We start from the raw sequence: 230,686 nt of genomic DNA on the forward strand, positions 1-230,686 counted from the left end.
CCGACATGCGCAACCAGCATGACCGGGCCTTTTTCCACGACCCCAAAAAATTTCGAACACAAAACCCGATCGGTTGTGCACGAATTTGATGTGAGTACCCGGAAAAGCCCTTGATTATAGGATGATTTACTCGGTTTTGTCGAACTGTTGTTCCAGTGCGTGTACCCGGGTCTCCAGGGAATCGACCCGTTCCAGCGCGCGCGCCAGCAGATCGGCCTGCACGTCGAACTCTTCGCGGGTGATCAGATCCATGCGGGCAAAGGTCTGCGTCATGAGTGCCTTCATGTTGCGCTCGATGTCGGCGGCGGGCGTTTTGGCCAGCAAATCCGACATGTTCTTCTGGAAATCCTCGAACCACTGATTGGGGGCGATCATCGCAGCCTCCTGAATGGAAAGCTTCATTTTACCTGCCTGGACGCGGTGCCCCCGCGTCCGGGCGGAACTGAATCGCCTCCGCCAGCTGCGCCACGCCGATCCCCGGCATGCCCTGCAAGTCCGCCAGGGTCCGAGCCACCCGAAGGATGCGCTGCGTGGCACGCGCCGACCATCCCCAGGCCTCGACGGTTCTGGCCAGCAGCACCCTCCCTGGCGCATCCAGAGCCCCATGGGCCACCAGCCCTGGCGCATCCAGCCGGGCATTCAGGCTGCCCTGGCGATCCAGCTGGACCCGATGCGCCGCCTGCACCCGGGTGCGGATCGCCACGGACGATTCGCCCGCCGGCGCTTCATGCCAGGCGCCTTCGATGGCCAAATTCACATGCAGGTCGATGCGGTCCAGCAGCGGCCCGGACACCTGTGCGCGATACCGCGCAATCCGTTCCTGGGGGCAGCGGCAGGACTGGCGGGGATGGCCCAGCCAGCCGCAGGGACAGGGATTCATGGCCGCGACCAGCTGAAAGCGCGCCGGAAAATGGCAGCTGCCCGCCGCCCGTGCGACGGTGACGGTGCCCGTCTCCAGCGGCTCACGCAGGGCCTCCAGCGCGCGGCGGTCGAATTCGGGCAGCTCATCCAGGAACAGCACACCGTGATGAGCCAGACTGATCTCGCCTGGCCGGGGATGCGCGCCGCCTCCCACCAGCGCCGGCATGGACGCGCCATGGTGTGGAGCCCTGAATGGCGGCTGCACCGGCAAGGCGCGCAGAGGACTCACCAGCCCCTGCACGGCCGCCACCTCCAGCGCCTGCCACCGCGAGAGCGGCGGCAAAAGCCCCGGCATCCGCTGGGCCAGCATACTCTTGCCCACCCCGGGCGGCCCCGTCATGATCAGACTGTGGCCGCCGGCGGCGGCGATCTCCAGGGCGCGACGCGCCGCCGCCTGGCCGCGCACGTCGGCCATGCAGGGTACCGGCCCGGAAGCACCACTCAGGGTCGCAGGCTCGGCGGGCGGCAAAGGCTCGAGCCCCGCGAAATGCGCCACGACCTGGTCCAGACCGGATGCGGCCAGCACCCGCAGGCCGGGCACCAGGGCAGCGATGCCCGCTGCGGGCGGCGCCATGATCAGGGTCGCGTCCGGATCATCCCGCGCAACCGCCAGCGCGATTGCGAGGGCCGAATCGGCCGGCACCAGCGCGCCCGTCAAGGACAGTTCGCCCGCCAGCACGTAATGTCGCACGTCGGGGCTGCGCCCCTGCGCATCGGCCACCTGCCCCGACGCCAGCAACACACCCAGGGCGATCGGCAAGTCGAACCGCCCGGACTCCTTCGGCAGGTCGGCGGGCGCGAGATTCGCCGTGATCCGCCCTGCGGGAAATTCAAAGCCACAGCTGAGGATCGCGGAACGCACCCGCTCGCGGCTTTCGCGCACCCCCGCGCCGGGCAGACCCACCAGGGAAAACGTCGGCAGGCCGGCCCCGACATGCACCTCGACCTGGACAGGCCGGGCCTGCAAGCCGAAGAGTGCCCGGCTGGCCAGCACCGCAAGCGACATGACGCCTCCCCGCATCCGAACCGTTTGACGCACTATAGGCCGCGCCTGGACCCTTCGGAGTTCGGAAGGATGAAATTGTCCCGGAAGCCAGGGGTCGGCATCCGGCCATGCGAAGCGGGTTGGCTATGGCGGGCGGCCAGGGGGCGGATACGGAAAAGGGCGCCAAAGCGCCCTTTTCCTCACGTCTGATCCAGCCGCCTCACAAAGGAATGGCCGGATCAGGAGCCCGGCTTACTTGGTGCCGTTGCCGATCGCGCCCTGGATGGCGGAATCAGCCTTGGCGGCACCTTCCTTCACGGATTCGCGCGCGCTATTGGCGGCCTCGCCGGCCTTTTCAGCCAGTTGCCCCGCCTTGTCGGCGACAGCATGGCCCACTTCAGCGGCCTTGTCCTTGGCTTGTCCGGCCGATTCCTTGATCTTGTCCTGCATGGACTGCTGATCGGCCGGCGCGCTTTGCGGCGTCTGAGGGGCGGCCGGCTGGCCTTGCGGCGCGGGCGCCGGCGTGGTCGCGGGCGCGGGCTCTGTGGCGGGGGCCTTGGGCGACTCGCTCTTGGAGCACGCGGCCAGCAGGCTCAGCGATGCGACCACGGCGGCTAGAGTCAGCGTTTTACGCGTCATGTTCATGATTTTCCCTATTCAAGATTCCGCTGCCAACGCATGGCGGATCGTTATTGACATGTCCGGCTTGTGTAACGGCCGGGTTGGTTACAATTCTAGCGCCCAGCTGACAAGGGTAAACCCTGACCTGTAATCACTGATTTCACAGGCAGAGCCCATCACCCACCGCTTCCGCTGCGAGCCCCATAGGGGAAATGACCCAGGTCTTCCGCTGGGTGTGCCCCAGCCCCATCAACAACTGGACACAAAACGCCGGGTGGACGCCACGCCCGACTGCACGCCGTCCATGTCCGGCGACCAATCATCCTCGCACCATGTCGGCGCAATCCAGTCGCCCTGACGCACCAAACCAGGGCATCACACGAGATGACCAGCGGCCTGGCACCCGGAAAGGCGCCTTTACAGTGAAATAAACCTGGCATGCCCCTTGCTTTGAACTGTTCCATAGCCCGCCGACAAAGGAACGCTCATGAAACTCATCACGGCCATCATCAAACCGTTCAAGCTGGAAGAAGTCCACGCGGCCCTGGTTGCCTCCGGCATCCAGGGCATGACGGTCACGGAAGCGCGCGGCTTTGGCCGCCAGAAAGGCCACACGGAACTCTACCGGGGGGCGGAATATCAGGTGGATTTCCTGCCCAAACTGCAGATCCAGGTGGCCGTTCCCGATCACCTGCTGGAACTGACGATCGAATGCCTGAGTCAGGCCGCACGCACCGGAAAAATCGGCGACGGCAAGATTTTCGTCGTGCCGCTCGAACAGGCCATCCGCATCCGCACCGGCGAATCCGGCGAATCCGCCCTTTGACCCACGCCAACAGGAGCATTGAATCATGGACAAGACGGATGTCGTTTGGGTGATGGTTTCGACCTTGCTGGTCTGGCTGATGTGCATGCCCGGACTTGCGCTTTTCTACGGCGGGCTGGCGCGCGGTCGCCATGTGCTGTCGGTCATGAGCCAGACGCTGGGCGCCTGCGCGCTGGCGACGGTCCTGTGGTTCCTGTATGGATATTCGCTGGCCTTCACGACGGGCTTTGGCGGGCTTGGTGGCTTCACGCGGCTGGGCCTGGCCGGTCTCTACCTTCCGGGCGCCAGCACCACCCTGCCCCTGACGGGCTCGATCCCCGAGCTGCTGTTCTCTCTATTTCAGGCGACCTTTGCCGCCATCACCTGCGGACTGGTGACGGGCAGCATTGCCGAGCGGGCCCGTTTTGGCGCCGTCCTGTGCTACATCGGGATCTGGTTCACCCTGGGATATCTACCGATCGCGCACATGGTCTGGGCCGAGGACGGCTGGCTGCATCTGCTCGGGGCGCTGGACTTCGCGGGTGGCACCGTCGTGCACATCAGCGCCGGGGCGGCGGGTCTGGTGGCCGCACGCTACCTGGGACCGCGCCGGGGATTCGGCCGGCAGGCCATGCCCCCGCACAGCCTGCCGCTGAACCTGAGCGGCGCCGCGCTGCTCTGGGTCGGCTGGTTCGGATTCAACGGCGGGTCGGCCCTGGCAGCCAACGAACAGGCCGTCCTGGCCGTCGCCAATACCCTGTTGGCCGCCGCCGCCGGGGTCCTGGCCTGGGCGCTGGCCGAACGACTGCTCAAAGGCAAGGCATCGCTGCTGGGCGCAGCGTCAGGCGGGATTGCCGGCCTGGTCGGCATCACGCCGGCTGCGGGATTCGTGGCGCCGGGCGCCGCGCCGATCATTGGCGCATTGGCCGCCTGGGCGGCGCTCTATGGCGTCAGCGGCCTCAAACGCCGCCTGGGCATCGATGATTCCTTCGATGTCTTCGGCATCCATGCCGTGGGTGGAATCGTCGGCGCGATCCTGACTGGCGTGTTCTATTCCCGTATGCTGGGCGGCCCCGGCCCGGAAGGCTTTTTTGCCCTGCTGCACCAGACCTGGCTGCAAGCGGTTGCCGCGGCCGCCAGTCTGATCTGGGCGGGACTGAGCTCGGCTATCGCGGTGTTCGCGGCGGATCGTCTGATCGGGATGCGCGCCACAGCGGAAAACGAAAGCCAGGGCCTGGACCAGGCGGATCACGGCGAAACCGCCTACCCAGCCTGAAGCGCCTCTTGAAGCCGAGCGGTGAGATGCTCGGCGGGCAAGGGTCTGGAATACCAGAACCCTTGCCCGAAGTCACAACCGGCCTCCAGCAGCAGCTCATGCTGCTCCTGGGTCTCGATGCCTTCGGCAATGACCTTCATGCCCAGTTGATGCGCCATCAGGATGATGGCGCGGCACAGCACCATATCCTCGGAATCCTGCGCCAGGTGAGAAACGAAGCTCTGGTCGATCTTCAGGAAGTCCACGTCGAAGCGCTTGAGGTAGGACAAAGACGAATACCCCGTGCCGAAGTCGTCCAGCGCCACCTGGATCCCGGCATCCCGGAAGGCTAGCAGCCGGGCGCTGGAGTCATCCTCGGTATCCATCAGCAGGCGCTCGGTGATCTCGACCGAGACGGCGGATCCCGGCAGCCCCAGCGTCGCCAATGTCTGAATCCAGGCCTGCGGGTCCAGCCCGTCAGACTGGAACTGCACGGGCGACACATTGATTCCGATCTCGAAATCGGGCTCCAGTTCCTCGCGCCAGGTCTTCACCTGGCGGGCCGCCTCATGAAAGGCCCAGTCGCCGATCGGCACGATCAGGCCGGTGTCCTCGGCCAGCGGAATGAACTCCGCGGGGCTGACCAGGCCGCGCTCGGGGTGCCGCCAGCGGATCAGCGCCTCGGCCTTGACCATGCGCCCTGATCGCAAGTCCACGATGGGCTGGTAATACAGCACGAATTCGCCGACGTCCAACGCCTGCTGCAGGTCGTGCAGCAGTTTGCGACGCATCTGCGCGGATTCCTGCATGTCGGCCGAAAACACACAATACTGATTACGGCCCTTTTCCTTGGCCGCATACATCGCCAGGTCCGCATGCTTGAGCAGCTCCGTCGCACTGGCGCCATCCCGTGGAAAGAAGGTCACGCCGACGCTGGCGGAAATGTGCACCGTGTTGCTGTCCAATACATAGGGTTGAGCCACCGCCTGCAGCACCTTCTGGCAGATCGGCTGGATATCGTCGAGACGCTTGAGCCCCCGGACGATCAGCGTGAACTCGTCGCCACCCAGGCGGGCAACCAGGTCCGAACCCCGCACGCAGCTCAGCAGGCGGCGCGACACCAGGCGCAGCAGTTCGTCGCCCTCGTCGTGGCCGAAAGTGTCGTTGACTTCCTTGAACAGGTCCAGATCCAGGAACACCAGCGCAAAGGGCAAACCGCTCTCGCGCGACTCATCGATGGAGCGGTGCAGGTTCTCGTGGAACATCTGGCGATTGGGCAACTGCGTCAGATGATCATAGTGCGCCTGGCGCCAGATCGAGGCCTCGCGGCGACGTTTTTCGGTCACGTCGGAAAACAGGCCGATGCGGCAGGCCACGCTGCCATCTTCGTTGTAGGAAGTATTGATCGTCAGACGTTCGATATATTCCTCGCCCGACTTGCGCCGGTTCCAGATGTCCCCGCTCCAGCGGCCGGTTTCGGTCAGACTCGACCACATGGCCTGATAAAAGTCCTGGTCCTGGTGCCCGGAGCTGAGCAGATTCATGCGCTGGCCGATGACCTCGGCAGCATGGTAGCCCGTGACGGCGGTGAAGGCCGGATTGATGTCCTGGATCAGGCCTTCGCCATCGGTCACCACCATGGCTTCGCTGGTGTGCTCGTAGACCAGCGAAGCCCGCCGGGCCGAGCTTTCGGCCCGCTTGCGCTCGCTGATGTCCAGCATGATACCGATGGTGGCAGGCTCACCGCGCAGGGTCATGGCCGATCCGAAGATCTCGACCTCGAGCGGCGTGCCGTCGCTGCGCACCGCGGCGCATTCGTAGCGAGTACCCTTATCCTGCCCCTCGAAGCGCCGCCGAATCTGGCTGGCCACGGCCTCGAAGGTCAGCGGCGGGAACAGACGTGCCAGTCCGAATCCACGGGTCATTTCGGCCCGGTCATACCCCATGATGCGGGCCAGCTGTTCGTTGGCATAGGTCAGGTTGAAGGCGCCATCGAGCATGTAGATGCCAGCCACCGTGTTGTCCGCGAGGCCCTCGAACATGGCCTCGACCTGCTTGAGCTGGACGCGTTCGCGATCCACGTCAGCCAGCAACTGCTCGATGTGCGCGGCTGAATCGTCCAGCGACCGCCCGAGCTGGCCCAGTTCATCCGTACTTCGAAGGCCTGACCGCGCACCGTAATTGCCGGCCGCCATTTCGCGACACTGGCCCATCAGGCGGCGAACCGGGCGCAGCACCAGACCAGACACCATACCGTACGCAAGCAACAGCAGCAGCAGGTCCAGTGCAAACAGGGCATAGGTGCTCATCAGGGCGTGTTGCTGCACGTTGCGCGCATGCAGCACGACCTCATCCAGCAACCCCTCGGCGCTGCCCAGCAACTGGTCGCTCGCCGCCAGCACCCGGGCGGGATCCTGCGCCGAATATCCGGCCGCCGCCCTGGCCCCGGCCGCGTCAACCGGCTGGCCGAATTCCTGGATCGTCTTCCGATAGGACTGCCAGTCGCGACCGACGGCGGCAAGGCGCACACGCCGCTGTCCATCGACTGCGGGAATCGTCAGGCCGAAGACGGAACCGCCCGCATCCAAGGCATCGTAGGCCTGCTCGAACAGAATTTCCAGCTGGTAGGGGTCGGGGCGCGGAGCATCCGGGGCCAGCCTCTCGGCCAGTGCATCGAGCGCGATCCGTTGGCTGAGCATGCGCATCTTGCCGGCCACGTTGACCGTGGCCGCGATGCCGTCGGACTCGCGTAGCAGGGAGCGGACGATCAGGACGTTGCCGACTGCCAGCAGGGCCGCCAGCGTGAAGGCGGCCAGGACCTTACGCATCAGGGTTCGGGGCCAGGCAATGCTGAATTGCCGAAAACCGGCAATGGCGAGAGAAATCATCTTGGCCTCGAAGGCGGGTAGCCACCCATCCGGAGCGGCGGGACGACTCAGTGTAATAGACCATGATGAAAGAATGGGATTTGTTTCCGGCCGACCTGCTTGCAGGTTTGACCCGGATCAACCGGAGAGCGCGGCCAGGTCGATACGTTCGGCCCGGTTCAGCGCCGAGGCGACCTTGACGCGCAGCGCATTGGAATGCGCCTTGCGGATCTCCTTTTTGACGTCCAGCAGCTGCTGCGGGTGCATGGAAAACCCAGTCAGCCCCAGGCCCAGCAGCATGCGGGTCACGCGCACGTCCCCCGCCATTTCGCCGCAGACGGATACGGGTTTGCCGACCCGCTCGCCGACGTTGATGGTATGCGCGATCAGGCGCAGCACCGCCGGGTGCATGGGGTCATACAGCGAGGCCACGTCCGTGTCCCCGCGATCGATGGCCAGCACGTACTGGATCAGGTCATTGGTGCCGATCGACAGGAAGTCGAGCGTCTCGGCGAAGGGCTCGATGGCGATGGCCATGGCCGGGATCTCGACCATGGCGCCGACCTGCACCTGCGCATTATGGGCAATCCCGGCACTGCGCAGTTCCTCGGCGGCGCGCGCGAGCGCGCGACGCGTCGCGACGACCTCGTGCATGTGGGACACCATGGGAATCAGCGCGCGGACGGGGCCGTGCGCCGCCGCCCTGAGCAGAGCCCGCAGTTGGGTATTGAAGAGTTCCGGATTGGCCAGGCAGTACCGGATGGCGCGCAGCCCCAGGGCCGGGTTGGTCGCCACGGTGGCCTCGCCGTCGAGTGTCTTGTCGGCGCCGATGTCCAGGGTCCGGATCGTCACCGGACGCCCAGCCATGGTGCGCACGACCGAGGCGTAGGCCTCGTATTGCTCGTCCTCGCCCGGCAGGTCCGGACGGCCCATGAACAGAAATTCGCTGCGAAACAGGCCGATGCCCTCGGCGCCGGCGGCCATCGCATCCGCAGCTTCCTCGGGCAGCTCGATATTGGCTTCCATGCGGATCTGGATGCCGTCGAGCGTAATGGCCGGCGCGAAGCGCAGGGATTTGAGTTCGTCGCGTTCGCGCAGGAAGGCTGCCTGCCGGTCCTGATACTCGCCCAGGATGGCAGGCGACGGATTGACCAGCACCACGCCATTCAGTCCGTCGACGATCAGCAGATCGCCATCGCGCACCAGCGTGCGCACCAACCCCATGCCCACCACGGCCGGCACATTCATGCTGCGCGCAACGATGGCGGTATGCGAGGTCGCGCCGCCCAGATCCGTCAGGAAGGCGCCGAACTTTCCCCCGCGCAGGCGCATCATGTCGGCAGGCGAAATATCGCGCGCCACGACGATCAGGCTGCCGTCCACCTCGACCTCGTCGAGATTGGGCAGCCAGAGCGCCGAGCCCGAGAGAACCCGCAACACTCGTTCGATCACCTGGCGCACGTCCGCGCTGCGCTCGCGCAGATAGGCGTCATCCATCAGGGAAAACTGTTCGGCCAGGATCTGCCCCTGTGCCGTCAGCGCCCATTCGGCGTTGTACTGGCGTTCGTCGATCATCTGACAGACCGCCTGCACCAGCATCGGATCCTGCAGCAGCATGACATGGACCGACAGCAGCACACCCAGTTCGCGCGGCGCATCGTCCGGCAGAGTTTCGGCTATCTGCTGCAGATCGTGGACGGCCTGGTCCATGGCGTGGCGCAGGCGCTGCTTCTCGGCATCGACGTCCTCGGGCGCGATGCGGTAGTGGGCGACCTCCAGCGACGCGGCGCTCATGACCACGGCGCGGCCGATTGCATAACCGCGTACGACACCTTGGCCATACAGGCACAGGGTCGAAGACAAAGCGGGCTGTGCCGCTTCCAGGGTGTTCATCCCAGGCTTCCGCGCGGGCTTGGACCGACCTTTGGGGGTTTCATTCGGATTCCCCGAATTTACCGTCGAACAGGGAACGGATGTCGGTCAAGGCCTGAGTTTCATCCGCCCCTTGTGCTTCGATCTTGACGGTGACGCCCAGACCGGCCGCCAACATCATGACGCCCATGATGCTTTTCGCATTGACGCGCTGCGCGCCCCGCGAAATGAAGACGTCACTCTTGAAGCGTCCGGCCAGCTGGGTCAGTTTGGCCGCCGCGCGCGCATGCAGGCCCAGCTTGTTGGAAATCACCAGATCAATCGAAGGCATTGGCAAAACTCCTGAACTAGCAGTCGGGAGGGGGTTCCGCATTGACGATTCCGCGCAGCGCCCCCTGTCGCACGCGTTCGCTCAGAGATTCGGGGTTTTCCTGCTGATCTGTCAATGCCTTCAGCACCATGCAGGCATTGGTCCCCGTCAGCAGGTGGATGATGTAGCCGTCGTCCAGCGCCTGGCGCAGCGCCTGGGCGGCGATATTGAAGGGTGTTGCACCGTACAGGTCACACAAAATCAGGATCGGTTCTTCCCGGCGTCCCGCCCGCACCCAATCCAGGATCCGGTCGGTCTCGGCCTGCGGATCCGCGTCGGGCACGATGTCGAACACTTTGAGATCGGGCTGGCGCCCCAGCACATGCTGTGCACAGTCCAGGAAGGCCGACCCCAAGGGTTCGTGCATGACCAGCGCCAGCCGCGTATTCATGTGACCACCGCCAGTTCCAGCGCATCGACGAAGCGGCCCGCCACGTCGAAACCAGTCTGTTCTGTGATTTCGACGAAACAGGTCGGGCTGGTGACGTTGATCTCGGTGATGTAGTCACCGATCACGTCCAGACCGATCAGCAACAGGCCGCGCCCCGCCAGCCGGGCACCCACCGCCCGCGCCAGTTCCTGGTCGCGCGACGACAGGGGGCGGGCCACGCCACGCCCTCCGGCCGCCAGGTTGCCGCGGGTTTCGCCCGCCAGCGGGATACGCGCCAGGGTAAAGGGCACAGGTTCGCCACCGATGATGAGGATGCGCTTGTCGCCCTGCGTGATTTCGGGAATATAGCGCTGCGCCATGATGGTGCGCGTGCCCAGTTCCGTGAGGGTTTCAAGGATCGAGCCCAGATTGGCTTCATCGGGCCGCATCCGGAAAATCCCGCTGCCGCCCATGCCGTCCAGGGGTTTGACGATGACATCGCCGTGCTGCGCGTGAAAGGCGCGCAGGCGCGCCATGTCGCGGCTGACCAGCGTGGGGGCGGTATATTCCGCGAATTCCGTGATTGCGAGCTTTTCCGGGTGATTGCGGATGGCCGAACCCGCATTGAAGACCCGCGCGCCCTGCGCGGCCGCATAGTCGAACAAGTGTGTGGCGTAGACATATTCCATGTCGAAGGGCGGATCCTTGCGCATCAGCACCGCATCGAACGCCGACAGATCGCATTCCCGCACGGACGCATCCTGGGTCCACCAGTCGTGCCCGTGCCAGTCTGCATCGGCGCGCAGCCGCATGGCCGTCGCCGCCACCCGGACGCGTCCCTGATCGATGAACAGATCACCCATCGTAGCGAAACTGAACGCGTGGCCCCGCGCCGCCAGGCTGCGCATGATCGCCACGGAAGAATCCTTCCAGGCTTTCAGGCCGGGCAGCGGGTCGATGACGAACAGGACATGCATGAAGACCTCTTGTATGACGATCGACCTGCCCACCCGGCAATCGATCAGAATCCGTGATTACGCGGCATCGCCCTGTTTGCCGGCTTTCCGGCGTGGGGCCAGGACCATCACCATCTGACGGCCTTCGAGCTTCGGCATGGCCTCGACCTGGACGAGTTCGCCCAGATCATCGCGCACCCGCTCGAGCACCCGCATGCCCAGTTCCTGGTGAGCCATTTCACGGCCGCGAAAACGCAACGTGACCTTGGCCTTGTCGCCGTCCTCGATGAAACGGCGCAGGTTGCGCAGTTTCACCTGGTAGTCGCCTTCGTCGGTCCCTGGCCGGAATTTCACTTCCTTGACCTGGATGACCTTCTGGCGCGAGCGGGCTTCGGCCTGGCGCTTCTGTTCCTGGTATTTGAACTTGCCGTAATCCATCAGCCGACACACCGGGGGATCGGCTGTGGGCGAGATCTCGACCAGATCGACGTCGTGCTGCTCGGCCAGGGTCAAGGCCTCGGTGGTGCGTACGATGCCCAGCTGTTCGCCGTCGACGCCCAGCAGACGGACCTCGGGGATGCGGATTTCACCGTTGATGCGGTGTTTTTTTTCGGTTGCGATGTCTAGGACTCCTGTGAGTTGAAGAAGCGGGAACGTCAGGCCTGCGCCGGATCGCCCTCTTGGTGACGAGTTTCAATGTCCTGCCGCAGACGCGCCGCGAAATCCGCCACCGGCATGGTACCCAGATCGAGATTACCCCGTCCACGGACCGCCACGGCGCCGGAATCGCGTTCCTTGTCGCCTATGACAAGGATATACGGAATCTTTTGCAGGCTGTGCTCACGGATTTTACGGGTGATTTTTTCACCACGCAAATCCGAGAGCACCCTAAACCCTTGTTTAACAAGGGTTTTCGAGACCTCATCGGCGTAATCGGCGGAACTGTCGGAAATGCAGCAGACCACGGCATGGTGCGGCGCCAGCCAGGCGGGCATCGCACCGGCATGATTTTCGATCAGCATACCGATGAAGCGTTCGAACGAGCCCAGAATGGCGCGATGCAGCATGACTGGCGTGCGGCGCTGATCCTGGGCATCGACGTATTCGGCGCCCAGGCGGGCCGGCATGGAAAAATCGACCTGGATCGTGCCGCACTGCCAATGTCGCCCGATGGCATCCTTCAGGGTGTATTCGATCTTCGGCCCGTAGAAGGCACCCTCGCCTTCAGAGACCTGATAGTCGCAGTGCGACAGGTCAAGGCTGTCCATCAGGGCCTTTTCGGCCTTGTCCCAGACATCGTCGGCGCCGATGCGCTTGTCCGGGCGCGTCGCGACCTTGTACAGAATCTCGGTGAAGCCAAAATCGGCGTAGACCTGCTGCAACAGGCGGGTAAACGCCGCGCATTCTTCCTGCAGTTGTTCCTCGGTGCAGAAGATATGGCCATCGTCCTGGGTGAATCCGCGCACCCGCATCATGCCGTGCAGCGAACCCGAGGGTTCGTTGCGGTGGCACTGGCCGAACTCGCCGTAACGCAGCGGCAGTTCACGGTAGGAATGCAGGCCGGCGTTGAAGATCTGGACATGGCCGGGGCAATTCATGGGTTTCAAGCCGTACACGCGGTTTTCGGATTCCGTCGTGAACATGTTTTCCTTGTAGTTGTCCCAGTGGCCGGTCTTCTTCCACAGGGACAAGTCGAGGATCTGTGGCGCCTTGACTTCCTGGTAGCCATTATCCTGATAGACCCGGCGCATGTATTGCTCGACCTGCTGCCAGATAGTCCAGCCCTTGGGGTGCCAGAAAATCAGCCCGGGAGCTTCGTCCTGGAAGTGAAACAGGTCCAGTTCGCGGCCGATGCGGCGGTGATCGCGCAATTCGGCCTGTTCCAGCATGTGCAGATAGGCGTCCTGATCCGCCTGACGCGCCCAGGCCGTACCGTAGATGCGCTGTAGCATCTCGTTTTTACTGTCGCCGCGCCAGTAGGCGCCAGCGACCTTCATCAGTTTGAAGACCTTCAGACGCCCGGTGGACGGCACGTGCGGCCCCCGGCACAGATCGACGAAACCGCCTTCGCGGTACAGGCTGATCTTTTCGTTGGCCGGGATCGAGGCGATGATTTCCGCCTTGTAGGTCTCGCCGATGCCGCGGAAGAACTTCACGGCTTCGTCCCGGTCCCATTCCTCGCGCACGACGGTCTCATCACGCTTGGCCAGTTCGGCCATTTTCTTTTCGATGGCCTGCAGGTCTTCGGGCGTGAACGGGCGTTTGTACGAGAAATCGTAATAAAACCCGTTGTCGATGACCGGCCCGATCGTGACCTGGGCATCCGGAAACAGCGACTTGACCGCGTAGGCCAGCAAATGCGCCGTGGAATGTCGGATCAGGTCCAGGCCTTCCGGGTCCTTGTCGGTGATGATGCTGAGCGCCGCATCCCGATCGATGACGTGGCTGGTATCGACCAGACGGGCCGGCTGGCCGTCCACGGTGATTTTGCCCCCCAGAGCCGCCTTGCCCAACCCGGTCCCGATCGAATGCGCAACGTCGTGCACGGTAACGGGATGATCGAACTCACGTTGTGAGCCGTCGGGCAAGGTAATGCGAACCATGAATGTATGTCCTGAAAATGCGAAACGCGGCCTGCGCCGCGTCGGTAAAAAGTATGAATTTGCCAGGCAGGAAGGATATTGCTGCAGTTTAGCAACCGGACCGGGAACAATCAATTTGATCAGCCGGCAAGCGCCTGTCCGCCCAACCAATATCCCAAGACAAAACCGCCGGTCTCGTGGAAAGACCGGCGGCTGGAGGTTCTGGTAGGCAGTACTGGATTCGAACCAGCGACCTCTACGATGTCAACGTAGCGCTCTAACCAACTGAGCTAACCGCCTGAAGAAAGAACGTGATTATATGGAGGTTTTTTTGCGCTGTCAATTTGAAGCCGACACCCCCGCCAGCAGGGAACGCGCCCAGCGCTGCGCCGGCAGCCCGGTACGTGATTCCAGGGTAGCCGCAGTGTCCAGCAGGTCTCCCGCGGACAGATCCAGCGCGGAGCCCTTGAAGGCCAGGACGACCGTGTTGCCCTGGTCGATCTCTGGAAGGCAGAGGACACGCCCGTCGAATGCGGCCCGGATGCCCTGCAGATTGTGCTCGAAGCTGTCATGCTGGCCAAACAGATTGACGGTCATGATACCCGGCTCGTCCAGGATCCGGTAGCAGTCCCGATAAAACGAGGGCTCGTCGCACACCGGCCCCTGGGCCTGGCTGTCATACAGATCCACCATCAGCGCCCGGTAAGCCCCTGCCCGGCCGGGTTCGGCCACCCAGTCGCGCGCATCGGCATGATCGATCGTCGACCGGACGCTGCCCGGCAGCCTGAAAAAGGCCTGGCACATCGCCGTCACGCCAGGATTGCGTTCCACCGTATCCACCTGTGCGCGCGTGTGGCGCAGGGTGAAACGCAGCAGCGACCCCGCGCCCAGGCCCAGGATGCCGACGCGATCACGCATGCCCGGCCGCAGGAACAGCAGCCAGGCCATCATCTGCTGCGTGTAGGCCAGCACCAGATCCGAGGGCCGCGCAACGCGCATCGCCCCCTGAATCCATTCCGAGTTGAAATGCAGGTAGCGCACCCCGTCCTCTTCGGACAGGGTAGGCACATCGGTGTGAGCGGTTGACTTCCGGCGAGCGGCGGGGTTTCGTGTGCGTGACATGAGGACAGAAAGATGCCGGCCAGGCCGTCAGGCATGGCCGGGGTATTGCTTACAGGCGCTCGAAGATCGCGGCGATGCCCTGCCCGCCCCCGATGCACATGGTGACCAGCGCATGGCGCCCCTGGACGCGCTGCAATTCGTGCAGGGCCTTGACCGTGATCAGGGCACCGGTGGCACCGATCGGATGCCCCAGACCGATGCCGCTGCCATTGGGGTTGACCTTGGCCGGATCGAAACCCAGCTCACGCGACACGGCGCAGGCCTGGGCCGCGAAAGCCTCGTTGGCCTCGATCACGTCGATCTGATCCAGGGTGAGCCCGGCGCGCTGCAGGGCATGACGCGTGGCGGGCACAGGACCCATGCCCATGTACTGTGGATCGACCCCGGCGTGGCCATAGGAAACCAGACGCGCCATCGGCTTGAGGCCGCGCGCCTGGGCGGCCTTGGCCGTCATGAGCAGCACTGCGGCCGCCCCGTCGTTCAGGCCCGACGCATTCCCCGCCGTCACCGTGCCGTCTTCCTTCGCGAACACGGGCTTGAGCTTGCTGAAGCTTTCCAGCGTGGCATCGAAACGCACGTGCTCGTCCTGATCGAAGACGACTTCGCCCTTGCGGGTCTTCCGGACCACCGGCACGATCTGGGATTTGAAGTACCCCTGTTCGATCGCATGCGCGGCGCGGCGGTGGGATTCCAGGGCAAGGGCATCCTGATCCTCGCGGCTGATGCCGTATTTCCGGGCGACGTTTTCCGCCGTCACCCCCATGTGATATTTTTCGAACGGGCAGGACAGCGCGCCGTTCATCATGTCGACCAGACGCGAGTCGCCCATTCGCGAACCCCAGCGCTGCCCCACGGCCATATAGGGGGCGCGGCTCATGCTCTCGGCACCTGCTCCGATGGCGACCTCCACATCCCCCAGCATCAGCGCCTGAGCCGCCGACACGATGGCCTGCAGACCGGATCCGCACAGACGGTTGACATTGAAAGCTGGCGTGGACTGCGGGAGACCGGCATTGATCGCGGCCACCCGCGACAGGTACATGTCACGGGGTTCCGTATTGATGACGTGGCCAAACACCACATGCCCCACATCGGCCGCCGGCACGCCGGCACGTTCCAGCACGTTGCGCACGACGAGTTCCCCCAGCTCGCAGGGAGAGACGTCCTTCAGTGAACCGCCAAAATCCCCCACGGCGGTCCGGCATGCCTGCACGACGACGATATCTTGCATGAATGGCTCCTGTTGTATTGCTGCGTAGCAGCATTTTGATCATCACCGGATAGTAGCGCATTGCACCCCGCCGGTGACAGAGCCCACCCAGAGGCGTGCAAGCGATGCCGGTTGCGACCAACCGCTACGGACGCGCCAGCACTTTACGGATTGTGCTCGAGAGCTCTTCGGCCGAGAACTTCGCTACGTAGCCATCCGCACCCACGCTGCGCACGTGGTCCTCGTTGGCGGAACCGGACAGGGACGAATGGATCACCACCGGCAAGGCGCGCATGCGAGCGTCCTGCTTGATGTTGCGGGTCAAGGTGAAGCCATCCATCTCCGGCATTTCCAGGTCGGTCAGCATCAGGCTGACCTTGTCCAGGATGGTCTTGCCCTCGGCCTCGGCGGCGGCCTTCAACACATTCAGACGGTCCCAGGCCTCGCGGCCGGACTTGACCATCTCGTAGGGGACCTTGAGCGCCTTGAGGGCCTGTTCCATCAAGGCGCGCGCGACAAACGAATCGTCGGCCATCAAGATGACGGTGCCGGGCTTGAGCTGGATCTGATCACCGACGTCTTTCGGATCCACTTGGTGACGGTCCTTGACGGGCGTCACCGTCTGCAGGATGGCTTCGACATCCAGCACCTGGGCCAGGCGGGTATTGCCCGCATCGTCGTCCAGCCGGGCCATGCTGGTCACCAGGCTGTGCGCCGTGCCGCTGGCCTCGGCCGAAATCACCTGGTTCCAGTCCAGGCGGACGATGTCGTCGACCGATTCGACCGTGAACGCCTGCGTGGTGCGGCCGAATTCCGTCACCAGCATCAGCGACGGCGGCGCCGAAAGCTTGCTGCCGACGATGCCGGGCAGATCGAACACCGGGATCACCTGGTCGCGCAACTGCACCACCCCCAGGGAATGCTTGGGCGCCCCCACCACAGCCGTGACGGCCGGCATGGTGACGATCTCGCGTACCTTCAGGACGTTGATGCCAAAGAGTTCCGACTGGCCTGAATCATTGTCGGTGCCCAGGCGAAAGAGCAGAAGCTCGAACCGGTTGGTGCCGGTCAGGCTGGCGCGATCGTCCACGGCATGTTGGCTGGGGCTCATGGGAAACCTTTTGGTATCGGAGACTGAAAAACGGGATTTTAGGCGATGAACCGATTGCCGATTCCCCACAATAGAGTCTCGAATAGGGCCCAGTCCATATGTCGAAACTGAAAATTGGAATAGATCCGCGAGACGAATCGTGTGGGCGGCGAGCCGCGCCGTGTAGATCACAGGCCCAGTGATCGAAGGCGGCGCAACTCCAGCGCCCTTCCTATTCAAGCCGCCGTATAACCGCCATCCACCACCAGGGCGCTGCCGCACATGAAGCTGGCCCCCTCGGACAGCAGGAAGCAAGCGGCGTGGGCGATCTCCTCGGGCCGGCCCAGGCGCCCGATCGCGTGCAACCCCGTCAGTGCCTCCAGGGTGGCCTTGTCGAGCGTCTTGAGCAGCGGCGTTTCGATATAGCCCGGATGGATCGAGTTGATGCGAACGCCCTGCGCCGAATACGCCAGTGCCGCCGATCGTGTGAGACCTGTCACCCCGTGCTTGGCGGCGACGTAGGCCGGGGCGCTCGCGCTGCCGACCAGCCCCAGGATCGACGACATGTTGACGATGGCGCCGCCGCCGGCGGCCAGGATGGCCGGGATCTGCGCGCGCATGGCATGCTGCACACCCGAGAGGTTGACATCGATGACACGTTGCCATTCCTCGGCCGTGAGTTCGCCCGCGGGCTTGAGTTCCCCGGCGATGCCGGCATTGTTGAAAGCCAGGTGCAAAGCGCCGAAATGCTCGAGTGCGCACTGCACCGCTGCATTGGCGTCGCTGGGTTTGGCCGTATTGCCCGCGTGTGCCACAGCGCGACCGCCGGCGGCGACAATGGCCTGCGTCACGCGTTGCGCAGCCTCGAAATCGATATCGGAGACCACGACCTGCACGCCATTTGCGGCCAGCAGGTGTGCCGTTGTCTCGCCGATGCCCGAACCGGCGCCGCTGACCAGCGCGCTATTGCCTTTGAAGGTGTATTTCATTCTGAAGTATCCTTTCTTGGGGTTTGGTGATTCGTAGTTCGGACGGCGAACCTCAGCGCCCAGCCAGATCGACTGAAAATGTGGCTGGTGGAAGTTCACGACAGTGTCACGCCCAACGCCAATACGACCGCGCCGCACGCCATCGCGCCCAGGTAGCCGATAACAACCGATTGACCGAGCTGCGCCCCGCCTGTCGTCCAGGCGATGCCGGCCTTGGTCACCATGTTCGCCAACGTCGCGAGACCAAGCGCCGTGACGGTGGCCGCCGTTGACAATCCCCCGGCACCATGCAGCCGAGCGAGCGAGATCAAGATAGCGTCTACGTCCGCCAGGCCGGAAACCGCCGACAGCACATAGAGGCCGCTGGTGTCCAGCCACTGCTTTGCCGCAGGTACCAGGACACTCATGACGGCGAGCAACACACCAAAGCCAAGCGCAGTGCCAAGGTCGAATGGCGCCATCGCGCCGATAGAGCCCTCCCCCACCGCAGTGCGGTCCAGCTTGCGCCACCGCCATAGCGCGATACACAGCAGCACTACGCCAGTGACTACCAGGGCGCTGCCGAAGGTGGACAGCAGCTTCGGCTGGATGACGCCCAGCAGAACGATCATGCGAAAAAACATGACGCCGCACGAGGCCAACGTGCCAGCAGCGGCCGCGCCGGTCAGAGAAGGCTGCTCGCGTGCATAGCGGGACAAAGCCAACGTGGCAGCCGTGGAAGAGGCCAGCCCTCCCAGAATCCCGGTCCACAGCACACCCCTTTGCGCGCCGGTGATCCGGATGACAAAGTGGCCCGTCAGCGACAGACCCGCAATCAGGATGACTGCCCACCACAGCTGGTACGGATTGAGCGCGGCATAGGGCCCAAGGCCCGTATTGGGCAGGTAAGGCAGGATGACCATGGACAACACCAGCAACTGCAGCGATGCCGTCAACTCGCGGTGATCGATCAAGCGCAACCAACTGTGCAAGGTCGGCTTGAGGTCCAGCAACACAGCGCCAATCACCGCTGCCGACAACGCCAAGGTGATGTTGCCATGTGCCGCATAGGCACCCAGGACCAAAGTGAGGAGCATCGCCACCGGGGTAGTCGCGCTCAGGTCGCCAGTCAGTTCCGCATTTCGGGCGTAGGACACCGTCAGCAGCAAGGCGAGTCCGAGCAGCACGCCCAGCAAAGGCCAGGCGCCGAAAACCGGCTGTAGATGCCCAAGCACACCGCCGAGCAGTCCAGTCAGTGCAAAGGTGCGCAGACCTGCGACACGCCCTCCCTCCGGCAATTCGCGGCTGTGCCAGCCACGTTCCAGGCCAATCACCAACCCGACAGCCAGCGCCGCGACCAGACCTGAAGCGTCAGGTGGTAGTTCGTAGCCATTCATCGACTCTCTCCGTGGATGACCTGCCTGGCCGCACCGCCGTTGTGCCAGCCTGAGTCTTTGAGACTACAAGATTGTAGATCCGCCCGCTCGAAATGCGGTCGGGGCTAGCGTACACGCGCAGGCCGACCCTGCGGCGAAATCGCCAAATTCGGTCACGCGCCCCGCCGGTCGCAACGCCGCGAGATAGTGGTGCGGTCCATGCGCGGCAACCGTATAGTTCAGCGAGGCCCGACGTTTCCCGGTGGCCAGCATGGTTGCCATTTGCGGTGGTTGATCTGTTGCTCACGACCGTGCTCCTTCCAGTGCGTGGGCAACCCCTCTTGCGCGGAAAGCACATCTTGCTTAAGATAGTGACTAATTACTCACTTATCAGAGCCGTATCAATGAGCACCCATGTAAAACATCGACCCGCAGGCGAATGGCGTGGCATCGGGAGCGCGCAATGAAACGCCTGCCGCTGCAAGGCCGTACCTTGGCACTCCTGGCCATCATCGTCCCGTTGCTTGCACTCTTCATCTACGTCGGCCTGCGATCCGGCCCGCTGGCACCAGTCTCGGTGACGGTGGCAACAGTCGAATCGCGAGCGATCACGCCGGCGTTATTCGGGATCGGCACGGTGGAGGCCCGCTACACCTACAAGATCGGCCCGACGTTCGCCGGGCGCGTCAAACGTCTGGATGTTCATGTGGGAGACCAAGTCAAGGCCGGGCAGGTACTCGGTGAAATGGACCCGGTCGATCTCGATTATCGAGTCCGCTCGCAGGAATCGGCGTTCAAGCGCGCGGAAGCGGCTTTGCGCGAGGCGCAGGCCCGGCAAGCCTACGCGCAAGCCCAGGCGCGCCGCTACGCGCAATTGTTTGCGACGCGCTCGGCCAGCGAGGAAATCGCCACTACGAAACGACAGGAACTGCAGATCGCCGATGCCGCCCTATCCGCCGCTCGGGAAGATATCGCCCGGGCACGCTCCGACCGCGAAGCACTGGTCGCACAGAGAAGCAATCTGCGCCTGATCGCGCCAGTTGACGGTGTCGTCGCCGTACGCGATGCCGATCTCGGCACGACCATCGTCGCGGGCCAGGCTGTGGTGGAAGTCATCGACCCCAAGAGTTTGTGGGTCAACGTGCGCTTCGACCAGATCAGCGCATCGGGGCTCGCTGGCGGGCTGCCGGCTCGTATCGCGCTGCGTTCGCGTGGTAGCCAGGCGTTGAAAGGTCGCGTGCTGCGCGTGGAACCCAAGGCCGACGCGGTAACCGAGGAAACACTCGCCAAGGTGACATTCGACAGCAGACCGGAGCCTTTACCGCCCGTGGGTGAGCTGGCCGAGGTCACGATCGACTTGCCGGTGCTCCCGGCAACTCCGCTGGTTCCCAACACGGCCGTTCGGCGTAACGGCGACAAAGTCGGTGTTTGGCAAATCGTGGATGGTGATTTGCGTTTTTCCCGGGTCAAGCTCGGAGCTTCCGACCTCGATGGCTACGTGCAGGTGCTCGAAGGGCTGAACAATGGAGACCAGGTCGTGACCTATAGCGAAAAGGCACTGACGGCCCGTAGTCGCGTCCATATAGTCGACCGTATCCCGGGAGTCTCGGAATGATCAGCCTGGCTGGCCGCGACATTCTTCATGCTTGGGGAAAATTTGTCTTCACCGGCATCGGCCTGGGCCTGCTGATCGGCGTCACCCTGGTGATGGCCGGGGTGTACCGGGGCATGGTGGACGACGGCAAGGCGCTGCTCGACAACAGCGGCGCCGACCTTTGGGTCGTGCAAAAGGACACGCTGGGCCCTTACGCGGAATCGTCCAGCCTCAACGACGACGCATATCGGGCCATCCTCGCGATGCCGGGCGTTGCCCGGGCTGCGAACGTAACCTATCTGACCATGCAGGTACGCAAGGGCGAGACTGATGTCCGCACCATGGTGGTCGGCATCGCACCCGGCGAACTGGGGGCCACACCCGGCTGGCCGCCATATCTCGTCGCCGGACGCCAGATCACGCGAGGCCACTACGAAGCAGTGGCCGACATCGCCACCGGTTTCAAACTGGGGGACCGACTCGCTGTTCGCCGCAATCATTACACCGTCGTCGGGCTGACAAAGCGCATGGTGTCGTCCAGCGGCGACCCGATGGTATTCATTCCGCTCAAGGATGCCCAGGAAGCCCAGTTCCTCAAGGACAACGACGCCATCTGGCAAAGTCGCCGTCGTACCGAGGCGAACCCGGCACTCAACCGGCCCGGTGTGCCCGGCCTGCTGGATGCTGTGATCGCATCGCAAAGCACCAATCCGTTTGTCAATGCCGTGCTGGTCACGTTGAAGCCCGGGCATGCACCCGAAGACGTGGCCGAACCCATCCGACGCTGGAAGCGTTTGACTGTCTATACCCGGGCACAGATGGAAGGCATCCTCGTCGGCAAGTTGATCGCCACCTCGGCCAAACAGATCGGCATGTTCCTGGTCATTCTGGCCATCGTCAGCGCGGCCATCGTCGCCTTCATCATCTACACATTGACCATGGACAAGATCCGCGAGATCGCAGTCTTGAAACTCATCGGAACGCGTAACCGCACGATTGCCGCGATGATCATGCAGCAGTCGCTCGCCTTGGGCGTTATCGGTTTCGTGGTCGGGAAGATCACGGCCACTTTCTCGGCGCCCCTGTTCCCCAAGTACGTACTGCTGATGCCGGTCGACTCCATCGCCGGTTTTTTTGCCGTGCTCGTGATCTGCGTGCTGGCCAGCATCGTCGCCATTCGCATGGCGCTCAAGGTCGATCCGGCCGAAGCCATTGGAGGGTGAGATGAGTGGCAAAGGCATTCGCATCGAAGGTTTGAGAAAACGTTATGGCGAGGGCGATACCGCTGTCGATGCCCTGAAGGGCGTGGACATGCAGGTGGCACCGGGTGAGGTGGTGGGCCTGATCGGCCCTTCCGGCTCGGGCAAGAGCACCCTGCTTAAATGCCTGGGCGCGGTCATTGATCCGACCGCCGGCCGCATGACGCTGGGCGATGAAGTGATCTACGACGACGGATGGAAAGTCCGTGATCTGCGCGCCTTGCGGCGGGACAAAATCGGCTTCGTATTCCAGGCGCCGTATCTGATTCCATTTCTCGATGTCACCGACAACGTGGCGCTGCTGCCGATGCTTGCAGGCGTCTCGAATGGGGAGTCGCGCGCGAAGGCACTCGAACTGCTCACGGCGCTCGATGTGCAACACCGGGCTCGAGCCATGCCCTCGCAACTCTCCGGTGGCGAGCAGCAACGGGTCGCCATCGCGCGCGGATTGGTCAATCGCCCACCGGTGATCCTGGCCGATGAGCCCACCGCGCCCCTCGACAGCGAGCGCGCCATGGCGGTGATCCGCATCCTCAACGACATGGCCCGGAAGTTCGAGACCGCCATCATCGTCGTCACCCATGACGAAAAGATCATTCCCACTTTCAAGCGCATCTACCACATCCGCGATGGTGCGACCCATGAGGAAGTCGGCGAAGGGCAAGCCGCGATCTCGTCCTTCGCGACGCTGCAAAACAGCTGCCTGTCCTGTCATCAGAGCTTCCGTAAACCGTTTGTAGAGCATTTCTATGCGCAACCCTGAAGTGACGCGCAGTCTCGACGCGCATCGCACGAAGACCGACTACGACCACGTTCGCGCACTCGCGACATTGATCCTGGCCGGATTGCTGGCCGGCTGTGCCGCCGGACCCGACTTCAAACGGCCGGCAGCCCCGGATGTAACCGGCTATACAGCGACGCCTTTACCGGCGCAAACGGCATCCGCACCTACGACCTTGGGAGATGCGCAGCACTTCAGCGCTGGTGCGAGCGTCAATGCGCAGTGGTGGCATGGTCTGGGTTCGTCCAAGCTCGATGCGCTGATCGAGCAAGCTTTTCAGGCCAGTCCAACGCTGGCTTCCGCCAAGGCCACCTTGCGGCAGGCGCAGGAAACCTATTCGGCGCGGGCGGGTTCGACACTGTATCCCCAAGCGGATGCCGACCTCGGCGCCCAGCACCAACGTCAGAATCCCAGCACCTTGGGGCAGACCGGCGATGCGCGGGAATTCAGTCTGTACAACGCCAGTATCGGCGTGCATTACCAACTCGACTTGGCCGGTGGCAACCGGCGTGCACTGGAAGCACTGGCCGCCCGCGCCGAGCATCGGCGCTACGAACTGGAAGGTGCGCGGCTGACCTTGGCGGCGAACATCACTACCACCGCCATCACCCAAGCCAGGCTCGCCGGGCAAATCCAGGCCACAGAGGCCATCCTCCGCGCCCAGGACGAACAACTGCAGCTCACCCGAGAGCGGGTTCGCCTCGGCCAGGCCGCGCCGGACGAGGTACTGGCCTTGCAGACCCAGGTGGAACAGACCCGCGCCGGACTTCCCTCGCTGCGCAAACAACTTCAGCAGAATGAACATCTGCTGGCGGTGCTCGTTGGCCGGGCGCCGGGCGCGGGAGGCTTACCCACCTTCACCCTGGAGGAATTTACCCTCCCGTCCGACCTGCCGTTGGTCTTGCCGTCCGAATTGGTGCGCCGCCGCCCCGACATTCAGGCCGCGGAAGCCCTATTGCATGCCGCCAACGCGGAATACGGCGTCGCGGTCGCCAAGTTGTACCCACAACTCAACATCAGCGCCAGCCTCGGTTCTCAGGCATTGAGCACCGGGGCATTGTTCGGCGGCGGCTCGGCGGTATGGAGTCTCGTCGGGCAGTTGACCCAACCGCTTTTCAATCCGGGCTTGCCCGCCGAAAAGCGGGCATCATTGGCCGCATTCGATGCGGCGGCGGCAAATTACCAAAGTGTCGTACTCGAAGCCCTCCGCAATGTGGCCGACGTATTGCGGGCACTGGACAACGATGCACAAACACTGGCTGCACTGGCAACCGCCGATACCGCGGCGCAGGGCTCTCTGGAGTCCATGCAAAGGCAATATGCACTGGGCGCCGCCAGTTATATCCAACTGCTGATTGCACAACAGCAGGCGCAACAGAATCGGATCAGCCTGATCGCGGCTCAGTCGCAACGCCTCGTCGATAGCGCGGCTTTGTACCAGGCCTTGGGTGGGGGCTGGGTTGCAAAAGTCGTGCCACAAGGTCTTTGATCGCCTGTGCTGCTGGCGCCTCGTTGGCAAACAACATGCGGTACATCAGAGGGGCGATCACGATGCGGATGCGCAAGCAAGGTGTATCATCTGGCACCAACGATCCGAGCCAGCGTTTCTTCCAGCAGGCTCCGATCCGCAGCGCGCTTTGCGTCGGTGCGCTGGGCCAGGTTGTGCAGCTTGCGCCGCACAGCCGGCAAATCGACCGCATGCGGAAGTTCGATCAGATCGAAGTCCGGCCGCTGGTCCTCAATGGATCGCAGAAATGAACACGATGGCTCATCCAGCCAACCGGCCACACGCGCCAGCAGGTGCTCATGAAAATCCAGCAAGACTTCGGCTTCAATGGGCTCAGCCGTCATACCCTTGAAGTGCGCCTCGAAGGTCGCTGCGAAATCCGCAGGCACGCGAGGCGCCAGCATCTCCCAGGCAGGCTTGGGGCTACAGGTCAGATAAACGAGAAAAGTCCGCCAGAGCACCTGATCAGCCCGTTCGTCTTCCAGCAACAAGCCGACATCGAAAAGATCGCGCGGATGCTGCCGCGAAAGTGCCGCAGCCAGCTTGCCAGCATAAAGATCAGAAAAATCCAGCACCTGCACCGAGGCGAAACCGAATGCGTCCTCCACCTTGGGGCGCACCACCATATTGCGCACTGGATGCACCGTACCGCGCATGACTGGCGTTGTCTCGATCTGCACACGCGCACGACCGCGACTGGCCACCAACCGCGTGACGCCTACACCCTCGCCTGCCGACAACTGCACCTGTAATTGCAGGGGCCGGGCGCGCAGCATATCGGCCAGCCGCCCAAGCGCGTCAGCAATCAGCTTCGCATCCTCGGCATAGTCATGCACAGGCAACCAAGCCAGATCAATGTCCACCGACAAGCGCGGCAGGTCGTGCTCGAACAGGTTGATTGCCGTGCCGCCCTTGAGCGCGAAACGCGGCTCCTGCGCAAGCACCGGCAGGATTTCGACCAACAGCCGAACCCGGTCGGTGTAGCGGCGATCCCAGTGATCAAGCCAGGTGCTCATCAAGGTCTCCCGGCAAGGTGATCTGGTAGATCGGATGCAGGCGACCGCCAGGCACCAATGCACGCTTTCCCCGGCCCAGATCGACACCATCCAGTGACACATGCGGCAGCCACGCATGCCGATGGCGCTCGGCTAGCGCCAGGAACACCCGTTTGGCCTTGATGCTGCAACAGTGGCGCAACAGCAGGCTGACCCGCTGCGGCCGCAGCGTCGTCATGGCCTGCATCAACGCATCGGCTTCATAGACCAACGTTGCGCCTGCGATGTCATCACACAGCTCCAGCATGGCCCGCTCGGGCGTGGAGCAGACCAAGGCATCGGCGCCCGGCGCAGCCTGATGCCACGTCAGCCCTTGCTCGGACAGTGTCTTCTCGGACACCTCCGATGCGAACGATAGGGGTGGCAGATCGAACGCCCCTTTGCCCAAGAACTCGAAACGCTGCTCCAACGGCAGCTTGCCGAGCCAACCCGGTGACCGCCCCAGCCCATACAGCGTGATTGTTCCAGCATCGCCCAGACGCAAGTAGTGCTCGTGCCCCTGCAGGCTTAGTGCGAAGCGGCCGCCAACATGCAACGACATACCCTCCCCAACCTGCAAGCTGCGGACCACACCTTCCCACTGCAAGTGGCCGCCCTTACGCATGTAGACACCGCGTACAGGCGACACCAGCCAGCCGCTGCTCACATAGCGCGCGACGAGGCTGTTGGAGTAGCCATGTGCCCGCAGCCAGCGACTTGATATCAGGCGTGTGTCGCCAAGTTCGGCTAACAGCAGGTTCAGTTTTCCTGTGTTTTGATCACTCATAGTGTTCAAAATACAATTTTTATAAACCCATGCCAAGACCTGAAGGTTTGGCTAAAGGTAAAAATGATCACTCATAGTGATCTTTTTACGACGACAATAAACCATACGCCGTGCATCGCTGGCTCGTTCAGCGAGAACAGTCATGCCGTTCTCCCTTCACAAGGCCGCGCTGAGGACGGGAACCGCCACGTTCTCAGAAAGCAGCTTCGGCACATGGGTGTCCACTTTCTCGCCGTGCAGGACCGCGAAGGCATAGACTTGCTTCACGATGTCACGGATGTGTACCGCAGTAGCAGGAGCGCCGCGTGCCTTCACCTTGTTGCAGAGCGCGCAGGTCATCAGCGGTGATTTCGTTGAGCTGCCGGTTCTGGAAGGCCGGAAGGATGTCCCGATCGACGACGCTCTTGCGCATCGCCTTGGTACTGTCGGCCATCCGAGCGTCCGCCAGCCACCCGCCTGCTACGTCGCCAAAGGTTTTGGCAGCGGTCAGGCGGCGCTTGTCGCGCTGCTTCTCTAGCGCGGGAGACTTGCCTTGGGCGACGGCCTTCTTGGCGTCGATCAGCTTTTCACGGGTCATCGCCAGCGAAATACCCGACCGCCCATACCGTCTCAATGGTCAGCGTCTCGCGCCGGCCATTGAGACGGTAATCGTAGCGGAAGGTGACGGTACCGGTGGGCGATACCGCCAGGGGTCAGGAGACCTGCTGATGCCCGGAAAGCCGCATGAAACAAGCTTTCCAGAGGAGCGATTTACCGTCAACGACCGATTGGCCTCGATAGTAAACAAGGAGGTCTTAATCCAGCCTCCGGTTTCTACCGTCACCTCTACCGCCAATCCGTTTCGCTGGCCGGCGATGGCCACCGATAGATGCCGTGACGTATCTTTTTTTAAATCAATACGTTACGTCAGTTTTTCGATAGCTGGCGATAGTCCTCGAAGGACCTAAATTCACTCCCACTCAATAGTTGTTTGCTCAAAAACAGCATTGATCCATAAGGGGAATTTCCTGCTAACCCTTGCCAATACCCTCAGCAATGCCCTTCTGGGAAGACCGCTTGGATCGGCCCAGCATTGCGGGTTATCCCTAGGCTCTGCATCGTCAGAAACGGAATCTTGCCAGGTTTGACAGGAGACTGCTGTCAACGCGGCCATCTCCACGGTAATACCATCCAGACCTGCTGAAAGGCCCATGATGCGGGCGTTTCATCCAACCGCTGAAGATTCTTATATTTTCTAACCAAAACGCCTCTTTACAGGAGATGCCATGTTCATAAAACATCATTTATGTTATCTTTTATGCACATAGCATCTCTTCAAGAGAGACGAATTGACCATAAACAGTAATTTCAACCTCAAGACAATGGGGCCGCGTGCTGCCCAGCTGCTCGTGGAGCTGAACGAGCGGCGCCAGACCACGTTCAACACCGCCGATGTCACCTCCATCACGGGCCTGTCACCGTCAGCCGCCCGTAACCTGGTGCACAAGGCCCAACAAAGAGGCCTCGTGACGCGATTAAAGCCAGGGTTGTACAACCTTGTACCCTTTGAGCTCGGTCGCGCTACAGAGCATGTCGATAGCCCGTTCATCATCGCCCGGGAACTGGCCGGCACAGCGCCCTACTTCTTGTCTCACGGTACGGCATTCGAATTGCACCGCATGGTGACCCAGCCGAACTTCACCATCTACGCCTCAAGCACACGACGCGTGCGCCCCCAGACCGTCGGTGGCTATGACTTCCGGTTTGTCCTCATCACGGACAAGCAAGACTTCGGCGTCATGAAGCACTGGATCGACAAGCAGCGCTTCGTCATGATCAGCGACATGGAACGAACCATCATCGACGGTCTCAGACATCCAGCCTACGTCGGAGGGATCACAGAGGTCGCCAAAGGCCTGTGGATGAAGCGGGACACGCTGAAGGTCGAACGGCTGATGGATTACGCGCAGCGTCTTGGTGTCGGTGCAGTGATACGTCGCTTGGGCTACTTGCTGGAACACTACGAACTGGCTGACGCAGCCACGTTAGAGCCTTTGCGGGCTCAGCTGACCGCCACCTACTTACGTCTCGATCCGCTGCTTTCAGCAGAGGGGCCTCATCTTTCCCGCTGGAAGCTTCAGCTGAATGTGCCCGCCGAAGAATTGGACAGCATAAGGTTCACCTGATGATCCCACAACGCAACATCTCAATGATCTCAAACGCGCTGGTCACCGCGGGTGGCCGTCGCATCCCCGAATCCGTCATCGAACGTGATTACGTGCTGGCCTGGTTCCTGACCGGATTGGCCAACCACCCGCTGCGTGAAGTCCTAGCATTCAAGGGAGGAACGGCCTTACGCCGCTGCTGGTTCCCCGATTACCGCTTCTCCGAGGATCTGGATTTCACACTGATTCGCCCCATCACGCTCGAAGAAATACTGGCCGGGCTCGACGAAATCTTCGCTGCCATCAGTGCCGAGACGGGCCTGCAGATCGCATTTGATCGCTCTGATCGTCACAGCCACCAAAATAGCCATACCTTTTATCTGCGCTACCAGGGTCCGCTGCCTGCTGAAAACGATGTGAAGGTCGATGTCACCATCAACGAAGTTCTGTGCTTTCCACTGCAAGACCGCCCGGTTCATCGCACCTACGACGGTTTTGACGATTTGCCCGTGGGACCAACCGTGAAGGTCTACGCCATCGAGGAAATCGTCATAGAGAAACTTCTTGCCCTCAGCGATCGGGCGCGTAACGAACCCCGCGATCTTTATGACCTATGGTATCTGCTCGATTCGGCGGATCTGCGAATTGCAGAAATGCGGCCTGAACTCGACGCGAAACTGGAATTGCGTCAACGGGACATCACAGGCATGGAACAAGCCATCGCAAAAAAGGAGGACCGCCTGCGACGACTATGGACGCAGCGCCTCGCCCACCAGATGAACCATCTGCCTCCCTTCGAGGATGTCTTTCGAGAAGTGTTGCGCACGGTTCGCGCTGCGAACTTGCCATAGACCGGTGACGCGTCTCTACCTGCATACGCAATCCGCCACCCTCTTTGCAGGAAATTCCTATGACTGAACCTCTATCCGAGGTCATCCGCATCCGGGTGACCCCGTCTCATGCTGCGCGACTGGGCGAGGCGGCTGCCTTGTCCGGCCTGTCACTGTCCAACTACATCCGCCGCCGCCTGGCGGCTGACGACACGCTACAGGAAGAACTGACGCTGCTGCGCCAGATCGTGGCTGACCTGAGTCAGCTGCGCGACACTCGCACGGCCACCATCGAGACCGCCCACCTGGTGCGGGCCATGGCCAAGCCTGAACACATTGCCATCGCGCAGGGCACGGCGCATGTCACGCGTGGAATCGGCCATGTCGTGCCCATGCAGCCAGTCGCGTGCCCAGGTATCGAAACGTTTTTCACCACGCAGCTGGTCTTTGCTGCGGGCCTTCTCTTGGGCGGGTGACACACCGGCTGCAATCTTCTGCTTGGCCTCGCGCAGCAGGGTTCGCGCCTGAGCCAGAGTGATCCCGCTGGGGCCATAGCGGCCAAAGGTCAGTGTCTCGCTGCGGCCATTCAAGCGGTAGTTGTACCGAAAGGAAATCGCGCCAGTCACACTGACCGCCACATACAGGCCCTCTTGATCCGCCACCTTGTATTGCTTATCGCGTGGCTTCAAATTACGGGGCATGGTATCGGTCAGCATGTGAATCCTTTTCAGAATCAATGAGTTGAGACGTGTCTGTCGGGTCTAGGATGGTATTGATCGACCTTTCCAATACCATCTTTTGATCAAACTGAAATTCACTCACAACTAATTGATATTCAACGGTATTACGAGTTTCAATACCATCCAGATGTCAATCATCAACGGATGGCACTTATCGCCGGGCCATGATAGCCCAGCTTCGATACCCGCAAAAATACCCTTGGAAACGCATGCTTGGGCGTGCCAGACACTGCCAGCAGAAACTAGACAAAAAAATGGAGAGCCGCTAAAACAGGGGCTCTCCAGTGTTCTGATGCCAGTTATTGCCGTGGCCTGCCAGACGGGAAATTATTCCCACTCGATCGTAGCCGGCGGCTTGCTCGACACGTCGTACGTCACCCGGTTGATCCCGCGCACTTCGTTGATGATGCGCGAGGACACCTTCTTCAGCAGCGCGTACGGCAATTCTGCCCAGTCGGCGGTCATGAAGTCGCTGGTCTGCACGGCGCGCAGCGCTACGACATAGTCGTAGGTGCGACCATCGCCCATCACACCCACGGACTTCACGGGCAGGAACACCGCAAAGGCCTGTGAGGTCAGTTCGTACCAGGACTTGCCCGATTCGGGATCGATGGTGTTGCGCAGTTCCGTAATGAAAATATCATCGGCGCGGCGCAGCAAGTCGGCGTATTCCTGCTTGACCTCGCCCAGGATGCGCACGCCCAGGCCGGGGCCCGGGAAGGGATGGCGGAAAACCATTTCCGGCGGCAGCCCCAGGGCCAGACCCAGATGACGGACCTCGTCCTTGAAGAGTTCGCGCAGGGGTTCCAGCAGCTTCAGGTTCAGGGTATCGGGCAGGCCGCCGACATTGTGGTGGGACTTGATGGCAACCGCCTTGCCGGTCTTCGAGGCGGCCGATTCGATTACGTCCGGATAGATGGTGCCCTGGGCCAGCCAGCGGGCGGACTTCAGCTTGGCGGATTCGGCCTGGAAAACCTCGACGAATTCGCGGCCGATGATCTTGCGCTTGGCTTCGGGATCGGAAACACCGGCCAGTTCGCCCATGAACTGTTCGCTGGCGTCGATGTGGATCACGCGGATACCCAGGTGGCGGGACATGGTGTCCATGACCTGCCTGGCCTCGTTGAGCCGCAGCAGGCCGTGATCCACGAAAACGCAGGTCAGCTTGTCGCCGATGGCCTTGTGGATCAGGGCGGCAGCCACCGAGGAATCGACCCCCCCGGACAGACCCAGGATGACCTCGTCGGTGCCGACCTGCTCGCGGATACGGGCGACCGCTTCGGTGACGTAGTCGGGCATGTTCCAGTCGCGCGCGCAGCCGCAGATTTCCGTGACGAAGCGCTGCAGGATGGCCTGCCCCTGGACGGTATGCGTGACTTCCGGGTGGAACTGGACCGCGTAGAAGCCGCGGTCTTCGTCGGCCATGCCGGCGATGTCGCACGATGGCGTGGAGGCCATGCGTTTGAAGCCGGGCGGCAACGCGGTAACGCGGTCACCGTGGCTCATCCAGACCTTCAGCATGCCGTGGCCTTCGGGGGTTTCGAAGTCCTGCAGGCCGTTCAGCAGACGGGTGTGGCCGTGGGCGCGCACTTCCGCATAGCCGAATTCGCGGTGGTCGGAGAATTCGACCTTGCCGCCCAGCTGCTGCGCCATGGACTGCATGCCGTAGCAGATACCCAGTACGGGAACGCCCACTTGAAACACGGCGCCAGGCACCTTCAGGGATTCCTCGGCATAGGCCGAGGCATGACTGCCCGACAGGATGATGCCTTTCAGGCCCTGCGTTTGCTGGTCGCGGATGAACGCGTCGTCCACGTCGCCCGGGTGGATCTCGCAATAGACACCGGCATCGCGAACGCGCCGGGCAATGAGCTGGGTGACCTGTGAACCGTAGTCCAGGATGAGAATGCGCTGGTGCATGGTGGATAATCTGGGAGGGCTGTTCAAGGTGTTAATGTAACCCATGCACCGATACGCTTCCACGGAGACACGCACCCATGCCATCCCGCTTTTCCCGCGTTCCGCTGCCCCTGGCCGGCCTGCTGTCCCTGGCCGTGGCCATGGGCATCGGCCGCTTCGCCTTCACGCCGGTGCTGCCCATGATGCAGGCCGATCTGGGGCTGAGCCTGGCCCAGGGCGGGTGGCTGGCCAGCGCCAATTATCTGGGCTATTTGCTGGGCGCCCTGATGGTGACGCACCTGAGCTGGTCCCCCGCGCAACTGCTGCGTCGGGGGCTGTGGCTGGTGGTCCTGATGACGGCCGCCATGGGGTTGGACACGCACTGGGCCGGCTGGCTGGTGTGGCGGCTGCTGGCGGGCATGGCTAGCGCCTGGGTCCTGATCGGGACAGCGTCGCTGTGCATCGCGCGCCTGAATGCCACGGGACAGGCCGGACGCAGCGGTGTGGTGTTTGCCGGTGTGGGCTGCGGCATCATGTTCGCCGGGCTGGCCTGTCTGGGGCTGACGGTGCTGGGCACCTCGTCCTCGCAAGCCTGGCTGTGGCTGGCGGCTGCCGCCCTGCTGGGGCTGCTGGGGGCGTCCATGCTGTGGCGTCAGCCCACCGAAACTACCATTGCCGCAACCGGAATCCGTCCGGACCATCCAGCCCAGCCGACGCACAACGACCATCGGACGACCCCCGATACGGCAGCCTTGACGCGATCCGCGTCCAGCACCGCCATAAATGATATCCCGGCAAACGCCGCCGCACGGCGTTCAGAAAACACTGCCCCAGCACGCGAGGCGGGTGACCCCGCCACCCCATTGCTGCACTGGGGCCTGATCCTGTGCTACGGGGTGTATGGCTTTGGCTACATTCTGCCGGCGACCTTCCTGCCTGCCCAGGCGCGGCTGCTGGTGCCCGACCCCTGGCTGTTCAGCCTGGCCTGGCCGGTCTTCGGGCTGGCAGGCGCCCTCTCCACACTGGTCGCCAGTCGGCTCGCGCGTCACCTGACCCGGCCGCAACTCTGGGCGGGCGCCCAGCTCGTGATGGCGATCGGTGTGCTGGCGCCCGTGCTATGGCATAGCCTGGCGGCGATCCTGTTCGCGGCGTTGTGTGTGGGCAGCACGTTCATGGTGATCACCATGGTGGGGCTGCAGGAAGCCCAAGCCACGGTCGGCACGGCGGGCGCAAAACGCCAGATGGCCGCCATGACGGCATCGTTCGCCCTGGGACAGCTGATCGGACCGCTGTTTTTCAGCCTGACGCATCAGTGGTTCGGCGCACCGCTGGAATTCGCACTGGTCATGGGCACGCTGGGGCTGGTGGCCGGGGCCCTGCCCATCTTGCGCCTGCAGGGCAGACAAGACACGCCACCGATCCCGCGACAGGAAAGCTGATCACCATTCGCCTGACATAGCCTGGCGAACCATACACCCCGAATTCGTCAACATAAGGACATCGTCATGCCAGACTCCAACACCTACGTCCTGGTTCATGGCGCCTGGCATGGCGGCTGGTGCTGGTCGCGCGTCGCCGACACTCTCAGGCAGGCAGGACATCATGTCCACACCCCCACCCTGCCCGGTCTGGGCGAGCGCCGCCATGAACTGTCGGCATCCATCGACCTGGAAACCTTCATCCAGGATCTCTGCCGGATGCTGATCCGGGAAGGCCTGCACGACATCATCCTGGTTGGCCACAGTTTCGGCGGGCTGGTGATCTCGGGTGCGGCGGACCGGCTGCCTGAACGGATCGCCAGGCTGGTCTACCTGGACGCCTTCCTGCTGCCGCCCGGGACGTCGACCTTCGACACATTACCGCCCGAACTCGTGACCAAGCTGGAACACGGCGCGGCGGCGACAGGCGGCATTGCGCCACCCCGCCCGGACAGTTTTGGCCTGACGGATCAGGCCGACATCGATTTCGTCCAGGCACGGCTGACGCCCCAGCCCATCGGTAGTTATCGCGAGCCGCTGCGGCTGCGGCATCCGCTGGGCAATGGTCTGCCCATCACCTACGTACGCTGCACGCAACCGCCGTTCCCAGCTGTGGCCGGGTCCTATACCTGGGCGCGCGAGACCTTTGGAGAACACTGGGACTGGATGGATCTGGCAACCGGCCACGATGCCATGATCAGCGCGCCAGACGCCGTGACCGTGATGCTGACGCGCCTTCAGGGTGGTCAGTCCGCCCGGTAGTTGGGTGCTTCCTTGGTGATCTGCACGTCGTGGACATGCGACTCACGCACCCCCGCCGCCGTGATTTCCACGAATTCCGCCTGCGCGTGCAGGTCCGGAATCGTGGCGCAACCGCAGTAGCCCATGGAAGCCCGAATACCGCCCACCAATTGGTAGATGATGGCGATCACGCTGCCCTTATAGGGGACACGCGCCTCGATGCCCTCGGGCACCAGCTTGTCGACGTTGTTGCTGGGATCCTGGAAATAGCGGTCGGCGGAGCCGTCCGCCATCGCGCCCAGACTGCCCATGCCACGATAGGACTTGTACGACCGGCCCTGGAACAGGACGACCTCGCCGGGGGCCTCTTCGGTGCCCGCGAACATGCCACCCATCATGCAGGTGGATGCGCCCGCGGCCAGGGCCTTGGCCACGTCGCCGGAATAACGGATGCCGCCGTCAGCGATCAGCGGCACGCCAGTGCCTTCCAGCGCCTGGGCCACGTCGGCGATCGCCGTGATCTGCGGCACCCCGACGCCCGCCACGATGCGGGTCGTGCAGATGGAACCCGGGCCAATGCCGACCTTGACCGCGTCGGCGCCGGCCTCGACCAGCGCGCGCGCCGCGGCGGCGGTCGCGATATTGCCGCCGACGACCTGGATGTTGGGGTAGTGTTTCTTGACCCAGCGGACACGTTCGATGACGCCCGCCGAATGGCCGTGCGCGGTGTCCACGACGATCACGTCCACGCCGGCGGCCGCCAGCTTTTCCACGCGTTCACCGGTGCCTTCGCCTACGCCGACCGCCGCGCCCACGCGCAGCTGCCCTTGGGCATCCTTGCTGGCCAGGGGGTGTTCGGTGTTCTTGACGATGTCCTTCACGGTGGCCAGGCCGCGCAGCTGGAATTTGTCGTTGACGATCAGCACACGTTCCAGGCGATGCTTGTGCATCAGCGCCTGGGCTTCTTCCAGGGTGGCGCCTTCCGTCAGGGTGACCAGGCGGTCCTGCGGCGTCATGACCTCGCGCAGGGACATGTCGAGGCGGTCTTCGAAACGCAGATCGCGGTTGGTGACGATGCCGACGAGTTTGCCGCCCTCGACCACCGGCAGACCGGAGATGCCGTGCTGGCGCTGCAGTTCGATGGCGTCGCGCACCTTCATCGTGGGCGTGACAGTGACCGGATCGATGACGATGCCGAATTCGTGGCGTTTTACCCGCGCGACCTCGCGCGCTTGTTCGTCGGCGCTGAGGTTTTTATGGACGATGCCGATGCCGCCTTCCTGGGCCATGGCGATGGCCAGGCCGGACTCGGTGACGGTGTCCATGGCGGCGGAAACGAGGGGGATGTTCAGCTGAATGCCACGGGTAAGCTGCGTGGTGAGGCGCGCATCGCGCGGCAGAACCTGGGAATAAGCTGGGACCAGGAGGACGTCGTCGAAGGTGAGCGCTTTTTTGATCAGACGCATAAACTGGGTAGACTCCGGGCAAAGCAGGATTATACGCTCAAACAACAGGCGGCAGCGACCGCCGGGCGTGACATGACGCCTGCGGGCGGGAGACAGGCTTGCGGATATTGCTGATTGAAGACAACCCCGATCTGGGGGATGCGATCGAAACCAAACTGCGCGTCAGCGGGCACAGCGTGGAATGGGTGCGGGACGGCCTGGCCGCGTCCCGGTGGGTGGCCGGCGGCGGCTGGGACGCCATCGTGCTGGACGTCATGCTGCCAGGCAAGGACGGCTTCACGATTCTGCGCGAACTGCGCGACAGCGCCTGCGACACCCAGGTGCTGGTGATCACCGCCCGCGCCGAGATCGAGGACAAGGTCGGGATGCTGGATCTGGGCGCTGACGATTACATGGTCAAACCCTTCGACCTGCGCGAACTCGAAGCCCGCCTGCGCGCCCTGTTGCGCCGCGCGGCGGGCCATAGTTCCAACCTGGCCCATTACGGCGACCTGGCGCTGGACACCACCAACCGCTGCGCGACGCTGGCGGGCCAGCCGATCGATCTGGGACGGCGCGAATTCCGGCTGCTGGAGATCCTGCTGTCGCGGCTGGGCCAGACCGTCGGCAAGGAACGCCTGATGAATCAGCTGTTCTCGCTGGACGAGGACGTGTCCCTGAACGCCCTGGAGCTGCAGGTCTCTCGGTTGCGCAAGAAACTCGCGGGATCCGCCGTGCATATCGTGACGGTGCGCGGCACCGGCTATCAGGCGCATTGCGATGCCGGCTAGATCTTTTTCCATCCGCAACCGCATCTTCGCCGCGGCGATCGTCATCCTGCTGGCTTCATCCCTGGGCCTGTTCGTTTTCCTGCGGGATTATGCCCGGCGCGCGTCGGACCAGGCTTTCGACCGCGTGCTGGCGGCATCGGCATTGTCGATCGCCGGCGCCATCAGCATGGAGGACAACCGGATCGCAGTGGAGCTGCCCTACGCCGCGCTGGCGATGCTGTCGCGCCAGCAGCGGGTCTTCTACAGCGTGCGGGATCCCGGGGGCCGGCTGGTGACGGGCTATGACGACCTGGATGGCGGCATGCCGCTGGCCACATCCGCCAACCCGACCTTCGCCGATCATACCTACCACGGCGACGCACTGCGGATCGCGACTCTGGGGCGGCTGATCAGCTTCAACCGCCAGACGCACTGGATCACGATCCGCGTGGCGGAAACCCGCGATGCCCGCGACGCACTGGCCGCCGAGATCCTGCAGCGCGGCGCGACCCCACTACCCATCATGGCGGCGGTCGCCCTGGTGCTGCTGTGGTTCGGCATTACGCGCGCCTTCCGGCCGCTGCGGGGTCTGGAACGCGAACTGCGGCATCGTCAGCCCGAGGACATGGAACCGCTGAGCAGTCCCGCGCCGCGTGAAGTCACCCGGTTGGTGGAAGCCCTGAACGGCTTCATGCAGCGGCTGCAGGCGATGCTCGACATGCTGCACAATCTGGTCGCCGACGCCGCCCATCAGGTGCGCACGCCCCTGGCGTCGCTGCGGGCCCAGGCGGAAGTCGCTCTGGATGAGGACGACCCGAAACGGCTGCGCGAGCGGCTGGAGCGCATTTTGAACAACGCGACTCGCGCCAGCCTGCTGGTCAACCAGCTGATGATGGACGCCACGATCACCCACCGGCTGGGCGTCCGGGGCAACGACCTCGTGGAACTGCTGGACGTGCTGGACGAGGTCCGGCAACGGATCCGCCCGGAGGACGCGGCGCGGCTGCGGATCTCGCTCTCGCCCGGACTGAAGGATGCGCGTATCGTCGGCGATCGGGTCGCCCTGCGGGAAATGATGCTCAACCTGATCGACAATGCCCTGCGGCATGCGCCGGACAGCCCGGTCGAAGTCAACATCAATCCGGCCCCCGACCGGCGCCTGGTCCTGCAGGTCGCGGACCGGGGACCTGGCATCCCCAACGCGGAAAAAGAGCAGGTCCTCAAGCGCTTCGTGCGCGGCGCGGCGGCGCAGTCCACGCCAGGGTCGGGACTGGGCCTGGCCATCGTCCAGTCGGTCGTGCAAAGCCACGGGGGCGCCCTGACGCTGCGCAATCGCCCTGGGGGCGGCCTGCTGGCCTGCGTCACCCTGCCCCTCGGCCCAGCCGGGCGCACCCTGCCCGGGTCACTGGCCAGCCTCTGCATCGCGGCGGCCTGCATCCTGGGGCTGATCGCGGCGCCGAGCCCGGCGGACGCACAGATCCTGACCACACGCTACCCGGCCGCACAGCACGAAACCGCGACCCTGACCGTGGCCGGCCCGACCGACACGCCCGTCTTCGACACACTGGCCCGCGCCTTCCAGCGGACGCACCCGGGCATCGCCCTGGTCTATCACGAACTAGGCAGCCGCCAGCTGTACGAACGGACAGTGGCCGCAAGCCTGCCGCCGACCGACGTCCTGATCAGTTCCGCCGAAGACCTGCAACTGCGCCTGGCCAACGACGGCTACGCGCTGCGCCATGAATCGCCCCTGACCCGGCGCCTGCCGCCCTGGGCGATCTGGCGCTCCGAGGTCTTCGGCTTCACCTTCGAGCCGGTGGTGATGGTCTACAACACCGACCGCTACACCGCAAAAACCGCGCCCCATTCCCGTAGCGAACTGCTGCGCACCCTGGAGCGGCAAGGCCCCCACGCGCGCATCGGCACCTACGACATCGCCATCAGCAGCGTTGGTCACCTGCTGGTCACCCAGGATGAGATGATCTCGTCCAACTTCTGGGGGCTGGCTAACGCTCTGGGCCGCGTCGGCGTGCGGCTGGTGGCGGACACGCGCGATATCCTGGACCGTATCGAGGCGGGCGAACTGGACCTGGGCTACAACGTGCTGGGCTCGTATGTGCGCGCCTACCGGGGGCGGTACACCAAGCTGGGCATCGTCGTCCCGGATGATTACCAATTGGTCCTGACGCGCACCGCGCTGATCTTGCGCCAGACCCGGCAGCCGGCGCTGGCGGGCGAATTCATCGACTGGCTGCTGTCGGCACAAGGCCAGGCGGTGATCGACGGCCCCGGTGGCCTGGGCGCGCTCCCTGACCTAAGGACAGACGCCGACGACGCCGCCCCCGTTGCCATCGACGGGCTGGCGCATGCGTCCAGCATCGTCCAACCCATCGCGTTGAATCCTTCGCTGCTGGTCGGGCTGGATCAGCAGCGCCATGAACGCTTCCTGCGGAACTGGCGGCGCCTGGTCACCGACACGCCGAACCCGTCCGATGCGGTGGCACCTTCCAACACCACGACAGGACGCTGACAGGTCCGGCCCCTAAGATGATCTCCAAAGCCGGTCGGAAACCGGCTCCCGATAACAACAGAGAAGGAGACTCGTCCATGCGCCATCCCGTCACCCGAACCGTTCTGTGCGCCGCCATCCTGTCGGGCGCACTCGCCGCGACAGCCGGCGCGCAGACCGCGCCGCAAGGCTACCCGGCCGGATACCAGCCCCTGGTGTCCGCCGCCGCCAAGGAAGGCAAGGTCATTGTCTATTCGACCACCGACACCAAAGCCGCGAACCCGGTCATCCAGGATTTCGAAAAGCTCTACCCCGGCATCAAGGTCGAATACAACGACATGAACAGCACCGAGCTCTACAGCCGCTATCTCAGCGAGCAGGCCTCGGGCAGCAACAGCGGCGACGTGGTCTGGAGCTCGGCCATGGATGCCACCATGAAGCTGGCCAAGAGTTACGCCATGGCCTATCCCTCGGTCGAACTCTCCCACCTGCCGGCTTGGTCGGTCTGGGAAAAGAAAGCGTACGGCACGACCTTCGAACCGGCCGTCTTCATCTACAACAAGCGACTGGTCAAGGCGGATGAGGTGCCCACCACCCACGCGGCATTCGCCAAACTGGTGGCTGGCGACACTGCCCGGTTCAAGAGCAAGGTCACCACCTACGACGTCGAGAAATCCGCCGTCGGCTTCATGCTGGCCGTCCAGGATCAGCGCAACGACCCGAATTACCAGAGCTTCCTGAAGGATTCCAGCAAAGCCGGCCTGGTCGTGCAGTCCTCGACCGGCACCATGATGGAGCGCGTCTCCTCCGGTGAAAACCTGCTGGGCTACAACATCCTCGGATCTTATGCTGAAACCCGCGCCAAGTCGGACCCCAGTCTGGGGGTGTCGTATCCGACCGACTACACACTGATACTGTCGCGCGTGGCCTTCATCAGCAAAGGCGCCCAGCACCCGAACGCGGCCAAGCTCTGGATGGACTACCTGCTGTCCCAGCGAGGACAGAACGTGCTGGCCAATCAGGCCAACCTGGCCTCGGTGCGCACCGATATCGACGGCGACAACGACGTCGACGGCATGACCAAGAAGCTGGGCAGCGCGCTCAAGCCCATCCCGGTCGATGAATCGCTGCTGGACTATCTGGATCAGGGCAAGCGCCTGGCATTCATCAAGATGTGGCGCAAGGACGCCGGCAAGTAAGCGCCGCGCCCTTCGTCCGGCCCCGATTCCCGCCGCCTGCCGGGGCCGGCATCTCCAACGGTCCACCGAGTATCCCCCATGTCATTCCTACGCCTTCGGCAGCAGTCGCTGCCCCGCGGCCTGGTCGTGACGCTGACCGCGCTGGCGATCTACCTGCCGCTGTCATTCATCATCGTCCAGAGCTTTCTGTCGGAACCCTTCTTCCTGCCCGACAAGCACATCGGGCTGGATGCGTTCCGGTTCATCTTCGCCGACCCCGATTTTTACGAGGCACTGATCAATGGCTTCCTGCTGGCCTTCGGGCTGGTCGCCATCGCGGTGCCGCTGGGCGGGATCCTGGCGTTTCTCGTTTCGCGCACCGATCTGCCGGGACGACGCTGGATTCAGCCCCTGATCCTGGTGCCGGTCTTCGTCTCGCCCATGGTGCTGGGTTTCGGTTATGTCGTAGCCGCCGGCCCGGTCGGATTTTTTTCCACCTGGACCCAGAACCTGCTGGGGTTCGTGCCCTGGAACATCTATTCCCTGCCGGCCATCATCGTCATCGCCGGACTGACGCACGTGCCCTACGCCTATCTGTATATCTCCTCGGCCCTGCACAGCCTGGGGTCCGACGTTGAAGAGGCAGCCCGCAGCACGGGAGCGTCCCCCTTGCAGGTCATGACGGCCGTCAGCCTGCCCATGGTCCGCCCCGCCCTGTCGTACGCGGCCGTGCTGCTGTTCTTCCTGGGGCTGGAGGTCTTCGGCCTGATGCTGGTGCTGGGGGACCCCGAAGGCCACCTGGTCCTGTCGACCTACCTGTACAAGCTGACCAACAAGCTCGGTGTGCCGTCCTACCACCTGATGGCGGCGGTGGCCATGGTGCTGATCGCCTTCACGATCCCGCTGGTGACGCTACAGCGGCATTTGCTCAGCAGCGCCAGCCGCTATGCGACCGTCAAGGGCAAGGTCACGCGTCCGCGCGTCCTGCCCCTGGGAAAATGGCGTCTGACCGCGGGGGTGATCGTGGGCCTGTGGCTGTTCGTCGCCATCATCGTACCGCTCACCGGCGTGGTGCTGCGCGCGTTCGTCACCAACTGGGGGGTGGGCATTTCGCTCAGGGACGTGCTGTCGGTCCATGCTTTCCAGACCATCTGGGAACAGCCGACCTTGATGCGGGCCGTCTGGAATTCGATCCTGATCGGCGTCATCGGCGGGGCGCTCGCGGTCGGATGCTACACCGCAATCGCCCTGGCGATGCACCGAAAACCGGACCATGCAACCCGCTTTCTGGACTACAGCGTGCTGATTCCGCGGGCCGTCCCCGGGCTGCTCGCGGGCCTGGCATTCCTGTGGATCTTCCTGTTCATCCCCATGTGGCTGAAGGATTCGCTGGCTGACGGCTGGTTATCCGTTCTGCCGGGCGCGGCCTGGCTGCAGACGCACGCGGTCGAGCCCTTGCGCAGCCTGCGGTCCACGATCTTCAGCGTCTGGCTGGCCTATTCGGTGGTCTGGATGGCCTACGGACTGCGCCTGATCTCATCCACGTTGCTGCAGGTATCCCCCGAACTGGAGGAGGCCGCGCGCAGCACGGGCGCCCGGCCGTCCCAGGTCACGCGCCACGTCACGGTCCCCCTGGCCCGCTACGGTCTGATCGGGTCGTGGCTGCTGATGTTCCTGATCTTCGAGCGGGAATACTCGACCGGCGTCTATCTGCTCACCCCCGGCACCGAAACCATCGGATCGATGCTGGTCTCGCTCTGGGCCACCGGCGCCATCGACATCGTGGCAGCGCTGTCCTTCATCAATATTTTGCTGGTCGTCATCGGCATGGGCGTTGCCCTGCGTTTTGGAGTCAAGTTACATGATTGAACTCACTGTCCAGGACCTATATCTGAATTACGGCACCAACCCGGTTCTCAGGGGTGTCTCTCTGCAGCTTCAGCGTGGCGAAGTCGTCGCGTTGCTGGGCTCGTCGGGCAGCGGCAAGACCACGCTGCTGCGCGCCATCGCCGGGCTGGAACAAGCCACCCAGGGCCGCATCACGATGAACGACCGGGTGCTCTTCGACGGTGCCACCCGCACCGAACTGCCGGCCGAACAGCGCGATCTGGGTATCGTGTTCCAGTCCTACGCGCTCTGGCCCCACAAGACCGTGGCGGAAAACATCGCCTACCCGCTGAAGCTGCGCAAGGTCAAGGCGTCGGAACAGCAGGCCCGTGTCCAGGAAATCCTGGATCAGCTGGGCATGGGCAAGCTGGGGCAGCGTTATCCCAACGAACTGTCGGGCGGACAGCAACAGCGCGTCGCCATTGGCCGGGCGCTGGTCTACAACCCGCCCGTGTTGCTGCTCGACGAACCGCTGTCCAACCTGGACGCCAAGCTGCGCGAGGAAGCCCGCGCCTTTCTGCGCGAACTGATTCTGCGCCTGGGACTGTCGGCCATCCTGGTCACCCATGATCAGGCCGAGGCCATGGCGATTTCCGACCGCATCCTGTTGTTGCACGAAGGCCGGATCGAACAGCAGGGCACGCCGCAGGAAATGTATGCGTTCCCGCAGACCCGATTCTGTGCGGAATTCATGGGCAGCAACAACAGCCTGCGCGGCAAGGTCGCCGAGATCGACGCGGAACAGGCGACGCTTCAGGGGGGAAACTGGTCGATTCGCGGGATCGCCAAGGGGCCACTGGCCAGCGGCCAGGACGCCATCGCCATCGTCCGCCTGGAACAGGTTCGACTGAGCCAGGAGCCCGCCCCCAACAGCATCCGCATGCCGGTATCGGCCAGCATGTACTTGGGCGACAAATGGGAATACCTGTTCCGCCACGCCGGCGCGCACGACCCCGAAGCCCTCACCCTGCGCGCCTACGGACGGCACGAGCGCACACCGGATCCGTGCTATCTGGCGTTGCCGCCCGAAGCCGTATGGATCTTCCCGGCCTGAACCGGCGGGCGCGGCACGCTATCATGCAATCAGTGGCTGAACACAAAAACCCGCACCAGGAGTCGCCCCATGACCGCTGTGCTGATTCTGATCGTTCTCGTCCTGATTGCATTGGTCTTTGTCCTGATGAACCGGGACTGGCGGATGAAAACCCTGAGCCGCCCGATCTATGCCTTATTCCGCCGCATCCTCCCCCGCATGTCGGACACGGAGCGCGAGGCACTGGAAGCCGGCACGGTCTGGTGGGACGGCGCACTGTTCTCCGGTCGGCCCAGCGCCCGGGCGCTGCACGCCATCCCCGCTCCGCACCTGACGGAGCCTGAACAGTCATTCCTGGACCATGAGGTCGAAACACTCTGCGCGATGGTCCATGACTGGCGGGTGACGCGCCAGGATCTGGACCTGCCGCCCGAAGCCTGGGATTACATCCGCACGCACCGGTTCTTCGGCATGATCATTCCGGAAAAATACGGTGGGCTCGGTTTTTCCGCGATTGCGCATTCCGCTGTCGTAGCCCGGCTCGCCTCGCGCAATTCGGCGCTTTCAGCGACCGTCATGGTCCCGAATTCTCTGGGACCGGCCGAACTGCTATTGCACTATGGGACGGAGCCACAGAAGGCCTACTACCTGCCGCGTCTGGCACGCGGCGAAGAGATTCCCGCCTTCGGGCTGACCAGCCCCTGGGCGGGCTCGGATGCGGCCGCCATCCCCGACCACGGCATCGTCTGCAAGGGCACCTGGCAAGGCGAGGATATCCTGGGCATGCGGGTCACCTGGGACAAGCGCTACATCACCCTGGGCCCGGTCTGCACGGTGCTGGGGCTGGCCTTTCGCCTGTACGACCCGGACGGCCTGCTGGGTCCGGTATCCGACATCGGCATCACCTGCGCGCTGGTCCCCAGTGATCATCCCGGCGTCGAGATCGGCCGACGGCACTTCCCCCTGGATGCGATGTTCATGAATGGCCCCACGCGCGGCCATGACGTCTTCATGCCGCTGGATTTCATCATCGGCGGGCCCGAGCGTGCCGGCCAAGGCTGGCGCATGCTGATGGAATGCCTGGCGGCGGGCCGCTCGATTTCCCTGCCCTCGTCCTACGCCGGCATGGCGCAGCTGACGGCCCGGTCCGTGGGTGCCTACAGTGTGATCCGCGATCAGTTTCATACGCCCATCCACCGCTTCGAAGGCGTCATCGAGCCCCTGGCCCGCATCGGCGCCAACACCTATCTGATGGATGCCGTGCGCACCATGACGGCCGGGGCTGTGGATCTGGGCGAGCGGCCCGCCGTGATCTCCGCCATTGCAAAATATCACGTCACCGAGCGCGGCCGCGCCGTGGTCAACGACGGCATGGACATCATCGGCGGCAAAGGCATTATCCTTGGCCCGCAAAACTTCCTGGGGCGCGCCTACCAGCAGGTGCCAGTGGGCATTACCGTCGAAGGCGCCAACATCCTGACGCGCAGCCTGATGATCTTCGGCCAGGGGGCCATCCGCTGCCACCCCTATGCGCAAGCAGAGATGCAGGCGGCGCAGGCCGACGATCCGGCACAAGGGCTGGCGGATTTTGACCGCGCCTTCTGGGGACACGCACGGCACACGATCCGCAGCGCACTGTGCGCCACCCTGCATGGCTGGACGGGCGCGATGCTGGCCCGACCGGACACCGCCGTAGCCCCGGAGATGGCGTGCTACTACCGGCAGCTGAGCCGCTTCTCCGTGGCATTCGCCACTCTGGCGGACACGTCCATGCTGATGCTGGGCAGCTCGCTCAAGCGCCGCGAATCCCTGTCAGCCCGGCTTGGCGACATCCTGTCGCAGCTCTATCTGATTTCCGCCACACTCAAGCGCTACGAGGACGAAGGCCGGCAAGCGGCCGATGCCCCGCTGGCGCACTGGGCGATCCAGGATGCCTTCTGCCGCGCCCAGGATGCCGTCAGCGGGGTGCTGGCAAACTTTCCCAACCGCGTCGTGGCCGTCACCCTGCGCGTGCTGCTGTTTCCCTGGGGCCGCAGCTTTCAGGCACCTTCCGACAAGCTGTCGGGTGCCGTCGCACAGGTGCTCTGCAGCCCCGGCGAGGCGCGGGACCGTCTGACGGGGATCGTCCATGTGCCGACCGCCCTGGAAGAACCGCTCGGCGCCATCGAAGCCGCCCTGCGGGCAACGCTTGAAACGGGGGCACTGGACGCGCGCATCCGCGAATTCGAAAAATCAGGCCGGCTGCCCGACGGCGACCCGCGTACCAATGTGCGCGACATCGCCGAGGCCGTTCACGCGGCAGGCGGACTGACGGACGACGAATATGAACGCATCCGCGCCCGCAATGCCCTGCGTGACCGGGTGATTGCCGTCGATGACTTCGCCCGGGATTTTCTGGGCCCATCCGGAACCGAAAGATCCGCGACGGCGCCATCGGCGCCCCAATGACCTGATCCGCCCGCGTCAGCCGAGCGACACCCGGGCGTTGCGGAACATCCGCATCCAGGGGGTGTAGCCGCCGTGCGCAGTGTCTTCGCCCCCCTGGTCGGCCGCACCCCAGCGGGCCGGACGCCAGGACATGGCGACGTTGCGCGTGACGCGTTCCGGGTGCGGCATCATGACCGTGAAGCGGCCATCGGCTGTCGTGACCGCCGTCAGGCCCGCCGGACTGCCGTTGGGATTGGCCGGATACGTTTCCGTGCGCGCGCCCCGATTGTCCACGAAGGCAGCGGCAGCCAGCACCCGGTCGGCGCGCCCCTGCTGGCTGAAGTTCGCGAAGCCCTCGCCATGAGCCACCGCGATGGGTACCTGGGCACCGGCCATGCCGGCAAAGAAGAGCGACGGCGAATCCAGGATTTCCACCAGCGACAGGCGAGCCTCGTATTTTTCCGAGACATTGCGCGTGAAACGCGGCCAGTCCTGGGCACCTGGAATCATGTCGGCCAGCGCCGCCATCATCTGGCAGCCATTGCATACGCCCAGCGCGAACACGTCCGGTCGCGCGAAGAACGCGCCGAAATGGTCCGCCAGACCGGCATTGAAGCGGATCGTGCGCGCCCAGCCTTCACCGGCGCCCAGCACGTCTCCGTAGCTGAAGCCGCCCACGGCCACCAGGCCCTGCATCCCGTCCAGGCGGATGCGGCCGGTCAGCAGATCGGTCATGTGCACGTCCACCGACTGGAAACCCGCCACGTCGAAGGCCCAGGCCATCTCGACCTGACTGTTGCAACCCTGCTCGCGCAGGATGGCGACCTGCGGACGCGCACCCGTTGCGATGTAGGGTGCCGCGACGTCTTCCTGGGGATCGAAGGCCACGCGGGGTGTCAGGCCCGGGTCGTCCACATCCAGCCAGGTGTCGTGTTCGGCCTGGGCGCAATCTGGGTGATCGCGACGCGCCATGATGCGGCGCGTGGTCTCGCTCCAGATGCGGCCCAGTTCGGACAGCGGGCGATGGTACAGCATCGTCCCGTCCCGGAAGACCTGCAATTCCCGCTTGGCATTGAGCATGCCGACCACCTGCGTGATCGCGGACAGGCCCTCCTGTCGCAGGAACCGCAGGATCTCGTCGCGATGCGCGCGCGGCACCTGCAGCAGCCAGCCGGCTTCCTCGTTGAACAGCGCCGCCAGGTTGTGCTCGTGATTCAGGACCGCCACCTGATCGTTGCGGATCTTGTAGTCGCCCGCATCGGCCGTATGCGGGTCGATCGTCAGCATATCCAGGTTGAGGGACGCACCCACACGGCCGGCGAATGCCATCTCGGCCGCTGCCGCCAACAGGCCGCCATCGGAGCGGTCGTGGCAGGCCAGCACCCAACCCCGCGCCACCAGTTTGCGCAACACCAGAAACGCGGTACGCAGCAGATTGCCGTCCTGCACGTCCGGGGTTTCGGTCCCGATCCCGCCATAGACCTGGCCCAGCACCGAGCCGCCCAGACGTTGGCGCCCCTCGCCCAGGTCGATGAGCAGCAGGACCGAATCCCCGGCGTCCGCCCGCAATTGCGGGGTGACCGTGGCGCGCACGTCGGCCACCGGGGCGAAGGCCGTCACCACCAGCGACACGGGGGACACCACCTGATGATCGCCGCCGGCATCCTGCCAGGCGGTGCGCATGGACAGAGAGTCCTTGCCGACCGGAATGGACAGGCCCAGGGTCTGGCACCAGTCGCTGACGGCGGACACGGTGTCGTAGAGCGCCGCATCCTGGCCCGGCGCGCCGCAGGCGGCCATCCAGTTCGCGGAGAGTTTGATGTCTTCCATGCGGGCGACGTCGGCGGCGACCAGATTGGTTAATGCCTCGGTCACCGCCATGCGGCCCGACGCGGCCGGATTCAGGATAGCCAGGGGACTGCGTTCGCCCATCGCCATGGCCTCGCCGGCCACGCCTTCGTAGTCGCGCAGGGTCACCGCGCAATCGGCCACTGGAACCTGCCAGGGGCCGACCATCTGATCGCGAGCGGTCAGCCCGCCCACGGTCCGGTCGCCAATGGTGATCAGGAACGATTTGCTGGCGACCGTGGGGTGGCGCAGGACGCGCTCGATGGCATCCGGTAGTTCGACGTCGGCCAGGTCCAGGTGAGTGCCCACGACGGGGGCGCGCCGCGCGCTGCGCCGCATGCGTGGCGGCTTGCCCAGGATCACGTCCACCGGGACGTCCACGGGCCGCAACTGGGTGGCGGGCAGCTCGCCGGCCGGCCTGTCCAGGCCGGGCAGGCCCTCGCCCAGCGTCACGCGCAGGCGACGTTCTTCGGTGGCGATGCCGACGACCGCATAGGGACAGCGCTCGCGATCGGCAATCCGTGCGAAGCGATCCAGATCAGCCGGCAGGATGGCCAACACGTAGCGTTCCTGGGATTCGTTGCTCCAGATCTCGGCGGGAGACAGGCCGGATTCTTCCAGGGGCACACGCCGCAGTTCGAATTCCGCCCCCCGTCCGGCATCGTTGACCAGTTCGGGGAAGGCATTGGACAGGCCACCCGCGCCCACGTCGTGGATCGCCAGAATGGGGTTGGATGCGCCTTGCTGCCAGCAGCGGTCGATGACCTCTTGGGCGCGACGCTGCATCTCGGGGTTGCCGCGCTGCACCGAATCGAAATCGAGTTCGGCCTGATTGGTGCCCGCGCCCATGCTGGAAGCCGCGCCGCCGCCCATGCCGATGCGCATCCCGGGCCCGCCCAGCTGCACCAGCAGGGCTCCGGGGGGGATAGGATCTTTGTGCGTCAGGCGGGCATCGATCTGGCCCAGGCCGCCCGCCAGCATGATGGGCTTGTGGTAGCCCCAGCGCACGCCGTCCACGTCCTGTTCGAAACTGCGGAAGTAACCCAGCAGGTTCGGCCGGCCGAATTCGTTGTTGAATGCAGCGCCGCCGATGGGACCTTCAATCATGATATCCAGGGGCGTGGCAATGCGGTCCGGCGCGAACCCCGCGTCTTCCCAGGGCTCGATGGCACCATCCACCCGCAAACTGGATACAGTGAACCCTGTCAGGCCTGCCTTGGGCTTGGAACCCCGGCCCGTGGCGCCCTCGTCGCGGATCTCACCGCCCGCCCCGGTGGCCGCCCCCGGGAACGGTGCGATCGCCGTCGGGTGGTTATGGGTCTCGACCTTCATCAGGGTGTGGGCCACGATGTCGTGGCGGCGATACACGGTATCGTCCTCGTCCCCGGCGTGAAAGACCGAGGCGGGGCCGCCCGCCATGATCGCCGCGTTGTCCGAGTAGGCCACGATGGTGCCTTCGGGCTGCGCGGCATGCGTTTCCCGGATCAGGTCGAACAGCGTCAGGGGCTGGGCCTGGTCGTCCAGCGTCCAGTGGGCGTTGAAGATCTTGTGGCGGCAGTGCTCGCTGTTGGCCTGCGCGAACATCATCAGTTCGACGTCCGTGGGGTCGCGGCCCAGGTCGCGGTAGGCGCGCAGCAGGTAATCGATCTCGTCGGCCGACAGGGCCAGCCCCAGGCTGGCATTGCTGGATTCCAGTGCGGCGCGGCCCTGTTCCATCACAGGGACCGTCCGCACGGGCTGCCCCGACACCGGGGCGAACAGCGCCCGCCCGTCGAAATCCGGGGTCACCACGGTTTCCGTCATGCGGTCATGCAGGCACGCGGCTACCGCCCGCACCTGGGTTTCGTCCAGCTTTTGAGTGCCGAGCAGGCGACGTTCCGGAACAACCGTGTACCGCACCCCGCGTTCGATGCGATGCACCTGCGGCAAGCCACAGTGCCGCGCGATGTCGGTGGCCTTGCTGGCCCAGGGGGACAGCGTGCCCAGGCGCGGGACCACCAGCAACTGGATGGCGTGCCGATCGGCGGACTGGGCCGGCCGGCGGCGGCCATCATCCAGCAGGGATTCCAGACGGTCGCGGTCCGGCGCGGACAGCGGCCCGTTCAGCCCTACGAAATAGCACGATTCGGCTGCGATCGAGGCCACCGGCAGGCCCCGGTCGTTCAGGGTGCGCAGCAGGCGTTCCTGGCGAAAATCGGACAAGGCGGCGGAGCCGGGAATGATCAGTACGGTGGTCACGACAGAGAACCCAAGAACGGACAGAAGGAAGAAACTTTCATTTTACCGGGATCGGATCGCCGCCATGCCAGAAACCCGGATATCCAGCGGGCCGCAGGCAAACAGGCACTCAGCGGTCTGGATATCGAATGTCCAGAATGTCCAGTTCCTCGATCCCTGCGGGCGTGCGCAGGGTTACCGTGTCACCCTCGCGAGACTTGATCAGGGCGCGCGCGACAGGCGACACCCAGCTGATGCGCCCGAGCAGAGGTTCGGCTTCGTCCACCCCGACGATGGTGACGGTGGATTCCCGTCCCTGGCTGTCGCAATACCGCACGGTCGCCCCGAAGAACACCTGGTCGCGGTTGGGCTGCTGGGCGGGATCGACCACTTCGGCGGATTCCAGGCGGCGCGTCAGAAAGCGGATGCGGCGATCGATCTCCCGCAGGCGTTTCTTGCCGTAGATGTAATCGCCATTTTCCGAACGGTCGCCGTTCGACGCCGCCCAGGAGACCGTCTGCACGACCTCCGGGCGCTCGACGTTCATCAGCTGCATGAGTTCGTCATTCAAGGCCCGGTACCCGGTCGTGGTCATGTAGTTCTTCGTTCCCGCCGGCAAAGCACGGGATTCCGGCGGATCGTCGTCCTCGTCCCCATCGGATTCCTTGACGAAGGCTTTGTTCATGATTGACTCCAGAGAACCCTGTACCGTATCACAGGAACGATAGCCGGTGACCTGACGGGAAACTAGATCCAGTCCCGCCAGACCGGCACCAGACGATCGGACAGATCGGGCATGCCGCCCAGATCGGCACGACCCGCGCCAGGCGCATGGAAATCGGACCCGCGGGAGGCTTCGAAGCCGTAGGTGAGGGCCACCTGTGTGTAGTGCACAGACTGCGCCGGGGTGTGGCTGCCGGTCACCACCTCGATGCCGCACCCGCCCAGGGACTTGAAGGTCCCGAACAGCGCATCCTGCTGTTGCGGCGTATACCGGTAGCGGCCCGGATGGGCGATCACAGCCTTGCCACCCGCCGCCAGGATCCAGCCGACCGCCTGTTCCAGGCTCGCCCACCGGACCGGCACGAACGCACGCTTGCCATCGCCCAGGTAACGGTCGAAAGCCTGCTGCAGCGACTTGCAGTGGCCCTGCTCCAGCAGGAACCGGGCAAAGTGCACACGCCCGATCAGATCCGGATTGTCCACATGGCGCATCGCCCCCTCGAACGCGCCGTCGATGCCGCATCCGGACAACAAGTCGGCCAGTTTCCGCGCCCGTTCGAAACGGCTGTGGCGGATTCCGGCCAACCCGGCACTCAATTCAGGCTGCCCGGGATCGATGTTCAACCCCAGGACATGCACGGTCTTGTCGCAGAAGGTGACGGAAATCTCGACCCCCGGAATGAAGCCCAGGCCCAGGTCGCGGGCGGCCTCGGATGCTTCCGCCAGCCCGCTGGTTTCATCGTGGTCGGACAGCGCCCACCAGTCCACACCATTGGCATGGGCACGCACGGCGACGTCCGTCGGCGGCAGGACGCCATCGGACTGATTGGAATGGCTGTGCAAGTCGATATTCAACATGAATCAGCCAGCAAAAACTGCCGAATCGTCTGGATCTGGTCGTTGGAACGCAAGGTCGGGGCATGCCCCACCCCCAGAAACTCGACGCAACGGGCATTCGCGTTACGGGTGACCATCTGCTGCGCAGTATCCGCCGACAGGATGTCGGACTGCGCCCCCCGCAGGATCAGGGAGGGTACCGGCAGATGATCCCAGGCTCTCCATAAAAGAGCCTCTCCTGCCGCCATCGCCTCGGGGGTCTGCAGGGAGAAGGGTTGCGCCATGCGCAGATCGTAATGTTTGACCCACTGGCCGTCGTGTTCGTGAAAGACGTGCTCGGTCAGCGCCACCCAGCCCGCCGCATCGTGCGGCCCGAAACCGGGGGATGTGGTCCGTACATAGTCCACCGCCTGTGTAAAACTGTCGAACCGCGCATCCTGGCCGACATACTCGCCAATCCGCGACAGGCCATCCAGATCCAGTGCCGGCCCAACGTCATTGAACACCATGCGACCCAGGGGGACGTCGGCCGCCACCCCCAACCCCCAGGATCCCCGGTCGGGCCGCAGCGCGGGCGATGCGGTGGCCATGCCCGCCAGCGCCAGCCCGATCAGTCCGCCCATCGAGGTTCCGACCCAGTCCAGACGGGTGGGCCGCAGACGCGCAATCAGCGTCACCATGTCCGCGACGTACTGTGGGACGACGTAGGCCGCAGGGTCGGCGAGCCAGTCGGACCGGCCACGCCCCACGACATCCGGGCAGACTACGCGATAATCGTCACGCAATGCCTGCGCAAGCAGGTCGAAGTCGCGCCCGGTACGGGTCAGTCCGTGGACGCACAGCAGGACACGATCATTGTCGGCGTCACCCCATTCCCAATAGGCCATGCGGTGCAGGCCGGCGGGGCTGGCGCAGGTGACGAAATCCAGGCGGGGCTGCAGGTCCGGATGGGCCAAAGGAGGGACAGCGGCAGACATTGAAGCTCCTCGTTGAGGTTTGCTTCATTGTAAGCGCCGCCCCGGCGGCCGGACCTCAGATATGCAGTGCCTGCCCCAGCGCGCGCAGTGCGGCCTCCTGGATCGCCTCGCCCTGCGTCGGATGGGCATGAATCGTATGGCCGACGTCTTCCAGGCGCGCGCCGAGTTCGATGGACTGACCGAAGGCTGCAGAGAATTCGGATACGCCGCGCCCCACCGCCTGCCAACCCAGGATCAAGTGATTGTCGCGGCGGGCAACGACCCGCACGAAGCCGTCGGTGGATTCGAGCGTCATGGCGCGGCCATTGGCAGCCAGCGGAAAAACACCCTCGATCGCGTCGAGACCCGCAGTGGCGGCCTGCTGAGGCGACAGGCCTGCCGTGACGATTTCCGGATCGGTGAAGCACACGGCGGGAATCGCAGCCGGCACGAATTGCCGGGTATGCCCGGCGATCTGCTCGGCCACGCATTCGCCCTGCGCCATGGCCCGATGGGCCAGCATTGGCTCACCGGTCAGGTCGCCGATGGCCCAGACCCCGTTCATCGAGGTGCGGCAATGTTCATCCACCCGTACCGCCAACCCGTCCATGTCCAGCATCAGGGAACTGAGCCCGAAGCCCCGGCTGCGCGGGCGGCGCCCGACAGCCACCAGGATCGACTGGGCGGCCAGGATACGTTCTTCGGCCTTGGGTGACTGGATGCGCAGACCCTTGCCGTCATCGGACAAGCCCAGCACCTGGGTCTGCAGATGCAGACCCATACCCAGGGACTTCAGCGCGGCATGGACCGGCTTGACCAGGTCGGCATCGTAGGCCGGCAGGATACGGTCCTGCGCCTCGATCACGTCGACCTTCACGCCCAGCTTGCGGTAAACCGTGCCGAGTTCCAGACCGATGTAGCCGGCCCCCACGATCGCCAGGGATTTGGGCAGCGTCCTGGGGGACAGCGCCTCGGTGGAGGAGATCACCGGGCCGCCAAACGGCATGAAGGGCAAGGCGACGGGTTCCGACCCCGTCGCCAGCAGCAGGTGTTCGCAGCGGATGCGCTGGGGGGCCCCGGCCTTGCCCTTGACCACCGGGTCCACGTCGACAGTCTTGCCGTCGATGATGTGGGCCCAGCCCTGGACCACCGTGACCTTGTGCTTTTTCAACAGCGATCCGATCCCGGTGGTCAGTTTTTTGACGATCGCATCCTTCCAGGCGATGCTGCGGTCCAGGTCGAGTTCCGGCGCCTGGGCCCGGATTCCCAGGGGCGAATCGCCGGCGTAGCCCTGCAGGGCGTGGAATTGCTCGGCAACATGGATGAGGGCCTTGGACGGAATGCAGCCGATGTTCAGGCAAGTGCCGCCCAGCACGCCGCCTTCGACCAGCACGGTGGGAATACCCAGCTGCCCGGCACGGATGGCGGCGACGTAGCCGCCCGGGCCGCCGCCGATGATCAGCAAGGTCGTATTGATGAGATTGGACATGCTTACTCCACGAACAAGAGCGCCGGGCATTCCAGATAACGCCGGATGCACTGGATGAACTCGGCGGCATGCATGCCGTCGACCACGCGATGATCAAAAGACGAGGACAGGTTCATGAGCTTGCGTGCCACGACCCGGCCCTCCTGGAAGACGGGCCGCTCGACCACCCGGTTGACGCCGACGATGGCGACTTCGGGGTGATTGATGACTGGCGTGGACACGATACCGCCCAGGGGACCCAGGCTGGTGATGGTGATGGTGGAACCCGTCAGTTCATCGCGCGCCGCCTTGCCCTCGCGGGCAGCCTCGGCCAGTCGGGCGATCTCCGCCGCGCAGGACCAGAGGTCCAGTGTTTCGGCATGATGCAGTACCGGCACCATCAGGCCAGCCGGCGTCTGGGCAGCTACCCCCAGATGCACCGCACCGTACTGGGTCACCACCCCGGCCTCATCGTCGAACCGCGCATTGATCTGCGGAAACTCGCGCAGCGCCAGCACCATCGCGCGCGCAAGAAACGGCAACAGCGTGAGTTTCCCACGCTCGGCGCTGTAGCGGCCGTTCAGGCGGGTCCTCAGGGATTCCAGCTCGGTGACGTCGATTTCCTCGACGTAGGTGAAATGCGGGATGCGGCGCTTGGCTTCCTGCATCTTCTGGGCAATCCGGCGGCGCAGGCCAATGACGGGGACCTCGGTTTCCTCGGTGTGGGACTGGTACAGGGCCCCGGTCGTCCGATGTGAAGTCGCATTGCGGTCGCGGGCCAGCCAGGCATCCAGATCGCCGTGCGTGATCCGCCCCGCGGGTCCCGTTCCCGGTACGTACTGCAGCGTGATGCCCTGGTCCCAGGCGCGACGGCGCACGGCGGGCGAAGCCAGGGGGCGCTGCCCCTCGGGCCGGGCCGGCGCGTGGGATGCCAGGTACGGCGACGGTGCCATCCGGCCAGTCGGTGCCGCAGCCGCCATCGATGCCTGCTTTGCCGCCGATTGCCCGGCCACGATGCCCTGGTCGGCCGGGTCCGCCGGATAAGTGCTGTCGGACGAAGCCGGAGCCACATGGGCGACGGGCTCGGCCTGGACCGCCTGGGTTGCCTGCCCTTGCGCAACAGCGGATTGCGCAGCGTGCGCGGCCCCCGCCTGACCGGCTGGATCCGATCGGGACCGGGTCTTCACGGTATGTTCGTTGCCCTCGCCTTCGACTTCCAGACGGATGAGTTCCGACCCCACGGCCATGACCTCGCCCACCGCGCCGCCCAGGGCCACGACGCGCCCATGCACGGGTGACGGCACCTGAACCGTGGCCTTGTCGGTCATGACGTCGGCCAGCACCTGGTCTTCGACCACCGCGTCACCGGGCTGGACGTGCCATTCGACCAATTCGACTTCCGCGATGCCTTCGCCGATATCCGGCATCCTGATGATGTGAATACCCATTATGCCTCCCGGAACGCGCGCTTGAACGCTTCTGCCACCCGCTTGGGGCCTGGAAAATAGGCCCACTCGTGCGAATGCGGATAGGGCGTGTCCCACCCCGTGATGCGTTCGATCGGGGCCTCGAGATGGTAGAAACAGTGTTCCTGGACCAGAGCGCAGAGTTCGGCCCCGAAGCCGCTGGTGCGGGTGGCCTCGTGCAGCACGACGCAACGCCCGGTCTTGCGCACGGAAGCCGTGATGGCGTCCAGATCCAGCGGCCAGAGACTGCGCAAGTCGATGATGTCGGCCTCGATGCCGGCTTCCTGGGCGGCGACCTCGGCCACGTAGACCATGGTGCCGTAGGTCAGCACCGTCAGTTCGCGCCCTTCGCGGTAGAGTGAGGCTTTGTCGAGCGGCACTGTATAGTAGCCTTCGGGCACGTTGCCCAGAGGGTGCTTGGACCAGGGCACGACCGGCTGGTCGTGATGGCCGTCGAACGGCCCGTTGTACAGGCGTTTCGGTTCCAGGAAGACGACCGGGTCGTCGTTCTCGATGGAGCTGATCAGCAATCCCTTCGCGTCATAGGGGTTGGACGGCATCACCGTGCGCAGGCCCGATACGTGCGTGAACAGGGCCTCCGGACTCTGGCTGTGCGTTTGCCCCCCGAAGATGCCGCCGCCGCACGGCATACGGATCGTCAGGGGCGCCGAATAGCCGCCCGCCGAGCGATACCGCAACCGCGCGGCCTCGGAAAAGATCTGGTCCGCCGCCGGATAGAAATAGTCGGCGAACTGGATCTCGACCACCGGGCGCAGGCCGTAGGCCCCCATGCCGATGGCGGCCGCCACGATGCCGCTTTCGGAAATCGGCGCGTCAAACACCCGCGTATGGCCATATTTGGCCTGCAGGCCTTCGGTGCAGCGGAATACGCCGCCGAAATAGCCGACGTCCTCGCCGAACACGACGACGTTCTCGTCGCGGTCCAGCATGATGTCCATGGCCGAACGCAGGGCCTGGATCATCGTCATGGGACGGGTTTTCATTTTTTCTTCCGCCATGGTCACACCCCCAGTTCCTGGCGCTGCCGGCGCAGGTGTTCCGGCATTTCCTTGTAGACGTCCTCGAACATGGTGGCCACGCTGGACGTACGGCCCGTGGCCATCGTGCCGTGGGCCTCGGCCTTTTTCTGCGCCGCCACGATTTCCGCTTCGCAGGACTTCTGCGCGTCCTGGTGCTGCTGTTCGGACCAGATGCCGCGCCCGATCATGTATTGCTTCAGCCGTGCGATGGGATCGCCCAGCGGGAAGCGCGACCAGTCGTCGGCCGGCCGGTATTTGGATGGGTCGTCGGACGTGGAATGCGGCCCGGCCCGGTAGCTGATCCATTCGATCAAGGTGGCGCCGTGGTTGTTGCGCGCACGGTCGGCCGCCCAACGCGAGGCGGCATAGACCGCCAGGAAGTCGTTGCCGTCCACCCGCAGGGACGCCACGTTGGATCCGATGCCGCGCGCCGCCAGGGTGATGCCCTCGCCGCCCGCCACCGACTGGAAGGTGGAAATCGCCCACTGATTGTTGATCACGTTCAGGATCACCGGCGCACGGTAGACGTGGGCGAACAGCAACGCAGTCTGATAGTCGGATTCGGCGGTCGCGCCATCGCCGATCCAGCCGGCCGCGATGCGGGTGTCGCCCTTGATCGCCGATGCCATGGCCCAGCCCACCGCCTGCGGGAACTGCGTGCCCAGATTCCCCGACAGCGTGAAGAAGCCCTTGTCCGGGACCGAATACAGCACCGGCAGCTGGCGCCCCTTCAGCGGGTCTTTGTCGTTGGAAAAGATCTGGCACATCATGTCGAACCAGGGGTAGTCCTGCGCGATCAGCAGCCCCTGCTGGCGATACGAGGGGAAATGCATGTCCCCCGGCCGCAGCGCCAGCGACTGGCCGATGGCGATGGCCTCTTCGCCCAGGCACTGCATGTAGAACGACGTCTTTTTCTGCCGCTGCGCGATGACCATGCGGGCATCGAAGATGCGCGTCTTGATCATGGCCAGCAGCCCCTTGTGCAGAATCGCGTCATCCGGCGGGTCCTCGGCCCAGGGGCCGACCGCCCGGCCATCATCGTCGATCACGCGGATCAGACCCAATGCCAGATCGCGGGTGTCGTAGGGGACGATATCGATGGGGGGTTTACGCGCCGCGCCCGCAGGCTGCAGACGCAAATAGGAGAAATCGGTCGCCTGACCGGGACGCCCCGAGGGTTCGGGGACATAGAATTTCAGAGGTGTCTGTGTCATGGTCGCAAAAATCTTTTGGATTTTTCATCAGCCTGGCCAGTACCGCGCCAGAATGGCCGGCATGAGCAAGCCAATGTGACGAAGACTGAGGGCAACAGTCGCCTTGTGGACGGCTGCCGCATGATCGCCGATTCCGCCATGCCGCGCAAGATCGCGAAAACCATTACGGACGCCGTCCATGCCAATAACGACGGGACGACTCCAGGACACTGTACAACGACAGGCCCGTGCCGCGCGACCGGGCATTTATCCCGCCTTGCCAATCGGTGCGCCAGATGCTTGCACCCGCCAGCCTCCAGCGATCCAGCACGGCACCGGCGGGATGCCCGTGGCGATTCCAGCGGCCGACCTGCACGATCACGTGCCGGGCGGCAACAGCATCCACGAACGCAGCGGACGACGAGGTGCGCGAACCGTGGTGCGCCGCGACCACCACATCGACCGGCGTCAGCCCGCGCCGAACCAGTGCCGCCTCCGTTCGCGCTTCGACGTCGCCCGTGAGCAGCAGACTGTGGTGCGCACCGCGTATCCGCAGCACACAGCTGCCCGCGTTGGCCTGCGCACCGGGGCGTGCGGACCGCGCGTCCAGCGGCCACAGGAATTCAAAGCTCACGCCATCGATTTGCCAACGACCACCGAACAGACAGGGTGTGGCCGCCAACGGCAGCGTCGCGGGTCCGGCCTGCAGCAGGCGGGCCTCGGTCCGCAGCCAGGATTCCAGATCGAAGGAACTGAACACCTGCTGCACGGACACGGCATCCAGAACACCGCGCACCCCGCCCGCATGATCCAGATCCGCGTGCGACACGATCAAGACGTCCAGCCGCCGGACGCCCAGCGCCCGCAGGGCCGGCACGACAGTCCGGGTGCCTTCGTCCGAATCCCGCGCATGACGGGCCCCCGCATCGAACAGGATCGCATGGCGGGCGGTACGCAGCAGCAGCGCGCTGCCCTGCCCGACATCCAGCGCATGAAGATCCCATTCGCCCAGGCCTGGCTGGGGTGCCTTCCACAGGACCATCGGAATCATCGCGACCCATGCCCAGCCGCGATAGGCTGGCGATCTGAGCGATGCGGAACCCGGCCATAAGGCCAACGCGGCCCCTCCCGCCGCCAGCAGATAGAGCCAGGCAGGCCCCGCCACCACCGGCAGGGTCGGCAAGCGCGCCAGCCATTCCGTGGGCCGCATCATGAGCGCCAGCACACCATGAGCCAGCCACGCCAGCAGGGCCGAAACGGACTCCAGGCCCGGTATCGACGCCATGGCGGCGAGCAACAGGGAGAGCGGTGTGACGCACAGTTCGATCACCGGAATCGCATAGGCATTGGCGATCGGCGACACCAGGGAGACCTCGTGAAAGACCCAGGCCAGCGCGGGCGCCAGGGCCAGCGTGACCGCCCACTGCAGGCGCGCGGCCAGGCGCAGCCCGTGCAGCCACCGCGTCAGGCCGGACGGCGACGGCGGCGGATCGGCACCCGGCGGTGGCCGGCTGCGGCGCAAGCGGGCTGCGGAAGCCTCTTCATCGAGACCGACCGCGAGCAGGACGGCGACCGCCGCGAACGACAACCAGAAGCCGCTGGCCAGCACGGACCAGGGGTCCAGCGCCACCACCGCGACGGCTGCCAGGGCCAGCACCCGTGTCCCGTTGAGCCGGATCTGGAGGGCCTGGGCGCCAGCGACGACCGCCAGCATCATGAAGGTACGCCGCGCCGGCACGCCCCAGCCCGCCAGCAGACAATACAGCCAGGCCACGATCAGCGCGGCGCAAGCCGCCGCCCGGCGCGCAGGCCAACGCTCGGCCAGAACCCGGCCGCGCCAGCGCAGGCGCCGCCACAGCCAGGAGACCGCCAGAGCGCCGACCCCCGCAAGCATCGTGATGTGGGATCCGGAAATTGAAACAAGATGTGTCAAACCACTTCTATTGAAGACTTTCCAGTCGCCATCTTCCACCCCATCCTGATCCCCGATCGCCAGAGCGCGCAGCACGGGTCCATACCGTTTCCCTTCCAGATATGGCGCCATGGCCTCGCGGATGGCGTGCCGGGCCCGATCGGCGATGACCGACAGGCTATGCCAGTCCTCATCGCGCAGATGTTCGGGGATGCCGCGCACCGTCCCCAGGGCGCGGACACCGATGGCGAAAGCATGCCCTTCATAATCGAAGGCGGCCATGTTTCGTGCCGACTGGACGGGCCGCAGTACCAGGGCCATGCGCCAGATCTGCCCCGCCCGGACTTCCGGAAACGGCGGATCAGCCGGCTTCGCGGCCGCATAGGGACTGCGCCATCCCGAAGCCGGCCAACTGACCAGGATGCGCCGAGGCACGCCCTCGGGGTGTGATTGCAGGACTTCCGCTTCGAAGCGCACCCGGTCCGGCTGCAGACGCGGCAGACCCTCGATCCGCAGGACAACGCGGGAGACCCGATCGACATTGCCATCGTCCAGCGCCTGATCCAGCCGGTGCTGTGCCCAGACCATGGTCACCGCGAACGCCAGCCAGGCCGCGAATGTCCACAGGCTCAGGCAGCCCAGCGTGACAGCCGGGCGGCTCCCACCGGGGCCGGAGTCCTCGCCCGCCAGGCGCGTCAGTCCCGATGCAGCACGCCGGAAACGGCGCGCAAACCACCAAAAGCGGAACGCCGTCAGAAACAACATGAGGGGAACGGACAGACCGGAAACCACCCACAAGGGGGACGGCAGCCGCGCCATCTGATGCATGACCAGCACGCCCAGCAGCCCCGCGCCCACCGTCAGCCGACCGATCATGCCCCGCCCCCGATAATGCCCCGACAGGAGACACTAAGACCCGGAGGCGGGACAAAACCAGGCCCTTATGTCAGTTTTGTCACATCGGAAGCCGGATTCGACATCGACAAGAATGCCGCGAGCCGCGGCAGCACCCGCGCCGCGTTGCGGGCGCACTGGGCAATCACGGTATTGCGCGGCTCGGACCGAAGCGATGCCAGGCAGTCGGCGATCCGGGCGACTTCGGCAGGTTCGTTGCGCGCGGGCTGCGGGCAACCATCCGCACCCCGCCCCAGCCAGGCGGGGGGCATGTCCGGCGCATCGGTTTCCAGCACCAGCGCCGTCGGCGGCAGTTGCGTGGCCAACCGCCGGATTTGCAGCGCCCGATCGAAGGTCATCGCCCCGCCCATCCCGAGTGCGAAACCCAGGTCCAGGAACTGTCCGGCTTGCTGAAAGCTGCCGTTGAAAGCATGCGCGATCCCGCCGATGGCGGGACGACGTCGCAGGTGCTTGAGCAGGACGTCCTGGGATCGGCGCACGTGCAGCAGCACCGGCAGGTCAAAGCGCTGCGCCAGGTCCAGCTGGCGCGTGTAAAACATTTCCTGACGCGCCCGCAGCGTGGGGGTATTGAGTTCCGGTACAAAGAAATCCAGGCCGATTTCCCCGATCGCGACCAGGCGCGGATCATCCCGCCAGGCCGACAGGCGGTCCTCCAGCGCGGCCAGGCTGGCAGCATCCGCCCGATCCACATAGAGGGGGTGGATACCCAGCGCATAACAGACCCCCGGCACGGACCAGGCCAGATCCCGCACGGTCTGGAAATTGTCCGCGCACACGGCGGGGATGACGATGCCACCCACGCCCGCCCGATGCGCCCGCTCGATGACTTCGGTCCGGTCGGCATCGAATTCGGCCGCATCCAGATGGCAGTGGGTGTCGATGAGCATAGACGCCTCCATCCAAGCGATAGGAAACCCCCGGAACGCCCCGCTGCCCGTACCGCCGGACGCGGGAAACCATCAGCCCTCCAGATGCCCCGCTTGCATGTGCAGTTGGCGATGCGCCAGTGCAGCCAGCGCTGGGTCATGCGTCACGATGACGAAGGCGGTGCCCAGATCCCGATTGATGCGCCCCAGCAACTCGAACATCGCGTCCGCCGTGTGGCGGTCCAGATTGCCGGTGGGTTCGTCGGCCAGCACACAGGCGGGCTGGGTCACCAGCGCGCGCGCCAAAGCCACTCGCTGGCGCTCGCCACCCGAGAGTTGACCGGGAAAATGCGTCGCGCGGTCGCGCAGACCCACCTGCGCCAGCAGGCCATGCGCCTGTTCACGGGCTTCGGCCCGCGAGCAGCGGCGCACGATGAGCGGCATCGCCACATTATCGAGCGCGGAGAATTCCGGCAGCAAGTGATGGAACTGGTAGACGAAGCCCAGCGCCCGATTGCGCAACTGACTGCGCTTGCGTTCGTTCAGGCCGCCGGCCGCCTCGCCCGCAATCCACAAGTGCCCCTCATCGGGCTGATCCAGCAGGCCCAGCACGTGCAACAGCGTGCTTTTCCCCGATCCGGAAGCACCGACGATGGCGACCATCTCGTGCGCATGCACCGACAGGTTCACGTCGCGCAGGACTTCGACGCGGCCCGCCCCCTCGTCGTAGGTCTTGACCAGATGCTCGGCGCGCAGCACCGTGGCGGCGGGTTGCGGGGCTTCAGTCATGGCGCAGTACCTGGGCGGGTTGCAGGCGGGATGCCCGCCAGCTGGGATAGAGCGTCGCCAGCAGCGACAGCACGAGCGAGGTCACGCCGATGGTCACGATATCGCCGACCTGCGGATTGGACGGCAGTTCGCTGATGAAATAAATCTGCTGTGGCAGGAAATGCACACCGAACAGGCGTTCGATCCACGGCACAATGACGTCGATGTTGTAGGCAGCCAGGGTCCCGAACAGTACGCCCGCCGCCGTGCCGACCACCCCGATCAGCGCCCCCTGCACCAGGAAGATGCGGGCAATTTCGGCTGGCGTCGCGCCCAGCGTGCGCAGGATCGCGATGTCGGACTGTTTGTCCTTGACCGCCATCACCAGCGAGGACAGCAGATTGAAGGCGGCCACGGCCACGATCAGCGCCAGGATCAGAAACATCATGCGTTTTTCGGTTTTCACGGCGGCAAACCAGGTGCGGTTGTTCTGCGTCCAGTCCATGGCCCGCACGCCCGACGGCATCAGGCCCAGCAGCTGCCGGGCGACCTCGGGCGCGCGCTGCATGTCGGCGATGCGCAGGCGCACACCACTGACGCCGCTGTCGCGAAACACCCGCGCCGCATCCTGTACATCAACAAAGGCCAGCGTCGCATCATATTCGTAGTAGCCCGTGGCGAAAATGCCGGACACGGTGAACTGGCGCATGCGCGGGGCGAAACCCGCCGGGGAGATCGATCCCTGAGGCGCCAGCAGCAGCACGGTGTCTCCCACCGTCAACCCCAGGGACTGCGCGATCTGGCTGCCGACGATCATGTTGAACGAGCCGGGCGTCAGGCTGTCGAGCGAACCCGATTCCATCTGCCCCTTCAGGTCCGAGACCTTGGATTCGATGGCGGGATCGATGCCCCGCACCTGCACGCCGCTGAGCCCCTGCCCCCGCGCCAGCATGCCTTGGGCCGCCACGAAGGGCGCGGCACCCCGGACCTCGGGATCCCCTTCGGCCGCGCGCGCCAGATCCTGCCAATGGTCCAGCACCTGCTGGTGATCGGCACCCGGTACAAAGAGTTCGATGTGGGGCAGCACCGACAGCATGCGGTCGCGCACCTGCGTCTGAAAACCGTTCATGACCGACAGGACAATGATCAGAGCAGCCACCCCCAGGCCGATTCCGGCCATGGAGCTCGCTGCCACGAAGGAGACGAAACGGTCTCCCCGACGACCGCCCCGCCCAGTCCGGGCCAGCCCCGCATAACGGGCCCCGATCCACCACTCATAGGCCATGTGTTCTGTATTCCGATCCGTTTGACTCTACAATTCCGGCATGCATATCGTCATTCCCGGGGCCTGGCCCGATCCTGAAGTGGCCGCCGAACTGGCGCCCCATCTGGCGCAACGCGCGCCTACCCTGGCACGCTGGCTCGGTCGGGGAAAAGTCGCACAGACCCCCAGCCCCGCGGCGGACACCTGGTGCACTCCCCTGGAACACTGGCTGCTGCAGGCGCGCGGCTTCGTGACGACGCAAGCTGAGCATATTAGCGCAGGTCTGGGGCCCTTGCGCGCCGGCGTCCAGGACGACGAACCGGTCTGGCTGGCCGAACTCATCCATATGTCACCGTCACGCGACGGTGCCGCACTGTTGCCGGCCGATACCCTGGGCATCACGGCGGAACAATCGGAATCCCTGCTGCGGACCGCCCGCGAACAGCTGGAAGACGGCGGCCCGCAGCTCGAATTCCTGCGTCCCGACACGTGGCGCGTGCGCTGGCCGGATGCGGTACGGCTGCCTTGCGCCAGCCCGGCCCTGGTGGCCGTCAGCGCCGTCAATGACTGGTGGCCTCAGGACCCGGTCGCGCGCCCCTGGCGCCGCCTGGTCAACAGCCTGCAGATGGCCTGGTTCGAGCATCCGGTCAACCAGGCGCGTCTCGAGGCTGGCCAGGCGCCGATCAACAGCCTCTGGCTCTACGGCGGGGCCCGCCGCGGGCAACTGACGCGCCTGCTGCCGGCCGACTTGCGGATCGAGACCGCGCTGGAAGGCTTTGCCACCAGCCAGGACTGGGGCGGCTGGATCGAGGCGCTGGCGCAATTGGAACACGGCTGTCTGGCCGCATTGACGCAAGACACCCCGACCCTGGTACTGACCGGCCGGGACCGCTACGCAACGATCACCGTGCAGGGTGGCTGGCTGGCCCGCTGGCGAACACAGGACTGGAGGCGCTGGTGGTGCAGCCGCTGATCCGCCCGCGCGCCGCCAGCCGGCAACGCGCCCAGGCGCTGGCCGAGGCCGGCGTCCATCCGCTGCTTGCACGCCTCTGGGCCGCACGCGGACTGGCGCAGCCCGCCGCCACGGACTGGTCGGCGCTGATTCCGCCGGTGCAGCTCACCCACGTCCGCGACACGGCACGGCTGTTGGCGGACGCCATCGCTGCCCATCGGAAGCTGCTGATCGTGGCCGATTACGACTGCGATGGCGCCACGGCTTGCGCCGTCGCGATCCGAGGCCTGCGCGCCATGGGCGCCCAGGCCGATTTTCTGGTGCCCAACCGCTTCGAGACCGGCTACGGCCTGTCCCCCGCCGTGGTCGAGCTGGCCTGCCGCCACCCGGCGGGCAAGCCGGATCTGTTGATCACTGTCGATAACGGCATCGCCAGCATCGACGGCGTGGCGGCAGCCCGCGCAGCCGGCATCCAGGTGATCGTGACCGACCATCACCTGCCCGGCGACCGGTTGCCCGACGCCCTGGCGATCGTCAACCCGAATCAGGCCGGCTGCGGATTCCCGTCCAAGCATCTGGCCGGCGTGGGCGTCATTTTCTACGTCCTGCTGGCCTTGCGCGCCGAGCTGCGCGAACGCGGCACGCTGCCTGCCCAGGGCGGCCCCCGGCTGGACGCTTACACGGATCTGGTGGCTCTGGGCACGATCGCCGACGTGGTACGGCTGGACGCCAACAACCGGCTGCTGGTCACCCAGGGCCTCCAGCGCATCCGCCAGGGGCGGATGCAGCCGGGAATCGAAGCCCTGTTCGAAGTCGCCGGACGCGATCCCGGACAGGCGGGCACCGACGACCTGGGTTTTGCATTGGGGCCGCGCATCAATGCCGCAGGCCGCATGGCCGACATGAGCCTGGGCATTCACTGTCTGCTGGAAGACAACCCGGTCCGGGCCCGGGAACTGGCTCAGGCGCTGGATGCCATCAACCGCGAACGACGCACCCGGGAAACCGAGATGCGCGACGAGGCGTTGGCGCATCTGGACGCGACCGCCCAGGCTTTGGCTGCGAGCGTCTGCGTCTGGCAACCAGGCTGGCACCCGGGCGTGATCGGTCTGGTGGCATCCCGCCTGAAGGAAACCTACTGGCGCCCCGCCCTGGCCTTCGCACCTGACGATGCCGATACCCTGCGCGGTTCGGGGCGATCGATCCCCGAAGTCCATCTGCGCGATGCCCTGGATCTGGTTTCAAAGCGCCTGCCCGGCGCCATCCTGCAGTTCGGCGGCCACGCCATGGCCGCAGGCCTGACCCTGCGCAAACACGCTTTCGACGATTTTTCCCGCCAGTTCGACGCGGCCGTGCGCACCCTCAGCGGCCGCGATGCCTTCGAACCCTGCCTGGAAACCGACGGCTCACTGGAAGCCACCTACATGACGGCCGACACGGCCGCTCTGCTGGCTCATCAGGTCTGGGGCTCCGGCTTCGCGCCTCCCCTGTTCCAGGATCGCTTCCGCATCGTCCACCAGCGGCTGCTGAAAGACCGCCACCTGAAGCTCTTTCTGGAACGCGACGGGCTGCGCCTGGACGCCATCTGGTTCAACCACGCCGAACCGCTGCCAGGTGAGATCGAAGCCGTCTACCGGCTGGAGCGCAATACCTGGGGCGGACAGACGATGGTGCAATTACTGATCGAGCACGCCCGCGCGGCCTGAGCGCGTCGGCCAGGCCGGCCGCATCCGCGCTCATGCAGCCTTGCGGCGCGACGACAACACAATGCCGCCGATGATCAGCAGAAACGCGACGGCATGGTGGGGATGCGGTCGTTCCCCCAGCAAGGCCAGCGACAGCAGTGCGGCAATCAACGGCGTCAGATTGTTGAAAAACCCTGCCAGCGTCGGTCCCACCCGCTGCACACCGGCGCCCCAGCAGCGAAACGCAATCACCGCCGGCCCGATCGCCACGAACGCCACAGTCAGCGCCAGTTGCCAGCCCCAGACGACATGCCAGTCCGTCAGTCCCCATTCCAGCGCGGCAAACAAGCCCGACCAGGCAGCCCCATACAGAATCTGCCCCAGCAGAAAGCCCGCCCAGTGCGCACGCACCGGCGCATCGGCCGGCACGCGTGTCAGCTGCCAGCTGTAGACGGCCCAGATGAACGTGGCCAACACCATCAGCAGGTCGCCCGGAACAAAGTGCAGCGACCACAATTGCGTCCATTCCCCATGCGACAGCACCGTCGCCACCCCGGCCAGCGACAGGACGGAGCCCACCACCTGCCCCGGACGGATGGCCACCCCGTGAAACACACGTCCGACGATCAGCATCCACACCGGGATGCTGGCCATCACCAGCGTGACATTGATCGGCGAGGACGTGTGCAGCGCCAGATACTGCAGCGAGTTGTACAACCCGACCCCCAGGAGCCCCAGCAGCGCGTAACGCGGCCATTGGCGCCAGATGTCACTGCCCGGTCTCAGGACCCGGTAGCCCAGCGGCAGCAGCAACAGGAGTGCCACCGCCCAGCGCAGGAAATTCAGGGTCAGCGGCGGCACCAGATGCACAACGGCGCGCCCGACCACGGCATTGCTCGCCCACAGCACAGGTGGAATCAGCAGGAGCGCCACCGTGCCGGGAGTCAACCTTTCATTCATGAACCATTCTTCCACAATCCGCCAGCCTGGATTCTAACCGCCCGGCACGGATGACCCACCCGGACGCGATTCTGGCGGCAGTCCCTGTCCTTCCATTTATTTCTTGACATAACACATCTTCAAGCTTTAAGATAACCAACTGTTTCATCAGCGGTTTTCAGCCTTGGCCGGGTCCTCCGGCTGCTTTGGCGGGCGCAACGCCTGCTGCCTCTCTGGGGTTTACACCCCTGCCTGGTTTCTGATCACCCTTGCGACTTCGTCGCCCGCCCGGTTCCGGTCGGCGCGCGCCGCGCCTGTCCGCTGATGGTTTGATCACCTTACGGAGCACATGACATGGCCAAAGAAGAACTGCTCGAAATGCAAGGATCCGTCACCGAAGTCCTGCCGGATTCACGCTTTCGCGTCACCCTGGACAACGGCCACCCGGTGATTGCCTATACCGGCGGCAAGATGCGCAAGCACCACATCCGCATCCTGGCGGGCGACAAGGTCACGCTCGAGATGTCGCCTTACGACCTCAGCAAAGGCCGCATCACCTTCCGCCACCTGAACCGCGCTCCCGGCGCCACGACGGCACACCGCAGCAACAACCGCCGCTGAATCAGTGGCAATCGGGGACCGTCTGATCCAGATAGACCTCGAAGGCGATCGTCTTTGCCTGATCCCGCGCCAGATCCCGCAGCCGGGCGGGTTCCAGGGCCTGCCGCAGGGCCTGCCGGGTGACCTGGGGCAGATCGGGGCGCTGGATTTGTTCCAGCATCACCGGACGATATGGCGCCAGTTGTGCCGAGAATTTGCGCCACTCGGGAAACTTCAACAACTGTCGCAGAAAGCCCTCGTCCTGGACCGCCGCATCGCATTGCCCGGTGCGCAAGGCCAGCAAGGCATCGGTGGCTGACGGGTAGACCTGCTCGATCGCGGCAAAACGCGCCGCAAGTTCCCCCACATAACGGCCATCGGCACTGAGACACACCGTCCGGCCGGCCAAGGCGGACCAGTCATGAATGTCGGTATCGGTGCGCAGGATCGCCATGGGGCTGGCGGACCAGTCCAGGCGCTTGCGCGGCAGCATGCCAGGCAGCCGGACATCATCCGTTATCACGCCGACCCAGGCATCCAGCCGCCCATTCCGGACGGCCTCCACAGCTTCCGCCGGAGCCATGGCCTGCAGCGGTGCGCTGCCCTCGGCGGCCTGCCCGGCCAGGACTTCGATCCGGGCAGGCGTACGCGGCTTGGCGCCCGGAACCGGTGTGGCTGGCACCTCGGCCACGCCCAGGCTCCAGCCGTCCGGCCCCCGCATGTCGGCACCAGCCACAGAAGCGGCGCACACCATCAACACACCCAGCGCCGCCCGCCCGACACGCCACGCGGCACTACACCCCGACTTACACATACTGATACCGCAACACCCTGCGCTTGATGTTTTCCAGAAAGACCTGATCGATCAAGGTTGCCAGGATCGCGATCGTCAGGATGTTGGCCATGACGCCGACCATGTCGGCCGTCTCGCCCGCATAGGCCAGCGACCGTCCCAGTCCCTGGCCAAAGCCGATCAGCATCTCGGCGGAAATGAGCGCCCGCCAGGCATTCCCGAAAGCCAGCTGCGACCCGGTGATCAGTTCCGGCATGACGGCGGGCAGATAGACGCGCCGCACCATGTCCCAGGCGCTCGCGCCCATCACCCGGGCAGCCGACACATGGGTCTGCAGCACGCTTTCCGTGGCATTCATCACCGACAGCGCCGCCGGAAAGAACGCCGCCAGGGCAATCACGACGATGATCGGGATGTTGCCAAAGCCCATCAGGATCAGAAACAGCGGTACCCAGGCAATCGAGGGAATGGACTGCAGCACGATGATGGCCGACTTCAGGACTTCGCGGAAGAACAGCAGCAGGCCGCCGGCCAAGCCAAAACCGATGCCAAACAACAGGGCAAAGCCGTATCCGACCCCCAGGCGCCCCATACTGCCCGCCAGGATGGCGCGAAATTCGCTGGTCTGCAGATCGTGCCAGACGCGCTGCAGCACCACAGGCACTCCCGGCATCAGAAAATCGGGCAGCGTCCAGGCCGCCATCTGCCAGATCAGCAGGATGGCGGCGATCGCGACCAGCATGGCCAGTTTGCGGCCGGCGGATGAAACTCGTCTTTTCTTACTCATGATCAGCAGCATGGCCGGGCAAGCCCGGCCATGGGAAGGAAACCAGCGAAGATGCAATTATTGCATCTGATCAAAGCTGGCGGGCGTGCTGCCAGTCCAGATCCACGATGGATCTCACATCGTAGGGTTTGCCATCCCGCGTCTTGAGCGCCCCCTGGGCCTGCATGATGTCGGCGACTTCCTGCATGCGGCTCAGGTCCTTGGGTGTCAGGGCCGCACCGAAGGTCTGCGTCTTGATGGCCTTGCTGATGACCTGCTCGCGCGGCACGTCGCCATTGTGCAGCGTCTTGAGCGTCGGTTCGGCGATGAAATAGCCGGCGATCAGCTTCGCGGCTTGGTCGGGTTTTTGCTGCAGCAACTCGATCGCCTCGCGCTGGGCGTCCAGCGACTTCCAGACCAGGTCCTTACGGTTCTTCAGCGTCTCGCCGGACGTGATCGTCACCATGCAGGGGAAAGGCCAGACTTCGCCGATCTCGTAGATCTGCTTTACCGGGGCGATCAGTTGAGCAATGCTCGCCTGAGGTTCGAACAGGAACGCGGCATCGACGCGCTTGCCCACCAGGGACTGCACCGCCACCTGAGGGCTGACGCCCAGGATGGACAGATCATCCGGCTTCAGTCCCGCATTCTTCAGGACGACGCCTCGCAGGACTGTGTCGGCCGTGCTGCCTTCCTTCTGCGAAGCCAGTGTATGCCCTTTCAGATCCGCCACTGTCTTGATGCCGGCGTCATCGCGCACCACCAGGGCGTGGTAGCCGCGCTGCGCGCCGGCTACGACCTTCAGGTCCGCCCCCCGTGAGGACCAGGAAGCCGCGTTGGTGAAACCCAGCACGCCGGTGTCCAGCTGACCGCCAACGATGGCCTTGATCAGATCCGTCCCCGACTTGAACTCGACCAACTGGACGTCCAGCCCTTGCTTCTCGTAGAACTTGCCCTCGTAGGCGGTGATGGCCTGCGCATCGTCCATGACCCGGATATAGCCGACCTTAAAGGGTTCGGCAGCCAGGGCTTGGGACGCCAGGGTCAGCGCCGCCAGCGCGGGAATCAATACACGGCTGAATTTCATGCTGCAAGTTCCTCGGGAATGGAATGGGAAGATGAGTGCGAATCGTCGACAATGCCCAGCAGGCCGAGGATTTCCCGGCGCGTATCGGCATAGTTCGACAGGTCATGGGTCTTGTCGTCGTCCGACAGCTGGAATTCCTTCAGCAGACGCGACGGTCGCGCGCTGAACACCAGGATGCGGTCAGCCAGAAACAGCGCCTCGTCCACGTCGTGCGTCACCAGCAAGACAGTCGGCCGGGTCTCGCGGATCAGCGTACGCAGGGCATCCTGCAGCGTCATGCGGGTCAGCGCATCCAACGCGCCGAACGGCTCATCCAGCAGCAGGACCTCGGGATGGGTGATGAACGCGCGCGCCAGCGCGCAGCGCTGGCGCATGCCACCCGAGACCTGATGGGGAAAATAGTCTTCGAAACCCTTGAGGCGGACCTTGTCCAGCCAGACCAGCGCCTGCTCATGTGCCTGGGCACGGCTGACCTTCTGCAATTCCAGGGCCATCGCCACGTTCTGCACCAGCGTCAGCCAGGGATACAAGGCATTTTCCTGAAACATCAGCATCCGGCGGGGATCCGGGCGCCGGATGACCTGGCCATCGGCCAGCACCTGACCGGCACTCGGTTTTTCCAGGCCGGCGGCCAGATGCAGCAACGTCGATTTGCCGCAACCGGACGGCCCGACCAGGGCGACCAGCTCGCCCGGTGCGATATCCCGATCGAAACGATCGACGACCCGCAGATCACCGAACTGTTTTTCAACCTGCCTGAAGGAAAGATTCATCGTTTGTACCTGCCCACCCGGTGCAATGGCACTCCGGATGACCTGTCATTGAATGGATACTCGAAACTTTAACGACTACCCTTAATACATAACAACAACAAATTTATGATTTCATTATTTCCATAAGAAATAATGAAAAAGCGCTACCATGAAAGCCTCGCAGTCTGCGGAAGCCGCCATGGTCAACCTTAGCCCTCAGGATCCAATCGCGCGCCTGATCGCCAGCCATGCCGATACCCGCCGGCAACTCCGGATACTGGTGCCCGGTGCCCGCCCCCCGGACCCCGCCTCGGTTCAGGCGGCGATCGCCTGGATCGATGGCCCCGCCCAGGCGCAGCGCCACATCCTGGAACAGATCCTGTTTCCGGCGCTGATCGAGTCGATGGCCGGTTCCGACGCGGTGTGCCTGAAGGGCATGACGCAGGGGCTGATCCGTCAGGGTGCGGATCTCGACCATCGCTGGCACCAGGCGATCCGTGCCGAACTGATGCAACCTCACCCTGATGCTGCCCCGCTGACCGCCTGGGTAGAGGGATTTCTCGCCTACCTGCAACTCGCCGACGAGGAACTTCTGCCCATGGCAGGGCGCCTGCTGGACGATGCCGCCCTGGCGGATCTGGCACGAGCCTGCGAAACCGGCTTCAGCGACACACACCCACCAGGCTATTGATACACAGCCTTGGCCCGCCTGAGCCAGGGCACGGGAACACAGCCCGGAACACGGAAACAAGCCGTGAATCCCGATGTTTTCTAGGTATTTACCCTTAGTTTCAACGTGAAATAATCTCCGTCACGAGGTCGGCCCGCCCCCCCCCCAACCCCATCCCGATGGCAGTCAGGCCTCGGCGGGGTCATGGTTTCTACGGAGAAAGATACCCATGCTGAAAAACGTGAAAATCGCTCATGCCCTGCTGGCATTCGTCCTGGTGTTCATGGGACTGCAAGTCCTGCTGGGCGGCCTTGGATACTGGGCGCTCAATCACATCAACGACAACGTGCAGAACCTCTACCGCAGCGGCATCCGCCAGAGCAACGCGGTCAACGCGGCGTCCTTGTCGCTCGTGGCCGCGCGTACCGATTTGAGTCGCTACTCGATGCGCGTCGCGCAGAAGCAACCTGAGGAGAATGGACCGCTGCTGAGCGCGCGCAAGCACATCGCCTCGGCGGACAAGAACATCGCCGAGATGGAGCAAAGCCTCGTGGATGCGGACCGGCAGGCGATCACTCCCTACCTGCAGGCCTACCGGCGCTACAGCGACAATCTCAAGAGCGTGGACCGCGTCCTGACGCGGGGCGACATGCAGGCTTACCTCAAGCAGGGCACCCAGAAGGTGCAGGATGACTACATGGCGGTGCGCGATACCTTCATCGCCGATGCCGAAGCGGACGGGCGGGATACGATGCACAGCATCGCCTCGTACCACGCGCTGTTCTCGACCGTTCTGGTCATCACGCTGCTCGTCAGCCTGATCGTCGCCGTCGGCGTCAACCTGATGACACGCCACCTGATCATGCGGCCACTGCGGGAAGCCGGCGCACTGTTCGAACGCATCGCGGCAGGCGACCTGACCAGCCGGATCGCGACAGACGGCCGCAACGAGGTCGGCCGCCTGCTAGCGTCGCTGAAGGCCATGCAGGACAGCCTGGTCAGACTGGTCGCCCAGGTGCGCTCGGGCGTGCAGGAAATCCATGTCGGCACGCGGGAAATCTCGGCCGGCAACACCGACCTGTCCAGCCGGACCGAGGAACAGGCTGCATCGTTGCAGGAAACCGCCGCCAGCATGGAACAGCTGGCAGCGACCGTCAAGCAGAATGCCGCGCATGCCCACCGGGCCGACTCGATGGTCACGCAGTCATCGAGCGTCGCGCAGCGTGGCGGCGAAGCCGTCGAAGGCGTCGTGAAGACCATGACGACCATCGCCGACAGTTCGTCGCACATTGCGGACATCGTCGGCGTGATCGACAACATCGCTTTCCAGACCAACATTCTGGCGCTCAATGCCGCGGTCGAGGCCGCCCGAGCCGGGGAACAAGGCAAGGGCTTTGCCGTCGTGGCCTCCGAAGTCCGCGTACTGGCGCAGAACAGCGCCGCCGCCGCCCGGGAAATCAAGACCCTGATTGAGGATTCGGTGCAGAAGGTCTCGGTAGGCACCGATCAGGTCGCCGCCGCAGGTGCGACCATCCGCGAAGTCGTCGAAGCGGTGTCGGAAGTCACCCGGATCATGGGCGAGATCTCGACCGCATCCGAGGAACAGGCCAGTGGCATCGAGCAGGTCAACGTCGCGGTATCCCAGATGGATGGTGTCACCCAGCAGAACGCCGCGCTGGTCGAGCAGGCCGCCGCAGCCGCCCAGGCCCTGCGGGATCAGGCACAGCAGCTGGCGCAGGCGGTTGCGCTGTTCAAGCTGCCGCAGGCCGCGCTCGGCCGCGCGTAACTCCATGAAGATGGCCCCGCCGGGCCGGGTCTCCGGCAATGTGTATTGTGGTTTTCACCAATCGATTCGATTGAAAATTCTCAATACACTCGGGCACGTTCAGTTGCCGTTCAGTCAGCAACCTGTCAGCCGGCCACTCCGAACCTTTGGGGTGCGCTGCCATTCCGGAGAACCCCCTCAATGAAATTCGCGACTACTCGTCTCGCCGCCGCTGTCGGCCTGTCCCTGACCCTGGGACTGGCCGCCGTCACCGCTCACGCCGCCCCCATCGTCATCAAATTCAGCCACGTGGTGGCCGACTCCACCCCGAAAGGCCAGGGTGCCCTGAAATTCAAGGAACTGGCCGAAGCCGCCCTGCCCGGCAAGATCGAGGTTCAGGTGTTCCCGAACTCGCAGCTGTTTGGCGACGGCAAGGAAATGGAAGCCCTGCTGCTGGGCGACGTGCACATCATCGCACCCTCGCTGGCAAAATTCGATCGCTACACGAAGAAGATCCAGATTTTCGATCTGCCCTTCCTGTTCGACGACATGGCGGCCGTGGATCGTTTCCAGGCCAGCCCGGCTGGCCTCGGTCTGCTGGACTCCATGAAGTCCAAAGGCATTCAGGGACTGGCCTACTGGCACAACGGCCTGAAGCAGATGTCCGACAACAAGGACAAACTGGCCCGACCGGAAGACATCAAGGGCCTGAAGTTCCGCATCCAGGCCTCCGACGTGCTCGAGGCACAGTTCCGCCAGTTGGGCGCCAATCCGCAGAAGCTCGCCTTCTCCGAGGTCTATCAGGCCCTGCAGACGGGCGTGGTGGATGGGGCCGAGAACCCGTGGTCGAACATCTACTCGCAGAAATTCCACGAGGTTCAGAAGACCATCGCCTACACCAACCACGGCGTGCTGGACTACATGGTCATCACCAATTCCGGCTGGTGGGCTGGCCTGCCGGCTGACGTGCGCGAGGCCCTGCAAAAAGCCATGGCAGGCGCGACAGAGCACGCCAACAGGCTGGCCGCCGACATCAACGAACGGGACCGGCAGCGTATTGCCGACGCCGGCAAGGCCAAGATCCAGACTCTGTCCAAGGAAGACCTGGCCGCCTGGCGGACCGCCATGCAGCCTGTCTGGAAAAAATTCGAAAGCGGCATCGGCAAAGACCTGATCGACTCCGCGGTCGCCTCGAACCAGCCGTCGTAAGGCCGGCCAGACCGTTGCCGCCCCATACGGCCGCTCTTCAGCGGCCGTTTCACATCCGGAATCAAGGAGTCCCTCAACCATGTTGAGAAACTGGCTGGAACACATCGAGGAAGGCCTGATCGCCTTCCTGTTGGCGGTGATGACCCTGGTCACTTTTGCCCAGGTCATCGCCCGCTACGTCTTCAATTACAGTTTTGTCTGGGCGCTGGAGCTGACCATATACAGCTTCGGCGCTCTCATCTTCCTGGGCATGGCCTACGGCGTGCGCGTCGGCGCGCACATCGGCGTCGATGCCTTCATCCGCCTGCTGCCCAAGCACGCGGCGCACAAGTTAGCCATCGTCAGCACGCTGCTGTGCATCGTCTACGCGGCGATCGTGCTCTACGGCAGCTGGGTCTACGTCAGCAAGATCCACATGATCGGCATCATGGCGCAGGATCTGCCCATTCCCCAGTGGCTGCCGCGCGTCGTCCTGCCGCTGGGCTTCGCCCTGCTCATCTGGCGTTTTGGCGAAGTGCTCTGGAATCTGCTGCGCGGCGGCCACGCGTCGCTGCTGGGCGACGAGGTCGCCGATGCCATGAAATACCGCAGTGACGAAACCCCGGGAGACCAGCAATGACCACGATTGCCCTGTTCCTCCTGCTGTTCCTGTTCATGTTCATGGGGCTGCCGGTCGCCGTGGCGCTGGGCCTGTCGTCCCTGCTGACCATCCTGGCCTTTGGCACCGATTCGCTCGCCTCGCTCTCACTCAAGCTCTACGAGACCTCCGAGCACTTCACGCTCATGGCCATCCCCTTCTTCATCCTGGCCGGGGCCTTCATGACCACGGGCGGCGTAGCCAAGCGCATGATCCGCTTTGCCATCGCCTCGGTGGGCCACCTGCACGGCGGGCTGGCGATCGCCTCGGTCATGGCCTGCGTGCTGTTTGCCGCGGTCTCGGGCTCCTCGCCCGCCACGGTGGTCGCTGTGGGCTCGATCGTGATCGCCGGCATGGTGCGCGCGGGCTATTCCGAGGGATTTGCCGCGGGCGTCATCTGCAACGCCGGCACGCTGGGGATCCTGATCCCGCCGTCCATCGTGATGGTGGTCTACGGCGCGGTGACCGAAACCTCGGTGGGCGCACTGTTCATGGCTGGCGTGGTGCCTGGGCTACTACTGGGCCTCGTGCTGATGGTCGCCATCTACATCGTGGCGCGCATGCGCAACATGCCACGCCAGCCGCGCGCCAGCCTGGGCGAAGTCTCGGCCGCCGCACGCGACTCGATCTGGGGGCTCCTGCTCATCGTCATCATCCTGGGCGGTATCTACGGCGGGGTGTTCACACCCACCGAAGCAGCGGCCGTCGCGGCGGTCTACGCCTTCTTCATCGCCGTCTTCGTGTACCGCGACATCGGCATGAAGCAGGTACCCGAAGTCCTGGTCGACGCGGCCAAGGTGACCATCATGCTGATGTTCATCATCGCCAACGCGCTGCTGTTCGCGCATGTGCTCACCACCGAGCGCATCCCGCAGGCGATCGCCGAGCAGATCATCGCCTGGGACATGAGCGACTGGCAATTCCTGATCGTGGTCAATATCTTGCTGCTCGTGGCCGGCGCCTTCATGGAGCCCACCGGCATCATCCTGATTCTCGCGCCGATCCTGTTCCCGATCGCTATGGAACTCGGCATCGACCCCGTGCACCTGGGCATCATCATGGTCGTGAACCTCGAGATCGGCATGGTGACCCCACCCGTCGGGCTGAATCTGTTCGTGACGGCCGGCATCACCACAATGAGCATCGGCGGCGTCATCCGCGCCGCCATGCCATGGCTCGCGCTGCTGCTCGCCTATCTGGTCTTCATCACCTACGTGCCAGCCGTCAGCCTCTGGCTGCCGGGGCTGTTTGGCTGACGATCCGACCCGCTGACACATGGGTGTCACATGCAACACCCATAATTCCCGGCGTGCCTGGGCCACCCGGCCCAGGCCTATCCGCCGGGGAGACAGGCACATGCGGCCTGCATTCACACTAAAAGTTCGATTCATCCTGTTTTTTTGCCTGCTGGCTCTCTGCACCGCCCTGGTGCTGAGCGCCGTTCTCCATCTGCTGCGGACCGCCGACACCCTGCGGACCACCGAAACCGCCCGCTACCAAGCGACCCGTCTAGCCACCCAGTACCAGACACTGGCCAACGCCCTGAGCCGCAACGCCATGGCATTCGTCGCCAGCGAACAACCCGAATTCGAACAACGCTATCTCGCGGACCTGGCGATTCTGGAAGGCCGTGCGCCGGATGCCGCGGGCATCCAGTCAAGCGCGCTGGACCGCTTCCGCACGGCCGACTTCGACGCAAATGAACTGGCGCTTCTCGAAGAAGCGCACACGCGTCTGCTGGCCCTGAGCCGTATCCAACGCGAGGCCATGGGTACCGCAAAGGGCGAACTCGACGACGGCAAGGGGGGCGTCCGGATCGCCCTGCCCAACGCCCTGATGGCAAAAGCCCTGGTTTTCAGTCAGCAATACACGGAAGCGGAATCCGCCATCTCGACCCTGATCGCCAACCTCGACGCCAGGCAGGCCCAGCGGATGCAGCAACGCGTCCAGGCAGCGGCCACCGCCGGCGAATCGGCCGGCCACACCGCCATCGCGGCCATCCTGGCGCTGATGCTGTGCAGCACCGGCGCGCTGCTCGGCCTCTATCGCTCGATCAAACGCCCGCTGGACCGGAGCGTCACGCTGGCCAGCCACCTCTCGGCCGGCAACCTCGCAATCGACATCGAACGCGGAGGCAAAGACGAAATGGGCAGATTGATGGACGCCCTGGAAGGCATCCGCGCCGGTCTGAATCAAACGCTGTGTGAAGTAGTGGATCATTTCACACAAGTCGACGCCAGTGCCGGTCAGCTGTCGATCAGCCAGGGCGCTGTTCTGCAGGACAGCCATGCTCAATGTCTGATGGCCACCCAGGTATCGGCCGCCATGCACAGCCTGGATGACGCCGTGCGCCAGAACCACGACCGGGCCAACGAGGCCCGGCAGCTGAGCGAGCGAAGCGACCACCAGGCACAGGCGGGATCGGAAGCCGTGGCCCGACTGGAGCGAGCCGTCTCCGACATCGCCGACGATGGCCTGCGCATCGAATCGGCAGCACAACAGATTGAGGAAATCGCTTTCCAGACTAATCTGCTGGCCCTCAATGCCGCCGTCGAAGCCGCCCATGCCGGTAGCCACGGCCGGGGCTTCGCCATCGTGGCGGCCGAAGTTCGATCATTGGCTCAACGCTGCCAGACAGCAACCGAAACCATTCAGGCCGCAGTCCGCCAGGCCGTGAACAACAGCCGCGAAGGCGGCCGTCTGGCACACGACGCCCATCAGGCGATGGCCCAGGTCGTGCAGGCCACCGAACGCAGCCGTACCATCATGGACGAGGTCACAGCCGCCACACAGCGGCAGGCGCAGGCCATCCACGAAACAGCCCAGGCCGCCCAGAACCTGGAAGCCATGGGCGCGCGCGGCACAGCGCAGGCCGAAGGCACCGCCCAGGTCGTCGCCGAACAGCGATCCAAGGTCGGCAAGCTGCACCAGACCCTGGCGCAGTTCCGGCTGGACGCCGGTGTCCAGACCCCGACGATCGCCCGCATCGAATACGCCCAATGAGTCTCAGGGAATGCGCCCGACCCGCAGCAAGGAGCGCACCATACCGATGAAGGTTGCCAGCCAGGCAAACAGCGCAATGTGCAGGAACACCCGGGGCATGCCCGCCAGAAAGCCGAATTCCATGGCCCGGTCCATCTGCCAGGTGCTGGCCGCATACATGCCCAGCGGGAAGACCGCGCCCCAGTACAAAGGATCGTACCGGAACGGAAAGCGCTGAAAGCCGTAGCGCCAGACCCCCAACAGCAGCAGCATCGGAATCCACCAGGACCCGGTGGCCCAATAGAACACCGTGAATCCCTTCAGGAAAGGCAGCAGCGACACCAGATAGGGGGCATGCGGCGCATTCAGGATCAGCAGGGAACCGGCCAGTGTGGAGATCGCCATTGCGCCCATGTTGATCCAATATGGCGGCGACAGATCCCCCGGGGAGAAGCGGAAAAAGACATAGCGGTAGAAGATCAGCGACATCATCCAGATGTACAGCATGCCGCCCCACAACCACATGGACAACGCCATCAGATTCAGTTCCAGGCGGAACGGCTGTCCAATGCGGGCGGCCAGCAGCGCGCTGGAGACGGCCAGCGACTGGGTCGCCACCACGGCCAGCAGCCAACCGCCGCTGATGCCTTTGTCCAGCGTCGGCTTGTCGGATTTCACCGTAAAGGCGGTGAAGATCGTGTAGGTCAGGCCGATCCACAGGACGACTGCCAGCAGCCACAGCGCAAAGCCCATCCGCACGCTGTCGGCCTGCACGATGAACTGGCCGGACAGAATGCCGGTCGCCGCAACGCAGGTGAAATAGCCCGGCCCCTGCAAATGGCTGACCATGTCGCCAAAGAAGCGGCGCGGATGATAGACGGCCCGCAGAACATACAGCACGCAAAGCACCCCGTACTGGACAATGTTCAGCAGGAACAGTATCCGGGCGATCAGCGGGCGCTCCATCATGCCGGCCCCCAACGAGATGATGCCTGTGGCCATCACCAGCCCAAAATAGGCGGGCGACAGATCGGCCAGACGATCGCGCAGACCCTCACCCCTACCCTTTCCGGCATGTCGGTTTTCCAGCAAGGCCGAACCGCCGGTCAACACCGGCACAGGGCTCCGGTCATGCGCATCCCCCCCATCCATACGGATCTCTCCTGTCTGCCGCAAGCCGTGATCGGACACCGCGCGCGGGCGCGTTAAAATGATGGATTGTCCTCGCAGTGTAATGCGGCCGCCGTCCGGTGGCCCAGCCTTTTGTCGCCGCGCGGTTTGACCTGAACCAAACATCACGCCATCACAGGAACCCCACATGGAAGCCGAACGCCAGAACCAGATCAGCACGCACATCGAGGACTACCTCGAGCGTCAGGCCATCCTCCGGAGGTATCTTTGACTACGATGCGAAGGCCGAACGCCTGCTCGTCGTCAATGCCGAACTCGAAAGCCCGGACGTCTGGAACGATCCGCCGCACGCCCAGGATCTGGGCCGCGAGAAAAAATCCCTGGAAACCGTCGTCGGGACACTGACCGACCTGGAACGCGGTCTGCTCGACGCCCGCGACCTGTTCGAACTTGCCAGCGCGGACGACGATGACGCCACCCTGGTCGCCATCGAACAGGATTGCGCGGCCCTGGGCGTGCGCCTCGAGGAACTCGAATTCCGCCGCATGTTCTCCAACCCGGCGGATCCACTGAACTGCTTCGTGGACATCCAGGCCGGCGCCGGCGGCACCGAGGCTCAGGACTGGGCCTCCATGCTGCTGCGCCAGTATCTGCACTACGGCGAACGCAAGGACTTCAAGGCCGAAGTCCTGGAGGTCTCCGAGGGTGAAGTCGCCGGCATCAAATCGGCCACGGTCAAATTCGAGGGCGAGTACGCCTACGGCCTGCTGCGCACGGAAACCGGCGTCCACCGCCTGGTGCGCAAAAGCCCCTTCGACTCCTCCAACGGCCGGCACACGTCCTTTGCCAGCGTCTTCGTCTATCCGGAAATCGACGATTCCTTCGAGATCGAGATCAACCCGGCCGACCTGCGCATCGACACCTACCGCGCCAGCGGCGCCGGCGGTCAGCACATCAACAAGACCGACTCGGCCGTACGCATCACGCACAATCCGACCGGCATCGTGGTCCAGTGCCAGAACGACCGTTCCCAGCACCGCAACCGCGCCGAAGCCATGCAGATGCTGAAGTCCCGCCTGTACGAACTGGAAATGCGCAACCGCATGGCCGAACAGCAGAAGCTGGAAGACTCCAAGAGCGACGTGGGCTGGGGGCATCAGATCCGCTCCTACGTGCTGGACCAGAGCCGCATCAAGGATCTGCGCACCGGTGTGGAAATCTCCAATACGCAAAAGGTCCTGGACGGCGACCTGGATCCCTTCATCACGGCCAGCCTGAAACAGGGAATTTGAATCGATGACATCGCAAACCGAAGCCCAAACTCCGGATGAGAACCGCCTGATCGCGGAGCGGCGCGCCAAACTGGCCGTCCTGCGCGAAGGCGGGCCCGCCTACCCCAACGATTTTCACCCCGACACGCACGCCGCGAAGTTGCACGAAGACTGTGACGCCCTGGACGCGGACACGCTGCAGGCCCAGGGGCGGCGCGCCCGCGTCGCCGGACGCATGATGCTCAAACGCGTCATGGGCAAGGCCAGCTTCGCCACCTTGCAGGACACCAGCGGCCGCCTGCAGCTGTATCTGGACCGGGGCGTTCTGGGCGACGAAACCTACGCCGCCTTCAAGTCCTGGGACATCGGCGACATCGTGGGCGCCGAGGGCCAGGTCTTCAAGACACACAAGGGCGAACTGTCGCTGCGGGTGGAGTCGCTGCGCCTGCTGACGAAGTCCCTGCGCCCGCTGCCCGACAAGTTCCACGGCGTCGCCGACCAGGAATTGCGCTACCGGCAGCGCTACGTGGACCTGATCATGACCGAGGAAACCCGCCAGACCTTCCTGGCGCGCACCCGCATCATCAATGCCATCCGTCAGGTCATGACCGAGGCCGACTTCCTGGAAGTCGAGACGCCAATGCTGCACCCCATCCCCGGCGGGGCGGCGGCCAAACCGTTCATCACACACCACAATGCGCTGGACATGGAGATGTACCTGCGCATTGCGCCGGAACTTTATCTCAAGCGACTGATCGTCGGCGGATTCGAACGGGTGTTCGAGATCAACCGCAACTTCCGCAACGAGGGGGTCAGTCCGCGCCACAACCCGGAATTCACGATGATGGAATTCTATGCGGCGTACACCGACTACCGCTGGTTGATGGACTACACAGAAGGGCTGATCCGGGAAACCACCCTGCGCGTCTGCGGCACCACGAGCCTGACCTACCAGGAACGTCCCCTCGACCTTGGGCGCGCCTTCGACCGGCTGACCATCACCGAGGCCATCCTGAAGTACGCCCCCACCTATGCGCCGGCACAACTTCAGGACACGGGATTCCTGCGCACCGAATTGCGCCGCCTGGGGGCCGACGTGGCCGGGCCGGCGCTGGCCCATGCGGGGCTGGGTGCGCTGCAACTGGCCCTGTTCGAGGAAACGGCGGAATCCCAGCTGTGGCATCCGACTTTCATCGTCGACTATCCGGTCGAGGTTTCGCCGCTGGCCCGTGCCTCGGACACACAGCCCGGCATCACCGAACGCTTCGAACTGTTTGCCTGCGGCCGCGAGATCGCCAATGGCTTTTCCGAGCTGAACGATCCGGAGGACCAGGCGGCCCGCTTCCAGGCCCAGGTTGCGGCGAAGGACGCCGGCGACGAGGAAGCCATGTACTACGACGCCGACTACGTGCGGGCTCTGGAATACGGCATGCCGCCGACCGGGGGCTGCGGCATCGGTATCGACCGCCTGGTGATGATGCTGACCGACAGCGCCAATATCCGCGACGTCATCCTGTTCCCCCACCTGCGACGGGAAGACTGAACACCGCGATGCGGACACAAGAAAGGCCGGGTAACCGGCCTTTCTTGTGTCCTGGATGCGTTCCCGGCCCCGGGGTGCCCCGGCACTCGTGCGCGTGGCGGCCCCGGAATCGGCCGACCAACCCTAAACCGTGAACGATTCGCCGCAGCCGCAGGCGGCCTTTTCGTTGGGATTGCGAAAGCGGAAGCCCTCGTTGAGCCCTTCGCGGGCATAATCCAGTTCCGTGCCCTGCAGATAGGGCAGGCTGCCGGAGTCCACGTAAAGACGGGCGCCGAACTGATCGAAGATCGTGTCGTCGAGCCCCTGATCGTCGACATATTCCAGCAGGTAGGACATGCCCGAGCAGCCGGACGGTTTGACGCCCAGGCGCAGGCCCAGCCCCTTGCCACGCTTTTCGAGATGGCGCTGGATGTGTTCCGCCGCCGCTTGTGTCAGTGTGATTGCCATGATGACCTCGACAATAGAAATCAGTGTTCAGGAATGCTTCTGTGTGTAATCCGTGACCGCACCACGGATGGCGTCCTCGGCCAGCAACGCGCAGTGCAACTTGGCCGGCGGCAGATCCAGCGCCTGGACGAAATCCTGACTACGGATCGCCAGCGCCTGATCCAGGCTGCGGCCCTGCAGCCATTCGGTGGCCAGGGACCCTGCGGCGATCGCCGCCCCGCAACCGAAAGCCCGAAAGCAGGCCGACTCGATCGTTCCGTCCCGCAGGCGGATCTGCAGCTTCAGGACCTGGCCCAGTTCGGGTGACCCGACCAGCGCGGTGCCAACCTGCGCATCCTGAGGATCCAAAGACCCGACATGGCGCGGATGCAGATAATGATCCAGGACCTGGGGTCCATATGTTGGGCCAGCCATCAGTGCGCCTCTGCCCAGGCAGACAAGGTCCCCTGCTGGCGCATTTCCCATAGAGGAGAAAGTTCCCGCAGGCGCTGGATCTGCGTGCGCAACAGCCGCACCGCACAGTCAACGTCCTTCTGGGTAGTGTACCGCCCCAGGGTGAGCCGCAGGGAACTGTGCGCCAACGGGTCGCTGCGGCCCAGCGCCCGCAGCACGTAGGAGGGTTCGAGGCTGGCCGAAGTACAAGCCGACCCGGTGGACACGGCCAGCTCCGGAATGGACATGAGCAGCGCCTCGCCTTCGATGTGGGCCACGCTGAAATTCAGGGTATGGGCAACCCGACGATCCGGATCCCCGTTCAGATAGACATCCGGCAGATCGCGCAGACCGTCCCACAGGCGGTCTCGCAGCGCCCGGATGCGCGGGACCTCGTCGGCCATGGACTCGGCGGCCAAGGCATAGGCCTGGCCCATGCCGACGATCTGATGCGTGGCCAGCGTACCGGAGCGCATGCCCCGTTCATGGCCCCCCCCGTGGATCTGCGCCTCCAGGCGCACGCGGGGCTTGCGACGCACATACAGGGCACCGATACCCTTGGGGCCATAGGTCTTGTGGGCCGACAGTGACATCAGATCGACGTCCAGGGCGCGGACATCGACAGGAATCTTGCCTGTGGCCTGCGCCGCATCGGTGTGAAACAGGATGCCGCGTTCACGGCACAGGGCCGCCAGCGCGGCGATGTCCTGCACGACTCCGATCTCGTTGTTCACCAGCATGACGGATACGAGGATGGTGTCGGGCCGCAGGGCGTCCCGCAGAACCTGCGGATCGACCAGACCGCCGCTGTCGACGTCCAGGTAGGTGATCTCGAACCCGCGCTGTTCCAGCGCCTGACAGGCGTCCAGAACGGCTTTGTGCTCAGTACGGGCAGTGACGATATGCCGTCCCCGCGCCGCATGGAATTCCGCCACACCCTTGATCGCGAGGTTGTCGGATTCCGTGGCACCCGACGTCCAGACGATCTCACGCGGATCGGCGTGGATCAGGCCCGCCACCTGTGCGCGGGCACGCTCGACCGCGTCTTCAGCGTCCCAACCCCAGGCATGGCTGCGCGATGCCGCGTTGCCGAAACGTTCGCCCAGCCATGGAATCATGGCCTGCACGACCCGGTCGTCAACCGGGGTCGTGGCGGAATAATCGAGATAAATGGGACGATCCGATGACAGATCCTGCGGCATTGAAACTCCAGAACGATCAGGCCGACACGGGCTCCTGGGCGCGGGCATCGTCAGCGACCGGCGTGATGGGGATTCTGGTACGGCCGTTGCGCAGATGCCCGGATTCCTGCCATTCCCGCAGGCGCTGCTGGTCGACCAGATCCTGCAGCGAAACCGAATCCAGGTATTCCAGCATTTTACGACTCAAGGTGGCCCAGAGATCGTGTGTCATGCACTTGCCCGACCGGCCATTGCGACCGATGTCGCAGTTTTCCTTGCCGCCGCAGCTGGTGGCATCCAGCGGCTCGTCCACGGCGAAGATGATGTCGGCCACGGAGATGTCGCGCGCATGTCGGGCTAGCGTATATCCCCCCCCCGGCCCGCGCACGCTGTCGACCAGTTCGTGACGGCGCAGCTTGCCAAAGAGCTGTTCCAGATAGGATAACGAAATATTCTGCCGCGCGCTGATCGCGGCCAGCGTGACCGGCCCGCTGTGATGGCGCAAAGCCAGATCGATCATTGCCGTCACAGCAAAACGCCCTTTGGTCGTCAAACGCATGATGAAGCCCTCTTTAGTCCGAATCGAAGGTCCGCGGGCACGGATATACCCGACTGTTGGAGTCAAGTATAGCCCGATACCCGAGTAAAACACTCAGCTTTGTCCCGGCAACTTTCCAAATAATTGACCGATATCAATTCAGGGTTATCAATGACCGACACAGCCGTCGGGCCCCAGGCTGAGAGCCCAAAAAGGACGACGCCCCTGAATGGGGCGTCGTGCGGATCGGAGGGGAATCAGGCTGCCTGGTATTGCAGGGCCCGCTTGCGGACCAGTTCCAATACCCCTTGGCAGGCATCTTCGATGTAGTCGAGGACCTTGTTGAAGCCTTCGGGGCCGCCGTAATAAGGATCGGGCACGGTGGCTTCTTCGTATTCGTTGGAAAAGCGCATCAACAGCATCAGTTTGTGCTGATAGATTTTCGGGCAACGCTGCTGCAGGGCCGACAGGTTTTCCCAGTCCATCGCCAGAATCAGGTCGGCCTCGCGGAAGTCATCGGCATCGACCTGGCGGGCCACATGGCTGGACAGATCGTAGCCGCGCTTGCGCGCAGCCACCTGGGCACGAGCGTCGGGCGCCTCGCCCACATGGAAATGGTGCGTGGCTGCGGAATCAACAGTGATGGCATCGGACAAGCCGGCTTCGTCGATCAGGTGCTGGAACACAGCCTGGGCGGAAGGAGAGCGGCAGATATTGCCCGTGCAGACGAAAAGTACCTTATGCATGATAGATGAAAGTGTGCGGGAAAACCCGGAAGTTGGCAAGCATTTTCCAGGAAAAACCCCAAAAGATCCCATCGCGTCATCACTTTGCGCCACATCCGGGTCCGCGGACAACCGGTGGCATGTCAGTGGCCCCGATACCGTATCGCATCACCCCAGCAACGCGCGGTCCCTCAGGGTGCGCAGGGTGTCGCGCACGGCCGCCGCCTGCTCGAACTCCAGGTTGCGCGCATGTTCATTCATGCGTTGTTCCAACCGCTTGATCTCTCGGGCCAGGGCTTTCTCGTCGCTTAGCACGGATTCGTCGAAACCGGCCTCGGCCGTCACCGGCGAGGCGGCCACGGAGACGCCGTCGATCAGATCGCGCACCGCCTTGCTGACCCCGCGCGCGACGATGCCGTGCTCCAGATTGAAGGCCTGCTGCTTTTCCCGGCGCCGGGCCGTCTCGTCCATGGCGCGGCGCATGGAATCAGTCACCCGATCCGCATACAGGATGGCACGCCCGTTCAGGTTGCGGGCCGCGCGACCAATGGTCTGGATCAGGCTGCGCTCGGACCGCAGAAAACCTTCCTTGTCGGCATCCAGGATCGCCACCAGGGACACTTCGGGGATGTCCAGGCCCTCGCGCAACAGGTTGATGCCCACCAGCACGTCGAACGCCCCCAGCCGAAGATCGCGGATGATCTCGACCCGTTCCACCGTGTCGATATCGGAATGCAGGTAGCGCACCTTCAGGCCATTTTCCTGCAGGTATTCCGTCAGATCCTCCGCCATGCGCTTGGTCAACGTCGTCACCAGCACCCGTTCGTGATGCGCGATCCGCAGTTTGGCCTCGCCCAACAGGTCATCCACCTGCGTCGCCGCCGGCCGCAGTTCGACCTCCGGGTCCACCAGGCCAGTCGGGCGTACGACCTGCTCGACGATTTCATCGGCATGGGCGGCCTCGTAGGGACCCGGCGTGGCCGACACGAAGACGCACTGCGGCATGCGAGCCTCGAATTCCTCCAGCCTCAGGGGCCGGTTGTCCAGCGCGGAAGGCAGGCGAAAACCGAACTGCACCAGGGTTTCCTTGCGGGAACGGTCACCCCGGTACATGCCGCCCAGTTGTCCGATGGTCACGTGGCTCTCGTCGATGAACATCATCGCATTGGCCGGCAGGTAATCGATCAGGGTCGGTGGCGGATCTCCAGGCGCGGCGCCCGACAGGTGCCGGGAGTAATTTTCGATGCCCTTGCAAAATCCCAGTTCCTGCAGCATTTCCAGATCGAAACGGGTACGTTGTTCCAGCCGCTGCGCCTCGACCAGTTTACCGTCGGCGGTCAGTTCCGCTAACCGATCGCGCAGTTCATCCTTGATGGTCTGGATCGCATGCAGCACTGTCTCGCGGGGCGTGACATAGTGCGAGCTGGGGAAAATCGTGAAACGCACCAGATTCTGGACCAGCTTGCCCGTCAAAGGGTCGAACAGGTCCAGCGATTCGATTTCGTCGTCGAACAAGGTGATGCGCAGGGCCTGTTCGGCGTGCTCGGCCGGAAACACGTCGATGATCTCGCCGCGCGCCCGGAACGTGCCGCGGGCGAAGTCCATGTCGTTGCGCTCGTACTGCATGGACACCAGGCGCGCCAGGATTTCCTGGCGGCCGACGCGATCGCCCGTTCGCAGGGTCAGCACCATGGCGTGATAGTCGGCGGGGTTACCGATCCCGTAGATGCAGGACACCGTCCCGACGATGATGGTGTCCTGACGCTCCAGCAGGCTTTTCGTGGCCGAAAGCCGCATCTGCTCGATGTGCTCGTTGATCGACGAGTCCTTTTCGATGAACAGATCGCGCGAGGGCACGTAAGCCTCGGGCTGGTAGTAATCGTAATAGGACACGAAGTATTCCACCGCGTTGCGAGGGAAGAATTCGCGCATTTCAGAGTACAGCTGCGCGGCCAGGGTCTTGTTGGGCGCCAGCACGATGGCGGGCCGCCCGGTGCGCGCGATCAGGTTGGCCATCGTGTAGGTCTTGCCCGAGCCCGTCACCCCCAGCAGGGTCTGGCACATGAGGCCATCGCGCACACCGGCTTCCAGCGCCTGGATCGCCGCCGGCTGGTCGCCGGCCGGCGGATAGGGCTGAAACAGCTGAAACGGACTGCCGGGAAAACGCACGAAGCCGGGGGCACCGGCCGGGCTATCCGCCGCCCCGTCGGGCGCAACACCAGTCACAGACATGCCACCGGGCGCCACATCCATGTCGCCCGATGTTTCATCCGACCAACCGGCCTCATCCCGGGAATTCATGCCGATCTCCATGGCTCATCTGGACACTATTCTGGTAAACCCCTTATTATCCCATCGTTGGCCATCGCGACCAAGATCCCTCTTTTCCCTCTGTCTCAGACGTTACCCCCATGTCCTCTATCTTTGCTTCCGTCGAACTCGCTCCGCGCGATCCCATCCTGGGTCTGAACGAACAGTTCAAAGCCGACACCCGGTCCACCAAGGTCAACCTGGGCGTGGGCGTCTACACCGATGACGCCGGCCACATCCCGCTGCTGAAGGCCGTCCGCCAGGCCGAGAGCCGGCTGTACGAACAGGCCGCGCCGCGCAACTACCTGCCGATCGACGGTATCCCCGGTTACAACCAGGGGGCCCGCGCGCTGCTGTTGGGCGCAAATTCCCCGCTGATCGCCGATCACCGTTCCGTGACGGTCCAGACACTGGGCGGCACGGGGGCCCTGAAGGTCGGTGCCGATTTCCTGAAGCAGATCCTGCCCAATGCCAAGGTCGCCATCAGCAACCCCAGCTGGGCCAACCACGAAGCCCTGTTTTCGGCTGCCGGCTTCCCCGTCGTCAGCTACGACTATTACGACGCCGCGACCCATGGCCTGAACTTCGACGGCATGCTGGCTTCCCTGCGCGCCCTGCCCGCCGGCACGATCGTGGTGCTGCATGCCTGCTGCCACAACCCCACCGGGGTCGATCCCAGCGCCGAACAATGGCTCCAGATTGCGCAAACCCTGCAAGCCGGCCAGCTGGTCCCCTTCCTGGACATCGCCTATCAGGGCTTTGGCGCCGGGCTCGAGGAAGACGCCTCGGTCGTGCGCCAGTTCGCCGATCTGGGCATGACCCTGTTCATCAGTTCCTCATTCTCGAAGTCGTTCTCGTTGTATGGCGAACGGGTCGGCGCGCTGACACTGGTCACCGGCGGCGACGACGAGAGCGCCCGCGTGCTCAGTCAGCTCAAACGCGTCATCCGCACGAACTACTCCAACCCCCCCACCCATGGCGGCGCGATCGTCTCCACAGTTCTGAATACGCCGGACCTGTTCTCCGTGTGGGCCGAGGAACTGGCCGGCATGCGCGATCGCATCCGCGCCATGCGTCACCAACTGGTCGATAAAATCCACGCCCAGGGTGTGGACCGCGACTTCAGCTTCGTGAAGACGCAGCGCGGCATGTTCTCGTACTCCGGCCTCACCAAAGCCCAAGTCGAGCGCCTGCGTGAGGAATTCGGCATCTATGCCGTGGGCAGCGGCCGTATCTGCGTGGCTGCCCTGAACAGCGGCAACATCGACTACGTGGCCAAGGCCATTGGCGAAGTCCTGAAGAGCTGACCGCACAACCGGTAAATGCGCCAGGCCAGCGTCCTGTCTGGCTGTCGCGCGAAACAATGCAACAGGCTAGAAAGGCCCCGGGTCCACACCCCGGGCCTTTTTCTTTTCCGCTCGCGCGGCGGCGCGCGGCTCGACCCGCGATCGGCACTTGGCCACTTGCGCGTCGTTACGCGTTCGATCACAATATGAACTGGTTTTTCATCCAGTATCGTTCCATGGCCCTGAAGCTTACCGCACGGCAATCCCAGATCCTTGGGCTCATCATCCAGGAAATCTCCCGGACGGGGCGCCCGCCCACCCGGGCGGAAATCGCGCGCACCCTGGGTTTTCGTTCAGCCAACGCCGCCGAAGACCATCTGCGCGCGCTGGAACGCAAAGGCTACATCCAGCTGGCGGCCGGTACCTCGCGCGGCATCCAGCTGACCGCGCAGGCAACCGAAGGCCAGGCCTTCACCGGGCCGCACGGCCTGACCTCGACGCTGCCTCCCACAGGCACGCAACCCCATGCGGCCGCGACGGGCTCACCGGCCACCCTGCTGACTCCGCCCGGCGCCCCGATCTGGACAGCCCCGTCCGATCAGCGTCTGGTGCCACTCATCGGCCGCGTTGCTGCCGGCCACCCTATTCTGGCAGCCGAACACGTCGAACGCGAAATCCCGCTGTCCCCCCATCTGTTCGAATCCGCGCCCGATTACCTGCTTCGCGTACGCGGCAGCAGCATGCGCGACGCAGGCATCCTGGATGGCGACCTGCTGGCTGTGCACAGCACACCACAGGCCCGTCACGGCCAGATCGTGATCGCGCGGCTGGGCGACGAAGTCACAGTAAAGCGTCTGGAACACCAGGGGCGGCGCATCCGGCTCCTGCCGGAAAACCCCGACTTTGAACCCATCGTGATCGGCGCAGGCGACGAATTCGCCATCGAAGGCATTGCCGTCGGGCTGATCCGCACCACGGCGCTGCACTAACGCCCCGTTCACACGGATTCCCTGATCCTGTCCACCTTTTCCGGGCGGGATCCCTGCTTCCGCCTCGATCAGCAGAAAAACGGCCTTCCCGGTCGCACGATCCGGAACATCCGATCGTGCGACCCAGAAGGCCGTCAGCGGCACTGGGCAGATCGGTGCTAGTGCTTGATCACCCCGCCACTACCGGATTCCGCCGGCTTGGCCGCCGCCACCGCGTCAGCCGCCAAGCGGGCGATCTCTTCCTCTGACAGTGGCGTCGGCAGACGCTGCAGCGCGACTTCCAGCACCCGGTCGATCCAGCGCACCGGGATGATTTCCAGGTGGTTTTTCACGTTGTCCGGGATTTCCGCCAGGTCCTTGACGTTTTCCTCCGGGATCATCACGGTCTTGATGCCACCACGATGCGCCGCCAGCAGTTTTTCCTTCAGGCCGCCAATTTCCAGAACCTCGCCGCGCAGGGTGATTTCACCCGTCATCGCGACATCGGCGCGAACCGGAATGCCCGTCAAGGCGGACACCATGGCCGTCGTGATCGCAATCCCCGCCGATGGACCATCCTTCGGCGTGGCGCCTTCAGGGAAGTGCACGTGCAGGTCATGTTTTTCAAATACCTGGTCGGCAATGCCCCACTGACGGGCACGGGCGCGCACCACCGTCCGGGCGGCCTCGACGGATTCCTTCATCACGTCGCCCAAGGAGCCCGTGCGCGTGACCACACCCTTGCCCGGCATGTCGGCGACTTCGATCGTCAGCAGCTCGCCACCGACTTCGGTCCACGCCAAGCCCGTCACCTGACCAACCCGGTCTTCCTTCTCGGCCACACCGAAGCTGAAGCGACGCACCCCCAGGTAATCGTTCAGGTTGGCCGAATCGACTGTGATGGATTCCTGGATCTTCACGGCCTTGCGGCCACGGATGACCGGGTTGGCCGACAGCAGCCGCTTGACGGCCTTGCGGCAGATCTTGGAGATTTCCCGTTCCAGCGCACGCACACCCGCCTCGCGCGTGTAGTAGCGCACGATGTCACGGATGGCCGATTCGGTCACCACCAGTTCGCCTTCCTGCACACCGTTGTTCTTCATGAGCTTGGGCAGCAGATGGTCGTAGGCGATGTGAACTTTTTCGTCTTCGGTGTAGCCCGACAGGTGGATGACCTCCATCCGGTCGAGCAGCGCCGGCGGGATGTTCAGCGTGTTGCTCGTGGCGACGAACATGACGTCGGACAGATCGAAATCGACCTCGATGTAATGATCCTGGAACGTGTGATTCTGCTCGGGATCCAGGACCTCCAGCAGAGCCGACGACGGATCGCCACGGAAATCCGCGCCCAGCTTGTCGATCTCGTCGAGCAGGAACAGCGGATTGCGAACGCCGACCTTGGCCATGTTCTGCAGGATCTTGCCCGGCATGGACCCGATATAGGTACGCCGGTGGCCGCGGATCTCGGCTTCGTCACGCACGCCGCCCAGGGCCATACGCACGAACTTGCGATTGGTGGCGCGCGCAACCGATTGCCCCAGCGAGGTCTTGCCGACCCCTGGAGGCCCGACCAGGCACAGGATAGGTGCCTTCAGCTTCTCGACGCGCTGCTGCACCGCAAGATACTCGACGATGCGTTCCTTGACTTTTTCCAGGCCATAGTGATCCGCGTTCAGGACCTCCTCGGCATTGCTCAGCGAGTTATTCACGCGGCTTTTCTTGTGCCATGGCAGGCCGATCAGCGTATCGATGTAAGTGCGAACCACCGTGGCCTCGGCCGACATCGGCGACATGAGCTTGAGCTTCTTCAGCTCGCCATCCACCTTTTTCCGGGCTTCCTTCGACATGTGGGCCGAGACGATCTTGCGCTCGAGATCTTCGATATCGGCGCCCTCTTCGCCCTCGCCGAGTTCCTTCTGGATCGCCTTGACCTGCTCGTTCAGATAGTAGTCGCGCTGGCTTTTCTCCATCTGCTTTTTCACGCGGCCGCGAATGCGCTTCTCGACCTGCAAGATGTCGATCTCCGATTCCAGCTGCGCGAGCAAGGCCTCCAGGCGCTGCGCGGCACCGATCATGTCCAGCAGGGACTGCTTCTGTTCGATCTTCAGTGGCAGATGGGCCGCGATCGTGTCGGCCAGGCGGCCGGCATCCTCGATGCCCGACAAGGAGGTGAGGATCTCCTGGGGGATCTTCTTGTTCAGTTTGACGTACTGCTCGAACTGCGCCAAGACGGCGCGGCGCAGGGCTTCAGCCTCGGCCTGATCGGACTGGTCTTCTTCGATGCCGGTCACATTGGCCATGAAGTGCGTTTCGGCGTCCGACACCGAATGGACGCGGGCGCGCTGCAGCCCTTCGACCAGCACCTTGACCGTGCCGTCGGGAAGTTTAAGCATCTGCAGGATGCTGGCCGCGCAGCCGATCTCGTACAGATCCTCGGGGGTCGGCTCGTCCTTGCCCGCGGATTTCTGGGCAACCAGCATGATGCTGTTGCCGGCCTCCATCGCGAGTTCGAGCGCCTTGATGGAGCGCGGCCGCCCTACGAACAAGGGAATGACCATGTGGGGAAAGACCACGACATCCCGCAGCGGCAGCAGCGGCAGATCCGCAGGTTCCTGGGTCAGAATCTGGCTAGCAGACATGGTTGCTTCCTAAAATATGTGGTTCCAATAAAAAAGGAAGCGCAGGCTTCCTTTTTCGCGTCTTGCCTGCTTCTCCATATGGAGTCGAGACCGGGTCTTTCAAGACCTGGTTGTTCCCAGTATATAGGTAGAGTGTCAGGTTCCGGATCGGACTGCCGGCGGAGCAGGCGGGACGGGATACGCATGTGGACCGACCGAATGGCCCCGCCATGAGAGACGGGGCCCGTCCCGCCGGATCAGGCTGCCGCCGAGCGCAGGGGTTTTTCCTCTTCAGCCTTGTGGGTGCCCCGCGGTCCTTCGATCAGCGTCGGGGTATCCCGACCCTCGACGGCATCCACATCCAGCACCACGCGATTGATGTCCTGCCGCGACGGCAGCTCGAACATCGTTCCCAGCAAAGCCTGCTCGATGATGGAGCGCAAGCCCCGCGCACCAGTGCGACGCTTGATGGCGCGTTGGGCGATCGCCGTCAACGCCTCGGGCGTGACGTCGAGTTCGACCTCTTCCATCTCGAAGAGCTTCTGGAATTGCTTGACCACCGCGTTACGCGGTTCGGTCAGGATGCGCACCAGCGTGTCCTCTTTCAGCTCTTCCAGGGTGGCGACCACCGGCAGACGGCCCACGAGTTCGGGAATCAGGCCAAATTTGATCAGGTCTTCGGGTTCGACCTCGGCGAAGAGTTCGCCCACGCCCCGTTCGGAGCGTGCGCGCACCGTGGCCGAAAAGCCGATGCCGGAGCGTTCGCTGCGGTCACGAATGATTTTTTCCAGACCATCGAAGGCGCCGCCCACGATGAACAGGATATTCGTGGTGTCGACCTGGACGAAATCCTGATTGGGATGCTTGCGCCCGCCCTGGGGAGGAACCGATGCGACCGTGCCTTCGATCAGCTTCAGCAAGGCCTGCTGCACGCCTTCGCCGGACACGTCACGGGTGATCGAGGGATTGTCGGACTTGCGCGCGATCTTGTCGATCTCATCGATGTAGACGATGGCGCGCTGGGCCTTTTCGACTTCGTAGTTGCAGTTCTGCAGCAGCTTCTGGATGATGTTCTCGACGTCCTCGCCCACGTAGCCGGCTTCGGTCAGCGTCGTTGCATCCGCCATGACAAAAGGCACGTCCAGCATGCGCGCGAGCGTCTGGGCCAGCAGTGTCTTGCCCGACCCGGTGGGGCCGATCAGCAGGATGTTGCTCTTGGACAGTTCCACGTCACCGCTTTTGGCATCCGTATATCGGATGCGCTTGTAGTGGTTGTAGACCGCCACCGCCAGATTGCGCTTCGGCGTTTCCTGACCGATCACATAGCCATCCAGGAAGGTCTTGATTTCCAGGGGCGTGGGTAGTTCATTGCGCACGGCGTCGCGGGCCGCTTCCTGCTTCTCGTCGCGGATGATGTCATTGCACAGACTGATGCATTCATCGCAGATGAAAACGGAAGGGCCGGCGATCAGCTTGTGGACTTCGTGCTGGCTTTTGTTGCAGAAGGAGCAGTGCAGGGTCTTATCCTCGCTGGATCCTTTTTTTTCGGTCATGGCAAACCTGTGCTTATCTGGCTTCGTTGGCGCGCGAAACCAATACTTTGTCGATCAGCCCGTAGGCCTGAGCCTCGTCGGCGGACATGAAATTGTCGCGCTCGGTGTCCACACCGATACGCTCGATATCCTGACCGGTGCGCTCGGCCAGAATGCCGTTGAGGCGTTCACGCAGGCTGAGGATTTCCTTGGCCTGGATCTGGATGTCGGATGCCTGGCCCTGGGCACCGCCCGAGGGCTGGTGGATCATGATCCGGGAATTCGGCAGCGCGTAACGCTTGCCCTTTTCCCCCGCAGCCAGCAGGAAGGCACCCATGCTGGCAGCCAGCCCGGTGCACAACGTAGAGACGGCCGGCTTGACGAACTGCATGGTGTCGAAGATGGCCATCCCGGCGTAGACCGAACCACCCGGGGAATTGATGTACAGGGAGATGTCCTTGTCGGGGTTCTCCGATTCCAGGAACAGCAGCTGTGCCACGACGAGATTGGCCGACTGGTCGTTGACCGCGCCCACGAAGAAGATCACCCGCTCGCGCAGCAAGCGCGAGTAGATGTCGTAGGACCGTTCGCCTCGACCCGACTGCTCGATCACGATGGGCACGTAGCCCAGGCCGGTGGGAACGACGGATTCCCCACCATACAGCGATGCATAGAAATCGGTGAACCTGGACATCAACGCGTTCCCATCAAGGTATCAAAATCCACGGCTTCGTCGGTGACCTGTGCCGCCGCCAGCACGTGATCGACGACGTTGTCTTCGAGCACCAGCGATTCGATCTCGGCGCGGCGCTGGCGATCGGACAGATAATACGCCACCACCTGGGCAGGCTGCTCGTAGCTCTTGGCGAAGTCCTCGATGCGGGCACGCACCTGTTCGGGCTTGGCCTTGAGGTCGGCGGCCTTGATGAGTTCGCCCACCAGCAGCCCCAGGCGCACGCGGCGCTCGGCTTCGGGGCGGAAGGTGTCTTCCGGGATGGGGATGGAATCGGCGTTGGGCAGACCGCGCTGTTTGAGTTCCTCGCGCGCGGCGGCCGTACGGTTGGCGACTTCGTCGTCCACCAGCGCCTTCGGCAGATCGAACGAGCAGGCGGCGGCCAGGGCGTCCATTACGCTGGCTTTGGTGCGGTTCCTGGCACGGGCCTGGGCCTCGCGCTCGACATTGCCGCGCACGTCGGCCAGCAGAGCCTCGACGTTGCCTTCGGCCTGGCCGAGGGACTTGGCGAAATCGGCGTCCATTTCGGGCAGTTCGGGTTCGGCGACTTCCTTCACTGTGATCGTGAATTCCGCCTGCTTGCCGGCCACAGCGGCGCTGCCGTAATCCGCAGGAAAGTCCAGCGGGAAGGTTTTCGACTCACCAGCCTTCAGGCCGGTCGCGGCGGCCTCGAATTCGGGCAGCATGCGGCCCTGACCGAGGACAAAGGGGAAATCCTGGGCGGTGCCGCCGTCGAAGGCCACGCCGTCGATGGTGCCGGCGAAATCCAGGGTCACGCGATCGCCGTCCTGCGCGGCGCGGTCGGCGGCGGGCTTGAAGACGGTACGCTGGCGGCGCAGGATGTCGATGGTCTTTTGCACTTCGGCATCACCCACCTGCGCCGTGCTGCGAGTGATCTTCAGCGAGGACAGATCCGGCAGGGCGACCTCGGGATAGACCTCGAAGGTGGCGGAAAAGGCCATGACGCCATCGTCCCCGCCTTCGGTCTTGGGCTCGAGATTGGGGGAACCCGCCACGCGCAGATTGGCGTCGGCGATGACCTTGTCCAGGGATTTGCCGATCTGGGAATTGATCACGTCATAGCGCACCGAAGGGCCATGGCTGCGTTCGATCACGGACAACGGCGCCTTGCCGGGACGGAATCCGTGGACCTTTGCCGTGCGGGCAACGCGTTTGAGTTGTGCCTGGACTTCCTTTTCGATGTCGGCGACTGAAACGGTCAGATCGACACGGCGCTCCAGGCCGGACAGTTTTTCAACCACGGGCTGCATTCGGAACCTATTGATAGTTATGGACAGTAAACAGTCTATTTTAGCGGAAAGTCGACCGAGGCGTAGAAGGGCCAGGACGTCAGGGATTTCACGCTATAATGGACGGCTTATCTCGCGAGCGTGGCGGAATTGGTAGACGCACCAGATTTAGGTTCTGGCGCCGCAAGGCATGAGAGTTCAAGTCTCTCCGTTCGCACCACGGTGCTTAAAGCTGCTGAAAGCATACCATCAATAATTATAAAAATCAGTAACTTAGAAGACAGCCCCTGGAATTGCTTGATAGCCTGACGTCGGGTTTTAAACCCATGATTCTGGCAGTATAAGTCGTCATTTCTTTGTCGCCAGGCATGGGCCACCCACAACACAGCCCGCTTTTGGCGGGCCGTGTTGATTTTCCAAGCGGGTAAGCAGATTTACCGCAGCATGAACCCGCCAAAGAACCGGCTCAGCTCGGCATGGGCATCGAGCGGCAGGATATTGGCGATGTGCTGGTCCGGGCGTACCACCACCATGCAGCCCTTCTCGCGGTCGATGCCGTGCTGTTCAAAGACATCGTGAGCCTCGTTCGTCTGGAAGGCCTTTTCGTAATCGCGCAGGCCGTATTTTCCCTTGGCAGGCCACAGAAAATCCGGCATTCCTTCGATGCTCAGGTCCCGCTGCTGGAACACGGCGTAGACATCAATCACCGAGTCAACATCCGCCCCGGCCGGAGTGTATTGTTTCACCGGAGAGCTATCCGCGTCAGCCAGGAATCCGACCAGTCGGGCCGCCTTGGAGGTCGCATCCAGCGGGCTTGGCGCATCGCCAAAGATGAAGATACGCCAGCGGCCATCTGCCTTGTTCAGGTGCCCCAGCTGTACCGGGCAACCATCCGCCACGCGCACGGCTTGGGCGGAATGGAAACGCTGCCCGATCGGGAGTCCGCCCGCCAGCGCCAGGCCCGCCGGGCCACAACCGACGATCAGCACATACTTCTTTCGGCAGGTCGACCATCGGCGGCGGAGATGCGGGTTCGCGCGTCTCATCGGCAATCTGGTAATTGCCGGGTTTGAAACCGTTCAGATGGTACTGCATGAGCAGCCTCCTTTTGCCGTGGCCTCGCGGCCGCCGCACCGGCCGGTCGGATGCTCTTCGTCAGCGAGCAGGTGGTTGCCGCTGCTACGGAATTGATCGGGGTGCATGTTTTCGGGGGGCATGGCAGCTCCGTTATCTCTCATTATTGGAGGCACCATGGTAGAGCACGGTGGTGAGCTACTGAATGCAGCTTTCGCCGTTAAGCTTGGACTTTTCGCAAGGCTCTGCCACAATCACCCGCCGTGACAAGTAGGCGCTCGGTGGCATGCCGACATGGCGGCTGAAAAATCGTGAAAAGTAGGCCGGGTCGCGAAAACCCAGGGCGAAGCATATCTGGTTGACCGACTGACCGCTGTGCAACAGAAGGCGCTTGGCCTCCTGCAACTGGCGCTCGAAGATCAGATGCTTGGACGATATGCCAGCCAGGCGTCGACAGATCAGATTGAGCCGCGCCGTGGTCAGACCCAACTCGCCAGCATAGCGTTGCAGTGGCCAGTGCTCGGCATAGCGGGCCTCCACCAACTGGTTGAAACGGTGAAACTGCAGCAGGTCATGAGCCGGTATGGGGCTGTCGCGCTGTGTCTGCTCGACCAGGTGCAGCAGGTTGGCCAGGATCAGTCGCAGCAGAGCCAGCAGGTTGGCCCCGCGACCATCGCGTTGGCAGGCAAATTCGTCGGCTACCTGATGGAACAAAGGCGCCAGGTGCCCGGCGACGCGGGCTGCCTCGTCCCGTTGCTCGCCCAGACTGACGCACAACGGCTGGTTCAGCCGGGGAGACAGAGCGGCTTCGCTCTCGAACAGCTTCCACACCAGTTGCTGGCGCACGGTGATGACCTGGCCTTCGCTGGCTGCATCGGTGACGAAAGCATGGGGCACGCCGGGCGGGGTCAAGAAACACAGTGGACCTTCCAAGCGATATTGACGGTCGTCCAGGTAGAGGTGGACATGGCCGTTGTGGATGTAATGAAAAGGGCGGAACGACTGATACGACAGGGATGGACGCCGCCCGAAGCAAGTCGCAGAATCAGGGTCTCGGAAACCGCTGCAAGGCTGCGCCATGAATCTGAATCTGCTGATCGAACGCCGCAATCACGACCTGGGCGGCGGCTTCCTGGTGGGACGGTTGCTGCCGCACGCCAGACGCCGTATGGTGGGGCCTTTCACCTTTTTCGACCACATGGGGCCGCTGGACGTGAAGGCCGGCGCCGACCGCGCCATCGATGTCCGGCCCCACCCCCACATCGGTCTGTCCACCGTCACCTATCTGTACAGCGGCGCCATCACGCACCGCGACAGCCTGGGCTCGCATCAGGAGATCCTGCCCGGCGAGGTCAACTGGATGACCGCGGGACGCGGCATCACCCACAGCGAACGGCTGGAGGCCGCCCGCCGGCGCGGCGCCGTCATGCACGGCGTCCAGGCCTGGGTCGCCCTGCCAAAGGAACAGGAAGACATGGCGCCGGCCTTCTTTCATCACCAGGGACCCGACGACCTGCCGGAATTCCACGAAGACGGCATTACGGGCCGCCTGATCGCCGGCACCATCGATGGGGTCAGCGCCCGCACGCCGACGTACTCGCCGCTGTTCTATCTGCACTGGAAGATGGACGCGGGCGCGCGCCGCAGCCTGGGCACCCAATACCCCGAACGGGCGATCTACGTCGCCATGGGCCAGATCGAAGTGGGAGGACAGCGGGTATCCGCCGGTCAGATGGCCGTGCTGGACCCAGGCCACACGATCCAGGTGGCGGCCCGGCAGCCTTCGACCGTAATGCTGCTGGGCGGGGAACCGATCGGCGAACGCTTCATGTTCTGGAACTTCGTGTCATCGTCCAAGGCCCGGATCGAGCAGGCCTGCGAGGACTGGCGCACCCTGCGCATGCCGCTTCCGGTCGGCGACGACCAGGAATTCATCCCCTTGCCCGAGCGACGCAAGGGATGACTTGTTCAGCGCATCCCAGGGAAACCGGCTGACTGATAAAATCATCGCCTTGCAAATTTTCTCACTCACTGAAGGCCAGGACGTTCTTCATGCAGAAAACCATTCAGGACCTTATCGAATCCGCCTGGGAAGACCGGGCTTCGCTGCGCGCTGACCAGGCGCCGTCCGAACTGGCCCAGGCTATCGACCAGACGCTGGCCGGCCTGGACAACGGCACGCTGCGGGTCGCGGAAAAAATCGACAACCAGTGGCAGGTCCATCAATGGATCAAGAAAGCCGTGCTGCTGTCCTTTCGTCTGTCGGACAACCGCATCATGGGCCAGGCGCCGCAGCTCTACTATGACAAGGTTCCGCTGAAATTCCAGGACTATTCCCTGGCCGACTTCCAGCAGGGCGGCTTCCGGGTCGTCCCGACGGCCACGGTACGCCGCGGCGCCTACATCGCCCCGAACGTCGTGCTGATGCCCTCGTACGTGAACATCGGCGCCCATGTGGGCGAAGGCACGATGGTCGACACCTGGGCCACGGTCGGTTCCTGCGCCCAGATCGGGCGCAACGTGCACCTGTCGGGCGGGGTGGGCATCGGCGGGGTGCTCGAACCGCTGCAGGCCGGCCCCACCATCATCGAGGACAACTGCTTCATCGGCGCCCGCTCGGAAATCGTCGAAGGCGTCGTCATCGAGGAAAATTCCGTGCTCGCCATGGGTGTATTCATTTCCCAAAGCACGAAAATCTACGACCGCGCCACGGGCGAGGTCCACTACGGACGCGTGCCGGCCGGCTCGGTCGTGGTGCCGGGATCACTGCCCGCCGCCGACGGCAGCCACAGCCTGGCCTGCGCGGTTATCGTAAAGCGGGTGGATGCGCAGACCCGCTCCAAGACCAGCATCAACGACCTGCTGAGAGCCTGATGGCCGACGCCGATGTCCGCACCCTGACGCATGCCCTGATCGCCCGCCCTTCGGTCACGCCGGACGATGCCGGCTGCCAGGCCCTGATCGCCGACCGCCTGCGGCCGCTGGGATTCGCCTGCGAATCGCTGCCCAGCGGCGCGGTCAGCAACCTCTGGGCGCGGCGCGGCACCCAGGCCCCGCTGGTGGTCTTCGCCGGGCATACCGATGTCGTGCCGACCGGCCCCGAATCGGCATGGCCCAGCCCGCCCTTCACTCCGACCGAGACCGATGGCCGGCTGGTGGGCCGAGGCGCTGCGGACATGAAGACCTCGATTGCCGCCTTCGTGGTCGCAGCCGAGGAATTCGTCGCGGCTCACCCCGGGCATTCAGGATCCATCGCGCTGCTGCTGACCTCCGACGAGGAAGGCCCGGCCACCGATGGCACCGTGCACGTCTGCCGCATCCTCGACGCCCGCCGCGAGGCCCCGGATTACTGCATCGTCGGCGAGCCGACCTCCGTGGACGCGCTGGGCGACACGATCAAGAACGGGCGACGCGGTTCGATGTCGGCGCGCATCACGGTGCGAGGCATCCAGGGTCACGTGGCCTATCCCCACCTGGCCCGCAATCCCATCCACCAGTCGGCCCCCGTCCTGGCGGAACTGACCGCCACCACCTGGGACAATGGCAACGACTACTTCCCACCCACGACATTCCAGATCTCGAATTTCCACGCCGGCACCGGCGCGGGCAACGTCATCCCGAGCGAAGCGGTCATCGACTGCAATTTCCGCTTTTCGACGGAAAGCACGCCGGACGGCCTGCAGGCCCGTGTCGCGGCGATCCTGGAACGCCACGGACTGGACTACGCGATCGACTGGACCATCAGCGGTCTGCCGTTCCTGACCCCACAAGGGCCGTTGTGCGCCGCGCTACAATCCGCCATCACTGCGGAAACTGGCGTCCAGGCCCAACTGTCCACCACCGGCGGGACTTCGGACGGCCGCTTCATCGCCCGTATCTGCCCGCAGGTCGTCGAGTTCGGTCCGCTGAACCGGACCATCCACCAAGTGGGCGAATCGCTGCCGCTGGACAATCTGGCGCCCCTGAAGAACGTCTACCGCAGGGTTCTGGAAGCGCTGCTACCCGATACCCACGATGCGCCGGCCCCGGGCCGACCCGATTGAAATTATCCACACACCATGGCTGCTCCTCATACCGAACTCCTGACATTGCGCGATCTGCTGCGCTGGGCCATCACCCGCTTTCGCGGCGCGAACCTGGTCTTCGGCCATGGCAGCGACAACGCCTGGGACGAGGCCGTCTACCTGCTGCTGCATACCCTGCATCTGCCGCTCGACACACTGGAACCCTTTCTGGATGCGCGCCTGCTGGAACGTGAACGTCAGCGTTGCGTCGATCTGATCCACGAACGGGTCAACACCCGCAAGCCGGCCGCCTACCTGACGGGTGAAGCCTGGCTGCAGGGGCAGCGGTTTCTGGTGGATGAACGCGTCATCGTGCCGCGATCGCCCATCGCCGAACTGCTGGGTGAACAGCTGGCACCCTGGATCGAGGACCCGGAATCCATCACGCGGGTGCTGGATCTCTGCACGGGATCGGGGTGCCTGGCAATCCTGGCCGCACAGGCCTTTGAATCCGCACAGGTCGATGCGGCCGACATTTCGACCGATGCGCTGTCGGTCGCCCAGTCGAACATCGCCCTGCACGAGCTTCAAGATCGGGTGCGCACGCTACGCAGCGACCTGCTGTCGCAAATCCCCGAGAACCGCCGGTACGATTTGATTCTCTGCAACCCGCCCTACGTCAACAGCCGCGCCATGACGGCGCTGCCCCCCGAGTACCGGCACGAACCGCGCCTGGCGCTGGCCGGTGGCGAGGACGGCATGGACCTGGTCCGCCGCATCCTGGCGGACGCCCCCCGCCACCTGACCCCGGACGGCCTGCTGGTACTGGAAATCGGCCACGAACAGGCGCATTTCCAGGCGGCCTTCCCCGACCTGGATCCAGTCTGGCTGAGCACCGAGACCGCCAGCGACCAGATTCTGCTGCTGCGCCAGGCGCAGCTGACGGCGTGATCCGCGCAACCGGCCTGACCCTGCGCCGCGGCGTCAAGGTCCTGCTGGAAGACGCGGAGTTCGTCGTCCACCCGGGTGAGCGGGTCGGCATCGTCGGGAAGAACGGCGCGGGGAAATCCACGCTCTTTGCCCTGTTGCAGGGGCACATCGACCTGGACGCCGGCTCTCTGGATATCCCGGCCGCCTGGCGGCTGGCCAGCGTCGAGCAGATCCTGCACGACACCGACCGACCCGCGCGCGAGTTCGTCATCGACGGGGATCAGCACCTGCGCAGCCTGCAGGCGCGGCGAGCGGCGCTGACGCACGACCAGGGGCACGCGATCGCCGAACTGGAAGCTGCCCTGGTGGAAGCCGAGGCCTGGAGCGCACCCTCGCGCGCCGAACAGCTGCTGGCCGGGCTGGGCTTCGCCCCCGACGAATGGGCCCGACCGGTGGCGAGCTTTTCGGGCGGCTGGCAGATGCGCATCGCATTGGCCCGCGCGCTGATGGCGCCATCGGATCTGCTGCTGCTGGACGAACCCACCAACCACCTGGACCTGGATGCCATGCTGTGGCTGGAGCGCTGGCTGAGCAGCTATCCGGGCACCGTCCTGCTGATTTCCCACGACACGGAATTCCTGGATGCGGTCGCCCGCACGATCCTGCATTTCGAGCAGGGCAAGCTGGTGCGCTACAAAGGCGGCTACGAAGACTACCTGGAACAACGCGCCGAGCGCCTGCGCCAGAACCAGCTGGCCCGCGACCGGCAGACTCGCGAAGCCGCCCACCTGCAGTCGTTCATCGACCGCTTCAAGGCCAAGGCCACCAAGGCCAAGCAGGCGCAAAGCCGGGTCAAGGCCCTGGCCCGCATGCAGACCCTGGCGCCGCTGGCCGTGGAATCCGGTATCGACATCCGCCTGCCCGACCCGCTCCATACGCCCGACGTCCTGCTGCGCCTGGAAGACGCCACCCTGGGCTATGCCGATCGCGCGGGCGGTTCCCCCCGCACCATCCTGAGCGACGTCAGCCTGATGGTGCGCGGCGGCAGCCGCATCGGCATCCTGGGGGTCAACGGCGCCGGCAAGAGCACCCTGGTCAAGACCCTGGCCCGGGAACTCGCCCCGCTGTCCGGACTCTACCAGCCGGCCAAGGGGCTGGAGATCGGCTATTTCGCCCAGCAGCAGCTGGATGTCCTGGACCCGGACTCGACCCCGCTGCAGCATTTCGCCCGCATTGCCCCGGACACGCGCGAGCAGGAACTGCGCAACATGCTGGGCAGCTTCGGTTTTGGCGGCGACATGGTGAATCAGCCCGTTGCCCCGTTTTCCGGCGGCGAGAAGGCACGCCTGGCCCTGGCGCTGATCGTCTGGCGCAAACCCAACCTGCTGCTGCTCGACGAACCCAGCAACCACCTGGACGTGGACACGCGCGAAGCCCTGGCCCGGGCACTGGCGGAATTCCCCGGCAGCGTGCTGCTGGTGTCCCACGACCGCCACCTGCTGCGCACGACCGTGGATACCTTCTGGATCGTGGCCGACGGCCACATCCAGCCTTTCGACGGCGACCTGGAGGACTACCGCGACTGGCTGCAGCAGCGCCAGACGCGGCAGAATCAGGCCGCCCGCGTCGCGACCGCGCCTGAAAAAGACCGCAAGGCCCAGCGTCGCGAACAGGCACAGGTGCGCCAGCAACTGTCGGCCCAGCGCAAACCGCTGGAAACACGCCTGAAAAAGGTCGAGGACGCCATGGCGAAGGCGCAGGCCCGGTTGACCACGCTGGACGCCCTGATCGCCGACCCGGCGTTCTACACGGACGCGCACAAAGATGACCGCCCCGCCCTGCTGGCCGAACACGGCGAGCTCAGCAAAACCCTGCAGACCGCCGAAGAGGAATGGCTGGACATCCAGACGGAACTCGAGGCGCTGTAAAGGCCCAGCACCGCCACAAACCGCGTCAAGCGCCGTGACGAGGGGGCTGCGGGGGCTGTTGGAGCTTACTCGTCCACCCTCGGCGCAGCCGCCGAATCGCGACCGGCCCCCGCGGCCTACTCGTCACGGCGATGAGCTCTCTCCATACACCCCTCTATATTCCAGATCTGAATAATTTAATATTCTTATAGTCGTTCGCTATGAGACCAAGGCTCCTTAGAATGAACAGGTCTAAACCTTGTTCATTTCTTCCACCATGAGCCGTCTCCCCATTCAGTCCGTCGAATCCGCCCCCACCGAAGCCCAGGAACGCCTGCGCACCGCCGAAAAGGCCAGTGGCTTTCTGCCCAATCTGCTGGGCGTACTGGCCAATGCGCCCACAGCCCTGGAAACCTACCAGGTCGTGGGCGCCATCAACGGTCGCAACAGCTTGACGCCCACCGAACGCGAGATCGTGCAGATCACCGCCGCCACCTACAACGGTTGTGGCTTCTGCGTGGCCGGACACACCAAGATCGCCAAGCTGAAGCTGCAATGGCCTCAGGAAGTTGTCGATGCCCTGCGCGGCACGCAGGCCCTCTCCGATCCCAAGCTCAATGCCCTGGCCCGATTCACCCTGCAGGTGCTGGAACACCGGGGCCAGGTCGACGACCAGGATCTGTCCGACCTGCGGGCCGCAGGCTATACCGACGCTCAGGCGCTGGATGTCGTTCTGGGCGTCAGCCTCGCCACCCTGTGCAACTATGCCAACAACCTGGCCCGCACCCCGATCAACCCGGAACTTCAGGCCTACGCCTGATCGTATCGGAGACCCGACATGACCCTCGAGTTCCTGCCCGCCGCTCTGGGCGACGGAATCGACCAACTGATACGCGACACCCTGGCCCCTCAGGTCGAGGCCATCGACCAAGGCCATTTCCCGGCGGACTTCATGCACGCGCTGGGACGCCTGGGCGGTTTTTCCGCCGCGCTGCCCACCGGATCCGGCGGCCTGGGTCTGGACCTGCCGGCCCAGATCGACATCATTGCCCGGATAGCCCGCACCTGCGGCACCACTGCATTCCTGGCCTGGTGCCAGTCCACCTGCGTCTGGTACCTGCAGCACAGCGTAAACCCGGTTGTGCGCGAGCGCTACCTGCCTCGGCTCGCCCGCGGCGATCTGCTGGCGGGCACCGGCATGTCCAACGCCGTCAAGCATCTGGCCGGCATCGAGCGCATCAATCTCCGCGCCCGGCGCGATGGCTCAGGCTACCGGGTCAACGGCGCACTGCCCTGGGTATCGAACCTGGCGCCGGGCCACCTGGTGATCGTTGCCGCCGCACTGGAAGAAGGCGGTTACGTCATGTTTGCCGTTCCACCAGACGCGGAAGGCCTCAGCCTGCGGCCCTGCCCGAATTTCGCCGGCATGGAAGGCAGCGGCACCTTTGGCGTACGCCTGAAAGATCTCCAGGTTCCAGCCGAGGATGTCCTGGCGGACCCCGAACAGTTCGAGTCCTACGTCGAGCGCTTCAAACCCGGCTTCCTGCTCATGCAGGTCGGCATGGGGGCAGGCCTGGTACAGGCCAGCCTGGACACCATCCACGCCACCAACCAGCGCCTGGGCCACGTGAATTGCTATCTGGACGACGGCGAGGATGATCTGGCACGGGATCTGCGGAACTTGCTGACCGCCACGACGACCCTGGCCCACCAGGGGCAGGCGGCGCCGCTGCTCGACGTGCTGCGTGTCCGCGCCCAGGGATCGGAACTCAGCCTGCGCGCCACGCAATCGGCTGCCCTGCATGCGGGGGCGGCAGGATACCTGATGAGCAGCCCGACTCAGAGACGCCTGCGCGAAGCCCTGTTCGTCGCCATCGTCACTCCGGCCCTGAAGCACCTGCGCAAGGAAATCCATGCGCTGGAACAACGACAGGCCGCCTGACATGGGTGCCGTCGCGCCGATCAGCGCCGTCCCCGGCCCGAGGATCGAAGACGCTGGCGTCCTGAGCGCCCGCGGCATTTCCCTGAGCTACTCCCAGGGCGTACGGCATGCCCCCATCACGGTCCTGGCCGATTTCTCCCTGGAACTGCAACCGGGCGAGATCGTCGCGCTGCTGGGGCCCAGCGGAGTCGGGAAGTCCTCGCTGCTGCGAGTCCTGGCCGGCCTGCAACCCACCCAAGGCGGCGATATCCAGCTCAAAGGGCAGCGGTTGACCGGACCGTCCCCGGCTCTGGGCATGGTGTTCCAGGATCCCAGCCTGCTGCCCTGGCTGACCCTGGAGGAAAACGTCGCCTTTGGCCTGGACTTCCGCCACCAGCCGCAGCTGGACGCCGCCACCCGCCAGCAGCGCGTCCATCAGGCAATTACCGAGGTCGGCCTGCAGTCCGCCCGCACCCGCTACCCTGATGAGCTCTCGGGCGGCATGGCCCAACGCACGTCGCTGGCCCGCACGCTGGCACGCGCCCCGGAAATCCTGCTGCTGGACGAGCCTTTCAGCGCCCTCGACGAGGTCACCCGGCACGAAATGCAGTCCCTGCTGCTGCAGGTGACCGCGCAACACCAGGCGGCCGCTGTGCTGGTGACCCATGACATCGACGAGGCGCTCCTGCTGGCGGACCGCATCCTGCTCATCGGGGGTCAGCCAGGCCATTTGATCGACCAATGGTCCGTGACCCAAGCCCACCCCCGGGACGAAACCAGCCAGGATCTGACCGCTTTGCGCGTGAAGATCCTGCAAGCCCTGCGAACCGCCCGTCCACCGAGACATCCATGAGCCGCTTCAAGCTTCTTGACTCCTGCTGCGGCACCGCCGATAGCACCCTCGCCCGCCGCCGCCAATTTCTGAAAATGTCGGCCCTGTTCACCGCGGCCGGCGCACTGCCCCTGCTGCAGGCAGGGCGACTGGCCCGCGCAGCGGAACCGGATGCGCCGGTGCGTATCGGCTATCTGCCGATCACCGACGCCACGCCGCTGCTGGTCGCCCACCACAATGGACTGTTCGAACGACAGGGGCTGAAAGTCGCCCCCCCCCGACGCTTTCGCAGCTGGTCGCAGGTCGTCGAGGCCTTCCTGAGCGGTCAGGTCAACGTGGTGCACCTGCTGATGCCGATGACCATCTGGTCGCGCTACGGCAGCAAGTCCCCCGCCAAGGTCGTCGCCTGGAACCATACCGAAGGCTCCTGCCTGACGGTGCTGCCCAGTGTGAATTCCCTGGAGGATCTGGGCGGCACCACGGTGGCCATCCCATTCTGGTATTCCGTGCACAACATCGTGCTGCAAGCCATCCTGCGGCAGGCCGGACTCGAATTCATCAGCGATGGCGAGCCCACGAAGCAGCAAGTGAAGCTGGTGGTGATGTCGCCGGGCGACATGCTGCCCGCCCTGGGCAGCAAGCGGATCTCCGGCTACATCGTGGCCGAGCCGTTCAATGCCAAGGCCGAGGAACTGGGCGTGGGCAAGGTCTGGCGCTTTACCGGCGACGTCTGGCGCAATCACGCCTGCTGCGTGGTGACCATGCACGAGCGCGACCTGCAGGAACGCCCCGACTGGTCGCAAAAGGTCGTCAATGCCATTGTGCAGGCCCAGGCCTGGGCGCGCGATCACCGCGAAGACACGGTCAAGATCCTCGCCCGCAACAACCCGGCCGCCTATACACCGCATGATCCGTCCACGCTGGCCCGGGTGCTGCTGCCATCGGCCGAGCGCGATGCGGCCTACGAAAAGAGCGGCGCCATCCGGCATGCGGACTGGCACGAGCTACGCATCGACTTCCAGCCCTTTCCTTATCCCAGCTATACGGAAAAACTGGTGACGCTGCTCAAAGGCACTTACGTACTGGGCGAGAACGCATTCCTGAAGGAACTGGACCCTGCCCACGTGGCCCGCGATCTGGTGGACGACCGCTACGTCCGCAAGGCGATCGAGGACCAGGGTGGGCTGTCGGCCTTCGGCATCACGGGCGGCTACAGCCGCACGGAAACCTTCGAGGTCAGCTGACCATGAATGCACGATCCCCCGTTCCGTCGTCCCGCCAGCGCCTGGCGCTGAGCCTGGGCGGCCTGCTCGTCCTCGGCCTGCTGTGGGCCGCCGGAATCGGTCTGTTGGGCCAGGATCTGGCCATAGCGCGGCTGTTCGCCCCAGGCCAGGCGCTGCCCAGTCTGGCACACCTGATCCTGGACAACCAGCTGACCCTGCACACCCTGGTCAGCCTGCGGCGTGTGGCGGTGGGTCTGTTCTGGGCGCTGGTGTTCGGTATTCCGTTGGGGCTGGCGATCGGCCTGTCGCGCCGACTGGAATCAGCGACCAGCGGGGCATTTCAGTTCCTGCGCATGGTCTCGCCCTTGTCCTGGATGCCGATCGCGGTGATGCTGTTCGGTGTGGGCGACGCACCGATCTATTTCCTGCTGAGCTTTGCCGCCGTCTGGCCCATCATCCTGAATACCAGCGCTGGTGTGCGCCAACTGGATCCCCGCTGGCTGATGCTGGCCCGCAGCCTGAGCGCGACCCGATCCGAAATTCTGTGGAAGGTCGTCATCCCCGGCTCGCTGGGGCACATCCTGACGGGTTTGCGCCTGGCCATCGGCATCGTCTGGATCATCCTCGTTCCCTGCGAAATGCTGGGCGTGAGTTCGGGCCTGGGCTATTTCATCCTGGATACCCGCGACCGGCTGGCCTATTCCGAACTGATGGCCGTCATCGTGCTGATTGGCGCCCTGGGCTTCATGCTGGACGCGACCGCCCAGCGCCTGCATCGGCGCTGGGGACGGGGGCGGTAACCGATCAGGCCAGGATTTCCAGCTTTGCCACACCCAGCGCCAGGGTCTTGGTCCCGGTATCGCGGAACTCGATCCGCGCCTGAGCCTCGGTGCCGCTGCCGCTGAGCGCCACGATGGTGCCCTCGCCGAAGCGGCCATGGCGCACCGCCGCACCGATGCGGAAACACTGATCGCCGACCGTGACATCGGCCGTGCGGGTGCGCGCAGCGCGGGGCGCGAAATCGCTGCCGCCTTCGCCCTGCCAGCCGCCCTGGCTGCGGCGGAAAGCGCCACGCCAGGCCGGCTGCTGTTCGGGCGCGGCAGCCCGCTGGCGAGGCGTAATCCATTTCAGATCCTGCTCGGGGATCTCGTCCAGAAAGCGCGACCGCAAGGCATAGCGTGTCTGCCCATGCAGCATGCGGCTTTGCGCCAGGGTCAGCGTCAGACGTTCCCGCGCCCGGGTGATGGCTACGTACATCAGGCGGCGCTCTTCCTCCAGCCCCCCCGCGTCCAGCAGGCTGTTTTCGTGGGGAAACAAGCCTTCTTCCAGACCGGTGATGAAGACGACGTCGAATTCCAGGCCCTTGGCCGCATGCACGGTCATGAGTTGCACGGCGTCCTCGCCTGCCTGCGCCTGATTATCGCCCGCTTCCAGCGAGGCATGGCTGAGGAATGCCCCCAGAGGCGACATGACGGCGGGTGGCGGAAGACCCGGCCCCGAATCGAAATCGGGTGTCGGCCCTTCGGATGGCGCCACCATACCGGCCGCCGCCTGCGCTTCGGAACCGGACGGTGCCAGCGCCATGCCGGCATGAGCGGACGATTCCGGAATCCTGCCCGCGATCAGCCCCTGAAATCCTTCCTCGGCGACGAATGCAGCAGCGGCATTGACCAGTTCCTGCAGGTTCTCGAGACGTTCCTGGCCCTCGCGATCCGCCCGGTAATGGGCTTCCAGGCCGCTGAGGTGCACGACCTGACCGATCAGGTCCGGCAGATCCAGCGACTGGGCCGATTCCGCCATGTCCTGGATCAAGGCGGCAAAACGCGCCAGACTGGCGCCCCCTTTGCCCGGCACATAGGGCACAGCGCCAGCCAGGCTGATGCCGTATTGCGCGGCGGCATCGGACAACTGTTCCAAGGTCCGCGCACCGATGCCGCGCGCCGGGAAATTCACGACCCGCATCCAGGACGTGTCGTCATTCGGATTGTCGATCAGGCGCAGGTAGGCCAGGACGTGCTTGATTTCCTGGCGTTCGAAAAAGCGCTGGCCCCCATAGACGCGATAGGGCACGCGGGCGGAAAACAGGGCATGCTCGATCGGCCGGGACTGGGCATTGCTGCGGTACAGGATCGCGATCTGGTGGGCTGAACGCCCCTCGCGCAACAGGGCGCGGATTTCATCGACCAGCCATTGGGCCTCCAACATATCGGAAGCCTGCTCGACCACCCGCAGGGGTTCGCCCTCGCCCGCCTCGGTCCACAGGTTCTTGCCCAGGCGGTTGGTATTGTGCGCGATCAACGCGTTGGCCGCGTCCAGGATATGGCCGTGCGACCGGTAATTCTGTTCCAGCCGGATGACATTGCCCCGCGCATGGCGCTGCTCGAAATCGGCCATGTTGCCGACGTTGGCCCCCCGGAACGCATAGATGGACTGATCGTCGTCGCCGACGGCGAAGACCGGCGTGTGGCTGCCGGCCAGCAGCATCAGCCAGCGATACTGCAGGACGTTCGTGTCCTGGAATTCATCGACCAGGATATGCTGGAAGCGGCGCTGGTAGTGTTCGCGGATCGGCGCTTCGCGCTGCAGCAGTTCGTAGGCGCGCAGCAGCAATTCACCGAAATCGACGACACCTTCGCGTTCGCACTGGTCCTGGTAGCGCTGGTACAGATCAGCCAGCCGCCGGGCGTGGCTGTCACGCACATCCAGGTCTTTCGGGCGCAGGCCGTCTTCCTTGGCGCCATTGATCATGCGCTGCACGTCGCGCGGGGGGAAACGCTCGTCGTCGACGCCGGCCGCCTTCAGCATGCGCTTGATCGCCGACAGCTGGTCCGCGCTGTCCAGAATCTGAAACGCCTGGGGCAGGCCCGCCTCGCGATGATGCGCGCGCAGCAGCCGGTTGCACAGCCCGTGAAAGGTGCCCACCCACATGCCCCGGGTATTGATGGGCAACAGGGCCGACAGGCGCGCCAGCATCTCGCGGGCGGCCTTGTTGGTGAAGGTGACGGCCAGCAGCCCGAAAGGGCTGACCTGCCCGGTCTGGATCAGCCACGCCATGCGGGTGGTCAGCACCCGCGTTTTGCCGCTGCCCGCCCCCGCAAGGACCAGGGCATGTTGCGCCGGCAGGGTGACGGCGGCGCGCTGTTGTTCGTTCAGACCTTCAATCATGCGGCATAGGAGCGTAGTCGGTACGCGAATTGTTCCAGGCCCTCGATGCCGCTGGCCTGAGCCCGCTGGCACCAGGCCCGCAAATCGGCCAGCAACTGGTCGCTGCTGGCGCTGGAGGATTCCCACAGGGCAGTCAGTTCGCGACGCATCTGCAGCACGGTGGACAAGGCCGGTGCCACCGACAGCGCATGCGCCACCTGGGCACGTTCGACCGGAGCGAGCGCCGCCTGATCGCGCACCAGCCATTTACGGCAGCGCCGCAGCAGCCGGCGCTCGGCCAGGCTGCGCCGCAGCTTGAGCGCCTTCAGTTCATGGCCCACCGTGGTCTTGATCATGCGGGAGTAACGCGCCAGCACGTCGTAGCGGTGGGCAATGATCCCCTGCAACTGATCCAGGCTGAGGGATTCGATCGCGACCGGACCGCCGGATTGCCACTGAAGGCGCGGAGCCAGACGACGCACCTGGGCCAGACCCAGGGCCCGCAGTACACGGATGTATCCCCATCCCAAGTCGATTTCATACCACTTGGAAGAGAATTTTGCCGAGGTGCCATAGGCATGATGATTATTGTGCAGTTCCTCGCCGCCGATCAGGATGCCCCAGGGCGACACATTGGTGCTGTCGTCCGGACAGGCGAAATTGCGATAGCCCCAGGCATGCCCCAGGCCATTGACCACGCCGGCCGCCCAGAACGGGATCCACGCCATCTGCACAGCCCAGACGGTCAGCCCGATAACGCCGAACAGCGCCAGATCGATCATCAGCATCAGAACGATGCCCGCCAGGTTGTGCCGGCCATACAGGTGCCGTTCCAGCCAGTCGTCGGGTGTGCCGTAACCATAGCGCGCCAGCGTGTCGGCGTTGCTCGCCTCGTCGCGGTACAGTTCGGCCCCGCGAAAGAAGACCTGCGACAGGCCGAAGACAGCGGGCGAATGGGGATCGCCTTCACGTTCGCACTTTGCGTGGTGTTTACGGTGGATGGCAACCCATTCGCGCGTGACCATGCCGGTGGTCAGCCACAGCCAGAAGCGGAAAAAATGCGCCACGGCCGGATGCAGATCCAGCCCACGGTGGGCCTGGCTGCGGTGCAGGTACAGGGTGACCGCCATGATCGTGACGTGCGTCAGGACCAGCGTGACCGCCAGCAAGGCCCAGGGACCCAGCTGCAGGACGCCGCCCTGCAGGAAGGATAGCAAGGTATTCATCGCATTCGGGCTGCGCCCGCGTGATTCCCGGAATGAGGCTTTCAGTGTAGTCCACTGCAGCCCCTCGCGTGAAGAATGCCGGCCCCCCGTCGAGGAAGCCGGCATGCCTACACGGATGGATCCGCGGGCGGTTCCTGGTGAACGGCGGGATCCGGGTCGCCCGAGGCTTCCGGACCATCCGGCGCGCCGGCCTGCGGCGTACCACGCTGCATCACGGCGGCAAAAAAGCCATCCGTGCCATGGACGTCCGGGCGCAGACGCAGCATGGGACCATCCAGCGTCAGCGGGATGTTGCGCTCGGCCAGGATGGCCCCCGCATCCAGCAGGGTGAATTCGGGGTGCTCGGCCAGAAATGCCTGCACCTGCTGTTCGTTTTCCTCGGGCAGCAGGCTGCAACTGGCATATACCAGCCGCCCCCCGGGACGCACGCAGGCGGCCGCCTCGCGCAGGATGGCCGCCTGCGTGGCACACAACTGCGCCAGGGATTCCGGATGCTGGCGCCACTTCAGATCGGGATTGCGCCGCAGCGTACCCAGACCGCTGCAGGGCGCGTCCACCAACACACGGTGGGCCTTGCCGCGCAAGCGTTTGACCCGCTGGTCGTGCTGTTCGGCAATGACCACCGGCACCACGTTCGACAGGCCGCTGCGGGCAAAGCGCGGTTTGGCGCGCGCCAGGCGGGCCGCCGACACGTCGAACGCATACAGGCGCCCGGTCGAGCGCATCAGGGCGCCCAGCAGCAGGGTCTTGCCCCCCGCCCCGGCGCAGAAATCGATGACCATTTCGCCGCGCCGGGGCGCGACGAGGGCAGCCAGCAGCTGGCTGCCCTCGTCCTGAACTTCGATCTCGCCGCGCTCGAAGGCCCCCCAGCGATTGACCGGCGGACGCCCCTGAATGCGCATGCCCCAGGGCGAGTACGGGGTCGGCTTCGCGGCCCATCTGGCCTCCGGCCCCTGGGCCCAGGTTGCCAGCACGGCATCCCGGTCCGTCTTGAGCGGATTGACCCGCAGATCCAGTGGTGCCGGTCGGTTCAGGGCCTGCAGCAGGGACTCGGCATCCGGCAGAGCCGCCAGACGCGATTCCAGCCAGTCTGGCACGCTGTAACGCACGGCGGCAGGCAGCGTAGCGATGGAAAAGCCTTGCACATAATCCAGCCAGGCGCGTTCGTGCTCATCCAAGCCGGTATCCAGCGTCGTGCGCGGCCAGACGGATGCCAGGCCCAGCACGGCCAGGCGGCGTGTGGCGGCACCCTGCCCGCTTTCGGCGAACTGCCGGTAGCGGCGCAGATGGCGCATCACGTCGAACACGGCTTCGGCGATCTCGCCCCGATCCCGCTGGCCCACCTGAGCATGCCCGCGAAACCAGTGCGACAGCACGGCGTCGGCCGGATACTGCCATTGCAGGACCTCGCCCAGCACCTGGCGGACCTGCTCGATGCGGGCAGCGGCCATGACGTAGGGCCGCGCGGGCGCCTGGGCCGCGCGCGTCGTCCCAGAGGATGGCCGCGCACGGCGCGTATCGGGCTCGCCCGCAGCCGGACGGCGCTCGCCACGCGGCGTATCCAGACGCGGCTGCCGGGTCTCCGCGCCACGGGGATGCGAACGGCCGGTGGCCGGGCGGTTGCGGGGTTTGCCCCGCGATTCATTCGTGCTCATGACTATCCTGCGAATTGAAAGCAACCACACCGGACCAGGCACGGTGCGCGACACCGTCGACCCGGACACGCCCATCGTCCCGCAACGCGACACGCCCCTGCGCCAGCCAGCGCAGGACCTGCATATAGAGCTGGTGTTCCACCGGCAGCAGGCGCAACGCCAGGCTGTCCGACGTATCATTTTCCAGCACCGGGATGACGCCCTGGGCGATGATGGGCCCATGATCGAGCACCGGCGTCACGAAATGCACGGTGCAGCCATGCCACTGCACCCCTTGGGCCAGCGCCTGCTGATGCGTATGCAGCCCGGGAAAGGACGGCAGCAGCGACGGGTGGATGTTGATGATGCGGCCATTGAAATGGCGTACGAAATTGCTGCCCAGCACCCGCATGAAACCGGCCAGCAGGATGTAGTCCGGCGCCAGCGCGTCTAGCCGTTCCAGCAGGGCCGCGTCGAACGCATCGCGGCTGGCGAAGTCCCGATGCGACAGGGCTTCCGCAGGCAAGCCCCGATCACGGGCCCAATCCAGGCCGGCCGCGTCGGCACGGTTCGACAGTACCGCGCAGATCCGCACCGGCAGGCGTTCAGCCGCGACGACGTCCACCAGGGCCTGCATGTTCGAGCCCCGGCCCGAGATCAGGATCGCCACCCGCAGGGGCCGTTCGGGAGTATGCTCCACGCGCTCGTTCTCCGACATAAAATTTGGTGCTCTGTCCGGCCAAACATGAAATTGTAAACTGTCCCCCGTGAAAACCATTCCCCGCCTCTACTGCAAGCTGCCCCGACGCGACGCCACCGCGCCCAGCGCCCTGACCATCGGCAATTTCGACGGGGTGCACCTGGGGCATCAGGCCATCCTTGCCCGGGTGCGCGCCCAGGCGGACAGCCGCGGACTGGAACCCACGGTCATGACCTTCGTCCCCCACCCCCGGGCCTTTTTCGCCCGACGAGGCGGACGACCGGAACTGATCCCCACCCAGATCAGCAGCCTGCGCGACAAAATCGCCCTGCTCGTCGAGCAGGGCATGCGTCAGATCGTCATTCAGCGCTTCGACCAGCGCCTGGCCGACATGAGCGCCGAGGACTTCATTCGCGACCTGCTGGTTCGCGGCCTGAACACCCGCTGGCTGCTGGTGGGCGAGGACTTCCGCTATGGCCACAAGCGCAGCGGCGACGTCGATCTGCTGCGGCGCATGGGCCGCAAACACGGATTCACCGTGGACACAATCGCCGACGTCAACGACGCCCACGGCCAGCGCATCTCCAGTTCCGCCCTGCGCACAGCGCTGGCGGTCGGCAACCTGACCCACAGCAGCGAACTGCTGGGCGGCCCCTTCCGCATCACCGGCCATGTCATCCACGGCCAGAAGCTGGGGCGCGACCTGGGCTTTCCCACCCTGAACCTGCGCGTCCCCGCCCCCTGCGCAGCGCGGTCCGGCATCTACATCGTGCGCGTGCACGGTCTCCAGACCGACCCGCTGCCGGGGGTCGCCAGCCTGGGGGTGCGGCCCACGGTGACCCGCGACGGCCCCTTGTTGCTGGAGACGCATATCCTCGATCAGCGCGTGGACGCCTACGGTAAACTGGTATGCGTCGAATTCCTCGAATTCCTGCGCGACGAGGAATCCTTTCCTGATTTAACCACCCTGATCGCCGCCATCCGCCAGGACGTGCAAGGCGCTCGCGACTATTTCGCCTCCCATGGACTATAGAGACACGCTGAATCTGCCCGAATCCCCTTTCCCGATGCGGGGCAACCTGGCCAAACGCGAGCCGGGCTGGGTCGCCGCCTGGGAGGAAAACCGGATTTACGCGGCGATTCGGGCGGCGGCTGCGGGACGGCCGAAGTTCATCCTGCATGACGGCCCACCGTATGCCAACGGCGATATCCACATTGGCCACGCCGTCAACAAGATCCTCAAGGACATCATCGTCAAAAGCCGCGACATGGCGGGCTTTGACGCACAGTACGTGCCGGGTTGGGATTGCCATGGCATGCCAATCGAAATTCAGATCGAAAAGAAATACGGCAAGCATCTGCCGGTCGCCGAGGTCCAGGCCAAGGCCCGCGCCTATGCGACCGAACAGATCGACCGCCAACGCGCCGACTTCAAGCGGTTGGGCGTGCTGGCGGAATGGGACAATCCCTACCTGACCATGAACCCGCACAACGAGGCCGACGAACTCCGGGCCTTGGCGCGCATCATGGAAAAAGGCTTCGTGTTCCGTGGCCTCAAGCCCGTGAACTGGTGCTTCGACTGCGGCTCGGCCCTGGCCGAAGCGGAAGTCGAATACGCCGACCGCAAGGATCCCTCGGTCGATGTCGCCTTCGCCTTTGACGACCGCGCAGCGATCGCGCAGGCATTCGGACTGACCGGCGAGGTCGATCCAGGCGCCATCGTCATCTGGACCACGACCCCCTGGACCATTCCCGCCAACCAGGCGCTGAATCTGCATCCGGACCACGAATACGCGCTGGTGCACCTGAGCGAACCCCGCGCCACCGGGCCGTTGCTGCTGGTGGCCAGCGAACTGGTCGAATCCTGCCTGCAGCGTTGGGGCCTGCAAGGCCAGATCGTCGCCCGCGCCCCCGGCCAGGCGCTGGACGGCCTGACCTTCCGCCATCCGCTGTACGATGCGCACGCCGGCTACCGCCGCCTGTCGCCGGTCTACCTGGGAGACTACGTCACGCTGGAATCCGGCACGGGCGTCGTGCACTCGGCCCCGGCCTACGGGGTAGAGGACTTCCTGTCCTGCAAAGCGCACAACCTGCCCGACGCCGATATCCTGAACCCGGTGATGGGCAATGGCCACTACGCCGAGAGCCTGCCGCTTTTCGGCGGCGAGCTCATCTGGAAGGCCAATCCGCGCATCGTGGACGCACTGCGCGAAGCGGGCAGTCTGTTGCACACCGAATCCCACACCCACAGCTACATGCACTGCTGGCGCCACAAGACGCCGATCATCTATCGCGCCACCAGCCAATGGTTCGCGGGGATGGACGTCCAGCCGTCATCCGGCCCGACACTGCGCGAGATGGCCCTGAAGGGCGTGGACGATACGGTCTTCTACCCGGCCTGGGGCCGCGCGCGTCTGCACGCGATGATCGCCAACCGCCCCGACTGGACGCTTTCGCGCCAGCGACAATGGGGCGTGCCCATGGCATTTTTCGTGCACAAGGAAACCGGCGCCCTGCACCCGCACACCCCGGAACTGCTGGAACAGGTCGCCCGCCGCGTCGAACGCGAAGGCATCGAGGCCTGGCAAACCCTGGACCCGCGCGACTTGCTGGGTGACGAGGCCGACCTGTACGAAAAGAACCGCGACACCCTGGACGTCTGGTTCGATTCCGGCACCACCCATGCGACCGTGCTCGGTGGTCAGGACCACGTCCTGAAAGGCTCCCACGCGGATGAACTTGCCTGGCCCGCCGACCTGTACCTGGAAGGCTCCGACCAGCACCGCGGCTGGTTCCATTCTTCCCTGCTCACGGGCTGCATGCTCTATGGCCGCCCGCCCTACAAGGCATTGCTGACCCACGGCTTTGTCGTGGACGGCCAGGGCAAGAAAATGAGCAAATCAGTCGGCAACGTCGTCTTCCCCCAGGAAGTCTCCAACACCCTGGGCGCCGAGATCCTGCGTCTGTGGACCGCGTCGACCGACTATTCAGGCGAATTGTCGATCTCCAAACAGATCCTGGACCGCGTGGTCGAGTCCTACCGGCGCATCCGCAACACGCTGAAGTTCCTGCTGGGCAACCTGGCGGACTTCAACCCGGCGACCGACACGGTCGCGCCCGACTCCCTGTTCGAGATCGACCGCTATGCGCTGCAGATGACGGCCGCCATGCAGGCCGAAGTGCTGTCCGCCTACGAACGCTACGAATTCCATACCGCCGTAGCGCGCCTGCAGATCTTCTGCTCCGAAGACCTCGGCGCCTTCTATCTGGACATCCTCAAGGACCGCCTCTACACCACCGGCAAGGACAGTGTCGCGCGCCGCTCGGCCCAGACCGCGCTGCACCACGTCACACATGCGCTGCTGAAGCTGCTCGCGCCAATCCTGTCCTTCACGGCCGAGGAAGCCTGGGCCAATCTGGGCGACAACGCCGGCTCGCTCACGATCTTCACTGGGCTCTTTCACGCCGTGCCGGTGCCGGCCGATGCCGACGCGCTGGCCACCCGCTGGCGCCGCCTGCGCGAGATCCGCGCCGAAACCATGCGCGAACTCGAGGCCGTGCGCACCCGGGGCGAGATCGGTTCCTCGCTGGCCGCGGAAATCGACTATCACGCAGCCGGCGACGACCTGTCCCTGCTGCAAAGCCTGGGCGACGATCTGCGTTTCGTGATGCTGATCTCGCGGGCCGACGTCCATGCGGCCAACGGCGATTTGCGTGTGACGGTACATGCGACGACTCACGACAAGTGCGGCCGCTGCTGGCACCATCGGGCCGACGTCGGCCGCGATGCACAGCACCCGGAACTCTGCGGCCGCTGTGTGGACAACCTGTTCGGCGAAGGCGAAACCCGCAGCCATGCCTGAACCACAGCCTGGGCGCGCGCCCGCCACCCCCACCACAGCGTCCGTCACCGGGGCGCCGGGCGCTTTGCGCCATGTCCCGCCCGACGGGATGAAGGGCACGCAGGCATCCACGGATGCAACCCCCAGCCGCCGCTGGCGCGCGCTGGGCGGCTGGCTGCTCTGGGCGGCACTCCTGATCGTTCTGGATCAGGGCACCAAGGCCTGGATCTCCCAGAGCCTGACCTACGCCGAGCGCATCCACATCCTACCCGTCTTCGATCTGACCCTGCTGTTCAACACGGGCGCCGCCTTCAGTTTTCTGGCCGAAGGCGGCGGCGCCCAGCGCTGGCTTTTCACCGGCATCGCCCTGATCGCCGCCGCGCTGATCCTGCGCTGGCTCTATACGCACGCCGGCCAGCGGCTACTATGCGCGGCCCTGGCCAGCATCCTGGGAGGGGCGCTGGGCAATGCCCTGGACCGGCTGATGCATGGCCACGTCGTGGATTTCCTGCTGTTTTACTGGCGCGACTGGTACTTCCCGGCCTTCAACGTCGCCGACGTCGCCATCACCTGCGGCGCCGGGCTGCTGATCCTGGATGAAATCCTGCGCGCGCGCCGCGCGCGCAAAACCGGATAGGAGACCACCATGCCGGATCTGTCGGGCAAACGCATCGTCCTGGGGCTGACAGGCGGGATCGCCTGCTACAAATCCGCCGAACTGCTGCGCCGTCTGCAGGATGAAGGCGCAACGGTGGACGTGGTCATGACCGAGGCGGCCACCGGCTTCATCACCCCTGCCACGATGCAGGCGCTGTCGGGGCGTCCGGTCTGGACCGATGCCTGGGACAGCCGCATGGACAACCGCATGGCCCACATCAACCTGACCCGGGGCGCGGACGCGGTGCTGATCGTCCCGGCCAGCACGGATTTTCTGGCGAAGCTCGCCCACGGTCTGGCCGACGACCTGTTGGCAACCCTGTGCGTGGCGCGCGGCGCCGTGCCGCTGCTGGCAGCCCCGGCCATGAACCACGAAATGTGGACCCATCCGGCGACTCAACGTAACGCGGCGCAACTACGGGCGGACGGCGTCACCCTGATCGGGCCTGCCGAAGGCGACCAGGCCTGCGGGGAAACCGGGACCGGGCGCATGATGGAACCCGACCAGATCCTGCGTGCCCTGGTCGCCTTTTTCCAGCCCAAGGTGCTGGCCGGGCGGCGCGTACTGCTGACGGCCGGCCCCACCAGCGAGCCCATCGACCCGGTGCGGGTCCTGACCAACCGCTCGTCCGGCCGCATGGGCTACGCCCTGGCCCGGGCGGCCGCCGAGGCCGGTGCGACCGTGACGCTGGTGTCCGGCCCGACCGCCCTGCCTTGTCCGGATGATGTCACTCGCATCGGCGTCACCCGCGCCACCGACATGCACGCCGCCGTCATGGCCCATGCGCCGGGCGCCGACCTCTTCATCGCAGTCGCCGCTGTGGCGGACTGGGGCATCGCCAACCCGTCGGACACCAAGCTGAAGAAAAAAGCCGGGGGCCAGCCCCCCACCCTGCGGTTCGTCCAGAACCCGGACATCCTGGCCGATGTCGCCGCGCTGTCGGGGGGGCCATGGTGCGTCGGCTTTGCCGCCGAAACCGATCACCTGCACGAACACGCCCAGGCCAAACGCCAGCGCAAGGGCATCCCGCTGATCGTGGGCAATCTGGCCCAGCAGGTCATGGACGCGGAAGACGCCGAGTTGATCCTCTTCGACGACGACGGCGCCCACCCGCTGCCCCCACAGCCCAAGCTGCAGGCTGCCCGCCAACTGATCACCTGGATCGCCCAGCGGCTGCCCGACTGAGCCCCTTCCGGGCCGGCCGAGGCCATGCCGCAGCCAGGCCAGCGCCGATTTTCTTGTCTCTTCCATTCCGGACATCATCATGCATCGACGACTCATTCAGGCCCGCATCGTCAACCCTCTGCTGGGTTCGGATGCCATTCCCCTACCCGATTACGCCACCGGCGGCTCCGCCGCCATGGACCTGCGCGCCTGCCTGGACACGCCCCAAACCCTGCGACCCGGAGAGCGTCTTCCCGTTCCTACCGGCCTGGCGATCAATATGATGGACCCAGGACTGGTCGCGATCGTGGCCTCCCGTTCCGGGCTGTCGCTGAAGCACGGCATCCGCGTGGCCCAGGGCATCGGCGTCATCGATGCGGATTACCATGGCGAAATCAAGGTGCTGCTGACCAACGACAGTGACCAAGCCTACGACATCCAGCCCGGAGAACGGATTGCGCAGCTGCTGTTCCAGCCCGTCATCCAGGTCGGCCTGCATCTGGTCGACAACTTCGAGACCGAAACCGAGCGCGGCGCCGGCGGCTTCGGCAGCACCGGCCGGCACTAGCACCCCTCAGAACAAGTCCTCGTGCCATCCTCGACATTCAGGCCGCACTCCAGTTAGTGTCTGGTCATATTAGTAAAACCCCTGGTTGTACTCCTTCAACCCAGCTGGTTAAACTTTCACACGATTCTGGTTTCGCCGATAGGTTGTACCTTTAGCGAAACCCGGATGGACCGGTTCCAGCCGGCCCAGCCCTCGGGCCGCCCTTCGGGGCGGACCGATCGGCCTCAGACTTCCTGGCATTCAGGCGATCCCTGACCCCCGGGAAGACCCCCATGGTGTAGAGTGCGTGCTGTTAATATATTACGAATATATGGTTCCATCCGGGTCCATGAAAAGGAGAATCCAGACATGAGCAGGCTGACACAACTTTCCACGCTTTCCGCCGCGGTTTCCCTGGCCCTGATGGGTGCGGGCACCGCGGTCGCCGCCAGCGGTCCCGTCAAGATCGGCGTGCAGGCGCCGATCACCGGGGAATACGCTGCCGAAGGCCAAGGCATCGAAAACGGCGTCAAGCTGATCGCCAAACAGCACAACGATGCGGGTGGCGTTCTGGGTCGCAAGATCGAAGTCATCGTTTGCGACGACGAAGGCAAGGCAGCCCAGGCGGCCATCTGCGCACGCAAGCTGGTCAACGATGGCGTCACCGCCGTGATCGGCACCTACACCAGCGGCGCCGCCCTGGCCGCCGCGCCGATCTACTCGGCCGCCAACGTCATCCAGACCTCGGACGGCACCAGCGACGAACTGACCCAAAAGGGCTGGAAAACCTTCTTCCGCAATGCGCCGCCCAACAGCGACGAAGCCCAGTTCGTGGCCAACTATTTCGTCAAGGTCAAGCAATACAAGCGCATCGCCGTCCTGAGCGACCACTCCAGTTACGCCACCGGCCTGGCCAAAGCCACGGTCGATGCCCTCAAGAAAGACGGCGGCAATATCGTCAGCCAGGATTTCATCAACGCCGGCACCCAGGACTACACCGCCGTGCTGACCAAACTGAAGTCCAAGGACCCGGACGTGCTGTTCTTCTCGGGCTACTACACTGACGGCGGGCTGATCCGCGCCCAGATGAAGCAGCTCGGCATGAACGCCGTGTTCGTGGGTGGCGACGCCAACCAGAACGAAAACTTCGCCAAGATCGCGGGCAACGCCGCCGCAGGCGCGGTCATCGTCAACGTGCCGGCCCCGGAAAACCTTCCCTATCCGGAAGCCAAGCACTTCCTGGCCGACTACACCAAGGCCTTTGGCGCGCCCCCGCCCAGCATCTACACGTTCACCAACGCCGACGGATTCCGCGCGGTCATCGCCGCCATCGAAAGCACCAAGAGCACGGAAACATCCAAGCTCATTCCCTGGCTGCACGACATGAAGAAACCCTTCGACGGCCTGACCGGCCCCTTCACCTGGGATGCCAAGGGCGAACGTATCGGCAGCCCGATGTCCGCCTTCGAAGTCCAGGCGGGCGGCGGCTACAAGACCATCTATCCGGAACCCAAATAAGCCCACCGGAACGTGACGCCGGCCCGATCAGGTTGCCGGCGTCACGTATTTTCACCGTGACCTCGTCGATCAGCCGGCGTCACTTAATCCCGATACGCGGCAGGCCAATCACCGGCCGCGCACCGGGAATCACCACGGAAACCGCTCGATGGACTTTATCCTCCAGCAATTCATCAACGGCGTCACTGTCGGCGGCATCTATGCCCTGATCGCCCTGGGCTATACGATGGTCTACGGGGTGCTGAAGATGATCAACTTCGCCCACGGCGACTTGTGCATCCTGGGCGCCTTCATCGGACTGACCACACTGACTTCCGGCGCCTTCGGCGGCCTTTCCACGCCAGTGCTGTTGATCCTGGCCTTCCTGATCGCCATGATCGTGGTCGCGGTCGTCGGCACGCTGCTTGACCAGCTGGCCTACAAACCCCTGCGCAAGGCGCACCGGCTCGCGCCGGTGGTGTCGGCCCTGGGTGCCTCGATGCTGATCGAAAACGGCATCATGCTGATCTGGAGCCCCAACGTCCAGGTCTTCCCGAACAATCTGCTGCCCAGCATCACCTGGCAGATCGGCGGCGCGTATCTCAGCTTCGTGCAGCTGCTGATCATCATCGGCGCCTTCGTCCTGATGACCGTCCTGTATTTCTTCGTCCACCATACCCGGCTGGGGACCGCCATCCGCGCAACCGCCATCGATCAGGATGCCGCCCGCCTGATGGGGATCAACGTCAACCGCGTCATCGCCCTGGTGTTCATCATCGGTCCGGTGCTGGGTGCCATCGGCGGCCTGTTCATCGGGCTCTACTACCGCCAGACCTATTTCACCATGGGCTGGTCCTACGGCCTGAGCGCCTTCATCGCAGCGATCATCGGCGGTATCGGCAACATCCCCGGCGCCATGCTGGGCGGTCTGGTGCTGGGTCTGTTCAATGCCTTCGCGGCAGGCTACATCTCCAGTTCCTGGCAGGACGCAATCACATTTGCCCTGCTGATCGCCATCCTGCTGGTGCGCCCTTCGGGCCTGTTGGGTGAACGGGTTGCGGAAAAGGTCTAAGCCATGAATCAAGCCAACACTACCAATTCCCGCACCGCGGTCAACCCTGCGGCCCCGTCGCTCAGCACCACCACCCGCATCCTGCGGGTACTGGGTCCGGTGCTGTGGATCGCCGGCCTGCTGATCCCCTCGGTCATGGCCCCGGCCTGGATCACGATCGGGGGCATCTTCGCCATCTACGCCATCGTGGCGCTTTCGCAGGACATCGTCCTGGGCCGCGCCGGCATGTACGACATGGGCCACGCCGTGTATTTCGGCGTCGGAGCCTACACCAGCGCGATCCTGTCGCTGACCTTCAACTGGCCCATCTTCTGGACGATTCCGGTCGCCATGCTGCTGGCCGCCGCGCTGGGCGCGATTCTGTCCGCCCCCATCGTCAAGCTGCGCGGCGACTATCTGCTGGTGGTCACCATCGGCTTCAATGCGATCTTCGTGCTCGCCATGAAGAACAACCTGTTTGGCCTGACAGGCGGAGCCGACGGCCTGTTCGGCGTCAGCGGCCCGACGATCTTCGGTTATCCACTGATGACCCAGAGCGAGCTGTTCTACGTGAACTGGGTATTCATGGCGATCGTGCTGTGGCTGATGCGCAACCTGGACCGCTCGGCGCTGGGGCGCACCTTCCGCTACATCAAATACGACGAACTAGCCGCGACCACGCTGGGCGTCAATGCCCGCAACTACAAGGTCGCCGCCTTCGCCCTGTCGGCCGGCATCGCCGGCCTGGCCGGCACGCTGTTCGCCATGCAGCTCTCGGCGGTCAGCCCCGGCTCGTTCCAGTTCACCGACTCGGTCGTGCTGTTCGCCATCGTGCTGGTGGGCGGCCAGGCATCCGTGCCGGGCGTGCTGCTGGGCACCGCCATGATGTTCGTGGTGCCCCAGATCTTCACCGAATTCGCCCAATACCGCTATCTGGTCTTCGGCATCGCCATGATCCTCGTCATGGTCCTACGGCCGCAAGGCATCTGGCCGGCGCGCAAGGGAATCCTATGAATCCGCCCCTTTCCTCCTCTCAATCGTCTTCGGCCGACACCCTGCTGGAACTGGACGGCATCGGCATCAGCTTCGGTGGCCTGCGCGCCGTCGACGAACTCAGCTTCAAGATCCGCCAGGGTGAAATCGTCGGCCTGATCGGCCCCAACGGCGCCGGCAAGACCACGGTTTTCAACATGATCACCGGCGTCTACAAACCCACGGACGGCCGCATCCGCTGGCACGGCCACGACGTCACGGGCCTGGCGCCCCACCTGTTGGCCAAAGCCGGCATCCGGCGCACGTTCCAGACCATCCGCCTGTTTGCCGACATGACCGTGCTGGAAAACGTCATCGCCGGCCAGCATCTGCTGATGCGCCAGTCGTGGTGGCAGGGGCTGTTGCGCACCCCGACCCAGCGCCACGAGGAACACGCCCTGGTCGAACGCGCCATGGAAGTCCTGCGGCAGCTGGATCTGGCCGATGTCGCCCAGGAGATCGCCACGTCGCTGCCCTACGGGGCGCAGCGTCGGGTGGAAATGGCACGCACACTGGTCGCCAAACCGGAACTGATCATTCTGGACGAGCCGGCCGCAGGCCTGAACGAGCAGGAATCCGCAGTCCTGAACGACACGATCCGCGCCATCCGCGACTCCGGCATCACCGTCATTCTGGTCGAGCACGACATGAGTGTGGTGATGAACGTCACCGACAACATCGTCGTCATCAACTTCGGCAAGAAGATCGCCGAGGGCAAACCCGAGGAAATCCGCACCAATCCGCTGGTGATCGAAGCCTATCTGGGCCAGGACGACGACGAGGACGACCCCCTGATGAACGCCATCCACGAAGAACAGGCTCAGTCATGACTCATCTGCTTGAAATCGAAGACCTGCGCGTCAACTACGGGCACATCCAGGCACTGAAGGGCATCTCGCTGCACGTGGCCGAACGCGAGGTGGTGGCGATCCTGGGGGCCAACGGCGCAGGCAAGACCACCCTGATGCGCACGCTCAGCGGCCTGATCGCACCGCACTCCGGCAAGATCACCTTCGCCGGGCGCGAGACCACCCGCATGGGGGCCGACCGCATCGTGCGTCTGGGAATTGGCCAGTCCCCCGAAGGCCGGCGCGTGTTCGGGACCCTGTCGGTCGCCGAAAACCTGCGCATGGGCGGCTTCACCCGCCCGACCGGGGAAACCGACGAGAGCTGCGAGCACGTCTACAAGATCTTCCCGCGTCTGTATGAACGCCGTGCCCAGCTGGCGGGCACCCTGTCGGGCGGCGAGCAGCAGATGCTGGCCATCGGCCGGGCGCTGGTGACCAAGCCCCGCCTGTTGCTGCTCGACGAACCCAGCCTGGGTCTTGCGCCCATTATCGTGCGCAACATCTTCCAGGTGCTGCGTGACGTGCGCGACACCGGGGTGACGATCCTGATCGTCGAACAGAATGCCCGCATGGCACTGAAGCTGGCTGACCGCGGTTATGTGCTCGAAGTCGGCAAACTGTCGCACCAAGGCCCGGCACGCGAACTTCTGTCCTCACCCGAGATCCAGGCGGCCTACCTGGGCCATTGATCCTCCAGCGGCGGATCCGGCTGCCATACGGACACCCAACACCCCGATGCCGGCCACTCCCGGCATCGGGGTGTTTTTGATGGACGGCATGGTCGGCACCAGTGCCATAGGCCGCACCCCCACAGCCGGGCGCTGGGCGAAATCATCCGCGGATCCGGGTTATCCTGTCGCATTCCCGATTTCCCATCACACAGCAAGGAGCCATCCATGACTCAAGCCACCGCTCGCCACATTCTGGTCGATACCGAAGAGCAATGCCTGCAACTGAAGACCGACATCGAAAACGGTGCGGATTTCGCCGCTGTCGCCCGCGACCATTCCAGCTGCCCGTCCAGCCGTGACGGCGGCAATCTGGGCTCCTTCGGCCGCGGTCAGATGGTGCCGGAATTCGATACAGTGGTGTTCAGCGCGCCGGTCGGCGTGGTCCAGGGGCCTGTGCGCACACAGTTCGGGTATCACCTGGTGGAAGTGACGGACCGGCAGGACTAACGATCCCGGCGAAGAAGGGTCCGCAGGGGCCCTCCCTCGCCCGGAATCACCCGACCATCATCAGGCTGGCGTTGCCGCCGGCGGCGGCGGTGTTGATGCAGATGGACACCTCGCGCACCAGCATCTCCAGCGGATAGCCGACGCCACTGGCCAGCTCGTGAGAGCGCCGTGCCAGGACCGGGATGACCGGTCCCGGGCGCGCAGCGACCGAGCGCGTCAGGGTCAGCAGATCGTCGCCATCGCCTTCGAAGAGCGCGACTTGGAAATCGGCCGATTCGACGGCATCAGGGGCCACCCAACGGACCGGATCCATCGCGCGATGCTGCTGGTGGAATGCGCGCACATCGGGTGAGTCCACCCAGAGCATGGCGTTGCCGGTGCGTTGGCAAGCCTGCAGCTGGGCTTGGGCGCCGGCGGCGCTGACCGCCCGGCAGAGCACCGTGCCCCGGGGCTTCAATCGATAGTGATTGGTCTCGCCCGTGGGACCAGGCAGCTCCAGCGGCTGCGCGTCCTGTCCCACGACACCGTCGACCGGCAGGGCGTTCGTGGACACCGACAGCAGTCGATGCAGATACAGCGGCCCACCCGCCTTCGGACCCGTACCCGACAGGCCTTCGCCGCCGAATGGCTGCACGCCCACGGTGGCGCCCACGATGTTGCGATTGACGTAGATGTTGCCAACCTGGATGCGACCGGTGACGTGCCGCACGGTTTCATCCAGCCGGGTGTGCACGCCGAAAGTCAGCCCATAGCCGCGCCCGTTGATAGCGTCGATGACCGCATCCAGATCTTCACGCCGGTAGCGCAGGACGTGCAGCACCGGCCCGAAGACTTCGCGTTCGAGTTCGGCGATATCGGAAATCTCGATCAGGGTCGGCGCCACGAAAGTGCCGAAACGCACCTGCTCGTCGTCCAGCGCTTGACGGTCGATGGCGTGGCCAGCGGCCTGCATGCCCTGGATGTGGCGCTCGATCATGGCCTGGGCATCGGCATCGATGACCGGACCGATGTCGGTGGACAGCAGTTCCGGACGCCCGACCCGCAATTCGTTCATGGCGCCGCGCAACATGCCCAGCGTGCGGTCGGCGCAGTCTTCCTGCACGCACAACACGCGCAAGGCCGAGCAGCGCTGACCGGCGGAATCGAAGGCGGAACTGAGCACGTCATAGACGACCTGCTCGGTCAGGGCGGACGAATCCACGATCATCGCGTTCTGGCCGCCGGTTTCGGCGATCAGGGGGACCGGATGGCCCGCGCCATTCAGGCGCTGGGCCAACGTGGCCGCGATAAGTTTGGCGACCTCGGTCGAACCCGTGAACATGACGCCACGCACCACCGGGCTGGCGACCAGTGCGGCACCCACGGTTTCCCCATGGCCGGGCAGCAACTGTACGGCAGCATGCGGAATACCCGCCCGATGCAGCACCGATACCCCATAGGCGGCGATCAGATTGGTCTGTTCGGCGGGCTTGGCCAACACGACATTGCCGGCGGCCAGGGCCGCGCTGACCTGACCGGTGAAGATGGCCAGCGGGAAGTTCCAGGGGCTGATGCACAGCACCGGCCCGAGCGGCCGATGACTGTCGTTGGAGAATTCCTCTTCGATGCGCACCGCATAGTAGCGCAGGAAATCCACGGCCTCGCGCACTTCCGACACGGCATTCGGAAAGGACTTGCCGGCCTCGCGCACGATCAGCCCGATGGACACCTGCATCTCGTCTTCCAGCAGCTGCGCGGCATGGCGCAGGCACTGCGCACGCTCGGCCACCGGCGTGGCCTGCCAGATGGGCGCGGCATATTCAGCACGCTTCAGGGCCGCCTGGACGTCCGCCTCGTCGGCCTCGACCAGTTGGCCGACCACATCGCGATGATCGGCGGGGTTCAGGACGGGTTGGGCGCGATCGGACTGCCATTCGCCGGGAGGCGACGCTTGCCAGACCTGGCCGGCGCTACCCAGCAGGGCAGCCGCCAGCGATCCCAGCCGATGCTCGTTGCTGAGGTCCAGACCGGCCGAATTGGCCCGATTTTCCCGGGACTGGTACAGATCGCGCGGCAAGGGAATGCGTTCGTGCGGAGCCCCCAGGGGCTGGATGGCGCGAGCCTTGCGCACCGGATCCTCGATCAAATGATCGATGGGGATGTCCTTGTCACCGATCTGGTTGACAAAGGACGTATTGGCGCCGTTTTCCAGCAGGCGGCGCACCAGATAGGCCAGCAAGGTTTCGTGCGTGCCCACCGGCGCATAGACGCGGCAAGGCCGGTTCAGATGGCCCTTGGCCACCGGGCCGACGACTTCCTCGTACAGCGGTTCACCCATGCCGTGCAGGCACTGGAACTCGTACTGCCCGGGATAGTAGTTTTCGCCCGCCAGATGATAGATGGATGCGAGCGTCTGGGCGTTGTGCGTGGCGAACTGCGGAAAGACCGCGTCCGGCGCTGACAGGAGCTTGCGCGCACAGGCCAGGTAGGACACGTCGGTATGCACCTTGCGCGTGTAGACCGGATAGCCTTCCAGGCCGTCGATCTGCGCGCGCTTGATCTCGGAATCCCAGTAGGCGCCCTTGACCAGGCGCACCATCAGGCGATGTTTGCTGCGGCGGGCCAGATCGATCACGAAATCGATCACGAAGGGTGCCCGCTTCTGGTAGGCCTGGATCACGAAACCGATGCCGTTCCAGCCGCGCAGGCGCTCATCGAAGCACAGGGCTTCGAGCAGGTCGAGCGAGAGTTCCAGCCGATCGGCCTCTTCCGCATCGATGTTCAGACCGATATCGTAGCGCCGCGCCAGGGCCGAGAGTTCGATCATGCGCGGCAACAGTTCGGCCATGACACGGTCGCGCTGCGCGCGGGCATAGCGCGGGTGCAACGCAGACAGCTTGATGGAGATGCCGGGGCCTTCGTAGATGCCGCGCCCCTGCGAGGCCTTGCCGATGGCGTGGATCGCCTGCTCGTAGGAACGGTAATAGTGGGCGGCGTCTTCCGCCGTGGTGGCCGCCTCGCCCAGCATATCGTAGGAATAGCGAAAGCCGATCTCTTCGAACTTGCGGCTGTTGGCCAGCGCCGACGAGATCGTCTGGCCGGTGACGAACTGCTCGCCCATCAGGCGCATGGCCATGTTCACGCCGCGCCGGATCAGCGGTTCGCCGCCTTTCGCGATCAGACGGGTCAGCGCCTGGGACAGGTTCTGTTCGCTGTTGACGCTGACGAGTTTACCGGTGACGAGCAGCCCCCAGGTCGCCGCGTTGACGAACATCGACCGGGATTCGCCCACGTGGGCACGCCAGTCGCCGCGGCTGATCTTATCGCGGATCAGCGCATCGCGCGTGGCCTGATCGGGAATACGCAGCAGAGCCTCGGCCAGACACATCAGGGCAACCCCTTCCTGGCTGGAGAGCGAGAATTCCTGGATCAGGCCCTCGACGCCGCCACCCTTGCGTTTGCTACGCAGCGTCTGGACCAGGCGCCGGGCCAGGGTCTCGACCTGATCCGCCTGCGGCGAGCCTGCCTGATCGAGCAACATGGCGACGCATTCGGGTTCGGGCCGCCGGTAGGCGGCTGTGATCGCCGAGCGCAGCACCGATTGCGGCTGGATCTCCTGGGCGAACTCATAGAACGGTGTTTGTGGATCCGGCTCGGTGGGTGCGTCGGATTCGGCGGTTTCCGAACGATGATCGATGTCGGCCGGCAGCTGGCCACGCTCGATGGCCTCGACATAGGTCAGCAGGGCTTGCTTGTGCAGCCAGTGGGGCGTGCACCCCAGTTTGTCCGCCTGCAGCCGCAAACGGTCACGCAAGGTCTCATCGACCTTCACACCCAGGGTAACAGTCGCCATGATCGGGTTCTCGGTGAATCAGCGCACACCGTCCCCATGACGAGTGCATGTCAGTCACCGAGCATACTATAAGGTTGTACCTCTTCCTACCATTATGGTTAACCCGAAAATCAATCAAGTACAACCGTATTGAGCATTCCCCGAACCCGTCGGTAAACCGTGCGCCCCAGACGCGCGATCCGCCGCCATCAGCGCAGCCAGAGACCACACCGCTTGCCGCTGGGCATCGACCAGCGCCGGAATCCCCGAGGCGGCTGGAACCCGGATGCGGGCCTGGCAGACCAGTGCCTGGGCAGTGCCGGGCAAACGATCCGTCCAGACGGCGGCCAGATCGGCGCCCTGGTTCCACAGCAGGTCGAACCGGGTCACCCGAACCTCGATCTGGCGCACTGGCCTATCCCGGGCGCCAGGCAGACGTTGCAGGTCCGGCACCCCCAGAGAGGCCGCCACTCGCGCCGCCAGTACCGTCTGGATCTGATCGGCCAGCGGCCCCGCCCACAGGGAATCGTTGAGCACCTGAACCGCAGGGTCCGAGGCCGCATCGCGCACCAGCAACTGCGGCCGGTCCGCATCGGCGGGAATCCGCAGGACCTGCAGGCGCAGGCCATAGGATGGCGTGGCCGGCAACCCGGATGCGGCGCCCGGCGCCTGGACCATCGGCCCGTCCAGGCTGTAATAACGGCTGGGTGCGCCGGCGCAGGCGCCCAGCAGGCTCGTCACGCTACAGATCAACACCAGAAACAGTCGTCGCATCGGATTTTTCCTAACGCAAGCGGTCGGGGCTGCGCCCCCGCAACAGGGATTCGGGATGAGCCTGCAGGGAATCCACCAGCAGACGCAGCGCCCGGGCTGCCCCGTCCAGCGCCTGCAAGGTATCCTGCAGATTGCCCAGCACCGGGGCATCCGGCCCGAGAACAGCACCGACCCGATCCAGCGAGCGCCGCGCCGATTCCAGCGTCTGATTGGCCTGCGGGACCACCTGCGTGTCCAGGCGGCCGAGCAGCTTGCGCAGGTTGGTCAAGCTGCCCTGCAGCTCGCGCCCCAGGTCTTCGAGCGGCAATTTGTCGAGCTTGGTGACGATGCTGCTCAGCTGACGCTGCAATTGATCGAAATCCCCCGGCACCGTCGGCAACAGATAGCCGGCGGATGGCGCGTCGCCCGGGATCTGGATCCGGGCATGCGCCTGATCCGGGAAGAAATCCAGCGCCACGTACTGCTGGCCGGTCAGCAGGCTGGCCGTGCGCAACTGGGCTCGCAGGCCATTCCGGATGAGCGGCCCCAGCAACGCCGCGCCCTGCGCACCATTGACTGATTTCACCAGATCGCGATACGCCTGGCTGAATCGCATCGGGTAGACCAGCGCGCGCACACGGGAATAAAAGCGTTTGCGTGTCTTGTCGAATTCCAGATCGATATCGATCACCTTGCCGATCGGCATACCCCTGAAATCCACATCCGCCCCGACCCGCAACCCACGCACCGACTGGTCAAAGCGCAGCTCGATCTCGGTGGCCGGCCCGTCCGGATCGGCGAGCGCCTGATCCCGCGTGTCGAACAGCGTATAGCTACTGCCCGCCTTGGCCGGGGTCGAATCCACCGTGCCGTCATAGGAACTGGACTCGTCCGGCTGGGCGAACGCCACCCCGCCGTTCAGGACGGCCGACAGCCCGCTGGTGCGCAACTGCACCCCTTCCGCCGACAGCGACATGTCGATGCCACTGTCGTTCCAGAACCGGGTATCCGGCGTCACATAGCGATCATATGGCGCCTGGACGAAAATCTGCAGATCGACCGCTCGGCCGTCGGGGGCCATGGTGTAGCCGACGACCCGCCCGACCTCGATGCGGCGGTAATACACCCGGGATCCCACCACCAGCGACCCCAAGGAACTGGAAACCAGCTGGAACCGGGTGCCGACCTGGCCGCTGAGCACTTCGGGCGGATTGGCCAGTCCCTCGAAAAAATAGACGGCGGATCCCTTGGGGGGCGTGGTCGGTGCGTCCACGCTCAGGTACATCCCCGACAGCAGCGTATCGAGCCCCGACACGCCGGCCAGGCTGACCTGCGGGCGGACAATCCAGAACTTGGCGCCCTTCTGGGTAATGTAGGAGGATCCATCCCGGTCCAGCTGGACGTCCACCAGCACGTGCTCGCGGTCGTCGGCGACCCGGACGTCCTTGACCAAGCCCACCACAACGTCGCGATAGCGAAGCTTCGTCTGCCCCGCCTCGATGCCGGCCGCGGACAGGAAACTGATGGTGATGACCGGCCCCGTGCGCACCCAGACCGAAGCCAATAGCGACAGGGCCACGGCCAGCGCCAGCAGCGGCACCAGCCAGACCCAGGACCAGCGCAGCGACCGGCCAAGCCGGATCGTCGGCGTCAGTGCCGGCTCTGGTGCCTGTGCAGCCTCTAGGTTGTGCTGCTCCTCGTCAGTCGTCATGATCGTCCTTATCCGGGCGCGCGGCGCGCAGACGTTCCCAGCCTCGACGCGGATCATACCGCAAGGCCGCCCACATCGTGAGCACCACCACCGCACCGAAATTCAGCGCCGCCGGCCCCACATCGATGCGCGACAGCCCCGGAAAATTCGCCATGGCGGTCATCAGCACCACGACGAAGACATCCAGCATCGACCACTGGCCGACGAATTCGACTACCGCATACAGGCGCGTGCGCTGTCGTTGAACCCGCACACCGCGCGGTTTGCTGCGCAGCAGCAGGAAGGACAGGGCCAGCATTTTGGTCACCGGCACCAGGACGCTGGCCACAAACACGATCAGGGCAAGATCCCAGGATCCCAGACGCCAGAGCTCGATCACCCCGCCCAAGATCGTGTGATTGCTGGCGCCCAGCAGGGTCTGCACCCGCATGATCGGCAGGGTGTTGGCGGGAATGTAGAAGATGATGGCGGCCAGCAACAGTGCCCACACCTGCGCGGCTTCGTCGTGACGCCGCTCGTGCAGGGGAGCATCACAGCGCCGGCAGCGCCCCGACACGGGCGGCGCCTGGACACAGCCGCAGGACTCGCAGACCGCTCCGGTGCCCAGACGCCCCGACATCAGCACCATGCCGGCATCCTCGGCCTCGCGCCACAGGGCCCGGGCATCCCAGCGGCCCATGCCCGACAGCATGAAACTGAGCAGGAAAAACCCCACCAGCCCGGGGCCGATCCGCAACTGTGCCATGCCCGCGAACTTGACCATGGCGACCAGGATCGCCAGCACCAGGACTGTTGCCATCGACCATGGGGCCAGCCGGGCCAGCCAGCGTAGGGTCCCCCCCAGATCCGGCGGCAGGCGCCGGTTGGCCACAGCCTGCATCACCCAGAGCGTCAGGGAGATCCACACGAGCGGAAACCAGAACCCGACCAGCCCCGTCATGATCGAAACCCCGTAATAGCCACGGTCCCAGCACAGCCGCAAGGCCCCCCAGAACGTCAGGCTGACGTCCAGCCCCTGGACCGACAAGATCGCGATGGGAAAGCCTTGAGCGAGGGCGAACACGATCAGCGTCGTCCACCCCAGCGCCACCCATTGTCGAAGCGACAGCATGCCCCGGCGATACAGCACCGTCTCGCAACAACGGCAAACGGCCAGACCCCGGGCACCGGGATCCAGCCGCTCATGCAAGGTATCGCAATGCGGACAGGCGATCAGGGGCCTGCTCGCCATCAGGGCCTGCCCTCGATCATCGGGCCCTAATCCACGAGCTCAGGCTCTGGGTGCGAGGGCGACGGGACCGAGCCGGAATCCACCGGATCATTGGGGAAATTCAGCACCACCTGCCCCTGGGCATCCAGATCGACCTGAACCCGGCCGCCATGCACCAGGCGGCCGAACAGCAGTTCATCGGCCAGTGCCCGGCGGATCGTGTCCTGAATCAGACGTTGCATCGGGCGCGCACCCATGGCCGGATCGAAGCCAGCGCTGGCCAGATGATCGCGCAATGCCTGAGTGAAAATCACATCCACGTGCTTTTCATGCAGCTGATCTTCCAGCTGCATGAGGAATTTATCCACCACGCGCAGGATGATCTCGCGCGGCAGCGACGAGAAACCGATGATGGCATCCAGGCGATTGCGGAATTCGGGAGTGAACTGGCGCTTGATGTCGGCCATTTCATCACCCGTGCGTTCCGGCGTCGCGAACCCGATCGCATTGCGGTTGAGCGTATCGGCCCCCGCGTTGGTGGTCATGACCAGGATGACGTTGCGGAAATCGGACTTGCGGCCGTTGTTGTCGGTCAGGGTGCCATGATCCATGACCTGCAGCAGGATGTTGTAGACGTCCGGATGGGCCTTTTCGATTTCGTCGAGCAGCAGCACGCAATGTGGCTGCTTCGTGACGGCCTCGGTCAGCAAACCGCCCTGATCGAAGCCCACATACCCCGGAGGCGCCCCGATCAGGCGTGACACGGTATGGCGTTCCATGTATTCGGACATGTCGAAGCGCAGCAATTCGATGCCCAGCACGAAGGCCAGCTGCCGGGCGACCTCGGTCTTGCCCACGCCCGTCGGCCCCGAAAACAGGAAGCAGCCGATGGGCTTGTCCGGCCGCCCGAGCCCGGAGCGCGCCATCTTGATCGATGCGGCCAGCGCGGCAATCGCCTGGTCCTGGCCGAACACGACGGACTTCAGGTCGCGTTCCAAGGTGGCGAGCTTGTTGCGGTCGTCGGTGGATACGTTCTGCGGCGGGATGCGCGCAATGCGCGCCACCGTGGCCTGGATCTCGGCCCGCCCGATGACCTTTTTCTGGCGCGATTTGGGCAGCAGACGCTGTGCGGCGCCGGCCTCGTCGATGACGTCGATGGCCTTGTCAGGCAGGAACCGATCGCTGATGTGGCGCGCCGCCAGTTCGGCCGCCGCTGTGATGGCGGCACCCGAATAGCGCACTTGGTGGTGCGCCTCGAAGCGCCCTTTGAGGCCACGCAGGATGCGGATGGTCTGTTCGACCGACGGTTCGGGGATGTCGATCTTCTGGAAGCGCCGCGCCAAGGCGTGGTCCTTTTCGAAGATGCCACGGTATTCGGTGTACGTCGTTGCCCCGATGCACTTCAGATATCCGGAGGACAGCGCAGGCTTCAGCAGGTTCGACGCGTCCAGCGTTCCACCCGACGCCGATCCAGCCCCGATCAAGGTATGGATCTCGTCGATGAACAGCACCGCATGGCGGTTGTCCTTCAGCGCCTTGAGCACGAGCTTCAGTCGCTGCTCGAAATCACCACGGTATTTGGTACCCGCGAGCAAGGCCCCCATGTCCAGAGCGTAGACCTGGGTTTCGTTCAGGACTTCAGGGACGTCGCCCTGCGTGATGCGCCAGGCCAGGCCTTCGGCGATGGCCGTCTTGCCCACCCCCGCCTCGCCGACCAGCAAGGGATTGTTCTTGCGCCGGCGGCACAAGACCTGGATGACGCGCTCGACCTCGTCCTCGCGGCCGATCAACGGATCGATGTGCCCCTTCAGGGCTTCGGCGTTCAGGTCGGTGGCGTAGGTTTCCAGCGGCGATTTCTGCTGATCGGATTTCGGATCCGCGGCCGGCGGCTCGAGGCGCGGATTGTCGGCGGATGCGGGCTCGTCGGGCATCTTGGTGATGCCATGCGACAGGTAATTGACGACGTCCAGGCGCGACACCCCCTGCTGTACCAGGAAATAGACCGCATGCGAGTCCTTTTCGCCGTACATGGCCACCAGGACATTGGCCCCCGTCACGGCGGTCTTGTTGGAGCCGTTCGAGGACACATGCATGATCGCCCGCTGGATGACCCGCTGGAAACCCAGCGTCGGCTGCGTATCGACTTCGCCATCCCCCGGGAAGACCGGAGTGTTCTCGACGATGAATTTGCGCAGGTCCTGGCGCAGCAGTTCGACGTCCGCCGCGCACGCGCGCAGAACCTCGATTGCCGAAGCGTTATCCAGCAGGGACAGCAGCAGGTGCTCCACGGTGATGAATTCATGTCGGGCGGCACGCGCCTCGACGAACGCCATGTGCAGGCTGACTTCAAGTTCTTCGGAAATCACGCTTCCTCCATTGCATATCGGAGCGGACCAAGCAATCCGTTGTGTCTATTCTATGACTAAATCGGCCCGCTGTTCGGCGGAACCGGATTAGAGCGTCACCCGGGCCACGATGGGAGACCGTCTCTCGACGGCATCGCCCGCATGACACAGGGATCATGTGCATCAAACCAACGGTACCGGTTCCATCAGGCATTGCAGGGGATGCTGATCGGCGTGAGCCATGCGCAACACGGCATCGACCCGGGTGGCGGCCACGTCACGCGTGTAGATGCCGCAGACGCCACGCCCTTCGTGGTGTACCTGCAGCATGATGCGCTCGGCCTCGTCCCCGCCCTTGTGAAAGACCTGTCGCAGGACGCGCACGACGAAATCCATGGGCGTGTAATCGTCATTGAGCAGCACGACCTGATACATTGGCGGTGGCGCCAGACGCGTCGGCGCGGTAGCATGCGCCAGTTCATGCTGATTTTGAGTCACGATCGGCATGCACATTAAAACCTAGTGGTTTCCATAGTTGACTGAATGACGCTGAATTCAGCATGATCGTCGTGTCCGGCGGACCGTTGCCATCACTGGCCGGCCTGGGCCGTTAAACTCTACACACACAGAGGCAGTTTGCATGTCGGAATCCATCGAAAATACCGGGGAATCGCAGAAACAGACCGGCACCGTCAAATGGTTCAATGACGCCAAGGGCTTTGGCTTCATTACTCCTGACAACGGCGGCGAAGACCTTTTTGCTCACTTCTCGTCCATCCAGATGAACGGCTTCAAGACCCTGAAAGAAGGCCAGAAGGTCGCTTTCAATATCGGGCAGGGTCCGAAAGGCAAACAAGCCCTGAATATTACTGCCGCCTGATCCCAGCAGGACATATCGTTGTTATTTTACCGCGATGCGGGGTCCGCCAAGGGCCCCGCCTTTTTGCTTTCCTGCACCGCAACGATCGCGGCCTGCCTGTCGCTGCTGTCGCCATACCCGCCGGCGCTGGCACAAACCTCCCTACCATCCGTGCATCTTCAGATCGGCACCCACGCCGTGCGCGCGGAACTCGCCGATACCCCGCAAACCCTGCGCGAAGGCCTGATGCACCGAGAGACGCTGCCCGCCAATAGCGGCATGCTGTTCAAGCTGGGCCCGCCGGACATCTACTGCTTCTGGATGAAGAACACGCTGATTCCCCTATCCATCGCCTTCATCGACGATCAGGGGCGGATCGTGGACATCCAGGACATGCGGCCGCACAGCCTGGATCCGCACTGTCCACCGGCGCCAGTCACCAGAGCCCTGGAAATGAACCAGGGCTGGTTCACGCGAGCGCGCATCCAGGTGGGCGAACCGGTACTCGGGATCCCCAGGTGAAGCGCACCCAGATATGAAAAAAGGCAGCCAGGCTGCCTTTTTTCATGCGAGACCTCCGGGAAGGGAGGCATCGTGACGCGCCAGGGGATCAGCCCAGGTTGCTGGCAGCGAAATCCCAGTTCACCAGCTTCCAGAAGTGTTCCAGGTAGGTCGGACGCGCATTGCGGTAGTCGATGTAGTAGGCATGTTCCCAGACGTCACAGGTCAGCAGAGCCTTGTCCTGGGTGTTGACCGTGGTGCCGGCATTGCTGGTGTTGACGATGTCCAGCGTGCCGTCGGGTTTCTTCACCAGCCAGGTCCAGCCGGAGCCGAAATTGCCCGCTGCGGACTTGGAGAACGCGTCCTTGAATGCATCGACGCCGCCCCATTTGGCCTCGATCGCCTTGCGCAGCGCGCCGGTGGGCTCGCCACCGCCCTTGGGCGACAGGCTGTTCCAGTAAAAAGTGTGGTTCCAGACTTGGGCGGCGTTGTTGAACACCCCCCCGCTGGATTTGCGAATGACGTCTTCCAGGCTGAGGGAGGCCAGCTCGGTGCCTTCCACGGCTTTATTCAGATTGGTGACATAGGCCTGGTGATGCTTGCCATAGTGGAATTCCAGCGTTTCCTTGGAAATATGGGGAGCAAGCGCATCCATCGCATACGGGAGCGGCGGCAGGGTAAAAGCCATGACATTTCCTTCAAAAAGACAGTGAACGAACCGGAGGGGTCTCGGGCCTAGAGCAGCGAGTCGGTACGCACGACGTCGGCCTGGGCCCAGCCCTGGCCGAATTCGATATCGATACGCTCTGGAATCTTCAAGTCTAACGCATTTTTGACGATGCTCCCGTCGCTGCGATGCACGATCGAATATCCCCGCGTAAGGACCGCGCGGGGGTCCAGCGCACGCAGCGTCCCTTCGGCCACGGCCAGCCGGCGCCCGTCTTTTTGCAGCAGCCGCTCCATGCCCGCCTGTGTGCGCCTGGACGCCCAGAGCACAGCCTGCTCGTGCTGGCGCAGGCGCTGCCACAGCGGCGGCAGCAGCCGCTCGTAGGCCGCATCCAGCCTTTGACGATGCATGCGCAAGCGCTGAGCGGGAGAGATCAATTGGGCCGTCGCGCGATCCAGGCGAATCGCCGCATGCTCCAGCCGGCGACGCTGGTCGCGCATCAACTGGCTCAGCGCCCCCTGTACGCGACCCAGCGCCTGGTCCCGGCTGTCGCAGCACAGCTCGGCGGCGGCGGTCGGAGTCGGTGCCCGCAGATCGGCCACGAAATCGGCGATCGTGAAGTCGGTTTCGTGGCCCACGCCGCTGATGACAGGCACCGGACTGGCTGCGATACGGCGCGCCAGGGCTTCGTCATTGAAGCACCACAGGTCTTCCAGGCTGCCGCCGCCTCGCACCAGCAACAGCAGATCGACCTCGGCGCGCACCGCCGCCTGATCCAGGGCCGCACACAACTGGGCGGCGGCTTCGCGCCCCTGGACCGGCGCCGGATAGACGATCACCCGAATGTGTGGAGCGCGGCGCGCCATGACCGAGAGCACGTCACGCAGCGCCGCCGCCGCCAACGAGGTCACCACCCCGACCGTGCGCGGCATCGCGGGCAGTGGACGCCGACGCGAGGGGTCGATCAGGCCTTCCTGTGTCAGCCGGTCCTTCAGGCGCAGAAACGCTTCGTGCAGATCGCCGCGCCCAGCGCGCCGCACGGATTCCACCTGCACCTGAAAGTCGCCGCGCGGCTCGTAGAGCGACACCTGGACGCGAAATTCGTAGCGCCCGCCCACATCGGGCACGAACCCCACCATCTGGGTCCGCCCCCGGAACATCACCGCGCGAACCACGGCGGCCTCGTCCTTGATGGAGAAGTACCAGTGGCCCGACGCGGCACGCGTGAAGTTGGAGATCTCGCCCACCACCCACAGGCGCGGAATTCCAGTCTCCAGCAGGCGGGCGACCTGGCGATTGAGCTGTGACACGGTCAACACCGTGTCGTCCTGCGGAGAACCGCGCTGTTCATACTCTTGACCGATCAGACTCATGAAAAGCTATCCACAGAAAACACTTTCTTGTCAAACAGGCCTGTTTTCGGGCATGCCCAAGGAGGCCATCAGAAAAAACATCAACAAGAAATCATAAGTTATTGATAAAAATGGATTAATCAGTGAAAGCAAAAATGTGCAAAAAATAGCCAATGAACCGCAAAGGGGCTTGAAACATGCGCCTGACGATTTTTATACACAGAATTATCCACAGAATCTGTGGATACTCGGCCAAAAGCCTGATGACACGCCACTTTCTCGGGTAATTTCCTGGGAAAACCGCATCTCATCCGCATCCAGGCCGCAGCGATCGCTGTGGCTATTGCAAGGCCGTGCCCCGCCTGTCGCGCTGGCCACTCAGCGGACGGCCCAAAGCCACAAATGTGTGCGACATGGCGACGCGTTCAGAGCATCCCTGAGGATAGAATAGGGATCTTCCGTCCACGGCACTGAACTCAAAGGAACTGGATCTTGCTGGACATCATCCAAGCAGCGGGCTGGCCCATCTGGCTGCTGGTGGCCACTTCGGTCATTACGCTGGCGATCATCATAGAACGATTCCTGGCCCTGCGCGCCAGCCAGGTCATGCCCGCCGGCCTGCCCGAGCAGGTGCTGGAACTCATGCGCCGCCAGCAGGACGAACCCGACGCGGTGCTACGGCTGGCGCGCGGCAGCCCCATGGGCCGCATTCTGGCGGAAGTCGCCGCACAGCGCGATCAGGACGACGACTGGCGCCAGGCGGCCATCGAGGCAGTCGGGCGCGACGTCTCCTGGCGTCTGAACCGCTATCTGTCCGGCCTGGCCACCATTTCCGTCATCGCGCCGCTGCTGGGCTTGTTCGGCACCGTGGTCGGCATGATCGAGATCTTCGGCGCCTACGACCCAGCGGGCGGCGATCCGGCCCAGCTGGCTCACGGAATTTCAATTGCGCTCTACAACACCGGATTCGGGATCCTGATTGCCATCCCCGCACTGGCGTTCCACCGCTACTTCCGCTCCCGCGTCGAATATTTCCTGCACACGATGGAGCGCGAGGCGGGCGCCCTGAACCGCCTGATCAGCCGTCGCGCCACGCCATGAACTTCCACCACCGCCGCACGCATGACGAGCCGGAGATCAACCTGATCCCGCTGATCGACGTCCTGCTGGTGATCCTGATCTTCCTGGCGGCCTCGACCTCGTTTACCCAGACCCGCCAGCTGCAGGTCGCCCTGCCCCAGGCCCAGGCTCAGGCGCTCGACACCGGGCAGGCACTGGACCTGGCCATCAGCCGCGACGGCCTGTATGCCTTGAATGGCCACTATCTGGAAGCCGCCGACGATGCCTCGTTGGCCGATGCCCTGCGTCGGGCCGCCGAAGGCCACCCGGACACGGCCTTGCGTATCGACGCCGATGGCCAGGCATCCCACGCATCGGTCGTGCGCGCACTGGAAGCCGCCCGACTGGCACAGATCAGCCGGGTGCGCTTTCTGACCCAGTCCCGCCCGTGACCCCGCCTGCCCTTTCATCCTGGCGACGGCGCGTGGAAGACCGTCTGCAGGCCGTCTGGCGCTCTCGCGGGCCGGTCAGCACGATGCTGATGCCACTGGCCTGGTTGTACGGCCGGATCGCCGCGCGCCGCCTGCGCAGGCAGTCGATCCGGGCGTGGCGCGCTCCCGTGCCGGTACTCGTGGTAGGTAACATCCTGGTCGGCGGCACAGGCAAAACGCCGGTCACGGCAGCCGTCTGCCGGCACCTGCAGGCGGCCGGCTGGCACCCCGGCATCCTCAGCCGTGGCTACGGCATCACCACCGGGGCCGCGCCCCGGCTCAGCGACCAGTCCGGTGACAGCGCCCATCTAGGCGACGAACCGGCTCTGCTGCATGCCGCCACAGGCGCCCCGATCGCCGCGCATCCCCGCCGTTCGCTCGCCGCCGTGGCCCTGCTGCGCGCGCATCCTGAGATCGACGTGCTGATTGCCGACGACGGCCTGCAGCACACCGCCCTGGCGCGCGATCTGGAGATCATCGTGCAGGATGCCCGCGGGACCGGAAACGGCCGCCTGCTGCCAGCCGGCCCCCTGCGTGAACCCCCCGCACGGCTCCGGAATGCCGACTGGTTGATTACCCAACTGGCCCCCGGCGACGCCCCGCCGCCCGACACGGATCCGGCCAGCGCCGACCGCCCTCACCGCGTGGCCTTGCGCCTGCGCCCCGATCACCTGGTTCACCTGGCCGACGGCCAGTCGCTGGACTGGGAAACCTGGCGCACGCGGTATGGGCGCGCCCCCTGCAGCGCAGCTGCGGGCATCGGGCAGCCGCAACGCTTTTTCGCCATGCTGGAGGCCGCCGGGCTATCCCTGGCCCGGACACTGAGCGCGCCCGACCATCAGGCTCCCTCGCCCGCCGACCTGCGGCAATTGCCCTCGGGCCCGATCCTCATCACGGCCAAGGATGCCGTCAAATACCCGGCTCCCTGCGACCCGCGGCTCTGGGTGGTGCATGCTTCGCCCGTTTTTTCCGATCCCGACTGGCTACGGGATCTGGACGCGGCGCTCCATGCGTGCGCCGCAACTTTGCGGCACAAGCCCGGCGCCAGGCATTAAACTGTTGTCTTTGCCACTCGACAGAACGCCCGTTTCCATGGAAAACCGCTTGTTGCAGATCCTCGTCTGCCCCGTGTGCAAGGGCCCGCTGCGCCATGACCGCGAGCACAATGAACTGATCTGCCCGGCCGACCGCCTGGCCTTCCCCGTTCGCGACGGGGTGCCCGTCATGCTGCCCGGCGAGGCCCGCGAACTCACGCCCCCCCTCGAACCGACGACCGCATGAAGTTCACCGTCGTCATCCCGGCGCGCGCCGCCTCCACCCGCCTGCCAGGCAAACCGCTGCTGGACGTGGGCGGATTGCCCATGGTGATCCGTACGGCGCGCCAGGCCGCGAAGTCCGGCGCTATCCGGGTGATCATCGCCACCGATCACACCGACATCGCCCAGGCGGCCGCCAGCCATGGGGTCGAGGCCCTGATCACCCGTGCCGACCACCCCACGGGCACCGACCGTCTGGCCGAGGTTGCCGAACACCTGAACCTGGATGACGCGGCCATCGTCGTCAACGTCCAGGGCGACGAACCGCTGATCGATCCCGCGCTCATCGACGCGGTGGCCGCGCTGCTCGAACAGCACCCCGAAGCCGCCATCGCCACCTGCGCCGCTCCCATCCAGGACGCGCAGACGCTCTTTGACCCCAACGCGGTCAAGGTCGTCTGCGGCGCGCAGGGCCGCGCCCTGTATTTTTCCCGCGCCCCCATTCCCTGGGCCCGCGACGCGCTGACCGACGGCCAGCAGCGCCTGGCGCCGGGTCTGCCTGCCTGGCACCACATCGGACTGTACGCATACCGTGCCGGATTCCTGCGCCAGTTTCCCGAACTGCCCCCAGGACAGCTGGAACGCATCGAATCACTGGAACAGCTGCGCGCGCTGGAACAAGGCTTTCCCATCGTTGTCCATCAGGCAGCGGCCCTGCCCGCGCGCGGAATCGACACCCCGGAAGACCTGGCCCGGGTACGCGCCCTGTTTCCGGCCGGGTCCGCCTGACACCGCTGGCGCTGCGCCGATTGCTGCAATGCGGCATAATCGGAAAAATTTGAAAAGAAACTTCGGAGGAAAATCATGCGCTTGATTCTGCTAGGCCCCCCAGGAGCGGGCAAAGGTACCCAGGCCGCGTTCATCACCGAGACCTTCGGCATCCCGCAGATCTCGACGGGCGACATGCTGCGCGCCGCCGTCAAGGCGCAAACCCCGCTGGGACTGGAAGCCAAGAAGATCATGGATCAGGGTGGTCTGGTGTCCGACGACATCATCATCGGACTGGTGCGCGACCGCCTGACGCAGCCCGATTGCCAGAGCGGCTACCTGTTCGACGGTTTCCCCCGCACCATTCCGCAGGCCGATGCCCTGAAGAACGCAAACGTCCCGCTGGATTACGTGATCGAGATCAGCGTCCCGGAGGACAACATCATCGAACGCATGAGCGGGCGGCGCGTGCACGTCGCCAGCGGCCGCACGTACCACGTGAAATTCAACCCGCCCAAGCGCGACGGCCTGGACGACGAAACGGGCGAGCCTCTCATCCAGCGCGACGACGACCGAGAGGACACCGTCCGCCACCGGCTGTCGGTCTACCGCCAGCAGACACGCCCACTGGTCGACTATTACGCCCAGTGGTCTTCGACGGGCGATGCCCGCGCGCCGCGCTATGCAAAAATTTCAGGCGTCGGCTCGGTGGACCAAATCCGCGAACGCATCCTGGACATCCTGCGCGCACACCACGCTGCCTAACCCCGGAAAGCCGCCATGGACATCCGTAAGCAAGTCATCCTCATCACAGGTGGCGCCTCCGGCCTGGGCGCTGGCACCGCGCGTGCACTGGCAGCCCAGGGCGCGCGGGTCGTGCTGGCCGACGTCCAGGACGAGGCCGGCCGTGCGCTGGCCGCCGAACTGGATCAGACCTACGTTCACTGCGACGTGACCTCGGAATCCGACGCGCAGGCGGCGGTGGACGCGGCCGTGGCACGCGGGCCACTGCGCGGTCTGATCAATTGCGCCGGCATCGCCCCCGCCTCGCGTATCGTGGGCAAATCCGGGCCGCACGACCTGGGCCTGTTCCGGCGCGTCATCGATATCAATCTGGTGGGTTCCTTCAATATGGCGCGACTGGCCGCCCAGGCCATGACGGCCAACGAGCCCCAGACCACCGGCGAGCGCGGCGTGATCATCAACACGGCCTCGGTCGCCGCCTACGACGGCCAGATCGGCCAATGCGCCTATGCCGCCTCCAAGGCCGGCATCGTCGGCATGACGCTGGCCATTGCACGCGATCTATCCAAGCTCGGTATCCGCTGCATGACGATCGCACCGGGCATCTTCGGCACGCCCATGCTGTTCGGCATGCCCCAGGAAGTCCAGGATTCCCTGGCGGCCAGCGTGCCCTTCCCGTCGCGTCTGGGTCGTCCGGAAGACTACGCCAAACTGGCGCTCAGCATCCTGGACAACGACATGCTCAATGGCGAAACCATCCGTCTGGATGGCGCCATCCGCATGGCGCCAAAGTAATGATGACCCCCACGCTGCGCAGGCTTGCTGTCCACATCGCGGCCTGCATGCCGCTCGGATTTGCCAGGCACGGAGCAGTCCGCAGGGACTACTCCGCGTCCGGTCTCATCCCCCAAGGGGGCCGCTTTTGCCTTGGGGCGGCCCAGCGGCAAAAGGGTTCATGAGCTTATTAAGATCAGCCGCCACCATCAGCGGCCTGACCCTGTTTTCCCGCATTACCGGCATGCTGCGCGATATTCTCATCGCCAGCGTGTACGGGGCCGGGCCCCTGACGGACGCCTTCTGGGTGGCCTTCCGGATCCCGAACCTGCTGCGGCGGCTGTTTGCCGAAGGCGCCTTTTCCCAGGCCTTTGTACCTATTCTGGGCGAAGTGCGCCTGCGCGATGACCATGCGACGCTGCGCCGGCTGCTCGACCGCGTGGCCCTGATGCTGTTCGCCTCGTTGTGCGGAGTGACGCTGCTGGGAACCCTGGGCGCGACGTGGGTGGTGACGGCCATGGCCAGCGGCATGCGCACGGCATCCCGGGCCAAGGAATTCGAGGAAGCCATCTGGATGACGCGGCTGATGTTTCCCTACATCATCTGCATGTCCCTGGTGGCGTTCGCCTCGGGCGTGCTGAACACCTTCCGCCGCTTCGCTGTCCCGGCGTTCACGCCGGTCCTGCTCAATCTGTCCATGATCGGCGCCAGCCTGCTGCTGGCCGGTCACCTGGACCAGCCCATCCATGCACTGGCGATCGGGGTGATGGCCGGCGGCATCCTGCAGTTGACGGTGCAGTGGATCGCCCTGGCGCGGCTGGGCCTGATGCCGCGCTACGGCGACGGCCTGCGGGCCGCGTGGCGGGATCCCACCGTCCACCGCATCCTGCGCCAGATGCTGCCAGCCACGCTGGGGGTCTCCGTGGCGCAGCTGTCCCTGCTGATCAACACGAACATCGCCACATGGCTGACGCCGGGCAGCGTGACCTGGCTGTCGTTCGCCGACCGGCTGATGGAATTTCCCACTGCCCTGCTGGGTGTGGCACTGGGCACGGTGCTGCTGCCCAGCCTGTCCGCAGCCCATGCCCGTGAGGATCACCAAGCCTACAACGCCTTGCTGGACTGGGGCTTGCGCCTGGTGCTGCTGCTGGGGCTGCCCGCCGCGCTGGGCATGGCGCTGCTGTCCGATGGTCTGGTGGCTACCCTGTTCAACTATGGCGCTTTCTCGGCCCACGACGTGGCACAGACACGGTTGGCCGTGATGGCATACGCCGCCGGCCTGCTGGGCCTGCTGGCCATCAAGATCCTGGCCCCTGGCTTCTATGCCAAGCAGGACATCCGCACCCCCGTCAAGATCGCCATCGCCGTCCTGGCCTTCACCCAGCTGATGAACGTCGCCCTGGTACCCTGGCTGGCGCACGCGGGGCTGGCACTGTCCATCGGGCTGGGCGCCAGCGCCAATGCCCTGAGCCTGGTGATCCTGCTGCGCCGTCGCGGGCTGTATACGCCGCTGCCCGGCTGGCCGGGCTTCATTCTGAAACTGGTGCCGGCGCTGGCCGCCATCGCGCTGGTTCTGATCTGGACCAACCGGCATCTGGACTGGGTTGCCCTGGGCCCCCATCCGGGACAGCGTGCGGCGTGGCTGCTGGGCATCCTGGCCCTGACCGCGCTGGCCTACTTCAGCACCTTGTTTTTATTCGGTTTTCGCCCCAAAGACTTTACACGCAGGCGCTCGTAGGATAAACTTACCGTCTTTGCTTCGCAGTCCAAGCAACCGTTTCCAATTACGCAAACCAGATAACACCCTATGGCCAATTCCGCACAAGCCCGTAAACGCGCCCGCCAGGCCGTTGCCCAGAACAAACACAACGCCAGCATGCGCTCGATGCTGCGCACCGCCATCAAGCGTGTGCGCCAGGCCATCGAAGCGGGTGATCAGACCGCCGCCAACGAAGTCTTTCGCAAGACCAGCAGCGTGATCGACCGTGTCGCCGACAAGCAGATCATCCACAAGAACAAAGCCGCCCGCCATAAGAGCCGTCTGTCGGCTGCGATCAAGGCGCTGGCCTGATCCAAGAAACGCGGCTTGCACTGCAACAAAAAAGGCACCATGGGTGCCTTTTTTGTTGCAGTGCGCTAAAGGCAGTGCCCCTACATGGATGCCGTCCGTGCGGACGCGATTCGGCCCAGGCATGCCGGCCCTAGGCCGGCCCCGCCATCAAGCCGGCTGGCGTCCCAGCAGCAGAAATTCCATCAAGGCCTTCTGCACATGCAGGCGGTTCTCGGCCTCGTCCCAGACCACGCTTTGCGGGCCGTCGATGACCTCTCCGGTGACTTCTTCACCACGATGCGCCGGCAGGCAGTGCATGAAGAGCGCATCGGGTCGGGCCACCGACATCATCCGCGCATCGACGCACCAGTCGGCAAAAGCCAGGCGGCGGGTTTCGTTCTCGGTTTCATAACCCATGCTGGTCCAGACGTCGGTCGTGACCAGATCGGCGCCCCGGCACGCATCCGTCGGGTCGTCGAATTCGCGCAGCACGGATTCGGGCTGCCGCCCCACGCGCAGCGGATCCAGGCGGTAGCCCGCCGGCGCGGACACATGCAGCGTGAAACCCAGCAATTCGGCCGCCTGCAGCCAGGTGTAGGCCATATTGTTGGCATCCCCGATCCACGCCACGGTCTTGCCCTGGATCGGCCCGCGATGCTCGACGAAGGTCTGGATGTCCGCCAGGATCTGGCAGGGGTGGAATTCATTGGTCAGGCCGTTGATGACCGGCACCCGCGAATGCGCGGCGAACCGTTCGATACGAGTCTGTTCGAAGGTGCGGATCATCACCAGATCGACCATCCGGGAAATCACCCGCGCGGTATCCTCGATGGGTTCGGAGCGCCCCAGCTGCGAACCTTCGGTGGTCAGATAGATGACCGAACCGCCCAACTGGTACATGCCGGCCTCGAACGAGACACGGGTCCGCGTGCTGGCCTTCTCGAACACCATGGCCAGATTGCGGTCGTGCAGCGTGTGATGCGGCTGGTAGCGCTTGAACTTGTCCTTGATCAGGCGCGCACGGTCGATCACGTAATGGATTTCATCCTCGGAGAAATCGCGCAACTGCAAGAAATGCCGCAAAGGCCCGGTGGGATTGGCTGCAGACATGGAAAACCCTATGCAAAGGGACCATCTTACCGTGGTCCCACAGGACGCGCAAAGCGCCGATCGGATACAATGCGCGGCGTAGGGGATGTTGCGCGTCCGTATCCTGGGCGTGTCCCGTCTATGGAACCCGCATGAACCACCCAGTCCAGCATTTGATCATCCACGGCAAGACCCTGGAGGGTCAGCGATTTCGCCCCAGCGATTGGGCAGAACGTCTGGCCGGGGTGTTGTCCCAGTTCCGCCCCGCTGGATCCCATCCCAACCCGCTGTCTTATTCCCCTTATGCCATGCCCCGCTCCATCGACGGAGTGCCCTGCGTCCTGATCGACCATCGCCTGCGCCAGCTCGAGCCCCTGGCCTGGAAGTTCGCCTGCGACTTTGCCGCCAGCAACCATCTGCAGACATCGGAATCGGCCCAGCCTGCCGCTGACGCACCAAAGGCATAGCCCCCGCACCCGACATCCCGTCTTGAAAAAAAGCACCGGATATCGATCCAGTGCCTTTCTTGACGGATGGCGCCTGCCAGGATGGCAGGTCGCCGCTCAGTTCAGAACGGCGGCTCCTGATGCTTACTTCGCGTCGTGATCCTGGCGGATCTGCGGAATATCCGACTGGCCCGTTTTTGCCAACAGACCGACCTGCGTGTAGGTGAACAGCTTTTCGCGTGTGTCGGTGATGTCCAGGTTGCGCATTGTCAGCTGGCCGATACGGTCCAGCGGCGAGAACATGGACTCGCCCTTTTCCATGGTCAAGCGTTCCGGGTGATAGGTCAGGTTGGGCGAACGCGTATCCAGGAGGGAATAATCATTCCCGCGGCGTAGTTCCAGGGCGACCTCGCCGGTGATGGCGCGCGCCACCCAGCGTTGCGCGGTTTCCCGCAGCATGATGGCCTGCGGATCGAACCAGCGGCCCTGGTACAGCAGACGACCCAGGCGCAGGCCATTGATGCGGTATTGTTCGATCGTGTCTTCGTTGTGGATGCCGGTCACCAGGCGCTCGTAGGCGATGTGCAGCAGCGCCATGCCCGGGGCCTCGTAGATGCCGCGGCTCTTGGCCTCGATGATGCGGTTCTCGATCTGGTCGCTCATGCCCAGGCCATGGCGACCGCCGATGCGGTTGGCTTCCAGCATCAGTTCCACGGGATCCGTATATTCCATGCCGTTGAGCGCCACCGGACGGCCTTCTTCGAAGCGCACGACGACTTCCTCGGCCTTGACGTCCGTGCCCGACTTCCAGAACGCCACGCCCATGATGGGCTCGACGATGCGGATCCCCGAATTCAGATGTTCCAGGTCTTTTGCCTCGTGGGTGGCGCCCAGCATGTTGGAGTCCGTGGAATAGGCCTTTTCCGCCGACATCTTGTAGTCGAAGCCATTTTCCTGCAGATACTGGGACATTTCGGCACGACCGCCCAGTTCGTCGATGAAGCGCTGATCCAGCCAGGGCTTGTAGATCTTGAGTTCCGGATTGGTCAGCAGGCCGTAACGGTAAAAGCGCTCGATGTCGTTGCCCTTGAATGTGCTGCCGTCGCCCCAGATGTGCACATCGTCCTCGCGCATCGCCGACACCAGCATGGTGCCGGTCACGGCGCGGCCCAGCGGCGTGGTGTTGAAGTAGGTGACCCCGCCCGTGGAAATGTGAAAGGCGTTGCACTGCAGCGCGGCGATGCCTTCGGCCACCAACTGGGCGCGGCAATCCACCAGACGCGCGCCCTGGGCGCCGTAGCGCAGGGCCTTGCGGGGGATTTCGTCGTAATCCTGCTCGTCGGGCTGTCCCAGGTTGGCCGTGTAGGCAAACGGAATCGCGCCCTTGTTCTTCATCCACAGCAAGGCAGCGCTGGTATCCAGCCCGCCCGAAAAGGCGATGCCGACCTTCTGCCCGACCGGCAGGTTCTCGAGAATGGTTGTGCTCATGGGGATCCGATTAGGCAAGAGTCAAGACAATCCGCCATTATATCGTCGCCCCCAGGGGTGTCTGTCCTGTGCGGGCATTCCACGCAGTCGCGATCCGAATATTCCCGCATGAGCAGTCGCACACTGAGAGAAACTTCTATGCTAGAATTTCGGTCTTTCGGGGACGTAGCTCAGCTGGGAGAGCGTCGCGTTCGCAATGCGAAGGTCGGGAGTTCGATCCTCCTCGTCTCCACCAGAACACCCTAAACCGCTTGATTTTTCAGGCGGTTTTTTTTCGTCCGTCGATTTCAGTTGGTAGCAGATTTGGTAGCAACTCGTGCTCACCCTGCCCATCTACCCCCGCAACGGCACCTACTACCTCCACACCCGGATCGCAGGCAGACAGATCAAGCGCTCGCTCGCGACAAGGGACAAGACTGAGGCTATCCTTGTAGGCTCGGAACTTCTCAAAAGGCTCTACAAGGCACTCAAAGCCACTGGTGGGAGTATGGACAAGGACGATTACAAAAAACTCGATATAGCCTTTCCTACGGGCTTTCAGGCCAAGATCAACACTGATGATGATATGGCCCGGTTTCAGGAGCTTTTGAAGAACCCTGATTTCTACGACCTGATCAGGCCAAGCACCCCTGCAGCACAACAAGCCAGAGCCTCAGAACAGCCTGTCCAAGCATCAGAGGCAGAGAACCTTACAGGGGTAAGCATCGCTGAAGTTGCCAGCAGGTATCAGACCAGACACCAGAAGCTCAAAGCCCCAAAAACTCTCTATGAGTATGGCAACTATCACCAGCATTTCAGCCGGTGGGTGGCTGTGAGGAAGCAGGCAGACCCCTACCCTATCAGGAACATCATCAATGACGACATCGCCGCCTACATTGACGACCTGTTAGCAGACGGCAAGCCAGCACAAGCCATCCAGACCAAGTATCTCAGGGCTTTGAATGCTCTTTTTGAGTTTGCCAAGACCCTCGGCGCCTTCCCAAAGGACGTGCTTATTCCTACTCGTGGGCACAAGGTCTTCAACAAAAACAAACACAGAACCAACCGGAAACCCTTCACCACAGAAGAACTTCAACAGATCTTTGAACCCCTGAACCTGAACAGGGCAAGACACCCAGAACAATACTGGTTGCCCTTGCTTGGCATCTTCACAGGGGGCCGCATTTCTGAATTGAGCCAACTCCAGATTACAGACATCAAGCAAATTGAAGGCGTCTGGACTATCAGCATCAATGACGAAGGCGACAAGCGAGCCAAGACCCTTGCCAGTATTCGCACCATTCCTATTCACCCCACCCTTTTGGAAATTGGTTTTCTGGATTATGTAGAGGATATGAAGGGTTTCAATGGTCAACTTTTCCCGGACCTTCACCCCGACAAATTCGGCCACTATGGCAAGCAGCCAAGTCAGCGATTTGGTGTTTATCTCGATAAGTTGGGCATTACAGATAGGGCAAAAGTCTTTCACTCATTCAGGACAACAGCGAACAATTGTCTGAAACAGCAAGGTGTGCCAGAAGAAACAAGGTGTCAGTTTATCGGCCACGAACACGACACCATCAACAGTGCCACCTATGGGGAACCTCATAGCATGGCTTACCTGCTGGAGCATGCCGCCACAAAACTAATCTTTGATGTTGATTTCCAAAAAATCAAATATGAAAAAGACAGGTTCAATGCCTACCTTGTCAAAGAAATTAGGCGGCAAGAAAGGATGGAAAACCATCAACAGGCAAAAAACTTAATCAAGAAAAAGCAATAAAATCATCCAAATAAATAAGCCATTAAACCATGAGCATAATATCCGAAAAATTCAATTCAAAAATAAATGCCCTAAAGAGCGCCTTTGAGGAAAATAAGGAAATTGAACACCAGGGAATTAAAGGGGGGCTAAACGAAATCGAGCTTAGTTCCTTAATAAAAGACATCATCCCAAAAAAATACAGAATCACAAAAGGAATAATTGAAAATTCCAACGGCGAACAATCCAATGAAACGGACGTCCTCATCTATGATGACGAAATACTTCCGCCATACATCAAGAATGAATTAACCTTTGTTCCAGTAGAAGCAGTAAAGTATATTTTTGAAGTAAAAAGCATATTAAATTCAACCGAACTCAAGACAACCATCAAAAAATTCGAAAACTACAAATCAATTGGAGGTCGCTCACCAACAGTGCTATTCGCTTTTTCCAGTGATATTAACGGAAGCGAACTATTGCGCTATTATAAAAACGACACCAATTTTTTTACGAACCCAGCAATAACTGTTTTGTGTTCCTCCAACAAAAGTTATTATTACAAACACGTTGAAGAACACTATCTTAAGGATCATTTGTCAGCAAGCGACTTCATAAATAATTTCAGCAAATCCATTGGCCTAGAGGATTCAGCAGACCATTTTCCAAGTCTGAGGAAAAACAGTCACACACTAGATCAAATGACTCGATCTGAATTTGCCGCACTAATTGAAACATCCATTAAAATAAAAGACTCAATAAGGAATCTGGACAATGAAAAACTGACTGTAAACGGAATCAGATATTCCGAAATTAAATACAAGATTCACAAATGGATTGGAGTAGAAAGTCCAGATAACAATGTAGATTTATGCTTTCTATCAGGCATCTCAAACACCCTGTCTAAACAGAGCTTTGGAAGCTATTTACTTAACAAAAAAGAAATAGAATATAAAACACTTGCCATATGTTGTGAAGACATGTGGGGAAACATAAGTTGCCAAGATTTCGACAAACTAGGTCTAAATTACGACACCAATAAATTCAAGTTTAATTTTGAGAGCAATCATGAGTCTCACAAAATTACATTTACGGTTGACAAGTGAACTATGGTTAAGCAGCCAACCTATCAGCCTTAAATTTGAACTCTGTCTTTGTTTTATCCATAGATTTCCTCACCTCAAATATAAGCCATTCAGGATCTATTCCAAGATCAGATAGTATCTTTTGCCTACCATTTTCCCAAGAGGTTTGGTGGTAGTCAGTCACATACTCATTCCAGTTCCCCCCAACGACATAGCCATTAACAATGATGGCTTGGCCGTCTTCAGTAGAAGGTGAGAACAACGGAGTATCGTAAGACAGCCCTTCTATCTCATAGATCTCTTTACCAGCAAAGCCATCCAATCCAGCAAATTCAATATCCTCAATGGGACAATCACTTATTCCATAAATGTCCTTTAGTCCGCCTTGATATTTTTTGCTGAAATCTCCAACGCCCCCCATCTCTTCTTCCATTTCGCTGATCCAGCGGGCCACATTAGCAGACCAAGGCCATTCTTTCCCAGTCTTCCTATTCCTTACCCAATGGCCGTGTTCTTCACTCCAGATATGGGTTCCATCCTTGAAAGCCAATACTCGCCTATCGCCAAGAATAGGTTTTAGGGTTTTCTTCACTCTTGTTGGCCTTCCTTCAATTCCCATGACCATATCACCAACCACAATCTCTTGTATTGCTTTCAATGATCCATTTGCCATTAGAACTAATGAGTTTAATGGGAAACAGCAACCAGGTTCATAAACACAACTATCATCCCAGGACTTATTCTGCCCCAAATAGGATACTGTACTATCTGAACAGTGATATTGATTATAATAATTCCAACCTGAACAACCACCGGTGTAATGGCTAAAAACATTCCAAGTAGATCCATTCGCATACCAGTAAATAGCACCACTTCTATTTTGACCGCACAGTCCTTCTAGCCCACTCATATCTAATGTCATCTGTTTCCAAATACCACTTTGACATGAAAGAATTTTTCCATCAGCATCTTTGGCAATTGTTCCATTAGTCACACCGGCACCACAAGCGGCATTTTTTGATACTACCTTATTTGGCAATAAGGTTTGGGCGTCAATTTGAGTATTCGCCGATATAGCTTTGGCATATATACTGCCAGGTGCCGTAGCCTTATTAACAAAATCAGCACCAACAACAATATCTCTATTGGTCAATCCAGGAGCAGAGTTCATCTCATTTGTATTCACAGATCCTGAATATATAATTTCAGAATTCATGCTATCCGTATATAAATCGCCAGAATTATAAATGGTTTGAGTTCTCATATTCTGAAAATAGGCGCTCTGACTAGCCACATAAGTATCAACAGTCAGACTATTTACATTCTTGATGTTATTATTCCCCAGCAATAAATCTCCAGTCATTTCATTTGAGCCATCACGTCTCAAATAACTACCATCATAATCATTAATTCCATTTGTTCTATAAGCCAGTATTCCAGCCTCACCGCCATAAGGTAGATCAATATTTTGAATGGCCCAACCACCATTTAAGCCATTTATTTGAGTTCCTGTATCATCAGAAAATCCAACAGTATTACCAGCCTCTTTTGTGGCAATTCCAAGCAAATCATACCTAGGCTCATTATCACCAACAACAACAGGGCCGTCGGTGAAAACCAAACCTTCAATAGATTTGTTATCAACGTTTTTTAGGGCAATTTTATATCCGGTTTGGAGTAGCGAGTCATTAGTAAATGTTTGTGGCAATACTTCCTCAACAGGAACGCCATCAGGCACACAATCAACAGCATTTGTGAGAATACAAATATCTAATGTCTTTGTATCACCAGACGCAATGGCAGCCAATAATGCCGACTTATTATTACTAACATAAGACTGCAGAGCATTACCCAATTCCTTTATCTTTTCACCCGCATTTTTTGCTTTTGTTTTCTCAGCATTTCTTTGAAGCTGAAGCATTACCCCAATCGAAATTAACGCCATAATTCCAATCACAACTAACGTTTCAATTAACGTAAATGCCTCTTTTGTTTTTCTTATTATTCTCATTTTTCAGCCTTCAACATCTTTATTATTTATCTTATTATTTTACTGAATATTATCCGATCTCTCAAATGAATTAGATTTATTTCCATCAGCTAATGGGTTAATAATTTCATCTTGTTTTTTATTTTCATTCACTGCATTTTTACTTTTTTCTTTGTTAGATAAAGCCATTAGTCTATCAACAAATTCATTAAAATATTTATTTACGTTTGTGTCCTTATCAATCATAAGACACTTGATGAATTTCAGTTTTTCTTTTGACACTCTAAAACTAATTTGAGACAACACAACTTTCTTATTTTTAACATCTTGATTTTCCATTTTTTAACTCCATAATTTTTATTATTATAATTTCTAACAATTCCAAATCAAGAAAGATAGAAATTAGCAATCATGGAAAATAAATATTAACAACCCAATAAACTAAAACCCAAAAATCCAACAACTCAAAAAAGTAAAAATCAATTTCTCAACAAAATAAAACCTAACTTCTCAGCAAAATAGAAATTAACAACCCTATTTCTATACAGCCAACTTTCAACTACTCGATTTGTTAATTTCTATTTTGTTAACATTTTCGTTTTTCTCACAATAAATAGGCAATTCTATTTCTCACTTGGCCCGTAATTTAGTATGCTAAATGTAGGGTCTAAAAGCACCTAAGAAACAAGCCCCCCATACGTATTACGTTGTAATGCGTACGGAAGTAGCCCGATTGGCTACTTTGCTTGCTGGGTTTCACCCAGACCCGATAAACCTTTGGGGTCCCCCCAATCCCCGTAAAGGCAAAACAAAACACACGGGAGCTAAAATATAAACAATAAGGAATACAAATTATGGAACAAAAAACAATAAGAAAATCACAAAAGCCAATGCCTCCATCTCGGAAAAAAGAACATACCAGGAAGAATATCTCTGTTAGATTTTCTGATTCTGAACGAGAGAAATTAGAGCAGGCAGCAAAAGATACAGGCTTGTTTTTAACTCAATTAATACGAGTCAGAGCATTAAAAGAGGATGAAACAGCAGTCAAGAGACTTGAAAATTTAGGCCATATTCGTAGAACCGCCGGTCTCGTTAAAGCTCTCTATAAGGCAATAAATGACATTGAACAAAGAGAACATGTCAGAACAAAATTAGATGAACAGTTGGGTACTATAAGCGCAGAATTGAAGGCTTTAATTTCAATTTTAGAGAAAAAATAAGATCAAAAAAACACAAAATAGGAATTGGTTTTACAGCACCGGGAGACAAAAATGATAATAAGATCCTCAATTAGAATGAAAGATAATGTAGTTAAATCCGCGTCAGGAGCAGTCAATTACATCCTCTCAAATCTCGATAGCTCAGGTCAAAAAAGAGCAGTAAAGCCTGAGATAATTTATGGCAATCCTGACCTTACAAAGTCATTTGATAACCATCCAAAGATGGGTACAAAGAACAAATCAACCAGCGGAGTTATCAGCCTAAGAGACGGTGAACAACTCACAAAAGAGCAGGAAGAATTGTTAATTCAGAGGTTCCAAGAATTGATAATTCCAGAACAATTTAGAGACGTAGTTGATATGTTTCTCGTGAAACATCAGGACAAAGGCAATGTTGAATATCACTTTGTCATCCCACATTTAACCCTTGAAGGAAAGAAATTTAATCCCTTTGCTGTGATAGGTAGAGATCAAGGCTTATCGTCTTTTGCCTCTACACAAGCAGCCACTAGAATTCTCAATGATGAGTTTGGATTTGACCAGGTACAGCCTAATCCAGAAGGTAGAAATGGACTTAATAATAGGGAAATTAAGACAAGCAAATATAGCCCTAATGAGGCTCTAAAAAAGAACATTAAAAACAAAAAACTTATCGCTGAATTCTATATTCGACAGGTTAAGTCAGGCAACATTGCCAACAAGCCAGAGCTAATAGATAAGCTCAAATCAGATGGATTTTCAATTACAAGAAATGGAGAAAATTACATCTCTATTAAGCGTAATGAGTGGAAAAAGGCCATCAGATTAGAGGGAGGAATCTTCGCCAATAACTCAGATAAAGCTTATGCCACATTACAAGAACAGGCTAAAAAATCAGATGGGAATATCAAACAATCGCAGGAAATCGAACCTTATACAGCAGAACATAAGGCCCGAGATGAGCAATTGGTAAAGGCATTTCATGCCCTTGTTGTCGATAAATACGAAGGCAAAAGAGCCAATATGAATAGCCTTTTCCAAGAGTTCAAGCAGATCCAAAATCAGGAGATCAAGCCAGTTAATGAACCCAAGCCAGAAAGCCCTATAACAGCCCAGATAGAACAGCCTGCCCCAGTAGCACCAACGGACAAGCCAAAGGCTCATACAGCCCCTATACAGGCTCCACAACAGCAGGTAGGACAAGGCGCTATAACCCAACCAGGCCAACAAGATCAACCACCAGCCATAGCAGGTAGCCAAGGCTTAGGAGGTTCAGCAGTAGTGTCAGGGGAAGGTGAAGCACAGGCAGCAGTACAAGCCGCATCAAGTGCTGTGAGTGAGGCCGAAAAGAAGTTTGGCAGGAACAGCCCACAATATAGCAATGCCATGGCGGCTCTTGGAGCAGCACAAAAACAGCTTCAACAAATACAGGCGAGCAACAGTCAGATGGCTGATATGGAAAAGAAGAAATCGCAGGCACAAGGGCCAATAGCACCAGCACCGCAGGTACAAGCATCACAATCCGCTGACCTTTCTTCAATCTCTATTAAAGACAAGATATTAGGAATTAACAATAATAGGCATCCTGAACAGGCAAGAAAAGAGAAGCCATGGAAATATGGATTCTAATTTATCAGGTTATTTTTAATATACTTGAAATGAAAGACCGTATTTAATTCTCAAGTCTAATGGGCCAGATAGGGCTTGGACCAATATATCTTTGTGGTGAACGGCAGCCAAAGGCGAAGAAGTTAAAACACCCTTGGCTATCAGGAGCTTTACATCTTGCCTCACATCAAATTTTTCATTTGACCTAGAAATCACAAACGCTTCATTTCCCGTTTCAGCTATCGTTTTTCGTAGGTAGATCAAAGCATAAGCAAACTCAGGATCTTTCAACTCAAAAATTTCCCTGCCATAATCCATGATGTATTTATCAATCCCCTCAATAGGGTCTAACTCTTTGGTCTTTTTATCTCTGTACTCAATAACTTTTTGAACGAACTCATCAGTTAGCACTCTTGCCCTTTCGCTTTCCTTAACTCGCCATGGTTTATTCGGCCCACGCGTTTTCTTCATTTTCAACCTCCTACAATAGCCATTGACGACATAGAGAGCAGATTATATAATATCAATGTTATTCATACTTCAACATATGAATTAGCTCAATAGCACGTAGTAATTAGCCATCAAATTATCCTATTGGTGGCTTTTCTTTTGCCCTTTATTATTGACGATTAGCAAATCATTTCCTATAATAATAATGTAGTGATCAACTACATCTCTGTTTTTCATTGTCTCTGTGGTGGTGATTTGAAAAATCGAAGGCTCCTAGAAATAGGAGCCTTTTCTTTTGTCTTTTGACATTGGTCGATTATTTTTTATAATAATTACAACCACATAAGACAGAATATGGAAAACAATAATAATAATCAACTCGAAAACTTCGAAAATAACTTACCAATAAAGCCTTATTGTTCTGACGACTTAGCCTATGGTGTTATGATCAGGTCAGCAAAAACAGCAAGGACAATGAGATATATTCAGCACAACGATATTCTTTCACATAGATGGTTCTTATTCGATTGTGACTATCCTAACGCTTTGGAATACGCTGACGACAACAATCTACCACTTCCTAACCTTGTAGCAATCAATAGGAAAAATGGGCATAGTCATTTGTTTTATGGCCTAGAAACCCCTGTTCTAACTTGTGATAATGCCAGAAAGGGACCACTAAATTATGCGGTAGCCATTGAAGACACCCTAACAAGGCTACTGAAAGCAGATCCATGCTATACCGGTCTAATCTGTAAGAACCCACTTCATGAGGACTGGCTAACCTACCAGGTCAGAGCAGAAAGCTACACCTTGAATGAGTTCAAGGAATACATAGAACCAAAAAGAACACCCAAAAAGGACAAGAAAAAAGTCAATGGGTTAGGCAGAAACTGTACTTTATTCGATTTATTGAGGCACTGGGCTTATACAAACTTTGTCCATTACAAAACCCAAGATGATTTTTTTAATGCCTGCTGTCAGCAAGTGATTAGCTTTAACAAATTTGACAACCCGCTATCCTTAAATGAGACAAAGGCCATTGCTAAAAGTGTAGCGAAATGGGTTTGGAATCGATTTGATCTTGATATGAGCAACAAGAAATTTAGCAGTCTACAAACTTATAGAGGAAAATTAGGCGGCAGACCAAACACAACAACAGTCAATGGCAAGCCTTGGGAATTAGAAGGCATTTCTAGAAGTCTTTGGTATGAGAGAAAGAAGGCCGCCTAAACGATAATAATTCTTATCCGGACAAAAGCCATAATCAGATATTAGCCTCAGAATATAGGAGCACTCTGATTTTCAAATCCAGAGTAAATTCATTATCAAAAAATAAAGCCTCATTTCTGAGGCTCCATTTTTTACCACAAGGATAAATTAAATCAGATCGCAAAATCCTCTTTATTCTTGCCTTGATCAATAGCTTCTTTCATCCAGACAGGTTGCCGGCCACGGCCAGACCACAACTCACCATTAGGCCCTTTGTACTTCGGCTCCACGTTTGAAGTCTTGCTCATGCTCTTCGCTACTTTCCGGCCAAACCCAGAGAACCCAAGATCAGCGGCTGTAATGCCATACTCTTGAATTTTTTCCTTGATATCAGCCACAACCCCGGCAATTTCCTCTTGCCTGACTTGTTCAGCCTGCTTTAGCAATTCTTCTGCTTTGGCCTTCAATTCCAAGTACGTTGCCATGTTCTATTCCTTGTTGAACTCATGAAACGAGCAAAGAATAGCACAAATCCAAACCTAGTGGTCAAATCTAATGATATAAAATATTTAATTCCATTTAATTCCAGAAGCCTCAAATATTTCCGAGCGAACACCTTGCGCCCTCGGCAATGACATATATGCGGTTAAACTAATTTCCTTCCCATATGATAGGGCATACACACGACCAATTCCCTTCGGCGCAAGAAATGCTCCACTGCTTTCAATGCCAATACTTTTAATATCAGAAAATGGTAGTTGTTTGCCATCAAAAATCAAACCAACCCTGGGTTTTACCACTATAGTTGACTTAGTTCTAAACGCAAACGCGAACATGGAAAAAAGAATAATGGCAGCAATAACAAAGACAATGAAAGCATTGTCGATGCCAAAATATGCCATCATTGTCAAATATATTGTCAGCCAAACAAACAATATCAAGGCAGCTGATGCACCTGAACTCAACCGACCAATTCTTCTAGAGCAAAATGTAAGTTCCACACTTCCATCAGAGTGGACTTGCTTTTCATAATCCTTTTTGAAACTAGACTTCATAATTACGATCCCAGTTCCTATTAGACTGTTTTCTTCGGTACAAATTTAAGACCCAGCGCCACCAAAGCAAGAGCGGCATAGATCAAATACCCCTCTGGAGAGGCATCAGCTCTTGTATATGGGGGTGTCGCTTTCCCTATTAGTCCCAAGAAATCGCCGTAATAGCAAAACCTTAGAAAAACACCTATAACAATTGCTATCGCTGTGGCAACAAGGGGAGCCTTGTTTTTCCAAAGAAGAAATAGTCCAAGCAGGCTAATAATAATCTCAATCACCAAATAACCTTCATCTTGAAGCGACACTACAAAGAACAAGATGAGGCTCACCAAGAGCAAGGCATAACCCAATTTCTTTTGCATCACGTTTCCCTAATTAGAGTTTTCCACAGGTCTCTTCCGTTTTGGCTTTCAGTTCTGGGCTATCCCCAATAACCCCAGCAATATTTTTCATACTTGCTTCACACTGTTTCCGTGCTTCACTCTTGCCACACCCAGCGATGAGGACCACGGCGATAAACGCTACTGCCAACCTGCCTACCATGTGCTAATCCTTCCCATTGATTCAACTTGAAAAGTAGATTTCAACTTGTAAGGCCCTTCATGTCAAGAGGCTGATCCTCAACTATTGGGGTTGACAGGAGTAGGCCATCTATGACACCAAACGAACGAGCCTTAGCGGGCGCCATAGGCAAGGCCATCGCCAAGCGAAGGACAACGGCAGGGTTTACGCAAGAGGAAGTTGCGGAAGTGCTACAGATCGGCAGTGAAGCCGTGTCCAGAATGGAGAGGGGAACAGTGATGCCCACCGTTGGGCGCCTGGTTGAACTCGCTGAAATCTTCCAATGCGGCATTGGAGAACTGCTGTTCGAAGTCAGCCCTCAGACCAACGACCAGAGCCATAGGATTGCCAACCTGATGGGTGGACTATCACGGGAAGATAGGAACTTCGTCCTGTCTATGGTGGAAAAGCTTTCCCTACACCTATCTGAAAAAAAAGCCATCCAGGCGAAGCCGTGAGGTCATAAGACAAGGAGATCCATTGTCCCCTTGGACGGGAAGGCCCTGGGGCCGCTAATGGGGCGTGTGTATCCCCTCCCTCACCTGGACGAGTGCTTGCCCTGCTGATATGGTGGTAGCGCTTTTGGTAATTTTTCCTTCAACCATACCAATTGAGAACGAAAAACAGCGGTAACAGGTTGTGCCAGAGACAGGTAGGTCCTCCTCGTCTCCACCAATATGCAAAGGCCAGACATCGCTCTGGCCTTTTTTGCGTCTGGTGAAACCCCAACAGATGCCAACCACACATAGCATCCGGGTTTCGAACTCCCCTCGTGGCCTACAGCCCAGCCCATTCCGGCTCTGAATAATCAATCAGCCTAAGCCCATGTATAAAACTGGCTGCCCCTGTGCCGCATTGATAAACTATCGGGCTTATGTAAGCCGTGATCGGCGGCCCAAATCGCTGGCCGAATTGACTGGGCGGCAGGTGCCCAACCTGTTGCGCTCACTGCGGATGATGGAAGGCTATGGCCTGGTGGCATTAAAGAGACATGTTCGGGGCGTGGAGCCTGTCGCGTTAGCTACCGAATTTACGATTTTGCTGGGCTGAGGGACGATTCGATGAAGGGGGAGGCAATGCGGGATGGTGTGATCACCGAAGCGGATACCTGCCGCGAATTCATCACGCCCCGCCTGGTGGAAGCCGGCTGGGGGTCAGCCCCGCACACCATTGGCGAACAACGCAGTTTCACCAATGGCCGCATCCTCGTGACCGGTGGCAAGGTTCGCCGTGGTCAGAGGAAGCGAGCCGATTATTTGCTGTATTACCGCCGCGACTATCCCCTCGCCGTCGTCGAAGCCAAGGAAATTGGACTGCCTGCGGAAACCGGGGTGCAACAGGCCCGCGAGTATGCGGAAATTCTCGGCCTCAAATTTGCCTACGCCACCAACGGCCATCGCATCATCGAAATCGACTACACCACCGGCACCGAGCATGAAGTGGATCGCTACGCCACGCCTGATGAATTGTTCGCCCGACTGACCGCAGCAGCACAGTTTCCGCAAAGCGTATCGTCATACCTGCTGGAGCCCTTCAACCTCGTTTCGGGCAAGGTGCCGCGTTATTACCAGCAGATTGCGATCAACCGGGTTATTGAAGGAATCCTGCTCGGGCAGAAACGCATTCTTGCCACGCTGGCCACCGGCACCGGCAAAACCTGTGTCGCTTTCCAGATCTGCTGGAAATTGTGGAACAGCCGCTGGAACCGCACCGGCGAACACCGTCGCCCCAAGATTCTGTTCCTGGCCGATCGCAACATCCTGGTGGATGACCCAATGGCCAAGATGTTCGCGCCCTTCGGAGATGCAAGGCACAAGATCGCCGGCGGTGACACCAGCCAGAGCCGGGACATGTACTTTGGCATCTATCAGGCGCTGACCACCGCCAGCGCAGACGTTTTCCGTCAGTACCGTCCGGATTTCTTCGACCTGATCATCATTGACGAATGCCATCGCGGCTCCAGCCGGGATGAAAGTGCATGGCGTGCGGTACTGGATTATTTTGAGCCTGCCGTGCAGTTCGGCATGACCGCCACGCCGCTGCGCGAGGAATCGCGCAACAGCTACGAATACTTCGGCAACCCGGTGTACACCTACAGCCTGCGCCAAGGTATCGAGGATGGTTTTCTGGCACCGTACCGCGTGCATCGTGTCATCACCACGGTCGATGCAGCAGGCTGGCGGCCCAGCAAGGATGAGTTGGACCGTTATGGCCGAAAAGTGCCTGACGAAGAATATCAAACCAAAGATTTTGAACGTGTCATCGCGCTCCGCTCACGTACACAGGCGATGGCTCGCCACCTGACCGACCTGCTCAAAGGCACTGACCGGTTCGCCAAGACGCTGGTGTTCTGTGTCGATCAGGAACACGCGGCCGAGATGCGGCAGGAACTGATCAACCTGAACAGCGATCTGGTCAAGCAGTACCCCGATTACGTCTGCCGCGTCACCGCCGATGAAGGCGCGATTGGTCTCACCCATCTATCGCATTTCCAGGACGTGGACAAGCCCACACCCGTCATCCTCACTACCTCTCAATTGCTGACCACCGGCGTCGATGCCGAAATGGTCAAAAATGTCGTGCTGGCACGTGTAGTGGGCTCGCGATCTGAATTCAAGCAGATCGTCGGTCGTGGCACGCGCCTGAAGGTGGATTACGGCAAGGAATACTTCAACATCATCGACTTTACCGGTACGGCCACGCAGCACTTTGCCGATCCGGATTTTGACGGCGATCCGGCGCGTATCGAAGAAATCATGGTCGATGAATCGGGCGAAGTTGTAGAAACCACTACAGACGAAGCGCCGAGCGTGGCAGAGCCCGAAGCACAGTACGAGTTCGAAACGGAACAAGACGACGACTCCGGCAGCAATGGCGAAATCATCACGGAGCCACCGACAGAACCCCGCAAGTTCTACATCGATGGCGGCGAGGTCGAAGTGATCGGCCATCTGATCTATGACCTCGACACCGACGGCAAGAAGCTGCAGGTGGTCAAGTACACGGAATACTCAGGCCGCGCCGTGCGTACCCTATATCCGACGCGCGAAGCACTGCAATCGGCATGGGCCAATCCCGACACCCGCGCCGAGGTACTGCGCGAGCTGACTGAGCGCGGCATCAGTTTTGAGGAACTGGCAGCCAGCAGTGAACAGCCTGATGCCGATCCGTTTGATCTGCTGTGCCATCTGGGTTGGAATGCGCCACTACTCACCCGCCGCCAGCGCGCGGAAGCTGCCAAACGTCAGGCCCAAGACCTGTTCACCCAGCACGGTGAGACCGCCCGTGAAATTCTGTCGCTGCTGCTCGACCGCTATGTCGAGCGCGGCATTTTGCAATTCAATGCGCTGTCCGAGCTGATGAAGGTACAGCCCTTCGACCGCTACGGCAGTCCTTCCGAAATCGCCACTCGTCACTTCGGCGGTGTGCGTGGCATGAAGGACGCTGTATCCCGGCTGCAGACTGCGCTCTACCAATAACGAGAAACACATTCCATGGCCAAATTTGCCACCACCGGCGAGAAAACGAGCGTAGCGGGTTTCGGCGAAGCCAAAAAGACCCGCGCGCCACGCAAAGCGAAAACGCCGCTCACCACCCGTGAAAACCTTTCCGCGCTGATTGGCACTGCCCGCAAAATCCTCCGCAAGGACAAGGGCCTCAACGGTGACGTGGACCGCCTGCCGCTGCTCACTTGGGTGATGTTCCTCAAGTTTCTCGACGACCTCGAAATCGTGCACGAGGAAGAAGCTGAGCTCGATGGCAAGCGCTATCAGCCCATCATCGAGTCTCCCTATCGCTGGCGCGACTGGGCTGCTCGCGAAGATGGCATCAGCGGCGATGAGTTGCTGGCTTTCATCAGCCAGGAATTCACCGTGCGTGCCGATGGCAGAACCGGCAAAGGCCTGTTCACCTATTTGCGCGGATTGGCAGGCGAAGGCGAAAAAGGCAGCCAGCGTGAGGTCATCGCCAACGTATTCAAAGGCGTACAGAACCGCATGGTCAGCGGCTACCTGCTGCGCGACATCATCAACAAGATCAATGGTATTCGCTTCAGTGCCAGCGAAGAAATCCACACGCTCTCGCACCTGTATGAATCCATGCTGCGCGAAATGCGCGATGCAGCAGGCGACGCAGGTGAGTTCTACACACCGCGCCCGGTGGTGCGCTTCATGGTGCAGGTCACCGACCCACGTTTGGGCGAAACGGTGCTGGACCCCGCCTGTGGCACGGGCGGCTTTCTGGTTGAAGCTTACGATCACATCGCCCCGCAGGTGAGCGCGCCAGATCAGCGTCGCAGCTTGCAACGTGACACGCTTTATGGCCAGGAAGCCAAACCACTGCCCTACATGCTGGCGCAGATGAACCTGTTGCTGCACGGGCTGGAAGCGCCGCAGATCGCTTACGGCAACACGCTGGATCGGCGGATCAACGAAATCGGCCACAGCGAGCGCGTGGACGTCATCCTCACCAACCCGCCGTTTGGCGGCGAGGAAGAAGTCGGCATCAAGGCCAACTTCCCGCCCAATATGCAGACGGCGGAAACTGCGCTGCTTTTTCTGCAATACATCATGCGCAAACTGCTCGTCGCAGGTGCGCCGGTGCCTGGCGGCAAGCCCGCCACGCGCGGTGGCCGCGCTGCTGTGATCGTGCCCAACGGCACCCTGTTCGGTGACGGCATCAGCGCCGTCATCAAAGAGGAAATGCTCAAGGAGTTCAAGCTCCACACCATCGTGCGGCTGCCACAAGGCGTGTTCGCTCCGTACACCGACATTCCGGCCAACCTGCTGTTCTTCGAGCGTGGCGGCCCTACCGACACCATCTGGTATTACGAGCTACCGCTGCCTGAAGGCCGCAAGAAGTACAGCAAGACAGCGCCCCTGCAATTCGAGGAATTCGCGCCGGTCACAGCATGGTGGAACCACCGGGAAGAAGGCCCGCAGGCGTGGAAGGTGGATTTTGCCGCTAAACACGCTGCCGCCGTTAAAGCCGCCACACCGCACTGGGAACGGTCCGAAGCCGAACGCAATGCCGCCATCGCGCTGGCCAAACCCATTCGCAAACTGGAACACGCCATCCAATCAGCAGCCAACGGCCAGAAAGCCGAACTGCAAGACCGCCTGAAGGCGCTGAAGAGCGAACAATCGGCCCACGAACAGACAGCCAAATCCACTCAAGCCGAGGGTGACGCCCTGTACTGGCCGATTTACAACCTCGACATCAAGAACCCGTACACCAATGCCGAGCTGGAACACGCCGATCCTAAAGACCTGATTGCCTCGATGCGCAGCCACGAGGCCGAATTGATGCGCCTCCTGGGCGAGATCGAATCCTTGGTGACCGAGATGGAAGAATGACCGACCGCAACCCACCTGCCGTGCCGGATCAGGTCGACTACGCGACTGTCCACACCGATATCATTGCCTTGCTGGAATCGGCCCGCAGCGCTGCCGCGCGCAGCGTCAATGCCTTGATGACGGCCAGCTATTGGGAGATCGGGCGGCGCATTGTCGAGTTTGAACAGAGGGGACAGGATCGGGCCACCTATGGCGAGGCATTGATCGAACGCCTGTCGGCTGACCTGTCAGCCCGGTTTGGTCGTGGCTTCAGCAAGCAGAATCTGTGGCAGATGCGTGCCTTCCACCTAGCATGGCCTGCCCGTCACATTGCGCAGACGCTGCCTGCCAAATCGTACGTTGTACCAATTCTCCAGACGCCGTCTGGACAATCCCCATATCTATCCGCACTGGCCCAAGCCTTCCCGCTACCCTGGTCGGCCTATGTCCGCTTACTCTCGGTCAAAAGCGAGCACGCCCGCAGTTTTTACGAAACCGAAACGCTGCGTTGCCGCTGGTCGGTGCGCCAGCTCGATCGGCAGGTAAACAGCCAGTTCTACGAACGCACCGCACTGTCCACCAACAAGGCGGCGATGCTGGAAAAGGGCGAAGTGGCCGAACCTACTGACGCCATCACGCCCGAGCAGGCTATCAAAGACCCCTTCGTGCTGGAGTTCCTCAACCTTAAGGACGAGTATTCCGAAACCGACCTTGAGAACGCGCTGATCCAGCACTTGGCCGACTTTTTGCTGGAACTGGGCGACGATTTCGCCTTTGTCGGCCGCCAGCGCCGGCTGCGCATCGACGACAGTTGGTTCCGCGTTGATCTGCTGTTTTTCCATCGCCGCCTTAAGTGCCTGCTGGTCATCGACCTCAAGGTCGGCAAGTTCGGCTACGCCGACGCCGGCCAGATGCACCTGTACCTTAACTATGCCCGCGAGCATTGGATGAAACCGGGTGAAAACCCGCCTGTGGGCTTGATCCTGTGCGCCGAAAAAGGCGCAGCCGAAGCCCACTACTCGCTGGAAGGCCTTCCTAACAAGATACTGGCCGCCGAATACCAGACCATGCTGCCGGATGAAAAGCTGCTGGCCGAGGAACTGGACAAGACGCGGCGTGAGCTGGAAGCGCGGCGTATCACGCGCATTGGTGATGGGGAGGGCGACATATGAAGGCGTGGCCTGTCGTACCTCTCGCGGACGTTTTGCAGCATCGCAAGGAATTCGTCACGATTGATGACACCAGTCATTACAAGCGTTGTCGTGTTCAACTGCACGCCAAGGGGGTCTTGCTTCGTGACAGAGTATCTGGCGCTGACATCAAGACAAAAAAACAGCAGGTTTGTCAGTCTGGCGAGTTCTTGGTTGCTGAGATCGACGCGAAAATGGGTGGCTTCGGGCTTGTTCCCACGGAACTCGACGGCGCGGTAGTCAGCAGCCACTACTTTCTGTTCGAGCTCGACGAATCGTCCCTCGACGCACGCTATCTCGATCACTATTGCCGTACTGAGCGGTTCAGAACACAGGTTGAAGCGCAAGGTTCAACAAATTACGCTGCAATTCGGCCTGCGGACGTGTTGACTTACACAATCCCGCTGCCGCTGCTGGCCGAACAACAAACCCTCGTCGCCCGCCTCGACGCGCTGGCCGAGAAAACCCGGCAGCTCGAAGCGCATCTGGATGCCGCCCTACGCGATGCCGAACACCTGCTGGCCCTGCGTTTCCGCGATGCCATTGCCGACGCGCCGCTACGGCCGATAGCGGATGTAGCACCATTGGTGCGCCGTGAAGTCACCATCGACCCCAAGAAAAACTACACGGAACTGGGCGTGCGCAGTTTCTATAAAGGCGCATTCCATCGGCGCACGGTGCCAGGCTCGGATTTTTCATGGCAAGACCTGTATCGCGTCCAGGCGGGTGATCTGATCTTCAGCAACATCATGGCTTGGGAGCAGGCCATCGCCATTGCGCAAGCCCAAGACGACGGCTGCGTTGGAAACCATCGCATGCTCACTTGCGAAGCCAATGCAGAACTCGCGGTGCCCGGCTTCCTCTGGTATTACTTCACCACCGAAGAAGGTTTCGCAAAAATCTACGCAGCATCGCCAGGCACCGCCGCTCGCAACCGGACAATGACGGCTCCAGCTCTGATGTCCATCGAAGTGCCCACACCCCCACTGGCCGCGCAGCAAACCTTCGACCGCCTGCAAACCGAAATCGCCGCCCTCAAGGCCAAACACACCGCCATCCGCGAAGCCAATGCCGCGCTGCTGCCCGCAATGCTGGAACGGGTGTTTGCACAATGAACGGGAGAAAAGAATGCATGCCGTCAATAGCTGCGCACCCAGTGAGCCGCCAGTACCCGATTCAGTCAAAGTGCATCCGGCATGGTTCCGACTGATCGATCAGCGAAATTGGTATGACAGCAAAAGCCAGCACTGCCAGCGCTGGTACAAACGCTTGAAGCTTGCGCAGGTGGCGCTAGCGGTGTTGATTCCCGCCACGAGTTTGTTGCCTGCCGACTGCGCCAAATGGTCGGCATCGATTGCTGGCGTCTTGATTGCCGTGCTGGAAGCGGCTCAGCAGATGAACCAGTACTCGACGCTGTGGGTCACCTACCGCGCAACGACGGAGCGACTCAAGCACGAGCAGTACCTGTTTCTCTGCAGTGCAGGCCCCTACAAGGGTTTGGCAGAAGCTGATCGGCTGATTGCTCTGGCGGAACGGGTCGAAGAGCACGTCTCCACAGAGCACGCCAACTGGTTCAATGAAACCCGGCGCAGCGCTACACCAAAAACGGAGGGCAAGGAATGACTGTACGCCGTCCGCTTGAACTGAACATCGGTGGCAAAGCCCTGCTGCTGCCTGTTTATTTTCCTTCGATTTCATCCGTCAAAACTGCACTGCAGCCGCAGGACTACCTGCAAGTGTTGGCCTCGCTGGTGGGCATCAATGCGCAGTTTCTGGTGTCCGCGTTCGACCTCGCTGCGATGGCGCAACCAGCAGATGCCGCCAAACTTCTGCAATCAGCGCGTGATGCTGGTGCCCTGACACTGATGGACTCGGGCAACTATGAGAGCTTCTGGAAGGACGCTCAGGGCAAGTGGCTGCAGCCGTCATTTCACAAGGCGCTGGCCGGGTTCCCGTTCGATATCGCTTTCGGCTTTGACGAACAGCAGCCACCCACGGATGTAACCGAACACGTAGCGCTTCTGGTAGCCCGCTGGAAAGCGGATCAGGCCGCAGCCGGTTCTTGCCAGATCGTGCCGATCATTCATGGCGATGCACAAGACTTGCCCGGCCTGTGTCATGCCGTTGCTGCGCAGACCGACGTTTCCATGTTGGCTGTCGCGGAACGCCGTCTGGGCGACGGCGTGATCGACCGGGCTCGAAGCGTTCTTGCCATTCGCAACGCGCTCGACCAACTGGATCGTTACGTGGCCGTGCATCTGCTTGGCACGGGCAACCCAATTTCGATTGCCCTGTACTCAGCCATGGGCGCAGACAGCTTTGACGGTCTGGAGTGGTGCCAGACGGTTGTTGATCACGACACGGGCCTGCTTTACCACCTGTCGCAGGCAGATTTCTTCGCCAAGCAAACGGCATGGTTCGACGCAGGACTTTCATTTCAGGCGCGCACGCTGGTGCACAACCTGGAGTTCTATGCTTCATGGATGCAACGGTTGCGGGCGGCCATCGCCAACGAAACGGTGGTTGATTTTTGCCGTCATAATTTTCCCGCAAATGTGTTTCGTCACTGTGCGGCAGAGTTTGGTTGGAGTGATTCATGAATGCCGAAATCATCAATCGCACTATTGATGCGATGTGCAGCGAGATCAAAGCTCAAGGTGGTTCAGCGCTTGATTGGCGACTACTGACAGAAGATGAAATGCTGTACGAAGCAGCCATCTGCATCTTCGGCAGCCAAATGCAATTCGAGATGGCGGTGGCCACCGCAGACCGACTAAGGGATCGGGGCTTGTTGTTTTCAAAGCAACTGGCAGGCCTGGCAGACTGCGAACCACAGATTCTCGATGCACTCAGCCAGCCCTTGTCGGTGCCGGGCAAAAACGGTGAAATACGTACCGTGATGCCTCGATTCCGAAACCGGTTGGCATCGTTGCTCGCCACCACGGTCACGGAAATGTATGGCAAGGGCCACTCTTTGCGCAGACTGCTTTTTTCCGCCGACAGCTCCAAAAATGCACGTAAGCAACTGATGCTGAACGTTTGGGGATTTGGTCCGAAACAAGCCAGTCTCTTCTTGCGGCGCATCGGCTACTGCGCCGATCTCGCGGTGCTGGATGTACACGTGCTGGACTACCTGCACCTGACCCGTGGCATCAGGATTGCGCCGAGCCGATTGGGACGCCTGTCCTGTTACGAGGAAATCGAAGATACGTTTCGTGAGATCGCATCCCGATTTGGACACTCGTTGGGCTGCGTCGATCTGGCAACATGGCTGACGATGCGCGTCGCTAAACGGGAGGCCTACCTGTGAGTTTTGTAAATCTCGTATCGGGCGGTCTCGACTCGACTCTGATTGGCGTTATGGCCAAGGAAGATCACATCGACCACTTTCCATTGTTCGTTGATTATGGGCAGCGGGCAGCTGCCAAGGAATGGGCGACATGCCAAGCCGTCCATCGGCAGCTTGGGCTTCCCGTACCAACAAGGATGGATCTCAGCGGCTTCGGGCAAGTGATTGCCTCCGGACTGACGAATGTCAGCATGGACGTGAAGGAGGACGCTTTTACACCGGGCAGGAATCTGCTGTTTTTGCTGATGGGTAGTGCCTACGCCTATCAGGTTGGCGCATCATCGGTTGCCATCGGCCTACTGGCCGAACAATTCAGTTTGTTTCCCGATCAACGCCACCCCTTTCTCGTTCAGGCTGAGCAGGCCATTGCGGCAGCGATGGGACGCCAGATTAAAGTGCTCACACCCCTAATCGAATTTGGCAAGGCTGATGTCGTACGGCTTGCGACGGAAAAGGGCGTAGTCGGGACCTACTCGTGCCATACCGGCAACAGCCAACCATGTGGTCGCTGCATTGCCTGTCTCGAGTTTCAACTCAACAAGGGAGAATAAATATGGGTGGCGGATCCGGTGGCGGTTTGTTCAGTTCGGATATCAGAAGCCTTGAGGACAAGGTGAAGCAACGGCTTGCTGAAGCCAAAGGAGATGTCAGCAGACATGTGTTCATCAGCTTTGATCACGAGGACTTGGATGAAGTAAACCTGCTTCGTGGCCAGGCGAAAAATGACAAGATGGACCTGCAGTTTGATGATCATTCGGTCAAAGAACCCTATGACAGCACCAATGCCGATTACATCAAGCGGAACATCTGCGAAAAGATTGACCGCTGCTCGGTTACGCTGGTGTACCTCACTGACAAGACCGCTTCCAGTAAATGGATCAATTGGGAGATCGAGGAAAGCCTGAAACGCGGCAAGGGGAGAGTGTCCGGAATTTTGTGGGCGAGGCATAACATGAGAGAAAACGATCATGGATATGCCCGTGAAACACAAGAAACCATCCATCGCGGCGCAGGCGGCCGCCCGCGAGGCGCGGCTGCCCAAGCTGCCTGAGCACCTACTGGACGGCCTGGTCGAAGGCCCGATGTCAGCCATGGAGGTCGAGGACCTGATCGATGCCTTCGGCCGCGCGGTCATCGAGCGGGCCATGGGTGCGGAGATGAACGTGCACCTGGGCTACCGCCCCGGTGAGGACAAGCCCGCCGCGCAGACCGATGAGCGCAACGGCGTGAGCACCAAGACGCTGCTGACCAAGCACGGTTCGGTGCAGGTACAGCTGCCCCGAGACCGCGACGGCAGCTTCGAGCCGGTGCTCATCCCCAAGCATGAACGCCATTTCGCCGGGTTCGATGAGCGCATCATTGCCCTGTATGCCCGTGGCATGAGCGTGCGCGAGATCCAGGCTTTTCTCGCCGAGACCTATGGCACGAACGTTTCGCCCGAGCTCATCAGCGAGGTGACCAACGAGGTGATGGCCGAGACCGTCGCCTGGCAGAACCGCCCCTTGGAGCGCATGTACCCGGTCGTCTTATTTGACGCACTGCGGGTGAAGATCCGCACTGATGGTTTGGTGGTCAACAAGGCCGTCTACCTGGCCCTGGGCATCGACGCCAACGGGGAACGCGACGTGCTGGGGCTGTGGATCGAACAAACCGAGGGCTCAAAATTCTGGCTCAAGGTCTTCAATGAACTGAAAAACCGAGGCTGCCAGGACATCCTGATCGCCGTGGTGGATGGCTTAAAGGGCCTGCCCGAGGCCATTAACGCGGTCTTCCCGAAGACGACGGTGCAGACCTGCATCGTGCACCTGATGCGCAACAGCTTGGATTACGCGGGCTGGAAGGACCGTAAATTGGTCGCTGCCGCGCTCAAGCCCATCTATACCGCCGCCAACGAACAGCAGGCCCGAGAGGCCCTGCAGGCCTTCGCCGATGGCCCCTGGGGTACCCGCTACCCGACCATTGTGGCCGCCTGGGAACGGGCTTGGGAGCATGTGGTGCCGTTCTTCATCTTCCCGCCCGATATCCGGCGAGTGATCTACACCACCAACGCCATCGAGAACATGAACCGGCAGCTGCGTAAAATTATCAAGAACCGGGGCCAGTTCCCCAGCGATGAGGCGGCTGTGAAGCTGCTGTGGCTGGCGCTCAGAAACATCCTGGCCAAGCCATCCCGATCCGTTCACACTTGGAAGGCGGCGATGAACCAGTTCGCCATTCTGTTCGGTGAACGGTTCACTGAGGCCAGGGATTAACCAATGTCAAATCGCCCCGCCCACAAAAAATCTGACACTCCCGGCAAGGGCGTAATTGGCGTTTACAAGGGAGACACGCCTCCTGCCAAGACCCCGCCAGCATTTCAGCAGAACGGATGCAAGGCAGTGAAGTGGGAGCATGCCGCCATGACCAAAGCGATTGAAGACGCAAGTACCAAGCGCTGATCTGGTGATACCGCAATCAGGGATGGCTACGGAATTTCCGCACCATTCCGCAGCAACCCGCACCACTGCTCATAAGCTCGGGAGGCCAGTCGGCACACGGTCAACCACACGCCACCAGAATACAAAAACCGCCTGATTTTTTCGGGCGGTTTTTTTTCGTCCGCCTTTTTCGGTTGACAGCGGATCCCCGTGACGCGGATAGGTAGCGGACGGCCAGCAGCCGACACCGCCAGGTGGGCACGATCGTTCTTCGCTTCAAAGCCGCCGCGAAGCGTGGAATCATTGGCCATGATATGGTGCTTCAGTGTAAACGCCCACAGGCTCGATGGCCTGCCGTTGGCCATACCCCCAACTGGAAAAACCTGAAACCATGAACGATCCGGCTTCGGTCGAACAGGCCGATGTCTTTGCCTTCCTCGAAGACCCCCATACGCACGGTCTGTCGGAACCAGTGGTGCGTGTGGATACCCACGGCGCCGCGGTCTTCCTCGCCGGGCCGGACGTCTACAAGGTCAAGCGCGCCGTCCGCTTTCCCTACATGGATTTTTCCACGCTCGAAAAGCGCCACACGGCCTGTGAAGCCGAGATTTCCGCCAACCTGGCAAATGCGCCGGACCTCTATGTCGGCGTCGTGCCCATTACCCGGGACGCCGCAGGACTGCATATCGGGGGCTCGGACACCGTCGTCGAATGGGCGGTCCACCTGCGCCGCTTCGACGAAACCGCGAGCCTTGATCGACTTGCCGACAAGGCTGCGCTGGGGGCCGAACTCGTTGGCAAGATGGCCCGCGCGATCTTCATGGCGCACCAGCGAGCCCCTGTCCGGGATGGCGTCGCTGCGACGCACGAGCTGCGCCGTCTTCTCTCGGAAACCGTGGACGAACTTCACCAGACACCAGATTTGTTCCCCGGCGACAACGTCGGCGAATTCGGTCGGCGGCTGGTGTCGGCCTTTGATCGCACCGAACCACTGCTCCTTGAACGCGCCGCAAGAGACCAGGTGCGCCGCTGCCACGGCGACCTTCATCTTGGCAATATCGTGCTGATAGATGGCGAGCCGATCCTGTTTGACGCGCTGGAGTTCAATGAGGCCATTGCGACGTCCGACGTCCTTTATGACCTCGCCTTTCCGCTCATGGATCTGTGTAAAAGAGGCCTTCGTACAGACGCCAACCAACTCCTGAATGGCTACCTTTTCCTGTCTGACGACATGGCGTTCCAGATAGAGGGCCTCGCGGTGCTACCGCTCTTTCTGAGCCTGCGTGCGGCGATCCGTGCCAAGGTCATGGCCGCGCAGTTCCATCAGTCCCCGAAAAAGACAGCGCTGCGCGACACGGCGCTGGCCTATTTCGACGCGGCGGTAAACTTTCTCTCGCCCGCAGCACCCTTCCTCGCCGCGATCGGGGGCCTGTCCGGGACGGGCAAGTCTTCGCTTGCAGCGGCCCTCGCGCCGGAGATCGGCCTCGCGCCTGGGGCGCTTCACCTGCGCAGCGACATCGAGCGCAAGCGCATTTCCGGCGTCAGTCAGGAAACTCGGCTTTCGACGGAAAGTTATCGCGCTCAGATGACCGCGGAAGTCTATGCAAACTTGAATGAATTCGCGGCGGCGGGGCTTCGCGCCGGACGCGCCGTCATTCTGGATGCAACGTTTTTGCGGCCCGAGGATCGCATGGCGGCGCAAGCCATTGCCGCGAGCGCGGGCGTTGCCTTCGCCGGGTTCTGGCTCGACGCTCCCGTCGATCTCCTGGTTCGGCGCGTGGCGCAGCGGGTGGGCGATGCCTCGGATGCCACGCCTGCCGTGGTGGTGGCCCAAACGAAGGCGGAACTTGGCGCCATCACCTGGCATCGCCTGGATGCGGGCCAGCAGCTTCCGGACTTGAAACACGCCGCGCTGGAGCTCATGCCGGGCAAAGCCGACAGTTAGGGAACCAGAACAGCCGCACCCTCGAACCGGCCCTCGCGCGGATCCCGCAATGCATCATTTGCCTGCTCCAGCCGGTACGGATTGGTCCTGATGACGATGCCAATTTCAGGTGCGAGGCGCAAGAAATCGATACCGTCCTGGCGTGTGAGATTGGCAACTGAATTGATAAACTATCGGGCTTATAAGCCATTCCAGCGGAAGGGAGCCACGATGTGACCGAGCCAACGACGGACCCGGACTACGCTGCCGATACGCAGTCCGGTGACATCGCCAGCCGGCTGAACTGGTTACGCGCCGGCGTGATGGGTGCCAACGACGGCATCGTGTCCACGGCGGGCATAGTTGTTGGCGTAGCTGGGGCGGCTGTGAGCAACGGGAGCCTGACAATCGCGGGCATCGCCGCGGTGGTGGCGGGAGCGCTGTCTATGGCGGTAGGCGAGTATGTTTCGGTTTCCAGCCAACGCGACTCGGAGCGTGCGGAGCTCAACAATGAACAATCGCAGCTGAACGCGCACCCCGAATATGAGTTCAGGCAGCTCACCAAGTTGATCCAGGCCCAGGGCATAGACGGCGAGCTGGCACGCAAGGTGGCGCTACAGCTTTCGGCAAAGGACCCGCTGGCCGCGCATGCACGGCTCGAACTCGGCATCGACCCGGACGAGCTGAGCAATCCCTGGCAGGCGGGCCTCGCTTCGATGCTGGCCTTCACCATTGGTGGCCTGATCCCGCTGGCGGCGATTTTGCTCACGCCGCGCGGTATTGCCGTGCCGGTGACGGCGATTGCCGTCATCGTCGCACTCGCCATCACAGGCTCGGTCTCGGCGCATCTCGGCCGGGCGCCGAAGCTCAGGGCGATTGCACGCACAGTGGGTGGCGGCATCCTGGCGATGGCTGTGACCTATGGCGTCGGCATCTTGGTCGGAAAGTAGATCTGATCACGCCTCGGGGTTTGGCGCCTAGGCGAGTCCGCTGGCTGAGTATGATGGAGCCGGTACCGGAAATCGCGAGTCAGCCCGACACACCCCCATCAAGATGGATAAGCCCCCATGCCACGCATCCTGCATACCGCCGACTGGCAGATCGGTCGTCAATACAGCCGGTTCTCGCCCGATGACGCCGCCATCCTGGCCGATGCGCGCTTCAGCACGATCGAACACATCGCTGCGCTGGCGTCACAGGAACAAGTCGATGCGGTGCTGGTCGCGGGCGACGTCTTCGATGCGCAGACCGTGTCGGATCGCACCATCCACCGCCTCTTCCATGCCCTGCAAGGCTATGCGGGTCCCTGGATCCTGATCCCGGGCAATCACGACGCGGCGCTGGCCGAAAGCGTCTGGAGCCGTGCGGAACGGCTGTCCGCCATCCCCGCCAATGCCCACGTCTTCCTTCAACCCGATATCCGCGAATTCGCGGACCTGGGGCTAGCTGTGCTGGGCGCGCCGTTGACCCAGCGCCAGACCTATCAGGATCTGACGGAATGGTTCGACACCGCCGAAACGACGCCCGGCCTGCTGCGCATCGGACTGGCTCACGGCAGCGTCCAGGGCCTGCTGGCGGAAGACATCGATTCGTCCAACCCCATCGCGGCGGATCGCGCGCACCGTGGCCGCCTGGACTATCTGGCACTGGGCGACTGGCACGGTCTGAAGCAGGTCGACGAACACACCTGGTACAGCGGCACCCCCGAACAGGATCGCTTCAGGAACAACGGTGCCGGCCAGGTGCTGCTGGTCGATCTGCCAGGCGCCGGCCAGGCACCGATCGTGCAGCCCCACCCCATGTCGCAGTACCGCTGGGACAGTTGGGCAGAGTCCCTTGCCGTCGCATCGGACGTCGAGCTGCTGATCCAGCGCCTGAACCAGCTGCCATCGGTCGCGGTCCTGGACCTGACGATCTCGGGGCACATTGATCTGGCGGACGAACACCGCCTACAACAGGCGCTCTCGGCGACTCAGGGCCGATGCCGCAGCCTGCAATACGATCTGACCGAGCTGCGGCTCATCCCCTCCGATGACGACATCGCCGCCCTGCAGGCCGATGGCTATGTGGGCGATGTGATCGCCGACCTGCAAAATCGTCAGCAAGGCGACGATGCGCAAACCGCCAGGGATGCGCTCGTTATCCTGTCGGGGCTTCTGCGCAAACGGGCACACCCCGAGGCACAGGCATGAAACTTCAGCGCATCCGAGTCGAACAGCTGCGGCAATTTCGAGAACCGCTGGAAATCACGGGGCTGGCCCCGGGGATCAACCTGTTCACCGGGCCGAACGAATCGGGCAAAAGCACCCTGGTGCGAGCGATCCGCGCCGCTTTCTTCGAGCGTTTCAAATCCGGCAGCATCGACGACTTGCAGCCCTGGGGCGACTCATCGGCCTCACCCAGCGTGCAACTGGCATTCGACTGGCAGGGCGAACGCTGGGAACTCAGCAAGAGCTTCCTCAAACGCAAACGCTGCGATCTGACCATCGCCGGCCGCCGATACAGCGAAGAAGAAGCCGAGGAGCAGCTGTCCGGATTGCTGGGCTATCAGTATCCCAGCCGGGGCGCCAGCAAGACCGAACACTGGGGCATCCCGGGCCTGCTGTGGATCGAACAGGGTTCCGGCCAGGATATCCACGAATCCATCACCCACGCCGGTGATTACCTGAAGTCGGCTCTGGGGGAAAGTCTGGGCGAAGTCGCCAGCAGCACGGGCGACGAGCTGATCGGTCAGGTGACGCGGGAACGGGCACAATTGCTGACGGCCACCGGGCGTCCCGCCAACGACTATGCCAAGGCCATCCAGCAACACGCCGGGTGCCAGGAACAACTGGATTCACTCAGCCGGGACATCAGCACCTATCGGGATCTGGTGGACCAGCTGGAAACGCTGCGCCAGTTGCAGCATGAGGACGCCACCCGCCCCTGGGAACGCTACCACCAGCAAGCCGAACAGGCCACCGCCAGGCTGGCCGAGGTGCAAGGCTGGCTGCAGGCTCAGGCGCGCGCACGGCTGGAACTCCAGCACGTCACCGAAAGCCAGCGGCTGTGCCGCGATCAGTTGGCATCCTTTGCAAAGCAGCAAGGCGATCTGGAACAACGTGCCCGCGACCGGCAAAAGGCCATCGAGGCGCTAGACAGCCAGGAAACCCGCCGCGCCGGGACCGAGAGCCGGCTGGCCCAGGCGAAATCCGCCTACCAGGCAGCGGACCGGGCCTGCCGGCAAACCCGTCAGCTGGAACACCGCCACCGACTTGACAGCGAACTGCGACAGCTCGATCTCGACCTGGCCCAGACCGAGGAAACGCTGAAACAGGCACGCACGCTTCAGGCTCAACAGCGGGAGCAGCAGGCGCAATTGCACGGCAACCGGGTCGATACCGCGATGTTGACGCAGTTGCGCAAGCTCGGCCAACAATTGGCCGAGCTCGACATTGCGCAACAGGCCATCGCCACCCGGCTGCATTTCGACCTGCTGCCCGCGCAGCACATCCTGCTGGGTGACGAATCCCTCACCGGCGAAGGTCAGCGCCTGCTGATGGAACCCGCCGACCTGGACATCCCCGGCATCGGCAAACTCAAGATCCAGCCCGGCGGCGAGGACATCGCCGACCTGGCGCGGCGCCGGCGGATCGCGCAAGACAAGCTCACCGCCCAATTGAACGAGGCACAGGCTGAAAGCCTGTCTCACGCCGAAGAACTCGGTGAACGGCACAGGGGACTGCGGGAAGACATCCGCCGGGGTGAACTTCTGCTGGGCAGCCTGGCAGCCAGCGGCATCGACGATCTGCTCGGCCGGCAGGCATCCGGCATGCAACGACGGCAGGCCCTGCAACAGCAGTTGGCAGACCTTCCGCGGCCCACCGGCGCGGATGTCAGCCTCGCCATTGCGGAAAGCCGGCTGGAGACAGCGCGCGAACAGTTGCAGGCGGCCGAACAAGGCGTCAGCCACTTCGAACGGGACCACAGCCTGGCCAGCCAGGCTGTGAAAACCGCCCAGGAAGAATGGCAAAAGCTGAACGATGCGCTGCAGGCGCCAGACCGCCGGCAGCGCGAGACCGAACTGAGCGGACAGCTGGTGGAACTACGCGCGCGCGAAGCCGCTCTGCAGGAATCGGTCATCCGGCACCAGAAGCAAATCGAGGCGGCCCAGCCGGACATCCTGCGCCAGGACGTCCAGCGATTCACCCGCACCGCGGAGACTCTGGAACAGGAAGCCCGACAGCGATCCCTGGAACTGGCAAGTCTACGCAGCAAGCTGGAAACCCTGGGTGCCAGCGGCCTGGAAGAACAGCACGCCGAGCTGACCCTGCAGTTGCGACACATTGGCCGGCGCCGTGACCAGCTCGAACACCGCGCCGCCGCGCTCGACCTGCTGCTCAACCTGCTGAAAACCAGGCGACAGGCGCTGACACAACGCATCCAGGCGCCCTTGCAGCGGCATCTGAATCACTATCTGCAGCTGCTGTTTCCGCAGTCGCACCTCGAGGTCGATGAGGATCTGCAGCCTAGGCTGCTGGTGCGCGAAACCCATGGCCGGGAAACACAAGACGATTTCGCGGCCCTGAGTTTCGGCGCACGGGAACAGATGGGCCTGATCAGCCGGCTAGCCTATGCCGACCTGCTGAAGGAAGCCGGTCGCCCTACCCTCATCATTCTGGATGATGCCCTGGTGCACAGCGACCCGCAGCGGCTGGCGCACATGAAACGGATCCTGTTCGATGCGGGCCAGCGGCACCAGATCCTGCTGTTCACCTGCCACCCCGACAACTGGAGGGACCTGGGCGTTGTGGCAACTACGCTACAGTCACTGAAACCATCGAACCATTCACGACCTTCGAACCATTAACCATTCAAGCATCAAGGTTATAAACAGTCATCCTGGCTGGCCGGGATGACAATGTCCTTTCCAGCAAACAGCCAGCACAAACAGATGACGGGGGAATCGGGCATGGCACAGTCGGCACAGCGGCATCAGTCTTCCGAAGCTTGGCCCGCCATGGCGACTGCCGCGCTGCGCGTGGCCTTCGGCATCATCTGGGTGGCCAACGCCGCCTTCACCTGGACCTCGCAGTTCGCCACGAACTACGTCGGCTACCTGCACAATGCGGCCCAGGGGCAGCCCGCCTGGTCAGCCTTCTGGTTCGATCTGTGGATCGCACTGATCACACCCAACGCGGGGCTGTTCATCGGCCTGACGCGATTGATCGAAACCGTGCTGGCGCTGGCCCTGGTGCTGGGAATCGCACGCAAGACCACCTACGTCGCCGGCGCGCTGTTCAGCCTGCTGATCTGGAGCACCGCCGAGGGGTTCGGCGGCCCCTACGCCGTGGGTGCCACGAACATGGGCACGGGCATCAGCTACGTGCTGATCTTCCTGGCCCTGATCGCCATCAATTACCGCTCCGGATCCAGCCCCTACAGCCTGGATTTTTATCTGGAAAAACGCTGGCCGGGCTGGCGCCGGATCGCCGAATGGAGCGCACAGGCACCATTGGAACCCCCCCAACCGGTGTCCTGGCGCATCCAGGTCCCGGTCCTGTCGGGCATCGTACTGCTGTTGTTCTTTCTGATCGCCGGGCTGCACAGCAGCCTGAACGTGCGGGCGCCCTCGCCCGCCGCCGCGGCGGCGGCCGTATCGCCGCTGTCGCTAGCCTCGAAAGAACCCATCGCCAAGGCACGGGATGCCAACCTGCCGCCACTGACCGACGGCTCCAGAGTGACAATCAATATCGACGCCAGCGATCAGTCGGTGGCCATCGCCAGCGGCGTGCAGTATCAGGCCTGGACATTCGGCGGCACAGTGCCGGGCCCGGTCATCCATGTGCGTCAGGGTCAGACCATCGACGTGGTCTTCACGAACCACGGCACGATGCAACACTCGATCGATTTTCATGCGGCGCTCACACCGCCCAGCCTGCACTTCGTGGATATCCGGCCCGGAGAAACCATCAAGTTCTCCTTCGTCGCGAAGGTCCCCGGCGCCTTCGTCTACCACTGCGGCACTCCGCCCGTGCTGCTGCATATCGGCAACGGCATGTACGGCGCGGTCATCGTGGACCCGGAAACGCCACTGCCGCCGGCCGCCAAGAGCTACGTGCTGGTCCAGGGCGAATGGTATACCCAGCAGGTGTCGGGCAAGACCATGGGTGGCGACTTTGAAAAGATGCGCAAGGAACAGCCCGACGAAGTCGTCTTCAACGGCGTGGCCTTCCAGTACCACGACCACCCCCTGCCGGCCGCCCCTGGCGAACGGGTGCGCCTGTACATGGTGAACGCGGGCCCGAACCTCTGGAGCTCCTTTCACGTGATCGGCGCGATCTTCGACAAGGTCTACCCGGATGGCGACCCGGCGCACGCGCTCAGCGGCGTCTCCACCTATACGGTCGGCCCGGGCGCTGGCGCGGTGTTCGACCTGGTCTTCCCGGATCCGGGCAAATATGCCTTCGTGGACCACGACATGGCCCATGAGATCATCGGCGCCCAGGGAATCATCGACGTGCAGGCCCCCGCCGGCGCCCCGGCGCAAACCCCGCCGATCGAAAAGGCAACCCCGGCAGCCAGCGCCGCCGCCCCCGCCGAACCGGCAGGCCCATATGCCTTCGATGCCGCGCGCGGTACTGCGTTGTATACAGCCAACTGCGTCGCCTGCCATCAGGCTACCGGTGCCGGGCTGCCGGGAGCCTTCCCCCCGCTCAAGGCCGATCCGGCGGTGCTGGATCCCGATCCGACCAAGCAGATCCACACCGTACTGCACGGACTGAGTGGCGAGGCCATCGGCGGCATCAACTATCCCAGCCCGATGCCGGGGTTCGCGGCTACACTGAACGATCATCAGATCGCCGACATCATCAATCACGAACGAACATCCTGGGGCAACCAGGCAAAGCAGATCACGGCCGAACAGGTCAAGGCCGAGCGCGCAAAATCCCCCTGAGGCGGGATCAGCGACGGGCGTCGCACGATTCTGAACTTCCGCGGCGTCCGCCTGTCCAACCCTCAGAAGCCAAGCAGGATAACCTGAGGTCAAACCGCCACCGGCGCACAATCCGTCCTTACGCAAGTCCACGCCGGCCGACGTCTGACCCTCCGTCTGGAGAATCGCCGTGACCGATCGCAATCAGGAAACCGAACGGCAACGTTCCAATTTCGTCGAGTCGCTGGCTGACTATTCGCGCAAGCAACAGGCACAGCGATGGGAAGGCAGCTTCAGCGACTATCTGCGTGACATCGTCACCGCCGATCCGGCGCGCGCAGCCCGCTCCAGCCACCAGTACATCTGGGACATGATCTGCTGGCGCGGTGTCGAGGCTTCGAAGCCAGGCGGCGCCGCCACGCACTACAAGCTGTTCGAGGACGACCTGTTCGGCATCGATCAGGCGCTCGAGCGGGTTGCCAATTACTTCAAGGCCGCCAGCGAAGGCTCCGAAGTCGGCCGGCGGCTGCTGCTTCTGCTGGGGCCACCATCCGGCGGCAAATCCAGCCTGGTAACCTTGCTGAAACGCGGCCTCGAAGCCTACAGCCACACCGATGAAGGGGCGCTGTACGCCATCCAGGAAAGCCCGATTCAGGAATCGCCCCTGCTGCTGATCCCGCATGGAAAGCAGGCCGAATTCAAGGACACCTACGGGGTTGCGATCGGCGGCGAGTTATCGCCCTTCACGCGCGCGCTGCTGGATGGAAAATACGACGGCGACTTCGCGCGCGTACCGGTGCACCGCATCTTCATCGACGAAGCCGCCCGCAATGCGGTGGGCACCTATGCACCGCACGACCCCACCACGGCGGATATCGCCGACCTGGTCGGTTCGGTCGATCTGTCCAAGGTGGCCGAATACGGAGACGAAGGCGACCCGCGCGCCTGGTCATGGTCGGGCGCGGTCTACGCCGGCAACCGCGGCCTGCTGGAGATGATCGAGATCCTGAAGGTCAAGCGCGAATTTCTGTATCTGTTGCTGACCTTGACCCAGGAACAGCTGGTCAAAGTCTCCCGCTTCCCGCTGATCTACATCGACGAGACCATCGTTGCCCATACCAACATGGCCGAATTCCGCCGGTTCCTGCAAGAAAAGGAAAACGAGGCGCTGCTCGACCGTATGGTGATCGTGCAGGTCCCCTACACACTGTGCTACACCGACGAGGCCCGCATTTACCACAAGCTGACCTCCACGACGCCATCCTTCCGGCAAGTCCATCTGGATCCCCACGCGCTGCAGGTCGCGGCCGTCTTTGCCATCCTGACGCGCCTGAAACCATCGGAGCGCCAGGACCTGGACTTGAGCAAGAAGCTGCGCATCCACGCCCACGAAGCCGTGGAAGGAATCTCGGATGCCGAAGCGGAGCGCATCATCCGCGAGCAGCCCGACGAGGGCATGGACGGGGTGTCGCCGCGCTTCATCGTCAACGCCCTGGCTGGCGCCATCAGCCAGTCCGAAAGCAAAAGCCTGACGGCGATGGAAGTCATGCTGGCCATCAAGGACGCCATCGAGTCGGATGCGCGCATGGATGCCAAAGTCAAGAAACAATGGACTGACTTCCTGGTGACGACGCGCAAAGAGTTCTACAACCGCTGGGTCAAGGAAGACGTGCACAAGGCGCTTTTCGTGTCCTTCCAGGACGAGGCCCAGGAATTGCTGGACAAATATCTCGACGAAGTCGAAGCAGTCCTGGAAAACCGCAAGGTGGACGACCCCATCACCGGCGAGGAACGCGACGCCGATGAACGGTTCCTGCGCAGCGTGGAAACCAAGATCGGCATTTCCGATTCCGGCAAGACCTCGTTTCGCCAGGAAATCGTGCGCAAGGCGCTGAATGCCTACAAACGCGGCGTGAAATTCACCCTGGCCGAACACGCGCGACTGCGCGAGGCCATCGAACAGTACCTGTTCGAAGAGCGCCGCGACGTGCTGCGCCTGGTGACGTCCAGAGTGCGCGCCGATACCGAAACCATGAAGAAGATCTCGGCCGTCGAAGAACGTCTGGTCAACGACTACGGCTACGATGCACACAGCGCGCACGAGGCGCTCAACTACGTCACCACGCTGCTGGCGCAGGAATAGCCGGAACACGAAAGGCCGACATCATGACCAGGCCCGCATACCGGCAGCTTTCCAATCTGGCGCAGGCGCACCATTGGTACGACCTGTTTTCGCGCGGAGCGCGCGACTGGCTGCGGCACAACGAAAAGGTTCGGGATGCCGTGCGCGAGCAACTGCCCGAGATGATCGCGGGCGCGGACATCCTGAGCCGCCCATCCAGCCACACCGTGCGGATCCCGGTCCATTTTCTGGAACACTACCGCTTCCGTCTGAACACGCCGGACGAACAATCCGGTGTGGGCCAGGGCGGAGGGCGCCCGGGCGACGTCTATCAACAAGGGCAGGACGACGCCGCAGGCCAGGGCGGCCAGGCCGGAGCGGGGGGAGACGGCGGCGGCGAGCTGCGCTTCATGCTGGAGCTCAGGATCGAGGACATTGTCGACTGGATCTGGGACGAGCTGCATCTGCCCGACCTCAAGCCGCGTGCCAGCGACGCCCTCCGGGACGAGGATCTGGTACGCGAAGGCTGGAGCCGGCATGGCCCGAATTCACGTCTGGATCGGCGCCGGACCCTGAAGGAAGCCATCAAGCGCCGGCATGCCCAACCGGACAATCCCGCGCCATTTTCCGATGAAGACCTGCGGTTCCGGCAACTGGCGCGGCGCCAGCGCCCCGCAACCGACGCGGTCGTGACATTGGTGCTGGACGTATCGGGCTCGATGGATCCGGAACGGCGCAAGCTGGCGAAATCGTTTTTCTTCTGGGTCGTACAGGGTCTGCGCCGGCAGTACGGCAATGCACTGGAGATCGTCTTCATTGCGCATACCGACGAAGCCTGGGAATTCACCGAAGAACAGTTCTTCCAGGTCGCCGCCACGGGCGGCACCACCGCATCCAGCGCATTCAAACTGGCGCTGGATATCTTCGCCAAACGCTACCCGGCCCGGCGCTACAACCATTATCTGTTCTACGCCTCGGACGGCGAGAACTTCGCCGATGACCAGGAGCTTGCCGGCAGCCTGCTGCGCGAACTGGGCGACATCGTCAATTTCATGGGGTTCGTGGAAACGCCGCAGAATCCGCATGAATCGGGGCAATCCGAAACAGGCCGGCTGTTCCGCTCGCTGGAATCGCGTCATTACCCGGTCGGTACCTATACGATGCACGAACGCGGCGACGTCTGGAACGCCGTGCGCCGCTTCTTCCAGCGCGAGGCAAGCGCCAACGCGGCCGAGGAGACCTGACATGCAAGCCGCACACGCTCAAGGCCTCGAACAGCTGACGCGCTACATGCCGAAGATCGAGGCCCTGGCCGCGCGCAACGGGCTCGTGTATGACCCGGTGGACTTCGAACTGGTGCCCAACACTTTCATGATGGAAGTCGCCGTGTACGGCCTGCCTATCCGCATGCCGCACTGGTCGTTCGGCGTGCGTTACATCCACCAGCACGTGCAGCACCGGATGGGCGGCTCACACATCTTCGAAGTGGTGTTTCCAGGCAACCCCAACCGCGCCTATCTGGTCACCGACAACGGACTGGCACAGAACACGCTGGTGACCGCGCACGTCCTGGGACACGCCGATTTTTCCAAAAACAACGCCCTGTTCGCACGGATGCAGAAACAGGTGGGTTATCACATCGTGACCGAAACGGCGGAACGCGCGCGCAGCATCCAGGCCGCCATCGAGGAACACGGGCAACGGCGCGTAGAGGCAGTCCTGGATGCCGCGCTTGCGCTGGAACAGCACATCGACGTGGACCAGCCGATCCACCGGCCGGACTACCAGACCCACGTCATGCCCAAGGCAGGCCAGAAACCCACAGGCTTTCGTTCACGCTATGCGGAATTGCCCGGCGAAATCACCCCCCCCATCCAGCGGCGGGAACGCGCGCCCATCCCGCCGCATCCGGAATCCGACCTGCTGTGGTTCGTGGCGCGTTACGCACCCGACATGGAAGGCTGGGAACGGGATATTTTTCTGGCGGTGCGCGAGGAATCGTTCTATTTCTATCCGGTATTCGCCTGCCAGATCATGAATGAAGGTTGGGCGAGCTACTGGCACGCGCGCCTGCTGCGCGAAGCCAATTTTCTGCCCAACGACCTGTACCTGGACGCCATCAAATCACATTCCGACGTCATCCGTCCCTATGCCACGGGCAAAGACGTCGCACTGGCGCTCAACCCCTACCACGTCGGCTTTACCATGTGGGAACACATCATCGAACACGAGGGCCTAGACACTGCTTTGCGGATTCGCGCCGAAGAGGACGACTTCAGCTTCATCCGCAATCATCTGGATGAGGCCCTGGTCGAGAAACTGCAATTGCTGAGTTACCGCGCCCGACACGACCAGACGACGGGAACCCGCGTGGAAATCAAAAGCGTGGACATCGAGACTCTGTGCGAACAGCTGATCGCCCCCAAATTCAATTTCGCCGCGCCGCACGTGCAGGCCGTCGCACTAGGCAATGACGGCAGCCTGATGCTGCGCCACGACCATGTGGCCGATGGCCGCGGCCTCGATCTGGAACGCGCCCAGAAAGTGCTGGAATACCTGGCCCTGATATGGCGCCGCCCGGTGGCGCTGGAAACGATTGACGAGGCCGGCAATTCGAAGACGCTGACCGCGCACTGACAAGCCCCGGTCACGTCGTCGCCCAAGAGACACGACCACAGGTCTGATGCGCGCAAGTCGATCACGCCATGCGCTTCTGGCACAGCACCAGCACGACCGCCGCGGCGGCCAGCACCGCAATCATCCGGTAAAGGTCATCACTGGCCAGCAGCACGGCCTGCCGCGAGATCTGGCCATCCAGCCAGGACGCCGCCCATTGCCCGGCCAGCGCGGGGTCCAGCCCATGCCCCTGCAAGGCAAGCTGCGTCTGGGAAAACCAGGACTGCGTCTGGGCGTGCGCCAGCTGCCCTACCAGTTCTTCATGCAGGGCCGCCTGCCGGTTGGTCAGAATGACCGCCCCAAGAGAAGCCGCCAGCGAACTGGCCATCTGGCGCATCAGATTTTTGGTCTGATAACCGTGCGAGAACTGCTCGGCGCTCAGGCTGCGAAACGTGGCCCCGGCAACCGGAATCACCACCAACACGCCAAACAGGCCCTTGAGGATGATGCCCGGCAGTAGTTGGGCTCGGGCAACCCCGTCGGGCAATGCCGCGAACCACAGCGCCGCCCCCGCCATCAGGATCAGTCCAGTCACGATCAGCGGCTTCTTGCGCGCCAGGCGGGCACCCAGCCGCAGATACACCAGGATGCCGCACAGACTGACGAGCCCCGCCATGGCGTTGAGCCAGCCGACCGCCGCCACCGGCATCCGCAGGGCCTGTTCGGCGAAGACGGGGAACAGGTACCCGCTGAGATAGCTGATCAGGTAGTACACGAAATACAGGATCAGCCCGATGCGATACACCGGATTGCGCAGCGCATGCAACTGAATGACCGGGCGCTCGTGGCGCCACTGATGCCGCAGGAACACTGCCAGCAAAGCCATGCCGCCACCGGCCAGCAGCAGCGGCCGCAGAGGCTGGGAGAACACGTCGTACCGCGCTTCACTGCAGGCCAACTGCAAGGCCGCCACCCCCAGTCCGAACACCACCAGCGGCTGCAAGAGCGGCCTTTCCACGGACGCATCGGGGTCCACATCCGGCAACCAGAGCCAGACACCCACCAGGGCCAGCAACACAAAGGGCACCACGACATAGAACACATCCCGCCAGCTGCCGCGGTCGATCAGTTCGCCGGCAACCGCAGGGGCCACCGCCGAGGCAAGGAAGATGCCGATCATGAACAGTCTGGCCGCCCGAGGCCGATGGACCGGAGCATGCATGACGTTGATCAGCACCCGAGCGCTGGTAAAGAGCGCCCCGCCCCCGAACCCCTGCACGAAACGGGCCACCGTCATCGAACTCAGCCCGGTGCTGCCCGCCCCCAGCAGCGCCCCGCACAGAAACAGCCCTAGCGCCAGCAGCAGATAGCGGCGATAGCCCAGGGCGCGCGCCAGCCACTGCTGCTTGACGATCATGAGCATGCTGCCGACCGCATACGCCCCCTGGACGATGGCGAATCCCCGGGGATCGGCCTCGATGCCACCCATGATGTGCTGCGCCGAGAACACGAACACGATGTTCTCGAAGAATTCAATGGACACGATCAGGGAAAGCAGCAGCATGCCCAGGGTGCGGCGCTGCCTGTGTCCCAGGATGCGATTAACGCCCAGGCGCAGCCCGCGCCGAACGGAAACGGACGGCGGGGAAGTCACGAACCGGACACCGCTGCGTCATGCACCTGCCGCAAGCCATCAACGACCGTCTGCCCGACATCGGCGGGCAGAGTCCCCCACACCCGCTGGTAGACCGCATGCACCGCGCCGGCGGCATCCCGCACGACCTGCTGGCCCTCGGGGCTGACGCGCAATTCGACGCTGCGCCGGTCGGTCCCGCGCGTGCGGCGGGTCAGCAGCCCGCGGGCCTCGAGCGGATCCAGCAGTCGGGTCATCTGGGTGCGGGTGATGTCCAGCGTATCGCCCAGCAGCGACGGCGAGCTGGGCTCATCGTCATCGGTGCCGAGCAGGCACAGGACAAGATACTGATCCATGCTGAGATCGAACGGCCGCAGCGCGGACGCAATGGCCTGGCGCACCGCACGGGCCGTATGAAACAACAGTCGGGATGCCAGGATGGCGTCCCGGGGGGCCTCGGGATGCTGCGTACAAAAACGGTCGATCCGTGCGACGAAGGACATGATGAGCGAGATGGCCGGGTCCGCCCCTCCACCCCAAAAAACAAATATCGAATGATATAATATCAAACGAAATTAATTTAATCAATCCAAAGGACGGACTTGCCGGATGAACCCCGAGCCACGGCCCGGTATTCGGGAACCGGAACCATGAGCCAATCGGGTCGTGAATCCCTCACTGCGCTTGATATAAGGCAAATGGGGAAAACCCCGAGCACCGTACGATGGCCTTTTCGCAGGCCCCACCAGAGTGGGCTTCCACTTTACGTACGACAGGCCCCTATCAATCAGGCAGACGATGTCAACGAAACCCACCATCGCACAAAAGACCAACCGCTTCGACACCTGGCTGAACCAGCTGCGCCTGTGGCAGAAATTCGCCCTTCTGGCCGTTTTCGGCGTGGTCCTGGTTGCTGCGCCAACCATCCTGTTTCTGACCGGGTCCGGCAAGGTCATCCAGGCCACCCAACTGGAATCCCGGGGACTTGTGCCATTGCGCCAGACCCTGGCGGTTCTGCAGCTGACCCAGCAACATCGCGGCCTGTCCATGCTGGTGCTTAACAACGACGCATCGGCCGGTGCGAACCGCCGCGCCAAACAGGCCGAGGTGGATCAGGCGTTCGCAGCCCTGGATGAGTCCCTGCGACAAGGTACCCAGGATCCGGCCCTGACGGCCCTTTGGCAGCGAATCCGCGAAAACTGGGATGCACTCCGCGCCAAGGTCAGCCAAGGATCCATTTCCGCGACCGACAGCTTCGCGACGCACACCCGGCTGAACGCGGACTTGCTGCGCGTTAAATCCCTGCTGCTGCAGGATTACGGGCTGAGCTTCGACCCACAGGCCCAGAGCTACTACCTGATCGATGCGGCGCTGAACCAGGCCCCACGCCTGACCGAGATCTTCGGCCAGACACGCGCCATGGGCGCCGGGCTGCTGGCGCGCGGCAATGCCACGCCCGAACAGCGCATCGAGATCCGGGTCCTGATCGACCGGGCGAAGGAGCACTATGACGGCCTGACCGAGGCGCTGGACAATGCCACCCGGCTCGATCCGCAGCTCAAGGACGCCCTGTCCGCAGCGGGCCGGGCCGCACTCGACAGCGCCAACCAGGCGATCCAGCTCGCTCAGGAGCGGATCATCAAGGCTCAGACGCTGCAATTTCCCGCAGGGGATTATTTCTCGCGGTTCACGACCGCCATCGACGCACAATTCCAGCTCGACGATATGGCACTGACCCAGCTCGACGGCGTGCTTGCCACACGGTCCGACTACTTGATCACGACACGGTATCTGCTGGGCAGCCTGATCGTGCTGCTCAGCCTGCTCGCAGGCTACGTCAACCTGCGCATCACGCGCGCCCTGCTGCGCCAGTTGGGCGGCGAGCCGGCGTATGCCGCCTCCATCCTCGACCGCATCTCCGACGGAGACCTGGCCGTTCCGATCCAGCTACGGGCGCAGGACCGGTCCAGCCTGTTGTATGCCATGCACGACATGCGCGACCATCTGGCGACCATCGTCGGCAATGTGCGCAGGGGAGCCAACTCGATCGCCTCTGCCTCGGCCCAGATTTCCGCCGGCAACCTGGACCTGGCGGCCCGGACCGAACAGCAGGCCAGTTCGCTGACGGAAACGGCCGCCACGACGGAACAGATCACCGCCACAGTGCGGCAGAATGCCGACAATGCCCAGCAGGCCAACAGTCTGGCCGCCGCAGCCGCGCGCACCGCCACCAGCGGCGGCGCGATCGTGACCCAGCTCGTCGACACGATGCAGGAGATCAATGCCCGATCCGGGCAAGTGGCCCACATCATCGACGTGATCGATTCCATCGCCTTCCAGACCAACATCCTGGCCTTGAACGCCGCTGTCGAGGCCGCCCGCGCCGGCGAACAGGGGCGCGGTTTCGCCGTGGTCGCCGCCGAAGTCCGCGCACTGGCGCAACGGTCGGCCGCCGCCGCCAAGGAAATCAAGGGGCTCATCGACACCTCCGTCGCGGCAACGGCCCGAGGCAACGAACAGGCCGCCCGGGCGGGCACCACGATGCAAGAGATCGTCAACGACGTGAACCGCGTCACGGACATCATGGGCGAGATCAGCGCCGCCAGCCGCGAACAAACCACCGGCATCGAGGAAATCAACGCCGCCGTCACCCAGATGGACGACGTCACACGCCAGAACGCCAGTCTGGTCGAGGAATCCGTAGCGGCCGCCGCCAGTCTGAAGGATCAGGCCGACACGCTGGCCCGCCTGGTGGCCACCTTCCGGCTCGACCCCCAGGAAGCGGACAATCGGCGGATCCACGCCCAGCCCGCTCCAAGCCTGAGCTTCAGCGGCTGATCGGGATTAGAATGGCGGCACTCACTCGTGCCGCCTTCATGAATCTCACGTCCACCCATCACGCCGCCCGCCTTTGCCTGGCAGTCCTGTTCTGCCTGATCTGGACCCTGACTTTCGCTGCCCCGGTCGATAATGCCGTCAGCGCCGTACCCGCGTCACAGCGATCCCTCGATTCCGCGTCATTACCGGCGGCATCGACGGCCCTGCTGCCCGCCCCGCCGCAGCCTGCAGCGGCCCGAGCCGCCGATTGCCGCCGCGGCTCTGTGCTGGGTTTCGTCGCGCACCCGGATGACGACCTCCTCTTCATGAACCCGGATCAGCAGACCGCCATCCACCAGAGACAATGCGTGCGCGTGGTCTATCTGACGGCCGCCGATCGCGGCGAAGGCCAGCCCTACCTGCAGGCGCGCGAACGCGGGATCATGGCGGCCTATGCCGAAATGGCCGAGGTCGCCAATCGCTGGGTGACGGACGGCTGGCGGGTCGGCGGCAGGACGCTGGTGCGCCACACCCTGCGCGCCGCTCCCGGGGTGCAGTTGATCATGCTGCGCATTCCCGACCCGTGGCTGGGCCATGGCTGGGGCAGCCTGACCCCGCTGAGCCAGCTGGAATCCGTCGCCGGAACCGACGTCCAGGCCTACGCGCCCTATCAGGAAACCTATACCCGCAACAGCCTGGTGACGCTGCTGGCCGCCATCATCCAGACGGAAAACCCCACGCTCGTGCGGCTGATGGATGCCTCGATCGAGATCCCCTACACGAAACTCTGCTGGCGCTGCCCCGGACACGATCACCCGGATCACATCGCCGGTGCCCGGCTCGTCCAGGATGCCATGCGTCTTGTGCCCGGGCCCTACGCCCACCAGGCTTATCTGGGCTACCCGTCCCAGGAACGGCCCCCGAACCTGACGGATGTCCAGAAGGCGCGAAAGACCGCCATCTTCCTGCACTACGTGGCCAACGACACGCGCGACTGCGCGGCCAATATCATCTGCTCACGGCCACACGGCCCCGAAGCAGTCTGGGTCTGGCGGCAATACCGAATCGCGCCGGACAGCCCGGGCATCCCGGCGAATCCCGCTTCGCCGCATCTTGCCGTCGAATAGGACGCGGCGCACGCCCCGAGCCTACGCCGGGGCTCGGACCGGCCGGCATCGGATGATCCGGTCAGGCGGACGTCGGGCCCCGAGCGGGAGCTTCCCGCATGCCTTCGCACAAAGCAGTTTCATCCGTCTCGTCCAGTTCCCCCGCCTGGCGTGCCTGATCGATCAGGTCCGGGCGGCGGGCCGCCGTCAACCGCAGGGACTGCTGTCGACGCCAGGCGGAGATCCGGGCATGGTGGCCGGACAACAGCACCTCGGGCACTGCCGAATCCCGCCAGACTTCCGGGCGGGTATAGTGCGGGCTGTCCAGCAGGCCGCTCAGCGCCGGATTGAAGGAATCCTGCTCCGCGGACTGCGCATCGTGCAGCGCCCCCGGCAGCAGACGCACCACGCTGTCGATCAGGACCATGGCCCCCAGTTCCCCGCCCGACAGTACAAAGTCACCCAGGGACACTTCCAGATCGACGTGGCGATCGATAAAGCGCTGGTCGATGCCTTCGTAGCGCCCACACACGAAAATGGCGCCGGTGCCACCCGCCCAGGCACGCGCCTGGGCCTGCCGGTGCACCGGGCCCGCCGGGGACAACAGCACCACGGGGGCCAGGCAATCATCCCGATCCGCCCCCGCCTGCCGGCGGGCCAGGCGGACCGCATCGACCGCGAGCGACAACGGTTCGGCCATCATGACCATGCCTGGTCCGCCGCCAAAGGGGCGGTCGTCCACGGTGCGATGCACGTCCGTCGTGAAATCCCGGGGATTCCAGGTATGCAGCGACCACAAGCCGCGTTGATGCGCCCTGCCGCTGACCCCCTGATCGCGGATGGCCGCGAACATCTCGGGAAACAGCGTGATCAGATCAAAACGCATACGTGATCCTTTCCGAAAGCGTCGCCACGCCGGATACGCCGGCCGGATAAGGCCGGACGGCGATCAGAAATCGACGGGCCAGTCGCTTTCGATCCGTCGGGCCAGCAAGTCCACCCGCTGGATATGGGCGGCCACAAACGGGACCAGCTCGTGGACAGGCCGCCCCCGGGCATCGGTTCGCGCCTGAAAGACGCCAGTCTCATCTACCGCGCCCCGCGTCACCTGGAGGACGGCGTGGGCGCCGTTGTCCAGCACTTGGTCGACGCGCCCCAGCGGCATGGATTCGCCGGAATCGCCCTGACCAAAAAAATCACAGCCAATCAGATCGACCCAGTAATATTCCCCGTCCTCGGCGGCCGGGAAAGCCGTGCGCGACACCCAGACGGTGTGGCCGTGCATGGCCTCGGCAACATCGCGGTCCACGACGCCTTCCAGCTGGGCAACCAGGAACTGCCCGCCGTGACGGCGACAACCCTGGACCCGCATGCCGCGCGGACGCGAAAATGCGCCTGATTCCAGAACGGAATCAGGCGCCTTCAGCCACCAGACCGGTGAATTCAGCAGGGCTTCGGCCTGAGGCGAATACGGCTGGACCTTCAGCCAGCCGCGCACCCCATGCGCCGTCACCACCCGGCCGACTTCGACCAGGTCATCCGGAACGGAAACATCCGGGCGGACGTCGTCCGCCGTGACAGATTGCCGAGCCACGCCTGGATCAGGCCGCGGCCGCAACCTTGGCGGAGTATTCCTTCACCAGACGATCGACGGTTTCGGACAGCTGGGCGCCGTTGGACACCCAGTGCTGGACGCGATCCAGGGCAATGCGCAGATTTTCCTGACCTTCACCGGCCACGGGGTTGTAGAAACCCACGCGTTCGATGAAACGGCCATCGCGACGATTGCGCGAATCGGCAGCAACGACATTGTAGAAGGGACGCTTCTTCGAGCCGCCGCGGGCCAGACGAATCACAACCATTGATAATCCTTTGATAATTCGGTGTAAAACACGAAATTCTAGCATCAGGCACCCAGATTCCGCAATGGATTCTCTGGATGCCCAATGGCCAGACCATGAAAAACAACACATCCCGCCGTCAAGCGGGAACGCCATCGGTGGGGAAACACCCATACCGACGGGAAAAACCCACGCCGGTCGGGAAATCCATCTAACGCCGCCTGACGTAATGGACCGTGACGGCTTCTTCGCGGGTCTCCTGCACCAACAGAGCATTGCCCGTCTGCTGACAGAAGGCCTGAAAATCCCGGACCGCATGCGGGTCGGTCGTCAGCACCGCCAGCACCTGCCCGCTTTCCAGGCGGGCCAGGGCTTTTTTAGTGCGCAGGATCGGCAGAGGGCAATTCAACCCCCGTGCATCGATTTCCTGGTCGGCTTGCGGCAACACATCGGCCATCAGGCGGCCTCCTCCAGGCGAGCCGCCAACCAGGCCGGCACACCCGCCAAGGCGCCATCCAGCGATGCGACATCGGAGCCGCCCCCCATGGCCATGTCCGGACGCCCGCCGCCCTTGCCGCCCACCTGGGTCGCCACGGCGCCGATCAAATCGCCGGCCCTGACGCGCGCCGTGAGTTCAGGACTGACCCCCGCCACCAGGCTGATTTTGTCATCCGTCACGGCGGACAGCAGGATCACGGCGCGTGGCAGTTTTGACTTGAGCTGATCGACCATGCCACGCAACGCCTTGGGATCAACGCCGTTCAGGCGGGTGGCCAATAGTTTGACCCCTGCCACGTCGATGGCTTGCCCCGCCAGATCGGAGCCTGCGGCGGCGGCCAGTTTATCCTGCAGCCGTTCCCGTTCCCGTTCGATCTGGCGGGTCTGCTGCTGCAGGGCGACGATGCGTTCGGGTACGCCGGCCGGCTGCGTCTTGAGCAGACTGGCGGCCTGATCCAGCACCCCTTGGGTCTGCTGGACCCAGGCCAGCGCATTACGACCGGTGATGGCCTCGATCCGGCGGATGCCGGCGGCCACGCCGCCCTCGGCGACGATCTTAAAGAGGCCGATATCACCGGTGCGGGCAACGTGTGTGCCGCCGCACAGCTCGCGGGAAAAGCCAATGTCCAGCACGCGCACGACGTCGCCGTATTTCTCGCCGAACAGCGCCATCGCGCCGCCCGCCACGGCCTCGTCATAGCTCAGATGCTGCGTGACCACCGCCTGATTGCCCAGCACCTCGTCGTTGACGATGGATTCGACCTGGGCGATCTGTTCAGGCGTCAGGGGCGCGTCGTGGGCGAAGTCGAAACGGGTCTTGTCCGGATCCACCAGCGAACCGCGCTGCTGCACATGATCGCCCAGCACCAGGCGCAGGGCTTTGTGCATCAGATGCGTCGCGGAGTGATTGCGCATGGTGTCGGCCCGGCGCTGAACATCGACGTGTGTCTGTACGACATCGCCCACCGACAGGGTGCCTTCGATCAGACTGCCGTGGTGACCGAACACCGTGCTCTGGATCTTCTGGGTATCGGCGACCTGAAAGCGCGCGGACGCGCCGCTGATCAGGCCGGCATCCCCCACCTGACCGCCGGATTCCGCATAGAACGGCGTCGCGTCCAGCACGACGACAGCATCCTGGCCCTGGGCGATCGACGGCACGGAGGCCCCGTCGACGTAGAGCGCGGTGACGGTCGCCTGGCCGTCCAGGTGTTCATAACCATCGAAACGCGTCGCCACGCCATCGTAGGCGAGGTCGGCGGCGGCTTTGAACTTGCCCGCCGCACGGGCCTGTTCGCGCTGACGCGCCATCGCCGTCTCGAAACCATCCAGATCGACCTGGATCTTGCGTTCACGGCAGATGTCGGCGGTCAGATCGACCGGGAATCCGTAGGTGTCATACAGCGTGAAAAGCGTCTGGCCGTCCAGCGGCTGACCCACCGGCAAATCGGCCAGGGCCGCTTCCAGGATCCGCATGCCGTTTTCCAGCGTTTCGCCGAAGCGTTCTTCTTCCTGGCGCAGCACCTGCTCGACGCGCGCCTGCTGCGCGGCGAGTTCGGGATAGGCTGCGCCCATCTGCGCGACCAGGTCGGCCACCAGCCGATAGAAGAACACACCCTTTTGCCCGAGCTTGTGACCATGGCGCAAGGCACGTCGGATGATGCGCCGCAGCACGTAACCCCGCCCCTCGTTGCCAGGGATGACGCCATCGACCACCAGAAAACTGCACGCGCGGATGTGGTCGGCGATGACCTTCAGCGAGTTATCCGTCAGGTCTGCCGTGCCGGTTTCCCGGGCCGCGGCGCGGATCAGGTGCTGGAACAGGTCGATGTCGTAATTCGAATGCACGTGTTGCAACACGGCGGCGATGCGCTCCAGCCCCATACCGGTATCGACGCAGGGCTTGGGCAACGGATTCATCGTCCCCTGGGCATCGCGTTCGAACTGCATGAACACCAGGTTCCAGATCTCGATGTAGCGATCGCCGTCTTCTTCGGGCGATCCCGGGGGGCCACCCCAGATCTCCGGGCCATGATCGTAAAAAATTTCGGAGCACGGACCGCAGGGGCCTGTATCGGCCATCTGCCAGAAATTGTCCGACGCGTAGCGCGCACCCTTGTTGTCGCCGATGCGGATGATCCGTTCCGTGGGCACGCCCACCTGCCGCGCCCAGATGTCGTAGGCCTCGTCGTCTTCCTGGTAGACGGTGACCCAAAGCTTGTCCTTCGGCAGGCCGTAGACCTCGGTCAGCAAGGTCCAGGCATACAGGATGGCATCGCGTTTGAAGTAGTCGCCAAAACTGAAATTGCCCAGCATCTCGAAGAACGTGTGATGACGCGCGGTGTAGCCGACGTTCTCGAGATCGTTGTGCTTGCCCCCGGCGCGCACGCAGCGCTGCGCCGTCGTGGCCCGCTTGTACGGCCGGGTGTCCTTGCCGGTGAAGACATCCTTGAACTGGACCATGCCGGCATTGGTGAACAGCAGCGTCGGGTCATTGCCAGGCACCAGCGGCGAGGACGGGACGATCTGGTGTCCCTTCGACTCGAAGAAGGACAGGAATTTCTGACGGATTTCGGATGTTTTCATTCGTTTGGCCGCGATGGGGGAAACTAGCCTTCCATTATAGGATGAAGAATGAATGGCTTTTCGTATGCATGGCTTTCCGCGCGATGCGGCCACGGGCGCGGTCCCATTCACCCCGGCCTGCATGCACACCGGGGATGACGGGAAAGACAAAAACGGCCTACAGCGCCTCGATGGCCGGATAGAACTCGCGGTTCTCGCGCATCATGCGGGCATGCACGTTTTTCAGCACCACGTTGGCGTCGGTGCGAAAGCCATCGGGATCCTTCGTCAGCAGCGTGGCATTGCCCCAGCGGCGCGCAAAATTGATAAACGCACTGGCAATGCCATGCATGTCGTTCTGATAAGCCCGGCTCATGCCGGCCATGCGCTCGTCGCCGCTGCGCTCCAGCGAGGGATACAGGATCCGATCCTCGACAGCTAGATGCTGGGTCACCACCTGCGACAGCGCTTTAAGATTGTGGGCGATATCAACTGCGTGGTCGGCAACGCCCTGATGAGCCAATTTTCGCAGCGCCGCGATGCCGCTCAGGATTTCAACATGGTGGTTCTTGAAGCGATCGATATTCATGACGAGATTTCCTCTTCCAGATGAAACGACCGTTTCGGCCGCATAAGATATATTTTAAATAAACCTTATTCAACGCACAAGATGCGATTGAGGTCTCGCGACGTGCCCGAGCCCTACAACAGATAGTCGTAGTCGGTTTCGCCCGCGTCGGGTGCCCAGGAATGGCTGGACAGCCAGGCGCGGATCCGGGCCACCGCCTGGGAACGCAACTGGGATACACGGCCCTCCGTGACCCCCAGGACCGCCGCGATTTCCTTCTGGTTCAGATCCTGCTCGAACTGCAGAGACAGCAGCAGCTGTTCGCGTTCCGGCAGGTTGCGGATGGCCGCGATCAGCACGTTACGCAACCCGTCGCGCATCAGCCAGTCCAGCGGATTGTCGGCGCGGCTGCCTGCCGCTGCATCCAGCACAGCCGTCCCATCCTGGCCTTCCCGATGCTGCGCCAGGTCTTCGACCATCAGAACCTGCACACCCTGGGCATCTTCGAGCAGGGACCGATATTCCGCCAGATCGACCCCCATTTCCGCTGCGATTTCCGTTTCGGTGGGCTGCCGCAGCAGCCTGTGGCGCAAAACCTGCACGGCCTTTTCGATCACGCGTGCCTTGGTTCGCACGCTGCGCGGCAGCCAGTCCTGACCTCGCAGTTCGTCGAGCATGGCGCCGCGAATCCGCGTGATGGCATAGGTCTCGAACTGCGCATCGGCTTGCTGCTGATAGCGGCGCACGGCATCGAGCAGCCCCATCATGCCGGCTTGCATCAGATCATCGAGTTCGACGCTGGCTGGCAACCGGCCGATCAGCGCCAGCGCCTGCCGGCGCACGAGCGGCGCATATTGAGCAATCAGCTGGTCCTCGGAATGAGGCATCGCGCAACCCATGACACACAAAATAAAGCTGGCAGTATGCACCAAGCCGGCCTGAATCATCATCCTGAGCAGCCTTGCATTCACCCGGGATTTTGAGGGAAAGGCGGCCTTCCCCCCCACTCGGGACCGGGACTTCCGACCACCCTTCTCTAAACTTTTACAGTTTCGCGCCGTTATGTTCGATTGAGAAACCAAGCCGGATGGCATCGGGCGGCGACGCGCCGGTCATTCTTTCGGAACACGTGGACCACTTCCGCAAAGGAACTTGCATGATTCACTCGATCGGAAACCAACTGACCTCCGCCAGCCTGGGGCTAGCCCCCGCCGCGTCCGAACGCACCGGCGCCAAGCCCGAGCCGGCCACCCAGGTCCCCCCCCCCGAAAACGCGCAGTCCAGCCCGTTTCCCCAGGCCGACCAGCGGCACCTGACCGGGAAGGCCTCCCCCGAACTGCCGAAATCCTCGTTGGAAAAGGCCCTGGAATCGGTCAACGACAGCCTCAAGGCCTGGTCCACCGGCATGCGTTTCGAGATGGATAAGGATGCCCAGCGCCTGGTGGCCTCGATCGTGGACAACGACACCGGCAAGGTCCTGCGCACCATCCCATCCGAGGCCGTCCTGCGCATCGCCAAAATGATCGTCCAGTTGCAGGGCTCGGGGGTCGACACGAAGGCGTGAACCGCCACGTCGTCAAGCCCCTGAATTATCACTGAATCGCACCGCACCCGCCGGTTTTGCCACCCGCAATTCCAGGCATAATGGATCAAACGGAGTACGCACCATGGCAACCATCTCTTCCCTCGGAATCTCGGGTCTCCCGCTGAACGATCTGCTCACCAATCTGCAGAAAAACGAAAGCCAGGTCCTGACCGTCATCCAGAACCGACAAATCGCTGCACAGTCCAAGCTTTCCGCCTACGGCAAGCTGCAGGGCGCGATCTCCGCGTTCCAGAAAACCGCCGACGCGGTGGGTAAAACCGATACCTTCGGCACGATCGCCGCCACTCCCGGATCCGATGCCATTTCCGCCACCGCGACCAGCCAGGCGATCCCGGGTCAGTACTCAATCCAGGTCGACTCCCTGGCTTCGACTCAGACCATGGTGTTCGGCGGCCGCGCTGATCGCACGACCAATATCGGCACGGACGGCACGCTGAATCTCACCATCAACGGCAAAACCCAGTCCATCGATCTCACCGGCAAGAGCACATCCCTCGATGGCCTGGTCAGCGCGATCAACGGCGACCCGAACATCGGCGTCAACGCCACCCTGGTCAACGACGGCAGCGGCACGCCCTACCGCCTGCTGTTCACCAGCCGGCAAACCGGCACGGCCAACGCCGTCACCTCGGTCTCCGTGACCAACAATGCCACCCTGGACCAGTTCCTGGGCTATGACGCAACCACCAACGCCAACAACAACGGCAATGCGGGCTTCAGCGTCCAGGCCGCCACCGACGCCAAGGCGCAGATCAACGGCATTGCAATCACCAGCTCGACCAACACCATCAATAATGCCATCGATGGCGTGACGCTCACCCTGAACAAAACCACAACGACCGCCACCAGTCTCAGCCTCGCGCAAGACACCTCGGTCGCCAAGAAGGCCATCCAGGATTTCGTCAATTCCTACAACAGTCTGTTGGGCACGATCAACTCCCTGACCGCCTACGACGTCGGTAGCCAGACCTCCTCGGCGCTGACCGGGGATTCCGTGGCGCGATCGGTGCAGACCCGCATGCGCGATGCAGTCTCTGGGGGCTTCGATGCCAGCCTGGGCACGAACCTGGGCCAGATCGGTATCACCACCGACCCGAAGACCGGCCAGCTGCAGATCGACGACGCGAAACTCAGCCAGGCACTAGCCAGCAACAACAGTGGCGTGAAATCCCTGTTCACCAGCGCCACTGGCATCGGCAAACGGGTCAGCGACACGGCCGACACCTTCACCAAGTCGGGCGGCATCCTGACCGCGGCCACCGACGGCCTGAACAAGACGATCACCGACATCCAGAAGCAGTACAGTGAGACCTCGGACCGCATCGACCAACGCATGGCGACTTACCGCACACAGTTCAGCCAGCTCGACGCGATGGTCAGCCAGATGAACTCGCTTGGCAGCTACCTGACGCAACAACTCGGCGCCCTGAATGGCACCAGCACGAAGAAATAACGCATCATCATGACCTACGCGCCTCGCTCCCGCACTGCCCGGGCCACCGGATCCTACACCACCATCGGCCTGGAAACCGAAGTGCTCAGCGCCTCGCCGGAACGGCTGATCTCGCTGCTGTTTCGCGGCGCCCTGACCGCGCTGGCACAGGCGCGTCACCACCTGGGCAATGGCAACATCGCGGAGCGCGGCAAGGCCATCTCCAAGGCCATCGACATCGTCGATTCCGGCCTGAAGGCGGGCGTGGATACCGAACGCGGTGGCGACATCGCCCGCCTGTTGATTGCCTCCTACGAGATCATCATCCGCGACCTGATGCTGGCCAACCTACACACTGACACAGTCAAACTGGCGTCGGCCGAAAAACAGCTCTCCGACCTGGCGGATGCCTGGTATACCGCCGTCGACCCGACGTTCAGCGAATCCAGACCCAGCCACTGAGTGCAAGCATGCCGCAATTGACCACGCCACACGCCACGGTGCTGCAGCACTACCAGTCCATCGCGGATCTGTCCACCCGCATGCTGGCCGTCGCGCAATCCCAGCAATGGGACCTGCTGGTGGAACTGGGCGTGCAATACCAGGAAGCGGTCGAACGACTGAAACAGCTGGACCCGCTGGACAACGACGAAAAGGCCGCCCGCCGGGAACTGCTAACGCGCATCCTGGACGACGATGCGCACATCCGCCGGCTGGTTGCCCCAGAACTGGACCGCCTCGGCCATCTGCTGGGGACGATCAAGCGCCAGCGCACCGTCCTGCAAGCCTACTACAGCACGGTACGCCCCCTGTAACCCATGAGTATCGGTGCCCCGTCCAACCTCGGCACACTGCTGATTCAGCGGCTGGATGCCGCACTCGGCACCACACTGGGGCAGCAGGCCAATCTCGTGTCCGGCGCCGGCCCGCAGGCGGTTCCACAGCCCGGCAACCCGGAAAGCCCCAACGCGCTGCAAAACCCCACCCAGCGCCATCCCCGCGAATCCGTCGATCAGGCCAACGCCGAAGGGCAGCGCAGAGCCACCGCCGGCAAAGCCGTGCGGGAAATGCAGCTGGACAACCTGCTGGGTCGTTCGAGCACCTTCAAAGGCACGACGCAATCCGCCCCCACCACCCTGGGCTATGCGGCCCGCATCATTCTGGCGCTCATCAACGAATTCCCGCAGGCCAGCCAGACGATCCAGAGCCACTCACCCCTGCTGTCGCCATCCGTCCCGGACAGCCCATCAGGAACCGCCAGCCAGCCGGGCGCCGCAGCGGGCTCCGGTGCGGGCGCGCCACCGCCAGCCGGCTTGTCCGGGCAGGCCGCCGGCGCCACGCGGATTTGGGCCCAGATGGCGCCGGCACTGAACCAGCCGGGCGCACTCGCCGCCCAGTTTGCCCAGGCCCTGTCGCAGTCGATCCAGCACAGCGGGTTATTCTACGAATCGCACCTGACACAACTGGCGACAGGCAGGACTCAGGTCCAGGAACTGCACCAGGAGCCTCAGGGGCGGCTCGCATCGCAGGCCGCACCCCCAGGCATGCCCGAACCAGCAGGCAACGGCGGCCAACCCGCCACCCTGGCGGCGATCATCCAGCAGGCACAGGCCGCCACGGCGGTCACCACCCAGGACCCGGGCACCCAGGCGCCAGCCCCCGCCCAGCAAGGCGCCACCGGCCAGACACATGCGGGACAACCCCCAGCCGGATCCGCCACAGTCCCCGGCATCGATCCCCAGGCCCAGTTCCTGGTTCGCCAGCAACTCGAGGTCCTGGCCAACCAGAGCTTCGTCTGGCAGGGCGAAGCCTGGCCCGGCGCCGACATGCGCTGGGAAGTTCAGCGCCGCCTGCCCGGGGACGAGCACACACCGGACACCACACTCGAACACTGGTCCACCCGGCTGACCCTGCGGCTGCCGACCCTGGGAGAGGTCCAGGCGCGACTGAGTCTGTCCGGCGATCAACTGGTCATGAGACTGACCGCGCCGCGATCCGCCGACCGGCTGAGCGAGGCCATCGAACCCCTGCGATCACGTCTGCTGGCCCAGGGCCTGCAGGCCAGCCAGCTATCCGTCCTGGATCAGGATCCCGATGCACAAGCCACGGGGGTGGGCATCTTTCCCGCCGGCCAGGATTCTTCAGATCATGAAATCGCAAAACCCTGATCCTCACCGCCCCGGCGCGGTTGCCCTGGCCTACGATCCGACGGATTCGGCGCCGCGCGTCGTCGCCAAGGGGTACGGCACCCTGGCCGAGACCATCATCCGCACAGCCCGCGAGCACGGCCTGTACGTGCATGAATCCCCCGAACTGGTGGGTCTGCTGATGCAGGTGGACCTGGACGCGCACATCCCGCCCAAACTGTACGTTGCCATCGCGGAACTGCTGGCCTGGCTGTACGCCTTGGACACGGAAGGCCAGAGCGTAAGGAAACCGGACCGGCCACAGCTGGACAACGCAAAATAAGCGCCGGGCCAGCCGACCTGAGCGCAATCCGGTCGGCGGGCGTCAAAAGCGCCTGCCCGACGGAGCTTATACCGCCATGTTGGCGATTTCCTTATAGGCCTCGACCAGACGGTTGCGGACCTGGACGGTAGCCTGGAACGACAGCCCCGCCTTCTGCAGATCGATCATCACGTTGCTCAGTGAAATGCCGGGATCCCCCATCTCGAAGGATTTTGCCTGGGTGTTGGCGGCATTCTGCGCCTGGGATACCCGATTCAGGGAGCGGGACAGTTCGGCCGCGAAGCCACCCTGCGAATCGACCCCACCCACCCGCGGCTGAGCCGACGCCCCTTCCGAGGCGCGCGCCACGGCGCGCATTTGGGACAGCAGGTTTTCAACACTGGCCAGGGCCTGGGAGGTGATCATGTGGAAGCTATCGGATAAGGTTGCTGACAAACAGTGAGTGGCCGACCCTGCGGCCGGCACCGTTGTAATATACGCGGCCGCCTCGCCGACCGAGTCCCTCAATAGCGGGAACAAGAGCGGACAATTCGCCCGATTGCACGGCGAGTCGACTGACCGGCACTGCCTCTGTCAGCCCCCGATTGCGGCCACTTGTCAGGAGATCAGCTTAACTATGCCCCAAAACCTGGGCTTTTCCGGGCTTGTCCGAACCGTATTCGACGCCATAATGGCCGCCATCATTTCCCCATTCCGCCGCACCAGCATGCACATCATCCAGACCACCGGTTTCTGGCCCGGGCGCTGCCTGGCACCCTCTTCAGCATTCCCTGCCCGATGAACCCGATTGCCGACTGGATGACCAAAAATCCCGCCCTGGCGCGACTGACCGCGCTGCCGCGCCCCGTCCTGCTGGGCATTGGCGCGGCCGTCGTCGCCCTGCTGGTCGTCGCATCCCTCTGGATGCGCGAACCGGACTACAAGACGCTGTTCTCCAATGTGGAATCACGTGACGGCGGCGCCATCGTCGGCATTCTGAACCAGCGCAACATCCCATACAAGTTCGCCGACAACGGCGCTACGATCCTGGTGCCTGCAGATCAGGTGTACGCCTTGCGCCTGCAGCTGGCCGAACAGGGCCTGCCTCGCGGCGGCAGCGTCGGATTCGAGCTGCTGGACAAGCCCCAGTTCGGGGCCAGCCAGTTCACCGAACAGGTCACCTACCAGCGTGCCCTGGAAGGCGAACTGGCCCGCTCGGTCGAAGCGCTGCAGCCCGTCAAGTCGGCGCGCGTGCATCTGGCGATTCCGCGCGAGTCGCTGTTTGTGCGTGACCGCGAGGTTCCGACGGCCTCGGTGCTCGTGACGCTATTCCCCTCGCGCAGCCTCAGCGAGGCCCAGGTTGCCGCCATTACCTGGCTGGTCTCGTCCAGCGTGCCAAAACTGAATGCCGAAAACGTCTCCATCGTCGACCAGGACGGCCACCTGCTGTCCAAACCGGGCGGCGAGGCCGGTCTGGACACATCGCGGCGCAACTTCATCAACGACATCGAACAGCGCACCAGCCAGCGCATCCTCACATTGCTCAATCCCATCGTGGGGCCGGGCAACGTTCGTGCGCAGGTCAGCGCCAGCGTCGATTTCTCGCAGCGCGAGCAGACGTCCGAGGTCTATCGGCCCAATGAGACCCCTGGCACCGCCGCCATCCGCAGCAAGCAGACCAGCGATTCGATGCAAAACGGCGTGTTGCCACCCGCAGGCGTCCCGGGCGCGCTGACAAACCAGCCCCCCGCCAACGCGACCGCGCCGATTCAGACCGCACAGGCCAATCAGCCGGCTCAGGGCCCAGGGGCCCAGGCAGCCAATGCGCCCGGCGGCGCCCCGGGCGCCACCACGCAGGCGGTGGGCACCAACTCCACCCAGCCCACCCATGGCTCGGCGCGCAACGATTCCACGGTCAACTACGAGGTCGACCGCACCATCAGCCACGTCAAGCACGAACTCGGCACCCTGCAGCGCCTGTCGGTCGCCGTGGTCGTGAACTACCGCGAAAAAGACGGGGATCCGGCGCCACTGGACCCGGCGGAGATGGACAACATCAACGCCCTGGTCAAGCAGGCCATGGGCTATTCCGTGGATCGTGGCGACACGCTCAGCGTCGTCAACAACGCATTCACGAATCAGGAACCCGCCGTCAAGCCCTGGGAAGACCCGGCCTACCGCAGCCTGGCCCTGCAGGTCCTGAAGGTTGTACTGGTTCTGGCGGTCCTGTTCTTCCTCTGGCGCTCGGTGATCCGGCCCATCGTGCAGGGCTTCGCCAACGCCCAGGTCGAGCGGGTCAAGAACGAGGCGCACCTGGAAACCATGCGCGAACAACGCCGTCAGGACGAGGTGCACGAATCCGAAATGAACCGCTACGAGGAAAACCTGGACACCGCCCGCCAGTTGGCGCAACGCGACCCGCGCGCCGTGGCCATGGTATTGCGAGCCTGGATGGACCCCAAGAATGCCAAACCCTGAAACCGATCTGACCCGCTGCGCCATCCTCATGATGTCACTGGGTGAAGACTCGGCCGCCGAAGTCTTCAAATACCTGTCATCGCGCGAGGTCCAGCTGATCGGCACGGCCATGGCCAACCTCAAGCAGGTGACCCGCGCCGAGGTCGATGCCGTGCTGGAAGACTTCCGCCGCGAAGCCGACCAGTTCATGGCGGTCACCCTCGGCTCGGACGACTATATCCGTTCCGTCCTGACCAAGGCGCTGGGCACCGACCGCGCCGCCGGACTGATCGAGGACATCCTCGAAGGCGGTGAAGGCACCGGCTCGGGCATCGACGCCCTGAACTGGCTGGAACCGGCCAATGTCGCCGAACTGATCGCCGACGAGCACCCACAGATCATCGCCACGATCCTGGTTCACCTGGAACGCGACCGCGCCTCGACGGTCCTCGCCCTGCTCAACGAACGCCTGCGCAACGACGTGATGATGCGCATCGCCACCTTCGGTGGCGTGCAACCGTCGGCGCTGCACGAACTGACCGACGTGCTCAATGAGGTCCTGTCCGGCCAGGGCGCGAAGCGCTCGAAGATGGGTGGCGTACGCACCGCGGCCGAGATCCTGAACTTCATGAACACCACGGAGGAAGAAGCGGTGGTCAGCAGCCTGCGCGAGATCGACGCCGATCTGGCGCAGCGCATCGTCGACGAAATGTTCGTCTTCGACAACCTGGCCGACGTCGAAGACGCGGCCATCCAGCTGATCATGAAGGAAGTCGATACCGCCTCGCTGACCATCGCGTTGAAGGGCGCCAGCGAAGAGCTCCGCGCGAAGTTCTTCAAGAACATGTCCAACCGCGCCGCCGAAATCCTGCGAGACGATCTGGAAGCCCAGGGCCCGGTGCGCATGTCGCGCGTCGAGACCGAACAGAAGGCCATCCTCCTGGTGGCCCGCAAACTCGCGGATGCCGGGCAGATCAACCTGAGCATGGGCAACGATCAGTATGTCTGACAAACCCTCCGCGGATCTCCAAAGGCGCGCCGACTGGCAGCGCTGGGATATGGAATCCCTGGAATCCCTGGAATCCCGGAGAGTCTCGCACAACCGCCGGGCAACCGACACCGAACGCCACCAGGCGGAGATCCTGCGCCGGCGGGCGCAAGCCCTGGCCGATGCCCGCCAGGAAGGCATGGCCAAGGGTCACCAGGCCGGGTTCGAACAGGGTCTGCGCGAGGGCCACGCCCAAGGGCTGGAATCGGGCCACGCCGAAGGCCACGCCCAGGGGCTGGAATCGGGCCGCGCCGAAGGCCATGCCCAGGGTCTCGCCGAAGCCCGCATCGAGGGCGCGGCGCAGGCCCGGGAACAGGCGGCACGCCTGGACGCCCTGGCCCGGGCGGGCGCGGACGCGATCAACAACCTGGAACAGGAAATCGGCCAATCGCTTATCCGGCTGGCGACCCGGATCGCCGAGCAGGTGCTACGCACGCAGATCCACGAACATCCCGACCACATCCTGGCCGTGGTCCAGGACGTCATGCAGGGCCGGCCCGAGCCCGGCGCACCGCTGAACCTGCGCCTGCACCCGGATGATCTGGATCTGGTGAACGCTTTCCTGCGGCAGAACCCCGATCTGAGTGGCTACCGCCTGATCGCCGACGAGCGGATCTCGCGCGGCGGCTGCATCGCGGAAACCGCCCTGGGATCCGTCGATGCCACGCTGGAAACCCGCTGGCGGCGCGTGATCTCGGCACTGGGCCAGAAGCCCGGACAGCCATGATGGCGCCCGAGGCACCCCTGGAATCGGCGGGCGCCCGCTGGCGCGCCCAACTGGAGATCTGCGAGCAGCGGGTCGAGGCCCGGCAGGCCACCCGGCGCCAGGGCCGCATCACCCGCGCAACAGGCCTCGTCCTGGAAGCGACCGGCCTGCAGTTGCCCGTGGGGGCGGCCTGCAGGATTCAGGTTTCTCCCGGACGCGACCTCTGGGCGGATGCCGAAGTCGTCGGGTTCCATGCCGACACACTCTACCTGATGCCGCAAGGCGACATCACGGGCCTGCCTCCCGGTGCGCGCATCGTGCCGGCGGAAACTCTGCTGCTCGACCCGGTTCCCCTGCCTTCGACCCTGGATCTCGAACCGGCCGCCACCATCAGCACGGATCAGGCCCGCCACCTGCCGGTAGGCTATGCGCTGCTGGGACGGGTTCTGGATGGCGCGGGCCGACCGCTCGACGGCAAGCCGCTGCCCACCGACCTGGATCTCGCGCCACTCAGCGCGACACACATCAACCCCCTGTCCCGGGCCCCCGTCGATACCGTCCTGGATGTGGGTGTGCGCGCGATCAACGGGCTGCTGACGGTCGGCCGGGGACAGCGCATGGGTCTGTTCGCCGGTTCCGGCGTCGGCAAGAGCGTGCTGCTGGGCATGATGGCCCGCTACACCCGGGCCGATGTGATCGTCGTCGGCCTGATCGGCGAACGCGGCCGCGAGGTCAAGGAATTCATCGAATTGAATCTGGGTGCCGACGGCCTGGCCCGCTCGGTCGTGGTGGCCGCGCCCGCCGACGTATCCCCGCTGCTGCGCCTGCAAGGCGCCGTCTACGCCACCCGGCTGGCGGAATTCTTCCGCGACCAGGGCAAGCACGTGTTGCTGATCATGGATTCGCTGACCCGCTATGCCATGGCCCAGCGGGAAATCGCCCTGGCCATCGGCGAACCGCCGGCCACCAAAGGCTATCCGCCATCCGTCTTCGCCAAGCTGCCGGCGTTGGTCGAACGGGCCGGAAATGGCGCCCCCCAGGGCGACCGCGCAGCCGGGTCGATCACCGCGTTCTATACCGTGCTGACCGAAGGCGACGACCAGCAGGATCCGATCGCCGACTCGGCCCGGGCCATCCTGGACGGCCATATCGTCCTGTCGCGCGCGCTGGCCGAGTCCGGCCACTACCCGGCCATCGATATCGAAGCCTCGATCTCGCGGGTAATGTCGGCCATCGTGCCCGCCAGCCAATTCCGTTGTGTCCATCAATTCAAACGCATGGTCTCGCGCTATCAGCGCAACCGCGACCTGATCGCCGTGGGCGCCTATACCGCGGGCAACGATCCGGACATCGACCAGGCCATCGAGCGCTACCCATGGCTCGAAGGCTATCTGCAGCAGGGCATCGACGCCCAGGTGGACTACCCGACGGCCGTCGCCGCCTTGTCCGGCGTCCTGGGCCTGGAGACGAACCATGCCGCATGAAACACCACTGGACGTCCTGATCAACCTGGCGCAAGACAAGCTGGACGCAGCCGGACGCGCCCTGTCGGAACTGGGTGAAGAGCGGCGCAATGCCCAGAAACAGCTCAGCACGCTGGACACCTACCGCGGCGATTACACCCAGCGCCTGCAGGACACCACCGCAGGCGGCGTATCGGCCTCGAATTACCACAACTTTAGGCACTTTATCGCCACATTGGACGAGGCTATTTCCCAGCAAAATAGCATCATCGCCCAGATCGACACGCGAATCGAAGCAGGACGTCAGCGGTGGCACGATGAAAAGCGCCGCCTGAGTTCCTACGAAACGCTCAAGGCCCGTCAGGTGCGCCAGCTGCAGTACCATGAGCAGCGGTGGGAACAACGGGCCAGCGACGAAATTTCGGCTGGTCTGTACCGACGTACGCGACAGCCTCACTGAATCCGCCCCCGCCATGAACATGCCCGTTCTCCCTGCAAACCGCCCCAGCCCGTCCCCCTCCGAAGGCGCGGCGCGCCCGGCGGATGCCGGCTCGGCCAACGACGCACCGGTCTTCTCGAACGTCCTGTCCAGCCAGCGTGGCGCGACCGCCCCGGACAAACAGGAATCCACCTCCGCCGCCGGGCGTCCTCAGACTGAAAAGACTGACCGCGCCGACCGGCAAGAGACCCCGGGGCCTGACGAGACCCTGGCCTTGATCCTGAACAGCGTCGCCCTGCCGCTGATGCAGGCTCTGCCTCAGCCACCCGACGCCATTCGGCGCACGACCCCCGACAGCCAGACCGGCGGGCCCGGCCTCATGCGGGCTGCGACCCGCACGGCGGCTGCCTCCACATTGGCTGCCTCCACATTGGCTGCCTCCACAGCAACTGCCGACAGCGATACACCGGCCGATGTGCGACGCGCAGCCGCGCCGTCAGGACTCGATTCGCACCAGCCGCGCGACAATCGGGGTGCCGTCGCGCTGAACAACAAACCGGATCAACCCGTCCCGCTCACTGGGGCCGAGACCGCACCCGCCACCGCAACCCCCCGGGTCGCCGCCAGCAAAACCGCAACCGTCCTGAACACGCGCACCGAAGCGGTCACGGACAACCAGCGATCAGGGCAGGCTTTCACGACAGACGCCACCGGGCCTGTGCGACACGCGCAGCTTGCGATCCAGCCCGCCGCCACGCCAGATGTTCTGGCTGCCGCCGCGCAGGCCGCCCCAATCCAGGTACCGTCGCTGCCGGCCGCGCCCGCCACGGCAGCCCCGGCCACGCCTCAGGTTTCCCTGTCCACCCCCCTGGATCACCCTCAGTGGCCGCAGGACTTCAGCCGCCAGGTCCTGAGCCTGACCCAGTCCGGCGTGTCGGGCCATACCGTCCAGATGCACGTCAACCCGCCCGAACTCGGGCCGGTGCACATCACCCTGCATCTGGGCGACACGATTGCCCAGGCATCCTTCGTCTCGCCGCATGCCAGCGTCCGCCAGGCTCTGGAAAACGCCCTGCCCCATCTGGAACAGCAGATGGCCCAGGCGGGTCTGTCCCTGGGGCAATCCAACGTCAGCGACCAGCAGCCAGGACAGCAACAATTCGCCCAGCAGCCCCAGCAGTCCCGCTCGCCAGATGGCGCCACCTTCAGTCTGGATGGCGGATCGGTCTCGGGGCTCGACACGACAACCCTGTCCGCTCCCTCGCGGACAGCCGCCCGTCCCAACTCGCTGGTGGACACCTTCGTGTAAGGCCTGCCGTCGACCGGACGGACTCAGCCGCTACAATGCCTTTTCGCCCATACCCTCGAGACACCTTGACCCGGAACCATGCTCAGGCTACTTAAATTCATCCTTCTGCTCATCATCATCATCGGCGCTTCGATCGGCGGCACGATGTTGTTCATGAACAGGAGCAGCATGTCCACGCCATCCGCCGCCCCTGCAGCCGGTGCGGCTGCGCCTGTCGCCGTTCCGGCCCCCATCTTCGCCGAATTGGAACCCTTCACGGTCACGCTCTACGGCGAGACCCGCAACCGGATCCTGTACACCGCCATCACGCTGCGCCTGAACGACGAGGCCTCGCGCAAACAGATCCAGGACTACATGCCCGAGGTCCGCGACCGCATCCTGAAGGTGCTGTCGACGCAGGAACTGTCCAAGATCCAGACGCCCGAGGGCCGTCAGGCCCTGAGCGGGGCGCTTAAGACAGAATTGTCGCGGCCCTTCACGGCCCAATTGGCCGGCCCGCACGTGGCTGACGTGCTGTTCACGGCATTCGTGGTGCAGTAATGCCATACCAGAGCATGCTTTCCCAGGACGAGGTCGATGCCCTGCTGGCCGGCGTCACCGGCGAGGAGTCCTCGGGGCAACCAGCTACCGAAGGCCCCCTGGATGGCGTTCGGCCCTACGACCTAGGTTCCCCCGACCGGGTCGTGCGCCATCGCATGCAGACGCTCGAACTCATCAACGAGCGTTTCGCGCGCCGCCTGCGTTCGATGTTCTTCACCTTCATGCGCCGCAATGCGGACATCACCGTCAATACCATCAAAATCCAGACATACGCGGATTTCGAACGCAATCTGCCGGTGCCCAGCAATCTGAATATGGTGGCCCTGAAGCCGCTGCGCGGCACGGGCCTGTTCACCTACGACCCGAACCTGGTATTTCTGGTCATTGACAGCCTGTTCGGCGGCCATGGCCGCTACAACACACGGATTGAAGGCCGCGACTTCACCAATACCGAACAACGCATCATCCGCCGGCTGCTGAGCCTGACCCTGGAAAGCTATGGTCAGGCCTGGGAGGCCGTCCATCCGATCGAATTCGAATATATCCGCTCGGAAATGCACACCAAGTTCGCCAGTATCGCTTCGGGCAACGACGTCGTGGTAGTGTCCTCGTTCAACATCGAACTGGGGTCTTCCGGCGGCAAGCTGAACGTCTGCCTGCCCTACTCGATGCTGGAACCCATCCGCGATCTGCTGACGCGGCCGCTGCAACAGTCCGCCGCGGATTCCATCGACCAGCGCTGGACCCAGCAACTGTCTCGCGAAGTCCGCAGCGCCGAGGTCGAGATGAGCGTGGAATTCGCCCGCATCGAAACCTCCATCGCCGAACTTCTGCACCTGGCGGTCGGCGACGTGCTGCCCGTCGATGTCAAACCGAATGTGACGGCCCGCGTCGGAGGCGTTCCCGTGCTGGAATGCGGTTACGGGACTTTCAACGGCCGTTATGCTCTGCGCGTGAACAAGATCCTCGCCACGCCCGGGGATTCCGACAAACTGCTAGCCCGCACGAAGAAATGAGCGACATCAAAGACGACGACACCCTGGACCCCACACAAACGGGTTCCGCGCCCACCAGCCCTGAAGACGACTGGGCGGCGGCGCTGGCCGAGCAATCTGCACACGATCAACCCACTCAGGCGGCCGGCCTGGGCGCGGAGGACGACTGGGCGGCGGCGCTGGCCGAGCAGACTGCGGCTTCCCAGCCGGCGGCGGTCGCTCCTGCGGCGCAAGCTGCCTCGGCACAGGTATTCCAGCCGCTGATGGGGCAGGCCGGCGACAGCGACAGCGACATCGACATGATCATGGACATCCCGGTTCAGCTGTCGGTCGAACTGGGGCGCACCCGCCTGACGATCAAGAACATCCTGCAGCTGGGCCAAGGCTCGGTGGTGGAACTCGACGGCCTGGCCGGCGAGCCCATGGACATCTTCGTCAACGGCTACCTGATTGCACAGGGTGAGGTCGTGGTCGTGGACGAGAAATACGGCATCCGCGTCACCGACATCATCACGCCTTCGGACCGCATTGCGCGACTGAACAACCGCCGCTGATCCACCATGGACCAGGCCCAGATCCTGCGCGTCATCCTCGCCCTGCTGTTCATCCTGGGGCTGCTGCTGGCGCTGGCCTGGGCGGCCCGGCGCGGTGGCTGGCTGCGCGGCCCATCGGGTGCCTCCAACCTGCGTATTCTGGGCACGCACAGCCTGGGTACCCGCTGTTCGATCGCCGTGGTCCAGATCGATGATACCCGCCTGGTACTGGGCGTCACCGCCCAGCAGGTCACGCTGCTGCACACCCTGCCTGCGGCGCCCGATGCGCCCCCCACACGCCCCACAGGAAATTTTGCCGACACACTGGGCAAGACCCTGTCGAGATCCTGATGTCCGTCCGTCCCGCTTTCACCCGTCAGATCGGGCTCTCACTACCGGCTTCATGCGTCTTGCGCTGGCTGTCGGCCGGGTTTCTGATTCTGCTGATCTGGCCTGGCAGCACCCTGGCACAGGCAACATTGCCGGCGCTCACCGCCACACCAGGCCCGAATGGCTCCGAAACCTGGTCGCTGAGCGTGCAGACGCTGGTCATGCTGACCATGCTGTCGTTTCTGCCGGCCGCCCTGTTGATGATGACCAGCTTCACGCGCATCATCATCGTCCTGGGATTGCTGCGCAACGCGCTGGGCACCGGTGTCTCGCCGCCGAACGCCGTGCTGGTCGGATTGGCGCTGTTCCTGACGTTCTTCACCATGTCGCCGGTCTTCGATCAAATCTACACCCAGGCCTATCAGCCTCTGGCCGGCGACAAGATTACCTTCGAGCAGGCGCTGGACCGGGGCGCCGGGCCCCTGAAGGCCTTCATGCTGCACCAGACCCGCGAGGCCGATCTGAGCATGTTCGCCGATATGGCCAAGGTCGGCCCGCTGGAGACCCCCGAAGCCACCCCGCTGCGCGTTCTGGTCCCGGCCTATGTCACCAGCGAACTGAAGACCGCTTTCCAGATCGGGTTCACCATCTTCATCCCGTTCCTCATCATCGATCTGGTGGTCGCCAGCCTGCTGATGGCCCTGGGGATGATGATGGTGCCACCCGTCACCATCTCGCTGCCCTTCAAGCTGATGCTCTTCGTGCTGGCCGACGGCTGGCACCTGCTGCTGGGGTCCCTGGCTCGCAGCTTCTACCAATGAGAGGTGCCGCATGACGCCCGAAGCCGTAATGTCCATGACCTACCAGGCCCTGCGCGTGGCCTTGGTGATGGCGGGACCGCTGCTGCTGGTGACGCTGCTGGTGGGCCTGCTCATCAGCATCTTCCAGGCGGCCACCCAGATCAACGAAATGACGCTGTCGTTCATCCCCAAGCTGCTGGCGGTGGGCGTGGCGCTGGTGCTGCTGGGTCCCTGGCTGATCACCACGATGGTCGACTACATCCAGAGCCTATTCAATACCATCCCGGGCCTGGCCAGCTGATGCCCTGCCCGCCGGATCCGCATGCGCGCGGCTGACCGACCAACGATCAGGACACTCCTGACGATACACACGGCGCGATCATGATCGACTTTCAGATCAGCCAGCTCTATGACTGGATCAACGGCCTGCTGTGGCCGCTGTTCCGGATCGCCGGGCTGGTGATGCTGGCCCCCATCCTGGGCGAATCCAGCATCCCCGTGCGCATCAGGATCGGCCTGTCGGTCGCCTGCGCGATCGTGGTGGCGCCCCTGATCGGCCCGCTGCCCGATATTCCGCCCGCATCCTTCGCCGGCTTGCTGATCGCGGCCCAGCAGGTCCTGATCGGCATGGCGCTGGGGCTGTGCATGCGGCTCGTGTTCACAGCGGCCATGATGGCCGGCGAGTTCGTCGGCCTGCAGATGGGGCTGGCGTTCGCCTCGTTCTTCGACCCGGCAACCGGTGCCAACACGGCGGTGCTGTCGCGCCTGATCAACCTGGTCGCCATGCTGATCTTCCTGGCTGTCAACGGCCACCTGCTGATGCTCGACGGCCTGGTGCGCACCTTCGATATCCTGCCCATCGGCGCGTCCCTGAATTCCAACGGCTGGGGCGCGCTGTTGGACTGGAGCGGCCAACTGTGGATCTCGGGCATGCTGCTGGCCCTGCCGCTGATCATCGTGCTGCTGACCATCAACCTGGCCCTGGGCATCCTGAACCGCACAGCACAACAGCTGTCGGTGTTTTCCGTGGGTTTCCCGATTTCGCTGACGACCGGCCTGATCATGCTGTCGATCGTGCTGCCCCGCAGCGGCGATTTCCTGGCCGGGCTGTTCCAGGACGGTTATCAGGCCATGGGGCGGATCGCCCGGGGATTGGCCGGGCTCTAGTGTCCTGCCCCGACGCTCGCGGGGCGACGCGGGATTACGGGGTCTTTGGCCGCAGGTCGTAGCTTGTACCAGGCACCACCTGGGTTCCCGCCGGCAGCAGCGGCTGGCTGGACGGTACGTCTGCGCCGGCCATCGGCGTGGCAGCCTGTGCCGGCCCCACCCCGGAAGCGGCCGGCGTGGCGGTGACACCCGCCGTGCCGGGCGAAGCCGGTACGATCGGCGGGGGCGACGATACCGGAATCGGCTCGGAGGCCCCGGTCTCGGTGGATGATTGTCCGGCAACGGGCATGGGCTTCCCCTGCGCCGCTGCCGTACGATCCCGCGCCTGCGCAGCCTCGCGATCCGCTTCCTCCGCCGTTCTAGGGTGGTGCATCATGGGCAGGTTGACGCTGTTTTCCACCCGCTGAAACGTGCCGTCCGGTCCGAAACGCAGCCAGACTTCCTGACGGAAATAGACCGCATCGGTGGCGACGGTCCCCGTGTAGCCCCAGCGAGCCAGCAACGAGTCGCCCTGTTGCCAGACGTTCGTCGGCTGGGCACCCAAGTCCTGGGCAGCCTGCTGCAGCGTGGTGCGCCCAACCACGATCCGGTCCAATCCGCCCGTGTTGAAAGTCTGGCCGGTGACGGAGCACCCCGCCAGCAGCGCCGCCGAAACCACCAGCGCGGCCAGCGGCAAGCGCCCACCACACGGGGTAAGCCGCCCGGCCCAGGAAAATGACATGTTCAAGATTGCTCCCAATTCTTAGTGTCGGGGGACGCCCGCATGGCGCCCGTGTTTTGCTATCGCGCCGCCTGAGCCGCTGCCAGGCGCGGGACGGGTCCCGCGGCGGGCAGCGGCAGACCGTGACCAGGATCCGCCGAAGCCGCTGCGGGATCCCGGACCCTGGCGGCGTCCGCCGTGGTCTGACTGAGTTGAAACACGCCCAGGGACTGTTCGATCTCGGTCGCCAGGGATTCCAGCGAACTTGCCGCTGTGGCCGCCTGCTGCACCAGCAATGCGTTTTGCTGAGTCACCGTATCCATCTGCGCAATGGCCAGATTGACCTGGTCGATCCCCGACGATTGCTCGACCGTGGCCGCCGTGATCTCGCTCATGATGTCGGATACCCGGGTCACCGCCTGGACGAGTTCCCGCATGGTTTCTCCCGCGCGGTCGACCTGCGCCGACCCCGCCTGAACGCGACTGACGGAGTCGTCGATCAGATCCTTGATTTCCTTGGCGGCGGAGGCCGAGCGCTGCGCCAGCGCACGGACTTCGGCCGCCACGACGGCGAAGCCGCGGCCCTGCTCGCCCGCGCGGGCGGCCTCGACTGCTGCGTTGAGCGCCAGGATATTGGTCTGGAACGCGATGCTGTCGATCACTCCGACGATATCGGCGATCTTATGTGAACTGTCCGAGATGCCATCCATGGTCTGGACAACTTCATCGACCACCTGGCCGCCCCGCGACGCGACCTGGGATGCCGTACCCGCCAGTTGATTGGCCTGCCGTGCATGATCGGCGTTCTGCTTCACCGTGCTGGCCAGCTCTTCCATGCTGGCGGCCGTTTGCTGCAGCGCAGCCGCCTGCTGGTCGGTGCGACTGCTCAGGTCCTGATTGCCGGAGGCAATGCGGCGCGTGCCCTCCGTCATCTGGTCCATGCGTCCCCGCACCCCGAGAATCAGCGTTTCCAGCCCATCGCGCATGTCCTTCAGGCCATGCAGCAACAAGCCGATCTCATCCCGCGATTTCGGGAAGATGGCGACGTCGAGATTGCCGTCCGCCATCTTCCGCAGATGACGCCCCACGCCCTGCAGAGGCCGCAGCACCGTCCGGATCAGGATCCGGTACGTCAGCAGCGCCAGGACGATCGCGACGCTCAACAGGCCCAGAAAGCCCTGATGGGCCCAGGTGTACAACCGCGCGAGGGATTCACGCGATTCGGCGCTGCTATCCTGGACATATTGGTCGAACTGGCCGAATGCTCGATCCATTCCCCGCGCCGCGGTGCGCAGACGCCCCCGCTTGATGGCTTCGAATCCCTTGGCGTCCTGCCTGGCCGCCAGATCGCGCAACTGCGCGACCTGAGCCCAATAATCCTTGAAGGACGTGGTCAGGATATGCAGCAGCGTCTGCGTCCGCTCGCCGCCCAGGGCGCCCGACGCCAGGAGAGCGTCGATGTGGTCGTGCGAGCGCTTCAGCAACTGATCGGCTTGGCCGAGTTCCCAGAGGCGCTGCGTTTCATTGGCGATGCCCAGGGCGCCTTCGATCTGCGTGGCAGCCTGCTGGGCGTAGATCAGGGCGTTCTTCACATCCGAATTGGCCTGCACGCCTATGGTGGCCAACTGACTGATGGTTTGCTGGCTTTGCTGCTGGACAAACCACGCGCTGCCGACTGCCGCGAAGGTCAGCAGGGACAACAGCCCCACCACCAGCGTCAAGCGGGCCTGCAAGGACAACGTCACGGAACGCCATTTCAGAAAACGGACTTTCATGTCACCTCACCCTTCTGGTTATCGTCAGCATGCCATACGCATGCTGCTTTTCTTCCAAAGAAAATAGGGCCTTGTCGGCCCTATTCACCTAGAATGCCAGGACCTGCGTCGTGCACAAATCCGCCGGCATCATCATCCCGCGTCGCTGCCTTGTCCACCCACGGTCATGCGGGCTTGCCCATCTTGAACAGGCTCAGGCCCTGGATCGTCTGAAACGCCAGGCCGGCGCCTTCCAGCGCCATCTTGCGCAGATTGAGCTGCGTCGTGGCCTGGTAGTAATCCAGGTCTTCCAGGCCGGACAAGGCCTGGGTAAAGCCCAGGCCGCGCTGACTGCCGCTATCATTGAGGGCCGTCAATTCGTTCATGCGCGCCCCGATCGAGGCTCGCACCGTCAGGACGTTGTCATAGCTGGAGGCCAGCTGCTGCATGCCCGTGTTCAGCGCATTGTGCAGGGCGGCCGAGGCCTTGTCGTCACCTTGTGACGGCGCGTTCAGGGCGGCAACCAGATTGTCGAGCGTCCGGAAGATGTTGGCGTTCTGGGTCTTCAGCGGCTCGACCGTGAATGCATCGCCCGTGGCGGGGGCACCCGATAACTGGACCTTCGTGCCATTGCCGAGGTCCATTTCCGTGGCGTTGGTTGGCAGCGTGTAGTTGACGGGTGCTGCAACGGTGGGGGGAACGGCCGAATGATCGGTCACGGTAACCGTGTAATCCGTCGCGCTCGTGAACGACACCGCATACGAGTAGCGCGCATCCGGGTTGGCGGTGCGATCCGAAATATAGGGTCCGCCCAGCACGGCCGTGCCGTTATTCCCCGCGGCGGCGGCGCTGGTGTAGGCCAGGGTCCCCGGCTGCGCCCGCTGAAAAATATCCGACCCGACGTCACTGCCAGCGATCTGGCGGGTGGCATCGGCCTGGATATTGCGCTGCAGGCTGTCGCCCAGATAAGTACCCGCCGCATCAAACGCGGGCGAGCTGCCCTTGGATCCGGAAAACACATACTGCCCATTGCCATCGGTCGTGTTGGCGATGCCCATGGCGGTGTCGCGCGCATTCTGCAAGACGTTGGCCAAAGTCTGACGGTCCGAGTCCGACAGCGTGCCATTGCCCGCCTGTACCAGACGGGTGCGCACGTCCACCAGCAGATTGGTCAGGGAATTCAGTGCGTCTTCCTCGGTGCCCAGATTCTGGTTGGCAACCGCCCGGTTGCCGGCATACCGGGTGTTCTGCGCCTGCGACTGCGAGATATTGATGGCCTGGGACGCCCCCAGCGGATCGTCGGAGGGCGTGACCATCTTCTGGCCGGAGCCGATCTGCTGGTACAGATGCATCAAATCGGACTGCTGAGCGTTGATGGTGTTCAGTCCGGTCTGGAATACGAGGCTGGTGCTGATACGCATGATGAATTTCCGAAGAGACCGATGCGGCTTAATTGCGCAGATTGAGCAGGGTGTCGAACAGCGTGGAAGCCGTATCGATCAGGCGCGCAGCGGCCTGGTATTGTTGCTGGAATTGCTGCAGGTTGATGTATTCTTCGTCCATGTTCACACCGGACACCGCCTGCTGCGCCGCGACGTTCTGCTGGATCAGGGAACTCTGGGCCTTCTGTGCCGTGGTGTTCGACTGAGTCTTGACAGCCACGTTATTGACCAGCTGGGAGTAGGCCTCGTTCAGGCCCATGGAGCCCTGCCCCGCCGGACTGCCGGACAGACCGCCCAGGACCTTTTGCGTACGCAACTGGGCCAGTTTCAGCGCGTTGTCGCCGTTGGCCGAACCTGCGGGGCCGCCTGCTCCCCCATTGGCGGTGGCGTCCCAACCCGCCGCCGCAATTTTTGCCGGGTCGGTGATGGCAACATTCATGCCGCCAGCAGCCGCCCGGGTCGGCTGGATCAGCCAGGAATCCCCCGTGGCCGCGCCGGCTACCGGCGCCGTATCGAACGTCACGCCGTCGAAGGTCGCATTACCGCCATTGGGAATGGTTCCCAGCGCCGTGCCGTCGGGTACGCGGGTGACGGTGTAATTCGTGCCGTCGTAGGCCAGGCGATAATCCTGATTGGTGAGCTTGGACACATCCTGGATGGACGCGTCCGGATTGGTCGTGGCGGTATTCCCGGCATTCTCGATGACCTTGGGCGCGGAGACCGTAAAGAAGTCTGTCCCTGGTGCACCCGACGGGTCATAGCCTTGCGTGTGCTGGGCATTGATAGACATGGAAATGCCCAGCGCCAGGCGCCCCAGATCGTTCTGTGTGGAATCCAGCACATCCGAGCGGAACGTCAGCAAGCCGCCCAGCTTGCCGCCAGTGATCAGGCTGTCGCTCATCTCGACGGGCTTGGGCTTGCCCGTGGAATCGACGACGGTGTAATTCACTGCGAGGCGGCCAGGGTCGGCTTTCGAGGGCTGTACCTGCAGGTGAAATACCGTGTCTCCGCCCAACACAGTCTGGCCATTGCCGACGGTAATGTTGAAGCGATCATCCTGCTCGTAGACCTGGATGTTCACCAGTTGGCCCAGTTCACTGGCCAACTGGTCACGTTGATCCAAGAGATCGTTGGGGGGCTGGTTGGGATTGGTGGCCTTGGCCGTCGTGATCTGGCGGTTCAGATCCTGGATGCGGTCCAGGTAGCTGTTGACCTGCGTGACAGTAGTGTCAATCTGGGTGTTGACGTTCGCGCGCTGACTATCCAGAAAGGCGTTGGCATCGCGGACCTGCGAGGCCAGGCTGTTGGCCCGGCCGAGCAGTTCCTGGCGGGCGGCCACGTCAGCGGGTGATGTCGCCACCGCGTCCAGGCCATCAAAGAACTGCTGGATGTTGGGCGAAATCCCCACGGTGCGATCCGCCACCAGATTGTTGACCTGGCTGATCTGATCGCCGTAGCTCTTCAAGGCCGCGCCGCGAGTCTGGGAAGCGGTCAGCTGGCGATACAGGAAGGCGTCATAGGACCGCTGCACGCTGACCGCCTGTACTCCACGGCCGATCCAGCCCGCCGAGGTGGAGGTAGCCCCAGCCGTCTGTACCAGCACCGATTGGCGGCTGTAGCCATCGGTGGCCGCATTGTTGATGTTGTGCCCCGCGGTGTCCAGACGGTTTTGTGCGACCAGCAGGCCGGCCTTGCCCAGATTCGCCAGATTCATGTGCTGAAATCCTGTCAGTTGTGTGCGTGCCGCGAAGGCACGCCTGAAAATTCATCTAGTTTAGTAACGGCACGGACGGCGGAAAATTTAGCGGTCCAGCCTGCCTGCCCACCTGGCGGCCCCGATCCGCACCCTGCTGTCCGGCCCCGCGCTGATCATCACCGGGCGTTGAAATAGCCCATGATGGAAATCAGTTTGTCCGCATAGGACGGGTCGGTGGCATAGCCGGCGGCCTGCACCTTGCGGGCCGCGTCCTCGGCGGAACGCGCCGTCATCACGGCGCTGTAACGATCGCTTTGGCTGATCAGGTTCGCGTAGTCGGTCAGGGAATCAGCGTAGGACGCGTACGCCCGGAAGGGCTGCACCATCTTACGTGGCTCGCCATCGATGTATTCGGTCGTCATGGCCTGCACGACCTCGCCATGCCAGCCGCGTCCGGCCTTGATGCCGAACAGATTGTGGCTGCTGGATCCATCGGGGCGCGTAATTTCCCGCTGCCCCCAGCCCGACTCCAGCGCGGCCTGGCTCAGGATCAGTTTGGCGGGCACGCCACTGCGCCGCGACGCGACGTCCGCAGCGGCGGCCATCTGATCGACGAAGGTGCGGATATGGTCCGGCGCCCCCTGAATGGCGCTGCTGACCTTCTGGCCCAGGCGACGCTGCGTCAGCACGTCGATCAGGGATGCAATCGAATCCGCGACCTGCCGGCGCCCTTCGCCGATGCGGGATTGCAACCCTGGCAGACGCGAACGGGCAGCTTCGGGCGGATTCGCCAGCGGATCCGCCGCCTTCTGTCCAGAATTGCCCTGCATCTGCGCCATCAGCGCATCGGCAAGCCCCAATCCTGGATTCGCCAGGGCCAGCGCAGCCTGCTCATCGCCGAGACTGCGCGCCATCCGTGTGGCCTGGGAGTCGAGCAGCGTCGGCATCTGATCCGAGGTCTGGCGCGCCTGTTTCAGCATCATCTGGATGAACACCGCCTCGAACTGGCGCGCGACTTCGCGCTGCTTGTCGGCCGGGGCGTTGGCACCCGCCTGCACGCCCCGCTTCAGCGTGTTCAGGCTGCTGAAATCCAGGACCGAAGGCTGGGCACCGGAACTTGGCAGCGGCGTCTGTGTCACGTAAGCCATGGCCGTCCTCAGATCACTTCCAGGTCGGCACGCAGCGCGCCGGCACTCTTCAGGTTCTGCAGGATGGACAGCAGGTCCTGCGGCGTGGCCCCCAGTGCGTTCAGGGCGCGCACCACGTCGGCCAGATTGGCGCTGGTGTTCACGCGCTTGATCGCCCCGCCCTGCGTCTGCATCTGAATCTGCGTGTTGTTGGTCACGACCGTCTGGCCACCGCCGAACGGCGTGTTGGGCTGGCTGACCTGCTGCTGCGGGCTGATGGCGATGGACAGATTGCCATGGGCAATGGCGGCCTCGTCGATCATGACGGTGCGGTTCATCACCACCGAACCGGTGCGGGCGTTGATGACGACACGCGCGCGCGCCGGCGGCAAACTGACCTGCAAATTTTCCACCTGGGACAGGAAGGTCAGCTGACCCTTCGGATCCATCGGTGCCCGCAATTCGATCGTACGACCATTGACGGCCGTCGCCGTTTGTCCGCCGAACCGGCGGTTCAGTGCCGCCACCACGTTTTGCGCGATGGCGAAGTCGCTGGTGTTCAATTCCAGGCGTACGACGCCGTTCTGAGCATAGGAAGTGGGGACACCGCGCTCGACGATGGCACCATCGGGAATGGTGCCGCCATTGAGCTGATTGACCTGCACGCTGGCGCCGCCCTGGGAAGCACCGGCGCCACCCACCAGCAGATTGCCCTGGGCGAGCGCGTAGACCTGGCCATTGGCGCCCTTCAGCGGGGTCATCAACAAGGTGCCGCCGCGCAGGCTTTTGGCATTGCCCATGGACGACACCACCACGTCCACGCTCTGCCCCGGTTGGGCGAACGCCGGCAGGCGTGCAGTGACCATGACGGCTGCGACGTTTTTCACCTGCATGTTGGTGCCCTGGGGCACCGTCACGCCCAGCTGAGACAGCATGTTGGTCAGGCTTTGCTGGGTGAACGGCGTCTGGCGGACCTGATCGCCGCTGCCATCCAGCCCGACGACCAGCCCGTAGCCGATCAGCTGGTTTTCACGCACACCGGTAAAGGACGCCAGGTCCTTGATCCGCTCGGCCCGTACGATCGGCAGCAGCAGTGTGGACAGCAGCACCCCGGCGGCGAGGCGCCGAACCAGGGAACGAAGAAAAGGCTGGTGATCGATGATCATGTCGTCAGAACGGGGCAATATTCAGGAAGAAGCGCTGCAGCCAGCCCATAGTCTGGACTTCGTCCATCACGCCCTTGCTGCGGTACTCGATGCGTGCGTCAGCCACCTGGGTCGAGGACACCGTGTTGCTGCCCGTGATGGAACGCGGATCGACCACGCCGGAAAACCGCACGTATTCGCTGCCCCGGTTGATGGCGATCTGCTTTTCGCCGGCGATCTGCAGGTTGCCGTTGGGCAGCACGCCGATGACCGTGGTGGTCAGGGTGCCGGTGAAGGCATTGGTGGCGCTGCTGGAGCCCTTGCCATCTGACTTGTTGCCGCCGGTCGCCTGGAAGTTCTGTTGCGCGCCGACTTCATTGGGCAGGATCGCCGGCGAGATCCCGATGTTCATACTGGCATTGCCGCTGCGATTGGTGCTGGTACCCACGCTTTTGGCCGCGTTGGTCTTTTCCTGGATCACAATCGTGACGATATCGCCCACGTTGCGCGGGCGCCGGTCCTCGAACAGCGGATAGTTGCCATAAGCCGTCGGCTGGTAGATGGAACCATTGGCCTCGGCGGCCGGTGCCGCGGGCGGTGGCGGGGGCGCCGTCAGCGGTCCGGTGACGACGGGTTCGGGTGGCACCAGCGCACAACCCGACAGGGCCAGCGCGAAGACGACGGCGCCGATCGCGGCGCCGCGGCGCCGGCAAGGCTGCGACAAAAAGCGTGTGCGACGCGCCGTCATGTCGGCCCGGGCCGCCCGCGCCCCTGCCTGGGCGTCAGACCGATGATTGCCCAGGGGGCGATCTGATTGTTCGTGGACCATCCTGTTTACATCTGTGTCAGGCGGGCCAGCATCTGGTCCGACGTCTGCACCGCTTTGCTGTTCATTTCATAGGCGCGCTGAGTGGTGATCATGTTCACCAGTTCTTCCGCCACATTGACGTTGGACGTTTCCACATAGTTCTGCAGCAGGACCCCGGCGCCTTCCAGCCCGGGCTGCAGCAAATTGGCCGGACCTGAAGCGTCGGTTTCCACATACAGGTTCTCGCCCTGGCTTTGCAGGCCGGTGGGGTTGATGAAGGTTGCCAGCTGCAGCTGGCCGACCTGAACGTTGGTGCCCGTCGCGCCCGGTTGCGTGACCGACACGGTGCCGTCGCGCGCGATCGTGATGGACAGGGCATTGTCTGGAATGTTGATGCCCGGCTGAATCGGATACCCGCCCGCGGTCACCAGCATGCCGTTCTGATCGCGCTGGATGCTGCCGTCGCGCGTGTAGGCAAAAGACCCATCCGGCATCTCGACCTGCAGAAATCCGTTGCCCTGAATGGCGACATCCAGGGCATTGCCAGTTTGCTTGAGATCGCCCTGGGAGTGAATGCGTTCGGTGGCCACGGTGCGTGCACCCGTGCCTAGCTGCAGGCCCGAGGGCAGCTGATTGGCCGCACCCACGGCCGCGCCCGGCTGGCGAACGGTTTGATACATCAGGTCTTCGAATACGGCGCGGCTGCGCTTGAAGCCCGTGGTGTTGACGTTGGCCAGGTTATTGGAAATCACGTCCATGCTGGTCTGCTGGGTTTCCAGACCGGTCTTGGCGATCCACAAGGAACGAATCATGTCAGGAGGTCCTGTTCAGGAGCGAAGGGCTTCAGCCCGCCGCCGAAAGAATCGAATTGCCGCGCTCTTCGTTGGTGCTGGCGTTCTTGATCACTTGCATCTGCATCTCGAACTGGCGCGCATTGGAAATCATGGCCACCATGGCGGCCGCCGGATTGACGTTGCTTTTTTCCACAAACCCCGGCGCGATCTTCACGGCGGGGTCTGCCTGGGCCGGCTGACCGCCCGCCACACGGAACAGACCGTCATCGCCACGCACCAGCTGGTTCTTGGCCGGGTTGACCAGTTTCAGCTGCGCCAGCAACTGGATGTCGCGGGGATTGTCGCCCGCGCCCAGCGCGCTGATCTGGCCGTCGGTCGCAAACGTGATGCTGCCGCGGTCGGGGACTTCGATGGGGCCGCCCCCGTTGGAGAGCACCGGCAGGCCGGTCTGGGTGACCAGCTGGTTCTGCTGATTGACAGCGAATTCGCCCGCGCGGGTATAGGCTTCGCCCTGAGGTGTCTGGACCGCGAACCAGCCGTCGCCGGCGATCGCGGCATCCAGCGAATGGCCAGTCTCGACCATGGCGCCCTGGCCGAACTGGCTGCCGGGCGTGGACGCTACCGTGCTGACCCGTGTGGGTAATTCGCCCGCTTGCGGCACGACCGGCACCGAGCGGTAGATGGCCATCTGTTCGCGGAAACCCGTCGTGGAGACATTGGCCATGTTGTTGCTGATGACCGACTGCTGTTCCAGGATGCGGGCGGCGCCGTTGGACGCCGTGTAGAGAATGCGATCCATACCGTTTCGCCGCGTTAGCGCATGGCCATCAGCGTCTGCATGATCTGGTCCTGCGTCTTGATCGTCTGGGCATTGGCCTGATAGGTGCGCTGGGCAATAATCATGTTGACCAGTTCCTGCGACATGTCCACGTTGGACTCTTCCACCGCCTGGCCCTTGATGGTGGCCATGCCGTTGACGCCGGGCGTGCCCAGCAGGGGCTGACCGGAATTGGCGGTTTCCGCCCAGGCATTGCCGCCCACGGGCTGCAGGCCTTGCAGGTTGTTGAAATCCGCCAGGGCGACGAAGCCCATGACCTGCTTGGCCCCATTGGTGTAATTGGCCACGACGGAGCCATCGGTACCGATCGAGGTGCTGGCATATTCGCCGGAGGCATAGCCGTCCTGGATGAAATTGGTCGTATAGCCGCCGGAAAACTGGGTCGAGCCATCGTAAGAAACGGTTGCCGTCAGCGGATTGGCCCCTGACGTGGCAGGAAGGGTAGCAAGGGTGAAGCTCGCGGACGCCGGAACGATGGTGTCCAGGGCGCCGGACGGCTTGAAATTCAGGGTAGCAGTGCCCACACTCGCGGGGCCCGTGCCGTCGTCCCACAGATAGGTAACCTGCCACGTATTGGGAGCTGTCTTCTGATAGACCTGATCGATCCGGTGGGCAATCCCCAGCGAATCGTAGACGGTCGTCGGAAACGACGTCGAATAAGTGGACGATTGCGTCAGATCTGGTGGTGTAACCAACGGAGAAATGATCGGCGCGCTGGCATCCAGGTTCAACTTGTCGGTCACCAAGGTCGTGGCCTTCGGGCTCATGTTGCCCAGCGGCACGGTCAGTCCGACTTGGGTACCCAGGATCGGCTTGGGGGGTGTGGCCGACATGTCGGCCTTGTAGCCCATCAGCTGCTGGCCCTGGGCATTAACAATATTGCTGTCCTTGTCGGCGAAGAACTGGCCGTTGCGGGTATACAGTATGTTGCCGCCATCGGGCTGCCGCACGACGAAGAGCCCTTTGGCGCCATCGATGGCCATGTCGAACTGATTGCCGGTCGTCGATACCGTACCGGTCGTGAACCGCTGGTTGATGGAGGCCAGCTGCACACCCAGGCCCACGCGTGAATTGGCGTAGACGTCGGAAAAGGTGGCGGACCCGGACTTGAAGCCCACGGTGCCGGAGTTGGCGATGTTGTTGCCGATGACATCCAGGTTTTGCGAGGCGGCATTCAGACCGCTCAGACCTTGACCGAAACCCATGAGATTGACCTCTTTCAGTGCGTACTGCGTTGATTCGGGCTGAAACGGCGCGGCTATCGCGCGCCGCCCCGGAAATTACATGACCTGCCGGATGTCCAGCAGGGAAATCTTGTCGCCCAGCGCCAGATTCAGCTTCAGGCCGCTGGTCGTATAGGCGGTACTGCTGACGTGACCGTAGGTCAGCGCCTGGGCCGACACCGGTTTGCCGCTGGCATCGGCGGCATCGATCGATACCGTATAAGCGCCCTTGGGCACAGTGGCGCCGGTCATGTCCTTCCCGTCCCAGGCCAATGGATAGACACCCGCGTCCTGGGCGCCGAGTTCCGTCGTGTAAACGACATTGCCGCCGACGTCCCGAATGGTGACCGTGGCCTTGGTTGCGGCCGACATCAGGTCGATGCCAAAAGCCGTGGCAACGCCGTCCGCACCGACGGAGACCTTGTCCCCCGGGTAGAGGATGTCTTTGCCAATCAGACCAGCGGCCTGCAGGGACTGGGACATATCCATCTGGCCTGACAAGGCCAACAGGGTATTGTTGAGCTGCTGGATGCCGTTGACCGTGGACAGCTGCGCAATCTGCGACGTGACCTGGGCATTGTCCATCGGGTTGAGCGGGTCCTGATTGCGCAACTGCGTCACCAGCAGGGTCAGGAACTGGCTCTGCGTACCGGACATCAGACTGCTGGTCTGCGCTCCGGCCAAGGCGGCAGCGGCGCTGGGGTCGGTGCTGGAGACGTCGGAGACGGAAGCCATGGCAAATATCCTTATTGACCTAGGGTAAGGGTCTTGGCCATGAGAGATTTGGCCGTGTTGATGACTTCGACGTTGGCCTGGTACGAACGCGAAGCCGAGATCATGTTGACGGTTTCAGCAACCACATCGACGTTGGGCAAGGTCACGTAGCCCTTGGCGTCGGCCAGGGGGTTGCCCGGATCGTACTGCACGCGCGGCGGTGCGTTGCTTTCCACCACGGACGCGACCCGCACGCCGCCGACTGCCTCGGACTGTGCCGATGGCGTCATCTGGAACACCACGTGGCGCGCCTTGTAGGGCTGGCCATCGGGGCCTGCGGCGCTGTCGGCGTTGGCGATGTTGCTGGCCGACACGTTCATGCGCTGGGACTGGGACGCCAGCGCGGAGCCGGCGATCTGAAAGACACTGAAAGTGGACATGGGATCTGTCGAGTTCCGAAGCGTTTACTGCTGCATCGCGGCCAGCAGGGATTTGATGCGCCCGTTGAGCACCTGCAGGTTGGTCTGATAGCGCATGGTGTTGTCGGCGAACTGGACCCGCTCGGCGTCCATTTCGACGGTGTTGCCGTCCAGACTGGGCTGCGATGGCGTTCGATACAATTCCTGAGCGGGGCCACTGGTATGGGCACTGGCGGGAATGTGACGCGACGAGGTCAGCGTCAGGGATGTGTCCGGCAGGCGCGGCAGACCGCCCTCGCCCATCGCCTCGCGCAGCGTGGCATTGAAATCGATGTCGCGCGCCTTGTAGTTGGGCGTGTCGGCATTGGCGATGTTGGTCGCCAGGATTTCCTGGCGCTGCTGACGTAGGGACAGGGCTTTCTGGTAGAACTCGAAGTCTCTGCCGATTCGATCGATCATGGCGTGTCGTGCAATTCGGTGAATGGGGTACGCATCCACCGGGCACCAAATGATCCCTGACCATTCGCGGTTTGAGCGCACAACAGCATCGTAAGGGCTGGCACGGTTCCATAAAGACTCAAACAAAGCGGGGTTTGAAGTCCTATTCAGACAATGCAGTCAATCCTGAGGCCGGCCGGGGAAGCCGGGCATCAGCCAGAGACACGCCGACATCCAACGCGACGCAAGGTTGCGGGCCACCCTGGTCCGGGCCTTCTTCTACAATGGCCCATATGCCCATGATCACGCTCTCACTTCCGTTTCAGGCCCGGCACCGCACCCCGCGGCGGCTAGACCCTACGCCGCGATCGCGCATCGGTGCACCGGGACACGCCGCACCATTCAGGGGCGCATGGTGCGTGGCCGCCTGCCTGATGGCGGCGCTGCCAGCGGTCTCGACAGCCCAGGTCCGCGCGCCTGCACCTCAGGTTCAGGATCCAGCCGCGGTCATCGCACAGGTCGAATCCCTGATCCGGGACCAGGCCGCGTCGTATCCCGGTTCGGTCACCGTCGCGGTCGATGCGCCCAGGCTGAACAACCAGCCCCCTTGTGACAAATTCGAGGCTTTCCTGGCAGGTTCCGGCGGCCTGCAGCCGCGCACCCCGGTCGGCGTGCGTTGCCTGGCTCCCCAGCCCTGGACGGTCTATCTGCAGACCAGCGTCCAGATCATGGGCCGCTATTACGTGGCCAGCCACGTGATCGAACGCGGCAGCGTCATCGGCCCTGCGGATCTCGACGCCCGCGAAGGCGATCTGCTGCGGCTACGCCGCGTCATCAGCGACCCCGGGCGGATCGTCGGCTGGATCGCCAACCGCCGCCTGCGCGCTGGCGGCGCCATCGAAGCCAGCGCCTTGCGGGATCCAAACGCGATTGAGCGCGGGCAGCAGGTCCGCACCGTGGCTCGGGGAATCGGCTTCGAGGCCTCGGGCGAAGGCCAGGCGCTGGAATCCGGCGGCCCGGGTGCCCGCATCCAGGTCCGTACGCCCAATGGTCAGATCATCACCGGCACGGTGATCGACGCCCATACCGTTCAGGTTATGATGTAAGTCGGCGTCCCCCTAAAGATTTCGCCATGCCGGTCGTAACCAGGGATGCACCATATGACCCTGTCCTTTCACCCGGAGACGAGCCTTGAAAGTCAATTCCACTTCGCCCAACCCCCTGCTCGGTGGGGTGACCGGGGGTACGCGCAGTGAAAACGCCTCGCATGCCGCATCCGTGGCCGGTGGCAGCGGGCCGAAAGTTGATCTCAGCCCGGCAGCCCGCCACTTGGCGGCCCTGAATGACAGCGACGCGGACGTCCAGGCGGAACGGGTACGTCAGATTCGCGACGCACTGGCGTCCGGTCAACTGACGATCGATCCGGGCCGTATCGCCGACGGCCTGCTGGCCAGCGTGCGCGAATTGCTAAAATAGGGCTGCCACGCGGCGGGCATTTCTTGGTCCAGCCGATTGGCGACCTCGATGTTTTGCCGGAATCTCCTGCCATGAGCCATATCGATGCCCTGCTCCAGTGCGTGGACGAACAGTCCGAGCTACTGAACGACTTCATCCAGACGCTGGAAGCCGAAGGCGCCATGCTGCTGGAAACGCCCTCGAACGAAGCGCTGGGCACCCTGACCACCCGGAAAAACGATTACGCGCGCCGCCTGGGTGAACTGGACCAGGCGCGTGCCGCAGCCCTGTCCGGGCTGGGTCACGCCGATGATCGCGCCGGCATCGATGCCGCCTGCGAAGCGCACCCCGACCTGCGTCCCGTTTTCGACGCCCTGTTCGCGCGCGCCGAACAGGCCAGCACCCTGAATCAGGCCAATGGCCAGATCCTGAAATCCTTCATGGATCACAACCAGCAGGCGCTGGACACTTTGCGCACGCTGATGGGCAAGGATCTGTACGACGCCCGGGGGCGGCTGTCGCGGTAAGACCCCGCAGTCTCCAACACCCCAGAGTGCTGTGCTGTGAATCCGTACCGCACCCTAAACCGCCAGCAATTCCTTCAACGCGTACAGCTTCAATAAGCCGGCAGGCGACTGGCGGGCCGACAGCTGCTCGGCCCCCAACATGCGGGCGACGACGTGCGCAGCCGGCGCCAGTGCCGGATCCTGCACCAGCCGCCAGGCGGCCAACCCGAGCTGGGCAGCCAGCACCGCGCGGTCGAGCAAGGGTTCGCGGCCCTGCGCATCCGCCAGCCATGACGCGGCCAGACGCCAAGCGGCATGGCATTCCTGGCGCAGCACGAGCGCCGCTGCGATCCGATCCGCAGGCGCATCACCCGCCTGGCCCACCAATGCATGCCAGACACGCACAATGTGGCCATCCTGGGGATCGACGGCCCGCAGGCAGAACAGACGAACACCCAAGGGAGGCTCACCGCGCGTACGCAGCTCGGCGGCCCCCAGGCCCGCCCACCAGGCCACGCCCGTCCCGGCCAGGCCGGACGGGGTGAGCAGATAGGCAAAGACATCGCCCGGCAGCGGCTTGAAGACCAGCCGCTGGGCTGACGCCGAGACCACGCTGGCCTCGTCTTCCTGGTAAATGCGGGTACGCGCGCCGCAGGCGGAGATCCACTGGAATCCTTGTCGGTCGAGGTCCCGCAGCAGCGCCTGGCTGCCGCCTTCGAAGACGTGCCAGGGGGCGGGATCCGGGCCTTCGGATTCGAGCCCGACCTGATGGCGCAGTACCTCGATGGCCGAAGGCGCAACCGACTGGGCGCCCTGCGGGCCGTACCAGCCATCGGCCATGCCCACCTGCTGGGTGCCCGCGGCCAGCGGCCGGCAACGGCCGTCGAACCAGGCCGTCGCTGACCAGGCGCCGCGCCGCCCTTGCCAGGACAAGGCCTGGCGATCATGCACGATCAGGGGAGGCTCGGATTCTTCGAGGCCTGTCCGTGCGACCCGCCGCAGATGGTCGATGGCATCCACCGCGGCCGGAAGATCCCCGGCGGATCGGCTATGCCAGAGGTCGTAGCCTTCGGACAGCACGGGA

At 62.9% G+C, this 230,686-nt stretch carries 203 protein-coding genes, 3 tRNA genes and 3 pseudogenes (1 of these 209 only partly in view); 112 read left to right on the forward strand and 97 right to left on the reverse strand.

The window, feature by feature from the left end; all coding sequences use genetic code 11:
* Nucleotides 1-126: 126 nt before the first annotated feature.
* From ABCV34_RS04750 to ABCV34_RS04760, 3 genes are all read right to left on the reverse strand, one after another.
* Nucleotides 127-375, reverse strand: a complete 249-nt coding sequence (locus ABCV34_RS04750) for an accessory factor UbiK family protein (RefSeq protein WP_345798704.1) — start codon at nucleotides 373-375, stop codon at nucleotides 127-129.
* A gap of 28 nt (nucleotides 376-403) precedes the next feature.
* Nucleotides 404-1,927: a YifB family Mg chelatase-like AAA ATPase gene (locus tag ABCV34_RS04755; protein WP_345798071.1), complete on the reverse strand. Its 1,524-nt coding sequence runs from the start codon at nucleotides 1,925-1,927 to the stop codon at nucleotides 404-406.
* 231 nt (nucleotides 1,928-2,158) lie between these two features.
* Nucleotides 2,159-2,551 carry a YtxH domain-containing protein gene (locus ABCV34_RS04760; RefSeq protein WP_345798072.1) on the reverse strand — a complete coding sequence of 131 codons (393 nt, stop codon included), beginning with the start codon at nucleotides 2,549-2,551 and terminating at the stop codon, nucleotides 2,159-2,161.
* Nucleotides 2,552-3,014: 463 nt separating this feature from the next.
* Here ABCV34_RS04760 and ABCV34_RS04765 point away from each other — a divergent pair, with 463 nt between their 5' ends.
* Both ABCV34_RS04765 and ABCV34_RS04770 read left to right on the forward strand, forming a co-directional pair.
* Nucleotides 3,015-3,353 (forward strand): P-II family nitrogen regulator, encoded by a 339-nt coding sequence (locus tag ABCV34_RS04765; protein WP_345798073.1) that lies wholly within the window; start codon nucleotides 3,015-3,017, stop codon nucleotides 3,351-3,353.
* A 25-nt stretch (nucleotides 3,354-3,378) separates the two neighbouring features.
* Nucleotides 3,379-4,608, forward strand: coding sequence for an ammonium transporter (locus ABCV34_RS04770; RefSeq protein ID WP_345798074.1), 1,230 nt, complete (start codon nucleotides 3,379-3,381; stop codon nucleotides 4,606-4,608).
* On the opposite strand, the gene ABCV34_RS04775 is transcribed toward ABCV34_RS04770, so the two are convergent.
* The 13 genes from ABCV34_RS04775 to ABCV34_RS04835 form a co-directional block, all read right to left on the reverse strand.
* Entirely contained in the window at nucleotides 4,596-7,415 is a 2,820-nt protein-coding gene (locus tag ABCV34_RS04775) for an EAL domain-containing protein (protein WP_345798075.1), read from the reverse strand. The two genes, ABCV34_RS04770 and ABCV34_RS04775, sit on opposite strands and share 13 nt — an antisense overlap.
* 177 nt (nucleotides 7,416-7,592) lie before the next feature.
* Entirely contained in the window at nucleotides 7,593-9,248 is a 1,656-nt protein-coding gene (gene ptsP, locus ABCV34_RS04780; protein WP_345798705.1) for a phosphoenolpyruvate--protein phosphotransferase, read from the reverse strand.
* Nucleotides 9,249-9,387: 139 nt separating this feature from the next.
* Nucleotides 9,388-9,657: an HPr family phosphocarrier protein gene (locus tag ABCV34_RS04785; protein WP_345798076.1), complete on the reverse strand. Its 270-nt coding sequence runs from the start codon at nucleotides 9,655-9,657 to the stop codon at nucleotides 9,388-9,390.
* 16 nt (nucleotides 9,658-9,673) lie between these two features.
* Complete coding sequence (locus tag ABCV34_RS04790; protein WP_345798077.1) at nucleotides 9,674-10,087, reverse strand: PTS sugar transporter subunit IIA; 414 nt, start codon at nucleotides 10,085-10,087, stop codon at nucleotides 9,674-9,676.
* Entirely contained in the window at nucleotides 10,084-11,043 is a 960-nt protein-coding gene (gene gshB, locus ABCV34_RS04795) for a glutathione synthase (protein WP_345798078.1), read from the reverse strand. Before gshB ends, ABCV34_RS04790 begins: the two co-directional genes overlap by 4 nt.
* A 57-nt stretch (nucleotides 11,044-11,100) precedes the next feature.
* Nucleotides 11,101-11,682 carry a translation initiation factor IF-3 gene (gene infC, locus ABCV34_RS04800; RefSeq protein ID WP_345798706.1) on the reverse strand — a complete coding sequence of 194 codons (582 nt, stop codon included), beginning with the start codon at nucleotides 11,680-11,682 and terminating at the stop codon, nucleotides 11,101-11,103.
* Nucleotides 11,679-13,625: a threonine--tRNA ligase gene (gene thrS / locus ABCV34_RS04805; RefSeq protein WP_345798079.1), complete on the reverse strand. Its 1,947-nt coding sequence runs from the start codon at nucleotides 13,623-13,625 to the stop codon at nucleotides 11,679-11,681. The genes infC and thrS overlap by 4 nt, the downstream gene beginning before the upstream one ends.
* Nucleotides 13,626-13,827: 202 nt before the next feature.
* Nucleotides 13,828-13,904: transfer RNA gene (locus ABCV34_RS04810), tRNA-Val, on the reverse strand.
* Between the two features lie 39 nt (nucleotides 13,905-13,943).
* Nucleotides 13,944-14,726, reverse strand: a complete 783-nt coding sequence (locus tag ABCV34_RS04815) for a spermidine synthase (RefSeq protein ID WP_345798080.1) — start codon at nucleotides 14,724-14,726, stop codon at nucleotides 13,944-13,946.
* 49 nt (nucleotides 14,727-14,775) lie between these two features.
* Nucleotides 14,776-15,957: a beta-ketothiolase BktB gene (gene bktB, locus ABCV34_RS04820; RefSeq protein WP_345798081.1), complete on the reverse strand. Its 1,182-nt coding sequence runs from the start codon at nucleotides 15,955-15,957 to the stop codon at nucleotides 14,776-14,778.
* 124 nt (nucleotides 15,958-16,081) lie between these two features.
* The gene (locus ABCV34_RS04825; RefSeq protein WP_345798082.1) at nucleotides 16,082-17,047 is read right to left on the reverse strand and encodes a chemotaxis protein; all 966 of its coding nucleotides are present in this window, start codon (nucleotides 17,045-17,047) and stop codon (nucleotides 16,082-16,084) included.
* 215 nt (nucleotides 17,048-17,262) lie between these two features.
* A complete protein-coding gene (locus ABCV34_RS04830; protein WP_345798083.1) occupies nucleotides 17,263-18,015 on the reverse strand; it encodes an SDR family oxidoreductase in 753 nt (250 codons plus the stop codon).
* Nucleotides 18,016-18,110: 95 nt separating this feature from the next.
* The gene (locus tag ABCV34_RS04835; RefSeq protein ID WP_345798084.1) at nucleotides 18,111-19,391 is read right to left on the reverse strand and encodes an MgtC/SapB family protein; all 1,281 of its coding nucleotides are present in this window, start codon (nucleotides 19,389-19,391) and stop codon (nucleotides 18,111-18,113) included.
* Nucleotides 19,392-19,833: 442 nt separating this feature from the next.
* Here ABCV34_RS04835 and ABCV34_RS04840 point away from each other — a divergent pair, with 442 nt between their 5' ends.
* The 4 genes and pseudogenes from ABCV34_RS04840 (at nucleotide 19,834) to ABCV34_RS04855 (ending at nucleotide 24,493) form a co-directional block, all read left to right on the forward strand.
* Complete coding sequence (locus ABCV34_RS04840) at nucleotides 19,834-20,985, forward strand: efflux RND transporter periplasmic adaptor subunit (protein ID WP_345798085.1); 1,152 nt, start codon at nucleotides 19,834-19,836, stop codon at nucleotides 20,983-20,985.
* Nucleotides 20,982-22,187 carry an ABC transporter permease gene (locus ABCV34_RS04845; RefSeq protein WP_345798086.1) on the forward strand — a complete coding sequence of 402 codons (1,206 nt, stop codon included), beginning with the start codon at nucleotides 20,982-20,984 and terminating at the stop codon, nucleotides 22,185-22,187. The genes ABCV34_RS04840 and ABCV34_RS04845 overlap by 4 nt, the downstream gene beginning before the upstream one ends.
* 1 nt (nucleotide 22,188) lies before the next feature.
* Nucleotides 22,189-22,887, forward strand: a pseudogene (locus tag ABCV34_RS04850) (ABC transporter ATP-binding protein); the annotation flags it as partial.
* Nucleotides 22,888-22,972: 85 nt separating this feature from the next.
* Nucleotides 22,973-24,493 carry an efflux transporter outer membrane subunit gene (locus tag ABCV34_RS04855; protein WP_345798087.1) on the forward strand — a complete coding sequence of 507 codons (1,521 nt, stop codon included), beginning with the start codon at nucleotides 22,973-22,975 and terminating at the stop codon, nucleotides 24,491-24,493.
* An 86-nt stretch (nucleotides 24,494-24,579) separates the two neighbouring features.
* On the opposite strand, the gene ABCV34_RS04860 is transcribed toward ABCV34_RS04855, so the two are convergent.
* The 3 genes and pseudogenes from ABCV34_RS04860 to ABCV34_RS04870 all read right to left on the reverse strand — a co-directional run.
* Nucleotides 24,580-25,527 (reverse strand): nucleotidyl transferase AbiEii/AbiGii toxin family protein, encoded by a 948-nt coding sequence (locus tag ABCV34_RS04860; RefSeq protein WP_345798088.1) that lies wholly within the window; start codon nucleotides 25,525-25,527, stop codon nucleotides 24,580-24,582.
* Complete coding sequence (locus ABCV34_RS04865; protein WP_345798089.1) at nucleotides 25,511-26,332, reverse strand: type IV toxin-antitoxin system AbiEi family antitoxin domain-containing protein; 822 nt, start codon at nucleotides 26,330-26,332, stop codon at nucleotides 25,511-25,513. Before ABCV34_RS04865 ends, ABCV34_RS04860 begins: the two co-directional genes overlap by 17 nt.
* Before the next feature lie 219 nt (nucleotides 26,333-26,551).
* Nucleotides 26,552-27,015, reverse strand: a pseudogene (locus tag ABCV34_RS04870) (integrase arm-type DNA-binding domain-containing protein); the annotation flags it as partial.
* 645 nt (nucleotides 27,016-27,660) lie between these two features.
* Here ABCV34_RS04870 and ABCV34_RS04875 point away from each other — a divergent pair.
* Together ABCV34_RS04875 and ABCV34_RS04880 are read left to right on the forward strand one after the other, a co-directional pair.
* Nucleotides 27,661-28,497 (forward strand): type IV toxin-antitoxin system AbiEi family antitoxin domain-containing protein, encoded by an 837-nt coding sequence (locus tag ABCV34_RS04875; protein ID WP_345798090.1) that lies wholly within the window; start codon nucleotides 27,661-27,663, stop codon nucleotides 28,495-28,497.
* The gene (locus ABCV34_RS04880; RefSeq protein WP_345798091.1) at nucleotides 28,497-29,327 is read left to right on the forward strand and encodes a nucleotidyl transferase AbiEii/AbiGii toxin family protein; all 831 of its coding nucleotides are present in this window, start codon (nucleotides 28,497-28,499) and stop codon (nucleotides 29,325-29,327) included. Before ABCV34_RS04875 ends, ABCV34_RS04880 begins: the two co-directional genes overlap by 1 nt.
* A gap of 320 nt (nucleotides 29,328-29,647) precedes the next feature.
* Here the strand turns inward: ABCV34_RS04880 and ABCV34_RS04885 are convergent.
* Nucleotides 29,648-30,022 (reverse strand): annotated as a pseudogene (locus ABCV34_RS04885) (Arm DNA-binding domain-containing protein); the annotation flags it as partial.
* A gap of 351 nt (nucleotides 30,023-30,373) precedes the next feature.
* Nucleotides 30,374-31,966, reverse strand: a complete 1,593-nt coding sequence (gene guaA, locus ABCV34_RS04890) for a glutamine-hydrolyzing GMP synthase (protein ID WP_345798092.1) — start codon at nucleotides 31,964-31,966, stop codon at nucleotides 30,374-30,376.
* Between the two features lie 77 nt (nucleotides 31,967-32,043).
* Between guaA and ABCV34_RS04895 the strand changes: the two genes are divergently transcribed.
* Complete coding sequence (locus tag ABCV34_RS04895; RefSeq protein WP_345798093.1) at nucleotides 32,044-33,384, forward strand: YbfB/YjiJ family MFS transporter; 1,341 nt, start codon at nucleotides 32,044-32,046, stop codon at nucleotides 33,382-33,384.
* Nucleotides 33,385-33,450: 66 nt separating this feature from the next.
* Complete coding sequence (locus ABCV34_RS04900; protein ID WP_345798094.1) at nucleotides 33,451-34,185, forward strand: alpha/beta fold hydrolase; 735 nt, start codon at nucleotides 33,451-33,453, stop codon at nucleotides 34,183-34,185.
* Here ABCV34_RS04900 and guaB read toward each other — a convergent pair.
* Nucleotides 34,170-35,630 (reverse strand): IMP dehydrogenase, encoded by a 1,461-nt coding sequence (guaB, locus tag ABCV34_RS04905; protein WP_345798095.1) that lies wholly within the window; start codon nucleotides 35,628-35,630, stop codon nucleotides 34,170-34,172. The genes ABCV34_RS04900 and guaB overlap by 16 nt on opposite strands.
* A gap of 98 nt (nucleotides 35,631-35,728) precedes the next feature.
* On the opposite strand from guaB, the gene ABCV34_RS04910 reads away from it, so the two are divergent.
* From ABCV34_RS04910 to ABCV34_RS04935, 6 genes are all read left to right on the forward strand, one after another.
* Nucleotides 35,729-36,400: a response regulator transcription factor gene (locus ABCV34_RS04910; protein ID WP_345798096.1), complete on the forward strand. Its 672-nt coding sequence runs from the start codon at nucleotides 35,729-35,731 to the stop codon at nucleotides 36,398-36,400.
* The gene (locus tag ABCV34_RS04915) at nucleotides 36,390-38,909 is read left to right on the forward strand and encodes an extracellular solute-binding protein (protein WP_345798097.1); all 2,520 of its coding nucleotides are present in this window, start codon (nucleotides 36,390-36,392) and stop codon (nucleotides 38,907-38,909) included. Before ABCV34_RS04910 ends, ABCV34_RS04915 begins: the two co-directional genes overlap by 11 nt.
* 77 nt (nucleotides 38,910-38,986) lie before the next feature.
* A complete protein-coding gene (locus ABCV34_RS04920) occupies nucleotides 38,987-40,087 on the forward strand; it encodes an ABC transporter substrate-binding protein (RefSeq protein WP_345798098.1) in 1,101 nt (366 codons plus the stop codon).
* A 78-nt stretch (nucleotides 40,088-40,165) separates the two neighbouring features.
* The gene (locus ABCV34_RS04925; protein WP_345798099.1) at nucleotides 40,166-41,935 is read left to right on the forward strand and encodes an iron ABC transporter permease; all 1,770 of its coding nucleotides are present in this window, start codon (nucleotides 40,166-40,168) and stop codon (nucleotides 41,933-41,935) included.
* The gene (locus ABCV34_RS04930; RefSeq protein ID WP_345798100.1) at nucleotides 41,928-43,007 is read left to right on the forward strand and encodes an ABC transporter ATP-binding protein; all 1,080 of its coding nucleotides are present in this window, start codon (nucleotides 41,928-41,930) and stop codon (nucleotides 43,005-43,007) included. The genes ABCV34_RS04925 and ABCV34_RS04930 overlap by 8 nt, the downstream gene beginning before the upstream one ends.
* A gap of 69 nt (nucleotides 43,008-43,076) precedes the next feature.
* Complete coding sequence (locus ABCV34_RS04935) at nucleotides 43,077-45,434, forward strand: acyl-CoA dehydrogenase (protein WP_345798101.1); 2,358 nt, start codon at nucleotides 43,077-43,079, stop codon at nucleotides 45,432-45,434.
* Nucleotides 45,435-45,449: 15 nt separating this feature from the next.
* Here the strand turns inward: ABCV34_RS04935 and purL are convergent, their stop codons facing one another.
* From purL to ABCV34_RS04995, 12 genes are all read right to left on the reverse strand, one after another.
* Entirely contained in the window at nucleotides 45,450-49,499 is a 4,050-nt protein-coding gene (gene purL / locus ABCV34_RS04940) for a phosphoribosylformylglycinamidine synthase (protein WP_345798102.1), read from the reverse strand.
* Between the two features lie 109 nt (nucleotides 49,500-49,608).
* Nucleotides 49,609-50,163: a transcription elongation factor GreB gene (gene greB / locus ABCV34_RS04945; RefSeq protein WP_345798103.1), complete on the reverse strand. Its 555-nt coding sequence runs from the start codon at nucleotides 50,161-50,163 to the stop codon at nucleotides 49,609-49,611.
* Between the two features lie 62 nt (nucleotides 50,164-50,225).
* On the reverse strand, nucleotides 50,226-51,056 hold the full coding sequence (locus ABCV34_RS04950; protein WP_345798707.1) for a PHP domain-containing protein: 831 nt from the start codon (nucleotides 51,054-51,056) through the stop codon (nucleotides 50,226-50,228).
* On the reverse strand, nucleotides 51,053-52,015 hold the full coding sequence (locus ABCV34_RS04955; RefSeq protein WP_345798104.1) for an alpha/beta hydrolase: 963 nt from the start codon (nucleotides 52,013-52,015) through the stop codon (nucleotides 51,053-51,055). Before ABCV34_RS04955 ends, ABCV34_RS04950 begins: the two co-directional genes overlap by 4 nt.
* Before the next feature lie 55 nt (nucleotides 52,016-52,070).
* The gene (gene lpdA, locus ABCV34_RS04960; protein ID WP_345798105.1) at nucleotides 52,071-53,483 is read right to left on the reverse strand and encodes a dihydrolipoyl dehydrogenase; all 1,413 of its coding nucleotides are present in this window, start codon (nucleotides 53,481-53,483) and stop codon (nucleotides 52,071-52,073) included.
* Nucleotides 53,484-53,485: 2 nt separating this feature from the next.
* Nucleotides 53,486-54,910 carry a dihydrolipoamide acetyltransferase family protein gene (locus ABCV34_RS04965; RefSeq protein ID WP_345798106.1) on the reverse strand — a complete coding sequence of 475 codons (1,425 nt, stop codon included), beginning with the start codon at nucleotides 54,908-54,910 and terminating at the stop codon, nucleotides 53,486-53,488.
* Nucleotides 54,910-55,947, reverse strand: coding sequence for an alpha-ketoacid dehydrogenase subunit beta (locus ABCV34_RS04970; RefSeq protein ID WP_345798107.1), 1,038 nt, complete (start codon nucleotides 55,945-55,947; stop codon nucleotides 54,910-54,912). The genes ABCV34_RS04965 and ABCV34_RS04970 overlap by 1 nt, the downstream gene beginning before the upstream one ends.
* A 2-nt stretch (nucleotides 55,948-55,949) precedes the next feature.
* The gene (locus ABCV34_RS04975) at nucleotides 55,950-57,182 is read right to left on the reverse strand and encodes a 3-methyl-2-oxobutanoate dehydrogenase (2-methylpropanoyl-transferring) subunit alpha (protein ID WP_345798108.1); all 1,233 of its coding nucleotides are present in this window, start codon (nucleotides 57,180-57,182) and stop codon (nucleotides 55,950-55,952) included.
* Nucleotides 57,183-57,345: 163 nt separating this feature from the next.
* Nucleotides 57,346-59,949: a DNA internalization-related competence protein ComEC/Rec2 gene (locus ABCV34_RS04980; RefSeq protein WP_345798109.1), complete on the reverse strand. Its 2,604-nt coding sequence runs from the start codon at nucleotides 59,947-59,949 to the stop codon at nucleotides 57,346-57,348.
* 65 nt (nucleotides 59,950-60,014) lie between these two features.
* Nucleotides 60,015-60,875 (reverse strand): TatD family hydrolase, encoded by an 861-nt coding sequence (locus ABCV34_RS04985; RefSeq protein ID WP_345798110.1) that lies wholly within the window; start codon nucleotides 60,873-60,875, stop codon nucleotides 60,015-60,017.
* A 72-nt stretch (nucleotides 60,876-60,947) separates the two neighbouring features.
* Entirely contained in the window at nucleotides 60,948-61,643 is a 696-nt protein-coding gene (locus tag ABCV34_RS04990) for an ABC transporter ATP-binding protein (protein WP_345798111.1), read from the reverse strand.
* Complete coding sequence (locus ABCV34_RS04995) at nucleotides 61,636-62,907, reverse strand: lipoprotein-releasing ABC transporter permease subunit (protein ID WP_345798112.1); 1,272 nt, start codon at nucleotides 62,905-62,907, stop codon at nucleotides 61,636-61,638. The genes ABCV34_RS04990 and ABCV34_RS04995 overlap by 8 nt, the downstream gene beginning before the upstream one ends.
* Nucleotides 62,908-62,947: 40 nt before the next feature.
* On the opposite strand from ABCV34_RS04995, the gene ABCV34_RS05000 reads away from it, so the two are divergent.
* Together ABCV34_RS05000 and recJ are read left to right on the forward strand one after the other, a co-directional pair.
* Nucleotides 62,948-63,859 carry a hypothetical protein gene (locus tag ABCV34_RS05000; protein WP_345798113.1) on the forward strand — a complete coding sequence of 304 codons (912 nt, stop codon included), beginning with the start codon at nucleotides 62,948-62,950 and terminating at the stop codon, nucleotides 63,857-63,859.
* Complete coding sequence (recJ, locus tag ABCV34_RS05005) at nucleotides 63,847-65,544, forward strand: single-stranded-DNA-specific exonuclease RecJ (protein ID WP_345798114.1); 1,698 nt, start codon at nucleotides 63,847-63,849, stop codon at nucleotides 65,542-65,544. Before ABCV34_RS05000 ends, recJ begins: the two co-directional genes overlap by 13 nt.
* 30 nt (nucleotides 65,545-65,574) lie before the next feature.
* Here recJ and ABCV34_RS05010 read toward each other — a convergent pair whose 3' ends face one another.
* The gene (locus ABCV34_RS05010) at nucleotides 65,575-66,483 is read right to left on the reverse strand and encodes a DMT family transporter (protein ID WP_345798115.1); all 909 of its coding nucleotides are present in this window, start codon (nucleotides 66,481-66,483) and stop codon (nucleotides 65,575-65,577) included.
* A 333-nt stretch (nucleotides 66,484-66,816) separates the two neighbouring features.
* Here ABCV34_RS05010 and infA point away from each other — a divergent pair, with 333 nt between their 5' ends.
* Nucleotides 66,817-67,083: a translation initiation factor IF-1 gene (gene infA / locus ABCV34_RS05015; RefSeq protein WP_345798116.1), complete on the forward strand. Its 267-nt coding sequence runs from the start codon at nucleotides 66,817-66,819 to the stop codon at nucleotides 67,081-67,083.
* Nucleotide 67,084: 1 nt separating this feature from the next.
* Here infA and ABCV34_RS05020 read toward each other — a convergent pair whose 3' ends face one another.
* From ABCV34_RS05020 to ABCV34_RS05035, 4 genes are all read right to left on the reverse strand, one after another.
* Entirely contained in the window at nucleotides 67,085-67,876 is a 792-nt protein-coding gene (locus tag ABCV34_RS05020) for a transporter substrate-binding domain-containing protein (protein ID WP_345798117.1), read from the reverse strand.
* Nucleotides 67,869-68,642, reverse strand: a complete 774-nt coding sequence (locus ABCV34_RS05025) for an ABC transporter permease subunit (protein WP_345798118.1) — start codon at nucleotides 68,640-68,642, stop codon at nucleotides 67,869-67,871. The genes ABCV34_RS05020 and ABCV34_RS05025 overlap by 8 nt, the downstream gene beginning before the upstream one ends.
* A 70-nt stretch (nucleotides 68,643-68,712) precedes the next feature.
* Nucleotides 68,713-69,708 carry an ABC transporter substrate-binding protein gene (locus ABCV34_RS05030; RefSeq protein ID WP_345798119.1) on the reverse strand — a complete coding sequence of 332 codons (996 nt, stop codon included), beginning with the start codon at nucleotides 69,706-69,708 and terminating at the stop codon, nucleotides 68,713-68,715.
* Complete coding sequence (locus ABCV34_RS05035; RefSeq protein WP_345798120.1) at nucleotides 69,705-70,481, reverse strand: ABC transporter ATP-binding protein; 777 nt, start codon at nucleotides 70,479-70,481, stop codon at nucleotides 69,705-69,707. Before ABCV34_RS05035 ends, ABCV34_RS05030 begins: the two co-directional genes overlap by 4 nt.
* A gap of 148 nt (nucleotides 70,482-70,629) precedes the next feature.
* Here ABCV34_RS05035 and ABCV34_RS05040 point away from each other — a divergent pair, with 148 nt between their 5' ends.
* From ABCV34_RS05040 to ABCV34_RS05065, 6 genes are all read left to right on the forward strand, one after another.
* Complete coding sequence (locus ABCV34_RS05040) at nucleotides 70,630-71,151, forward strand: hemerythrin domain-containing protein (protein WP_345798121.1); 522 nt, start codon at nucleotides 70,630-70,632, stop codon at nucleotides 71,149-71,151.
* A gap of 208 nt (nucleotides 71,152-71,359) precedes the next feature.
* Complete coding sequence (locus ABCV34_RS05045; RefSeq protein WP_345798122.1) at nucleotides 71,360-72,916, forward strand: methyl-accepting chemotaxis protein; 1,557 nt, start codon at nucleotides 71,360-71,362, stop codon at nucleotides 72,914-72,916.
* Between the two features lie 180 nt (nucleotides 72,917-73,096).
* A complete protein-coding gene (locus ABCV34_RS05050; RefSeq protein ID WP_345798123.1) occupies nucleotides 73,097-74,104 on the forward strand; it encodes a TRAP transporter substrate-binding protein in 1,008 nt (335 codons plus the stop codon).
* 79 nt (nucleotides 74,105-74,183) lie between these two features.
* Complete coding sequence (locus ABCV34_RS05055; protein WP_345798124.1) at nucleotides 74,184-74,723, forward strand: TRAP transporter small permease; 540 nt, start codon at nucleotides 74,184-74,186, stop codon at nucleotides 74,721-74,723.
* Entirely contained in the window at nucleotides 74,720-75,997 is a 1,278-nt protein-coding gene (locus tag ABCV34_RS05060) for a TRAP transporter large permease (protein ID WP_345798125.1), read from the forward strand. Before ABCV34_RS05055 ends, ABCV34_RS05060 begins: the two co-directional genes overlap by 4 nt.
* Nucleotides 75,998-76,097: 100 nt before the next feature.
* Complete coding sequence (locus ABCV34_RS05065; RefSeq protein WP_345798126.1) at nucleotides 76,098-77,744, forward strand: methyl-accepting chemotaxis protein; 1,647 nt, start codon at nucleotides 76,098-76,100, stop codon at nucleotides 77,742-77,744.
* A gap of 3 nt (nucleotides 77,745-77,747) precedes the next feature.
* Here the strand turns inward: ABCV34_RS05065 and ABCV34_RS05070 are convergent, their stop codons facing one another.
* The gene (locus ABCV34_RS05070) at nucleotides 77,748-78,875 is read right to left on the reverse strand and encodes a tellurite resistance/C4-dicarboxylate transporter family protein (protein ID WP_345798127.1); all 1,128 of its coding nucleotides are present in this window, start codon (nucleotides 78,873-78,875) and stop codon (nucleotides 77,748-77,750) included.
* 166 nt (nucleotides 78,876-79,041) lie between these two features.
* On the opposite strand from ABCV34_RS05070, the gene prfB reads away from it, so the two are divergent.
* A protein-coding gene (gene prfB, locus ABCV34_RS05075; RefSeq protein ID WP_345798128.1) for a peptide chain release factor 2 occupies nucleotides 79,042-80,146 on the forward strand; the annotation gives its coding sequence in 2 pieces (ribosomal slippage) (nucleotides 79,042-79,122 and nucleotides 79,124-80,146; 1,104 coding nt in all).
* 4 nt (nucleotides 80,147-80,150) lie between these two features.
* Nucleotides 80,151-81,668 carry a lysine--tRNA ligase gene (gene lysS / locus ABCV34_RS05080; protein ID WP_345798129.1) on the forward strand — a complete coding sequence of 506 codons (1,518 nt, stop codon included), beginning with the start codon at nucleotides 80,151-80,153 and terminating at the stop codon, nucleotides 81,666-81,668.
* A gap of 123 nt (nucleotides 81,669-81,791) precedes the next feature.
* Here lysS and iscA read toward each other — a convergent pair whose 3' ends face one another.
* From iscA to uvrB, 6 genes are all read right to left on the reverse strand, one after another.
* Nucleotides 81,792-82,115, reverse strand: a complete 324-nt coding sequence (gene iscA, locus ABCV34_RS05085; protein WP_345798130.1) for an iron-sulfur cluster assembly protein IscA — start codon at nucleotides 82,113-82,115, stop codon at nucleotides 81,792-81,794.
* 27 nt (nucleotides 82,116-82,142) lie between these two features.
* Nucleotides 82,143-82,529, reverse strand: a complete 387-nt coding sequence (locus ABCV34_RS05090) for an iron-sulfur cluster assembly scaffold protein (protein ID WP_345798131.1) — start codon at nucleotides 82,527-82,529, stop codon at nucleotides 82,143-82,145.
* On the reverse strand, nucleotides 82,529-83,749 hold the full coding sequence (locus ABCV34_RS05095) for an IscS subfamily cysteine desulfurase (RefSeq protein ID WP_345798132.1): 1,221 nt from the start codon (nucleotides 83,747-83,749) through the stop codon (nucleotides 82,529-82,531). The genes ABCV34_RS05090 and ABCV34_RS05095 overlap by 1 nt, the downstream gene beginning before the upstream one ends.
* Nucleotides 83,750-83,765: 16 nt before the next feature.
* Nucleotides 83,766-84,287 (reverse strand): Fe-S cluster assembly transcriptional regulator IscR, encoded by a 522-nt coding sequence (gene iscR, locus ABCV34_RS05100; RefSeq protein WP_345798133.1) that lies wholly within the window; start codon nucleotides 84,285-84,287, stop codon nucleotides 83,766-83,768.
* A 236-nt stretch (nucleotides 84,288-84,523) separates the two neighbouring features.
* A complete protein-coding gene (locus tag ABCV34_RS05105; protein ID WP_345798708.1) occupies nucleotides 84,524-85,015 on the reverse strand; it encodes a low molecular weight protein-tyrosine-phosphatase in 492 nt (163 codons plus the stop codon).
* Nucleotides 85,016-85,159: 144 nt separating this feature from the next.
* A complete protein-coding gene (gene uvrB / locus ABCV34_RS05110; protein ID WP_345798709.1) occupies nucleotides 85,160-87,223 on the reverse strand; it encodes an excinuclease ABC subunit UvrB in 2,064 nt (687 codons plus the stop codon).
* A 179-nt stretch (nucleotides 87,224-87,402) separates the two neighbouring features.
* On the opposite strand from uvrB, the gene ABCV34_RS05115 reads away from it, so the two are divergent.
* Together ABCV34_RS05115 and lexA are read left to right on the forward strand one after the other, a co-directional pair.
* Nucleotides 87,403-88,608 carry an amino acid aminotransferase gene (locus tag ABCV34_RS05115; protein ID WP_345798134.1) on the forward strand — a complete coding sequence of 402 codons (1,206 nt, stop codon included), beginning with the start codon at nucleotides 87,403-87,405 and terminating at the stop codon, nucleotides 88,606-88,608.
* Nucleotides 88,609-88,823: 215 nt separating this feature from the next.
* A complete protein-coding gene (gene lexA / locus ABCV34_RS05120) occupies nucleotides 88,824-89,576 on the forward strand; it encodes a transcriptional repressor LexA (RefSeq protein WP_345798710.1) in 753 nt (250 codons plus the stop codon).
* 158 nt (nucleotides 89,577-89,734) lie between these two features.
* On the opposite strand, the gene lon is transcribed toward lexA, so the two are convergent.
* The 4 genes from lon to tig form a co-directional block, all read right to left on the reverse strand.
* Nucleotides 89,735-92,194 (reverse strand): endopeptidase La, encoded by a 2,460-nt coding sequence (gene lon, locus ABCV34_RS05125; RefSeq protein WP_345798135.1) that lies wholly within the window; start codon nucleotides 92,192-92,194, stop codon nucleotides 89,735-89,737.
* Between the two features lie 236 nt (nucleotides 92,195-92,430).
* Complete coding sequence (gene clpX, locus ABCV34_RS05130) at nucleotides 92,431-93,726, reverse strand: ATP-dependent Clp protease ATP-binding subunit ClpX (protein ID WP_345798136.1); 1,296 nt, start codon at nucleotides 93,724-93,726, stop codon at nucleotides 92,431-92,433.
* A 13-nt stretch (nucleotides 93,727-93,739) separates the two neighbouring features.
* Entirely contained in the window at nucleotides 93,740-94,399 is a 660-nt protein-coding gene (gene clpP / locus ABCV34_RS05135; protein WP_345798137.1) for an ATP-dependent Clp endopeptidase proteolytic subunit ClpP, read from the reverse strand.
* The gene (gene tig, locus ABCV34_RS05140) at nucleotides 94,399-95,709 is read right to left on the reverse strand and encodes a trigger factor (RefSeq protein ID WP_345798138.1); all 1,311 of its coding nucleotides are present in this window, start codon (nucleotides 95,707-95,709) and stop codon (nucleotides 94,399-94,401) included. Before tig ends, clpP begins: the two co-directional genes overlap by 1 nt.
* Nucleotides 95,710-95,823: 114 nt before the next feature.
* On the opposite strand from tig, the gene ABCV34_RS05145 reads away from it, so the two are divergent.
* Nucleotides 95,824-95,908 (forward strand) — tRNA-Leu (locus ABCV34_RS05145).
* Nucleotides 95,909-96,122: 214 nt separating this feature from the next.
* On the opposite strand, the gene ABCV34_RS05150 is transcribed toward ABCV34_RS05145, so the two are convergent.
* Entirely contained in the window at nucleotides 96,123-96,677 is a 555-nt protein-coding gene (locus ABCV34_RS05150) for a hypothetical protein (RefSeq protein WP_345798139.1), read from the reverse strand.
* A gap of 283 nt (nucleotides 96,678-96,960) precedes the next feature.
* Nucleotides 96,961-97,842, reverse strand: a complete 882-nt coding sequence (hpaA, locus tag ABCV34_RS05155; RefSeq protein WP_345798140.1) for a 4-hydroxyphenylacetate catabolism regulatory protein HpaA — start codon at nucleotides 97,840-97,842, stop codon at nucleotides 96,961-96,963.
* Here hpaA and ABCV34_RS05160 point away from each other — a divergent pair.
* The 10 genes from ABCV34_RS05160 to ABCV34_RS05205 all read left to right on the forward strand — a co-directional run bounded on the left by ABCV34_RS05160 (nucleotide 97,841) and on the right by ABCV34_RS05205 (nucleotide 108,379).
* A complete protein-coding gene (locus ABCV34_RS05160; RefSeq protein WP_345798141.1) occupies nucleotides 97,841-98,725 on the forward strand; it encodes a pirin family protein in 885 nt (294 codons plus the stop codon). The genes hpaA and ABCV34_RS05160 overlap by 2 nt on opposite strands.
* A gap of 89 nt (nucleotides 98,726-98,814) precedes the next feature.
* A complete protein-coding gene (gene dapD, locus ABCV34_RS05165) occupies nucleotides 98,815-99,636 on the forward strand; it encodes a 2,3,4,5-tetrahydropyridine-2,6-dicarboxylate N-succinyltransferase (protein ID WP_345798142.1) in 822 nt (273 codons plus the stop codon).
* Nucleotides 99,636-100,805: a succinyl-diaminopimelate desuccinylase gene (gene dapE / locus ABCV34_RS05170; RefSeq protein WP_345798143.1), complete on the forward strand. Its 1,170-nt coding sequence runs from the start codon at nucleotides 99,636-99,638 to the stop codon at nucleotides 100,803-100,805. Before dapD ends, dapE begins: the two co-directional genes overlap by 1 nt.
* A 15-nt stretch (nucleotides 100,806-100,820) precedes the next feature.
* Nucleotides 100,821-101,717, forward strand: a complete 897-nt coding sequence (prmB, locus tag ABCV34_RS05175; RefSeq protein WP_345798144.1) for a 50S ribosomal protein L3 N(5)-glutamine methyltransferase — start codon at nucleotides 100,821-100,823, stop codon at nucleotides 101,715-101,717.
* Nucleotides 101,714-103,624 (forward strand): ATP-binding cassette domain-containing protein, encoded by a 1,911-nt coding sequence (locus ABCV34_RS05180; protein WP_345798145.1) that lies wholly within the window; start codon nucleotides 101,714-101,716, stop codon nucleotides 103,622-103,624. Before prmB ends, ABCV34_RS05180 begins: the two co-directional genes overlap by 4 nt.
* A 256-nt stretch (nucleotides 103,625-103,880) precedes the next feature.
* A complete protein-coding gene (locus tag ABCV34_RS05185; RefSeq protein WP_345798711.1) occupies nucleotides 103,881-104,423 on the forward strand; it encodes a carboxymuconolactone decarboxylase family protein in 543 nt (180 codons plus the stop codon).
* A gap of 18 nt (nucleotides 104,424-104,441) precedes the next feature.
* Nucleotides 104,442-105,545: an acyl-CoA dehydrogenase family protein gene (locus ABCV34_RS05190; protein WP_345798146.1), complete on the forward strand. Its 1,104-nt coding sequence runs from the start codon at nucleotides 104,442-104,444 to the stop codon at nucleotides 105,543-105,545.
* Nucleotides 105,517-106,377, forward strand: coding sequence for an ABC transporter ATP-binding protein (locus ABCV34_RS05195; RefSeq protein WP_345798147.1), 861 nt, complete (start codon nucleotides 105,517-105,519; stop codon nucleotides 106,375-106,377). The genes ABCV34_RS05190 and ABCV34_RS05195 overlap by 29 nt, the downstream gene beginning before the upstream one ends.
* Entirely contained in the window at nucleotides 106,374-107,600 is a 1,227-nt protein-coding gene (locus ABCV34_RS05200) for an ABC transporter substrate-binding protein (protein ID WP_345798148.1), read from the forward strand. Before ABCV34_RS05195 ends, ABCV34_RS05200 begins: the two co-directional genes overlap by 4 nt.
* 2 nt (nucleotides 107,601-107,602) lie before the next feature.
* Nucleotides 107,603-108,379, forward strand: a complete 777-nt coding sequence (locus ABCV34_RS05205) for an ABC transporter permease (protein ID WP_345798149.1) — start codon at nucleotides 107,603-107,605, stop codon at nucleotides 108,377-108,379.
* Between the two features lie 4 nt (nucleotides 108,380-108,383).
* Here the strand turns inward: ABCV34_RS05205 and ABCV34_RS05210 are convergent, their stop codons facing one another.
* From ABCV34_RS05210 to purN, 4 genes are all read right to left on the reverse strand, one after another.
* Nucleotides 108,384-110,744 carry a UvrD-helicase domain-containing protein gene (locus ABCV34_RS05210; RefSeq protein ID WP_345798150.1) on the reverse strand — a complete coding sequence of 787 codons (2,361 nt, stop codon included), beginning with the start codon at nucleotides 110,742-110,744 and terminating at the stop codon, nucleotides 108,384-108,386.
* Entirely contained in the window at nucleotides 110,741-111,949 is a 1,209-nt protein-coding gene (locus ABCV34_RS05215; protein WP_345798151.1) for a fatty acid desaturase, read from the reverse strand. The genes ABCV34_RS05210 and ABCV34_RS05215 overlap by 4 nt, the downstream gene beginning before the upstream one ends.
* A 107-nt stretch (nucleotides 111,950-112,056) precedes the next feature.
* Nucleotides 112,057-113,367: an RsmB/NOP family class I SAM-dependent RNA methyltransferase gene (locus ABCV34_RS05220; protein WP_345798712.1), complete on the reverse strand. Its 1,311-nt coding sequence runs from the start codon at nucleotides 113,365-113,367 to the stop codon at nucleotides 112,057-112,059.
* 223 nt (nucleotides 113,368-113,590) lie between these two features.
* Entirely contained in the window at nucleotides 113,591-114,301 is a 711-nt protein-coding gene (purN, locus tag ABCV34_RS05225; protein ID WP_345798152.1) for a phosphoribosylglycinamide formyltransferase, read from the reverse strand.
* Between the two features lie 49 nt (nucleotides 114,302-114,350).
* On the opposite strand from purN, the gene ABCV34_RS05230 reads away from it, so the two are divergent.
* The 11 genes from ABCV34_RS05230 (at nucleotide 114,351) to ABCV34_RS05280 (ending at nucleotide 126,100) form a co-directional block, all read left to right on the forward strand.
* Nucleotides 114,351-115,316, forward strand: a complete 966-nt coding sequence (locus ABCV34_RS05230; protein WP_345798153.1) for a bifunctional riboflavin kinase/FAD synthetase — start codon at nucleotides 114,351-114,353, stop codon at nucleotides 115,314-115,316.
* On the forward strand, nucleotides 115,306-118,146 hold the full coding sequence (gene ileS, locus ABCV34_RS05235) for an isoleucine--tRNA ligase (protein WP_345798154.1): 2,841 nt from the start codon (nucleotides 115,306-115,308) through the stop codon (nucleotides 118,144-118,146). Before ABCV34_RS05230 ends, ileS begins: the two co-directional genes overlap by 11 nt.
* Nucleotides 118,147-118,234: 88 nt before the next feature.
* Nucleotides 118,235-118,762 carry a signal peptidase II gene (lspA, locus tag ABCV34_RS05240; RefSeq protein WP_345798713.1) on the forward strand — a complete coding sequence of 176 codons (528 nt, stop codon included), beginning with the start codon at nucleotides 118,235-118,237 and terminating at the stop codon, nucleotides 118,760-118,762.
* 9 nt (nucleotides 118,763-118,771) lie between these two features.
* Entirely contained in the window at nucleotides 118,772-119,968 is a 1,197-nt protein-coding gene (gene coaBC, locus ABCV34_RS05245) for a bifunctional phosphopantothenoylcysteine decarboxylase/phosphopantothenate--cysteine ligase CoaBC (RefSeq protein ID WP_345798155.1), read from the forward strand.
* Between the two features lie 79 nt (nucleotides 119,969-120,047).
* Nucleotides 120,048-120,515, forward strand: a complete 468-nt coding sequence (gene dut, locus ABCV34_RS05250) for a dUTP diphosphatase (protein ID WP_345798156.1) — start codon at nucleotides 120,048-120,050, stop codon at nucleotides 120,513-120,515.
* A 348-nt stretch (nucleotides 120,516-120,863) separates the two neighbouring features.
* On the forward strand, nucleotides 120,864-122,012 hold the full coding sequence (locus ABCV34_RS05255) for a branched-chain amino acid ABC transporter substrate-binding protein (protein ID WP_345798157.1): 1,149 nt from the start codon (nucleotides 120,864-120,866) through the stop codon (nucleotides 122,010-122,012).
* A 148-nt stretch (nucleotides 122,013-122,160) separates the two neighbouring features.
* Entirely contained in the window at nucleotides 122,161-123,063 is a 903-nt protein-coding gene (locus ABCV34_RS05260; RefSeq protein WP_345798158.1) for a branched-chain amino acid ABC transporter permease, read from the forward strand.
* Between the two features lie 3 nt (nucleotides 123,064-123,066).
* Nucleotides 123,067-124,056 carry a branched-chain amino acid ABC transporter permease gene (locus tag ABCV34_RS05265; RefSeq protein ID WP_345798159.1) on the forward strand — a complete coding sequence of 330 codons (990 nt, stop codon included), beginning with the start codon at nucleotides 123,067-123,069 and terminating at the stop codon, nucleotides 124,054-124,056.
* The gene (locus ABCV34_RS05270) at nucleotides 124,053-124,904 is read left to right on the forward strand and encodes an ABC transporter ATP-binding protein (protein WP_345798160.1); all 852 of its coding nucleotides are present in this window, start codon (nucleotides 124,053-124,055) and stop codon (nucleotides 124,902-124,904) included. The genes ABCV34_RS05265 and ABCV34_RS05270 overlap by 4 nt, the downstream gene beginning before the upstream one ends.
* Nucleotides 124,901-125,611, forward strand: a complete 711-nt coding sequence (locus ABCV34_RS05275) for an ABC transporter ATP-binding protein (protein WP_345798161.1) — start codon at nucleotides 124,901-124,903, stop codon at nucleotides 125,609-125,611. The genes ABCV34_RS05270 and ABCV34_RS05275 overlap by 4 nt, the downstream gene beginning before the upstream one ends.
* 207 nt (nucleotides 125,612-125,818) lie before the next feature.
* On the forward strand, nucleotides 125,819-126,100 hold the full coding sequence (locus ABCV34_RS05280) for a peptidylprolyl isomerase (RefSeq protein ID WP_345798162.1): 282 nt from the start codon (nucleotides 125,819-125,821) through the stop codon (nucleotides 126,098-126,100).
* A gap of 46 nt (nucleotides 126,101-126,146) precedes the next feature.
* Here the strand turns inward: ABCV34_RS05280 and putA are convergent, their stop codons facing one another.
* The 6 genes from putA to clpS form a co-directional block, all read right to left on the reverse strand.
* On the reverse strand, nucleotides 126,147-129,932 hold the full coding sequence (gene putA / locus ABCV34_RS05285) for a trifunctional transcriptional regulator/proline dehydrogenase/L-glutamate gamma-semialdehyde dehydrogenase (protein WP_345798163.1): 3,786 nt from the start codon (nucleotides 129,930-129,932) through the stop codon (nucleotides 126,147-126,149).
* 114 nt (nucleotides 129,933-130,046) lie between these two features.
* A complete protein-coding gene (locus tag ABCV34_RS05290; RefSeq protein WP_345798164.1) occupies nucleotides 130,047-130,685 on the reverse strand; it encodes a PqiC family protein in 639 nt (212 codons plus the stop codon).
* 10 nt (nucleotides 130,686-130,695) lie between these two features.
* Complete coding sequence (locus tag ABCV34_RS05295) at nucleotides 130,696-132,375, reverse strand: MlaD family protein (RefSeq protein WP_345798165.1); 1,680 nt, start codon at nucleotides 132,373-132,375, stop codon at nucleotides 130,696-130,698.
* Entirely contained in the window at nucleotides 132,365-133,606 is a 1,242-nt protein-coding gene (locus ABCV34_RS05300; protein WP_345798166.1) for a paraquat-inducible protein A, read from the reverse strand. The genes ABCV34_RS05295 and ABCV34_RS05300 overlap by 11 nt, the downstream gene beginning before the upstream one ends.
* A gap of 26 nt (nucleotides 133,607-133,632) precedes the next feature.
* The gene (gene clpA / locus ABCV34_RS05305; RefSeq protein ID WP_345798167.1) at nucleotides 133,633-135,951 is read right to left on the reverse strand and encodes an ATP-dependent Clp protease ATP-binding subunit ClpA; all 2,319 of its coding nucleotides are present in this window, start codon (nucleotides 135,949-135,951) and stop codon (nucleotides 133,633-133,635) included.
* Nucleotides 135,952-136,113: 162 nt separating this feature from the next.
* Complete coding sequence (gene clpS, locus ABCV34_RS05310; protein ID WP_345798168.1) at nucleotides 136,114-136,437, reverse strand: ATP-dependent Clp protease adapter ClpS; 324 nt, start codon at nucleotides 136,435-136,437, stop codon at nucleotides 136,114-136,116.
* 133 nt (nucleotides 136,438-136,570) lie between these two features.
* On the opposite strand from clpS, the gene ABCV34_RS05315 reads away from it, so the two are divergent.
* Nucleotides 136,571-136,810, forward strand: a complete 240-nt coding sequence (locus tag ABCV34_RS05315) for a cold-shock protein (RefSeq protein ID WP_345798169.1) — start codon at nucleotides 136,571-136,573, stop codon at nucleotides 136,808-136,810.
* Between the two features lie 18 nt (nucleotides 136,811-136,828).
* Nucleotides 136,829-137,311 (forward strand): DUF192 domain-containing protein, encoded by a 483-nt coding sequence (locus tag ABCV34_RS05320; RefSeq protein ID WP_345798170.1) that lies wholly within the window; start codon nucleotides 136,829-136,831, stop codon nucleotides 137,309-137,311.
* Nucleotides 137,312-137,399: 88 nt separating this feature from the next.
* Here ABCV34_RS05320 and sodB read toward each other — a convergent pair whose 3' ends face one another.
* Nucleotides 137,400-137,978, reverse strand: coding sequence for a superoxide dismutase [Fe] (sodB, locus tag ABCV34_RS05325; protein WP_345798171.1), 579 nt, complete (start codon nucleotides 137,976-137,978; stop codon nucleotides 137,400-137,402).
* Between the two features lie 47 nt (nucleotides 137,979-138,025).
* A complete protein-coding gene (xseA, locus tag ABCV34_RS05330; protein WP_345798172.1) occupies nucleotides 138,026-139,330 on the reverse strand; it encodes an exodeoxyribonuclease VII large subunit in 1,305 nt (434 codons plus the stop codon).
* A 471-nt stretch (nucleotides 139,331-139,801) separates the two neighbouring features.
* Here xseA and ABCV34_RS05335 point away from each other — a divergent pair, with 471 nt between their 5' ends.
* From ABCV34_RS05335 to rpsT, 9 genes are all read left to right on the forward strand, one after another.
* Nucleotides 139,802-140,410, forward strand: a complete 609-nt coding sequence (locus tag ABCV34_RS05335; RefSeq protein WP_345798173.1) for a MotA/TolQ/ExbB proton channel family protein — start codon at nucleotides 139,802-139,804, stop codon at nucleotides 140,408-140,410.
* A complete protein-coding gene (locus ABCV34_RS05340; RefSeq protein WP_345798174.1) occupies nucleotides 140,407-140,820 on the forward strand; it encodes a biopolymer transporter ExbD in 414 nt (137 codons plus the stop codon). Before ABCV34_RS05335 ends, ABCV34_RS05340 begins: the two co-directional genes overlap by 4 nt.
* A 32-nt stretch (nucleotides 140,821-140,852) precedes the next feature.
* A complete protein-coding gene (lpxK, locus tag ABCV34_RS05345) occupies nucleotides 140,853-141,914 on the forward strand; it encodes a tetraacyldisaccharide 4'-kinase (protein ID WP_345798175.1) in 1,062 nt (353 codons plus the stop codon).
* Nucleotides 141,915-141,951: 37 nt separating this feature from the next.
* A complete protein-coding gene (locus ABCV34_RS05350) occupies nucleotides 141,952-142,140 on the forward strand; it encodes a Trm112 family protein (protein WP_345798176.1) in 189 nt (62 codons plus the stop codon).
* A complete protein-coding gene (kdsB, locus tag ABCV34_RS05355; RefSeq protein ID WP_345798177.1) occupies nucleotides 142,137-142,904 on the forward strand; it encodes a 3-deoxy-manno-octulosonate cytidylyltransferase in 768 nt (255 codons plus the stop codon). Before ABCV34_RS05350 ends, kdsB begins: the two co-directional genes overlap by 4 nt.
* Before the next feature lie 75 nt (nucleotides 142,905-142,979).
* Nucleotides 142,980-143,648, forward strand: coding sequence for an adenylate kinase (gene adk / locus ABCV34_RS05360; protein WP_345798178.1), 669 nt, complete (start codon nucleotides 142,980-142,982; stop codon nucleotides 143,646-143,648).
* A gap of 15 nt (nucleotides 143,649-143,663) precedes the next feature.
* Nucleotides 143,664-144,422 (forward strand): 3-hydroxyacyl-CoA dehydrogenase, encoded by a 759-nt coding sequence (locus ABCV34_RS05365; RefSeq protein ID WP_345798179.1) that lies wholly within the window; start codon nucleotides 143,664-143,666, stop codon nucleotides 144,420-144,422.
* 160 nt (nucleotides 144,423-144,582) lie between these two features.
* A complete protein-coding gene (murJ, locus tag ABCV34_RS05370; RefSeq protein WP_345798180.1) occupies nucleotides 144,583-146,139 on the forward strand; it encodes a murein biosynthesis integral membrane protein MurJ in 1,557 nt (518 codons plus the stop codon).
* 69 nt (nucleotides 146,140-146,208) lie between these two features.
* Nucleotides 146,209-146,472: a 30S ribosomal protein S20 gene (rpsT, locus tag ABCV34_RS05375; RefSeq protein WP_345798181.1), complete on the forward strand. Its 264-nt coding sequence runs from the start codon at nucleotides 146,209-146,211 to the stop codon at nucleotides 146,470-146,472.
* Nucleotides 146,473-146,619: 147 nt separating this feature from the next.
* Here rpsT and argF read toward each other — a convergent pair whose 3' ends face one another.
* Nucleotides 146,620-147,561, reverse strand: a complete 942-nt coding sequence (gene argF, locus ABCV34_RS05380) for an ornithine carbamoyltransferase (protein ID WP_345798182.1) — start codon at nucleotides 147,559-147,561, stop codon at nucleotides 146,620-146,622.
* Between the two features lie 131 nt (nucleotides 147,562-147,692).
* Between argF and ABCV34_RS05385 the strand changes: the two genes are divergently transcribed.
* Nucleotides 147,693-148,007, forward strand: a complete 315-nt coding sequence (locus tag ABCV34_RS05385; RefSeq protein WP_345798183.1) for a DUF3579 domain-containing protein — start codon at nucleotides 147,693-147,695, stop codon at nucleotides 148,005-148,007.
* A gap of 123 nt (nucleotides 148,008-148,130) precedes the next feature.
* Here ABCV34_RS05385 and argG read toward each other — a convergent pair whose 3' ends face one another.
* Nucleotides 148,131-149,474, reverse strand: a complete 1,344-nt coding sequence (argG, locus tag ABCV34_RS05390) for an argininosuccinate synthase (RefSeq protein WP_345798184.1) — start codon at nucleotides 149,472-149,474, stop codon at nucleotides 148,131-148,133.
* A 159-nt stretch (nucleotides 149,475-149,633) separates the two neighbouring features.
* Here argG and ABCV34_RS05395 point away from each other — a divergent pair.
* The 3 genes from ABCV34_RS05395 (at nucleotide 149,634) to ABCV34_RS05405 (ending at nucleotide 152,321) form a co-directional block, all read left to right on the forward strand.
* Nucleotides 149,634-149,709 (forward strand) — tRNA-Ala (locus ABCV34_RS05395).
* A gap of 81 nt (nucleotides 149,710-149,790) precedes the next feature.
* Complete coding sequence (locus ABCV34_RS05400) at nucleotides 149,791-151,236, forward strand: site-specific integrase (RefSeq protein WP_345798185.1); 1,446 nt, start codon at nucleotides 149,791-149,793, stop codon at nucleotides 151,234-151,236.
* A gap of 29 nt (nucleotides 151,237-151,265) precedes the next feature.
* Nucleotides 151,266-152,321, forward strand: coding sequence for a DUF6602 domain-containing protein (locus ABCV34_RS05405; RefSeq protein ID WP_345798186.1), 1,056 nt, complete (start codon nucleotides 151,266-151,268; stop codon nucleotides 152,319-152,321).
* Nucleotides 152,322-152,328: 7 nt separating this feature from the next.
* On the opposite strand, the gene ABCV34_RS05410 is transcribed toward ABCV34_RS05405, so the two are convergent.
* Entirely contained in the window at nucleotides 152,329-154,311 is a 1,983-nt protein-coding gene (locus ABCV34_RS05410) for a hypothetical protein (RefSeq protein WP_345798187.1), read from the reverse strand.
* 39 nt (nucleotides 154,312-154,350) lie between these two features.
* On the reverse strand, nucleotides 154,351-154,629 hold the full coding sequence (locus ABCV34_RS05415; RefSeq protein ID WP_345798188.1) for a hypothetical protein: 279 nt from the start codon (nucleotides 154,627-154,629) through the stop codon (nucleotides 154,351-154,353).
* Nucleotides 154,630-155,144: 515 nt separating this feature from the next.
* On the opposite strand from ABCV34_RS05415, the gene ABCV34_RS05420 reads away from it, so the two are divergent.
* Entirely contained in the window at nucleotides 155,145-155,513 is a 369-nt protein-coding gene (locus ABCV34_RS05420) for a hypothetical protein (RefSeq protein WP_345798189.1), read from the forward strand.
* A 75-nt stretch (nucleotides 155,514-155,588) separates the two neighbouring features.
* The gene (locus tag ABCV34_RS05425; RefSeq protein WP_345798190.1) at nucleotides 155,589-157,121 is read left to right on the forward strand and encodes a relaxase/mobilization nuclease domain-containing protein; all 1,533 of its coding nucleotides are present in this window, start codon (nucleotides 155,589-155,591) and stop codon (nucleotides 157,119-157,121) included.
* A gap of 15 nt (nucleotides 157,122-157,136) precedes the next feature.
* Here ABCV34_RS05425 and ABCV34_RS05430 read toward each other — a convergent pair whose 3' ends face one another.
* Nucleotides 157,137-157,571: a hypothetical protein gene (locus tag ABCV34_RS05430; protein WP_345798191.1), complete on the reverse strand. Its 435-nt coding sequence runs from the start codon at nucleotides 157,569-157,571 to the stop codon at nucleotides 157,137-157,139.
* A gap of 333 nt (nucleotides 157,572-157,904) precedes the next feature.
* Here ABCV34_RS05430 and ABCV34_RS05435 point away from each other — a divergent pair, with 333 nt between their 5' ends.
* The gene (locus ABCV34_RS05435) at nucleotides 157,905-158,783 is read left to right on the forward strand and encodes a replication initiation protein (protein WP_345798192.1); all 879 of its coding nucleotides are present in this window, start codon (nucleotides 157,905-157,907) and stop codon (nucleotides 158,781-158,783) included.
* Between the two features lie 152 nt (nucleotides 158,784-158,935).
* Here ABCV34_RS05435 and ABCV34_RS05440 read toward each other — a convergent pair whose 3' ends face one another.
* The 3 genes from ABCV34_RS05440 to ABCV34_RS05450 all read right to left on the reverse strand — a co-directional run bounded on the left by ABCV34_RS05440 (nucleotide 158,936) and on the right by ABCV34_RS05450 (nucleotide 160,176).
* Nucleotides 158,936-159,247, reverse strand: a complete 312-nt coding sequence (locus tag ABCV34_RS05440) for an H-NS histone family protein (protein WP_345798193.1) — start codon at nucleotides 159,245-159,247, stop codon at nucleotides 158,936-158,938.
* 84 nt (nucleotides 159,248-159,331) lie between these two features.
* Nucleotides 159,332-159,817 carry a hypothetical protein gene (locus ABCV34_RS05445; RefSeq protein WP_345798194.1) on the reverse strand — a complete coding sequence of 162 codons (486 nt, stop codon included), beginning with the start codon at nucleotides 159,815-159,817 and terminating at the stop codon, nucleotides 159,332-159,334.
* Nucleotides 159,818-159,837: 20 nt separating this feature from the next.
* On the reverse strand, nucleotides 159,838-160,176 hold the full coding sequence (locus tag ABCV34_RS05450; protein WP_345798195.1) for a hypothetical protein: 339 nt from the start codon (nucleotides 160,174-160,176) through the stop codon (nucleotides 159,838-159,840).
* A gap of 291 nt (nucleotides 160,177-160,467) precedes the next feature.
* Here ABCV34_RS05450 and ABCV34_RS05455 point away from each other — a divergent pair, with 291 nt between their 5' ends.
* The 11 genes from ABCV34_RS05455 (at nucleotide 160,468) to ABCV34_RS05505 (ending at nucleotide 172,499) form a co-directional block, all read left to right on the forward strand.
* Complete coding sequence (locus tag ABCV34_RS05455; protein WP_345798196.1) at nucleotides 160,468-160,833, forward strand: helix-turn-helix transcriptional regulator; 366 nt, start codon at nucleotides 160,468-160,470, stop codon at nucleotides 160,831-160,833.
* A 618-nt stretch (nucleotides 160,834-161,451) separates the two neighbouring features.
* Nucleotides 161,452-163,854: a DEAD/DEAH box helicase family protein gene (locus ABCV34_RS05460; RefSeq protein ID WP_345798197.1), complete on the forward strand. Its 2,403-nt coding sequence runs from the start codon at nucleotides 161,452-161,454 to the stop codon at nucleotides 163,852-163,854.
* A gap of 15 nt (nucleotides 163,855-163,869) precedes the next feature.
* A complete protein-coding gene (locus tag ABCV34_RS05465; protein ID WP_345798198.1) occupies nucleotides 163,870-165,729 on the forward strand; it encodes a class I SAM-dependent DNA methyltransferase in 1,860 nt (619 codons plus the stop codon).
* The gene (locus tag ABCV34_RS05470; protein ID WP_345798199.1) at nucleotides 165,726-166,880 is read left to right on the forward strand and encodes a PDDEXK nuclease domain-containing protein; all 1,155 of its coding nucleotides are present in this window, start codon (nucleotides 165,726-165,728) and stop codon (nucleotides 166,878-166,880) included. Before ABCV34_RS05465 ends, ABCV34_RS05470 begins: the two co-directional genes overlap by 4 nt.
* Complete coding sequence (locus ABCV34_RS05475; RefSeq protein WP_345798200.1) at nucleotides 166,877-168,013, forward strand: restriction endonuclease subunit S; 1,137 nt, start codon at nucleotides 166,877-166,879, stop codon at nucleotides 168,011-168,013. Before ABCV34_RS05470 ends, ABCV34_RS05475 begins: the two co-directional genes overlap by 4 nt.
* 13 nt (nucleotides 168,014-168,026) lie before the next feature.
* The gene (locus ABCV34_RS05480; protein WP_345798201.1) at nucleotides 168,027-168,521 is read left to right on the forward strand and encodes a DUF4231 domain-containing protein; all 495 of its coding nucleotides are present in this window, start codon (nucleotides 168,027-168,029) and stop codon (nucleotides 168,519-168,521) included.
* Complete coding sequence (locus ABCV34_RS05485) at nucleotides 168,518-169,498, forward strand: hypothetical protein (RefSeq protein WP_345798202.1); 981 nt, start codon at nucleotides 168,518-168,520, stop codon at nucleotides 169,496-169,498. Before ABCV34_RS05480 ends, ABCV34_RS05485 begins: the two co-directional genes overlap by 4 nt.
* Nucleotides 169,495-170,208, forward strand: coding sequence for a hypothetical protein (locus ABCV34_RS05490; RefSeq protein ID WP_345798203.1), 714 nt, complete (start codon nucleotides 169,495-169,497; stop codon nucleotides 170,206-170,208). The genes ABCV34_RS05485 and ABCV34_RS05490 overlap by 4 nt, the downstream gene beginning before the upstream one ends.
* Nucleotides 170,205-170,798: a 7-cyano-7-deazaguanine synthase gene (locus ABCV34_RS05495; protein WP_345798204.1), complete on the forward strand. Its 594-nt coding sequence runs from the start codon at nucleotides 170,205-170,207 to the stop codon at nucleotides 170,796-170,798. The genes ABCV34_RS05490 and ABCV34_RS05495 overlap by 4 nt, the downstream gene beginning before the upstream one ends.
* 2 nt (nucleotides 170,799-170,800) lie before the next feature.
* Nucleotides 170,801-171,298, forward strand: a complete 498-nt coding sequence (locus ABCV34_RS05500; protein WP_345798205.1) for a TIR domain-containing protein — start codon at nucleotides 170,801-170,803, stop codon at nucleotides 171,296-171,298.
* Nucleotides 171,222-172,499: an IS256 family transposase gene (locus ABCV34_RS05505; RefSeq protein ID WP_345798665.1), complete on the forward strand. Its 1,278-nt coding sequence runs from the start codon at nucleotides 171,222-171,224 to the stop codon at nucleotides 172,497-172,499. The genes ABCV34_RS05500 and ABCV34_RS05505 overlap by 77 nt, the downstream gene beginning before the upstream one ends.
* 212 nt (nucleotides 172,500-172,711) lie before the next feature.
* On the opposite strand, the gene ABCV34_RS05510 is transcribed toward ABCV34_RS05505, so the two are convergent.
* Nucleotides 172,712-172,975, reverse strand: a complete 264-nt coding sequence (locus tag ABCV34_RS05510) for a hypothetical protein (protein ID WP_345798206.1) — start codon at nucleotides 172,973-172,975, stop codon at nucleotides 172,712-172,714.
* Between the two features lie 80 nt (nucleotides 172,976-173,055).
* Between ABCV34_RS05510 and ABCV34_RS05515 the strand changes: the two genes are divergently transcribed.
* The 8 genes from ABCV34_RS05515 to ABCV34_RS05550 all read left to right on the forward strand — a co-directional run bounded on the left by ABCV34_RS05515 (nucleotide 173,056) and on the right by ABCV34_RS05550 (nucleotide 186,263).
* A complete protein-coding gene (locus ABCV34_RS05515; protein ID WP_345798207.1) occupies nucleotides 173,056-174,609 on the forward strand; it encodes an AAA family ATPase in 1,554 nt (517 codons plus the stop codon).
* 212 nt (nucleotides 174,610-174,821) lie between these two features.
* Complete coding sequence (locus ABCV34_RS05520; RefSeq protein WP_345798208.1) at nucleotides 174,822-175,538, forward strand: VIT family protein; 717 nt, start codon at nucleotides 174,822-174,824, stop codon at nucleotides 175,536-175,538.
* A 117-nt stretch (nucleotides 175,539-175,655) separates the two neighbouring features.
* On the forward strand, nucleotides 175,656-176,780 hold the full coding sequence (locus ABCV34_RS05525; protein ID WP_345798209.1) for a DNA repair exonuclease: 1,125 nt from the start codon (nucleotides 175,656-175,658) through the stop codon (nucleotides 176,778-176,780).
* The gene (locus ABCV34_RS05530; protein WP_345798210.1) at nucleotides 176,777-179,437 is read left to right on the forward strand and encodes a GTP-binding protein; all 2,661 of its coding nucleotides are present in this window, start codon (nucleotides 176,777-176,779) and stop codon (nucleotides 179,435-179,437) included. Before ABCV34_RS05525 ends, ABCV34_RS05530 begins: the two co-directional genes overlap by 4 nt.
* Nucleotides 179,438-179,488: 51 nt before the next feature.
* Nucleotides 179,489-181,525, forward strand: coding sequence for a multicopper oxidase domain-containing protein (locus tag ABCV34_RS05535; RefSeq protein WP_345798211.1), 2,037 nt, complete (start codon nucleotides 179,489-179,491; stop codon nucleotides 181,523-181,525).
* A 169-nt stretch (nucleotides 181,526-181,694) separates the two neighbouring features.
* A complete protein-coding gene (locus tag ABCV34_RS05540) occupies nucleotides 181,695-183,647 on the forward strand; it encodes a serine protein kinase (protein ID WP_345798212.1) in 1,953 nt (650 codons plus the stop codon).
* Between the two features lie 23 nt (nucleotides 183,648-183,670).
* A complete protein-coding gene (locus ABCV34_RS05545; protein WP_345798213.1) occupies nucleotides 183,671-184,870 on the forward strand; it encodes a DUF444 family protein in 1,200 nt (399 codons plus the stop codon).
* A 1-nt stretch (nucleotide 184,871) separates the two neighbouring features.
* Complete coding sequence (locus tag ABCV34_RS05550) at nucleotides 184,872-186,263, forward strand: SpoVR family protein (RefSeq protein WP_345798214.1); 1,392 nt, start codon at nucleotides 184,872-184,874, stop codon at nucleotides 186,261-186,263.
* A 61-nt stretch (nucleotides 186,264-186,324) separates the two neighbouring features.
* Here ABCV34_RS05550 and ABCV34_RS05555 read toward each other — a convergent pair whose 3' ends face one another.
* Nucleotides 186,325-187,896, reverse strand: a complete 1,572-nt coding sequence (locus ABCV34_RS05555) for an MFS transporter (RefSeq protein WP_345798215.1) — start codon at nucleotides 187,894-187,896, stop codon at nucleotides 186,325-186,327.
* Nucleotides 187,893-188,378 carry a MarR family transcriptional regulator gene (locus ABCV34_RS05560; RefSeq protein ID WP_345798216.1) on the reverse strand — a complete coding sequence of 162 codons (486 nt, stop codon included), beginning with the start codon at nucleotides 188,376-188,378 and terminating at the stop codon, nucleotides 187,893-187,895. The genes ABCV34_RS05555 and ABCV34_RS05560 overlap by 4 nt, the downstream gene beginning before the upstream one ends.
* Before the next feature lie 295 nt (nucleotides 188,379-188,673).
* Between ABCV34_RS05560 and ABCV34_RS05565 the strand changes: the two genes are divergently transcribed.
* Entirely contained in the window at nucleotides 188,674-190,713 is a 2,040-nt protein-coding gene (locus ABCV34_RS05565) for a methyl-accepting chemotaxis protein (protein WP_345798217.1), read from the forward strand.
* Between the two features lie 11 nt (nucleotides 190,714-190,724).
* Nucleotides 190,725-191,819, forward strand: coding sequence for a PIG-L family deacetylase (locus tag ABCV34_RS05570; protein WP_345798218.1), 1,095 nt, complete (start codon nucleotides 190,725-190,727; stop codon nucleotides 191,817-191,819).
* A 61-nt stretch (nucleotides 191,820-191,880) separates the two neighbouring features.
* Here the strand turns inward: ABCV34_RS05570 and trmD are convergent, their stop codons facing one another.
* From trmD to ABCV34_RS05605, 7 genes are all read right to left on the reverse strand, one after another.
* A complete protein-coding gene (gene trmD / locus ABCV34_RS05575) occupies nucleotides 191,881-192,684 on the reverse strand; it encodes a tRNA (guanosine(37)-N1)-methyltransferase TrmD (RefSeq protein ID WP_345798219.1) in 804 nt (267 codons plus the stop codon).
* A gap of 63 nt (nucleotides 192,685-192,747) precedes the next feature.
* Nucleotides 192,748-193,392, reverse strand: coding sequence for a ribosome maturation factor RimM (gene rimM / locus ABCV34_RS05580; protein WP_345798220.1), 645 nt, complete (start codon nucleotides 193,390-193,392; stop codon nucleotides 192,748-192,750).
* 7 nt (nucleotides 193,393-193,399) lie between these two features.
* The gene (gene rpsP, locus ABCV34_RS05585) at nucleotides 193,400-193,660 is read right to left on the reverse strand and encodes a 30S ribosomal protein S16 (protein WP_345798221.1); all 261 of its coding nucleotides are present in this window, start codon (nucleotides 193,658-193,660) and stop codon (nucleotides 193,400-193,402) included.
* Nucleotides 193,661-193,850: 190 nt separating this feature from the next.
* Complete coding sequence (locus tag ABCV34_RS05590; RefSeq protein ID WP_345798222.1) at nucleotides 193,851-194,096, reverse strand: sulfurtransferase TusA family protein; 246 nt, start codon at nucleotides 194,094-194,096, stop codon at nucleotides 193,851-193,853.
* Nucleotides 194,096-196,723, reverse strand: coding sequence for an alanine--tRNA ligase (alaS, locus tag ABCV34_RS05595; RefSeq protein WP_345798223.1), 2,628 nt, complete (start codon nucleotides 196,721-196,723; stop codon nucleotides 194,096-194,098). The genes ABCV34_RS05590 and alaS overlap by 1 nt, the downstream gene beginning before the upstream one ends.
* A gap of 157 nt (nucleotides 196,724-196,880) precedes the next feature.
* Nucleotides 196,881-197,291 (reverse strand): hemerythrin domain-containing protein, encoded by a 411-nt coding sequence (locus tag ABCV34_RS05600; RefSeq protein ID WP_345798224.1) that lies wholly within the window; start codon nucleotides 197,289-197,291, stop codon nucleotides 196,881-196,883.
* Between the two features lie 113 nt (nucleotides 197,292-197,404).
* Nucleotides 197,405-198,157 (reverse strand): RNA polymerase sigma factor FliA, encoded by a 753-nt coding sequence (locus ABCV34_RS05605; protein ID WP_345798225.1) that lies wholly within the window; start codon nucleotides 198,155-198,157, stop codon nucleotides 197,405-197,407.
* 269 nt (nucleotides 198,158-198,426) lie between these two features.
* Between ABCV34_RS05605 and ABCV34_RS05610 the strand changes: the two genes are divergently transcribed.
* From ABCV34_RS05610 to ABCV34_RS05635, 6 genes are all read left to right on the forward strand, one after another.
* The gene (locus ABCV34_RS05610; protein ID WP_345798226.1) at nucleotides 198,427-198,834 is read left to right on the forward strand and encodes a flagellar protein FlaG; all 408 of its coding nucleotides are present in this window, start codon (nucleotides 198,427-198,429) and stop codon (nucleotides 198,832-198,834) included.
* A 103-nt stretch (nucleotides 198,835-198,937) separates the two neighbouring features.
* Nucleotides 198,938-200,329 carry a flagellar filament capping protein FliD gene (gene fliD, locus ABCV34_RS05615; RefSeq protein WP_345798227.1) on the forward strand — a complete coding sequence of 464 codons (1,392 nt, stop codon included), beginning with the start codon at nucleotides 198,938-198,940 and terminating at the stop codon, nucleotides 200,327-200,329.
* Between the two features lie 9 nt (nucleotides 200,330-200,338).
* Nucleotides 200,339-200,770 carry a flagellar export chaperone FliS gene (gene fliS / locus ABCV34_RS05620; protein WP_345798228.1) on the forward strand — a complete coding sequence of 144 codons (432 nt, stop codon included), beginning with the start codon at nucleotides 200,339-200,341 and terminating at the stop codon, nucleotides 200,768-200,770.
* An 8-nt stretch (nucleotides 200,771-200,778) separates the two neighbouring features.
* Nucleotides 200,779-201,123, forward strand: coding sequence for a flagellar protein FliT (locus ABCV34_RS05625; RefSeq protein WP_345798229.1), 345 nt, complete (start codon nucleotides 200,779-200,781; stop codon nucleotides 201,121-201,123).
* A gap of 3 nt (nucleotides 201,124-201,126) precedes the next feature.
* Complete coding sequence (locus tag ABCV34_RS05630; RefSeq protein WP_345798230.1) at nucleotides 201,127-202,476, forward strand: flagellar hook-length control protein FliK; 1,350 nt, start codon at nucleotides 201,127-201,129, stop codon at nucleotides 202,474-202,476.
* A complete protein-coding gene (locus ABCV34_RS05635; protein ID WP_345798231.1) occupies nucleotides 202,457-202,777 on the forward strand; it encodes an EscU/YscU/HrcU family type III secretion system export apparatus switch protein in 321 nt (106 codons plus the stop codon). Before ABCV34_RS05630 ends, ABCV34_RS05635 begins: the two co-directional genes overlap by 20 nt.
* A gap of 66 nt (nucleotides 202,778-202,843) precedes the next feature.
* Here ABCV34_RS05635 and fliE read toward each other — a convergent pair whose 3' ends face one another.
* Complete coding sequence (gene fliE, locus ABCV34_RS05640) at nucleotides 202,844-203,182, reverse strand: flagellar hook-basal body complex protein FliE (protein ID WP_345798232.1); 339 nt, start codon at nucleotides 203,180-203,182, stop codon at nucleotides 202,844-202,846.
* Nucleotides 203,183-203,575: 393 nt separating this feature from the next.
* Between fliE and fliF the strand changes: the two genes are divergently transcribed.
* The 13 genes from fliF (at nucleotide 203,576) to fliR (ending at nucleotide 214,543) form a co-directional block, all read left to right on the forward strand.
* Nucleotides 203,576-205,234 carry a flagellar basal-body MS-ring/collar protein FliF gene (gene fliF / locus ABCV34_RS05645; protein ID WP_345798233.1) on the forward strand — a complete coding sequence of 553 codons (1,659 nt, stop codon included), beginning with the start codon at nucleotides 203,576-203,578 and terminating at the stop codon, nucleotides 205,232-205,234.
* The gene (fliG, locus tag ABCV34_RS05650; protein ID WP_345798234.1) at nucleotides 205,221-206,222 is read left to right on the forward strand and encodes a flagellar motor switch protein FliG; all 1,002 of its coding nucleotides are present in this window, start codon (nucleotides 205,221-205,223) and stop codon (nucleotides 206,220-206,222) included. Before fliF ends, fliG begins: the two co-directional genes overlap by 14 nt.
* On the forward strand, nucleotides 206,215-206,988 hold the full coding sequence (locus ABCV34_RS05655) for a flagellar assembly protein FliH (RefSeq protein ID WP_345798235.1): 774 nt from the start codon (nucleotides 206,215-206,217) through the stop codon (nucleotides 206,986-206,988). The genes fliG and ABCV34_RS05655 overlap by 8 nt, the downstream gene beginning before the upstream one ends.
* On the forward strand, nucleotides 206,985-208,451 hold the full coding sequence (gene fliI / locus ABCV34_RS05660) for a flagellar protein export ATPase FliI (RefSeq protein ID WP_345798236.1): 1,467 nt from the start codon (nucleotides 206,985-206,987) through the stop codon (nucleotides 208,449-208,451). The genes ABCV34_RS05655 and fliI overlap by 4 nt, the downstream gene beginning before the upstream one ends.
* Nucleotides 208,441-208,890 (forward strand): flagellar export protein FliJ, encoded by a 450-nt coding sequence (gene fliJ / locus ABCV34_RS05665; RefSeq protein ID WP_345798237.1) that lies wholly within the window; start codon nucleotides 208,441-208,443, stop codon nucleotides 208,888-208,890. Before fliI ends, fliJ begins: the two co-directional genes overlap by 11 nt.
* Nucleotides 208,891-208,903: 13 nt before the next feature.
* Nucleotides 208,904-210,178 (forward strand): flagellar hook-length control protein FliK, encoded by a 1,275-nt coding sequence (locus ABCV34_RS05670; protein WP_345798238.1) that lies wholly within the window; start codon nucleotides 208,904-208,906, stop codon nucleotides 210,176-210,178.
* 78 nt (nucleotides 210,179-210,256) lie between these two features.
* Nucleotides 210,257-210,718 (forward strand): flagellar basal body-associated protein FliL, encoded by a 462-nt coding sequence (fliL, locus tag ABCV34_RS05675; protein WP_345798239.1) that lies wholly within the window; start codon nucleotides 210,257-210,259, stop codon nucleotides 210,716-210,718.
* A complete protein-coding gene (gene fliM / locus ABCV34_RS05680) occupies nucleotides 210,718-211,734 on the forward strand; it encodes a flagellar motor switch protein FliM (RefSeq protein WP_345798240.1) in 1,017 nt (338 codons plus the stop codon). Before fliL ends, fliM begins: the two co-directional genes overlap by 1 nt.
* Entirely contained in the window at nucleotides 211,731-212,267 is a 537-nt protein-coding gene (fliN, locus tag ABCV34_RS05685) for a flagellar motor switch protein FliN (RefSeq protein WP_345798241.1), read from the forward strand. Before fliM ends, fliN begins: the two co-directional genes overlap by 4 nt.
* Before the next feature lie 6 nt (nucleotides 212,268-212,273).
* Nucleotides 212,274-212,597, forward strand: a complete 324-nt coding sequence (gene fliO / locus ABCV34_RS05690) for a flagellar biosynthetic protein FliO (protein WP_345798242.1) — start codon at nucleotides 212,274-212,276, stop codon at nucleotides 212,595-212,597.
* A 113-nt stretch (nucleotides 212,598-212,710) separates the two neighbouring features.
* The gene (gene fliP, locus ABCV34_RS05695) at nucleotides 212,711-213,397 is read left to right on the forward strand and encodes a flagellar type III secretion system pore protein FliP (protein ID WP_345798714.1); all 687 of its coding nucleotides are present in this window, start codon (nucleotides 212,711-212,713) and stop codon (nucleotides 213,395-213,397) included.
* Nucleotides 213,398-213,407: 10 nt separating this feature from the next.
* Nucleotides 213,408-213,677 carry a flagellar biosynthesis protein FliQ gene (gene fliQ / locus ABCV34_RS05700; protein WP_345798243.1) on the forward strand — a complete coding sequence of 90 codons (270 nt, stop codon included), beginning with the start codon at nucleotides 213,408-213,410 and terminating at the stop codon, nucleotides 213,675-213,677.
* A gap of 80 nt (nucleotides 213,678-213,757) precedes the next feature.
* The gene (gene fliR / locus ABCV34_RS05705) at nucleotides 213,758-214,543 is read left to right on the forward strand and encodes a flagellar biosynthetic protein FliR (RefSeq protein WP_345798244.1); all 786 of its coding nucleotides are present in this window, start codon (nucleotides 213,758-213,760) and stop codon (nucleotides 214,541-214,543) included.
* Between the two features lie 34 nt (nucleotides 214,544-214,577).
* On the opposite strand, the gene ABCV34_RS05710 is transcribed toward fliR, so the two are convergent.
* The 13 genes from ABCV34_RS05710 to flgB form a co-directional block, all read right to left on the reverse strand.
* Nucleotides 214,578-215,264, reverse strand: a complete 687-nt coding sequence (locus ABCV34_RS05710; RefSeq protein ID WP_345798245.1) for a hypothetical protein — start codon at nucleotides 215,262-215,264, stop codon at nucleotides 214,578-214,580.
* Between the two features lie 59 nt (nucleotides 215,265-215,323).
* On the reverse strand, nucleotides 215,324-217,018 hold the full coding sequence (locus ABCV34_RS05715) for a methyl-accepting chemotaxis protein (RefSeq protein WP_345798246.1): 1,695 nt from the start codon (nucleotides 217,016-217,018) through the stop codon (nucleotides 215,324-215,326).
* 164 nt (nucleotides 217,019-217,182) lie between these two features.
* On the reverse strand, nucleotides 217,183-218,418 hold the full coding sequence (gene flgL, locus ABCV34_RS05720) for a flagellar hook-associated protein FlgL (protein WP_345798247.1): 1,236 nt from the start codon (nucleotides 218,416-218,418) through the stop codon (nucleotides 217,183-217,185).
* Between the two features lie 28 nt (nucleotides 218,419-218,446).
* Entirely contained in the window at nucleotides 218,447-220,153 is a 1,707-nt protein-coding gene (gene flgK, locus ABCV34_RS05725; protein ID WP_345798248.1) for a flagellar hook-associated protein FlgK, read from the reverse strand.
* A 158-nt stretch (nucleotides 220,154-220,311) separates the two neighbouring features.
* Entirely contained in the window at nucleotides 220,312-221,283 is a 972-nt protein-coding gene (gene flgJ / locus ABCV34_RS05730) for a flagellar assembly peptidoglycan hydrolase FlgJ (RefSeq protein WP_345798249.1), read from the reverse strand.
* Nucleotides 221,284-221,291: 8 nt separating this feature from the next.
* Nucleotides 221,292-222,428 carry a flagellar basal body P-ring protein FlgI gene (locus tag ABCV34_RS05735; protein ID WP_345798250.1) on the reverse strand — a complete coding sequence of 379 codons (1,137 nt, stop codon included), beginning with the start codon at nucleotides 222,426-222,428 and terminating at the stop codon, nucleotides 221,292-221,294.
* A 4-nt stretch (nucleotides 222,429-222,432) separates the two neighbouring features.
* Nucleotides 222,433-223,155, reverse strand: coding sequence for a flagellar basal body L-ring protein FlgH (locus ABCV34_RS05740; protein ID WP_345798715.1), 723 nt, complete (start codon nucleotides 223,153-223,155; stop codon nucleotides 222,433-222,435).
* 86 nt (nucleotides 223,156-223,241) lie between these two features.
* Complete coding sequence (gene flgG / locus ABCV34_RS05745; RefSeq protein ID WP_345798251.1) at nucleotides 223,242-224,027, reverse strand: flagellar basal-body rod protein FlgG; 786 nt, start codon at nucleotides 224,025-224,027, stop codon at nucleotides 223,242-223,244.
* Between the two features lie 31 nt (nucleotides 224,028-224,058).
* The gene (gene flgF / locus ABCV34_RS05750; protein ID WP_345798252.1) at nucleotides 224,059-224,808 is read right to left on the reverse strand and encodes a flagellar basal-body rod protein FlgF; all 750 of its coding nucleotides are present in this window, start codon (nucleotides 224,806-224,808) and stop codon (nucleotides 224,059-224,061) included.
* 14 nt (nucleotides 224,809-224,822) lie between these two features.
* Nucleotides 224,823-226,052, reverse strand: coding sequence for a flagellar hook protein FlgE (flgE, locus tag ABCV34_RS05755; protein ID WP_345798253.1), 1,230 nt, complete (start codon nucleotides 226,050-226,052; stop codon nucleotides 224,823-224,825).
* A 75-nt stretch (nucleotides 226,053-226,127) separates the two neighbouring features.
* Nucleotides 226,128-226,805 (reverse strand): flagellar hook capping FlgD N-terminal domain-containing protein, encoded by a 678-nt coding sequence (locus ABCV34_RS05760; protein ID WP_345798254.1) that lies wholly within the window; start codon nucleotides 226,803-226,805, stop codon nucleotides 226,128-226,130.
* Between the two features lie 11 nt (nucleotides 226,806-226,816).
* A complete protein-coding gene (gene flgC, locus ABCV34_RS05765) occupies nucleotides 226,817-227,224 on the reverse strand; it encodes a flagellar basal body rod protein FlgC (RefSeq protein ID WP_345798255.1) in 408 nt (135 codons plus the stop codon).
* A gap of 24 nt (nucleotides 227,225-227,248) precedes the next feature.
* On the reverse strand, nucleotides 227,249-227,662 hold the full coding sequence (flgB, locus tag ABCV34_RS05770) for a flagellar basal body rod protein FlgB (protein ID WP_345798256.1): 414 nt from the start codon (nucleotides 227,660-227,662) through the stop codon (nucleotides 227,249-227,251).
* A 398-nt stretch (nucleotides 227,663-228,060) separates the two neighbouring features.
* Between flgB and flgA the strand changes: the two genes are divergently transcribed.
* The 3 genes from flgA (at nucleotide 228,061) to ABCV34_RS05785 (ending at nucleotide 229,623) form a co-directional block, all read left to right on the forward strand.
* Nucleotides 228,061-228,747 (forward strand): flagellar basal body P-ring formation chaperone FlgA, encoded by a 687-nt coding sequence (flgA, locus tag ABCV34_RS05775; RefSeq protein WP_345798257.1) that lies wholly within the window; start codon nucleotides 228,061-228,063, stop codon nucleotides 228,745-228,747.
* Between the two features lie 85 nt (nucleotides 228,748-228,832).
* Nucleotides 228,833-229,117: a flagellar biosynthesis anti-sigma factor FlgM gene (gene flgM, locus ABCV34_RS05780; RefSeq protein ID WP_345798258.1), complete on the forward strand. Its 285-nt coding sequence runs from the start codon at nucleotides 228,833-228,835 to the stop codon at nucleotides 229,115-229,117.
* 71 nt (nucleotides 229,118-229,188) lie between these two features.
* Entirely contained in the window at nucleotides 229,189-229,623 is a 435-nt protein-coding gene (locus ABCV34_RS05785) for a flagellar protein FlgN (protein ID WP_345798259.1), read from the forward strand.
* A gap of 54 nt (nucleotides 229,624-229,677) precedes the next feature.
* Here ABCV34_RS05785 and flhF read toward each other — a convergent pair whose 3' ends face one another.
* Nucleotides 229,678-230,686 carry the 3' end of a flagellar biosynthesis protein FlhF gene (gene flhF / locus ABCV34_RS05790; protein ID WP_345798260.1) on the reverse strand. It continues 1,340 nt past the right edge of the window, so 1,009 of the gene's 2,349 nt are visible here — the last part of the coding sequence; its start codon lies off the right edge, out of view — the gene reads right to left on this strand; the stop codon is at nucleotides 229,678-229,680.

Source organism: Castellaniella sp. MT123 (genome assembly GCF_039614765.1).
Taxonomy (GTDB): Bacteria; Pseudomonadota; Gammaproteobacteria; order Burkholderiales; family Burkholderiaceae_B; genus Castellaniella.

Bases quoted from the DNA above. Each gene is read 5' to 3' on its own strand.
- ABCV34_RS05185 (WP_345798711.1), top strand. From the start codon at position 103,881: ATGAGCCGTCTCCCCATTCAGTCCGTCGAATCCGCCCCCACCGAAGCC.
- fliG (WP_345798234.1), top strand. From the start codon at position 205,221: ATGCCAAACCCTGAAACCGATCTGACCCGCTGCGCCATCCTCATGATG.
- ABCV34_RS04750 (WP_345798704.1), bottom strand. From the start codon at position 375: ATGATCGCCCCCAATCAGTGGTTCGAGGATTTCCAGAAGAACATGTCG.
- ABCV34_RS05365 (WP_345798179.1), top strand. From the start codon at position 143,664: ATGGACATCCGTAAGCAAGTCATCCTCATCACAGGTGGCGCCTCCGGC.
- lysS (WP_345798129.1), top strand. From the start codon at position 80,151: ATGACATCGCAAACCGAAGCCCAAACTCCGGATGAGAACCGCCTGATC.
- fliF (WP_345798233.1), top strand. From the start codon at position 203,576: ATGACCAAAAATCCCGCCCTGGCGCGACTGACCGCGCTGCCGCGCCCC.
- flgF (WP_345798252.1), bottom strand. From the start codon at position 224,808: ATGGATCGCATTCTCTACACGGCGTCCAACGGCGCCGCCCGCATCCTG.
- adk (WP_345798178.1), top strand. From the start codon at position 142,980: ATGCGCTTGATTCTGCTAGGCCCCCCAGGAGCGGGCAAAGGTACCCAG.
- coaBC (WP_345798155.1), top strand. From the start codon at position 118,772: ATGCCGGATCTGTCGGGCAAACGCATCGTCCTGGGGCTGACAGGCGGG.
- ABCV34_RS05060 (WP_345798125.1), top strand. From the start codon at position 74,720: ATGACCACGATTGCCCTGTTCCTCCTGCTGTTCCTGTTCATGTTCATG.
- argF (WP_345798182.1), bottom strand. From the start codon at position 147,561: ATGTCTGCAGCCAATCCCACCGGGCCTTTGCGGCATTTCTTGCAGTTG.
- ABCV34_RS05505 (WP_345798665.1), top strand. From the start codon at position 171,222: ATGCCCGTGAAACACAAGAAACCATCCATCGCGGCGCAGGCGGCCGCC.
- ABCV34_RS05740 (WP_345798715.1), bottom strand. From the start codon at position 223,155: ATGACGGCGCGTCGCACACGCTTTTTGTCGCAGCCTTGCCGGCGCCGC.
- ABCV34_RS05760 (WP_345798254.1), bottom strand. From the start codon at position 226,805: ATGGCTTCCGTCTCCGACGTCTCCAGCACCGACCCCAGCGCCGCTGCC.
- ABCV34_RS05385 (WP_345798183.1), top strand. From the start codon at position 147,693: ATGAACCACCCAGTCCAGCATTTGATCATCCACGGCAAGACCCTGGAG.
- flgB (WP_345798256.1), bottom strand. From the start codon at position 227,662: ATGATCGATCGAATCGGCAGAGACTTCGAGTTCTACCAGAAAGCCCTG.
- ABCV34_RS05590 (WP_345798222.1), bottom strand. From the start codon at position 194,096: ATGGCCGATGTGTTGCCGCAAGCCGACCAGGAAATCGATGCACGGGGG.
- ABCV34_RS04860 (WP_345798088.1), bottom strand. From the start codon at position 25,527: ATGAGCACCTGGCTTGATCACTGGGATCGCCGCTACACCGACCGGGTT.
- ABCV34_RS05275 (WP_345798161.1), top strand. From the start codon at position 124,901: ATGACTCATCTGCTTGAAATCGAAGACCTGCGCGTCAACTACGGGCAC.
- fliS (WP_345798228.1), top strand. From the start codon at position 200,339: ATGACCTACGCGCCTCGCTCCCGCACTGCCCGGGCCACCGGATCCTAC.
- ABCV34_RS05050 (WP_345798123.1), top strand. From the start codon at position 73,097: ATGAAATTCGCGACTACTCGTCTCGCCGCCGCTGTCGGCCTGTCCCTG.
- ABCV34_RS05160 (WP_345798141.1), top strand. From the start codon at position 97,841: ATGAATCTGAATCTGCTGATCGAACGCCGCAATCACGACCTGGGCGGC.
- dapE (WP_345798143.1), top strand. From the start codon at position 99,636: ATGGCCGACGCCGATGTCCGCACCCTGACGCATGCCCTGATCGCCCGC.
- ABCV34_RS04825 (WP_345798082.1), bottom strand. From the start codon at position 17,047: ATGAGCCCCAGCCAACATGCCGTGGACGATCGCGCCAGCCTGACCGGC.
- ABCV34_RS05510 (WP_345798206.1), bottom strand. From the start codon at position 172,975: ATGGCCAATGATTCCACGCTTCGCGGCGGCTTTGAAGCGAAGAACGAT.
- ABCV34_RS05635 (WP_345798231.1), top strand. From the start codon at position 202,457: ATGAAATCGCAAAACCCTGATCCTCACCGCCCCGGCGCGGTTGCCCTG.
- ABCV34_RS05455 (WP_345798196.1), top strand. From the start codon at position 160,468: ATGACACCAAACGAACGAGCCTTAGCGGGCGCCATAGGCAAGGCCATC.
- ABCV34_RS05010 (WP_345798115.1), bottom strand. From the start codon at position 66,483: ATGAATGAAAGGTTGACTCCCGGCACGGTGGCGCTCCTGCTGATTCCA.
- ABCV34_RS04990 (WP_345798111.1), bottom strand. From the start codon at position 61,643: ATGACTGAAGCCCCGCAACCCGCCGCCACGGTGCTGCGCGCCGAGCAT.
- trmD (WP_345798219.1), bottom strand. From the start codon at position 192,684: ATGCGTTTTGATCTGATCACGCTGTTTCCCGAGATGTTCGCGGCCATC.
- flgJ (WP_345798249.1), bottom strand. From the start codon at position 221,283: ATGGCTTACGTGACACAGACGCCGCTGCCAAGTTCCGGTGCCCAGCCT.
- ABCV34_RS05070 (WP_345798127.1), bottom strand. From the start codon at position 78,875: ATGGATGGGGGGGATGCGCATGACCGGAGCCCTGTGCCGGTGTTGACC.
- kdsB (WP_345798177.1), top strand. From the start codon at position 142,137: ATGAAGTTCACCGTCGTCATCCCGGCGCGCGCCGCCTCCACCCGCCTG.
- ABCV34_RS05200 (WP_345798148.1), top strand. From the start codon at position 106,374: ATGAGCCGCTTCAAGCTTCTTGACTCCTGCTGCGGCACCGCCGATAGC.
- dut (WP_345798156.1), top strand. From the start codon at position 120,048: ATGCATCGACGACTCATTCAGGCCCGCATCGTCAACCCTCTGCTGGGT.
- ABCV34_RS05550 (WP_345798214.1), top strand. From the start codon at position 184,872: ATGCAAGCCGCACACGCTCAAGGCCTCGAACAGCTGACGCGCTACATG.
- ABCV34_RS05715 (WP_345798246.1), bottom strand. From the start codon at position 217,018: ATGAAAGTCCGTTTTCTGAAATGGCGTTCCGTGACGTTGTCCTTGCAG.
- ABCV34_RS04985 (WP_345798110.1), bottom strand. From the start codon at position 60,875: ATGCTCATCGACACCCACTGCCATCTGGATGCGGCCGAATTCGATGCC.
- ABCV34_RS05515 (WP_345798207.1), top strand. From the start codon at position 173,056: ATGAACGATCCGGCTTCGGTCGAACAGGCCGATGTCTTTGCCTTCCTC.
- ABCV34_RS05500 (WP_345798205.1), top strand. From the start codon at position 170,801: ATGGGTGGCGGATCCGGTGGCGGTTTGTTCAGTTCGGATATCAGAAGC.
- fliE (WP_345798232.1), bottom strand. From the start codon at position 203,182: ATGATCACCTCCCAGGCCCTGGCCAGTGTTGAAAACCTGCTGTCCCAA.
- uvrB (WP_345798709.1), bottom strand. From the start codon at position 87,223: ATGTCTGTGACTGGTGTTGCGCCCGACGGGGCGGCGGATAGCCCGGCC.
- ABCV34_RS05445 (WP_345798194.1), bottom strand. From the start codon at position 159,817: ATGAAGTCTAGTTTCAAAAAGGATTATGAAAAGCAAGTCCACTCTGAT.
- sodB (WP_345798171.1), bottom strand. From the start codon at position 137,978: ATGGCTTTTACCCTGCCGCCGCTCCCGTATGCGATGGATGCGCTTGCT.
- ABCV34_RS05450 (WP_345798195.1), bottom strand. From the start codon at position 160,176: ATGCAAAAGAAATTGGGTTATGCCTTGCTCTTGGTGAGCCTCATCTTG.
- ABCV34_RS05530 (WP_345798210.1), top strand. From the start codon at position 176,777: ATGAAACTTCAGCGCATCCGAGTCGAACAGCTGCGGCAATTTCGAGAA.
- flgC (WP_345798255.1), bottom strand. From the start codon at position 227,224: ATGTCCACTTTCAGTGTCTTTCAGATCGCCGGCTCCGCGCTGGCGTCC.
- ABCV34_RS04760 (WP_345798072.1), bottom strand. From the start codon at position 2,551: ATGAACATGACGCGTAAAACGCTGACTCTAGCCGCCGTGGTCGCATCG.
- putA (WP_345798163.1), bottom strand. From the start codon at position 129,932: ATGGCGACTGTTACCCTGGGTGTGAAGGTCGATGAGACCTTGCGTGAC.
- ABCV34_RS05315 (WP_345798169.1), top strand. From the start codon at position 136,571: ATGTCGGAATCCATCGAAAATACCGGGGAATCGCAGAAACAGACCGGC.
- ABCV34_RS04840 (WP_345798085.1), top strand. From the start codon at position 19,834: ATGAAACGCCTGCCGCTGCAAGGCCGTACCTTGGCACTCCTGGCCATC.
- flgE (WP_345798253.1), bottom strand. From the start codon at position 226,052: ATGGGTTTCGGTCAAGGTCTGAGCGGTCTGAATGCCGCCTCGCAAAAC.
- ABCV34_RS04830 (WP_345798083.1), bottom strand. From the start codon at position 18,015: ATGAAATACACCTTCAAAGGCAATAGCGCGCTGGTCAGCGGCGCCGGT.
- greB (WP_345798103.1), bottom strand. From the start codon at position 50,163: ATGAACAAAGCCTTCGTCAAGGAATCCGATGGGGACGAGGACGACGAT.
- ABCV34_RS05605 (WP_345798225.1), bottom strand. From the start codon at position 198,157: ATGCCTCATTCCGAGGACCAGCTGATTGCTCAATATGCGCCGCTCGTG.
- ABCV34_RS05020 (WP_345798117.1), bottom strand. From the start codon at position 67,876: ATGTGTAAGTCGGGGTGTAGTGCCGCGTGGCGTGTCGGGCGGGCGGCG.
- ABCV34_RS04880 (WP_345798091.1), top strand. From the start codon at position 28,497: ATGATCCCACAACGCAACATCTCAATGATCTCAAACGCGCTGGTCACC.
- fliO (WP_345798242.1), top strand. From the start codon at position 212,274: ATGGACCAGGCCCAGATCCTGCGCGTCATCCTCGCCCTGCTGTTCATC.
- argG (WP_345798184.1), bottom strand. From the start codon at position 149,474: ATGAGCACAACCATTCTCGAGAACCTGCCGGTCGGGCAGAAGGTCGGC.
- infA (WP_345798116.1), top strand. From the start codon at position 66,817: ATGGCCAAAGAAGAACTGCTCGAAATGCAAGGATCCGTCACCGAAGTC.
- ABCV34_RS05260 (WP_345798158.1), top strand. From the start codon at position 122,161: ATGGACTTTATCCTCCAGCAATTCATCAACGGCGTCACTGTCGGCGGC.
- murJ (WP_345798180.1), top strand. From the start codon at position 144,583: ATGAGCTTATTAAGATCAGCCGCCACCATCAGCGGCCTGACCCTGTTT.
- flgL (WP_345798247.1), bottom strand. From the start codon at position 218,418: ATGCGTATCAGCACCAGCCTCGTATTCCAGACCGGACTGAACACCATC.
- bktB (WP_345798081.1), bottom strand. From the start codon at position 15,957: ATGCAAGATATCGTCGTCGTGCAGGCATGCCGGACCGCCGTGGGGGAT.
- dapD (WP_345798142.1), top strand. From the start codon at position 98,815: ATGCAGAAAACCATTCAGGACCTTATCGAATCCGCCTGGGAAGACCGG.
- ABCV34_RS05405 (WP_345798186.1), top strand. From the start codon at position 151,266: ATGAGCATAATATCCGAAAAATTCAATTCAAAAATAAATGCCCTAAAG.
- gshB (WP_345798078.1), bottom strand. From the start codon at position 11,043: ATGCATGTCCTGTTCGTCATCGACCCGCTGCCCGGCCTGAAAGCCTGG.
- hpaA (WP_345798140.1), bottom strand. From the start codon at position 97,842: ATGGCGCAGCCTTGCAGCGGTTTCCGAGACCCTGATTCTGCGACTTGC.
- purN (WP_345798152.1), bottom strand. From the start codon at position 114,301: ATGTCGGAGAACGAGCGCGTGGAGCATACTCCCGAACGGCCCCTGCGG.
- alaS (WP_345798223.1), bottom strand. From the start codon at position 196,723: ATGAAAACATCCGAAATCCGTCAGAAATTCCTGTCCTTCTTCGAGTCG.
- ABCV34_RS04925 (WP_345798099.1), top strand. From the start codon at position 40,166: ATGTCATTCCTACGCCTTCGGCAGCAGTCGCTGCCCCGCGGCCTGGTC.
- ABCV34_RS04755 (WP_345798071.1), bottom strand. From the start codon at position 1,927: ATGTCGCTTGCGGTGCTGGCCAGCCGGGCACTCTTCGGCTTGCAGGCC.
- ABCV34_RS05535 (WP_345798211.1), top strand. From the start codon at position 179,489: ATGTCCTTTCCAGCAAACAGCCAGCACAAACAGATGACGGGGGAATCG.
- flgK (WP_345798248.1), bottom strand. From the start codon at position 220,153: ATGAATCTGGCGAATCTGGGCAAGGCCGGCCTGCTGGTCGCACAAAAC.
- ABCV34_RS04965 (WP_345798106.1), bottom strand. From the start codon at position 54,910: ATGGGTATTCACATCATCAGGATGCCGGATATCGGCGAAGGCATCGCG.
- ABCV34_RS05025 (WP_345798118.1), bottom strand. From the start codon at position 68,642: ATGAGTAAGAAAAGACGAGTTTCATCCGCCGGCCGCAAACTGGCCATG.
- ABCV34_RS05195 (WP_345798147.1), top strand. From the start codon at position 105,517: ATGCGCTGGAACAACGACAGGCCGCCTGACATGGGTGCCGTCGCGCCG.
- ABCV34_RS04895 (WP_345798093.1), top strand. From the start codon at position 32,044: ATGCCATCCCGCTTTTCCCGCGTTCCGCTGCCCCTGGCCGGCCTGCTG.
- ABCV34_RS04970 (WP_345798107.1), bottom strand. From the start codon at position 55,947: ATGGCGGAAGAAAAAATGAAAACCCGTCCCATGACGATGATCCAGGCC.
- ABCV34_RS05035 (WP_345798120.1), bottom strand. From the start codon at position 70,481: ATGAATCTTTCCTTCAGGCAGGTTGAAAAACAGTTCGGTGATCTGCGG.
- lspA (WP_345798713.1), top strand. From the start codon at position 118,235: ATGAAGGGCACGCAGGCATCCACGGATGCAACCCCCAGCCGCCGCTGG.
- fliR (WP_345798244.1), top strand. From the start codon at position 213,758: ATGATCGACTTTCAGATCAGCCAGCTCTATGACTGGATCAACGGCCTG.
- ABCV34_RS04955 (WP_345798104.1), bottom strand. From the start codon at position 52,015: ATGTCTGCCGCTGTCCCTCCTTTGGCCCATCCGGACCTGCAGCCCCGC.
- ABCV34_RS04995 (WP_345798112.1), bottom strand. From the start codon at position 62,907: ATGGCCTATGAGTGGTGGATCGGGGCCCGTTATGCGGGGCTGGCCCGG.
- ABCV34_RS05205 (WP_345798149.1), top strand. From the start codon at position 107,603: ATGAATGCACGATCCCCCGTTCCGTCGTCCCGCCAGCGCCTGGCGCTG.
- ABCV34_RS04785 (WP_345798076.1), bottom strand. From the start codon at position 9,657: ATGCCTTCGATTGATCTGGTGATTTCCAACAAGCTGGGCCTGCATGCG.
- fliN (WP_345798241.1), top strand. From the start codon at position 211,731: ATGAGCGACATCAAAGACGACGACACCCTGGACCCCACACAAACGGGT.
- ABCV34_RS05435 (WP_345798192.1), top strand. From the start codon at position 157,905: ATGGAAAACAATAATAATAATCAACTCGAAAACTTCGAAAATAACTTA.
- lon (WP_345798135.1), bottom strand. From the start codon at position 92,194: ATGTCTGCTAGCCAGATTCTGACCCAGGAACCTGCGGATCTGCCGCTG.
- ABCV34_RS04900 (WP_345798094.1), top strand. From the start codon at position 33,451: ATGCCAGACTCCAACACCTACGTCCTGGTTCATGGCGCCTGGCATGGC.
- clpP (WP_345798137.1), bottom strand. From the start codon at position 94,399: ATGTCCAGGTTCACCGATTTCTATGCATCGCTGTATGGTGGGGAATCC.
- ABCV34_RS05055 (WP_345798124.1), top strand. From the start codon at position 74,184: ATGTTGAGAAACTGGCTGGAACACATCGAGGAAGGCCTGATCGCCTTC.
- clpS (WP_345798168.1), bottom strand. From the start codon at position 136,437: ATGCCGATCGTGACTCAAAATCAGCATGAACTGGCGCATGCTACCGCG.
- ABCV34_RS05485 (WP_345798202.1), top strand. From the start codon at position 168,518: ATGACTGTACGCCGTCCGCTTGAACTGAACATCGGTGGCAAAGCCCTG.
- ABCV34_RS04775 (WP_345798075.1), bottom strand. From the start codon at position 7,415: ATGCGTAAGGTCCTGGCCGCCTTCACGCTGGCGGCCCTGCTGGCAGTC.
- ABCV34_RS05565 (WP_345798217.1), top strand. From the start codon at position 188,674: ATGTCAACGAAACCCACCATCGCACAAAAGACCAACCGCTTCGACACC.
- ABCV34_RS05040 (WP_345798121.1), top strand. From the start codon at position 70,630: ATGAAAGCCTCGCAGTCTGCGGAAGCCGCCATGGTCAACCTTAGCCCT.
- fliD (WP_345798227.1), top strand. From the start codon at position 198,938: ATGGCAACCATCTCTTCCCTCGGAATCTCGGGTCTCCCGCTGAACGAT.
- ABCV34_RS05190 (WP_345798146.1), top strand. From the start codon at position 104,442: ATGACCCTCGAGTTCCTGCCCGCCGCTCTGGGCGACGGAATCGACCAA.
- ABCV34_RS05030 (WP_345798119.1), bottom strand. From the start codon at position 69,708: ATGAAATTCAGCCGTGTATTGATTCCCGCGCTGGCGGCGCTGACCCTG.
- ABCV34_RS04930 (WP_345798100.1), top strand. From the start codon at position 41,928: ATGATTGAACTCACTGTCCAGGACCTATATCTGAATTACGGCACCAAC.
- ABCV34_RS05655 (WP_345798235.1), top strand. From the start codon at position 206,215: ATGTCTGACAAACCCTCCGCGGATCTCCAAAGGCGCGCCGACTGGCAG.
- ABCV34_RS05430 (WP_345798191.1), bottom strand. From the start codon at position 157,571: ATGAAGAAAACGCGTGGGCCGAATAAACCATGGCGAGTTAAGGAAAGC.
- ABCV34_RS04980 (WP_345798109.1), bottom strand. From the start codon at position 59,949: ATGATCGGTCGGCTGACGGTGGGCGCGGGGCTGCTGGGCGTGCTGGTC.
- ABCV34_RS05630 (WP_345798230.1), top strand. From the start codon at position 201,127: ATGAGTATCGGTGCCCCGTCCAACCTCGGCACACTGCTGATTCAGCGG.
- ABCV34_RS05735 (WP_345798250.1), bottom strand. From the start codon at position 222,428: ATGATCATCGATCACCAGCCTTTTCTTCGTTCCCTGGTTCGGCGCCTC.
- ABCV34_RS05460 (WP_345798197.1), top strand. From the start codon at position 161,452: ATGCGGGATGGTGTGATCACCGAAGCGGATACCTGCCGCGAATTCATC.
- ABCV34_RS05600 (WP_345798224.1), bottom strand. From the start codon at position 197,291: ATGAATATCGATCGCTTCAAGAACCACCATGTTGAAATCCTGAGCGGC.
- ABCV34_RS04975 (WP_345798108.1), bottom strand. From the start codon at position 57,182: ATGACACAGACACCTCTGAAATTCTATGTCCCCGAACCCTCGGGGCGT.
- tig (WP_345798138.1), bottom strand. From the start codon at position 95,709: ATGCAGCCCGTGGTTGAAAAACTGTCCGGCCTGGAGCGCCGTGTCGAT.
- ptsP (WP_345798705.1), bottom strand. From the start codon at position 9,248: ATGAGCGCCGCGTCGCTGGAGGTCGCCCACTACCGCATCGCGCCCGAG.
- ABCV34_RS05410 (WP_345798187.1), bottom strand. From the start codon at position 154,311: ATGAGAATAATAAGAAAAACAAAAGAGGCATTTACGTTAATTGAAACG.
- ABCV34_RS05290 (WP_345798164.1), bottom strand. From the start codon at position 130,685: ATGCGACGACTGTTTCTGGTGTTGATCTGTAGCGTGACGAGCCTGCTG.
- ABCV34_RS05210 (WP_345798150.1), bottom strand. From the start codon at position 110,744: ATGATTGAAGGTCTGAACGAACAACAGCGCGCCGCCGTCACCCTGCCG.
- ABCV34_RS05215 (WP_345798151.1), bottom strand. From the start codon at position 111,949: ATGAATACCTTGCTATCCTTCCTGCAGGGCGGCGTCCTGCAGCTGGGT.
- ABCV34_RS05420 (WP_345798189.1), top strand. From the start codon at position 155,145: ATGGAACAAAAAACAATAAGAAAATCACAAAAGCCAATGCCTCCATCT.
- rpsT (WP_345798181.1), top strand. From the start codon at position 146,209: ATGGCCAATTCCGCACAAGCCCGTAAACGCGCCCGCCAGGCCGTTGCC.
- iscA (WP_345798130.1), bottom strand. From the start codon at position 82,115: ATGGCAATCACACTGACACAAGCGGCGGCGGAACACATCCAGCGCCAT.
- guaB (WP_345798095.1), bottom strand. From the start codon at position 35,630: ATGCGTCTGATCAAAAAAGCGCTCACCTTCGACGACGTCCTCCTGGTC.
- guaA (WP_345798092.1), bottom strand. From the start codon at position 31,966: ATGCACCAGCGCATTCTCATCCTGGACTACGGTTCACAGGTCACCCAG.
- ABCV34_RS05095 (WP_345798132.1), bottom strand. From the start codon at position 83,749: ATGCCGCAGGATCTGTCATCGGATCGTCCCATTTATCTCGATTATTCC.
- ABCV34_RS05440 (WP_345798193.1), bottom strand. From the start codon at position 159,247: ATGGCAACGTACTTGGAATTGAAGGCCAAAGCAGAAGAATTGCTAAAG.
- flgG (WP_345798251.1), bottom strand. From the start codon at position 224,027: ATGATTCGTTCCTTGTGGATCGCCAAGACCGGTCTGGAAACCCAGCAG.
- ABCV34_RS04835 (WP_345798084.1), bottom strand. From the start codon at position 19,391: ATGAATGGCTACGAACTACCACCTGACGCTTCAGGTCTGGTCGCGGCG.
- ABCV34_RS05340 (WP_345798174.1), top strand. From the start codon at position 140,407: ATGAACTTCCACCACCGCCGCACGCATGACGAGCCGGAGATCAACCTG.
- ABCV34_RS05480 (WP_345798201.1), top strand. From the start codon at position 168,027: ATGCATGCCGTCAATAGCTGCGCACCCAGTGAGCCGCCAGTACCCGAT.
- fliM (WP_345798240.1), top strand. From the start codon at position 210,718: ATGCCATACCAGAGCATGCTTTCCCAGGACGAGGTCGATGCCCTGCTG.
- ABCV34_RS05470 (WP_345798199.1), top strand. From the start codon at position 165,726: ATGACCGACCGCAACCCACCTGCCGTGCCGGATCAGGTCGACTACGCG.
- ABCV34_RS05475 (WP_345798200.1), top strand. From the start codon at position 166,877: ATGAAGGCGTGGCCTGTCGTACCTCTCGCGGACGTTTTGCAGCATCGC.
- ABCV34_RS04915 (WP_345798097.1), top strand. From the start codon at position 36,390: ATGCCGGCTAGATCTTTTTCCATCCGCAACCGCATCTTCGCCGCGGCG.
- ABCV34_RS05270 (WP_345798160.1), top strand. From the start codon at position 124,053: ATGAATCCGCCCCTTTCCTCCTCTCAATCGTCTTCGGCCGACACCCTG.
- ABCV34_RS05670 (WP_345798238.1), top strand. From the start codon at position 208,904: ATGAACATGCCCGTTCTCCCTGCAAACCGCCCCAGCCCGTCCCCCTCC.
- ileS (WP_345798154.1), top strand. From the start codon at position 115,306: ATGGACTATAGAGACACGCTGAATCTGCCCGAATCCCCTTTCCCGATG.
- ABCV34_RS04845 (WP_345798086.1), top strand. From the start codon at position 20,982: ATGATCAGCCTGGCTGGCCGCGACATTCTTCATGCTTGGGGAAAATTT.
- ABCV34_RS04920 (WP_345798098.1), top strand. From the start codon at position 38,987: ATGCGCCATCCCGTCACCCGAACCGTTCTGTGCGCCGCCATCCTGTCG.
- ABCV34_RS05415 (WP_345798188.1), bottom strand. From the start codon at position 154,629: ATGGAAAATCAAGATGTTAAAAATAAGAAAGTTGTGTTGTCTCAAATT.
- ABCV34_RS05425 (WP_345798190.1), top strand. From the start codon at position 155,589: ATGAAAGATAATGTAGTTAAATCCGCGTCAGGAGCAGTCAATTACATC.
- lexA (WP_345798710.1), top strand. From the start codon at position 88,824: ATGGCCCTGAAGCTTACCGCACGGCAATCCCAGATCCTTGGGCTCATC.
- ABCV34_RS05710 (WP_345798245.1), bottom strand. From the start codon at position 215,264: ATGTCATTTTCCTGGGCCGGGCGGCTTACCCCGTGTGGTGGGCGCTTG.
- fliQ (WP_345798243.1), top strand. From the start codon at position 213,408: ATGACGCCCGAAGCCGTAATGTCCATGACCTACCAGGCCCTGCGCGTG.
- ABCV34_RS05300 (WP_345798166.1), bottom strand. From the start codon at position 133,606: ATGGCGAGCAGGCCCCTGATCGCCTGTCCGCATTGCGATACCTTGCAT.
- ABCV34_RS04770 (WP_345798074.1), top strand. From the start codon at position 3,379: ATGGACAAGACGGATGTCGTTTGGGTGATGGTTTCGACCTTGCTGGTC.
- prmB (WP_345798144.1), top strand. From the start codon at position 100,821: ATGGCTGCTCCTCATACCGAACTCCTGACATTGCGCGATCTGCTGCGC.
- ABCV34_RS05090 (WP_345798131.1), bottom strand. From the start codon at position 82,529: ATGGCTGGCCCAACATATGGACCCCAGGTCCTGGATCATTATCTGCAT.
- ABCV34_RS05255 (WP_345798157.1), top strand. From the start codon at position 120,864: ATGAGCAGGCTGACACAACTTTCCACGCTTTCCGCCGCGGTTTCCCTG.
- ABCV34_RS04765 (WP_345798073.1), top strand. From the start codon at position 3,015: ATGAAACTCATCACGGCCATCATCAAACCGTTCAAGCTGGAAGAAGTC.
- xseA (WP_345798172.1), bottom strand. From the start codon at position 139,330: ATGAGTCTGATCGGTCAAGAGTATGAACAGCGCGGTTCTCCGCAGGAC.
- ABCV34_RS05610 (WP_345798226.1), top strand. From the start codon at position 198,427: ATGATTCACTCGATCGGAAACCAACTGACCTCCGCCAGCCTGGGGCTA.
- thrS (WP_345798079.1), bottom strand. From the start codon at position 13,625: ATGGTTCGCATTACCTTGCCCGACGGCTCACAACGTGAGTTCGATCAT.
- ABCV34_RS05465 (WP_345798198.1), top strand. From the start codon at position 163,870: ATGGCCAAATTTGCCACCACCGGCGAGAAAACGAGCGTAGCGGGTTTC.
- ABCV34_RS04935 (WP_345798101.1), top strand. From the start codon at position 43,077: ATGACCGCTGTGCTGATTCTGATCGTTCTCGTCCTGATTGCATTGGTC.
- ABCV34_RS05280 (WP_345798162.1), top strand. From the start codon at position 125,819: ATGACTCAAGCCACCGCTCGCCACATTCTGGTCGATACCGAAGAGCAA.
- fliL (WP_345798239.1), top strand. From the start codon at position 210,257: ATGCTCAGGCTACTTAAATTCATCCTTCTGCTCATCATCATCATCGGC.
- ABCV34_RS05045 (WP_345798122.1), top strand. From the start codon at position 71,360: ATGCTGAAAAACGTGAAAATCGCTCATGCCCTGCTGGCATTCGTCCTG.
- ABCV34_RS05295 (WP_345798165.1), bottom strand. From the start codon at position 132,375: ATGACGACTGACGAGGAGCAGCACAACCTAGAGGCTGCACAGGCACCA.
- ABCV34_RS05065 (WP_345798126.1), top strand. From the start codon at position 76,098: ATGCGGCCTGCATTCACACTAAAAGTTCGATTCATCCTGTTTTTTTGC.
- fliI (WP_345798236.1), top strand. From the start codon at position 206,985: ATGATGGCGCCCGAGGCACCCCTGGAATCGGCGGGCGCCCGCTGGCGC.
- rpsP (WP_345798221.1), bottom strand. From the start codon at position 193,660: ATGGTTGTGATTCGTCTGGCCCGCGGCGGCTCGAAGAAGCGTCCCTTC.
- ABCV34_RS04815 (WP_345798080.1), bottom strand. From the start codon at position 14,726: ATGTCACGCACACGAAACCCCGCCGCTCGCCGGAAGTCAACCGCTCAC.
- clpX (WP_345798136.1), bottom strand. From the start codon at position 93,726: ATGACCGAAAAAAAAGGATCCAGCGAGGATAAGACCCTGCACTGCTCC.
- lpdA (WP_345798105.1), bottom strand. From the start codon at position 53,483: ATGTCCAATCTCATCAATACGACCTTGCTGATCATCGGCGGCGGCCCG.
- ABCV34_RS05525 (WP_345798209.1), top strand. From the start codon at position 175,656: ATGCCACGCATCCTGCATACCGCCGACTGGCAGATCGGTCGTCAATAC.
- ABCV34_RS05545 (WP_345798213.1), top strand. From the start codon at position 183,671: ATGACCAGGCCCGCATACCGGCAGCTTTCCAATCTGGCGCAGGCGCAC.
- ABCV34_RS04865 (WP_345798089.1), bottom strand. From the start codon at position 26,332: ATGAGTGATCAAAACACAGGAAAACTGAACCTGCTGTTAGCCGAACTT.
- ABCV34_RS05785 (WP_345798259.1), top strand. From the start codon at position 229,189: ATGAGCCATATCGATGCCCTGCTCCAGTGCGTGGACGAACAGTCCGAG.
- ABCV34_RS05000 (WP_345798113.1), top strand. From the start codon at position 62,948: ATGCATATCGTCATTCCCGGGGCCTGGCCCGATCCTGAAGTGGCCGCC.
- ABCV34_RS04790 (WP_345798077.1), bottom strand. From the start codon at position 10,087: ATGAATACGCGGCTGGCGCTGGTCATGCACGAACCCTTGGGGTCGGCC.
- iscR (WP_345798133.1), bottom strand. From the start codon at position 84,287: ATGCGTTTGACGACCAAAGGGCGTTTTGCTGTGACGGCAATGATCGAT.
- ABCV34_RS05490 (WP_345798203.1), top strand. From the start codon at position 169,495: ATGAATGCCGAAATCATCAATCGCACTATTGATGCGATGTGCAGCGAG.
- ABCV34_RS05570 (WP_345798218.1), top strand. From the start codon at position 190,725: ATGGCGGCACTCACTCGTGCCGCCTTCATGAATCTCACGTCCACCCAT.
- ABCV34_RS04855 (WP_345798087.1), top strand. From the start codon at position 22,973: ATGCGCAACCCTGAAGTGACGCGCAGTCTCGACGCGCATCGCACGAAG.
- ABCV34_RS05265 (WP_345798159.1), top strand. From the start codon at position 123,067: ATGAATCAAGCCAACACTACCAATTCCCGCACCGCGGTCAACCCTGCG.
- fliJ (WP_345798237.1), top strand. From the start codon at position 208,441: ATGCCGCATGAAACACCACTGGACGTCCTGATCAACCTGGCGCAAGAC.
- ABCV34_RS05625 (WP_345798229.1), top strand. From the start codon at position 200,779: ATGCCGCAATTGACCACGCCACACGCCACGGTGCTGCAGCACTACCAG.
- ABCV34_RS05350 (WP_345798176.1), top strand. From the start codon at position 141,952: ATGGAAAACCGCTTGTTGCAGATCCTCGTCTGCCCCGTGTGCAAGGGC.
- ABCV34_RS05115 (WP_345798134.1), top strand. From the start codon at position 87,403: ATGTCCTCTATCTTTGCTTCCGTCGAACTCGCTCCGCGCGATCCCATC.
- ABCV34_RS05560 (WP_345798216.1), bottom strand. From the start codon at position 188,378: ATGTCCTTCGTCGCACGGATCGACCGTTTTTGTACGCAGCATCCCGAG.